This is a genomic window from Pseudomonas sp. I8001 (assembly GCF_013385345.1).
Classification (GTDB): domain Bacteria; phylum Pseudomonadota; class Gammaproteobacteria; order Pseudomonadales; family Pseudomonadaceae; genus Aquipseudomonas.
In genome coordinates this window covers 237,634-427,198 of sequence record NZ_JACAQC010000024.1, presented here as the reverse complement: position 1 = coordinate 427,198, position 189,565 = coordinate 237,634, and the positions used below count along the sequence as shown (strand labels likewise).

Below are 189,565 nucleotides of genomic sequence, written 5' to 3'. Positions count from 1 at the left end.
ATGCCGATTTAGCCGCGCCGGGCCATGGATGGCCCGTCGCGGCGGCCCGCGGAACCGGGCCGGAGTGCGGGCATGCCGAGCCTAGGCGAGGCACCGAGTGGTGGGGCAAAGACCTTTTGGTTACTTTTGGCTGGGCCGGCATTCCGGGCGTTTGCCAAAAGTGACCCGCTGTAAGAGCGGAACCATAAGCCGCCGTTACCGAAGAAACGGATATGTACTCGGTCCCCCTCCCTCAGGCCACTTTTCCAGCCGCCTGGCGCTCCCGCTCAGCCACCAACTGCCGAGTCAGCGGAATCAGCCTCTTCCCGTAATCAATAGCATCATTCAGCGGATCAAACCCACGAATCAAAAAGGTCGTGATACCCAGGTCGTAATAGTCGAGCAGAGCCTCGGCCACCTGATCCGCAGTACCCACCAAAGAAGTAGAGTTACCCTGGGCCCCCAGCAACCCCGCAATCCCGGTCCACAACCGCTTATCCAACCGCGACCCCTGGGCCGCCGCCGCCAACAGCCGCCGCGACCCCTCATTCGGCGGTTCACGCCTCACAAACCCATTCTCCTCAGCCAGCGCCGTCGCCTGCTCCAGGATGCGATCCGCACGCTCCCAAGCCAGCGCTTCAGTCTCTGCCAGAATCGGCCGCAGCGACAAACTGAAGCGAACCGTACGCCCATGCCTGGCCGCCTCAGCCCGCACCTGGGTGACCACTTCCTTCACCTGCTCGTAGGTCTCACCCCACAGCGCATACACATCCGCATGCTTGCCCGCCACCGCAATGGCCGCCGCTGAAGACCCGCCAAAATACAACGGTATATGCGGCTGCTGCGGCGACTTCACCGTCGAAAACGCACCCTCGTACCGGTAGTAAGTGCCGTGATGGTCGAAGGGCTTTTCACTGGTCCATTCCTGCCGCATCACGCTCAAGTATTCGTCGGTGCGCGCATAACGCTCATCCTTGTCGATATGACTGCCATCGGCCCGCAGTTCACGGTCGTCGCCGCCGGTGATGATGTGCACCGCGGTGCGCCCGCCGTTGAACACATCCAGCGTGGCGAACTGCCGCGCAGCGAGGGTGGGTTGGACGAAGCCGGGCCGGTGGGCAATCAGGAACTGCAGCTTTTTCGTCACGCTGGCCGCATGGGCAGCGATCAACGTACTGTCCGGGCTGTTGGAATGGAAGGCCACCAGCGCGCGGTCGAAGCCGGCCTCTTCGTGGGCGCGGGCCACGGTCTCCACGTAGTCGGGCTGCAAGGTCGGGCCGCTGCGAGGGTGGATCTCGGAGGCGTGGTGGCCGCCGATATAGCCGATAAATTCGATGCTCATGGTCAGTCCTTGTTGAGGGCAGGAATAAAGCTGCTATCGAAAATAGGGGCCGCACCCGGGCCTGTAAAATGCCGATTGGTTCTATCCTAATTATAAAAATACAGAATCATATTTTTATATCGTTATCAGTAATACGCATTTTAATCGTATTAGGTTATTCCCAAATAGAATTTCACTGAGGTTTTTTATGCGAATAGCATGAAACCGCAGCGGCGCTCCTGGCCGTGTTCTTGATGAGGAAGGAAGCCCGATGACTGAAAAGTCCCTTAACGCCAGTTCGTTTTCCGTCGACAAGGCCGAGGGTCAAGCCGGTGTTGCATCCCGCTTGATTCCGCGCTGGCTGCGCAACTGGCGCACCCCCGATGTGTTGCTGCGGCTGGTCAGCCCGATTGTGTTGCTGTTGCTGTGGGAACTGGCCTCCGAGCTGGGCTTGATTCCGGCACGGATCATCGCCGCGCCGTCTCAGATTGGCGGCACCCTGTGGGCAATGATCGTCTCCGGAGAGCTGGGCAAGCACCTGCTGGTGTCCCTGCAACGGGCGCTGCTGGGCTTGAGCATCGGCGTGAGTATCGGGGTGGTGGCCGCGTTGATCACCGGCCTGTCGAAGCGCGGCGAGGTAATCCTCGACTCACCGATGCAGATGCTGCGCACCATTCCTTCCCTGGCACTGGTGCCGTTGTTCATCCTCTGGTTCGGCATCGGCGAGTTCACCAAGATCGCACTTATCGTTACCGGCACCACCTTTCCGGTGTACCTCAACCTGTTCGCCGGCATCCGCAACATCGACCCCAAACTGATCGAGGCCGCCAACACCCTCGGCCTCAACCGTCGCGAGCTGATCTGGCACGTGATCCTGCCGGGCTCGTTGCCTTCGTTTTTTGTCGGCCTGCGCTATTCCCTGGGCATCTCCTGGCTGGCCCTGGTGTTTGTCGAGCAAATCAACACCACCGCCGGTATCGGCTACCTGGCCAGTGATGCGCGGGACTTCATGCGCACCGACGTGATCGTGATCTGCCTGTTGATCTATAGCGTGCTGGGCCTGCTGATCGACGGCTTGATCCGCACCCTGGAACGTTTTGCCCTGGCCTGGCGCCCATCGTTTGTGAGGAACTGACATGTCGATTCTCGAAGCTTCAACAGCACCGGTGCAGTTGCGCAATGTGGTGCGCCAGTTCGGCCAGCAGCGGGTCATCGACGGCCTGGACCTGGATATCGCCCCGGGGGAGTTCGTTGCGTTGCTGGGCGCCAGCGGGTCCGGCAAGACCACTTTGCTGCGCAGCCTCGCGGGCCTGGACAGCATCGACAGCGGCCAGTTGCGCGTGCCCAAGGCCCGGGCGGCGGTGTTCCAGGAGCCACGCCTGATGCCGTGGAAGCGCGCCTGGAAAAACGTGATTCTCGGCCTGCGGGTTCCCAACGCCAAGGCCCGTGCGGTGCAGGCGTTGACGGAAGTCGGGCTGGCCCATCGGCTGGAGGCGTACCCGGCGACCCTCTCCGGCGGCGAGGCCCAGCGCGTGGCATTGGCCCGCGGCCTGGTGCGCGAGCCCAAGCTGCTGTTGCTCGACGAACCGTTCGCCGCGCTGGATGCGCTGACCCGCATCAAGATGCATCGCCTGATCATCGAACTCTGGCGCAAACACACGCCGGCCGTGTTGCTGGTGACCCACGACGTCGACGAAGCGATCCTGCTGGCCGACCGCGTGATCGTGCTGGCGGAGGGCAAGATTGCCGAGCAACTGCGCATCGACCTGCCCCGTGCACGGGATACCGGCCAGGACGGTTTCCAGGCGATTCGCGCGCGCTTGCTGAGCCTGTTGGGGGTTGAAGTGGACGCCCCGGCCGCCCAGCCTGCGAACGCCAGCGTCAGGCGGTTTGCCCATGGTTGAATTCAGAACCCTTTGCCTGTTGGCGGCTGCACTGCTGATGGGCGGTTGCGACAAAGCCGCTGAAGCGCCGAAGTCTGCATCGGATCTGTCGGGTGTGACCCTGATCCTCGGTGACCAGGCCAAGGGCTTGCGTACGGTGGTGGAGGCCGCCCACGCCCTGGATGGCATCGACTACAAGGTCCAGTGGGCCAACTTCCAGGGCGCCGCGCCGCTGTTCGAAGCCTTGCGCGCCGGCGCCGTGGACCTCGGCCCGGCCGGGGATACGCCGGTGCTGGCGGCTGCCACCGGAGGCACGCCGCTGCGTATCGTTGCGGTGCGCCGCAGTCAGGCGCGCAGCATTGCGATCCTGGTGCCGCCCGATTCACCGATCCACAGCGTGGCCGATCTGAAAGGACGCAATGTGGTGGTGTCGTCGGCCCGTGGGAGCATTTCCCAGTACCTGCTGATCCGCGCCCTGGCGAATGCCGGCGTGGATGAAAAGGACGTCAACGTCGGCTTCGTGCTGCCCACCGATGCATTACCTGCGTTCAACGCCGGCAAGATCGAAGCCTGGGCGACCTTCGGGGTGTACCAGGCGTTCGCCGAACAGCAGGGCGCGCGGGTGCTGATCAGCGGGGAGGGCATCAATACCGGCCTGACGTTTATTACCGCGTCCGATGAAGTGCTCAGCGACCCGCTCAAGCGCCAGGCGTTGCGTGACGTTTTGCAGCGGTTCGCCAAGGCTTTTGAATGGGCGCAGCAGAACCCCGAGGAATACGCACGGGTGTTTGCCACGGTCAACGATATTCCGCTCAAGGTTTCACAGTTGCTGCGCACATGGGGTGATGAGTCGCTGCTGCCGGTAGAGGAGCGGGATGTGCAGGCGTTGCAGCAGGTGGATGATTTGTTTGTGGAAAAGAAGATTTTCCCGCACCGGGTAGAGGTACGGAAACTGACGGATACCGAGGTGTTTTCGCCGCAATCGCTGGCTGGCGCGCCCTGAAGTCGTTGTGTTTTGCCCGGACCTGAGGTCTCATGGGTCCGGGAAAAACTTGCGGGTAGGGAACAGCACTTGATACGGGAAGAACTGGCGCAATATGGCGGTATCACCGTCATGATTCCGGCCGCAGTGGTGATCGCCGTCTGGCTCTGGTATTCCCGGCCCCAGGCGGTCAAGTGGTGGCTGATGACCATCGCCTGCACCTATTCCATCGTGGCGTTCAGCAAGTTGCTGTTCAAGGGCTGGGGCGTGGCGCTCCAGCAGCTGGATATTGCGGTGCTCAGCGGTCACGCCATGAATACGTCGTTGATGGTGCCCGTGGCGATGAGCCTGGTGGCGCGCCGGGTCAACCCCGAGTGGCGCTGGCCCGCAGCTATCGCCGGGATGTTGATCGCCGGCTGGTTCAGTGCCTATTGCGTGGCACCCTATATTCACCCACTCAACGAAGCACTGGCGGGTGGCTTTTTGGGCGGCATGGCGGCACTGGCGTTTCTATGGCGCCTTGAGGTGGTTGAAGTGCGGGTTTCCCCATCGTTGATCGGTGGGGGAATGGTGATCCTGTTGTTAAGTGCGATGGCACCCAAGTACAACGCCGAGAAGCTGCTCAACCATGTGGCAGTGGCCGTATCAGGTGCCGACCAGGCCCATCAGGAGCCTTCCTGGCGGACCTCTTCCATGCAGTTGAACGCCGAGTAAGTGGCCAGGTCCAGGGCCAGGTTACTTTCCACCAGCAGCTCCAGCAGCACCGTCTGGCAATTGAAGCGCCGGGCATCGCCACGGCGCTGCGAACGCTTCATCTGCTTGAACAGCGTGTCGGTTATGTCCTGCGGTGAGTTGCCGCGCAGCTGATCCAGCCAGTGGGACATGATCCGGGTGTTGCACGCATATTGCTCCGCCGGCAGTTGTTCGTGCGGTGCCAGGCCCTCGAAACCTTCAAACGTGTTCGTCAGCCTTTTCAAGGCGTAGGCCCGTTTCAGATCCTCATAAATGCTCATGGCCGCTCCTCGGTGCAGGAAATATTCGCCAATAGTTCGGCCGTCTTCATTTGCATCAGGTGGCTGTCGCCGCGGCTCTCCACGCACAGGCAGATGGACAGGGGATTGCTCACCTGCAACTTGAAGCGCCAGTCGGCAAACACCATTGAAAGCCCGGTACAGGATTCGTCACTGTCCAGGGAATGGCCGGCGTATAACACCTGCATGCGTTCTACAACGGTGGTTGAACTATTAACCTTGACGTGAATGTTTCCCGAAGAAGGAAACAGGCCGATACGCTCTACCAATAGCTTTGAACTTTTCATGGCCGTCCCTCGCTGTTAATTCACGTATTACTTTATTCTCAAGAGGTGAAAAAGTAAGCGGATGTTATTTTTAGTCTGTTATTAAGTTGAATGTTATTTCTTGTCTGTTCAGCGCCGCTATCAGTCACTTCTTTGCACTCGGCTGATTTCTGCCAATGGCAAGTTGATGCGTTGTTCCCGTTGCAGGAAGTTCATCAGCAACACCACACGTTCCTCACCGTCCATGGCCAGGAAGACCGCTTCAAGTTCGGCAAACGGCCCTTCATTGATGCGCACGCTTTCGCCGGGCTGCAACAGGGCGCTCACCACGGCCTGGTGGTCGCGCTCCTGGAGTTCGTCCACCAGCGTGTCGCTGATGGGCAACGGGTGCGCGCCGAATGCCACCACCCGCGACACACCGCGGGTCGAGCGCAGTGAGCTCCAGCTGTCCTGCTGGCTCATTTGAATAAACAGATAGCCTGGAAACAACGATTCACGGGTGGTCCTGCGCTGGCCCTTCAACAGCCGTTCGCGTTTATAGGTAGACCGGAAGCAGGTATAGCCCTGGCGCTGGAGGTGCTCCTCGGCGCGCTCGTCCTGCCGGGATTTGCACTGGACCAGGTACCAGGCTTTGTTGGCATTTGCGCTCATGGGAGTTCCTCTTCCTATATAAGGCGATACGTGACAAGGCTGTAATTTAAAGCCGATGGGGGTGACGAAGTAATGAATGTTATAAATTGTCGGGTTGAAGTCGGTGGTTGTTATTTTTCGTCCGGAGATAATTTTGGGGGAAGTAAGGGTTACGTGTTAATAAATACTGCCGTGAAGTAATGAAGTTGAAGAGGTTGCTTCATGGGGTAATGGATGGCCCGGGGATAGTGCCTTGTTTAAAAGAGTGTTGATTGTCTGTATTGGCAATATTTGCCGTAGTCCCACCGCGGAAAGTCTTTTGCGTGGCGCACTCCCGCGCTCCGATATCAAGATCAGTTCTGCAGGTATTGCCGCGTTGGTCGGCAAGCCGATTGAAACCACCGCCCGTGCGGTACTCGAAGCCCACGGTCATCCGGCCGACAAGCACCAGGCCACCCAGTTGGCGCCACAGGCGATCAGTGAAGCCGACCTGATCCTGGTCATGGAACGACAGCACATCAATGCCGTACTCAGCATGGCGCCCGAGGCACGAGGCAAGGTCTTGCTGCTGGGCAAATGGCAAAACGAGCGAGAGATCAGCGACCCGTACCGTCAAGGCAAGGCCGCGTTTGTGCACGCTTATGCGTTGATCGAAGAAGCTGTAAACGCATGGGCGCAGCGTCTTGCACGCTGATCGCCACTACTTTTTGAATCGAAATAAAGGCTAAGAATCCGACTTATGCAGCAAACGCCAGCAGTCACCGTACAGGAAGACGATAACGGGGAGATTGATCTCCTCGGTCTGTTTGGAACACTGATCGACCATAAATGGCTGATCGCTGCGGTGACCGGTGCCTTTATGGTCACTGGCGCCGCCTATGCGGTGCTGGCAACCCCGGTCTACCAGGCGAATGCCCTGCTGCAGGTCGAAGCGAAAAAGAACGACTTGCTGGGCTTCTCGGACATCGGCGGGATGCTGGGCAAGGAGTCGCCGTCGGCCACCGAGATCGAGCTGATCCAGTCCCGCTACGTGATTGGCAAAACCGTCGACAACCTGAAACTCGATATCGTCGTACAGCCGATGTACTTCCCGGTGGTGGGTGAGTTCCTGGCGCGCCGCTTCCAGAAGGCCAACCCCGGTGCAATCGCCGAGCCGCTGCTGGGCCTGGACGGCTTCGCCTGGGGCGGCGAGTCGCTGAAGATCTTCAAGCTGGACCTGCCCGACGGGCAATTGGGCAAGAAGCTGACCCTGACCGTGGGTGAAAACGCGCACTACACCCTGGTGGATGAAGATGACCAGGTGCTGGCGGCCGGCGAGGCCGGGCAGCCGTTCGAGCAAAATGGCGTGGCATTCCAGATTGAAGAACTGCGCGCCAAGCCCGGCACGCGTTTCCGGGTGATCCGCAATGCGCGACTGACCAGCATCCTCGACTATCAGGAAAACCTGGATGTGGTCGAGCGAGGGAAGGAGTCGGGCATGATCGGCCTGGCGCTGGAAAGCACCGAGCCGGACCAGGCGATCAAAATCCTCAATCAGATCGCGGCGATCTACGTGCGGCAGAACGTGGAGCGCACCTCGGCTGAGGCGGCGCAAAGCCTGGCGTTTCTCAAGGAGCAACTGCCGGAGGTCAAGAAGGACCTGGAAAAAGCCGGGAAGGCCTTGAATGAATACCAGACCCGCAGCAAGTCGGTGGACATCACCTTGGAAACCAAGGCGATTCTCGACCAGATCGTGGGCCTCGATACCAGCATCTCCGAGCTGAAGCTGCAACAGGCCGAGATGGACCGCAAGTTCACCCGCCAGCATCCCGCGTATCGCGCATTGCTGACTCAGATCGGCGAGCTGACCAGCAAGCAGCAGAGCCTGGCGAGCCGGGTCGAGAGCCTGCCTTCCACCCAACAGGAACTGCTGAGCCTCACCCGGGATGTCGAGGTCGGCACGGCCATTTACACCCAGTTGCTCAACAAGTCCCAGGAACTCGATGTGATGCGCGCGGGCACCGTGGGCAACGTGCGCCTGATCGACACCGCAGACGTCAATTTCTTCAAGCCGATCAAGCCGAAAAAGATCCTCATCGTGCTGATCGCGACGCTGCTGGGCGGCTTCCTGGCGGTGACGCTGGTGCTGCTGCGCAAGGCGCTGAACCGTGGCCTGGAAAGCCCCGAGGCCATCGAGCAACTGGGCTTGCCGGTGTACGCGTCGATTCCGTACAGCACGCTGCAAAAGGTCGAAGAAGACAAAATCACCCGCGGGCGTGGGCGTGCCGATGCCGGTTCTTCATTGCTGGCCATCAGTCACCCCACGGACCTGGCAGTGGAGGCCTTGCGCAGTTTGCGCACCAGTTTGCACTTCGCGATGCTCGAGGCGCCGAATAACCGGATCATGATTTCCGGCCCCAGCCCCGAGGTGGGTAAAACCTTTGTCTCGGTGAACCTGGCGGCGGTCATCGCGCAAACCGGGCAGCGCGTGTTGTTGATTGACGTGGATATGCGACGGGGCTACCTGCACAAAGTGCTGGGTGTGCCGGCCAAGGATGGGCTTTCCGACATCCTCTCCAATCAATGCACCCTTGAATCCGCCATCCACAAAACCGGCATTGAAAACCTCGACATCATCAGCCGCGGGCAAATACCGCCGAATCCTTCCGAACTGCTGATGCACCGCAACCTGACCGAACTGTTGGCGCAGGTCAGCGAACGGTATGACCTGGTGATTCTGGATACGCCACCGCTCTTGGCCGTGACCGACGCAGCCATCGTGGGACGGCAATCGGGGACCAACCTGATCGTCACCCGCTATGGCTTGAACCCGGCAAAAGAGATCGAGCACACCATGCGCCGATTTGCCCAGAACGGCATCGTGCTCAGGGGCGCGATCTTCAACGGCGTTGAAAAGAAAGCGTCGGCCAAATATGGCTACGGCAACTATGGGTATTACCAGTACGAGTACCAGGCTGATCGGAGCTGATTCACCACTGTAATTGCAGGATAGAGGTCACGTTTTCAGGAAATGAACGAAAAATCCTGGGGCGGTAGCGTGCCAAATTCAAATCAGCATAAAGAATACCCAGCCATGTTTTACCTGTTATCCCTTATCGCGCTGTCAGCGGGTTTGCTCGCGGCGAAAAATCCAAAATACTCAATCGTAGTGTTCGGGATAATGCTGGCTGTTATTCCCACGGGTAACTCCTACAGCGAAATAATCTCGCTCAAGGGTATCTACTTCTTTGACTTTTATATCGTGGGCGGGCTGGGCGCACTGCTGATCCGGCAGGTGGCTACACAGAAGAAACAATTGACGGTGCCGGGCGGCCTGCTTTTTGGGTGCGGGCTGTATGTGGTGTTACTCGCCTGCGGCCTGCTGGAGTCCTCGAACAAGTACCTGTTGAAGGATGTTCGGCCGTTTATAATGATCCTGTCATTTATCGTGCTCTCGAACATCGCGACCCTTGCCGCAAAAACGCTGAAGTTGCAGACAGTGCTCCTGCTATTGATCGCGATGACCGCCTTCAATGTGCTGGACATTGCCTGGTTACGCTTGGGCTTGTACAAGTTTCAAGACGTCTACTATGAAGAAAACGCCTACCGCTACCTGGACGGCGGTACGTACGCCGCCGTGGCCTATCTGATTTATTACTTCATAGACCCACGGCTGTTCGAACACAGGAAAAAGCTCGCAAGCATTTGCCTAGCCACGTCATTCATCTGTTTGTTCATTGCCAACTCTCGCTTCATCTTTGTCTCGGTGTTTGCGGCGATCATCATCCACCAATACACCCGGCCGGCCCGCATGATAGGCGTTGCCCTGGCCGGGGCGGTGGTGCTGATGGCGTTCATTGGCATCAGCAATATGATCGGGGCTGATCGAATCAATGATGGTTTGTCGTCCGAAGGCATGGCCGCCCAATTGGCCACGCGCTTCAGCCCGGCGCTGGAGTTGATCCGCGGCATGAACCCGCTGCATTACTTTGTGGGACTGGGCGCGGGCACGCCGTTCGAGATTCCCTGGTTCGAGTACCGTGGCCTCGATGACAAGAACTCGAATATCGACAGTGCCTACCTAACCTACTTCGTTAAGTACGGGCTGATCGGCGTGTACTTGCTGTACGTGTTCATTACCTCGATTACCCAGCACATGAACAGCCGGGTGGCGGTTTCGATCGCCATCTTTCTGGGGGTGATGTTCGTTGTCTCGGCCACGCCTTATCAGCCGTACGCCATCGGTATCGCGTATGGCGCGATTGTGCTGCGGGTCTGTTCCGAACACACCGCCAGGCAACGCAAAAAGACCCTCAAGCCTGGCCAGCCGCTGATAACCACACCCTTGCAGGTGAATGCCGGATGAACAGCACACTGTTGAAAAAGTTCGTGTCCAGTACGGCATGGAGTTTCGTTTCTGCCGTGGCCACCAAAGTGTCGGTGGTCATCACCGGCATCCTGGTTGCCCGGGTATTGGGTGCGCAATCGTTTGGCGAGTATGGCTTGATCCAGAGCGCGATTGTGATGCTTGCCAACGTCGCCGCCCAAGCCACCACCACGGCGACGGCCAAGCATATCGGGCAGTTCAAGGAGACCTGTCCCGAGAAGACCGGCAGGGGCATCGCGCTGACGCTGCTGTTCTCGGTTGTGTTCAGCGGGATGATCATCGGGACAGCGCTGTTTTTCCCGCACTTTTTCTCCAGCGTTATCCTGGGGGCAGACAGCCTCAGCGCTGCATCGCTGATCGTATTGAGCACCATCACGTTGATTATCCTGTCGGGATGGACCCAGGGCTGCCTGACCGGTTGGGGCCAATACCGGACAATCGCGACCATCAACGGAATCATTGCGATTGTCGCGATTCCGGCGACGTACTTCCTGACCCTGCAGTTCCGACTCAACGGTGCGCTGCTGGGCTTGGCCGGTTCTCAATTGCTGATCGTGTTCTTCAGCGCACTGGCCTGCTGGAAGACATTGAAGGCCCGAAATACCACGCTGAGTTTCAAAGGTGCAATGACTGAAAAGCACGCAGTGCTGTCGGTTGGCCTGCCGGTATTGCTGACGGGGTTGATGGTCGCCCCGATGAACTGGTTCGCCAACAAGTTGCTGGCGGAAACAACTAACGGCCTTGCCGCATTGGGCATGTACGCCGCCGCGATGCAATGGAACGCGATCTTTTCCCATGTTTCCGTGGTGTTGGGCTCTGTGCTGGTGCCGATGCTGGCCGCCGCGCTGGGCGGTAAAAGCCGCAAGTTGGACGCCTTGAACTTTCTGTCGGGCTGGCTGGTGGTGTTGGTGATCATACAGCCGGTGATCATGTTCCCCGAGTTGCTGGCCAAACTGTATGGCAGCAGTTTCCTGGGGCGGGATTTTGAAGTGACATTAGTCCTGGTAATCCTGGGTTCGCTGCTCAGTGCATTCAAGTCCGGTATTTCAAGAAAAATGATCGTGATGAACCTGGCCTGGTTCAGTGTGATGAGTAACATTCTATGGGGAGTGTTATTCATTGCCGGAGCACTGTGGCTTCGGGAAGAAGGTGCAATCGGGATTGCCAAGGCATTTATCGGTTCGCAGTTTATTCACTTCCTGCTGGGACTGCCGTATTTCGTCTACAAGAAGATATTACCTCTGGAGTTGCTCGTATCTCCCAGGATCCTGATCTTGTGGACATTGCCTTTCATCAGTTTCATATCAAGCGCCTATGTCGAAAGTGTGCTGTATCGATTGATGATCATGGCGCTGATATTTATCTACATTCTCGCAACAACGTTTGCCTTGAATGCCGTGTTTAATGACCCCGTGGAAAATGGAAGCCCAGCATGAATGTCAGCAAAGTATATATCCGGGGGGCATACGGTCCTGGTAATTTGGGTGATGACGTATTAATGCTATGCGTGATCAATATTCTGAAAAAACGCTTTAAGGAATCGGATATAGCGGTGGGTGTCGATCATCCGCAGATCGCCAGGAACTTCAACCCGCGTATCAAGTGGCTGCACATCAAGGAGCCGGTCAAGGCTGACCTGGTGGTGTTGGGCGGTGGGGGCCAGTTCTTCTCGTTCATCCCACCGGCCAAAGAGGCGGCTGCCAACAAAGGCATCGTGGCGAAGCTGTGCAAGAGCATCAAGGCGCAGACCGACCTGAAGTCCACGCTTCTGCGTTTGTATGTCGGGTTGCGCGGTGGTGTCGACAGGATCTATTTCCACCGGCGCCTGGCAGCGTTCTGTATTGGCCTGGGCCCCTTCGATGGCGGCGGCAAGCTGCTGACCCGCGCCGTCAGCGTGATCAATCGCTGTGACTACATTTCCGTGCGGGACGGTACCAGCCAGCAGCATTGCAAGGCCTTCGGAAAGTCCGACGTCGAGGTGTACACCGACCCCAGCCTGCTTTCCGACCTGTGGATCTCCAGCAAAGACCTGGAGGTCGGCAGCCTCAAGAAGGGCAAGTACCTGTCCTTCATCCTGCGCGACTGGCCCCATGACGCGAACGGGCAACAGTTCATCAAGGCGATGGTCCAGGCCGCGGATGAGCTCGCCAAGCGTGGCGAGCAGGTACGCCTGGTCTCGCTGTACAAGGAACGTGACCAGCACCTGATCGACAAGTACCACACGTTCGAATGGTTGTGCTGGGACGCGGCGGGCGATACGCCCGAAACCTTCATGGCGAAACTGATCGTCGAGTCCGACGTGATCATCAGCGCCCGTGCACACGGTGTACTGCTGCCGGCTTCCCTGGGCTTTCCCACCATCGCGGTTGAAATCGAAAACAAGCTGAAAAAAGTCCATGAAATGCTGCCGCAGGGCACCCGGCTGGTCAGCACCCCAGACCCTGAGGTGATCAAGGCCACCATCGGCGAATTCCGGCAATCCAAGGCGCAAATGGCCGAGCACCTCAAGCAGGAGATCGCCCAGCGTTCTTCCCTTGCGCAAAAAGCGGTCGACGACTTTTTGAAATGGGTCGATGAAAAATAAAGTGGAGGGGCAACCGACGTGAAAAAGACAGCCTCGACGCTACTCATTGTGGCGTTCGCCCTGCAGGTGGCTGCCAGCGGCGCATCTGAGTTGAACGACCGTTGCGAGCCAGGCATCAAGAACATCTACCCGTCACTGCCGGACGTTTCGCAGATGGCCGACGGGCCCCAGGCGCAAAGCAGCATAAAGGGCAGGGCCAATCTGACGAACAAGGCCTACAGCCAAAAGATCAAGGACATTGCCGTGCATTTTCCGGCCGGCTCCTATGACCCGGGTTCGATGGTGCGCCTTGGGTTGCCCTACGGCGGCATTGAATTCAAATCCCCACTGCCGCAACCGGGCAGGGAATGCCTGGTACTGACCTATGAGTTGAAGTTCGACAGGAATTTCGACTTTGTAAAAGGCGGCAAGCTCCCGGGCCTCTACGGTGGCACCGGCAATACGGGCGGCAAGATACCGAACGGCCATGACGGCTTTTCCACGCGCTACATCTGGAAAGAAAAGGGCGCCGGCGCCATTTACGCGTATTTGCCCACCAGTAAAACCTGGGGCACGGCAGTCGGGTTGGGTTCCTGGATCTTTACGGTGGGGCAATGGCACAAGTTGGAGCAACTGGTGAAGTTGAATACGCCGGGGCGGGCCGACGGTGTGATTTCCATTTGGTACGACAACCAGCTGGTGCACTCGGAAACCGGGCTGACGTTTAGAGACACGCCGGAGATCACCATCGACGGCTTGCTGTTTTCGACGTTCTTCGGTGGCAATAACCCGTCTTTCGCCACGCCGGTGAGTACCAATATCCGCTTCAGGAATTTTGTGATGAGTTCACAGCGCGTAACGGATACTTCAGGGCAGGGCGAGTAGATGAAGAACCTGAAACTGAACATCAAGAAGGCCGCTGTTGCGCTGTTCAATACGCTGCTCAGCCTGGCGTTGTTTTTCAATCTGCGACGCGCGTTGCTCCGGGCAACCGGATGCCGGGTGGGCGCCCGGACCACGATCCACCGCAACGTGGTGTTTTTCTCCTTCGGCAACTTCTCGGTCGGGAAAAACTGCACGGTCAATTACGACTGCTACCTGGATAACCGGGCGGGCATCCGCATCGGCGACAACGTCAATATTTCCCATAACACCCGGATTTATACGCTGGGCCACGATATCGATGACCCCATGAGTTGCCTGGTGGGGAAGCCGGTGTTGATTGAAGACAATGCCTGGATCTTTCCCAATGTGATGGTGATGCCAGGCGTCACCATCGGAACAGGCGCGGTTGTTTATCCGGGCAGTGTGGTCACGCGCAACGTTGCAGCGTATTCGATCGTGGGTGGCAACCCGGCCAAACATATCCGCTTCAGAAACAACACCATTCGATACAACGCCGACTTTCCGATCTGGTTTGCAGTGTAAGCAATCTCACTGGCCCCACCTTTATTTATGCAGGACTCTGACGTGAAATCATTAATGATTGCATGGATTGGCTATCAACGACGCGCCGATACCATGAAGCAATACTGGGCGTATGACATTCTGCATCTGCCCAACCAGTTCAAGAAGAAATCCGCGCGGCCGCTGGATTACTTGATCAAGTCGTTTAAAACCCTGAAGACCCTGTTGGCCGGTTCGCCTGACGTGCTGTGGGTGCAGTTGCCGCCGAGCCCGGTATTGCATATAGCACTGGCCTACAAGTTTATATTCAACCGGCGGCTGAAGATTATCGCCGATGCCCACAACAGCCTGTTGCGCAAACAATGGATAGGCTTTCCGGGCACGGTAGCGCTGTTGAATAGAATCGATGCCGTCGTCGTTCATAATTTTAAAGTCAAAGAAGAGTTGGCCGGCCTGGGCGTCAAGGACACCAATATCTTTATCCTGGAAGACTTGCCGTGTGACTTTCACGCGGCGCCCGCCAGTGAGCGCGAGACACCCTATGTACTGTTTCCGTGCTCGTTTGATATCGATGAACCGATCGAGATCGTGATCAACGCCGCCCGGGAAATGCCCGGTGTCGACTTCCTGATCACCGGCAAGCATCAGGGCAAGCTCTCCGAGGAACTCGTGGCGTCACTCCCCGAGAACATCAAGCTGACCGGCTTCCTCAGCAAGGCGACCTTTGAACAGCTGCTGTGCCACGCGAATGTGGTGCTCGGCCTGACCACCCGCGACAACGTTCAGCTGAGCGTGGCCAACGAAGCGGTCAGCGCCGGCAGGCCGATGGCGCTTTCGAATACCACGGTACTGCGCTCGTTGTTTTCCGAGGCGGCGGTGTTTGTCGACACCCTGGACCCGCTGTCCATCAAGGCCGGCGTCGCGCAGCTCATCGCCAATCAAGAAACCTATAAAGAGAAATCGGCCTTGCTCAAAGCCAAGCGAATAACCCGCTGGAAAGGCCAGGCCCAACTGTTAAGAACTGCCGCCACTATTTAATGATGTCTATTACACCTGACAGGAAGGGAACCGTCATGAGTCAATCAAGTGATGTTTTATTGATTTGTTCTGGAGGTGGGCACTGGGTACAAATGAGCAAGTTGCTGCCTGCCTTCGACGGTCAAAAAGTTACCATCGCCACCGTGGATATCAGCATTGGCTCGCAGTATCCAACCCATGCCTTCGCGCAAGTCCCGGACTTTAATCGCAGTGAACCGTTGAAGATCATCAAGGGCTTTTGCCAGATCTTTGCGATCGTTTACCGCAGCAAGGCCAGGTACGTGATCTCCACCGGGGCGGCACCGGGGTTGCTGGGGCTGGTCGCGGGAAAACTGATGGGCAAAAAGACCCTGTGGATCGACAGCATTGCCAATCCCAAGAAGCTCTCGTTGTCCGGCAGGATCGCTGTGTATTTTGTCGATGAGTTGCTGACCCAGTGGCCCACGCTGTCGCAAAACAGCCGGGCCCAATATAAAGGGAGGATTGTATAAATGATATTTTGCAGCGTTGGCACTCAAGCACCCTTTGAAAGAATGCTCGGCTACTTGCATGAGTGGAGTCATGCAAACCCGCAGGTCCCGATTGTTGCCCAGGTGGGCAATAACGAAAATGACCTGGGGCGCATTACGGCTTACAAGACCATCGCCGAGCCGCTGTTTTCCAAGAACTTCAATGCGTCAAAGGTGATTGTTTCCCATGCGGGCATGGGCAATATCATTCGCTCCCTTGAACTGGGCAAACCGATTGTTATTGTCCCGCGCGACAGTCGGCGCGGTGAACACATCAATAATCACCAGTACGACACCGCCGAAAACTTTTCAGACCTTCCCTCTGTGTTTATCGCCCATGATAAAGATGCGTTCTTTTCGGCGATTGATTCGGCGCTTAACTACAGCAGTGCCGAAAGTTCACTGGACTTTACCGAAAGGGACCGCTTGATCAGTTATGTGAAGTCATTCACTTCTTAAGTTTCGGCTGTTTGTCAATCCGCTCTTATTGCCTTTAATCATCGAGTAATCGTTATGATCCCAGTTATATTGTCTGGCGGTTCAGGCACGCGCCTGTGGCCGCTTTCAAGAGCGCTTAAACCAAAGCAGTTTATTGCGCTGCACGGTGACTTGAGTTTGTTTCAAGCCACCTTGGATCGCATCAAGAACCTGTCGATAGAGGGCGAGACCGTCAGCCCGCCGATCATTGTGTGCAACGAAGAACACCGTTTCATCGTGGCCGAGCAAAGTCGATCACTGGACGTGATCCCGCAGAAAATCCTCCTTGAGCCGACCGCCCGCAACACCGCCCCGGCGATTGCGGCGGCAACCCTGTCGGCGCTGGCGGATGGGGACGATCCGATCCTGCTGGTGCTGGCGGCGGACCATGTGATCGGCGATACCCAAGCCTTTAATGCGGCCTTGACGCTGGCCAAGGTGGAAGTCAACAAAGGCAAGATCGTCACCTTCGGGGTTGTGCCCACCAAGCCGGAGACCGGCTACGGCTATATCCGTACTCAAGAGGCTGCGGTGGACGGCGCCGCGCATGTCGATGCCTTCGTGGAAAAGCCCGACCTGGCGACCGCGCAAGGCTACCTGGAACAAGGCAACTACTTCTGGAACAGCGGCATGTTCATGTTCCGCGCCTCGGTGATGAAGGCCGAGCTGGAGCGCCTGAGCCCGGAGATCATGGTGGCCGCAGAACTGTCCCTCTCCAACGCGGCCCATGACCAGGATTTCACCCGGCTCAGCCAGGTGGATTTTGTGAACGCGCCCAACGTGTCGATCGATTACGCGGTGATGGAAAAGACCGACATCGCGTCGGTGGTCATCCTCGATTCGCCGTGGAGCGACCTGGGTGCCTGGGACTCAGTGTGGGAAGCGGGCCTCAAGGATCAGAACCAGAACTGCACCCAGGGTGACGTGCTGCTGCAGGACGTCACCAACAGCTATGTGCATGCCAGCCACCGCCTGGTCACGGTTGCAGGGATCAATGATGTGGTGGTCGTCGAGACCGCCGACGCGATTTTGGTGACCACCAAGGACCACGCGCAAGACGTCAAGAAAATAGTCGCGCAGCTGACTGAAAAGCACCGGATCGAGAGCACCAGCCACCGCGAAGTCTATCGGCCGTGGGGCAAATATGACTCGGTGGACCAGGGCTATCGGTATCAGGTGAAGCGGATCACGGTGAAGCCGGGGCACAAGCTGTCGGTGCAACTGCACCACCACCGGGCCGAGCACTGGATCGTGGTGTCCGGCACCGCGAATGTGCAAATCGCCGACAAGCAAGTGCTGCTGACCGAGAACCAGTCCACCTACATCCCGATTGGCGTTGTGCACTCCCTCGAAAACCCGGGGCGAATCCCGCTGGAGCTGATTGAAGTCCAATCGGGTTCGTACCTGGGCGAGGACGACATCATCCGCTTTGAAGACCGCTATGGCCGCCTCGAGCTTGTTTAAAGGAAGATTGAAATGAATGTAACTGTATTTGGAATCGGCTATGTGGGTCTGGTGCAGGCAGCGGTGCTGGCCGACGCGGGGCATGAGGTGTGTTGTGTCGACGTGGACGCGACTAAAGTCGAGAACCTCAAGGCCGGCATTATTCCGATCTTTGAGCCCGGGCTGAGTGCGCTCGTCCAGAAGAACCATGATGCCGGACGCTTGCACTTCACCACCGACGCCGCGCAAGGCGTGCGGCATGGAGAGGTGCAGTTCATCGCCGTGGGCACGCCGCCTGATGACGATGGCAGCGCCGACATCAAGTACGTGCTCTCCGTTGCCGCGACTATTGCGCTCAACATGACCGAGCCGAAGATTATCGTTAACAAGTCCACGGTGCCGGTGGGGACGGCGGACAAGGTCCGGGCGAAGGTGTCCGAGGTGTTGACGTCGCGGGGGCTCGAGGTGGAGTTCCACGTGATCTCGAACCCCGAGTTCCTCAAGGAAGGTTCGGCGGTCGCCGACTGCACCCGGCCCGACCGGATCATCATCGGCAGCGACAGCAGTTACGCCGTGGACCGCATGCGGGAGCTGTATGAACCCTTCAACCGCAACCACGAAAAGATCATCACGATGGACATCAGGAGTGCCGAGCTGACCAAGTACGCGGCCAACTGCCTGCTGGCCACCAAGATTTCCTTCATGAATGAAATGGCCAATTTCGCCGAACGCTTGGGCGCCGACATTGAGGCGGTTCGTAAAGGCATTGGCTCCGATCCACGGATCGGCTACGACTTTATCTACCCAGGCTGCGGTTATGGCGGCTCGTGCTTCCCGAAAGATGTGCAGGCGCTGGAGCGCACCGCGTCGTCGATCGGCTATCAGGCAACGCTGTTGTCTGCCGTCGAGGAAGTCAACAAGCGCCAGAAGCAGCACCTGTTCGGGCATATTCACCACCACTTCGGCGGCCAGCTGGAGGGCAAGACCTTCGCCATCTGGGGCCTGGCCTTCAAGCCCAATACGGATGACATGCGCGAAGCCTCGAGCCGCGTGTTGATCGAACAACTGCGCAGCGTGGGTGCCCGGGTCCAGGCATTCGACCCCGAAGCGATGGCCGAGACCCAGCGCATTTACGGGATGAACGAAGACCTGTTGCTGATGGGCACCAAGGAAGCGGCGTTGCAAGGTGCCGATGCGCTGGTGATCGTGACCGAATGGCGGGAGTTCAAGGCCCCGGACCTGGACTTGATAAAAGAAAAACTGAGCACGCCGGTGATCTTTGACGGCCGCAATATATTTGACCCGCAGCGTATGAAAGCCAATGGTTTCGAGTATTACGGTATTGGTCGCGGGTTATCGGTACGCCCCGTTGTTTAATCCTGACGATTATTAACATTGGTGGTTTGAGCTATCCACAAGTGAGATGATTTCGAGGAGGTTAAGTGCGTGATCCAACAGGATCTTTGCGCAGTTTGCATAGCCTGTTTATCTCCGTTCCATCACTACGCCCTTATTGCATTATTTGATAAGGGGTAAATATCGAGAAGGAGTCTGATATGAGGAAAATACTGTTGGCCGGCGTGCTGGCCTTTAGCAGTACTGCGGCATTGGCGGCAGGTGAAGTCGCGAGCGAGGCCTTGAGCGATGCGGCCGGCGCGAGCGAGCCCCTGTCGTTGAGCACCCCGCTCGTGGGCGGCGTGACGCTCGGTGAAACCGTCGGGGTCGGTACCGCGGTAGTCGGCGCTGCGGCGGCGGCTTCCAACTCGGGCGGCAGTTCCAATGGCGGTACTTCCGGCACCGGCGGCACCACCGGTACAGGCGGTACCACTGGTACCAACTAATAACCCGCAATGTGTGTTGTTCAAGATCACCCGGAACTTCTGGGTGATCTTTTTTAGACTCGCCCTCGACTAGCGTAGTGCCATTATGATTCGTAGGTTACCTGTTCTTTTGCTGGCAAGTTTCAGCTTGCACGGCTGCATGTTTTCGCCTGGTCAACATATGGACACCAGTCAAATGTCCAGTGAGGGTTCTCCCGAAAGTACTCGGGTAGAGTTGATTCCCATCACCCCCAAATTGATTGCCATGGATGCCGCCACGCATGTTCGTGAATCGGTGCCGGCAGAACTGTTGTCTTATATACCCGGTGGCTATCGCGTCGGTGCCAATGACCTGTTGTTTATCACGGTTTGGGACCATCCCGAGTTGACGGCACCGTCCGGGCCGCAACAGCAGATCGACGCCAACGGGCGCCTGGTTCGCCCCGATGGCACGTTGTTTTATCCGTATATCGGCAACGTCCCGGTCGCCGGCAAGACCATCGAAGAGCTGCGGGCCTTTATCGCCGGGCGCTTGTCGCAATTTATTGAAAGCCCACAGGTTGACGTCAGCGTCCTGCGGTTTGCCAGCCAGACAGTGGTGGTGACCGGGGCGGTAATCAAGGCCGGGCAACAGCCGATCACCACCACACCATTGAGCGCCGTCGAGGCCATTGGCGCCGCCGGTGTCGACCCCACGAATGCCGACCTCTCGAGCCTGACCCTGACGCGCGACGGCCGTGAGTACACGCTTGACCTGGACAGCCTCAATCGCCAGGGCTCGCAACTGCAGGGCATCTACCTCAAGGGCGGCGACCGGTTGTACCTGCCCTATAACGACCAGAAACGTGTCTACCTGATGGGCGAAGTCAATCAGCCCCGGGCCCTGAGCTTCAAGGGCAAGTCGATCAACCTGACCGATGCCCTGGGTACCGTAGGCGGCTTGAACCAGACCACTTCCAATGGCAATGCGGTCTATGTAATTCGCGGCGTGGACAACCTGGAAGCCGAACCGGCCAAGGTGTTCCAGCTCGATGCCCAGTCACCGTCCGCGCTGGTGCTGGCTACCCGGTTCGACTTGCAACCCCAGGACATCGTGTACGTCGGGCCGGCCGGCGTGACGCGCTGGAACCGCCTGATCAGCCAGTTGCTGCCGACCGCCAGTGCCATTGGAATTGGTGCCCGATCGGCCAATGACCTCAGCGAAGTCAACAGCAGATAAGGCGTTATCCCGTGGTGAAAATGTTGCCTACCAGCGCCTGCCTGTCGATGGCGCTCTTGTTGTGCGGGTGTAACCCGTTGATGAGGGCGTCGTGGTACACCCTCGAAACTTCTGTGACGGGCCCGGCCCCGATCAACGTGACCCGCGCCCAGGTCGACGCGGTGCCATACCCGCAGATCCTGGTGACCACCGCCGTCAGCGAGGGCGTGATGGCCATGGCCCGGCGCCGGGGCGACCTGCAGTTCTGGGTCGCTTCCGGCAAGCAAGTGGTGATGATGCGTGACGGCCTGGTGGTACGCACTGTCGGGCTGGGTGTTTCCCTGGATGGCACGCGTTTCAGTGGCGAATCGCCGTTCAAGCGCGGGCTCCAGCATCTGCCCGACGGCTACACCGGCACACGCTGGATCGACCTCTACGACGGCAACCGAATCGGTATCGCGGTCAACAGCCGTTTCAGCAGCCACGGTATCGAGACCCTCCGCATTCTGGACAAGGATTACGCCTTGCTGCGCATCGACGAGCAGGTGGACGCTCCCACCTTGAATTTCCGCGCCACCAACCATTATTGGGTCGACCCGCAGGATGGTTTCATCTGGCGCAGCGAGCAGCATTTGACGCCCCGGTTGGCCCTGAAAATCGTGCAGTTGCGTCCCGACCGGGAGGCAGCCCGATGAAGTGTTCGAAGCTTTTATGGCTGGGCCTGTTGCTGATCGGCCCCGGCACTGGCCAGGCGGCCGTTACAGTCAATGGCGATGTGCGCAGCCCCGGCGCCTTCGAGGTCAAGCCGGGGGCGCGTTTGCTGGACGTTATTCGTGTGGCCCAACCCAATGCAGAAAGCTACTGGTTGGGCGCCGCGTGGCTGCACCAGTCGTTGGTGAGCACGCAGGAACGCTTGAAGGCAGGGGTTTTGTTCGATCTGAAACTGCTGCAACGAGGGGCCTTGCTGGATGACCGTGGCTCCCGGGCGGACTTGAGTGCGCGTCTGTATCGACAGGTCGAACAGTTGCCGGTCACCGGCCGCCAAGTGCAAGTGCTGGACCCGATCGCCGTCGAGGCGGGGTTCGCGCGCAACGCGTTGCTGGATGACGGGGACCGGCTGGTCTACCCCGTGAGGCCGTCCACCGTGCACGTGCTCGGCGCGGTCGCGCAGTCCTGTGATGTGCCGTACCGAGCCATGCGCGAGGTGCGGGATTATGTTGGCGACTGCACGGTCCTCGATGACGCCGAGCGCGATGACCTGTGGCTGATCCAGCCCGACGGCCAGGTACGGCGTGTGGGCGTGGCGGCGTGGAATCGCGAGGACGGCGTGGTGGCGGCCCCCGGCAGCAGGATCCTGGTGCCGATCCGCAGCGACGACCTTGAGACGCCGACCCCTGATCTCAACCAACAACTGGCCGAGTTTTTCGCCACTCAACCGTTGGCTGAGGTGAACCCTTGAATTTACGTTTTGCGGCTGTACTGCTATTGCCTTGCGGGTTGGCTCACGGTGACCCCCGTTACACCCAAAATGATTTCGGCGGCGTGGGCCTGCTACAGACCCCCACCGCACGCATGGCCCCGGCGGGAGAGTTGAGCGCCAACGCCAACCGCACCGATCCCTACTCGCGCTACAGTTTTTCCCTGCAACCGTTCGATTGGCTGGAGGGTTCGTTTCGTTATACCGCCATCAGCAACCGCCGGTACGGCGCCGAGGCGTTGAGCGGAAGCCAGAGCTTTAAAGACAAGGCCATCGACTTCAAGGCGCGGCTCTGGGAGGAAAGCCGCTGGGCACCGCAGGTGGCTTTCGGTGCCCGGGACATCGGCGGTACCGGGCTGTTTTCCAGCGAATACTTTGTCGCCAACAAGCGCCACGGCAACCTGGATTTCAGCCTCGGCATCGCCTGGGGCTACCTGGGAAACCGAGGCGACTTCGGCAACCCGCTGTCGGTGTTCGGCAGCAAGTTCAACGACCGGCCCAAGAGCACTGCGGTCGTCGCCAGGGCAGGGGACGTGAACTCCAACGCCTATTTCAGGGGCCGCCCTTCGTTGTTCGGCGGGATCGCCTATCAAACGCCCTGGGAACCCCTGAGCCTGAAGCTCGAATACGAGGGCAATGACTACAAGCACGAGCCGTTGGACAACCCGATCAAGCAGGACTCGCCGGTAAACATTGGCGTGGTCTATAAGCTGGCTGACAGCGTCGACCTGAGTGCGGCCTGGGAACGCGGGAATACCGCGATGTTCGGCATCACCCTGCACACCAACTTTGTCAGCCGCAAGGCACCGGTCAAGACCTATGACCCGCCCGCCGAACCGTTGCCGGCGCGCATGCCCACCACCCCGGCCGACCAGGTCAACTGGGCCAACGTCGCCGACAGGCTGCAGCAGAATGCCGGCTACAAGGTGGAGCGCATTGCCCGGCGCGGCTCGGAATTGATGGTGTATGGCGAGCAGCAACGCTACTTCTATTCAGCCAAGGCCGTGGGACGCGCCAGCCGGATTCTCGACAACAGCGCCAATCAGGATATCGACTGGTTCACCCTGGTGAACAAGCGCTATGACATGCCCATCGAAGAAACCAGCGTGCCCCGTAACACCTTCCGCGCCGTGGTGAACAACCAGCAGCCGTTGACGGACCTGCACCGTAATACCGAGGTCAACCCGGCGGTTGCCCATCGGGAAACCACGCTCTACAGCAGACAATCCGAGCCGTTCAACTATGGCCTCGGCCTGGGTTACAAACAGAACATCGGTGGCCCCGACGGCCTGCTTTATCAGTTCACTGCCGACGCCGACGCGGAGTACCGTTTTACCCGCAATACCTGGTGGAGCGGCTTGCTCAGCGCCAACCTGCTGAACAACTACGACAAGTTCACCTACGACGCACCCAGCGGGTTACCGCGAGTACGCACCGACCTGCGCCAATACATGACCACGTCCGATGTGACAATGCCGAACTTCCAGGTCAACCATGCGCAGCGCCTGGACCGCGACCTGTATGGCATGGTCTACGGCGGCTACCTGGAGTCCATGTACGCCGGGGTGGGCGGCGAGGTGTTGTTCCGGCCGGCGGGCAAGCACTGGTCAGTGGGCGCAGACCTGAACTTCGTGCGCCAGCGTGATTTCAACCAAGGCTTCGGCCTGCGGGATTACCAGACCATCACCGGCCATGTCACCAGCTATACCGAGCTGCCCTATGACACCCTGGCCGCCGTCAGTGTGGGGCGTTACCTGGCGCGGGACTGGGGCACCACCGTCGACATCTCGCGCCAGTTCAAGAACGGCGTGAAGTTTGGTGGCTGGGTGACGCTGACCACCGCCTCGAAGGAAGAATATGGCGAAGGCAGCTTCGACAAGGGCATCTATATTTCCGTCCCCTTCGACGAGTTGATGAGTACCTCGACGATGCGTCGGGCCAACGTCGTATGGGCGCCACTGACCCGTGACGGCGGCGCACGCCTGAACCGCGGCTATTCGCTGCAGACCATGACCGACGGGCGTGACAGCGAGTTGTTCTACAACAACTTCGAGAAGATCACGGAGTGACGGAGCGGCATCTGCCGACCAGGTTGTCGACTGCCCGGCGTTGAATGCGCCGGGCAGTCGCCAAGCCAGAACGCTACAGCGCCAGGTGCAATGCCGGCGCGCAACACTTGCCTGACTTTCCTCTTTGATGACTATGCGAATGGCCCGGGCCCGGGCGTCGCTACGGGCGCTATCGTTGCGCCTTGCGGGGAGTGGTGGCGGGGAGGGCGCAAAGCGCGCCTGGTGCCCCGCGCCGCCGATGCAGCGGCACGGGGAAGGGCGGGGTCAGTAGATGTCTTTGGACAGCAGGGTAAACGGCGTCTTGAACAGGATCTTGATGTCCAGCCATAGCGACCAGTTGTTGATATAGCGCAGGTCGATATCGACGCGTTGCTGCATCTTCTCCAGGGTCTCGGTTTCACCCCGGCAGCCATTGACCTGCGCCAGGCCGGTGATGCCGGGCTTGATGCGATGCCGCGCCATGTACGCGCGAATCTTGCCCGAGTAGTAGTCATTGTGGGCGACGGCATGCGGGCGTGGGCCGACCAGTGCCATATGCCCTTGCAGCACGTTGAACAGCTGGGGCAGCTCGTCGATGGAGGTGCGGCGGATAAAGCGCCCTACGGGGGTAATGCGTGAGTCGTTGCGGCTCGCCTGGCGCACTTCGTGGTCGTCATGCACGCGCATCGAGCGGAACTTCCAGACCTTGATCACCTCGCCGTTCCAGCCGTGACGATCCTGCTTGAAAATTACCGGGCCGGGAGAGGTGAGTTTGATCAGCAGGGCGAACAGCAGCAGCAACGGGCTGAGCAGGATGATCGCCAACAGGGCCAGGCTCTTGTCCAGCAGCGACTTGCTCAGTGCTGCGGTCGGCCGGCTGGTCAGCGGGCTTTCATTGAGGAAGATCGCGGGCAATCCATCCACCTCGGCCACGCTGTGGTTGAGCAGCAGCATGTTGTTGAGGTCGGGCACCCAGATCACGTCCACGCTGATCTCCAGCAGGTTGAGGTACAGCGCCTCGATGTGGGTCGCTTCCTGGAGAGAGTGAGTGATGTACAGGCGGCGGATACCGTGCTGGCGGATCAGCGCGGGAAGATCGGGCAAGTCACCGAGGATCTGAGGCTGGGTGCCGGCCTGGGGGGCGGTGGTGCGGGGACCTACGAGACCGACCAGAGGGGAGCGTTTTTGCCTGGCGAGAGTATTGGCCAAGTCGGTTGCAAGTTTTCCCGTACCAATAATCAGCGATTTCTGGCGCTCATGTAGTTGCCGGTGGTAGTACCTGGATAGACTGTGAATGGGAATGTAGCAAAGGGCTAGTATTGGATAGCTGACAGCAGCCCAGAGTAGCAGGATCTCGAAGGGAAACAGCGAACTGGCATTACAGGCTATGCCGACCGCGAACAATATGCCCAGGGTCAATAACCAGCCGGTGAATAATCGTCCCAGCCCAACAAAAAAGTCATCTTTTTTGCTATAGACGTCACATAACATGTAGGCCGGTATAGAGGCCAGTATTGTAATGGCTGCCAATATCCGGTAGTGGGATTCCAATTGCCCGGTCTTGAAAAGTACCAGTGAAAACAAAAGTACAACGACCACACTCAGGGCAATTGCCCACTGTCCCCAAAAGGTCAGGCCTTTGGGTGTAAGGTTACGATGCATTCTTCTGTTGTTAAGCATACTTCTGCTCCCTGTGGTATCCACTCACGTGCTGGCAGGTTAAAGCGAGGCGTGGTTTTAATGACTATCAAATGGCAGGCGCACGCGTAGGCGTGCGTATTGATAGTAATAAATGGCAGGGAGCAATGGCTGACGACTTATAACGCGGTCATGTTGTTATAAAATGGCAGATAGAAAGGCGTTCTAATAGGCAGGGTGAATTGTAATTTTTATGAAATAATTATTGTTCTGTGACGTTTGCGCGACTGCTCAGCGGGCTTTTTATTTTTTGTGTCAGGCAGTAGCCACGGTTACGCACCGCGCGGAACAGGCGTTCGCCATCATTCACGCGCTTGAACTTGTCCTGCAATCGGCTAAGGCACATTTCAAGCCCGCGATAGAGGTCGGGCTCACGTCCGATGTTGCGGATAAGTTCTTCCTTGCTGACCACACGTTCTTCATGGTTCAACATTTTCTTGATCAATGCCGACTCAATAGTGGTCAAGGAAATGCGTAGCCCACCTTTCACCAGCGCACGATCTTGCTGGGTAAGTAGCCAGACATCGGGGCCGCGTAATGCAGAGGATGAGTTAACTGTTTCCGTGGTGGTGTTATTCAGGGCCGGGTGTGTGACGTCTGATTTTAGAGCCGTGATGTTAGGTTTTTTTGACGCGTCGTAAAGTTGTCGGGTCAGTCGATTACTGGCTTCGTAAAGTCTTTTGGCGGCGACATAGTTACTGAGCCACAGATTGAAATTCTGCTCTTTGGTAACGGCGTAGGAACTGGTCGAAGCGTCCGATGTTTTTTCCACGGTTTCGATCAGCGGCCCGCTGTCGACGTCGTAATGTAAAAATGCCACATTTGGCGTGAAATCGTGCAGTGCGATTGACGGGTACGTCGATGTAAATGTGTGTTTCTTGAGAGAACTCATGGCATTCACCGATTCCAGGAAAGTACGGGGGTTCATAAACTATCAGCAGGGGAGAAGTAGGGGCCCTGAAAATAGTCAAAAGGCAAGCGTCTGGCGAGAAGTGCGCTGTCGGCGTGCTCGACGTTGTCGGCGATGAAGGAGACCCGGGTGGTGCTCATCAGCCCCAGCATCTGGTCGTAAAGCCGGTCGAACAGGCCCGAGCGGGTGTTCAGACTGAGCCTGAGGGCCGAGTCTGGAAAAGGCATTTTTATATAGTCATAAAGACTCAAGTCGATCAGCAGGTCGGTGTTTTTTGTATTTAATGTGTAATTGTTATAGGCAAGCTTCAGGTTGCTCTGGTCTTTCAGGCTATACAGTTGACGGATCATGCTCCGGCGTTCCAGCGGGCCCGGAAGGGTGTCCAGTGTATTTTCAACGCTGACAATGAGTTGTTGTCTGTTTTTTTCCAGCGTGTGTGAAGTATCGATAATTTCCTTGAGCAGGTCCTCATTCATCAACAGCGATTGCTCAATTCGGAAAAACTTGTGGAGGCCCGGGCTTTTGTCCGCGCGCAAACGTTTACTTGTGCGGGCAAATGAACTCGGCCTGGCATGTTGCAGGGCTTCGCTGTAGGCGTCTTTAAGTTGTTCGGAATAAAACGGGCAGGCGTCATCACGCGGGCTGTCGAGCGCAGGCTCGGCGTGGACGCGGATCTCACTGCCCCACAGCGTGCAACTTCGTTCAAGTATCGCTTGCCGCGAAAAGGTGAAGCAGGCTGACGCCTCACGTAATAAGGTTCCGCTATTCACGGTTCGACCGCTCCCTGACGGGGTGGATATGATTAACCGAAGCCAGCCCTCTGCTTAGTTTGTAGCCGTAACCGCGAATGCTCTGAATTATATTGCTTCCGTAATGTGATTTTATTTTGCCACGTAACCGGCTAATCGATTTTTCGAGGGCCCTTGAATCATAAAATCGGGGATTCAGCCCCATTACCACGGCGATTTCATCATGGCTGAGCAATCGATTATGAATGAGCGCTTCCAGTACTTTCATTTCGACAAAGGACACTTCGAGCTTTTTGCCACCCCCGTAGATGCACATGCGATCCTGATCGAGTAGCAAATCAGTATTACTTAGCCAGTATGTCTCGCTGAGGAACGCGGCAAACAGGGCAAGTTTTTTCTCGGGCGAGCTCTCGACGACCTTTATGCAGTAATCGGCGCCTGCGAGATAATATTTGGTTTTGCTTAGTGTAGTGGCGAAGGTGACAACCAGGAAAATGGTGCTGCCAGGATTTTCCGATCTGGTTTTTTTAATGATGTCCAGCGTTTGGGTGCTGGCAGAGGGGGTGTCGATCTCTATGATGATGGCACGGTAATGTCCATGGCTTGCATAGGGACCGATTAGTTGGCCGTAGGAGCGTGTATCGACTTTTAGATTTTTCGGTACAGTACGAACTATAAGCTCGCTGAAGTCCTCGGATTTCGATGGGGTCCGTGCAATAGCGAGGACGTTGGAAAAATGCATCACGTTGCTCCCTTTTCCGGCATGCGAGGCCGTCAATTCAATCGCTGCAGGCGTTTAGATGTTAATCGAATTGAATACGCCAAAACGTGACAAATTTTAACATTCGGCACTTTATTTGCGGGGGGTAAGGCGGATTTCAGGCGGGTGTTGAGAGCGGGTTTGTGGACCGGAGTACTCATATGCTAGTGCAAATTTTTTAGTGTGCGATAAGTATTTTAGGCGGGTTGATTTTTTTTGGCTGGAATGATTTAAGCCTTCTAGTCCCTTAGCTCTAAAAATGCTTATACGTGACTATTTATAATAATCCAGCAAGGCGATAGCGGGCGTCGTGTGCTGGGGGATGCTCGCGCGGTCGGCCAGGTAGCGCGCCGGCGGTTGGCCGATGGCCTTGCGGAACATGGTGATAAAGCCGCTGGCGTTTTCATAGCCGAGGTCCAGTGCCACCGTCTGCACACTTTCGCCTTTCGCCAGGCGCTGCAGTGACAGGATCACATGCAGTTGCCTGCGCCAGCGGCCGAAACTCAGGCCGATCTCCTCCAGCAACAAGCGCGTCATGCTGCGTTCGCTCATGCCGATGCGTACGGCCCATTCGCCCAGGGTGGCCTTGTCGCTGGGGTTGGCCAGCAAACTGTCGGCCAGGCGCCGCAGCCGAGTGTCCCGGGGCATGGGCAGGTGCAGGGCCTCCACCGGTGCCAGTGCCAGTTCGTCCAGCAGCGTGGCCACCAACCGGCCCTGGGCGCCCTCGGTGTCGTACAGCGGCGGGAAGCTGACGGCCTTGCTGATCAATTCGTGTAACAACGGCGATACCGCCAGGGTGCAGCATTGCCGGGGCAGGGCGCCGGCGGCGTCGGGGTCGACCAACAGACAGTAGATATCCGCTGCCCCCGACCCGCGCGCGGCATGGGAAAGGCCGCCCGGAATCCACAATGCGCACTGGGGGGGCACGATCCAGATACCTTCTTCGATGACGCAATGAATCACCCCGCGCAATGTGTACATCAACTGGCCCTTGCGGTGCTGGTGCGGTGCGTGCTCCCAACTCGCAGAGGTGCTTGAAGCGCTCACTGCAACCACCGCACGGGGAATTGCATCGGCGAGGGCCGGGCGCAAGGGGTCACGGGTTTCGAGGCGGTGGTTGTACATGGCGGCGCGGCGTCTTGGCTGGAATGCGAAACATTCTGGCCATTCTGTGCAATGGCGTCCAGTGATGGCATGGCTATCATGAGAAACATTCTCGTTAAAGGAGCTTCCCATGCAACTCGACAGTTCAACATTCCCCGTGGTGAAAATCGTGTTTGACGCCCCCAGCGACACCCCCCCGCAAGATACCTTTGGCGCATTCGAGGCCTTGTTGCTGCGCGAGGAACCCTTCGTCCTGCTGCACGAGAAAGCCGTGGATGAAAGCACTCACGAGCATTCACACGAAGAACGCAAACAGGCCTCGATCTGGATGAAGAAGCACAAGGTGGCCCTGCGTACTTTCGTCAAAGGCATGATCCAGGTGGAGCCCAGCGCAGCCAAGCGCCTGGCGCTCAAGCCGTTTGCCGTGATGTTCGGCAAGGCGTGGGGCTACCCGTTGCTGGTGGTGGAATCCACGGATCAGGCCTGGGCATTGGCGCGGGACGTGCTGGATACCCAGGTGTCGGATGTGGCGCACTATTGAGTGTGGGGCGCTGCCGTGCTGCCGCGTACTGTGAGTTCGAACGGCACTACAACCTGACGCTCCGACAGCGGCGTTTTCTCGATCAGTGCGATGAGCATCTCGACCGCCTTGCGGCCGAAGACTTCGGCAGGCTGGGCAATGGTGGTCAGCGGCGGGTCGCAGTAGGCGGCGAAGGGGATGTCATCAAAGCCCACCAGGGAAATATCCTGGGGCACGCGCAGGCCCTGTTGCTTGATGCGCTTCAAGGCGCCGATGGCCATTTCGTCGTTCTCGCAGAACAGCGCAGTGGGCCGCTTGGGCAGGGCGAGCATGTTGCCTGCGCCCTCGAAACCGGCGTGCAGGGTGAAGTCGCCGTGGCAGATAAGCGCCGGGTCGCGGGGGATGCCCGCCGCGAGCAAGGCATCTTCATAACCGGCCACGCGGTCACGGGTCAGTGGGCTGCTTTTCGGGCCTTTGATCAAGCCGATGCGGCGGTGGCCGAGGTCGATCAAGTGCTGGGTCATGGCCCGGGCGGCGCCACGGTTGTCGAGGCTGATGGTGGGGTGGCGACCGTCCTGGATCACCTCGCAGGCGTTCACCAGTGGCGGTGAGTCGCTGCAGTCGCTGAATGGGTCCGAGGCCCGCAACTGAATCACACCGTCGGCCTGATGGGCGTGGACCAGTTCGGCGAACTGTTTTTCGATTTCTGCCTGGCCCCGGGTGTCGCACAACAGCAATCGATAACCCGATGCCTGCGCCGCTTGCTGTGCACCGCTGATGACCCGGGCGAAAAACGTGTTGGCAATCGCCGGCACCAGGATCACCAGGTTGCCGGTGCGCCGCGAACGGAATTGCACCGCCATGCGGTTCGGCCGGTAGCCGGTCTGTTCCACGGCGGCGTTGACCTTGTCGCGGGTCTCGGGCAACACGCGTTCAGGGCTGGCCAGGGTCCTGGACACGGTGGCCACCGAGACCCCGGCCAGCCGGGCGACTTCACGAATATTGGACAAGACCACCTCGTTATCAGAACAGCAGCCTGCAAGTTTACCGCAGTCGGGGTTTGACACCGCGAGCAACCAGGCCTAAATTTCCGGCACGATGTAACCGGTTACATCATGATCGGTAATTGCCCATAAAGAGAAGACTTGCGATGACGGTTGCTGTGCAAAAAATAAGAATGGGCTTTGTTGGCGGCGGCGAAGGCGCCTTCATCGGCCAGGCTCACCGCCAGGCGGCGGGGCTGGATGGGTGTTATGAACTGGTGTGCGGTGCCTTCAGCCGTGAGCCCGAGAACAACCGGAGCACCGGCAATGCGCTGGGCCTGCCCGCGTCCCGCTGTTACAGCGAATGGCAGCAGATGCTCGCCGGCGAACAGGCACTCCCGGCCGAGCAGCGCATGCAGCTGCTGGTGATCGTCACCCCCAATCATCTGCATGCACCGATTGCGACCCAGGCGCTGCAGGCGGGCTTCCACGTGTTCAGCGAGAAGCCGGCCGCGCTCAATCTTGCTGAAGTGCAGGCGCTGGCAGACGTTGTCAAAAACAGTTCCGGGCTTTATGGGCTGGCACACACCTACCTGGGTTACCCGATGGTGTGGCAGGCCCGCGACATGGTGCGCAATGGCGTGATCGGCGCGTTGCGCAAAGTGATCGTCGAGTACCCACAAGGCTGGCTCAGCCAGGACGTGGCCGGGCAGGGCAATAAACAGGCGGACTGGCGCAGCCGGCCCGAACTCTCGGGACTGGGCGGCTGCATCGGCGACATCGGCACCCACGCCTTTTCCCTGGCCGAGTTCATCGCCGACCAACCGATCGAACAGCTTTGCGCGAGCCTGGGCATCCATGTACCCGGCCGGCAACTGGATGACGATGCCGCCATGCTGTTCAAGATGGCCTCCGGCGCCAGCGGCGTGCTGATCGCCAGCCAAGTGTGTGCCGGTGAAGAGAACCCGCTGAAGATCCGCCTTTATGGCGACAAGGGCGGCCTGGAATGGCGCCAGGAAGAACCCGCCAGTCTGATCCATCGTTCCCTCGACCAACCGCTGCGCATCCTGCGTTCCGGCGTCGGCCAGCCCTGGCTGTGCGACGCGGCATTGCAGCGCATGCGCCTGCCCGCCGGGCATCCCGAGGGTTACCTGGAAGCCATGGCCAACCTCTACCGCGACTTCGCCAAGGCCATTCGCCAGGGCACCGAGGCCGTTGGCGTACCCGGCATCGAAGTCGGCGTGCGCGGCATGGCCTTTATCGAAGCCGTGATCGCCAACCATCACGGCGACGCGAAGTGGACCACCCTGGCGAACCACCCATGAAGGAGATTACAGACATGCGCGGCCCAGGCATTTTTCTCGCCCAGTTCATCTCGGACGAAGCGCCTTTCGACACCCTGGCCAACATCGCCCAATGGGCGGCATCCCAGGGCTACAAGGCGATCCAGTTGCCCACACTCGGCACCCGCTACATTGACCTGGCCCGCGCTGCAGAAAGCCAGGCCTACTGCGATGAACTCAAGGCGACCTGCGCCCATGCGGGCGTCGAAATCAGCGAGCTATCGACCCACCTGCAGGGCCAACTTGTGGCCGTGCACCCGGCATTCGACACGCTGTTCGACGACTTCGCCCCGGCCCATCTGCGCGGCCAGCCCCAGGCACGGACCGAGTGGGCGATCGACCAATTGAAACTCGCCGCCCGCGCCAGCCAGCGCCTTGGCTTGACGGCCCACGCGACCTTCTCCGGCGCGCTGCTCTGGCCGTACATCTACCCCTGGCCACAACGCCCCAGCGGCCTGGTGGAGCAAGGCTTTGCCGAGTTGGCCAAGCGCTGGCTGCCGATTCTCGATTGCTTCGAGGCGGCCGGCGTCGACCTGTGCTACGAAATCCACCCCGGCGAAGACCTTCACGACGGCGCCTCTTTCGAGCGCTTCCTCGAAGCCGTCGACCACCATCCCCGGGCCAACATTCTCTACGACCCCAGCCACCTGCTGCTGCAGCAAATGGACTACCTGGGCTTCATCGACCGCTACCACGCGCGCATTCGCATGTTCCACGTCAAGGACGCCGAGTTTCGCCCCGACGCGCGCTCCGGCGTGTATGGCGGCTACCAAGGATGGGTCGACCGCCCTGGCCGTTTTCGCTCATTGGGCGATGGCCAGATCGACTTCAAATCGATCTTCAGCAAGCTCACCCAATACGACTTCAACGGTTGGGCCGTGCTGGAGTGGGAGTGCTGCCTGAAGGATGCGCAACAAGGCGCGGCAGAAGGGGCGGAGTTCATTCGCCAGCACATGATCCGCAAGACCAGCAAGGCATTCGATGACTTCGCCGGCGTGACATCCGACGAGCAATCCAACCGACGGCTGCTGGGCCTGCCCGACGCCTGAACAGCGCTTCTGACTCAAAATAACAATAAAACGGTGACCACAATGAAAGCGCGACTGAGCGTCATGATGTTCCTGCAATTCTTCATCTGGGGCGGCTGGTTCGTCACCCTCGGCACCTTCCTCGCCAGCAACCTGGGGGCCAGCGGCGGGCAGATCGGCATGGCGTTTTCCACCCAGTCGTGGGGGGCGATCATCGCCCCGTTTATCATCGGCCTGATCGCCGACCGCTACTTCAACGCCGAGCGCATCCTGGCGGTGCTGCACCTGATCGGCGCGGTGCTGCTGTACCAGCTGTACCGCGCGCCGGACTTCGTCGGCTTTTATCCCTACGTGCTGGCATACATGGTCATCTACATGCCGACCCTGGCACTGGTGAACTCGGTGGCCTTCCGGCAAATGAGCGACCCGGCCCAGGAGTTTTCGCGCATCCGTGTGTGGGGCACCCTGGGCTGGATTGTTGCGGGGCTGGTGATCAGCTTTGTGTTCGCCTGGGATTCGCAGCAGTCGATCACCACGGGCGCGTTGCGCAACACCTTCCTGATGTCTGCCATCGCGTCAGTGATGCTGGGTTTCTACAGCTTCACCTTGCCGCGTACCGCGCCCTTGAAAGCCGAGGCGGGCAAGGGTGATATCAAGCAACTGCTCGGGCTGGATGCGCTGGGGTTGCTCAAGGATCGCAGCTACCTGGTGTTCTTCATCGCCTCGATCCTGATCTGCATTCCCCTGGCGTTCTACTACCAGAACGCCAACCCGTTTCTCGCGGAAATCGGCGTGACCAACCCCACGGCAAAAATGGCCATTGGGCAAGTGTCCGAGGTGCTGTTCATGCTGCTATTGCCGCTGTTCATCCAGCGTTTTGGCATCAAGGTCGCCCTGTTGGTGGGCATGCTGGCGTGGGCGCTGCGCTATGCGCTGTTCGCCTACGGCAATAATGGCGAGCTGGCCTTCATGCTGTTTACCGGGATTGCGCTGCATGGCATCTGCTATGACTTCTTCTTTGTCTCGGGGCAGATCTACACCGACGCGAAAGCGCCGGAGCGCTTCAGGAGTTCGGCGCAGGGGCTGATTACCCTGGCTACGTACGGTGTGGGCATGTTGATTGGGTTCTGGGTGGCGGGGCAGGTGACCGACCACTATGTGGCGGCGGGTGGCAGCCATGACTGGCGCAGCATCTGGTTGTTTCCGGCGGGGTTTGCGCTGGTGATCTTTTTTTGTTTTTCGCTGGCGTTCAAGGGGCGGGAGCGGGTGGCGGGCTGACTGAGTACGATGTCAAGGCCAGCCAAAATCAAAGGTGGGAGCTGGCTTGCCTGCGATAGCATCGCCTCGGTGCAACTGATACATCGAGGTGTCTGCATCGCAGGCAAGCCAGCTCCCACACTGATTCTCTTTGCCTGTTTGAGCGTGTTGTTGGCTGGTGTGGAACTCAGGGTTTACCGGGGCTCTTGAACAGATCCAGCATCAGCAACAACGCACCCAGAGTGATCGCGATATCGGCGAGATTGAACACACCCGTATGCAGCGGGCCGACATTCACCACCAGATAATCGACGACATGGCCGTCGCGAAAGACCCGGTCAATCAGGTTCCCGGCGCCGCCCAGGGCAATCAGGAAAAGTGGTGCGGCCTTGCGCAGGGAATGGTTCCAGTTCGTCCAGGCCCAATAACCCGCCCAGCACACCACCGCGGCCACGCCGACGATAAAGATCAGTTGCTTGACCTGGGTTGGCAGGCTAGCGCCCAAGCTGAGGAACGCACCCGGGTTCAAGCTCAGCTCCAAGGCCATGTTGACCGGGCTTGAACCGAACCGGAACGTTGTGGCTTGAAGCGAAAACAGCGCCAGCAGTTTGATCAACTGGTCCACGGCGATAAACGCAATGCCCATCAGCACCGCAAAGCTTCGTCCTCTCAAGGCGTCCTGCTTCTTCAACGTTTCACTCCTTCATGTTTTTCGCCTGAGTCGGCGGCGGCCCGAAGATATAGCACGGCCTGCGCAGCGTCCATCTTTGCACCGGCAGCCTGCCTGGCCCCGGCGTTTCAGGTATCCTCCGCGCCCGCCAATCACTATTTTCCAAACCATGCCAGAACACAACATGCAGGCCCTGTTGGAGTCGATCCTCGACGAAGTCCGTCCACTGATCGGCCTCGGCAAGGTCGCCGACTACATCCCCGCACTCGCCGACGTGCCGGCCCAGCAACTGGGCATTGCCGTGTATGGCAATGACGGCTCGTCCTACTGCGCGGGTGATGCTCACACCTTGTTCTCCGTACAGAGCATCTCCAAGGTATTCAGCCTGGTGCAGGCCATCGACCATGGCGGCGAGAGCATCTGGGAACGCCTGGGCCACGAACCTTCGGGGCAGCCGTTCAACTCCATGGTGCAACTGGAGTTCGAGCGTGGGCGGCCACGCAACCCGTTTATCAACGCCGGTGCGCTGGTGATCTGCGACATCAACCAATCGCGCTTTGCCGTGCCGATTTTGTCCATGCGTGATTTTGTGCGGCGGCTGTCGGGCAATCCGCAGATTCTGGTTAACAGCGTGGTGGCCGAATCCGAAGCCCAGCACGGTGCGCGCAATGCGGCGATGGCGTACCTGATGAAGTCCTTCGGCAACTTCCACAATGACGTGGATGCAGTGCTGCACAGCTACTTCAACTATTGCGCATTGCAGATGAGCTGCCTGGACCTGGCCAAGGCATTTTGCTTCCTGGCGAATGAGGGGGTGTGCACCCACAGCGGCGAGCAGATTCTGACGGCGCGCCAGACCAAGCAAGTGAACTCGATCATGGCCACCAGCGGGCTGTATGACGAGGCGGGGAATTTTGCGTATCGCGTTGGCTTGCCGGGCAAGAGCGGGGTAGGCGGCGGGATTCTCGCGGTGGTGCCGGGGCAGTTTACGGTGTGCGTGTGGTCGCCGGAGTTGAATGCGGCAGGCAATTCGCTGGCGGGGATGAAGGCGTTGGAGTTGTTGAGCGAGCGGATCGGATGGTCGGTTTTTTGAAGAGACTTGATCGCTCCCACGCTCTGCGTGGGAGCGCAGCCCTGGACGCTCTGCGTCTGCCTTTGTGACGCGGAGCGTCACAGTCTGCACTCCCACGCGGAGCGTGGGAACGAGCTCAGCGCGGGCTGGTTTGCGCGCATCGATCCAGCGCTTTGTCGACCAGCATCTGCACACCTTCCAGCATCCGGCAAATGCCCAGCGCCACGTTGCGCTGGGTACCATCGACTTCGAAGGCCAGGTGAGCGGCGATGACATTGATCGACGCCAGGTCTTGCGAGGCATTGGCCAGCAAGGTTTCCGTGTCCAGGTCCGTACGCACGGTAAATAATCCATCGAACGGTAGCTCGGTGGGTTCAGGCGGTTGGGGTTGGGCGTCAGGTTTCAGATAGTGGTGAATGGCGCGGTAAGCGGCTTCTTGAAGCCGGTCGGTATGCGGTGGGGGATTTGGGCTGTCTTTAATCATGGTGAAGCTCCTTTGTGAATGGAGCTGCCACGATTCGCGGTCAAACGATTAGGGTGGCAGCTATACGCGGGTTGACCGACCGGCCCAAAGAACAAAACCGGCATACCCGAAGGTATCCCGCGTACAGCTGCCGCGACACAATACATCAGGCGTAAAAAAAACGCCCAAGATCGGTTTTGGCGCAGTTGTTCTATGGTTGCGGACGGTCAAATCCGGTCGCTGAATTGGCAGCGACTGCGGGAGGTTAGTCAGCCCGGGTCCGACCGACAACCTGAAACAGTTGTCGGAAAAATCCGAGCATGTCTCCCTCAGTCAGAGACGGTCCATGTCGCACAATCGTGTGGTCCAGGCCACCGCCAAGTCGGTGCTCCGGCTATTGATCGCTCCCACGCTCTGCGTGGGAGCGCAGCCCTGGACGCTCTGCGTCTGCCTTTGTGACGCGGAGCGTCACCGTAGGCATTCCCACGCGGAGCGTGGGAACGAGCTTAAAATCCGAGTGCGTCTCCCTGTCGAGGAGAGTGCTGCTACCATCGACGCAATCCCTCATCAGTCAGAGACAATCCATGTTGCCTAATCGCGTGGTCCAGGCCGCCGCCAAGTCGGTGCTGCAGCAGCTCGTTACGCGGATCACGCCACAGTCCACCGAAGCCTCCATCGCCGAAATGGCGACGCAGATGCTCGCGGATTCCGGCTATCCGCAGACCTGGTATTACGACTGCCCGGCCTTTGTATTGCTGGGTTCGCGCAGTGCGCTTTCGGTGTCGGGACGCGACTATCGGCCCAGTGATGAAGCCGTTGGTTTACACAATCTGATCACGGTGGATTTGAGCCCGAGAGCAGGCAATGTGTGGGGCGACTGTGCCCGCTCTTTCTATGTGGAGGAGGGCGTGTGCCGGGCGGTGCCGGTGGGGGCCGAGTTCAGCAGGGGTTATGAAGTCGAGCACCTGCTACACGCGATGATGCGCACATTCGCCCGGCCTGAAACCACGTTCAACGATCTCCACGCGTTCGCCAATGACCTGATCGCATCCGAGGGTTTCGAGAACCTCGATTTCGCCGGCAACGTCGGCCACAGCATCTGCGAGCAGCGTGACCAAAGGCTCTACATCGAGGCGGGCAATCATCGGCGCCTGGAGGAGGTGACGTGCTTTACCTTCGAGCCGCATGCTCGCGAGCGAGGCGGTCGCTGGGGCTACAAGCATGAAAATATCTATTTCTTCAGTGATGAGGGAAAGGTCTGCGAGCTTTGACGAAGGCGCCGGTCTCCTGAGGACACGCGGCGCCTTCGGTTTTTTCGCGAGCAAGCTCGCTCCTACAGGGAGAGGCGATCCAGCAGGCTGTACCACGCCACGCCCGCGCCGATGTAGAAGCGTTGCAAGCCATGCAGTGGCAACCGCTGCAAAGGCGTTACCGGGTAAGCGAAGTCGGAGCGGCTGTCACACAGGCGCCCGGCCAGTTGCTGGCCGAGGCTGGTGCACAAGGCAATCCCGCGCCCGTTGCAGCCCAGTGCCAGGGTCAGCCCCGGTGCAGGCTCGTGGACGTGGGGCATAAAGTCCCGGGTGATCGCGATCCGGCCCGCCCAGCGGTACTCGAAGTCCAGCTTGCCCAGCTGCGGAAACAGCAGTGCCAGCGAACGTTCCAGGTGCGCAAAATCCGCGGGCCCGGTGGGGTCGTTGAACAACCCGCGCCCGCCCATCAGCAGGCGGCCATGGGCATCCTTGCGAAAGTAAAGCAACAGGCGCTGTGCGGTTGAGACGGTTTCTTGCCCCGGCAAAATGCTCTCGGCCCCAGGCCCGCTCAAGGGCCGGGTGGCGACGATAAAACTGTTGGCCGCCAGCACACTCTGGGCCATGCCGGGCCACAAGTCGCCGCTGTAGCCGTTGGTGGCCAGTACCACCTGGCCGGCCGACACCTGCGCGCCGCTCGCGGTCTGCAACTTCCAGCCCGCGCCCGCCTGTTGCATCGCGGTCACTGCGCTCTGCCCATGAATGCGCACGCCCGCCGCCTGGGCTGCACGCACCAGGCCCCGAGCATAGGCCAAGGGTTGGATGGCGCCCGCGCGACCGTCCAGCCAGCCACCGGCAAACGCCTGGCTGCCCATGCGGGCGGACACCGCGCCGGCATCCAGGCGCTGCACCGGCACCCCGCGACGTGCCCACTGTTCGGCCCGGGCGTGCAGGCCCGCCACGCCTTTTTCGGAATAGGAAACCTGCATCCAGCCCTTGCGTGTGGGCGCACAGTCAATGCCATGGCGCTCGATAAGGTTGAACACCAGGTCGGCAGAGTTGGACACGGTGTTGATCAGTGGCTCGGCGCGCTCGGCACCGTACATCTGCACCAGTTGATCCGGGTCGTATTTGAGTGTCGGGTTGACCTGCCCGCCATTGCGCCCGGACGCGCCCCAGCCAGGCTCGTTGGCCTCCAGCACGCACACGCTGACGCCGCGCTCCGCCAGGTGCAGCGCCGTGGACAAGCCGGTATACCCGGCGCCGACGATGGCCACGTCCACCTTTAATGACTCAGCCAACGCGGGTGTTTGCGGTGCAGCGGGCGCCGTCGCGGCCCAGAGTGACTTCATGGCAGGCTCCGGGTGTTGGCCGTCGGGTGCAGCACGCGGCGCAGGAAGTCCTGGGTGCGCGGTTGTTGCGGGTTGCCCAGCACCTGCTCGGCCGGCCCGCTCTCCACGATGTAGCCGCCGTGCAGGAAGCACACGCGGTCGGCCACTTCCCGGGCAAAGCCCATTTCGTGGGTCACCACGATCATGGTCATGCCTTCGTCCGCGAGGGTGCGCATCACCTCCAGCACATCGCCCACCAGTTCCGGGTCGAGGGCCGAAGTGGGTTCGTCGAACAGCATGGCGTCGGGTTTCATCGCCAGTGCGCGGGCGATGGCCACCCGCTGTTGCTGGCCGCCGGAGAGTTGTTCCGGGTAGGCATCGGCCTTGGCCGACAGGCCGACTTTATCCAGCAGCGCCAAGGCTTCTTCCCGGGCCTGTTGCAGCGGTTCGCCCTTGACGTACACCGGGCCTTCCATCACGTTTTCCAGCACGGTGCGATGGGGGAACAGGTTGAAGCGCTGGAACACCATGCCCATGCGGCTGCGCAGGGCGTGTACGGTCTTGCTGCCACGTTGCACGGTTTCGCCGAACACGTTGATGGTGCCGCCATCGTAGGCTTCCAGGGCGTTGATGCAGCGCAGCAAGGTGGATTTGCCCGAGCCGGACGGGCCGATCAGGCACACCACTTCGCCCTTGGCCACGTCCAGGTCGACGCCGTGCAGCACGCGATGGGTGCCGTAGTGCTTTTGCAGTTGGCGAATCTCGATCATGCTTTTTTCCTCCGGCCCAGGTGCTGTTCCATGCGGCGCAGGCCATACACCAGCGGCAGGCTCATCAGCAGGTAGAGCAGGGCGACCAGGGTGTAGACGGTCATGTTCTGGAAGGTGGACGAGGCGATCAGTTGGCCCTGGCGCGTCATCTCGGCCACGGTGATGGTCGACACCAGCGATGAGTCCTTGAGCATCATCACCAGGGTGTTGCCGTAGGGCGGCAAGGCGATGCGAAACGCCTGGGGCAGGATCACCCGGCGCATCATCAGCACCGAGCGCATGCCCAGGGCTTCGGCGGCTTCACGCTGGCCCTGTTCGACGGCGATGATGCCGGTACGGAAGTTCTCCGCCTGGTACGCCGAGTAGGCGATGCCCATGCCGATCACACCCGCCTGGAATGCACTGAGGTGCACGCCCATGTCCGGCAACACGAAGTAGATGTAGAACAGCTGCACGATGATCGGCAGGCCGCGAATCACATTGATCACGGTGCTCGCCGCCCACGACAGCGCCTTGATCGGCGACAGTTTGAGCAGCGCCAGCACCAGGCCGATAGCGCTGCTGAGCAGGAACGACAGCACGGTGATCTGGATCGTCACCCAGGCGCCTTGCAGCAGGATCGGCAGGAAGTCCTGGGCGTTTTGCAGGAATTCAGCCGGGTTCATGGCTGCACCTGGGCATCAAGCCCCCACTTCTTCAGGATCGCGTCCAGGGTGCCGTCGGCCTTGATGCTGGCGATGGCCTGGTTCAGGCGTGCGAGGGTTTCGCTGTCGCCTTTGCGCACCACCAGGCACACCTCGCCGACGTTGACCGGCTTGTAGTCGGCGGCGAGCTTCACGCGCTTGAACAGCTTCTGGCGGATCTGGTACGCCACCACCGGCTGGTCACCCACGGCGGCCTTGATGCGGCCCAGGCTCAGGTCGCGGACCATTTCGCCGATGGAGTCGTAGGTGCGGATTTCCTTGAAGATCCCCAGCTTGTTGAGCATGTCGTAGAAGATCGTGCCGGCTTGTACACCCACTACCTGGTCCTTCAAGGAACTGAGGTCGGTATAGGTCGCGTTGTCGTCGGCACTCACGATCAGGCCTTCACCGTAGGCGTACACCGGCGCGCTGAAGTCCACCACCTGGGCACGCTCCGGGGTCTTGAGCATGCCGGCGGCGATCAAGTCGAGCTTGCCCGAGGTGAGGGACGGGATCAGCGCGGCAAAGTTGGTCTGCTCGATTTCGCTGGTGAAACCACCGGCCTTGCCCACTGCGTTGGCGACGTCGACCATCACGCCCTGGATGCTGTTGCTCTTGATGTCGAGGAAGGTGAACGGCGAACCGCTGGCCGTTGCACCGACTTTGTACGAGGCTGCACCGGCGGCGTGCACGGTGGCCACGCAAAAGGTGGCGCAAAGACCGAAGGCGAGGCGGCGAAACAAGGGCGAAAGACTGTTCATCGGGTTACTCCAGAAGGAAAACGGATCGTCAGTACCGCGAGCGGTTACCAAGCAAACCGCAAGCTCTGTGCCATTTCGATTAAACAAAATCGTTTTGCGCTATGGAAATTAAACAAAATGAACCATTCGTATCGGTATGCGATTTTTAGTGGTCGAATTTCGCGATTTCGTGTAGAAATATCGCCACGCTTGATCGACCTGACCGCGAGTTCGCCATGTCCGAAGAACGCAACAGCTTGCACAACCAATCCCTGGAAAAAGGCCTGTCGGTGCTCAAGGCATTCAGCGCCCAGCGCCGCAGCATGAGCCTTGCAGAGGTGGCCGAGGCCGCCGGCATGACCAAAAGCTCGGCCCAGCGCATGGTGTTTACCCTCGAGAGCCTGGGTTACCTTCGGAAACACTCGCGCACCCGTCATTACCAACTCACACCACGGGTGCTGGAGTTGGGCTTCAGTTATCTGGATGCGCATTCGCTGATTGAAGTGGCCAACCCGTTCCTCTCGGAATTGACCCGCCTGACGGGAGAAACCTCGTGCCTGACCGAGCCTGCGGGTTACGACATGACGTATATCGCGCGGTTTGTCAGCTCCGGCTTCGTGCCGGTACACATGCCGATTGGCTCGCGGGTGCCGATGTATTGCACGGCGTCGGGCCGGGCGTATCTGAGTGCGTTGCCGCAGGATGAGGCGCTGGCATTGATCGAGCACAGCCAGCGGGTGGCGCATACCAGCCAGACGTTGACTGAGGTCGACAGGATCATGGAGTCGTTGCAGCAGGTGCGCGAGCAGGGCTATGCGGTGAATGGCCAGGAACTGTTCCTGGGGGACATGACCATCGGCGCGCCGGTGCTGGGGGCGAATGGCCGGCCAGTGGCGGCGGTGCATGTGGTGGCGCCCACCAGTCGGTGGAGCCGGGCGGATGCGGAGAAGCAGTTGGCGCCGGCGTTGTTGCAGTGCTCAAGGGCGTTGAGCAATTCGGCGCGTAACCTGGAGTAACCCGCTCTCAAGAACACAGCAAATCCAAAATGTGGGAGCGGGCTTGCTCGCGAATGCGGTGTATCAGTCGCCAGATGCAGTGACTGGCACACCGCATTCGCGAGCAAGCCCGCTCCCACATTTTGATCTTCATTGTTCTTTGATATTTATGTGAGCCCCAACAAAAAATGCGCCCCTGAGGGCGCATTTTTTTGTTCGGTCAACTATCGCCTGTCAGGCAATCGCATCCCAGGCACGGTCACCGTTCTCGTCTTTGATCCGAGTCGGCAAGCCCATCACGTCCAGCGCCTTCAGGAACGGCTCAGCCGGCAGTTCCTCGACGTTGGCCATGTGCTTCACGTCCCACTCCCCACGGGCAACCAGCAGCGCTGCGGCTACAGGCGGTACGCCGGCGGTGTAGGAGATGCCCTGGCTGTCGGTCTCGGCGAAGGCTTCTTCGTGGCAGGCCACGTTGTAGATGAACAGCTCGCGTGGCTGGCCATCCTTGGTGCCCTTGACCAGGTCGCCGATGCAGGTCTTGCCGGTGTAGCCAGGCGCCAGCGACGACGGGTCGGGCAGCACGGCCTTGACCAGTTTCAGCGGCACGACTTCCAGGCCTTCGGCGGTGGTGACCGGTTTTTCGGAGAGCAGGCCGAGGTTTTTCAGCACGGTGAACACGTTGATGTAGTGTTCGCCGAAGCTCATCCAGAAACGCACATTGGGCACGTCGAGGTTTTTCGACAGCGAGTGCACTTCATCGTGGCCGGTCAGGTACAGGTTCTGCGAACCGACCACAGGCAGGTCGTCGGTGCGTTTGACTTCGAACATGGTGTTGCTGGTCCACTGGCTGTTCTGCCAGCTCCACACCTGTCCGGTGAATTCGCGGAAGTTGATTTCCGGGTCGAAATTGGTGGCGAAATATTTGCCATGGGAGCCGGCATTGACGTCGAGAATGTCGATCGAATCAATGCGGTCGAAATGCTTTTGTTGCGCCAGCGCTGCATAAGCGTTGACCACACCCGGGTCGAAGCCCACGCCAAGGATGGCCGTGATGTTCTTCTGTTTGCACTCTTCCAGGTGGTTCCATTCGTAGTTGCCGTACCACGGCGGGGTCTCGCAGACCTTGCCCGGCTCTTCGTGGATGGCGGTGTCGAGGTACGCCACGCCGGTGTCGATGCAGGCACGCAATACCGACATGTTGAGGAACGCGGAACCGACGTTGATGACGATCTGCGATTCAGTCTCGCGGATCAGTGCCTTGGTCGCTTCCACGTCCAAAGCGTTCAGCGCGAAGGCCTGGATGTCGGCGGGTACCTTGAGGCTACCCTTGGCCTTGACGCTGTCGATGATGGCCTGGCATTTGGAGATGTTGCGCGACGCGATAGCAATACGACCGAGTTCGTCGTTGTGCTGCGCGCACTTGTGGGCCACCACCTTGGCGACACCTCCTGCACCAATGATAAGAACGTTCTTTTTCAATTGCTTTATCTCTCCTTTATCTGTCCGCTTTACGAAAGGCTGGACAGGTAGTCGTCGTAACCAAATTCACGAACCACTTCGACTGTACCGTCGAGTTGTTTCACTACGATGGACGGCATTTTCAGGCCGTTGAACCAGTTTTTCTTGACCATGGTGTAGCCTGCCGTGTCGATGAACGACAGTCGATCGCCGATGGCCAGCGGCTGATCAAATTGGTACTCACCGAAGATGTCCCCGGCCAGGCACGACTTGCCGCACACCATGTACGTGTGTTCGCCATTGCTCGGCGCCAGCTTGGCGTTGAGGCGATAGATCAGCAGGTCCAGCAGGTGGGCTTCGATGGAGCTGTCTACCACGGCGAGGTTCTTGCCGTTGTAGAGGGTGTCGAGCACGGTCACTTCCAGGGAGGCGCTGTTGGTGATCGCCGCTTCGCCGGGTTCCAGGTACACCTGCACGTCGTACTTCTGCGAGAACGCCTTGAGGCGCTGGCAGAAGGCGTCGATGGCATAGCCTTCACCGGTGAAGTGGATGCCGCCGCCGAGGCTGACCCAGTTGACCTTGTGCAGCAGCGCGCCGAAGCGTTCTTCGATGGTGTTGAGCATCTGGTCGAACAGGTTGAAATCACCGTTCTCGCAGTTGTTGTGGAACATGAAGCCGGAGATTTGCTCGATCACACCTTCGATCTTCACCGGGTCCCACTCGCCCAGACGGCTGAACGGGCGCGCCGGGTCGGCCAGCAGGTAGTCGGAGCTGCTCACTTGCGGGTTGACGCGCAGGCCACGGGTCTTGCCTTCGCTGCGCTCGGCAAAGCGCAGCAGTTGGCTGATGGAGTTGAAGATGATCTTGTCGCAGTTGTCGAGCATCTCTTCGATTTCATCGTCGGCCCAGGCCACGCTGTAGGCGTGGGCTTCACCTTCGAACTTCTGGCGACCCAGCTTGAGCTCGTACAGCGACGACGAGGTGGTGCCGTCCATGTATTCCTGCATCAGGTCGAACACCGACCAGGTGGCGAAGCATTTGAGGGCCAGAAGAGCCTTGGCGCCGGACTGTTCGCGCACGTAGGCGATCTTCTGCATGTTGACCAGAAGCTTCTGTTTGTCGATGAGGTAGTACGGCGTTTTGATCATTTTCAGAGCCTGCGGCGGTGCCTGCCAAAAAAGGACACGCATTGTGCCCGCACTTGGGACAGATCGAAAGGTTAGTCAGCGGAATTTGCTGGCCCGGTTATAAGCTGGCCTGTGAATATGACAGCCCGTAGGTATGATGAGCCGCTTTGATAACGGACCACGGCTTGGGCGACGAGAGGTGAGAATGGACGCATGGACGCTGCATTGGCTGGAAGCTTCGGGGAGCCTGGCGCAGTTTCGCCCGGAGTTGATCCGAGAGTTTGAGGTTGCCTACGAGGCAATCGCGCAACTGCTGCCGCCGCCGCGGCTGGACATTCTGATCCAGCGGTTGCCGGGGGAGACCCTTCCGGAACTCGGCCTGATGGGCCGTGCTTATCGCAGCACGATGTTCAGCATGACCCTTGATCCCGATAACCCGAATTTCCTCACCAGCCTGCGAAGCGGTGCATTGCGTCGACACGTGGTGCATGAGGTGCACCATTGCCTGCGCATGGCGGGCCCCGGTTATGGCTGGACGCTGGGGGAGGCGATGGTCAGTGAAGGCCTGGCCGGGCAGTTTGTGCGGCAGGTGCTGGGCAGTGAGCCGGAGCAGTGGGAGAGGGCGCTTGCACCCCAGGAACTGCTGAGTTCCCCGGTAGACCGCCAGCTTCTCGAGGCCACGTATTACGACCACAGCGAATGGTTCTTTGGTACCGGCGCGCGGCCAAGATGGCTGGGGTACACGCTGGGCTACCAGATGGTGGAAACCTGGCTGGCAACGCAGGGCGACGTGGACGCCGCCACATGGGTCAATGTACCCGCCCAAGACATACTCGCCAACGCCGCCAAAGCGGGGTTGGTGGCCTGACTTTGAAATACAAGCCCACCAAACAACCCCTATCCCCTGTGGGAGCTGTCGAGCCTCAGCGAGGCTGCGAAGGCGGCGGCACAGCCGATAAAATAAGCTGCCTGACACACCGCTATCGCAGCCTCGCTAAAGCTCGACAGCTCCCACATGACAAAAACGCACCCACACTGACATCAAACCGTCATCTCCCCCCGAACGTATTCAGGCCGGTTGTCGTTGATCACCTGCATGAAGCCTCCTGATCAATTAATGATTTAGCGTGGGTTGCATGTTCGTCCTGTACCGGCTCAAACCCGCAGCGCAGATAAAAGCTTGCGCCCTCGTGGGTGTCGGTAGACAGGCGCACGACATGGAAGGATTGCGCAGCGCGTGCCAAGAGCTGGCCCACCAACGCTTTGCCCACCTGGCGTCCCCTTGATGCCTGTGCGACGTACACCCGGCGCAGCCTGCCAACCTCCGGACCGGCGTAAGGGTCATGGGACAAACCGCCAACGGCGATCAACTGCCCGTTGCTGAATACACCCAAAAGACATTCGCCTGGCTGGTCAAAACGGTTGGCGCCGCTGGACCACTCTGCAACGAGTCGCGTGAGAAACCTGAATCCTTCGGCGACGGCTTCTGCTTCCAATACCAGGATCTCTTCGGGCAACGCCGAGAGGGTGCGTATCGACAAACCGTCCTCTGATTCAGCCACTGCGATTCTCCAGATCCAGCCAAGCGGCCTTGGAGTCAACGCAGGAGTGCTCCTGCTTGCCAGGCAAGAGCGGCGTATCGAGTGTAGCGATTGCTATCGAGACCCAGTCTGGGTAAACACCATTGATATCGGACCAGAACATCGACGAGCCGCAGCGTGAGCAAAACTCACGAAACACACCCTCGGAAGATTCATAAGCCTTGAGCGTTTGCAGCGAAGACTCGATGTGCACCGACGATTTCGGAGCACTCGCGTATGTCGCGAAGGCGGAGCCATGACTCTTTTGGCATTTTTTGCAGTGGCAATGCGTCACAGCTTTCAGCGGTGTCGATACTCGGTAGCTGACCGCGCCGCACAGGCAGCTACCCTGGTGAAGTCCTTCCATGTTGATTCAATCCCAAGCTCAATGGAGTGACTATACCGCTCTCCCATGAGCCTTGAGCAAGTCCGGTTTTCGGTATCACGTATTGGTCTTCAACTTGGTCCACAACCGAGTGGCCAGCCGCGCAATCGCTGGCGGCAGGTCCTCCACGATAAACAGCTTGTCCATCACGCTTTTCGGCGGGTAGATCGCCAGGTCTTGCTTCACCTCAGGGGTCACCAGCTCATCCGCCGCGCTGTTGGGGTTGGCGTAGTGGATGCTGTTGCTAATGTTGGCAATCACCTTGGGCTCCAGCAGGTAATTCATATAGGCATAGCCGTTTTTCTCGTGCGGTGCACCCTTGGGCATCACCACCATGTCCAGCCACAATGTCGAGCCTTCGTCCGGGATCGAGTAGGCGATGCTGATACCGTTTTTCGCTTCCCTGGCGCTGGCGGCAGCCTGTACCACGTCGCCGTTAAAGCCGATCACTGCGCAGATATTGCCGTTCGCCAGGTCGCTGATGTACTTGGAGGCATGGAAGTACTGGATGTAGGGGCGGATTTTCAACAGCGCCTGCTCGGCCTTTTTGTAGTCGGCCGGTTCGTGGCTGTGGTGCGGCAGGCCCAGGTAGTTGAGGGTGATCGGCAGGATCTGCGTGGGGTTGTCGATAATCGCCACGCCGCAGGCGCTGAGTTTCTTGATGTTGTTTTCATCAAAGAACAGGCTCCAGGAATGGGTGACGTCGGTGGTGCCGAAGATCGCCTTGATCTTCTCGACGTTGTAGCCAATCCCCGCCGTGCCCCACATATACGGGAAGCCGTACTGGTTGCCCGGGTCGTTGGTCTCCAGCTTTTTCATCAGCAACGGGTCGAGGTTTTTCCAGTTGGGCAGTTGGCTTCGGTCGAGCTTCTGGATCGCCCCGGCCTTGATCAGCCGCGAGAGGAAGTGGTTGGACGGGCTCACCACGTCATAACCGGTATTGCCGGTCATCAGCTTGGATTCCAGCACTTCATTGCTGTCGTGAATGTCGTAGGTCGCCTTGATCCCGGTCGCTTTGGTAAAACTGGTCAAGGTGTCATCGGCGATGTAGCCGTTCCAGTTGGAAATGCTCACTTCTTCGGCGGCGTACACAGCCGCCGGGAGCGCGCTGAGGATGACCGCCAGGGACAGACTGTTGATGTGCATGTGAATCACCTTTATCGAGGTTTCTTGTTCTAGATTTCTGTCCGTGCTCGAACCGTTTCCACGCCCATACGCAGCATGGCACCGATGTCGAACAACGGCCGGGGTGGCAGCCAGCCGGGCTGTGCCCTGTGCATCACAGAGTGCAGGAGCGAGGAAGTCTGGCCCGACGCCCACTCGGCCAGCAGTCGACCCCACAGCGTGCCGCGGGCCACGCCTGAACCGTTGCAGCCCGCGACGGCATACAGGTTGCTTTCGACCCGCGCGAAATACGGTTGACCGCTGCGGGAGGCGCTCAAGTGGCCGGTCCAGGTGTAGTGGATGTCTTGTTCGGTCAGCCACGGGAAGCGTCGCTGCATGCCCTTTACATGGTGTTGGCGCCGGTGCAACAGGTCGCCGTTGGACAAGTCCCGGGTGCGGTACTCCGCTGTGTTGCGGATCATCACCCGATGGTCCGGTGTCAGGCGCACCGTGGCACCCAGTGGCCGCGTGGACAGCACGCCCCACGGTTCCACTGCGCCGATCCGGCGGTATTCCTCATCGCTGAGAGGGCGGGTGAGGCTGGCGCTGAGTTCCATCGGGAACGTCGCACTGGCCTCAAGGCCCACCCGTGGAATAAAGGCGTTGAGGCACACCAGCACCTGGCCGGCTTCAATGCAGGCGTCCAGGCCGTTGGCGCGAATGCCGCCATTGGCCATGCGCTCAAGGCCGGTGATGTCGGTGTTCTCATAAAGCGTCACGTTGTCCGGCAGCGCTTCGAGCAAACCCTTCACATACTTCGCCGGTTGCAGCAAGGCGTTGCCGTGGCCGCACCAGATGGCGGCCTGGTAATGCTCGGTGCCGAGTGTCTGCGCGAGTGCGGCACCTTGCAGGAACTGCGCTGAAGCACCCGCGGCACGCAAGGTCGCCAACTTGGCATCCACATGCGCAAGCTTGTCGCGATCGTGCACGGCGAAGTAGTAGCCGCTGTCCCGAAAGTCGCAGTCGATGGCATGGCGGGCGATGCGCTCGCGCACTTCATCGCTGGCTGCGCGGGAGATCGCGGTGTCCACCTCAAAGTCAGCGAAGCCTGCGTTGCCCATCAGTTCACTTGCAGCGGGATGCTCATGGGCGACCACAAAACCGGAATTACGCGCTGAGGCACCTTGGGCGGCGCGCTGGCGGTCGACGATCACGATGCGCGCCTCGGGGTGCATCTCGGCCAGGTTGTGCGCCGCACACAAACCGGTGATGCCGGCGCCGATCACCAGCCAGTCGGCTTTTTGTAGGCCGGTGAGTCGGTCCCGGGCGGGGAGGCTTTCAGTCTGGGCAATCCAGCCACATGTGTTTTCCATGAAGATCCTCGGCTGTATGCGTTGCTGGCATAAATAAGTTCGGGCTGCAGCTGGAATCTATAGGGCCTGCGGTGATACAACCAACGTTATAAAATCATCCAGCCATTCGGAAAACGCATGGATAACATCCGTCACGTGCCTTCGCTGCAGGGCCTTCAGGCGTTGGTTGAAGTCAGCGACTGCGCGAGCTTCACCGTGGCTGCGCAGAAGCTGTGCCTGACCCAAAGCGCGGTGAGCCGCAAAATCCAGCAACTGGAAAGCCATTTCGGCGTGCCGATGTTCACCAGGACCAGCCGCAGCCTGCGCCTGACCGCCGAAGGTGAGCAGGTGCTGGCCAGTGCCCGGAGCATCCTGGCGCAACTGAAGGGGCTGGAGGATCGGCTCTCGCCTCGTAAACGTCCGTTTCGCATCCGCCTGCATGTGTCGCTGGCGGTGCGCTGGCTGCTGCCCAAGCTCAGCGATTTCTATCGCAACCATCCCGATATTTCCCTGGCAATCGAGACCGTCGCCACCGAGGTGGTCGAGCCGGCGAGTGACAGCGATGCCTACATCCTTTACCTGCCCAAGCCCGACAACGATCCTGCGCGCCTGACCTTGTTCCACGAATCATTGGTGCCGGTCTGCGCGCCGGGTTTGGGGCCACTGGCTTCCGTGGAACAGCTCGAACACTTTGCGCTGCTGCATCGTTCAGCCGACAAGCAGGACTGGACGGCCTGGCTGGCGGCCAATGGCGCGCGGTCGCTGGACGACTACCGGCATATCCCGTTCAACCTCGACGAACTGGCGCTGGATGCCGCTGCGCGTGGGCTTGGGGTGGCGATGACGGATCTGACGCTGGCGGCCGAGTCGATCGAACGGGGTGTGTTGGTGGTGCCGTTTGGTCAGCCGCTGGTGACCGGCGGGGTGTATGCATTGTGCTTGCAGCCATCGGCGGCCTCACACCCAGGCTGTGAACTGATCATGCAGTGGTTTGGGCTGCAGGCGCGGCATGCTAACGTCACGTCTTGACTCTCTATCGCCAGCCCATCCATGAAAATGCCCGATATCGACGCCATCCAGGCGTTCGTCCTGGTCGCCGAACTCAAGAGCTTTACCCGCGCTGCCGATGCCATCGGCGGCACCCAGGCGGCTATCAGCCTGAAGATAAAACGCCTCGAAGAAAGCCTTGGCCGCAAGCTGCTGGAACGCACGCCGCGACGGGTCACGCTGTCGGCCCATGGCCAGATGTTTTTGGCCAGTGCCCGCCGCTTGCTGGACAACTACCAGGATGCGATGAATTGTTTTGGCCCGCAGAAACGCACCTTGCGCGTGGGCGTCAGCCACCACATTGTCGGCGCCGATCTCAGCCTGTGGCTGCGACGTTTGGCGACCACCGACCCGGACGTGATCGTGGCGTTCAGCCTCGGCACCTCGCGGGATATGTTGATGAACTACGAGCAGGGCAAGCTGGATGTGGCGATGATCCTGCGGCACGACAACCGTCGCCAGGACGGCGAAGTGGTGGGCATCGAACGCTTTGGCTGGATGGCTTCCCACGACTTCGAATTGCGCCAGGGCGGGGCGTTGCCCCTGGCGATCCAGCCGGAACCCTGCGGCATGCGCAGCATGGTGATGGCGGCGCTGGCCGAGCAGAACCGTGCCTGGGAAGAGGCGTTTGTGGGCAGCGGGATCCTGGCGATCGGCGCTGCTGTGGTGGCGGGGATTGGCATCGGTGCGATGGTGGGGCGGATGGCGCCCGGTGGCTGCGTCGACGTGGAGCAGCGTTTCGACCTGCCGCCGCTGCCCAGTCGTGAAGTGGTGCTGTATACGGCGCAGCGGGACTCTCAGGCGCAAGCGTTGATCCGCACGTTGAGCGCCGATATTCCCGCCGATTGAACTAGAAAATCAGACGCCCGGCCCAGGCCATCAGCAGCGCCAGGCTGCCGATGCCGAGGAGTGTGAGCCCAAGGGCTACGAAGTGAACGAGGAGGGTGGTCAGTGGCTGCTGCTGTTCCATGTGAGGGCTTCCTTGGGGCTTGGGAAGCAAAAGTATGCTGAGCGGCCGGGCACCGAAACAGACGCTGCCAGCTATTTCAGTGATAAGCAAAACGAAGGCCCACCCACTCCCGCGCGCGTGGAGCGTTAGCGCCGCGCGATCACTCAAGCCTGGGCGGTGCATTTCATCATGAGTGGAACTTGTGATCATCTCAAATAAAATGAGTTTGTCTCACTATCACTTGATCCCGACAATGGCTCCCATACAAACACATTGGAGCTTTACGTCATGGCTGTTGCCCATTCCCTTGGATTCCCGCGCATTGGTCGCGATCGTGAACTGAAAAAAGCGCAGGAAGCGTTTTGGAAGGGTGAGCTCGACGAAGCCGGGTTGCGCGCCGTAGGTCGTGAACTGCGCAAGACGCACTGGGACCTGCAAAAGAGAGCCGGCATCGAACTGTTGCCCGCCGGTGACTTCGCCTGGTACGACCAGGTACTGACTCACTCGCTGATGTTCGGTGTGATCCCCGAGCGTTTCCGCCCGGCCGACGGCAAAGCCACCCTGCACACCCTGTTCGGCATGGCCCGTGGCGTCAGTGACAACTGCTGCGGCGGTGCCCACGCCCAGGAAATGACCAAGTGGTTCGACACCAACTATCACTACCTGGTCCCTGAATTCAGCGCCGACCAGCAATTCCAGCTGGGTTGGGAGCAACTGTTCGAAGAGGTCAAGGAAGCCCGCGACCTCGGCCACACCGTCAAGCCGGTGGTCATCGGCCCGCTGACCTACCTGTGGCTGGGCAAGGCAAAGGGTGGTGATTTCGACAAACTCGACCTGCTGGACCGCCTTCTGCCGCTGTACGGTCAGATCTTCCAGCGCCTGGCGGACCTGGGCGTGGAGTGGGTGCAGATCGACGAGCCGATCCTGGTGCTGGACCTGCCACAGGATTGGAAAAACGCCTTCGAGCGTGCCTATAACCTGATCCAGCGCGACCCGCTGAAGAAGCTGGTGGCCACCTATTTTGGCGGCCTGGAAGAGAACCTCGGCCTGGCAGCCAACCTGCCGGTGGACGGCCTGCACATCGACCTGGTGCGTGCACCGGATCAGTACCCGACCATCCTCGATCGTCTGCCGGCTTATAAGGTGCTGTCCCTGGGCGTGGTCAACGGCCGTAACGTATGGCGCTGCGACCTGGAAAAAGCCCTGGCCACCTTGCAGCATGCTCATGAGCGCCTGGGGGATCGCCTGTGGGTGGCGCCATCCTGCTCGTTGCTGCACAGCCCGGTAGACCTGTGCCGTGAAGACAAGCTGGATGCCGAGTTGAAAAGCTGGCTGGCGTTTGCCGTACAGAAGTGCGAAGAAGTGGCGGTGCTGGCCCAGGCCGTGAACCAGCCTGAAGCGCCGAACGTGATCGCTGCCCTGGCCGAAAGCCGTGCCGTGCAGGCGGCCCGTGCCGCTTCGCCGCGTATCCACAAGCCGGCGGTGCAAGCCCGTGTGGCGGCGATCACCGCCAAGGACAGCCAGCGTGACTCGCTGTTTGCCCAACGTATCGAGAAACAGCGTGCCGGCCTGAACCTGCCGCTGTTTCCGACCACCACCATCGGTTCGTTCCCGCAAACCGCTTCGATCCGCCTGGCTCGCCAGTCCTACAAGGCCGGCAAGTTGAGCGAAGCCGAATACGTCGAAGCCATGCACAGCGAGATCCGCCACGCTGTCGAAGTGCAGGAAAACCTTGGCCTGGACGTGCTGGTGCATGGTGAAGCCGAGCGTAACGACATGGTCGAATACTTCGCCGAACAGTTGGACGGTTATGTATTTACCCGCTTCGGCTGGGTGCAGAGCTACGGTTCCCGTTGTGTGAAACCGGCGGTGATTTTCGGTGACCTGAGTCGTCCGAAAGCCATGACCGTGGAGTGGATCCGCTACGCTCAGGGCCTCACCAACAAGGTGATGAAGGGCATGCTGACCGGCCCGGTGACCATGCTGATGTGGTCGTTCCCCCGTGAAGACGTGAGCCGCGAAGAACAGGCGCGGCAACTCGCCCTGGCGATTCGTGACGAAGTGGTGGACCTGGAAGCCGCCGGGATCAAGATCGTGCAGATCGACGAAGCCGCGTTCCGCGAAGGCTTGCCGTTGCGCCAGGCGCAGTGGAAGGAATACCTGGACTGGGCCACCGAAGTCTTCCGCCTGTGCGCCTCCGGTGTGCGCGACGAAACCCAGATCCACACCCACATGTGCTACAGCGAATTCAACGATGTGATCGAGTCTATCGCGGCGATGGATGCCGACGTGATCACCATCGAAACCTCGCGCTCGGACATGGAGCTGCTGGACGCGTTCGAAGCCTTCGCCTACCCGAACGACATTGGCCCAGGTGTGTATGACATCCACTCGCCACGGGTGCCGGATGCCTCGGAAATGGCCAACCTGCTGCGCAAGGCAGCCAAACGCATCCCGGCCGAACGCCTGTGGGTCAACCCGGATTGCGGCTTGAAAACCCGTGGCTGGCCGGAGACCGAAGCGGCGCTGATTCACATGGTGACAGCGGCGCGTCAACTGCGGGCTGAACTGGCCTGATCCAGACACCCGGAATCAAACGCCGGGTGAAGATCAAAAATGTGGGAGCGGGCTTGCTCGCGAATACGGAGTATCAGCCGCGGGAGATGTCGACTGACCCACCGCATTCGCGAGCAAGCCCGCTCCCACATTGGGTCACCGGCGTTATCAAAATCATGAAATTGCCAGCATTACCCCGCGCAGACTAGAATGCGATCAATTCTTAATTACGCTTGGGCCCCACCGCCCGGCGCGCCCCGGTGATCGGCATGTCGTCTCCCCTCAATCTGCATATCCAGGACCTGTACTGCGAACACCATGGATGGTTGCACCGTTGGCTGGACCGCAAGCTGGGCAACGCCAGCGATGCCGCCGACCTGGCCCATGACACGTTCATGCGCCTGCTGACCCGGCAAACCACCGGCAACCTGGGCGCCGAGCCACGGGCATTGCTGACCCATATCGCCAAGGGCCTGATGATCGACAGCTGGCGCCGCCAGGAAGTGGAACGCGCCTACCTGGAAACCATCGCCCACCTGCCCGAACAGCATGTACCTTCGCCGGAAACCCGCTGGCTGATCCTCGAAGCGCTGTACCGCATTGAGGCGATGCTGCGGGATCTGCCGGAAAAAACCCGCCAGGCCTTCCTGATGTCGCAGATCGACGGCCTGAGCTATCAGCAGATTGCCGATGCCCTGGGTGTGTCGCTGATTTCGGTCAAACGCTACATGCGCGATGCCTTCCTGGCCTGCCTGAGCGTGGCATGAGCCAGTCGATTGATCCGCTGATCCTCGGTGAAGCCGCCGACTGGATGGTGCAGTTGCAATCCGGCAGCGCCACCGATGAAGACCGCCGCGCCATCGCCCAGTGGCAGGGCCGCAGCGCCCAGCATGCCCAGGCCTGGCAACGGGCGCAGGCGATTCTGGGGGACTTCAACAGCGTGCCGGCGGCGATTGCCGGCGATACCTTGAAGCGCATCGGGCGCAAAAAATCCCTCGGCCGACGCCAGGCGCTCGGGTTGTTGCTGGCGGCCGGTCCGGCGGCCTGGCTGGCGTATCGGCAGGTGCCGTGGCAGCAGTGGACCGCCGACCAGCACACGGCCATCGGCGAACAAAGGAACCTCACCTTGCCCGACGGCACACGCTTGCTGATCAACACCGGCAGCTCGCTGAATATCGCGTTCTCCGAGCAGGTGCGGCGTATCGAGCTGCTCAAGGGCGAAGTGCTGATCACCACCGCCAAGGATTCGGCCCATCGCCCGTTCATCGTCCAGACCCGCCACGGTACCGCCAGGGCCTTGGGCACCCGATTCAGCGTGCGGGTGGGTGAGCAGGCAAGCCGAGTGGCCGTGACCGAAGGCGCGGTGGAGTTGCTGGCGGCGCATGCCGGCCAGGGGGTGATCGTCAAGGCGGGCGAGCAGGGCGCCTTCAGTGTTGACCGGGTAGCCGCCGTCGAGCCGCTGGATGTCAGCACCCTGACCTGGGAGAACGGCATGCTGCTGGCCCAGCATATGCGCCTGGCGGACCTGCTGGATGAGCTGGGGCGTTATCGCGCCGGCGTATTGCGCTGCAATGCCTCGGTTGCCGACCTCACGGTGTCGGGTGCGTTTCCCCTGCGCGATACCGATGCCAGCCTGCACCTGTTGCAGGAAACCTTGCCGGTCAAGGTCAGCAGCCTGACGGGGTATTGGGTGACGGTCGAGCCGCGCTGATCTTTTTCAACTTTCGCTGATACCTTTTTCGTTGTCGCCCGGTGTAGGGGAGAACCCTCAACATTGCTCCGCGCCGACAGGAATGCCCATGACCGCCAGACCGCTCCCGTACTGCCCCCGTCCGTTGAAGGCACTGAGCCTGGCGGTCGCCCTTGCCGCCGTCGCACCGCTGCAGAACGCCCAGGCAGAAGATGCTGCGCCAAGCAGTGCGGCGCGTAGCTATAACATCGCGGCGGGGCCGCTGGGGAATGTGCTGGCGCAGTTTGCGGCGTTGTCCGGGGTGCCGTTGTCGTTCGATTCCACGTTGCTCAACGATCAACAAAGCCCGGGGCTGCAAGGCAGCTACAGCGCACAATCGGGTTTTGCCCAGTTGCTGCAAGGCAGCGGCTACACCCTGCAAGGCACCGGCACCAACGGTTATACCGTGGTGCCCCAGGCCAGCGGCGGTGCGTTGGAGTTGGGCGCCACCACCATCAGCGGTGAAGCGAGCGGGGCGCAGGCAGACACGTATGCCGGTGGCCAGGTGGCACGTTCTGCACGCCTGGGCGTGTTGGGCAATCGGTCCATCAACGACGTGCCATTCAGCGTGGTCAGCTACACCTCGAAAACCATCGCCGACCAACAAGCGCGAACCGTCGGCGACGTTTTGCTCAACGACGCGTCGGTGCGCCAGTCGTCCGGGTTTGGCAACTTCTCCCAGGTGTTCACCATTCGCGGGCTGCCGCTGAGCACCGATGACATCGCATTCAACGGCCTGTACGGCGTGCTGCCCCGGCAGATCATCACTACCGAAGCCCTGGAACGGGTGGAGCTGTTCAAGGGCCCGAATGCCTTCGTCAACGGCGTGTCGCCCTCGGGCAGCGGGATCGGTGGCAGCGTCAACCTGGTGCCCAAGCGCGCTGAAGACACGCCCACCCGCAGCGTCACCCTCGATTACGCCAGCGACAGCCAGGCCGGCGGCCACATCGACCTCGGCCAACGCTTTGGCGAAGACAACCGCTTTGGCGCCCGGGTCAACCTGGCGCGGCACGGCGGCGAAACCGCTGTGGATGACGAAAACAAAAGCTCGCAGTTGATCGCCGTTGCCCTGGATTATCGCGGCGAGCGCTTGCGGGTCTCCACCGACTTTGGCTACCAGAAAGAACGCATCAATAACGGCCGCTCGGTGGTCTACCTGACCGGCACCAAAGTGCCCAGCCCGCCGTCGGCCAAGAACAACTACGCCCAGGACTGGAGCTGGTCGCAGCTGGAAGACACCTACGGCATGGTCAACGCCGAATATGACTTGAACGATAACTGGACGGTCTACGCGGCAGGTGGCGCCAAGCACACTCGGGAGAACGGCCAGTATTCGTCGCTGTATGTCGCCAACGATGGCAGCGCCAAGGTGGGCTTCCTCTATTCACCCCATGACGAAGACAACAAAAGCGCCATGGCCGGCTTGAACGGGCACTTTGCGACGGGGCCGGTGACCCATCAGATGAACTTCGGGCTGTCGGGGATCTGGGGCGAGCAGCGCTCGTCCTACGAGGCGATCCTGCAAGCCAACCGCCAGCCCGGCAACCTGTACGACCCGACGCAAACGCCGCGACCTACCAACACCTATTTCGGCAGTGATATTCACGACCCGCGGGTTGTCGGCAAGAACCGCATCAAGAGTGCGGCGGTGTCCGACACCCTGGGCTTTTTGGATGATCGGGTGCTGTTGACCCTGGGCGTACGGCGCCAGACCATCGAGGTGGACAGTTGGAACACGGCCACGGGGGCACGGGGTACACCGTACTCCGAGTCCATCACCACACCGGTCTATGGGCTGGTAATCAAGCCATGGGAGCACGTGTCGTTCTACGCCAACCGTATCGAAGGCCTGGCCCAGGGCCCGACGGCGCCACTCACGAACGTGACCAACCCCGGCGAAGTCTTCCCGCCCAAGCGCAGCAAGCAGACGGAAGCCGGGGTGAAGCTGGACTGGGAAAACTATGGCGCCACGCTGGGTGTGTACCGCATCGAACAGCCGAACAACGCGACCACCCGGTTCCCGGGCCAGAAGTTCGATACCTTCACTGTCGACGGTGAACAGATCAACAAAGGCGTGGAACTCAACGTGTTCGGCGAGCCCATCGACGGCCTGCGCCTGCTGGCCGGTGCCACCTGGATGGACACCGAACAGAAGAGCACTTCCAACGGCGCCACCGACGGCAACCGCGCCGCGGGTGTGCCGCGCTTCCAGTACAACATCGGTGCGGATTGGGATGTGCCGGGCATCCAGGGTGCGGCGGTCAGCGCACGGATGCTGCGCACCGGTGGCGAATACGTCAACGCCGCCAACAGCCTGAGTATCCCGGCCTGGACCCGCGTCGACCTGGGAGCGCGTTATGGCTTCAAAGCGGATGACAAATACATCACCCTGCGCGCCAACGTCGAAAACGTAGCGAACAAGGCGTACTGGTCGTCGGCGTCGACGGCCAATAACTACCTGACCCAGGGTGAGCCGCGGACAGTGAAATTGTCGGCGACGGTGGATTTCTGAGCCTGGAAAACCCTATCAGGTGAATGGACAACCCGTGGTGAGGGAGCTTGCTCCCGCTGGGCTGCGAAGCAGCCCTAAAAAAAGGACACGGTGTTCTTTCAGGTGGCTCTCGATTGCCTTATTGGGGCCGCTTCGCGACCCAGCGGGAGCAAGCTCCCTCGCCACAACAAGGCTGAATGTCCCTCGGTCAACCCGCATTCACTTCAATCCGGTCAAAGCCCTTGAGGCGATACAGCATCACCGAGATCGCCCAACTGGCCACGAAGATCCCGATGATCATGTAGCCCAGCATCCCGAAACTGTCGTTCAGCGAGCCGATAAAACTCCAGAACGATCCCTTCAGGTCCAACTGGTCACCCATCAACCCCAACGCCTCGATACTGCCGATCACCACCGCAACCACCACCGATGCCAGGGTGATGGTCATGTTGTAGTAGATCTTGCGGATCGGCTTCATGTACGCCCAGCCGTATGCCCCCAGCATCAGATGACCGTCGAGGGTGTCCACCAGGGACATGCCGGCGCTGAACAGCAGCGGGAACACCATGATCGCCCACGGCGACAGCCCTTGAGAGGCCTGGGTCGCAGAAATCCCCAACAGGCCGATCTCGGTGGCCGTATCAAAGCCCAGGCCGAACAGGAAACCCAACGGGTACATATGCCAGCTGCGGCTGATCAGGCGAAACACCGGGCGGAAAATCCGCGCCATGAAACCCCGGTCCGCCAGCAGCAGGTCGAAGTCGTCCTCCACATACGCACCGCCCTGGCGCACATGGCGCCAGGCCTTGTAGATCGCGTGCAGGATCACCAGGTTCATCAAGGCGATGACCAACAGGAACGAGGCCGAGACCGACGTGCCGATCACCCCGCCGATGGCCTTGAACCCTTCAAACCGCGCCTGCATCACCGAGGCCGCAAACGCGACGCCAATGGATGCCAGGACCACCACCGAAGAATGTCCCAGGGAGAAAAAGAAGCCCACCGCCACCGGACGTTTCTTTTCCTGCATCAGCTTGCGGGTCACGTTGTCGATGGCGGCGATATGGTCGGCATCCACCGCATGCCGCAGCCCGAAACCGTAGGCCAGGAGCGCGGTGCCGAGCAGCACCGGATGCTCATGGAACGCCACCAGCGCCCAGATCCAGGCGACCATGTTAATGCCGATCAACAACCCGTAGATGCCAAACAGCTTGGCGCGAACCTGGGTGCTGGAGTCACTGAAAATCTGGGCAAGGCGTAGGATCATCAACACTACCTGTGTGCGTTGGAAACATTCAGACACGTTCCGAAACTTTATAGATTTTGTTTAGAGTGATGATGAAATTTGTGGAGTGAGTGAGGAGAGGATTGTGACGACGATCGAAAATGCAGCAATGGCGGTTATTGAGTTCTGGAAACAGGCGGGGCCCAAGCTGTGGTTTGCCAAGGATGAAGGGTTTGACCGGCGTTTTCGCGAGGCTTTCTACACCACGCATTTGCAGGCGGCCCGGCGCGAACTGGAGAGCTGGATGCTAACGCCGGAGGGCGCGCTGGCGTTGCTGTTGCTGCTGGACCAGTTCCCGCGCAATACCTTCCGTGGCACGGCGCATATGTTCGCCACCGACCCGCTGGCGCGTTTGTACGCGCGGCAGATGGTCGAGGCGGGGATGGACAAGTCGATCGAAACCCCGTTGCGGGCGTTTTGTTATTTGCCCTTCGAGCATTCTGAAGATCCCGGGGATCAACAGCTGTCGGTGGCCCTGAACAAGGACCTTGATGCCAATACCTACCGCTGGGCCAAGGAGCACGCCCGCATCATCGAGCGGTTCGGACGCTTTCCTCATCGTAATGAGGTGTTGGCCAGGGTCACGACAGAGGAGGAGCGGGCGTTCCTGGAGGACGGTGGCTTTTCGGGCTAGGCCTCGGGTTCAGCCGCTAAGTCTCTGACGCCCGCCTGGCGAAAACGCCGCACACCCTTGAGATCAATCGCCCAACGCAACGCTTCAGTCGCCGACGGACGTTCGCCTTGGGTAATCGCCGCGTCATCGGTGGTCAGTTTATTCAGGTAGCCCTTGGCGCCGCCGCGTTCGCTCCAGTAATGGGTGTGGCTGAGCCAGGACCTGGCGAGCCAGCCTTTCCATTTGCCCACGCTGACCGGCAGGTCCAGTACGCCGGGGCCCATCACCGGGCTGACCGGGCCGCCGACGATGTCGCCAAACAGGCCCAGGGGCGCGGGGAAGTAGAGGTTGGTCCAACGGGTCACGGCGAAGGCCGCGGCATGGTGCAAATACAGGGGTGAAAATGGGCGACCGCCCACGGTGACGGGCAGCCGGCCGCTGTAGCCGTAGCCCTTATCGTCGAGCGTCGGCGGGCAGGCGGGGGCTTCGCGGCGTTCGATGCGGCGCTGGAAGTCGCTCACGCTGCGGCCCAGCAACAGGCTGGCGTGGGCCATCGGGCTGCCGAGGGTGACGAGGTCGGTGATACGCCACGGGTTGCCGAGGTTGCGTTGTTCGATAAAGGCTTCGGCTTGCTGTTCGCGGAACCTGAGGAGGCTTTGCAGGCGGCCGTCGAGGGCGTTTCCAGCCTTTGGCAGCGTGTCCTGGACCACCGGTTGCAGTCGCTCGTGGTTGGCGTAGCGGGCGGCGAGTTCCGGGCCGCCGGGGCGTAACTGATCGTGATGCTCGTGCCACAGGTAGCCGACGATGTCGTAGGCAATCACGCTGCCCAAACTGTGGCCGACGACGATGATGCGGTCGTAATCACCCTTGTCATGCAGGGCGCGCAGCAGGTCGACGCCATCGGCGCGGATCTGTTCGCGCACCACCACGTTCTGCGGGTTGGGGCTCAGGTAGCGGGCGGCATCGCCAAGGTACGACAGTGCCGAGTACTTCAGGGCCAGGCCGATCACCGCCAACAGCACCGGGATCAGGGCGAAGGGGTTGTCGCTGTGGGGGAATCGGCCATACAGCGTCGCCAGGGTTCCGCTGACCAGCAGCACGAGCAGGGCCAGCAAGGCCCAGCGCGTGGCGCGCCAGATCGGCACGATGGCCGTCGGGATATCCCGGCGCGGGCGCTTGAAAATGTCCCATAGCCAACTGAGCAGGTGCCCGACCTTGGTGCCCTGCATCTTGTGGGCCCAGTAGTACTCGTAGAAATCGGTGGTGTTGCGACCCGCCGACTTCAACACGCGCAAATCGAAGTTGCGCGAAAACCGGTCGGGTTTGCTCCAGTAGAAAGGCGTCGCCTCGGGGGTGTCCGCCGGGATCGCCGCTTCGACGAAGCCACGCAGGGTATCCATCGGGCGCTGCTCGCCGATTCCGTGGATGACGACAACCGCTTGTTTCATCTAGTGATCGTTCCTTGATCCGCTTTTCGGGGCGTTACGGGTGGGGTTCAAGGGGCCATAGTATTGCCATTATCGATGGTATTCCAGCCAGGAATGCCCCCATAAAAACCGCGCATTTCATTTGCGCGGCGCGATCTCGTAGTGTGGTGCTCCCACCAAGGAGATGTCGCCGTGAACCATCGCCCGCTGAGCCTGTACGTTGACGCCCATTTCACCAGTCCCTACGCGATGTCGGCGTTTGTGACCCTGCGGGAAAAGGGCCTTGAATTTGAACTGCTCACGTTGAACCTCGACACGGCCGAGAACCAGACTGACGCGTACACGCACTTGTCGCTGACCGGGCGCGTACCGACCCTGGTGCAGGGTGAATTTGCGCTGTCCGAGTCGTCGGCGATTACCGAGTACCTGGAGGATGTGTTCCCGCAGGTGCCGGTGTACCCGGCCGAACCCCGCCAGCGGGCGAGGGCGCGGCAGGTGCAGGCGTGGTTGCGCAGTGACTTGATGCCGATTCGGCAGGAACGCTCGACCCTGGTGGTGTTTTACGGGCTCAAGGGCGAACCGCTGTCGCCGGTTGCTGAAGCAGCGGCCCACACGCTGATCAACGCGGCGCAGGCGCTGTTGGCCGACGGCCGCGACTACCTGTTCGGCGCGTGGTCGATTGCCGACGTGGACTTGGCCGTGATGCTCAACCGGCTGATCCTCAACGGTGACAGCGTGCCCGCCAACCTGGTGGCGTATGCCCAGCACCAATGGCAACGGCCTTCGGTCCAGGAATGGGTCAAGCAGGCACGACCGTCGCTGTAGTCACCTCCTTAATTACTAAGTGAATCCTGATCCATGAATATACTGTCGAGTGACTCCCGCCTGCCGTTGTACCAGCGTTTTCGGGATCATCTGATTGAGCAGATTGCCAATAATCACTGGCGTGCCGGTGCGGCTATTCCCCCTGAAGCGGTGTTGTCCACCCAGTACCAGCTGTCTACCGGCACCGTGCGTAAAGCGATCGAGGCATTGGTGGGCGAGGGCATTCTGGAGCGCCAGCAGGGCCGTGGTACGTTTGTGCGCCGCCCGAAGTTTCAATCGTCGTTGTTCCGGTGTTTCCGCTTCCAGGGCCCGGGCGGTGAATGCCAGCTGCCGCAGAGCCGGATCCTGTCGGTCAAGCCGGTGAAGGCGCCGTTGTCGGTGAGCGAGGTGCTGGGGCTGGCAGCGGATGCGCCGGTAATCTGCATCGTGCGGGTACACGTGCTGGACACCGGGCCAGTGCTGGCCGAGGAAATCTGGCTGCCGCGCGAGCGGTTCCAGGCGCTGCTGGACGTGGATCTGACCCGGCAGGGATTGCTGTTGTACCCCACTTACGAAGAAGTCTGCGGGCAAGTAGTCGCTTCTGCCGAGGAAGCCCTGACTGCCGAGTCCATCGATGACGTGTGGGCCCGCTGGTTGCAGGTGCCGGTGGGCAGCCCGGTGATGGTGATCGAGCGGCTGGCCCGGGATTACGCCGGCCAACCCCTGGAGTTGCGACGCGGCCGTGGCCACGCCGAACATTTCCGTTATCGCGTGGATATACGCTGAGCTTGAGGCGCGGTGCTATTCGGCTTTGAGCAGCACCAGCCAGCTTTGCACCACCCGGCGGTCAAGGTCTTCCCAGTCGGCCATGCCCAGCACCCGGGTGGTGTTCAAGCCGCGCAGGTAGCCACGCAGTTGCTGGGCAATCGCGTAAACCGCTTCCGGTTCGGCGGCGTTGTCCAGCAGCACTTCCTCATAGTCGACCAGGTAATCGGCAACCCGCTCGCGAAACTCCGGAAGCACAGCTTCACGGATGCGATCGAAGGTTTTCTGGTGGGGCTTCATAGGCGTTCCTTATCATTTTGTGTGAGGCGGCCTGCACGACACTATTGCTCTAGATAATAGTCACCATCAAGTATTGCGAGTTCTGTTTTTCTGAAAAAGGAGGACAATTGCCATCATTGAACATGATGTGCAAGGACCCTGCGATGAGGACTTTTACCGGTTTGGCCCTGGTGGCGCTGCTGATGAGCACAATGGTTGGCTCTGCGTCGGCCGGGGGGCTTCAAGCCAGCCACCTGGCGCCAATCGTCGCCAGCCCGGTCGGGTTGCAGCATTCGCAATCGGTCGGCGTGCTCTACAGCGACAACACCCTTGACAACCTTGAGTACCTGGCGCGCTACCACGCCATGGCGGTCAATGGTGCCAAGGGCCAGCTGGACGAGCAGATTCGCCAGGCCTTCGTCGACAGTTCCGACCCGGACCTGGCGATTGACTGGCTGATGGCGTCGTTGCGGCACACCTTTGCCTCGGTCACCCGTTACGACAACCTTGATGCGCTGTTGCAGGCGCACCCGGATGTGGTGGTGATGCTCGATACCTACAATCAATTGCTGACCCAGCGTAATGATCGGGTGGAAGCGCGGTTTGTTGCCAAGTTCTATGACCTTGACCTGCAATACATCGCCAAAGCCGAGGGTTCGATGCAAATGCACTTGCCTAATGTGTGGGTACATGACAAAACGGCGCCCCAGATCGCTGCACAGATTGGGCAGCAGCGCGACGTTCAGTTGAACGCATTAAAGCAGTTCGATGCCTCGCTCAAGGCGTTGGTCGCTGCCGGTTAGCCCACTTCGTTTATTTTTCAGGAATTTTTATGCGCGTGTTGTTAGTGCCAGCGATGGCTTCTGCTTCTTTATTGATGACGGGCTGTGCATCCGCCCCCAATGCCCCAACCCTTACCCTGCAAACCGCCAAGGACCCTGAAGCCTACGTGCAGTGCGTGGTGCCCAAGTTCGAGAAAAACGGCATGACCTCCACGGTCACGCAGAATTCGCGGCATGCCCGGATCGTGGTGAGCAGCAAGATCGCGGCGGACAACATCCTCGAAGTCTACAAGTCCCAGGACGGCGGCAAGGTGTTCCTGTACGAGCGCAAGCCGTTGGCATCGACGTTCAAGCCGTCGCGGTTCGAGCATGCGGCGCAGGATTGCCTGTAATCGACGAGCGAGGATCTGATGTGGGAGCTGTCGAGCTTTAGCGAGGCTGCGATGGCATCGCTGCGGTCTGACAGTGACACCGAGGTGATCCCATCGCAGCCTCGCTAAAGCTCGACAGCTCCCACAGTTGATCTTCATTGTCTGAGTAAATGATTCAGCTCGGCTTTGGCTCGCTGCTGAACGTCTCGACCGCTTTCACCAACCCCTTGGCCGCCAACGCCACCAACTCACCGCCTTTTTGCGGGGTGGCCAGCGCCGGGTCTGAACCCATGCGCCCATCCGGGAATCGCGCGCGGAAGTCGCGGGCTTCGCGGATCGGGCCGGTGTTGGCGATTTGCGGCGAGTAGTCAGCCGACTTGATCGCGTCCGGGTAGGCCCATTGGGTCACGGCAATCTCCGACGGCGTGGCATGGCTGCCATGGCCCACCGGGAACTGCTGGTGCGCCAGCTCGTTCACGCCTTCCAGGTCCCACCAGTTGCACAGTTTCAGCGCATAACCCGACGGGCGCCCGCTGAAGCTGGCTTCGGCATACAGCTCGGAGAACGCCGCTTCGATCGAGGCAATATTGCCGCCGTGGCCATTGAGAAACAGGATCTTCTCGAAACCATGGCCTGCCAACGAGCGTACCCAATCACCAATCGCCGCGATAAAGGTCGAAGGGCGCAGGGAAATGGTGCCCGGGAAGCCCAGGTGATGCTGGGCCATGCCGATGTTGAAGGTCGGGCCGATCAGGATGTCGGCGTTCTTCTGCGCTTCATGGGCAATGATTTCCGGGCACATCCAGTCGGTGCCCAACAGGCCGGTGGGGCCGTGTTGTTCGTTGGAGCCGATGGGAATCACGATGCTGCGGCTGCGTTCCAGAAACTGGCCAATCTCGATCCAGGTGGATTGATGTAAAAGCATCTCAGGTTCTCTCTCTCATCAAGCCCAGGAACACGGTGGAGTTCCTGGTGGCGTGAGCCGCATGGTGCACGGCAACAGCGAGAGCATCAACCGCCTTTGACAGTACCGGCACTCGCCATCTGGCGCGGCTTGCAGTTGAGGTAAGCCGAGGACTTCAGCCAGCGCTGGTCGGGGTACCAGGAAAACATGAACTGGCCGTCCTTGAGTTTGTCCACCACTTGGCGCGCTACCTGCGGGCGTACGGCGGGGCAGCCCTGGCTGCGGCCGATACGGCCTTCGCGCTTGCTCCACAACGGGCTTACATAGTCGGCGGCATGGATCACGATGGCGCGGTCCCGTGCACGGTCATTGAAACCCGGCTCCAGGCCGTCCATGCGCAGCGAGTAGCCGTGGGCGCCTTCGTAGCTCTCCTGGGTGCGGAACAAGCCAATGCTGGACTGGTAACTGCCTTCACGGTTGGAGAACTGGGTGGCGAAGTTTTCCCCGGATTTTTGTCCGTGGGCCACCAAATCCCGCAGCACTAATGTCTTCTTGCGCAGGTCGAAGATCCATAGGCGACGAGCGGTCGAAGGTTGGGAATAGTCGATCACCGCCAGCCGGTCGGACTGTTCGATGCCATTGCCCACCGCGCATTGCATGGCGCTCAAGGCTCTTTTCAGTACATCGGGGTTGAGTTCTGGAGCGGCGTGGGCGAGGCTGCTATACAGAGTAAGAGGTTTACCCGTGTCTGCGAGCGCAACGGTGCTCAGCGAGGCAAAGGTCGAGATGATCAGGCCGAGTCGGCAGCAAAAGGTCAGCATGTATAAAGCATCTCCGCCGTGGATGGGAGCTAAGCGATTGTTCAAAAAACACGCATGTTACTTGAGCATTTGCCTGCTCGTTGCACCGCTGGTCGCGACAGCCGAAGACCTGTTGGTGGTGTCGCCGGCCCCGGTGCAATTGGCGCTCTCGCAATTGTCGACCGTTTGCCCAGGCCCGGCCGGGCAGGTCGATGCGCCTTCCCTGGCGCGTTTGCAGGCGTTTTATCAGCAGCAGGGCGACGTGGTGCTGTGGTCCGAGGGGGATCGCCGCGCCGCATTGCTAGCCCAACTGCAGTTGCTGGCCGACGATGGCCTGGACCCGACTCACTATAGACTGCCCCCGGCGGATGCCACGGGGAACGTGCTGTGCATCGATATCGGTACCAGCCAGCAGTACCTGCAAGCCCTGCAGGACCTGCATTTCGGCCGCTTGCAGCAGTCGCGCTTCGAGCCCGTCTGGCATTCGCAACCGGCCCCGGACCCCGACACTCAATTGCTGGCCATGGCCGAGGCCGGCATGCAGAACGTCGCCCAAGCCTTCGACCAGGCCCGCCCGAGCGCGCCGCTATACCTTGGCCTGCGCAGTGCCTACGCCGCCTTGCGCCAGCAACCGTTGCAGCATTGGGAAGCCGTGGCCAGCGGCCCGCTGTTGCGCCCCGGCATGGACGATTCGCGAGTGCCGCAACTGGCGCGGCGCATGGTCAATGGCGGCTACCTGAGCGCCACCTCCGCGGGGACGCAATACCGTGGCGAGTTGGTCAACGCGGTCAAGACCTTCCAGCAAAGTCATTCCCTGCAAGCCGACGGCGTGATCGGCCCCGGCACGGTCACCGAGCTGAACATCAGCCCGGCGATTCGCCGCGAACAATTGCGCATCAACCTTGAACGGTTTCGCTGGCTGTCCCGGGACCTGGAACCCGAGGGCGTTCTGGTGAACGTGGCCGCGGCGCAACTGAGCTTCTACCAGGGCGGCGTGCCCGTGTGGCAAACCCGCCTGCAAGTCGGCCGCGCCGACCGCCAGACGCCGCTGCTGAAGTCGCGCATCACCCGGCTGACCCTGAACCCCACCTGGACCATCCCGCCCACCATCATGCGCGAGGACAAGCTGCCGGCGATCCGCCTGAACCCCGAATACCTGCGCCAGCAGAACCTGCAAGTGCTCGACAGCCAGGGCAACCCGCTGGCACCGGAACAGGTCGACTGGTCGCACCCCGGCAACATCCTGCTGCGCCAGGGCGCCGGCCCGCGCAACCCGCTGGGCCGGATCGTGCTGCGCTTTCCCAACCCGTATTCGGTGTACCTGCACGACACGCCGAGCCAGCCGCTGTTCTCCAAGGGCCCGCGGGCTTTCAGTTCGGGGTGTGTGAGGGTTGAGCAGCCACTGCTGCTGCGGGACTTGCTGGTGAGCCCGGCGGAGAAGATCCGCACCGAAGAACTGCTGGCGACGGAAACCACCCACGAGTTCCGGCTCGCGACGCCGGTACCGGTGCTGCTGGGGTATTGGACGGTGCAGGTCGATGGCAAGGGCGCGTTGCTCTACGCGCCGGACATTTACGGGCGCGACCCGGTGTTGATGAAGGCGATGGAGAGTGCGCTCTAGGCGCTTAGCTGTGCGTTGATCATCGTCAGCGCCTCATGGGAAGACAAGCGCGCCGTATCGACGGTCAATGGCGACTCGGCCCATGGCTCATATTCATGGGCCAGGACGGACTGCCAGGTGGGCGGCGTGAGCCCCGGAATATCGCTGGTGCGTGATTCCACGCGGCGTTGGTGTTCGTGTGGGTCGGAGCACACCACCTGGATATTCACCAGCGGCATACCGGCGCTTAGCGCAGTGTCGCGCCACGCCTGACGACTTTCAGCCACCGGGTTAACGCAATCGACGACAACCGTGCGGCCCAGCAACAGGTTGCTCAACGCCAGCGCATTGGCCACCTGGTAACCGCTGCTGCCCACACCTTGCTCCAGAAACCCTGCATCGCGGATGGCCTGCTCGATGGTGTCGATGCGCAGATACACGGCGCCGGATTGGCCGGCAAGGGCCTTGGCAATCGTGGTCTTCCCGGTGCCGGGCAGGCCGCTGAACACAATAAGCATGGTCGATCCTTCGAAGGGGTGAGTCGGCTCAGTCTACCGGGCGACTCACTTCAAATAACAGGCGCTGATCCAGTCCGAAGGCTTGGGCGCGAGTTGTTCGGCCACCGGCAGATACCGGGCGTCCAACTGCGCCGCCAGCCAGTACAGCGTGTTGCTGCTTTTCGGGTTCCATTCGCCGCTGTAGCCAGGCTCACCTACGCGGGCCCGGTCCCGGTCGAACTGCACGTGGGTATGCACGAACTCTTCGTGGCTGCGCTGGCCTTTGGCATACGGCGCCAGCCAGTCCAGTGCTTCGCTCAGCGAGCCACCGTGGGGCGCGGTGACGTCCAGCCAGTTGCCGCCAATGCCGTAGGGCTTGGCCGCCAGCGCGGCCTGCACCAGCGGCTCCAGGTCGTAGACCACATAGTGCAGGGCGTCACGGTCCTGGAAGTCGCTCACCGAGCCGTCGGGCAGTACGTTGTCGTTGATCTGTTGCCGGAACAGCTGGAAGGCCTGTTCGAGCATCTCGCGGTCGCCCAGTGCGGCGGCGGCCACCGTGACCAGTTTTACGCGGTGGCTCTGCCAGTTATTGGTGTTGGTGGCTTTCTTTTCGCCGTGGAACTGCTTGATGCGCTCGATATAGCCATTGCCCAGGTTGGTCAGCAGCGCGCGGGTGGCGTCGCGGGTCTGGGGGCGAAGGTCGCTGGCGGTGAGGGCGTAGGCGCTGATCAGCATGTCGAGGTTGGTTTCGTCGATCGGGTTGAAGTCCGGCTGGTAGGTGCTGGCCCACGCGCTCAGGTAGTCATCCACTTGCTTGAGGTAGCGCGTGTCGCGGCTCAGGCGCCAGGCCAGGGCCGCCTGGCGCATGACTGGCCAATCCTTCTCGGCGGCGATGCTTTGCTCGCGGATGCCGTGGTTCGGCAGGGTACCTTCGGTGTGCAGATGGGGCAGGGCGTCGGGCTGGTCGCCGAGGTGGCGCTGGGCGGCAGCCAGCAGCGATTTGGAGGTCGGATTCGAGGTGGCGGGCTGGCAGGCACTCAGCACCTGCGGCGCGGCAAAGGCGGCTTGGGCGAACGAGGCGAGCAGCGCGGCCAGGGCCACGTTTTTCAGAGGGCGTTGTAGCATGCTGTTCCTCAGGGATGGATTGACCCGGGCGGGGCAAAGTCACGCTACCATGCCCGTGATGGGAATTTGATGAAATACCCGCCAGCCCTCTATCCTTGCAGGCCTTGCCCGGTCGAGAACAGGACGCCCCATGACTTTGCAGTTCGTGAAGATGCACGCCCACGGTGATGATTTCATCGTGATCGACCGGCGCGGCCAGGATGACCCGATCACCGCTGAAATCGCCCGCCGCCTGGGTGACCGTCATCGCGGCATCGGCTTCAATCAATTGGCCGTGGTGCTCGACTGCACTGACGCGGCTGCCCGCATCACATTCTGGAACCCCAACGGCACCCCGCTCGACACCTGCGGCAGCGCCACCCGCGGGGTTGCAGACATGCTGATGCGCGAAGCCGGCACTGCCACCCTCGTGCTGCGAACCAACCGGGGGCTGCTGACCTGCGTGCGCGAATCGGGACAGCGGGTGTCGGTGGACATGGGGCTGCCTTCATTGGGCTGGGAAGAAATTCCGCTGGCGCAGGCGATGGACACCGAACGCTTGCCGCTGGAGGGCAACCCGGCGGCGTGCAGCATGGGCAACCCGCATTGCACCTTCTTTGTCGATGATCTGGCGACGGTCGATATTGCGGCGGTTGGCCCGTCACTGGAAACCCACCCGTTGTTCCCCAACAAGACCAATGTGCATTTCGTGCAGGTACTCGACCGGGGTCATATCCGCCTGCGCATCTGGGAACGGGGCGGCGGTGTCCCGCAAGGCTCGGGTTCGTGCTGTTGTGGCGCGGTGGTCAACGGGATTCGTCGTGGGCTGCTGGATGACACCGTCGACGTGCAATGCGATGGCGGTACCGTGACGGTGCATTGGGATGGGCGCGGCGGCGTGGTGTTGACGGGGGCTGTCCAAACCGTTGTTCACGGCACTGTGGCTGCCGCGCTCATGGGTGGCGCAATGGAAAGTGCACACTGAAGGTGGTGCCCCGGTCCGGGCTTGAACTCACCGAAACACCTCCATCATGGGCCTTGGCAATTTCCCGCACGATAAACAGCCCCAGGCCAACGCTACGCACCTCACTGTCCTGCTCCGTGCCTCGGGTCATGGGCTCAAACAAGCCAGCCATCAACGCTTCGGGAATCGCCGGGCCGTGGTTGTGCACCGAGAGCCGGCTCTCTTGTGCGTCCTGGTGCGAGGTGACGGTAATCGGCTGTTGCAGGTCGCCGTACGCCACGCTGTTGGCCACGAGGTTGCCGATGATTTGTTGTATGCGGTCGGCATCCAGGAACGTGCGGGCGCTGCCCGTGGCGTGATGTTCGAGGGTCGCCGTGGGGAACGCCACTTGCAACTCGTCGAGACTGTCACGGGTGACGGCGTGCAGGTCGAGTGCTACGGGATTGATGCTGATGCCCTGGCCGACTCTGGCCTGGGTGAAGTCCAGCAAGTCGGCGATCATCCGCTGCGCCCGTTCGGTGGACAGGCCGATATGCCCCAGGAGTTGGCGCTCCTTGGGGCTGCGCTCGCCACGGGCGAGGAACTCCGAGGCCATCTTGATCGCGGTAAGCGGGTTCTTCAGGTCATGGCTGACAATCGCGACCATCTGCTCGGCAAACAGCGCCCGGCGCCGGGCAATTTCATAGGCGCTGCTCAGTTCGGCCTGGGCCTGCTGCAGCGCGACTTCAGTGGCGGTCTTTTCCTGCAACAAGGCTTCAGCCAGTTTGCGGGCATTGAGCAGTTCACGCTCGTACTTGTCGCGGTCGGTGGTGCCGAAGAGGGCCAGTTCGTTGTAGGCAATACCGGCATGTTCGTGCCTGACGCCGTTGAGCAATACCGTGACGGTGCGCCGGTCACGGTGCAGCAGGTCGAGTTTCACTTCGGCGATGGAGCCTTGCATTTTCATCAGTGGCGCCAGGTGCGTCTGATGGAAGATCCGCCCGCCCATCGTCAGCAAGTCCTGGAACCGTCGTTCCTTCAACTCATCGATGCTGAAGCCGGTCCAGTCGCTGAAGCACTGGTTGGCCTGCACGATGGTGCCGTCTTCCCGGGTAACCACCAAGGCGCAGGGCGCGCCGTCGAACAAACGTTGAGGATCCGGCAACGACAGGTTATCGACTGGCATCGGCACCTACCCATGGCAACAGGAAACTGTCCATGGCCGCTGAGCAGGCCCCAGGTGCACTCATGTGCGGGCAATGCCCCACGTTATCGACCAGGCAATACGTGCTGGCGGGCAACGCCGCGTGCAGGTATTCACCCACGCAGACCGGTGCGATCAAGTCGTCGGTGGATTGCAGAATCAGGGTGGGGGTCATCAGGCCGGCGATGTCCTGGCGGTTGTCCGACAGGAACGTCACCCGTGCGAAGCGCTTGGCGATGTCGGGCTCGGTGCGGCAGAAGCTGTTGGTCAGTTCTTCGCCGAGGGCCGGTTGCCCAGGCGCGCCCATGATCACCGGGGCCATGGTGCTGGACCAGCCGAGGTAATTGCTGTCGAGGGTATCGAGCAACGAATGGATATCGTCGAGGGTGAACCCGCCCGTGTAGTCACCGGAATCGATATAGCAGGGCGAAGGACCGATCATCACATGGGCGGCGATTTTTCCGGGGGCCTGGCGATCGGCCAGGGCGCCGATCATGGCGCTGACGGAGTGCCCCACCAGCACCACCGGGCCCACGGCGTATTCATCAATGACCTCACCCAGATCATGGGCGTAGCCGGTCAGTGAGCTGTATTTTTCGCTGTCGTACGCGCTCAGGTCAGACTGGCCAGCTCCCACCAGGTCATACAGCACCACACGGAAGCGCCCGGTGAAGTGAGAAAACAGATAATTCCACATGGTCTGATCACACCCGAAGCCATGGGAGAAAACCAGGGTCGTGGGACCGCTGCCATACACCCTGACGTTGTTGCGCTGCTGAAGGTCCATGGCGTTCTCGTGTAGGGCGTGTGTGGGGGTGGCGTAAGTCTAGATAGTCGGTGGCGTCGGGTCACCTGTTTATAGCGTCGATAGGGTAAAGTCGGCCGATTCAGGATGAAACTTCAGGTAACAAACATGATGGTGTTCCTACGGCAATGTGTCTTGGGCTTGCTACTGATCGTTTCCGGCTCGCAGGTGTGGGCCGAAACCGTTCCCCCGGCGCCGGTCACGGTTGCGCTGGACCAGCGCGTGATCGACCTGACCCACACCCTCGACGCCGCCACTCAATTGCGTATGACCACGCAACTCGCCGGTCTGGAACAACGCAAGGGCGCACAGGTGGCGGTGATGCTGCTGCCGAGCACCCAGGGCGTTGGCATCGAGGACTTCGCCAACCAACTGTTCCGTGCCTGGAAACTGGGGCGCAAGGACGTCAACGACGGCATCCTGCTGCTGGTGGCGAAAGACGATCGCAAGGTTCGGATCGAAGTCGGTTACGGCCTGGAAGGCGTGGTCACCGACCTGCTGGCCCACCGCATCATCGAGGAACACATCACCCCGGCGTTTCGCCAGGGCGATTACGCAGGCGGCGTGCAGCAAGCGGTGGACGACCTGACACTGTTGGTGGACGGGGGCAATTTGCCCGAGGTGGCCAAGGCCGGTTTCCCGCCTGAAGCGTATGCGGTACTCCTGGCATTCATGTTTGGCGGGGTGGTCGGGGTATTGATGGGCGCCGAAAAACTCCCTTGGCGCCGGGCCCTGATGGCGGTGGTCGGTGTCACCGTTGTGCTGGTCGCGGTGGCGGGCGGCAAGGACTGGCCGGTCTATTTGCTGTTGCTGCCCCTGTGCATGTTGATCGGTGGCGCTACTTTCGGCGCGTTGTGGCAGGCGAGGGCGGCGTTTTACACCGTGCTGGTGCTGTTGGGCTACATCGCCGGCGTGCTGCTGACCGATAACTTCGTGCGGGAGATATCCCTTATTCACTGGCTGGCTTATCCATTCGCAGGGTTGCTGGTCCTGGGCCTGTATCTGGGCCTGTTCCTGGTGATGAAGAGCATGTGGCAAGAGAGCCAGGTGGGCTTTATCGCGCGGCTGGTGGCGGTGCTGGTGGTGTACGGGATCGTGGGGGCATTGATTGACAAGGGCGCCACGGGATGGCTGCTGGCGTTTCCCTTCGCTTCGTTCGCGGCGCTGTTCATCTTTGCCCACGGTATCAGCGGCGGGTCGGGGTCGGGTGGGGGCTCCAGCTCCTCCGGTTCGAGTTCCAGTTCCAGCAGCAGCTCTTCGGGGGGTGGTGGTTCCAGTGGCGGGGGTGGGGCGTCGGGGAGTTGGTAAGCCTCCCCCGGAAGCTAGGCGGGCTTGTAGGCAATCCAGCCCTTGAAGCTGAAGCCCGCGTAGAACAGTTCCACACCTTCGAAGCCAGCCTCCCGTAGCAGCGCTTCATCTTCGTTGGGTGACAGCACCGGCAAGTGGCTGCTGATGGCGGTAATCGCCCGCTGCGCATCTTCAGCCGGTACGCCGGAATCCACCGCATAGGCCGCATAACGCTTCAGCCAGCGCGCTTTTTCCTCTGGCGAGGATTGGGGGAAGCTGTGATGCGCCGCAATCAAAGGCGCGCCCGGCGACAAGCGCCGCCACAGCTCTTTCAGGGTTTGCAGACGCTCTTCGGCCGGGATGAAATGCAAGGTCAGCAAGGACGTGGCGGCATCGAACGGCCCCTCGGGCGCGGTATCGATATAGCCTTCATGCAACTGCACCCGGGCCATCAGCGGACCCAAGGTGGCCTCGGCCAGCTTCAGCATCTCGGCAGACGGGTCCACCCCCACAAACTGCCACTCGGGCTGACTGTCGGCAAACTTCTTCAACTCCAGCCCACCGCCTGCGCCGAGTACCAATACCTTGCCGGTGGCCGAGACGCTTTCGCGCAATAGCAGCGTGGTCATGCGCTGCAGGGACTCGAAACCCGGCACCAGCCTCACCGGGCCTTCGGCGTAGCGGGCGACAGCGTCGGGATCTGAAAACCAGGTCATTGCTGGCTCCTGTTGGCGGGGGAAGCGACAACCCTACTGGGGCAAATTCAGGCTGGCAATTGAAGAGATGTGCAGTTGTGTTAAAACGTTGCCTTTGCTGATTTTGAGAGTACCCCTCGAATGCTTCCCGACATGCTTATCCGCGATGCACGGCCTGAAGACGCGTTATGCGTTGGTGTGCTGGGCATGCAGGTTTTTCTCGATACTTACGCCACCGAAGGCATTCGCGACTCAATCGCCGCCGAGGCGCTGCAAGCGTTTTCGCCCCAGACGATTTCCGCGCTGATCGCCCAGCCGGGCACGGCCATCATCGTCGCTGAAGCCAACGGGCATCTGGTGGGGTTTGCCCAGGTGGCGATGGACACCGGCCATGCGCTGATCTCAACCCCGAAGGCGGCGGAGTTGCAGCGGCTCTACATCCAGGAACGGTTTACCGGGCTCGGACTCGGCTACCGTTTGCTGCAAGCGGCTGAACAGCGCGCAGGGCAGGGTGGCGCTTCTTTGTTGTGGGCGACGGTGTGGGTCGGCAACGAGCGGGCGCTGGGTTTTTATCCGCGTCGTGGTTATGAGCTATTGGGGGCGCCTACGTATACGTTCCAGAATGAAACCCATGAAAATCGGTTGTTTGGCAAAAGGCTTGGCGTCTAGCCGTCAGAGCGTTTTGCTGAGGAAAACCCGGCTGCTGCCTTGCGGGTCGCATGGTATTTCACCAAAACGTACCCACCCATTCTTCTCGTAAAATTCCGGGGCCTGGAAACTGATGGTGTACAGCACCGCCGAGCGGCACCCTCGGTGACGGGCTTCGTCTTCGAACGCCTTCAGCAGCGATGTACCCAGGCCTGAACCACGCAGCGCATCGGGCAAATGGAACAGGTCGAGGAACGCCATCCCGAGGCTGGTTTTGCCGGTGATGCCGCCGAGGGTTTCACCGGTGTCGGGATCCTTGATCAGCACCGTCAACGGACGTCGGTCATTGGAGCCGGTGATGTGTTCGTTGAAGGCGGCGAGTCCCTTGCCGAGAAGCTGCTCGGCTTCGGCGTCTGGTTGGTCACCTATCTCAATCAAATGCTGTTTCATCAGGTTCTGCTCCCTGTCAAAGCCGTTCCCGCACCATCCGCATCAGCCGTTCACCCACCTGATCCACGCCTTTGTTTTGCGCAACCACCTGGGCACCTTCCATCAACAACGTTAGCTCTTCAGCCAGCTCCCCGGGCTTGCTCGCCTTGAGCTGCGTGCACAGCAGCTTCACCCGCTCAAACTGGCGTTTTTTATGCGCCTGGATCAGCGCTCGCGCAGGGTGATCGGCCTCCGGAATTTCCGCGAGAGTGTTGGTAAACGGGCAACCGCGATAGCCCGTCCGTTCCAGGTCGTCGACGATAAAACCCGCCAAGCCCAGCAGCTGTTCCCTGGGGGAGTCGGGGTGTTGCTGCGCCAGGCCATCCAGCACATCGCTGTAGCTTTCCGTCAGGCGCTCCAGCCACTCCAGCACCAGCGCATCCTTATTCTCGAAATGCCGGTACACGGTCATCTTGGTCGAGGCGGCCAGTGCCGCAATGGCATCCACGCTGACACGGGTGATGCCCTGTTCGACAAACAGCGTTTGCGCCGCATCGACGATCCGCTCGCGGGGCGGCAGTTGAGGTGTCCGTTGCGCACGCATGCACATTCTCCACTTGACAGCGATACCATTGAGTATCGCATGATACTTATCGGTATCGTCCGATACCGAAGAGTATTCATCATACCCGTTTGGAGGGTTTCATGTACCTGTCTGAATATGCCGATCAGGATGCTACCGGCCTGGCACGCCTGATCCACACCCACGCTGTCAGTGTCGACGAGGTGCGCGCGGTGGCCCTGCAAGCCATCTTAGCCGTCAACCCGCAGATCAACGCCTTGGTGGAAGCCTGGGACGATGAACCGGTTGCGGCCCAAGGCCCGTTCCATGGCGTGCCGCTGCTGCTCAAAGACCTGGGCGTCAGCGCCGCAGGCCGCCGCAATGAACTCGGCAGCGCGCTCGCGCAGGGCTGCACCGCCGATGCCGACTCGGAACTGATGACCCGCCTGCGCCGCGCCGGCCTCATGCCGTTGGGCCGCACCACCACCCCCGAATTCGCCGCCAGCACCACCACCGAAAGCCGCTTTTCAGGCCCCACCCGCAACCCGTGGGACGTGCAGCGCAGCGCCGGTGGTTCCAGCGGCGGCTCGGCAGCGGCGGTGGCGGCGGGGTTGGTACCGGTGGCGCATGCGACCGATGGCGGCGGCTCAATCCGCGTACCCGCGTCCATGTGCGGCCTGTTCGGGCTCAAGCCCAGCCGTGGTCGCGTGCCCATGGGGCCGGACGTCGACGAAGTCTGGAGTGGTTTGGCAGTGCACGGGGTATTGACCCGTTCGGTACGCGACAGCGCTGGCATGCTCGACGCGATCCATGGCGGCGCGCCTGGAGATCCGTTTCACATAGCACCGCCAGAAAACAGCTTTTCGGCGCTTGCCCAACGGGCGCCCGGTTCGTTGCGCATTGCCCTCCAGAGTCTGCCTTTAAGCGGGCAAAAGCTGCATCCGGCGGTGGAACAGGCGCTGTTCAATACCGCCAAACAACTGGAAGCACTGGGTCATCAGGTTGAAGAAATCCAGCCGGACATTGGCGTCAGTTGGGAAGCGTTTGTCGAACTCAATGCGCGTTTCTGGTCGTCGAACACGGCAGCCTGGATAGATGCAGTTGCCGGCGCGACGGGTCGTTCGATCAGCGCTGAATACCTGGAACCGGCGACTTTGGCGTTGTATCGCCTGGGCAAGTCACTGCAAGCGATAGACCTGTTGGGGGCCCTGTGGGAACGCAACATCGTCGCGCGCCACATGGGTGACCTGTTCCAGCGATATGACGTGCTGCTGTCGCCCACACTGCCCGGGCTGGCGCCGATGATCGGCGACTACAACCAGGGCCAGGCGCAACTGGACGGGCGAGGGTGGATGAATCGAGTGTTTGCGCATTCGCCGTTTACCGCGCTGGCCAACGTCATTGGCGCGCCGGCGATGTCGGTGCCGCTGGGTCATGATTCCCGGAGCGGGCTGCCGATCGGCATGCAGTTCATGGGCGCGTTTGGTCAGGAGGGCATGTTGCTTGGCCTGGCGACGCAACTGGAACGGGCAACGCCTTGGGCTGCACGTCGCCCGCACGTGTGGGCCGGGGGAAACCTGTAACCCAAGGCAAATGCTTTCCCTGTGGCGAGGGAGCTTGCTCCCGTTGGGCTGTGCAGCAGCCCCAAAACCAGTCACCAGGTCTCTGAAAAACCGCATCCACTGAATCAGGGGCGCTTCGCACCCCAGCGGAAGCAAGCTCCCTCGCCACAGGGGGGAGTGCGATGGCTAGATATCCATCACCATCTCATGCCACGCCATCCCGCCATGGTCCGACGCCGACGGCTGCACATAGCGATAGCCCATGCGCTTATACAGCTCCACATGGCGGTCCTTGCACATCAGGTGAATGGTCTTTTTGCCCATCGCCTGCATGCGCTGCACGAACTCCGTCATCAAGCGCGTGGAGTAGCCCTTGCCTTGCTGGGCGGGATCCACCACCACCGACATGATCACCACATTCGGCGCATCGGCTGAATGCCCGACCAACTCCTTGAAGGCCTCATCCGACATCACCACTTCATCGGCGCAACCGCAGTTGATGAAACCGACCACAACACCATCCGCCTCCAGGATCAGAAAGCCTTGCGGGTACAGCGCAATGCGCGTGGCGATCTTTTCCAGGGTCGCGGCTTCGTCGCCTTCGTAGGCGGTGATTTCGATTTCGTAGCAACGGTTGGCGTCGGCGGGGTTGGCGTTACGGAAGGTGAGGGCGGGCATTGGGTTACCGGAGAAGTTGAACGACGGCCCCCATGATAAAGAAAGAACACCCCGACAGCACCGCCGAACACAAAACCCACTCACACCACCGACCCCCTGTGGGAGCCGTCGAGCTTTAGCGAGGCCGCGATGGCGGCCTTCCTGGCACCATCAATATTCGCCAAGCCGGATAACTGGAAAACCCGCAAATGCGGGTTTTCTCGTAACTGAGCCAGGCTCTATTAAACCCCACCCACCAACTTCCCCCCCTCCAACCGACGCTTATACGCACTGTCCCGACTCGCCAACCAGAAATACAACGGCGACGTCACCACCAACCCCACCAACCAGGACAAATCCGCTCCGTTGATGTGTGCCGAAATCGGCCCGACATACAGCGGCGTATTCATAAACGGAATCTGCACCACAATCCCCACCGCATACGCCACCAGCGCCTGGGGGTTGTACCGCCCGTAAATCCCGCCATCCACGCGAAAGATCGAACCGATGTCGTACTTGCCCTTATGGATCGCATAGAAGTCGATCAGGTTGATCGCCGTCCACGGCACCAGTACCACCAGCAGCACCAACACCATGTCCACGAAGTGCCCGATAAAATCCTTCGACGCAAACACCGCCGCAATCGAGCACGCCGCCAGCACCAGCACCGAGATCACGGCACGCGCCTTGGCGGTCGGGATCCAGCGGTAGGCAAAGGTCTGTACCAGGGTGATCAATGACAGCACGGCGCCGTACAGGTTAAGTGCGTTATGGCTGATCACGCTGAGCAGGAACAGCAACAGCATCAGCGGGCCAATGGAGCCGGTCGCCAGTTTGACTGCGTCCATGGTGTCCATGCCCACCGGCGTAGCCAGTACCGCAACCGCACCAAAGATGAACGACAGGCTGGAACCGAGCACGGTGCCCAGATAGGTGGTCCAGAAGGTCGACGCCACCGGCACATCCGCCGGCAGGTAGCGGGAGTAGTCAGACACATACGGCGCAAACGCGATTTGCCACAGCGCGGCCAGCGACACGGTGGCCAGCCAGCCGGAGATGTTGAAGTTACCGCGCGTCAGGAAGTCGGCCGTCTGCACATGGGTGAAGATGTAGCCAAAACCCAGCACGATGCCCGCGCCCAGCACCCAGGTACCGATGCGGTTGAGGACGTGGATGAAGCGGTAGCCGATGATGCCGATGATCCCCGAGCCGATGGCGCCGATGACGATGCCTACCGGTACCGGGATCACGTCGACGACGCCGTGCAGGGATTTGCCCGCCAATACGATGTTGGAGGCGAAGAAGCCGATGTACATCACGCCGGCGATCACCACCACCAGCAGTGCGCCAAGGGAGCCGAACTGGGCGCGGCTCTGGATCATTTGCGGGATGCCCATCTGCGGGCCCTGGGCCGAGTGCAGCGCCATCAGCACGCCGCCGACGAGGTGGCCGACGAGGATGGCGATGATGCCCCACACCAGGTTCAGGCCGAACAGTTGCACGGCCAGCGCGCCGGTGACGATGGGCAACGGCGCGATGTTGCCGCCGAACCACAGGGTGAACAGGTCTCTTACCTTTCCGTGGCGATCTTCCGGGGGCACGTATCCAATCGTGTGTTTTTCGATAAGCGGGGCGGAGGATGTTGCAGTGGTAACCATGACGAGCTCCAAGGCAAGGTGAGTACGTTGACGTACTTCGCTGGGCGGCGCGTGTGCGTCGCTTTTGTTGTTGGAGTGATCATGTGCAATGGTCACAGGGAGGTAAATTAGTAAGTTTGTTGCTATAGACCTTAAAAATAATATCTCGCGGGGTTTTTTGCTCCGGTATGTTGCATGCACTTGAATCAGTGTGAAAAAGCCGATTTTCACGCACTTGTTTGGGGCGAAATCCCACGTTTATGGAGGTCCCGATGGCTGCCTATAACCTGCGCCAGCTCAGATATTTTGTAACCACGGCCGAGTGCGGCAGCGTGGCAGAGGCCTCGCGCAAGCTCTATATCGCGCAACCGTCGGTGTCGACGGCCATCAAACAGCTGGAAGACAGCTTCGGTGTGCAGCTGTTTATCCGCCATCACGCCCAAGGGGTGTCGCTGACGCCAAGCGGTGCGCGGTTCTATCGCAAGGCCCTTGAGCTGCTGCGGGTGGCCCACGAATTTGAGCAGAACGCCCTGGCAGACAATGACGTGGTGGCGGGGCAGATCGATATCGGTTGCTTCGAAACCGTGGCACCGCTGTATTTGCCGCGCTTGATTGCCGGTTTCCGGGAGCGTTGGCCGGGGGTGGAAATCCGTCTGCGCGATGGCGAACAGCAGGAACTGGTACAGGCGCTGACGGCCGGCAGTATCGATGTGGCGATGCTGTTTGAGCATGACCTGGGCAGCGCCATCGAGACCACGCCGCTGATGCCGCCGCAGCAACCCTATGCGTTGCTGCCGGCGGATCACCGGTTTGCGCAGCAGGCCAAGGTGTCGTTGGCGGACTTGGTGCTGGAACCGATGATTTTGCTGGATGTGCTGCCGAGCCGGACGTACTTCGTGAGCATCTTTGAAGAGCGTGGGCTGACGCCGAATATTGTCTTCAGTTCGCCGTCGATCGAGATGGTGCGGGGGATGGTGGGGCGCGGGTTCGGTTTTTCGATCCTGGTGACCAAGCCGTTTTCGCCGTATTCCTATGACGGGCAGAAGCTGGTGTGCGTGCCGTTGGCGGAGACGGTGACGGGGTCGGGATTGTCGGCGGTGTGGTTGCGGCGGGCGCCGTTGACCAAGCCGGTGCAGTTGTTTGTGGAGTATTGCCGGGAAGAGCTGGCGCGGTTGTTAGGTTAGACACAGAACTAAAAATGTGGGAGCGGGCTTGCTCGCGAAAGCGGTGGATCAGTCAATACATCGGGTGACTGTCACACCGCATTCGCGAGCAAGCCCGCTCCCACATTTGGCCCGCGTTTCAGGCGCGAATCGAGTCGAGCATGCGCAACAACATGGCATCGCAAGCCTTCAGTTGCGCAACACTCACAAACTCATCCGGCTTATGCCCCTGGTCCATGCTCCCAGGCCCGCACACCACCGTCGGAATGCCCGCCGCATCAAACAACCCACCCTCGGTCCCGAACGCCACGGTGCCAAATTCCCGCGAGCCGCAAAACGCCGCAATCAGCTCCGCCGCCTGGCTGCGCTGGTCGGTGGCCAGCCCCGGGTACGCCGACAACTCACTGAAGCGAATCGCACTCTGCCGGCTCATCGCCTGCATCCGCGGCAGCACCTGCTGCATCGCATAGGCTTGCAGCTCCTCGGCCACTTCACCCGGGTCCATCGAGGGCAGGGCGCGCACTTCAAAGTCAAAACGGCAATCGGCAGGTACGATATTCAACGCCTTGCCCCCGGAGATCACCCCGGTTTGCACGGTGCTGAACGGCGGGTCAAAGCGCTCGTCCTGATGCACCTTGAGCCGCTGGCCGATTCGCCCCAGCTCACCAATCAACTCGGCCGCATACTCGATCGCATTCACGCCCTGGGGCGCATACGCCGAATGGCAGGCCTCGCCATGCACTTCACAGCGCATGGCGAGCTTGCCTTTATGGCCCAGCACCGGCTTCAACTCGGTGGGCTCGCCGATAATGCACAGCAGCGGTTTCACCGGCCATTGTTCCAGCACCTTGAGCAACGAACGCACCCCAAGGCAGCCGACTTCCTCGTCGTAGGACAGGGCGATGTGCACCGGCATGCGCAAGTCTGCGCTTGCCAAGGCCGGCACCAGCGCCAGTACACAGGCGATGTAGCCCTTCATGTCCGCCGTGCCCCGGCCAAACAGCTTGCCGTCGCGTTCGGTCAACTCAAACGGCGGCAACGTCCACGGCTGGCCATCCACCGGCACCACATCGGTGTGCCCCGACAGCACAATCCCGGGCACATTCGCCGGGCCGAGGGTGGCGAACAGATTGGCCTTGCTGCGCTCATCGTTGTAGATCAACTCGCAAGGCACGCCGAACCCTGCCAGGTAATCGCGCACGAACTCGATCAGCTTCAGGTTGGATTCGCGGCTGGTGGTATCAAACCCCACCAGCGCCTGCAGCAGTTCCCGGCTGGTGCTCATCGGTCGTCTCCGGCCACGCCGTAGCCAGGGGAGCGGTCCGGGGCGAGGGCGCGGTCGATGTAGTCCTGCATCTGTGGACGGTAGGCGTCCCAGAGCTTTTGCAGCTCGGCGATCGGCTGCTCGTCGGCCCAATCCACCCGCAGGTTGATGATCGGCCAGGTCAGCTCGCCCACCACCACCAGCGCGGCGGAATGCACCGGCCCGGCTTCGCCCCCGGCGGCAATGGCCGCATGCATCGCGGCCAGCAGGCGGTCTGCCAGTTGGCCTTCGCCTTGCTCGAAGGCCTTGACCATCGCCTCGATCACCGCGCGGTCGGCGAGCATATTGCCGGCGGCCACGCACTGTTCGCCCGACACCGCATTGTGGGTGCCAAGGGTTTCGTTGCCGCTGAAATGCACCGTGCGCCCGAGGTGATCAATCGCCGTCAGTTGCCGGTATTGGCTATAGCCGTTGCGGGTCAGGGCCTTGTCTACGGCATCGGCAGGGGCAAGGCCTTGCTCCAATAGATCGAGTACGTCCGGGCCGAGGGCGGGCAGGGTGATGTTCTGGGTCGAGACCGCACCCACGCCGGGCCGCAGCCATGGGCAGCGGGCGCCCACGGCGATGCTCGATGAGCTGATGGCAATGCCCATCTGGCCGGTTTCCGCGCAGCGGGCGACGATTGAAAAGGTCATGTCGTGCCTCCTTGGGTTACTCGGGAATGACTGCAATCACGTCGATTTCCATCAGCCACTGTGGCTGGCCCAGGGCCGAAACCACCAACCCGGTGGAGATCGGGAACACGCCCTTGAGCCACTTGCCGACTTCCTGGTACACCGGCTCGCGGTAGCGCGGGTCGATCAGGTAGGTGGTGGTCTTGACGATGTGGCTCAGGTCGCTGCCGGCCTCTTCCAGCAGTTGCTTGACGTTTTTCATTGCCTGTTCGGCTTGCGCGCGCGGGTCGCCAAGGCCGATCAGGTTGCCGTCGAAATCGGTGCCCACCTGGCCCCGTACATACACCGTGTTGCCGGCGCGTACGGCCTGGCACAGGTCATTGTCCAGGCTCTGGTTAGGGTAGGTTTCCTTGGTGTTGAACATGCGGATGCGAGTGTGAGTAGGCATCAAAAAAACTCCAGAAAAAAGTGATCAGGCGCTGACAGGTGAGGTGTGAACAACCGATGTGGGTTCGCGGTACTCAAGGTATTGGCGCTGGATGGCGATATGGTCAGCCACGTACTTGGCGTCATGCCACACCCCCCAGATAAACGACGAGCCCCGGCGCGACTGCCATGGCAAACCGAGGAAGTAGATGCCCGACTCGCTGGCCACGCCGCGCTGGTGCTGCGGCTTGCCGGCGGCGTCAAATGCATCGACCTTCAGCCAGCTGTAATCCACGGCAAAGCCGGTGGCCCAGATGATTGAAGTGATACCGGCCTTGGCCAGGTCCAGTTCCAGGATCGGGTGCTTGATGCACTCGGCATCGGGAAACGCACGACGCGCTTCGGGCTCTGGCGGCAGGTCGAGGCCGTTGCGCTCGATATAGGCATCCGCCGCATCCAGCAGGGCCAGGTAGTTCTCATCGCCGCGGGCCAGGTTTTCCACCAGGTTGGGCTGGAAGCTCGCAACGCTGCCGTTGAAGGATTGGGTCAGGCCGACCAGGGTCATGCCTTGCTGGGCCAGTTCGCGGAAGTCGATGGTCTTGCCGCCGTGGGCGCCGCTCACCGCAATGGTCACGTGCTCGCGGCCGGGTTTCATCGCGGCCTGGTCCCACTCACCCAACACGCCCAGCCACCAGCAGAAATCGCGGTTGCGATAGGCCCGCGGTGGGCGGTCGTGAGCACCCACCGACAGGTACACCTGGCGCCCGGAGCGTTGCAGTTCGTCGGCGATCTGCACCCCGGAGGAACCCGCCCCCACCACCAGCACCGCGCCGGCCGGCAGTTGCGCGGGGTTGCGGTAGTCGGCGGAGTGGATCTGGTGCAGCGCGCTGTCTTGAGGGGCAATCGCCGGAATCACCGGCTTCTGGAACGGCCCGGTGGCCGCCACCACGCGGTTGGCTTCGATCACGCCTTCGCTGGTGTGGATGGTGAAGCCTGAGCGACCGACATTGCGCACCACCGAGGTCACGTCGACGCCGGTGCGAATCGGTGCATTGAACTTGCGTGCATAGGCTTCGAAGTAGTCCGCCACACGCTCTTTCGGCGCGAAGTCATCGGGGGCGACGTTATCGAAGGCCAGGCCCGGAAAACGGTCATGCCAGGCCGGGCCGTTGGCGACCAGCGAGTCCCAGCGGCCGGTGCGCCAGCGCTCGGCGATACGGCTGCGCTCCAGCACCAGGTGCGGCACGCCTTGCTTGCTCAGGTGCTCGCTCATGGCAACGCCAGCCTGACCGGCTCCCACCACCAGCGTGTCTGTTTTTGTTATTGCTTGAGTCATGTGTCTGTCCTTGCGTAATGCAGTTGGATTCAGCTTGGGCATGGCTTCAAGGCTAGGGGGAGGGCGGTTTTTAATAAAATATTATTAAGCTGGGAAGTGAGCATAAATATCGGATGCAGGCTCACCCTATCGGGTGATTTCGAGGATGGAGCGGGTGTGCAACCATCCTTGCAGTTCTTTCAGCGAGTGTTTGAAGTGGAAAACGACCGGCTTTCTTCTGCGCAATGGTTCGAACAGATGGCCCGGGTGACCGACAGCATCGGGCAGCCGGGGTTCGCCGCGACCTTGTTCGAGGCTCTCGGTTATCTCCAGCCGATCCAGGCCACCACGCTGTATTTCTACCCGCGCGGCGGCATGCCCAGCGCGTTGTTCGAGCTGGACGGGCCATGGTTGCCACAAGGCAATGTGCGCCAGTACCTGTCGGGGTTTTATCTGCTCGACCCGTTTTACGGGGCCTGTGTGGAGGGCGTCAGCTCCGGGTGTTACGAGCTGGCCGAGGTCGCCCCCGATCACTTCGAGCTCAGCGAATACTTCCAGTCGTTTTACCGCCACTCGCATCTGGAGGATGAGCTGAACTACATCCTGCAGTCGAGCAACGGCTCGAGCCTGGCGGTGTCGCTGGCCTTTACGCAAAAGCTCGACGCCACCATCACCGGCCAATTCAAACGCATCGCGCCGTGGGTGCTGGCGGTGCTGGGCAAGCATTTCGTTGGCCTGGATGCCCAGGGGGCGCGATTCGAAAACCTGCTGGAGCAGCGCATTCACTCGGCGCTGAACAACTTCGGCTCGTCGATATTGACCGAGCGGGAATGCCGGATCGCCCAACTGATCCTGCGCGGGCATTCCACCCGTTCGCTGGCCGAACGCCTCGACGTCTCGGAAGACACCATCAAGTCCCACCGCAAGCACATCTACACCAAGCTCGATATCGGCGCGCAATCGGAACTGTTTGCCCTGTTTATCGATTCGCTGGCCGAAGCCCAGGGAGTGCTGAGCAAAGACCCCCTTGAAAGCTACATGAGCAAGCACCGCTGAGCGGCGTTGCTCGCCCTTGCGTCACTACTAATAAGAGAGAAATACCATGAACGTACCCGCCCAACTGAACCGCCTGACCGAGGACTACCAGAAGTCGGATGCGGCCCACCACATCCATGCATTTGTCGATCAAAAAGCGCTGAATGCCGAAGGCCCGCGGGTGATGGTGCGCGGTGAGGGCCTTTACCTGTGGGACAGCGAAGGCAAGCGTTACCTGGACGGCATGTCGGGCCTGTGGTGCACCCAGCTGGGTTACGGTCGCAGGGACTTGACCGCTGCCGCTGCCGCGCAGATGGACCAGTTGGCGTACTACAACATGTTCTTCCACACCACCCACCCGGCGGTGATCGAGCTGTCGGAGTTGCTCTTCAGCCTGTTGCCGGGCCACTACAGCCACGTGATCTACACCAACTCCGGCTCCGAGGCCAACGAAGTACTGATCCGTACCGTGCGCCGTTACTGGCAAGTGGTCGGCCAGCCGCAGAAAAAAATCATGATCGGGCGCTGGAATGGTTATCACGGCTCCACGCTGGCGGCGTCTGCCCTGGGCGGCATGAAGTTCATGCACGAGATGGGCGGCCTGATTCCCGACGTGGCACACATTGACGAACCCTACTGGTACGCCCATGGCGGCGAGCTGACGCCTGCCGAGTTCGGCCGCCGCTGCGCCTTGCAGCTGGAAGAGAAAATCCTCGAGCTGGGCGCTGAAAACGTCGCCGGGTTTATCGCCGAGCCGTTCCAGGGCGCGGGCGGCATGATCTTCCCGCCGGAAAGCTACTGGCCCGAGATCCAGCGCATTTGCCGGCAATACGATGTGCTGCTGTGTGCCGATGAGGTGATTGGTGGCTTTGGCCGTACCGGCGAATGGTTCGCCCATCAACACTTCGGTTTCGAGCCCGACACCCTGTCCATCGCCAAGGGCTTGACCTCCGGTTACCTGCCGATGGGTGGCCTGGTGCTGAGCAAGCGCGTGGCCGATGCGCTGGTGGAGCGCGGCGGCGTGTTTGCCCACGGGCTGACCTATTCCGGGCACCCGGTGGCGGCGGCGGTGGCGCTGGCCAACCTCAAGGCGCTGCGGGACGAAGGCATCGTGCGCCAAGTGAAGGACGACACCGGGCCGTACCTGCAAAAAATCCTCCATGAAGTGTTCGGCAATCACCCGATGATCGGCGAGATCCAGGGCACGGGCCTGCTCGCGGCCTTGCAGTTCGCCGAAGACAAGAGCACCCGCAAGCGCTTCGAGAACGAAAATGACCTGGCCTGGCAGTGCCGCACGTTTGGTTTCGAAGAGGGCGTAATCATTCGCTCGACGCTGGGCCGCATGATCATGGCGCCGGCACTGGTGGCCACGCGCACTGAGCTGGACGAGCTGGTTGAAAAGACCCGCATCGCCGTGGATCGCACCGCACGGATCGCGGGAAAACGCTGAAGTGACCAGCGCGCCACCCCAGGCGAGGGGTGGTGCGCAACCTCCATCAGGCAACGCTGAACGGCATCGATGCCATCGAATGCCGCGACGCCATGCATCCCCATTTCCAGGAGTCACCCATGAATACAATAACAAACGTGACCGATACACCCGCTCATCAATCCTCACCCAAAGCCGCCTCGTCCCGCCGCTTCCGTCAGCCGCTGGGTCTTATCGGGCTGGTGTTGTTCGGCCTGGCGTACATGGTACCGCTGGCGGTGTTTACCACCTACGGGCTGGTGACCCAAATGACCAAGGGCCACTTGCCGACCGCCTACATGCTGACTCTCGCCGCCATGCTGCTGACGGCCTACAGCTATGGGCGCATGGTCCAGGCGCATCCCTATTCGGGCTCGGTCTACTCCTACACCCGCAAGGCGTTTGGCGCCTACTTCGGCTTCATCGCCGGGTGGACCCTGTTGCTGGACTACATCTTCCTGCCGTTGCTCAGCTATTTGCTGATCGGCATCTACATGTCCGAGTATTTTCCCGGGGTGCCGACCGCCGTGTGGGTGCTCGGCTCGATTGCCCTGGTGACCACGCTGAACCTGGTGGGCATCGAGTCCATCACCCGGGTCAACTGGATACTCATCGTCGCTCAGTTGGTGTTCATCGTGGTGTTCGTGGCGTTGTCGGTGCACACCCTGAGCGAGCAGTCCGCACCCGTGTCGCTGCTGGCGCCATTCCACCATGAAGGCTTCAGCGCGCCGCTGATCATGGCGGGCGCCGCGGTGCTGTGCCTGTCGTTTCTTGGCTTCGATGCGGTGTCGACCATGGCCGAGGAAACCCCCAACCCACGCCGCACCATCCCGTTGGCGATCATGGTGGTGTCGCTGTTCGGCGGCCTGCTGTTCCTGCTGGTTTCGTATTTCGCGCAAATGGTGTTCCCGCAATGGAACAGCTTCGTCGACCCGGATGCCGCCTCGGTGGATGTGATGCGCCGGGTGGGCGGCGAACTGCTGGTGACCGCCTTTACCGCAACCTATGTCGCCGGTTGCTTCGCCTCGGCGATGGTCTCCCAGGCCAGCGTGTCGCGGGTGCTGTTCGCCATGGGCCGTGACGGCGCGCTGCCCCGCGTGCTCGGCAAGCTGGTGACGAAAAAGCGCGTGCCCGCCACGGCCATCGTGCTGGTCAGCCTGTTCTCGCTGATTGCCTTGTTCATCACGTTGGATACCGTCGCCAACATGATCAGCTTCGGTGCGCTGTTTGCGTTCTCGGCGGTAAACCTGGCGGTGATCAAGCACTACCTGGTCGACCAGAAGTTGCGCGGTACCAGGAACTACTTGCTGTACGCCGTTGTGCCGGCGCTTGGGTTCCTCAGCACGATCTGGCTATGGAGCAGCCTTTCCAGCCTGTCGTTCACCATCGGCCTGTGCTGGATGGGGCTTGGGCTCCTGTGCCTGCTGGGCATCACGCGGGGGCTGCGCGTGAAGATGCCGGAACTGCAGATCGCCGAGTGAACCCCTCGTCTATCCATCGCCATTCATTGGGAGTACAACGTGTTCGACCTTAACTACTGGCAACAGCGTGTTGCCCGCCAGACGTTCATCAACACCGCCCTGATCGGTGGCCGCTCAGTGAATGCGGCATCCGGGGCGACCTTCGATGCCATTAACCCTGCGACCCAGCAGTTGCTGTCGCGGGTTGCAGCCTGCGGTGACGCAGAAGTCGACCTGGCCGTGCGCAGCGCACGCCAGGCCTTCGAGACCGGCCCCTGGCGACGGATGCCGCCGGTGGAGCGCAAGAAAATTTTGATCAGGCTCTCCGAATTACTGATGACCCACCGCGAGGAACTGGCGCTGCTCGATTCGCTGAACATGGGCAAGCCGGTGATGGACGCCTACAACGTTGACGTGCCCGGCGCCGCCAATGTGTTTGCCTGGTACGGCGAAGCCCTCGACAAACTCTACGATCAAGTCGCGCCCACCGCTCACAACGCGTTGGCAACCATCACGCGTGAAGCACTGGGGGTGATCGCGGCGGTGGTACCGTGGAACTTCCCGCTCGACATGGCCGCCTGGAAACTCGCGCCGGCGTTGGCGGCCGGTAACAGCGTGGTCTTGAAACCTGCCGAGCAGTCGCCGTTTTCTGCCCTGCGCCTGGCCCAGCTTGCCCTGGAAGCCGGTGTCCCGGAAGGTGTGTTGAATGTAGTGCCCGGCCTCGGCGACAGTGCCGGCAAGGCCCTGGGGCTGCACCCCGACGTGGATTGCCTGGTGTTCACCGGCTCCACTCAGGTGGGCAAATACTTCATGCAGTACTCCGCCCAGTCCAACCTGAAACAGGTGTGGCTGGAGTGTGGCGGCAAGAGCCCGAACCTGGTGTTCGAGGACTGCCAGGACCTGGACCTTGCGGCGCAGAAGGCCGCCTTCGGCATCTTTTTCAACCAGGGCGAAGTGTGTTCGGCCAACTCCCGTCTCTACGTGCAACGCTCCATCCATGACGAATTCGTCGAGCGCCTGATCGCCAAGTCGCGCGCCTGGATGCCGGGTGATCCGCTGGACCCCGGCAGTGCGGCCGGTGCCATCGTCGACAGTCAGCAAACCGCACGCATCATGCACGCCATCAGCCAGGCCCAGGGGGAGGGCGCCAGGCTGTTGTGCGGTGGCGAACAGTTGACCATCAATGGCTCCTCCAACTTCATCCAGCCAACCATTTTTGCCGACGTGACCCGCGACATGGCCCTGTCCCGTGATGAAGTGTTCGGCCCGGTGCTTGCGGTGAGCGCTTTCGACACGGAAGAGCAGGCGATACAGCAGGCCAACGACAGCCTCTACGGCCTGGCGGCCTCGGTATGGAGTGATGACCTCAACCGTGCGCACCGTGTGGCCCGGGCGCTGAATGCCGGGACGGTGTCGGTCAACACCATCGACGCCCTGGATGTGGCGGTGCCGTTCGGTGGTGGCAAGCAATCCGGGTTCGGGCGTGATTTGTCGCTGCACGCTTTTGACAAGTACACGCAGCTGAAAACCACCTGGTTTCAGCTGCGTTGACTCAAGCGGTTATCCGGTCGTGTATTTATGCGTGCGCGACCGGCACAACTACAGGCAAAATCAGTGCGAACTCAGAGGGCTTTGAACACCATGGTCACTATTCGCGTAATGAGCACTGCCGACTACGACGCCGTGCTCGAACTGATGCAGAAAACGCCTGGCATCTCCCTGCGCGATGCCGACTCCCGCGAGGCCACTGAGCGTTACCTGGAGCGCAATCCAGGCATGAGTTTCGTCGCCGAGGTCGATGGGGGGCTGGTTGGGTGCGTGATGTGCGGGCACGATGGCCGGCGCGGGTATTTGCAGCACTTGCTGGTGCTGCCCGCGTATCGGCGCCAGGGTATTGCGAACGCGTTGGTTGAGCGCTGCCTCACCAGCCTGGCGCAATTGGGCATCCGCAAATGCCACCTGGATGTGTTCAAGACCAATGACAGTGCTGCCCGCTATTGGCAGGGCCAGGGCTGGCAGTTGAGGACCGATATTGATCGCTATTCGTTTACCCGGCCGGGTGACGAGAACGCCTGACGTCCATGGAGGGACAGATGCTCGAGATACGACGCGCCACGCTGGAAGATGCACAGGCAGCCTTCGACATTCGCCTGTTGGCCATACGCAGCCAATGCATCGGCGCCTATACGTCCGAGCAGATGATGTTGTGGACGCAAGGCGCAGCCAAGGACGGTTACGACACGCTGATGGACAAGCATTTTTACCTGGGCTGCGTGAACGCTGAACCTGTGGTCACCGGCATGCTGGATCTGGCGAACAACGAAATCGGTGCGCTGTTTGTGCTGCCCGGGTTTACCGGACGCGGGATTGGCAAGCAGATACTGGCGTATCTGGAAGCGTTGGCGCAGGAATTGGGAATCGAGGAAGTGATCCTGGACGCGACGTTGAACGCGGCGGATTTTTATCGACGGTGTGGGTATGTGGGGACCGAGCAGGCCATCTATCATTCGCCGTCGGGGTTGCAGCTGGCCTGTATTCCTATGCGCAAACACCTCTACAATGTTCGCTGACCCACCCAAAACCTTGTGGCGAGGGGGCTTGCTGTGGCGAGGGAGCTTGCTCCCGCTGGGTCGCGAAGCGACCCCAATAAAGCCAGCGCAATCTGACTGAAAGAACTCGCTGACCTTCTTGGGGCTGCTGCGCAGCCCAGCGGGAGCAAGCTCCCTCGCCACAGGTCATGTGTCGTCCTGGGTATTGAACTCCGTACGCAAACACCTGATCACCTCGCTCACCGAAGCTCCTTGAACCACCGGCGGCGTAGGGCTCTCACCAAACTCCCGCCAGATAAAAAGCGTCAGCTCCGCACCGTCGGTAGCCTTCTGCTGCGTCCCGAAATCCTGCAACACCCGATAGCGCTCATCCTGCCAGAACAGCGCTTCAACCCATCCATACACCGGTATGAAATGAAAGTGCAGCGGGAAGCCCGGCATATGCCCGAACCGGCTGATGTAAAGCCACTTGGGCTTCAACTGAGCCTCCATGACCCGCTGGGTTTTGGCCAGCAACCCACCCAGCTCCGCGAGCGCCGCATCGGGCATCTCGGCCAGTGAGTCAACCGGCGCCTTGGCACCCAGCATCAGGTAGCCCGGCAGTGCGGATGACAGGTGATGATTGAGCAGCCAGTGCTCGGTCTCATGCACAACAAAGGATGGATCGATCTTCATCGACGGGCTTCCATGCGAAGAGGCTTGGCAGAATACCAAGAGTCATCGCCCTGTATCCCGCAAATGCAGCGGATCTGTCTCTATCGCGGCATTCACCTTATAGATACGGTTCATCCATACCTATTCAATGCCGAGAAAACCATGGACCTGACCGCAATCCCCTTTGGCACCACCGACTGGTCGACCCTCGAGCCGGTGATGCATCCCGGCGAAACCGGCAGTGCGTATTGGCGCACCTGCCAGTTCGGTTCAACCCGCGTGCGCATGGTCGAATACAGCGCCGGTTACCTGGCTGATCACTGGTGTTGGCGCGGGCATATCCTGCTGTGCCTGGAAGGTGAGTTGCACACCGAGCTGGAGGATGGCCGGCAGTTCACGCTGACTGCCGGGATGAGTTATCAGGTGGGCAATGACATGGAGGGGCATCGGTCATCGACTACCGTCGGGGCGAAGTTGTTCGTGGTGGATTGAGGCGTCAAGCCAGTCGCACAATCAACTTGCCGAAGTTGCGCCCCTCCAGCAGCCCGATAAACGCCTCAGGCGCTTGCTCCAGGCCCTCGACAATGTCTTCGCGCCACTTCAGCTTGCCCTGATCAATCCACTGCGCGGCTTCCTGCAAGAAGTCGTCCTGCTGCTCGTCAACAAACTCGGTCTGGATAAAGCCGCGCACTGTGAGGCTCTTGGCGAGGATGTCGTGCATAGTCGCCGGCAGTCGGTCGACCTGTTGCCCAGGCACCGAGCGGTCGTTGTAATGGGCGATCAGCCCACATACGGGTATCCGCGCAAAGTCATTGAGCAGCGGCCTCACGGCATCCCAAACCGCCCCCGAGACATTTTCGAAGTAAACGTCAATTCCATTGGGGCAGGCTTCGGCCAACTGCTGGGCAAAATCCGCCGCGCGATGGTCGATGACGGCATCAAACCCGAGTTCATTTTTCACGAATGCGCATTTCTCCGGCCCACCCGCGATACCCACCGCGCGTGCGCCCTTGATACGGGCGATCTGGCCGACCACCGAGCCCACTGCGCCACTCGCCGCCGCCACTACCACGGTGTCACCGGGCTTGGGTTGGCCGATAGTGAGCAACCCCGAGTACGCGGTGAACCCCGGCATTCCAAGAACTCCCAGCGCTGTGCTGGGGTGGGCGATGCCCGGATCCAGAAGCCGCAGATCGAGGCCGTCCGAGAGCGCAAATCGCTGCCAGCCGGCATAGGCAAGCACGATGTCGCCCTCTTGCCACAACGGGTTTCGTGAATGTTTGATCCGCGCGACCGTGCCGCCCACCATCACCTCGCCGATGCCCACTGGCTCGGCATAGGATTTGGCCGCACTCATGCGCCAGCGCATGTAGGGGTCGAGGGACAGATAGAGGTTTTCCAGCAACACTTCGCCTTCGGCAGGCTCGGGAATCGCGCTGTACTCCACGCGAAAATCGCTGGGTTGCGGGCGCCCGTCGGGGCGGGCGGCCAGTACGATGCGTTGGTTCTGGAGCTGGGTCATGAGGCTCTTCCTGGTTGATAACGTTCCAGCAGGGTAGTCATGCTCAAGCTATCGAGGTAGGGTGATAGCTGTTGATTCAGAGTTAACCCAAACATGATATCTGACGCGTTTGAACCCTATCTGCTACGAACCTTTATCTCGGTATGCCAGCACGGCAGCCTGAGTGGCGCAGCCCAGCAGGCGGGCAGGGCGCAATCGGCCCTAAGCGCACAAATCCGCCGGCTTGAGGAGTTGCTAGGCCAGCGGCTGTTGCGCAGAACAGGTCGGGGCGTGGTGCCCACTACCGAAGGCGAACTGCTGCTCACCTACGCGACGCGCATTCTGGCCTTGGGCGAGACGGTAGCAGCGCGCCTGAAAGAGCGCACGGTGATGGGCAATGTGCGCGTCGGGCTCTCGGAAGACGTGGCGGTATCGGCGTTGCCGGCAGCGCTCGGCCGGCTACGGCGCGCCTGCCCGCATGTACACCTGGAGGTCGTTGTTGATCACGGCGACGCACTCGCCGAACGTTGGAATGACGGCGAGCTGGACGTGGCCATTGGCGTCAGCTCATCGTTCAACGCCGACCCTGTGCACGCCTGGAACGTCGAGCTGTACTGGGTGTGCGCGATTGATGAAGAAATCGATGCGGCGCTGCCGCTGGATGTCATCGTGTATGCCGAACCCTGTGCCTGGCGGCGCTTGATGTTTGATGCCTTGCTGAACGCCGGGCGGGATTTTCGGGTCACGGTGACCAGCCCGAACATTGGCGTAATCACCGCAGCGGTGGAGGGCGGATTGGGTGTGGCCTTGCTGCCGGCGGAGAATATTCGGCCGGAGACCATGCGCATCATTTCCTTAGCTGAAAGCGATGGGCCTATTTTGAGTGTCAACTACGGCCTGTACGCCGTTCCACGGCAAAGCGACAGCATCCGCGCGGCAGTGGAACTGCTCACCGAGAGTTTTCACGCGATGACTCAACCCTTGCGATAAACCCCCGCCAACTCCCGCGCCAGCCCAATGAAATTCTGCAACGGCGTCGACGGATTGAACGCGCGCCGCACCAGTGTGATCGGTGCCAGCAACCTTGGCCGTGCATCGCTGATCCGGCAGTACACCACGCTTTCGCGATGCACGTCGCGCATCGACGCCGGCACCACCGAGATGCCTTCACCGGCGGCCACCAGGCTGACGTTGGTCAGCATGCGCTCCACTTCAAAGGCAATCTTCGGCTCGAAGCCGGCGTTCTGGCAGGCCTTGATCAGGTTGGCGTACATCCCCGGCGCGCCGGGGCGGCGGACCAGGATGAAGCGTTCGTCCTTGAGGTCGGCCATGGTGATTTTTGGCTCGGCGCCCTTGAGCAGCGCATGCCCGACGGGCAGGGTCAGCAGCATTTCTTCGTTGAGCAATCGGTGGAACGTGAGGCTCTGGTGGTCGCCCACCGGTGCGCGGAGGATGCCGATGTCGATGCGTTTTTCGATGGTGTCTTCGGTGACTTCCCGGGCGCTACCTTCGTTGATCGAGAGCTCCACGCCCGGGTATTGCTCGCGGTAGGCGCGGATGATTCGCGGGATCAGCGGGTGGGCGGCGGCGGAACTGGTGAAGGCAATGACCAACGTGCCTTCGATACCCTGGGCAGCGCGAGCCGCCTTGAGGGAACCTTGCTCGACGCGGGCGAGGATCACTCGGGCTTCATCGAGAAACACCAGCCCGCCGGCAGTCAGGTCGACGCCCTTGGGGTGTCGCTTGAACAGGTCGAATCCCAGCTCTTGTTCGAGGGCACGTATCTGTTGGCTGAGGGGCGGCTGCTGCATGTTCAGGCGAGCGGCAGCGCGGGTGAAATGTCGCTCTTCGGCCACCATGATGAAATAACGTAAATGGCGAAGTTCCATGGTGGTATATCCCGTGACAAGACTTTATTATTTGTGGCCTGAATGCGCCTTGGCGACCAATATGCCGAAAGTGGCCTGATCCGACAATAACAATAAATAAAAAGACCATGGAGCATTGATGTCGACCCAATTTTCGAATAACGCCACCTTGCCTATTTTGATTGCCATTGCTCTTGGCATGGTGTTGGGGCTTTTTTATCCGGGCGTGGCAATCGAGATGAAGCTGCTCAGTGACGCCTTTATAAAAGTGGTCGGGTTACTGATGCCATTTCTGTTGTTTGTGCTGGTGTCGACCGGTGTCGCAGGTATCAAGCGCGAGCCCCACCATCGGCATGTAGTGGGGCGGATCGTGGTGTATTTCCAGCTGATGTCCCTTGCTGCATTGGTGTTGGGAATGTCGACGGGGTGGTTGTTCAGCCTGGATCACACGGCAGTGGCCAACCTGGATTTTGATCATCTGACACCGCCTGCCGCGCCCGAAACGCTGTTGCACGAGCTGTCGATGACCTCGATTTCGTCCAGCCTTTACAAGGTTTTCACCCAAAGCCTGGTGCTCCAGGTGATGCTGGTGGCGGTGCTGTGCGGCCTGCTGCTGGGGCGTGGCGGCCAGGTCGCAAACCGCTGCCTCGGTTGGCTGGAAGCCGCGGTCGCCGGGTTGTTCTGGTTGCTGCGGTTTATCCTGAAGTTCGCACCGCTGGCGGCGTTTGGGGCGATGGCATTTGTGGTGGGAAAGTACGGTTTAAGTTCGGTGCTGCCGCTCTTGAAGTTCATTGTTGTTATTTACCTGGTTTGCGCGGTGTTCGTCATTCTAGTGTTCGCCACGATTACCCGCCTGCTCGGCGTTAAATTGAGCCGGCTAATTGCTTACTTGAAAGAAGAGTTGTTGCTGGTGACGTTCACCGGCTCTTCAGTGGCCGCACTTCCAGGTTGCGTCAGCAAACTTGAGGCGCTGGGCTGTGATCGCCAATTAGTGCGCCTGGTGTTGACCACCGGGTATACGTTCAACTTGGCCGGTACCAATATTTACCTGACCACCGCCATCATGTTTCTGGCGCATCTGGCCGGGGTGGAGATTGCCGTGCCCGAGTTGCTGGCGGTGCTGGTGATCTGCCTGTTTACCTCGCTGGGGTCTACCAGTGTGGCGGGCTCGGCGTTGTTTACCCTGATTGCTACCTTGAACATCCTGCAACTGGTACCGCTGGAAGGGGTGGGTTTGTTGTTGGGAGTGGAGCGGCTGATGAAGTGTCGGTCGTTGACCAATGTGCTGGGCAATTGCGTGGCGTGCCTGGCGATATGCGGGTGGCAGAAGTCGATTGACCATGAGGTGTTGAAGCGGGAACTGAGTCACTGAGCCGAACATGCTTTCCAGACCCAAACGCGGTCAAATGTGGGAGCGGGCTTGCTCGCGAATGCGGTGGGTCAGCCAATAAATCTGCTAACTGATACACCGCCTTCGCGAGCAAGCCCGCTCCCACATTCAGATCGCATTTCAGCCCTTGGCGTTGAGCAACTTGTCGAAGGCCTTGTCCAGGTTGCCTTCAGCACCTTTCAGCTTCTCACGACGCTCCTTCAACCAACTCTGGTCCGCGTCGAGATTCTTGCGCGCTTCCACCAGCATCCGCTTGACCTCTTCCGGCTGCGGCCCACCCGTACCCTTGCGAGTCTTGACCATCGTGGTCGGCGACAGTGCAGCCCGGAAACCGGCCTCATCCAGCGGCAACGTATTCGGCGTCCATTTGTATTTGTCCGCGGCCTGGGTGTACAGCTTCTGCGCGTCCGCATACGCGAAGGTCTTCGGCGTGGTGCCATTGCTGCGCGCCTCGGTGACGATCAACGAGGCGAAGCTGTGGCCAATGCGGAACGGCACCTTGAACTGACGCTCCAGGGTGTCGGCCAACTCCATGGACGTGGTCCATTCCGACTCCAGCTCATCCAGCGCTCGCTGCGGGTTGATCTGCAGCGCATCCAGCACGGCATCCATGCTTTTGAACATGTCATCGGTGGACTGGAACAGCCCCAATGAATCGAACGCAAACTTGTAGTCGGTCATGCCGGTGGTGACGTTATGCGCGCGCAAGGTCACGGTTTGCGCCAGGCCCACCACGTCGGAGGCCGATTCCCGGGTGCGCATCAACAACCCCGGGTTGCGTTTTTGCGGCATCGCACTGCTGGTGTAGGTGGACTCTTCGTCCAGCAGCAACCAGGGGCGGATCTGATGGTACTGGGTATGGATATCGCCAATCATCGCGCCGATGCGGATCGCCGAAGACGCCGCGAGGTTGGCCGCCTCGATCGGGATGTCGTAGGTCGACACCTGGCTCGAATCCAGGGAGTTTTCCCGCACGCCGTCGAACCCCAGCAACTCGGCCAGGCGTTCGCGGTTCAGCGGGTAAGCGGAGTTCGCCAGTACCGCGGTGCCCATCGGGCTCAGGTTGAGGCGAGTGTAGAGTTCACGGATGCGTTGGCCGTCGCGATCAAATGCGGCTTCGAACGCCAGCAGGTAGTGCGCATAGCTGATGGGCATGGCCTGCACGCCGTTGGTGTAGGCGGGCACCAGGGTGTCGATGTTCTTGTCGGCGATGTTCAGGATACGTTGGCGGGTGGCGTTCAGTGCCTCGCTGTAGGCCAGCACCTGGGAGCGCAGTTTGGCCAGGCGGTAGGTGGCGAGCATGTCCTGGCGGCTGCGGCCGGAGTGGATCAGCGACGCTTCCGGACCGATCTTGTCGGTCATGATTTTTTCCAGTTGCAACACGTCTTCCGGGCGCTTGCCATCGGGCTGGTCGGCCTGGTCGATGGCAAAGCGCACGCCGCCGGCGATCTTGTGGCCCATGTCCGGCTTGACGATGCCTTCTTCGGTGAGCATCACGATCGAGGCTTTGTTGATGCGGTTCAACCAGGCGAACTGGGTTTGGGTCGGGTCGCCCTTGGCCTTGTGGGCGCTTTGCGAGGAGCCCGGCGTGGCGCCGACTTTGGCCGCCTGGGCGGCGCATTCTTCGGTGGTTTTGCAGGGCAACGCGCCGGTGTCGGCGGCGTAGGCGCCGTAACTGCTGAACAGGGCAAAGGCGACGGCCAGGTGGATCAGGCTTTTTCTGCTATTCATGTGCAACGCTCCGGGAAAAATCACAGCAAGGGCAGGGTGTAGCTGACGATAAAGCGGTTCTGGTCGATATCGCTGCCGCTGCCATTGCTGCGATACGTGCCATTGCGCCATTTCACTTCAAGGTTCTTCAGGGCACCGCTCTGGAACACGTAGCCGATATCGGTGTTGCGCTCCCACTCGGTACCTTCCAGGGTTCGGGTACGCACGAAGTTGTCACCCTTGAGGTAGCGGGTCATGAAGGTCAGGCCGGGGATGCCGAGGGCGGCGAAGTCATAGTCGTAGCGGGCCTGCCAGGACTTTTCCTCGGGGTTGGCGAAGTCCGGCGAGATCATCACGTAGTTGACGAGGTAGGAGTCGGTACCGTCCAGGTGGGGGAAGCCGGTGGTGCCTTTCATGCGCTGGTAGGCGGCGCCGAACGAGTGGCCGTGGAGGCTGTAGGTGAACTTGGCACCGAAGGCCTGGTTATCGATGTTGCTGTTGCCTTCCTTGCTGGAGTCGGCGTAACGCAGGTCGGTCTTGAACGACTGCGCGTCACCCAGTGGCAGGGTATGGACCAGGTTGAAGATGTGTTGCTTGTAGTTGTTCTCGAGGTTGGCGTAGTGGTAGCCGGTGACCAGGGTTTTGGTCCAGCTGTAGCTGGCACTGGCGAAGTCGAATTTATCGCTGGGCACGGCGCCCTTGATGCCTTTGCCGTCGACTTCGATGTCTGCATGGCCGCTGTCGTTACGCAGGGTGTTGCTGGTCAGGCGCCCGGCATCGAAGGTCAGGCCGGCGATGTCCTGGCTGGTCAATTGAGTGCCGCGAAAGGTCTGGGGCAGCAGCCGGCCATCGTTGGGCAGTACGGTCGGCAGCTTGGGGATCAGCGTGCCGAATTTGAGCACGCTTTTGGAGATCCGCGCCTTGGCGGTGGCGCCCATTCGACTGTAGCTGTCCGGTGCGCCATCCTCGCCCACGGGAAGCAGGCCGGTGTTTTGGCGGTCGGGGCTTGAGTCCAGTTTCAAACCCTGCAGGCCGATGGCATCGAGGCCAAAGCCCACCAGGCCTTCGGTGTAACCCGACTGGTAATTGAGGATCAGCCCTTGGGCCCACTCATCGCGTTTGGACTGGCTCGCGTTGGGCTGGCGGTAATCGCTGTTGAAGTAGAAGTTGCGAAATTCGAGGTCGGCCTTGCTGTCTTTGAAAAAGTCAGCTTCGGCAAAGGTTGGGAAGGCGAGGGTCAAACCGAGGGTGGCCGAAGTCAAGCCCAGGGTAATGGGGGATTTGTTCATTGTTATTCCCGTTGTCTGCTGCTTATTTTTAGAATTATCTGGCCGGACGGCGACAGGGAGACGCGTCCGGCTTGCGCAGGCTAACGAGATGTCTTGCAGATTGAAAATATATAGAAAGTGTTGATGCGAGACGAAAAAAGTATGAAGCGGACGCCCGATTTTTCAGACACTGAAGGGCCAATGTGGGAGCGGGCTTGCTCGCGAAAGCGGTGGATCAGTCAATACATCCGGTGACTGTCACACCGCGTTCGCGAGCAAGCCCGCTCCCACACAAGCCCGCTCCCACATTTTGATCTGCGCTTTAGTGCATCTTGCTGTGATCCATGGTTTCCGTCGCATTCAACGCACGGACTTGGGCCTTCACTTCGATCGACTGCTTTTCACCCTTGGCATTTTCCACGGTGACGGTCAGCGGCACCTGGTCGCCTTCCTTGATCTGGGCGGTGAGGTCGATCAGCATCACGTGATAGCCATCCGGGTCGAGCTTGACGGCCTTGCCGGCGGGCAACGGCACCGAGTCCACCGGGCCCATGCGCATCACGTCGTCCTTCATGGTCATCTCATGGATCTGCACGGTCTTGGCGACCGGCGACGCCACGCTGAGCAGTTTGCTGTCGCTGTCGGCGGTGACGGTCATGAACGCGCCGCTGGACGGCTGGCCCGGTACCGAGGCGCGTACCCAGGCGTCGGTGACCACTGCCTGTGCGCTGGCGTGGGCGGCGAGGCCCAGCAGGGAGAGACCGAGGGCGAAGCGCTTGAGGTGTTGAACGGCAGTCATTAGCAGACCTCCATGACGGTGAGCAGGTCTTCTGCGCACTCTTTGGCGTTAAGCGAGGCAGACAAGCCCAGGCGCAGGGTGCCCCGGGTGTCGAACACAAAGCTGGTGGCGGTGTGGGAGAGGGTGTAGCTGTCGCCGGCGGGGATCTTTTCATAAAAGATCCCGAATTCCTTGGCGGCCACAGCGATTTCTTCCGGGGTGCCGTACAGCGCCTGGAAGCTGGGGTCGAAGGCCTTGACGTAGGCGTCGAGTATCTTGGGCGTGTCGCGTTCCGGATCCAGGGTGATAAACACCACCTGCATGATCTTGCCGTCGCGGCCCATCAGTTTTTTCGCCTGGGCCATGCGCGCCAGTGTGGTCGGGCACACGGCCGGGCACTGGGTGAAGCCGAAGAACACCACTGGCATCAAGCCGCGGAAGGAACTCAAGGTGACGGTCTCGCCGTCAGTGTTCTTGAGCTTGAAGGTACGGCCCATGATCTTGTCGCTCAGATCCTTGCCGTACTTGAAGTGCAGTTTCGGGCTGTTGTCACAGCCGGCCAGCAGGCCCAGGCCCAGCAATCCCATGCCGGAGAGGACTTTGCGGCGGGTGAATAACGTACTCATCAACTGTGCATCCTGTGAAGCGCCTGGGTACCACGAAGCGTTAAATCAGGCGAGGAGAGCGTGGCATTCTAACAACCTGGGCCTCTGGGCGTAATCTGCGACGTTCTGTCACAGGCCCTGCCGAGCAAGACCAAATGTGGGCGCTGTCGAGCTTGAGCGAGGCTGCGAAGGGATCGGCTCGGTATTCCTGCAAGACCGTGGCGCCTGCATCGCAGCCTCGCTAAAGCTCGACAGCTCCTACAGGGGGAATGGTAAAGTCGCCGCCATGAAACTCTCCCGCCCGGACCGTTCACTCATTGCCTGGACCCTGTATTTTTGCGTCCTGTTCAATGTGTTCGTCTGCGGTTTGGGCCATGGGCAGATGATGGGGCTTGAGCTCAATGGCCTGGGCGGTCAGTTCTGCTCAAGCCTGGGTACCAAGGCGCCGGCCTCGGATGCCGGCCTGGGCAATCCGACGGCCAGCAGCTGGTCGAACTTCTTCGCCTGCCCGGTGTGCTCCGCCGTGACCCTGGGCATCGTCTTCCTGTTTTGCCTGGCCTGGCTGTTGGGCCTGGGGCAAAAGCCGCGCCCGGCCCATGAGCGGCGCAACAAGGCCCCTCCGCGGTATTCCTGGCCTTCGGCCAACCCTCGCGCTTCCCCTGCATTCTGACGTGTGCCCCGGGCTTCCTGATACCAGGAGGCGTTCTATCGTCACGAGTGTGAGTGCGTTCCATGAGCTCTATCCTGCCTTCCGGCGCTGCCCGTCTGGTCAGCAAGGCGTCGCGCCGTCCGTCCCGCAGCGACGTGTTGCTACCGTCTGTCGAATACCCGAGTAACGCCCGCTGTTTCGTCCACCTGGATGCACGGTTGCTGCCGTATTGGCACACCTTGTTCGACATCTGCCCCGGTTTGCTCAAGCTTGACCCGCCGGAGGGCTTGAACCTGTTTCGCAGTTTCATGACCTGGGCTTACCGCAACCGTCCCTCCCTGGACTGGACCTACCATGTAAACGTGTGCCGTTGGCTGCTCGGTTCGGTGTATCGCACGCAGATCGATGAAGAGCCCATCGAAGCATTCATGACGGCGGCTGCGGCCCGTTGGGTCAGCGATGACACCAGCCAGGTCCGGGGCGTGGTTGTGGCCTGGCAAGGCGCGCCGCTTCAGGTGGTGGACTGGAAGCCGGGCAGTGGCGTGGCGCTGCAAAGGCTGCCGCCGCTGCCCTGGGATTTCGCCTGGTGCACGTTGGACAGCCAGGGGCAGTTCAGCGGGTGGTTGCCGGTGCCTTGAGGTTCTGCTCAATCCATTGGGCAACGCTGGTCACGGCGATCTGTTGTTGCCCATTGAAGGTAATGGCAGGGTCCCAGGCCACGCCGTTGCCTTGGGCGAAGGCCACCCGGTATTTCATCAGGTTGTCCTCGGGTGCAGCGGCCAGTTCCGCTTCCAGGTAGCGCACCGACCAGCGTTCGCGTTTGAGGGTGAGCCCCAGTTGCGCATCCACGGTATCGGCCAGCTCGCCGTAGGTCAGGGTGTCTCCGGCGGTGTACACCACCTGATTGGTGATCGGCGGCGTGCTGAACAGGATGCGTGCCGTCAGCAGGCCGATGTCCTCAGGCGTGGTGACGGTGACAGCGGTGTCCCAATCTCCCAATGCATGCACGGTATTCTGCGCCAGGTCGACGACGCCGAAGGACGGTTCAAACAGGAAGCTGGTGAACATCCCGGTGGAGACAATCACCCATTGCGTGCCTTGCTGGGAGCGCAGCAAGTCGCGCACGTCAAGCTGTTCATCCCAGAGGTCCTGGGCCGAACCGCGGCCGATCACGTCGTAGTCCACACCGAACTGCCACGGTACATAACGTTTCACGCCGCCTGCGATGACCGCGCGGGTCAGCTTGCGCTGAGTGGCGGGGCCTGCGGCAAAGCCGATGCAACTGATCACGGTGTGATAGTCGGCGAACACCGTTGCCAGCTCGGCCTCGGAGCCATTGGCCAGGTCACCCGCCAGCAGCTCAATGCCCAAGGCGCGCAGTTCGATGATTTCCTGCTGTTTGGCCGGGTCGGGGGAGTTCAGTGTGGCGGGGCGCAGCAACACCGTCACAGACACATTTTGCGGTGCAGCCAGGCGGGACAGTTGGCGCAGTACCGCCAGGCCCAGTTCGCCGGCGCCCAGTACAAGGATCGAAGCAGTCATAGGGGTCTCAGTTCAGGTGAAAGTCATGCCATGCTTGCAGAATTGCCGACCGCGCATAAGAAGGCACACCAGTGATACCGGGAGTAGAAGGTGGATAACGACGAGATCATCAGGCGCTCACAAGCCGCCTGTGAAGCCCTTAGCGCCGATGAAGACGGGCTCAAACGGCAGGTGCTGACCCATGCGGGAAACCGCTGGTCGTTGGGCATCGTGCACCTGTTGGGCGTGAACGGCCGGCTGCGCCACGCCGAGATCGGCCGACGCATGGAGGGCGTCACCCAGCGCATGCTCACGCGGACCTTGCGCCAGCTGGAGCGCGATGGCCTGGTGCTGCGCCATGACTTCCAGGAGGTGCCGCCCAAGGTCGAATACCAGCTATCGGAGTTGGGCAAACAGCTGCTGGTGCACATGATTCCGTTGTGGACGTGGGTGGTGGAAAATGCCGACGGATTCAGGCGATCCCGGGAGCAGTTCGACGCTGATCAGGCGCTGTGATCAAGACGTGGGCCGGCAGTCTGCACGTTTGCTCGCAGGCCCATCCTCGGGAAACAGGTGCGCATGCAGGTAGTCGATAAACACCCGCAGCTTGGGCGTTGGATGGCGGCCCGAAGGCCACATGATCCGGAAGTTCTCTGCTTCCGAACACGCCTCCAGCACCGGCACCAATTGTCCGCTGTCGAGCCATTCACGAATGGCGAAATCCGCCAGGTAGGCGATGCCGATACCTTGCACGGCAAAGCAGATGCGCGCTTCCAGGTTGTTGCAGACCATCGCGGCGGGCAGTGGGAAATCAGCTTCCACCCCGTCCTGGCGCAGGGGCCAGCGCTGCATTTTGCCGGTGTTGGGGTAGCGGAACTTGATGCATGCATGCTGAGCCAGGTCTTCCGGCCGTTGCGGCGTGCCGCGCTCGGCGAGGTAAGCCGGTGATGCTACCAGCAGCATCCGGTAGCCGCCGATCAGGCGCGATGTGAGGCGCGAGTCGGGCGCTTCACCGCTGCGCAGCACGGCGTCGTAACCTTCTTCCACCACGTCCACGCGGCGGTCGGTAAAGCTCAGGTCCAGCTGCACCTCGGGGTAGGCTTTCTTGAATTGCGCGAGCACCTGCAAGAACGGATGGCCCACCAGCGGCAGGCTGACCTTGAGCCGGCCACGAGGCGCCGACACGGTTTGCGAAAGCTCGGCTTCGGCTTCGTCGATCTCCATCAGGATGCGCCGGCTGCGCTCCAGAAACAGCTCGCCCTCGGCAGTCAGCGTGACGCTGCGGGTGCTGCGGTTGAACAGGCGCACACCCAGGCGTTCCTCCAGGCGTACCACGCTCTTGCCGACTGCCGAGGCCGTTACGCCCAGCACGCGCCCGGCGGCGACAAAGCTGCGGGTTTCGGCGACCTGCACAAAAACATTCAGGGTGTTGAGGCTGTCCATCGAGGCTCCGGTTTGGCTGAGGCGAGGCCTGGCTACCTTATCCCGATTGCGGAACAAAAGCTCCGTAGACAGTGGAGCCGGCGCCCCCTTAATCCCGTGAGGACAGGCCCATATCCTTGTGGCATTGCCCATTCACGAGGAATACCAAGATGACCGACACCATGAAACGCTGGGAAACACCTGCATTGGGACTGCACACACTGCGCCTTGCCGACGTGCCACGCCCCATCGCGAAGGCCGGGGAGGTATTGGTGCGCGTCGAGGCCGTCTCGCTCAATTACCGCGACGGTGAAGTGGTCGAAAACAGCATGGGTGCCGACCTCACATTCCCATTCACGCCGGCCTCCGACATGGCGGGCACGGTGGTCGCCGTGGGCGAGGGCGTTACGCGTTTCAAGGTGGGCGACAAGCTGCTGTCGACGTTTTTTGCCGGATGGGTCGATGGCGCTCCGCTGTCCTGGAGTGAAGCGCCGCCTCAGGGTGGCCCGCTCCCCGGCATGCTCGCCGAGTACGTGGCAACACCTGCCGAATGGTGCGTGCATGCGCCCCTCAGCCTCACCGCAGGGCAGGCCAGCACCTTGCCAGTGGCCGCCTTGACGGCGTGGATGGCGCTGTTCGAACTGGGCCACCTGCACGCCGGCCATACCGTGGTGGTGCAGGGCACCGGTGGCGTCTCGTTGTTTGCGGTGCAACTGGCTGCGGCCAATGGTGCCCGCGTTATCATCACCAGTAGCAGCGATGAAAAGATCGCGCGTGCCATAGAGCTGGGTGCCACCCATGGCATCAACCGCAGCCGGGTACCGGAATGGCACACGGCGGTGCAAGCGCTGACCGATGGGCGTGGCGCCGAACATATCCTGGAAATGGCCGGCGGTGACAACCTCACGCGTTCCCTGCACGCGGTAGCCAACGGTGGGCGCATCTCGGTGATCGGCCTGCTGGAGAGTGACCAATTGAATGCTCCGGTCATGGCCTTGCTGGGCAAGCGGGCCTCCATCATCGGCATCTCCGTGGGGCCGCGCCGCGCATTGGAAGATCTGATTGCCATGATCGACCGCCACGGCATCGAGCCGGTAATCGATCACACCTACGGCTTCGAGCAAGTGCCCGAAGCCTTCGCTCATCTCGGGCGCGGTGCCTTTGGCAAGATCGTGATCGAGGTCGGCCGGTGATCTACATCATTCTGGGTCTTTTCGGCCTGTACACCCTGGAGTTTGGTGTGGTCGGTATTTTACCGATGATCGTCGAACGTTTCGGCATCAGCGTGTCTCAGGCCGGGTTATTGATGGGCTTGTTTGCGCTGATCGTGGCGGTGCTGGGGCCTTTCCTGGTGCTGATGGCGTCGCGCCTGGCGCGCAAGAAAATCCTGGTGGGCGCGCTCTTTGGTTTTTCCGTGTGCAGCGTGCTGTCGGCGTTTGCGCCGAACTTCGAAACCTTGATGGCGTTGCGGGTAATTCCGGCGATGCTGCACCCGGTGTTTTTTGCCGCTGCGTTTTCCACCGCGGTGTCCTTGTACCCCAAGGACCGCGCGGCGCATGCCACGGCCCTGGCCGTGGTGGGCACCACCTTGGGCCTGGTGCTTGGGGTGCCGCTGACCACATGGGTGGGCGCGAGTATTTCCTATGAGGCATCGTTCTTCTTCTGCGCTTTGGCAACGGGGTTGGCAGGTGTCGGACTGCTGTTGAAACTGCCCCATCATGAACGCCCGATGCCGCTGAGTTTCGGCAAGCAACTGGCGGTGCTGCGCAGCCTGTCGGTGTGGCTGGCGATCATCGCGACGGTGCTGGTATTCACCACGATGTTTTCGGTCTACAGCTATGCCGCCGAGTACCTCAGGACCCAGACCGGCATGGATGGCCAGGCCATCAGCATCATGCTGGTGATCTTCGGCGTGGGCGGTGTCACGGGCAACCTGTTGGTGGGCCGGTTATTGGGCAAAAGCATGGTGGCGACGGTGGTGCTGTACCCCATTGTGCTGGCGGCGGCGTACGTGGTCTTGTACGCGTTCGGCAGCCCGTCGTGGTGGTCGATGAGCTTGATTGTGCTGCTGTGGGGCGCTGCGCATACCTGCGGGCTGGTGGTCACGCAAGTCTGGCTGACCTCGTCGGCGCCCGAGGCGCATGAGTTCGCAACCAGCCTGTATGTGTCCTCGGCGAATGCCGGCGTGGTGATCGGGGCGTCCGTGGGCGGGCTGTTTATCAATGCATTCGGCACCACCGGAGTGATCGGCTGCGGCTTGATATTTGCCGCACTGTCATTGCTTGTGATTGGGTGGAAGGCCTTGGCGTTCGGAGGCGCCAAGGCATTGCCCGCAGACCTGTGCGCTGCGCATTAGGCCTGCGGGGCCATGGTCAACGCAGGGTGTAGCCGCCGTCGACCACCCAGTCCTGGCCAAACACACTGCGTGCGCCCTGGCTCAACTGGAACAGGATCACATCGGCAATAGCGCCCGGCTCCAGGAATTGCCCATTGAGCAGGCGCTGATTGACTGTGGTGGCAACGCCGCCCAACGCTTCGTCACTGAGCCCCAAGGTGCTCCAGATCGGCGTGGCGGTGGGGCCGGGCGATACCATGTTCAGACGAATGCCATGGGGCGCCAGCTCCACCGCCAGGGTGCGCATTTGCGCCCGCAAGGCGGCCTTCGAAGCAATATACGCGGCGAGCCCAGGGAAGGTCGCCAGCTCCAGGAATGTACCGATAAATACCACCGACGCCTGGGCGGCCATTTGCTCGCGTAGGCTGCCGAGGGTGTTGAGAGCCGCGGCTCCATTGACGGCCCATTGCCGGTCAAAGGCGGCCAGGTCCAGGCCATCGGCCAGTTGTGCGATCCCGGCATTGGGCACGAGGTAATCCACCGGTCCGATGGACGCCGTCAACTGCGCCAGGCGTGCCTGGTCGGCAGCCTGGGTGACATCCCCCGCCAGCCAGTAGAGCTGCTCGCCAAAACGCTCCGCCAATGCGCCCAATTCGCCAATCTGTCGCGACATGGCGACCACTTGCGCACCTTGTTCAAGCAGCTTGCAGGTGACAGCCAGGCCGATACCTGAACTGGCACCGGTCACTACGGCAAGGCGGTGGTTGAAGTCATTGTTCATGGTGTTCTCTTTATAGATTGCCAAAGGGGCGCGCAGCACTGATCAGGATTCATGCCATATGAAAAGTTCCTATAAATCAGTTGGATATATTTTTTGTAGTCGATATGACACGAGTGTTATGTAGTCCTTATGACGTGCTGTAGTCGTTATGACCAAGGCCCGTTTTCGAGCTGATCGAAGGCTTGGCTTTTTTGCGATAGTTGTTGGCGTTATCGCGATGACGGCGCTGGCACTTTCCTTGGTTAATGGCGGTTGTTTTCTCTACGTCAGGCTCATTACGTCATGTCGCTTATTCCGCGCAAAAAAGTCATTCGCCAGGTGATCGCCACCCGTCAACGCTTGCAAGCCATCAGCGTGCTGGGCGCTACCGGTTCGGTGGGCGTCAACGTATTGGACGTTATCGCGCGTCACCCCGAGCGCTATAAAGTCTTCGCCCTCAGCGGGTTCACCCAACTGGAGCTGTTGAAAAAACAATGCTTGTTGCACCGTCCGGACTACGCCGTGGTGCCCACGCCGCAAGCCGTGGCGACGCTGCAGAAGCAACTGTTGGAGGAGGGCTCTCAGACTCAGGTAGTGGGCGGCGAAAGCGGTCTGAAATTCGTCGCCGGTCACCGGGATGTGGACACGGTGGTGGCCGCTATCGTCGGTGCGGCGGGCTTGAATGCAACGATGGCCGCCGTCGAGGCCGGCAAGAAAATCCTCCTGGCCAACAAAGAGGCACTGGTGATGTCCGGTGCGTTGTTCATGCAGGCGGTGCGCAGCAGTGGGGCGGTGCTGTTACCGCTGGACAGCGAGCACAACGCAATCTTTCAGTGCCTGCCGTCCCATGCTCAACACGGCCTGGCCCACGCGGGCGTGCGGCGCATTCTGTTGACTGGCTCCGGCGGGCCGTTTCGCCAAACGCCGATGGCGCAACTGCACAACGTAACGCCGGACCAAGCCTGCGCTCACCCGAAATGGTCCATGGGCCGCAAGATTTCGGTGGACTCGGCAACCCTGATGAACAAGGGACTCGAACTGATCGAGGCCTGTTGGCTATTCGGCGCCAGGCCGTCCCAGGTCGAGGTAGTGATCCATCCGCAAAGCGTCGTCCATTCGCTGGTGGATTACGTCGACGGCTCAATGCTCGCGCAGTTGGGGAACCCGGACATGCGCACGCCCATCAGCCATGCCCTGGCCTGGCCGCAACGGATCGATTCAGGGGTTGAACCACTGGATTTGTTCAAGGTGGCCCGGCTGGATTTCGAAGTACCGGACGAGAAGCGCTTTCCTTGCCTGGCCCTGGCGCGCGAGGTGGCGGATGTGGGCGGCACGGCACCGGCGTCGCTCAATGCGGCCAATGAAGTCGCGGTGCAGGCCTTTCTGGACGGACGCATCGGCTTCATGCAGATCGCCGAGTGCATCCGGCATGTGCTGGACAAGGAGCCGGTGGTGGCGGTGACGGACCTGTATGGCGTCATGGAGGCCGACGCCAGTGCCCGCCGGTGGGCACTCGGATGGCTGAATCAGCACTATCAGCGATGATCAGCCGTAGCTGACCCGGTCGCGAATCTTCAGCACAGCCTTATGGTCGGCCAGCACTTCCGGGAGTGAACTGCGCAGGTACTCCACCCAGGTTTTGATTTTTGCATCCAGGTAGTGCCGGGAAGGGTAGATGGCGTACAGGCTCAGTTCTTCCAGGCGGTACTCGGGCAGGACTCGCACCAGAGTGCCGCTGCGCAGCCCCTTGATTGCCGCATGCACCGGCAGGATGCCCACGCCCATGTCGTTGCTGATGGCGGTCTTCATGGCGTCGACCGAGTCCACCAGGAACGGCGAGCTGCTGATGGTGACGCTCTCCTGGCCACGGGGGCCGTCGAACGTCCAGTCTTCCAGCGGGATCACCGGGCTGACCAGCCGCAAGCAGGCGTGGCTGAGCAGGTCTTGCGGCGTTTGCGCGGCACCATGGTTTTTTATGTAGGACGGTGAGGCGCAGACGATGCTGTAGGTCGTGCCCAGTTTCTGTGAAACGTGGCTAGAATCGGGCAGGTCAATGGCCAACACAATCGACACGTCGAACCCTTCGTTGACCAGGTTCGGCGTGCGGTTGCTCATGCTCAGGTTGAACGTCACGTCGGGGTAGTTCTTGCGGTAGCGTGCGATGGCGTCCACCACGTAGTGCTGGCCGATGCCTGTCATCGAGTGCACTTTCAACTGGCCGGTAGGGCGTGTGTGGGCGTCGCCGGCTTCCAGCTCCGCTTCCTCGACGGAGCGCAGGATTTGCTCGCAACGCAACAGGTAGCGTTTGCCGGATTCGGTCAGTGCGGTACGGCGTGTGGTGCGGTTGAACAGGCGGGTTCGCAGGTGGGTTTCAAGGTTGGAAATGGAGCGCGAAATATGGGTGGTGTTGCTATTCAACTGCACTGCCGCGCCAGTAAAACTGCCGACTTCGGCAACGCAGCGGAAGATGCGCATGTTCTGCAGGATGTCCATCGATGCTCTCCAGGTGGAACGTTTTTTAGTGTGGCATGAACTCATCCACGGCTGTAAACGCTATTTATTGTGGATTTTTACGTAACAGTCATTCACGTTTCTGATGACTTACCGGGGCGCATGGAAGCCCCTAGAGTCGCCGCCCCATTTCCCGTCAGCCGGAAGGTCGCGTGCCTCGACTCACTGTTCGTCGTTTCAATATCGCCGGTAGAGCGGGCCGCTGGCTGGTGTCGCTGCCCTGGCGCCGGGGCTTCATGGAGTGGGCCCGCAGCGATGGGGTGATGTGGATCTACCTGGGCAAGGTATTGATCGCCTCGTACCTGACCCTGTGGCTGGCGATGCGCCTGGAACTGCCACAACCGAGCACCGCGATCACCACTGTGTTTATCGTGATGCAGCCCCACAGCGGGCACGTCCTCGCCAAGAGTATCTATCGCTTCATCGGCACGTTGGTGGGCTCATCGTTCATGGTGCTGTTGATGGCCCTGTTTGCCCAGAGCACCGAGCTGTTTCTCGCGGGCCTGGCATTGTGGGTGGGGTTGTGTTCCGGTGGTGCCGCGCGCAATCGCAACTTCCGCGCCTATGGATTTGTGCTCGCCGGCTACACGGCGGTGATGGTCGGGCTTCCCGTGGTGGGCCATCCGCAGCAGGTATTCATGGCGGCCGTCTGGCGAGTGCTGGAGATCACCTTGGGGATCGTCTGCGCGACGCTGATCAGCGCCACCGTATTGCCTAAAACCTCCAGCGTGGCGATGCGCAACACGTTGTACCAACGCTTTGGCCGCTTTGCCGGATTTGTGCGGCAGCGCCTGCGTGATACCGGTGACCAGGCGGCCTTCGAGAGCGCCAACCTGGGGTTTATCGCCGAGGCCGTTGGCCTGGAAGTAATGCGCAGCGTCAGCGTGTTCGAAGACCCTTACATGCGCCAGCGCAATGGGCGAATCAACCGCCTCAACAGCGAGTTCATGGCGATCACCACGCGTTTCAACGCGCTGCATCAACTGCTTGAACGGGTTCGCCTGCGCGGTGGCGTGGAGGTGGTCCAGGCCGTCGATCCGGGGTTGATCGCGTTGGCCGAGCTGCTCAAACCCTTCGCCGGGCACCCATTGACGGACCGTGACGCGGCTGTGCTGTCCACCGAACTGAAAGTCTACAAAGCCGGCTTGCCAGACCGGGTCCGGCGCCTGCGTGCGGCGTTGCAACATACCGCTCCCGTAGCCGATGACCTGCTGGACTTTCACACCGCGTATGAACTGCTCTACCGCTTTGTCGACGAGCTGCACAGCTACGCCCAGACGCATGCGTCCCTCGCCGATCACAACCATGTGCGAGAGCAATGGAACGAACCGTTTCAACCTCGGACCAACTGGCTGGCGACCCTTGCGGCCGGGTTGCGCGCCGCGGTGGTGTTACTGGTGCTCAGTACGTTGTGGATTGCCACCAGTTGGCCCAGCGGCGCGGCCATGACCCTGGTGTCGGCGCTGACCGTAGGCCTGTCGGCGTTCTCTGCCAACCCCAGGCGCATGTCGTTTCAAATCGCCTGCGGTACGCTACTGGCAGCGGTGATTGGCATTTTCGAAGTGTTTTTCGTGTACCCGATGATCGACGGTTTTCCGTTGCTGTGCGTGGTCATGGCGCCGGTGATCGTACTGGGTTCGTTCTGGCTGGCGAGGCCGCAATTGGCCGGCTATGGCCTGGGCATGCTGGTGTTTTTCGGCACCAGCTCAGTGCCTGCCAACCTGACGCTGTACAACCCCTACGGGCTGATCAATGACTATCTCGCCATGGTGTTTGGCATGTTGGTGTGCGCCGCGGCGGGGGCGATTATCCTGCCACCCAACAGCCCTTGGCTGTGGCGCCGGCTGGAACAGGATCTGCGCCGCCAGGTGGTGGTTGCCATCAGCGCGCCGTTGCCGGCGCTGGGCTCCGGTTTCGAAAGCGGCACCCGCGACCTGCTCAACCAGGCCTACAACTTTGCGGCGGGCAGGGCATCGGTGCAGCATCGCCTGCTGCGCTGGACGTTCGTGGTACTGGACGTGGGGCACGCGATCATCGAGTTGCGCCGCGAGCAGGCCCGGTTGCCGGCGCAGGCCTGTTACGCCGAGAGCATGCCCTGGCGCCTCGCCATCCGGGCAATGGGTCGCGCACTGGTGCGGTTGTTCGTCAAGCCTGGGCCCGGTTATTTGCAGCGCGCGCTGGAGGCTGTCGAGCACGCCATTGAGTGCGTGCAACAGACCGATGAGCCATTCGCCGGGAACTTTGAGACTTCAGCCCTGAGACGGGTGGAAAGCTACCTGCACTTCATCCGCACCTCGCTGCTCGACCCGCAATCGCCGCTGGTCCACTACAACCAGCCGGGAGAAAAAGTGGCGCAATCGAGCGACTAGTTGGCGGGCCGGAAGGAGTCTGGGTGAGCATCAATCTCCATACTCGAGGGGCATGATCTTTCAGGAGTGGCCCATGTACGCCGGTCTTTGCAATCACGCCTGGGTCGCCTCGATCATCGATGGCATTCGTGAACAACGTAGCGCGATCCGCGACCACCTGGAGGCCCAGTACCTGCTGGAAGTCGAAACCGCCCGACTCGCTGCGCGCCGTCGCACCCTGGAGGATATCCGCCGGTTGTGGCACGCCCTGGCGCGGCGTGGCGAATATAACCTCGGGGATCAACTCGACGATTTCGTCGACCGCGACCAGGCCTTGCACGGTGCGGTGGCCGTGGCTTCCCACAACGTGGTCTTGCAGTCGATGTACCGCGCATTCAGCTCTTCGTTCCACAGCCAGTATCTGGCGATTTTTGCCGACAACGAGTTGTATGAGCCGGGGCTTGAAGCCCATGCGCAAGTCGTCCAGGCGATTATCTTTGGCGATGAAGACGCGGCAGTCGAGGCGGTACGCGCGATGTTCGATCCCATGCTGGAAAAGCTCCGCTGGCTGTCGGAGCGAGACGGCACTGCAGCGTGAGTCGTTGTACTCGCAGTTGACTTAAGACCCTCGTGGAAAGCCCGTTCCAGACGCCTGCGCGTCGTCCTCATTGTTACAAAAACTGGAAAAGTGAATGCCCGTTTTGGCGGCTGTTTTCACAACCGCCAGGCCTATATCGTGCGCGCCTCCCGTCGAATGAAAACACTGCAACACACAATAAAAAACGGCTGCCATCACTGGGTCGACGGGACAGTCGTGTTCACTGTTCGGAGCCTTCATGAACCACAAGACTTACCTGGCCCTGGCCGTTTCTTTCGGCGTTGTACAGCAGGCGGCTGCATCGGGTTTTATCGACGACAGTAAAGCGACCCTGGACCTGCGCAACTTCTATCTCAACCAGGACACGCGCAATGCCAAGGGGGCCTCGGACCGGGAATGGGGCCAGGCCTTCATGTTCAATTATCAGTCCGGTTTCACCGAGGGGGTGGTGGGCCTGGGGTTGGATCTGCAAGAGCTGTACGGCGTACGGCTGGATGCGTCAGGGCGTGCCGGCAAGGTGGGGGAGGACAACACACCCGGTAGCGTCTTCCCGCTGTCTGATGGCAAGGCTGCCAATGATTTCAGCAAGACCGGGGTCACCGGCAAAGTGCGCATCTCCCAGACCCAACTGAAAGTGGGCACGCTGATGCCCCGGGTGCCGGTACTGATGTATGAAGACGGCCGGTTGTTGCCCCAGACTTTTCGTGGCTACCAGGTGGACTCCAAGGACCTGAAAGACTTCAACCTCGTCGCCGGCAAAATCGAGCAGGTGCTTGACCGTAACTCCAGCAACGGCCAGGGCTTGTCCATCGCTGGCGCAAACGATCCGGTCAAGGGCACGTCCAGCAATCAGTTTTACTACGGTGGTGTGGATTACGCCGTAAGCAAGCAGATGCAGTTGCAGTATTACTACGCGAATCTTGAAAACTTTTACCAGCAACACTTCTTCGGCCTGGTGCACAACTGGCAGTTGCCGGTGGGCCAGTTCAAGAGTGACCTGCGCTACTTCCACAGTACCTCGGACGGTAAGAACTCCAGTGCGGCGGGGCGTGCCGAGGGCTACGTCAGCTCGGGTTACTACGGGCCGGGCGTCAACAATGGCAAGGTCGACAATAACCTGTGGAGTGCCTTGTTTACTTATTCGCTGCAAGGCCATTCGGTGAGCCTGGGGTATCAGAAAACCACGGGCGAAAGTGACTTCCCCCATATCAACCAGGGGCAGGGCCGCTCGGTGTATTTGATCACCAACTCCCAGTCGTTGAAGTTCGTCAACGCCGGGGAACAGGCCACGGTGGCCAGCTATGCCTATGATTTTGCGAACCTGGGCGTGGCGGGGCTGAAGACCAGCGTCACCTACATACATGGCAGCCACATCCGCACGGCAGGTCGTGACAATACCGAGTGGGAGCGGGACGTGCGGGTTGACTATGTGATTCCTGCCGGCACCTTCAAGGGGATTGGGTTCATGTGGCGTGGTGCGGTGCTGCGGGGTAATGACAGCGCTGACAAAGACGAAGCCCGGTTGATGGTCAGCTACAGCATTCCCTTGCTGTAGGCCGGCTCAACGCTGGGCGAAATACCTGGCCGGGCTGCAACCGAACACCGAGCGGAACACGGCGATAAAGCTGCTGGAGCTTTCGTAGCCAATCGCGGCGGCGGTGCTGCTGACGCTTTCCCCCGCCGCGAGGTTTTCCAGGGCCACCATCATCCGCAAGCGTTGGCGCCAGGCGCCGAAGCCCATGCGGGTCTGGGCAGCAAACAGCCGCTCCAGGGTGCGTGCACTGGCGCCTACCTCGAAGGCGATTTCCTTGAGCGGCCGAGTGTCGTTGGGGTTTTGCTTGATCAGGTTGGCGGCGCGCACCGCGCGTTTATCCGAGGGTTCAGGCAGGTAAAAGGCGTCTTGCTCAAGCAATGCCAGGTGGTCCAGCAGCACGGTGCCCAGGCGGCTTTCGCGGCTGTGCTCGGGGTACTCGCCTGGCAGTTGCGCGCAGGCCAGGATCAGCTCGCGCACCAGCGTCCCGACATTTAACACTGCGCAGCGGGCCCACGGTGGAATGCTGGCCGCGCCCTGACGCACATATACGGTACGCATCGACACCTGACGCGAATGCTTGAAGGTGTGGCTGACACCTGGCGGAATCCAGAGCGCCCGCTGCGGTGGCAGAACCCAGATGCCTTCGGCCGTCAGTACCGTCATCGAACCTTTGATGGCGTACATGATTTGCGCGTGTTCCGGGTGAACGTGAGGTTCACGCAAGCCGGGCAAATACTCCCGGACCAAACCTTGCACGGGGGCCGCGCCAAACTTAATCGATGGGTGTTCAAGCATGGCGCGATCCCGATATTTTCTAGATAAGGAGTGAGTTTGTGCCAAATCAAAAGGGCTGTAAAGCCGCAGTTTGGACTACCGAAAAACCGTCGGATTGGCTAGGGCGCTTGGGTTTGCGGTTGGGTACTGTCGATGCTTTTGGCGTGCGCCCTTCAAGGAAACCTCACCGATGTCCATCGGAAAAAACTTCGCCGGCGTCATCGCCTTCATGAAAGTCGCGGCCAGCGAAAGCTTCAGCGAGGCAGCACGCGACCTGGGCATTTCAGTGCCTTCGGTGAGTCGCAGCATTACCCGCCTGGAAACCCAACTGGCGATCAAGCTGCTGGAACGCACGACCCACAGCGTAGCGGTCACGCAGGAAGGGCGCCGGTTTTTTCAAGAGTGCCTGCCCAGTGTCGAGCATCTGTTGCGCACGACCGAAGCGCTGAAACACGCTACCCAGTCGCCGTCCGGCGTAGTGCGCGTAAGCTCTACCGTGGGTTTTGGGCGCAAGTGCATTGCGCCGCTGTTGCCTGGGTTCTGTAAGTCCCACCCGGACATCACCCTCGAATTTGATCTGAATGATCGCCATGTGGATTTCGCCGAAGGTCGCGTGGATGTCGCGATTCGCAACGGGCGGCTGGAGAACGCCGATGTGATCGCCAGGCAACTGGCGCCGATGAGTTTCGTCACCTGCGCCGCGCCTGAGTACCTGCACTCAGCCGGCTACCCGCAGACCCTGGAAGACCTTGCGGCGCACAAGACTATCGCCTTTCGCCTGGCGCAGTCGGGCAAGCCGCATGTGTGGGAGTTTGAAGTCGACGGGCAGTTCATACGGCTGCCGTTGCCTTACAGCCAGTTGTTCAATGACCCGGAGCTAGTGGCGCTCGCGGCCGTAGCCGGCGGTGGTGTGGCACAGCTGGCCGGCTATCAGGCGCAGCACTGGATCGCGCAACAGCGTTTGATCGTTTTGCTGCCGGGTTATGCGGCGCAGGCGCGGGGCAGGGGGCATTACATCTGCTATCGGCAGCGCGACAAGATACCGCTGCGAGTCAAGCTGTTCGTCGACTACATGGTGCAAGCCTTCCAGGCATGACCATTGGGTAAAAGGCTTTTGCCTGGGTGCCTAATTGTCGCGGGTGGCGATGGCTGGGCACTATCCGGGTGATATTTATCACCGGGAAATCAATATGTTAAGCAAAGCTATCAAACCCTGGCTGGAATGGTTGTGGCTGCTGCCGTTCGCCGCGGCGCTGTATTATCCGTGGGCGCTGGCGTGGAGTAACCAGGCGCATGTGGCAGGCGCCGGCACCCCGGTCGTCCTGGCGCTGATCCTGAGTGCCTATGCGGTGCCGCTGTTGGCGTTTGCCTGTGTGTATGTCACCGGTGTTCAACCGGTCATGAGCGCACGCCTGGTCCTGGCGCGACGCTTGTCGTGCCTGGCGGTGGCTGCGCCTCCTGCGTACACGCTTATGGGCGTCTTGCTGTACCTGATGAAAATCGAGGGCCACGACATCGCGGTATGGAGCGGGCTGTGGCTGGCGCTGGCGGGCTTTTTTGCGATGGTGTCGTCAACGGGCCCGAGCACCAGCCTGGTGACCTTGGACAAGACCTATATCAAGCTGCGTGTCGCCCACGGCATCGCCTCGGTGGCGATCCTGTTGGTGTTTCTCGCGCCGCACCTGTTCAACCACCTCCTGGGTGTACTGGGTACCGATGTGCATAAGTCGGTGATGGACGTGCTGCGACGGGTGTATCGCAATGGCTGGCTGGAGCCGGTGATCATTGTCACGTTTTTCTTTCAGATTCTCAGCGGGCTGGTGTTGATTCGCCCGAAGACCGTCACGCGTGCCGACCTGCTGGACGCGTTACAGACCGCCTCCGGCACCTATCTCTCGCTGTTTATCGCGTCCCATATCAACTCGGTGTTTACCCTGGCGCGTTACTTCGGCACCGACACCGATTACGCCTGGGCCGTGGCCGAGCCCGTAGGGTTATTGGCGGATCCATGGAGCATTCGGCTGCTGCCGCATTACTCGCTGGCGGTGTTCCTGCTGATTGGGCATCTGGGTTGTGGTTTGCGAGGTGTATTGCGTAATCACAATGTCAGCGAGTCACGCAGTTCGCTGTTGACCTGGCTGGTGATCGGCATGGGCGCCATAGTCACGATCATCATTACCAGCGGCATGCTGGGGGTCAGGGTTTAGGCTGTTTACGGCACCGTAAAAAGTATTGGCTTGTGTAATTCAAAGCGCTCAACGTATTATCCAAGATCTCTCTTGGTTATATGATTGGTGGGCATTGCGCCACTACACCGGAATCTGTCCTTCCTGCAATGGGCTTGAGTACGGCGTGAGGCTTAGGCTGCGATGGACTGCGCAGCGCTCGTGAATCCTGAACCGTTGGTGTATCCGGGACACTGCGGCGCTGGAATTGCGGTTGCTGCGCAGCCCATCGCAGCCTCTTTCTTACAGGCGGCGGGGCTGGATGCTGTAGGCGCAGCGCCGGTCCCCGGAAATCAAATGCTCGCGCCGCTCCACCACATTCTCATCGCCCAGGGCTGCCTGGAAGATCTGCAGTTCCGAGCGGCAGAACCCCTGGCATTTACGGGCGGCGACGCAGATCGGGCAGTGGTTCTCCACCAGCAGCCAGCCATCGTCCAGCGGCTCCATCTGCGCCATGTACCCGGCGCGTTCGCGAATCTGTACCAGGATCTCGACTTTCTCCCGCAAGGTCGACGCGGCGGAGCAGGCCTGGGTGTATTCGTGCCTGGCCGTCGCTTCCATGCTGGCGATGACTTTTTCCACGCCTTCGCTGCCAAAAATTCCTTCAATGGACTCGATCAGGTGCAACGTCAGTACGCTGTGGGAATCGGGGAATTTGCTTTGGGCGGTTTCGGTCAATGTCCACTTCAACGAGGGCCGGCCGGCACCCGAGATGGGGGCCGATACACCGACGATCAACTGCGCGACCTGCAACTTCTGGATTTGCTGGCGGGCGGCTTCGGAGGTGATTTCCAGCAGTGCAGCCAGGTCCGTGGTTTTCAGCGGGCCACGGGTCTTGAGCAGGAACAGAATGCGGTCCCCGGTGGATGCCTGGCTGTCGTCGGTGGGTGTGGCGTTCATAGATCGGGAATAACCATGGAAGTGACCGGCTCATTTGACCACAGCACGCATGTTGAGGCACCCCTTGATGCGCCTGAAGGTACGGTTCCAGTTGATTTGTATCGAAAGCATTCTGCTGGCCCATTACGCATTTTTCCCTCGCTACTATCGGCCGCCTGCCCAACCCACGAGGGAAAAGGAATGAGTGAGACCCCCGATAGCCTGAACACACCACCCGAGGGATACAGCGACTGGCTGTCCGATCTCAAGAGTCGAATCCACTGCGCCCAGCAACGCGCCACCCTGGCGGTAAACCGCGAGCTGGTGTTGCTGTATTGGCAAATCGGCCAGGATATTCTGACCCGGCAAGCGCGGCAGGGCTGGGGGACCAAGGTGATTGAGCGGCTGGCGCAGGATTTGCGTTCAGCGTTTCCGGAGATGAAGGGTTTTTCGCCGCGTAACCTGAAGTACATGCGTGCATTTGCGGAGGCGTGGCCGGACTCCGAATTTGTGCAACAGGCTGCTGCACAATTGCCCTGGGGCCATAACCTGGTGTTGCTGGACAGGCTGCCCGGGCCCGAAACCCGTCGCTGGTACGTTGCCCAGGCCATCGAGCACAACTGGTCGCGCAACATCCTGGTGATGCAAATCGAAGGTCGCCTGCTGGAACGCAGCGGCAACGCGGTCAGCAACTTTGACGGACTGCTGCCCGAGGCGCAATCCGACCTGGCTCGCGAATCACTTAAAGATCCTTACCGTTTCGACTTCCTGGGCCTGTCCCTTGACGCGCAGGAGCGTGAAATCGAAAACGCCCTGGTCAAACATGTCACCGATTTTCTGCTGGAGCTGGGCGCCGGTTTTGCCTTCGTGGGACGGCAAGTATTGCTGGACGTAGGGGGCGAGGAGTTTTTCGTCGACCTGCTGTTTTATCACCTCAAGCTGAGGTGCTACGTGGTCATCGAACTCAAGGCCGGCAAATTCAAACCCGACCATCTGGGGCAGCTGGGCTTTTACCTCGCGGCGGTAGATGCCCAGCTCAAGCACCCACAGGACAGCCCCACCATCGGCCTGCTGCTGTGCAAGAGCAAGAACGAAGTAGTGGCCGAATACGCCCTGCGTGACAGTTCGCGCCCCATTGGTGTTGCCGAGTATCAACTGGTGGAATCACTGCCTGCAGAGCTGCAAACCAGCCTGCCCAGCATCGAACAGATTGAACGTGAACTGGCAAGTGATCGCCCCTCCATGGCCAGTGCTTCGTAGTACTGTGCCGACAGGCTGGACATTGGCAATCGCGTCGGCACAATGAGCGCCTTGAAAGGAACTCACCCAAGGAAAGCCATGGCCCGCCGTATTCATTCTGCCTACCCAATGTGGTTGCTCGCTGGCGCGCTGATAGGCGCAGCGATGCCTGCCAGTGGCGCGTCCTTCGATTGTAAAAAGGCCTCCACCACGGTGGAAAAGGCCATTTGCGCCAGCCCTGAATTAAGCGAACTCGACACTACGCTGAGCGTTTACTACAGCCAGGCAATGGCCAAACTGGCACCCGACCAGCGCGACGAATTGCGCCGTGGCCAGCGCACGTGGTTGCAGACTCGCAACGCGTGTGCCGGTACCCCGGAACAATTGCCCGGCTGCCTGCAATCCCAACTGAGCCAGAGAGTGGTCGAGGTGGGAACCATCACCCACAAAGACACCGCAGCCCTTGACGCAATCATTGCCAGTATTCCGTACCATCCGGCCCAGGCAGCTGAAGGGCTTCGGCGCTACCCGATGAACGATCTGGCCGCCGCCTGGTTGGTCTACCTGCAGCGTTTTGAACCTGATAGTGGCGTTACGGAGAATGAGGCCGAGGAGAATCGCAAGCAGGTTCTCATAGCACTCAAGGAAGACAGTTTTCCCTGGTCGATCTGGCAGGACCTGCAGAATGATCCTGCTGTCAGCCGTGACCGGGTGATGTTGACCTTGCTGCGCATGATGATCGAGCGCCAACAGTATGAGATGTACGCCGACCAACGCCCGTATGTGCACTGCTTTGTCTTCAGCCGGCAGGGCGAGGTCGCGTATGAGTCGTTCGGATCGTTGTACGGCTCCACCCGCGACAGTTTTGCGCCGATCTGTGCCCCTCAGGGTGATCTGTTTGCACAGCCGGCCTGGAAGCGGCTGGACGATTCGTTTACCGAGCCTTTGTCCACTGCATCGCAGAACGAAGGCACCATCCGCTTTGCCAGCTACGCCGACTGGAACACGCTTTCCCTCAAGGCCACCGCGTCGCCTCGGCTGTTTCTCCAGCCAGGCACCGCAGCGCAGTCCCAGGACCCGGAATCAGCCCTGCGCAACTGGGGCGCGGATAAACAGTGGCCTGCCAGGCAACGCCAGCAAGCGCTGGCCGCCATTGAGCCCGCACGGCAAGCGACGAGTGACTGGCTGCAACGCGAGCGCGGCTTCTCTGCTGCTGATGCCAGGCAAGCAGCCCGGGAAATCGTTCGGCAGTGGATGAACCTGCGCCTGGACTTTATCGGCGGCCCCAGCGAGAACTAATCGGTCAACTGCCCGATTCTGGCACGGCCTTTTTGCCGGTCTTGGTACCGGGATGCTGGGTCGAGGTGCCTTTATGGCGCGTGCTCTTCACGGTTTTAGACGGCGCAGGTGCTTTCGTTTCAGCGTCCTTGTTGCCACTGCTGTCAGCCCCGGACGGGCTGCTGGGATAGGTGCCGGGCGGCAGTGCTGAGCCAGGAGCGCTGTTGCCGCTCAGGGCGGGCGCCTCGGGGGCAGTGTTGTCGCCGAAGGCCGCGTAGGCGGGTGCATACAGTACGAGCGCCAGGCTGGCGACAAGTACGATCCTTTGGGAAATGCTGGTCTTCATGACTCAATCCCTCGTGGCGATGGGGACCGAAGCCCGGAGCACATCCAGGCTTCGGCGACGCCTCAATCAAGACTTCTTGGAGCCTGGGGCGTGGCTATGAGCCCCGCCTTTCTTGCCGGCTTCAGACGCCTTTGCGCGGTCATTGGCGAAGTTGCCGCCTGAACCCTGGCCGCCGCTTTTACGGTTTGGGTCTTTCTGGTCTTTGTGACCAGCACCTGGGGTAGTTTTTCCACTATTAGCCATTTTGAAAACCCTCAATGATGAGCGAATCAATGGTGTTGCCTAATTGGGAATCCTCCAGCCAATTCAAAGTTTGAAATAGTTTCCAGGCATGCGACGAATGGACATCAAGCCGCCATTGGCTTCGCGCCGGGTGCTTTCTTGTGCGCGGCTTTCATCGCTTCCATCTCCGCGCCCAGCTCTTCCAGCAAGGCCTTGCCCAGCAGCTTCCTGGCCTGCGGGAACATCTCGCTTTCTTCTTCCTCGATGTGGTGTTCCAACAGTTCCTTGACGACTTTCACCCGGCCGGAAAACTCGGTGGTGGAGGGCGAAGTCTGCTTCAGGTCCGGAAGGACGAGGGAGTCGACAGTGCGATGTTCTTCCTTGGCCTCGTGGTACATGATTTCCTGATCCTTGCCGCCGGCCTTGCGAAAAGCCGGGTAGAGGATTTCTTCCTCAAGGCGGGTGTGGAGGCTGATTTCCATTTCCAGCTTGGCCAGGAGCTCAGTGCGCTTCTTTACGCCGCGCTCGGTTGATTCACTGAGTTGATTCAGGATGGCTTTGACGCGTTCGTGGTCGGCCTTGAGAAGATCAATGGCATTCATGGGTGACACCTCACGGGTAGCGAAAGGGCGGGTCGAATTGCCCGCCTGTGCAGACCTCTACAGCATGAGTTGTACCAAGTTGAACAAAATATTTATCTGCTTATAAAACAATAGGTTATGTGTGATAAAAAGCGGCTCTGGTCGTGCAGGTTGCACGGTCGAGTGGTGGCTTGCATGCATTAAACAATGCCTAGCCGCCGCTGACTTTCCAGTGCTTGATGTCGTCGGCAAACACGATCTGCTCGACCTCATGGGCAATCCCGTAGGCCAGTGACTCGTGGGCGGCGATGACTTTTTCCTCGGCCGAGAGGCACTTGAAAATATCCAGGTGGGTTTCGGCGCTGGCGGTTTCCAGTTCGTAGATTTTCACGTAGCGCGCCAGGTCGTTGTCCAGGCTCGACAGGTATTCCCGCAGGCGCTGGTGGTCTACCGAGTTCTGGTTGAAGTACCAGTTCATCGGATGGATCAGGAAGCGCGAGTGTGGCGTGGTGATCCGGCGGTTTGCCGCCAGGAACATGATGATGCCCATGGACTCGATATTGCCCGCATTGATCGCACACAACGGCACCGGCAGGGACTTGAGGAAGGTGTAGAGGGTAAAACCGAAATTGGTGCTGCCGCCGGTGGTCGACAGGTTCAACAGCAACGAACTGGCGCCTTGATCGATCGCGTCCAGGCAGCAATCACGAAAGCGCTCGGTAGTGCCCTGATCGATCTGGCAGTGAAAGTGGATGATGTGCTCGGTCATCCCGGGCCTCCAAGGGGTAAAAGGTAGTGTCCGTTTGAGTCTAGAAGGTTACGGCCCGTGTGCCGCAACCGTTGGGCGAGAGCCATCCGTTGCAATTTTAATGAACCCTCGGGCGCGTTGCTTGACCTAACGCATACGACCTCAGGAGGATGAATCATGCAAATCGAATATGTCTGGATTGGCTTGGCGGTGATTCTGGTGCTGCTGGAACTGTGGGCGATCAACAGCGTTCTGCGCAGTGGCAGTGGCTGGGAGACCAAGGGTTTATGGCTGGTGGTACTGATCTTCATGCCGCTGTTGGGGCTGATCCTCTGGGCGCTGTTTGGACCCAAGGGTGTGAACCGGGCGACACATGCCACTGAGCATGGCAAAGGCTAAGACAGAATCGAAAAAAAACAGGCGCCCGAGGGCGCCTGTTTGCATTGGCGGGCGTCAGGCCGCCAGTGTCTTGGCAATGGCCTCATTGAACGCCGGCAAATCGTCGGGCGTGCGCGAGGTTATCAGGGTCCAGCCATTGGCCGGGCATTCCTTCACCTGCGTATCCACCCAGTTTGCTGCGCCGGCATTGACCAGATCAATGCGCACGCTTTTGTAGGAGGTGAGGGTCTTGCCGCCGATCACGCCGGCATCAATCAGGGCCCAAGGGCCATGGCAGATGGCGGCGACAGTTTTCCCGGCCTTGACGAAATCATTGATCAGCCGCAAGGCATCCGCGTCCTGACGCAAGGTGTCGGCATTGACGGTGCCCCCGGGGATGACCAGTGCATCGAAGTCACTGCCGTGCAGGTCCGAGAGCTTGGCGTCGGACTCTACCGTCCTGTCTTTCTCGGTGTCCTGGAGAAAGGTCTGGGTGCTGCCACCTTTGCTGGAACCGTGGGTCACCGTGGCGCCGAAACCACGCAGGGCTTCCAGCGGCTTGAGCAACTCGTCGCGCTCGATACCGGTGTTGGAGGTGATGATCAGAATCTTCTTGCCGTGCAGTTGCGAACTCATGGTCGAGTGTCTCCTGAGTGGGTCAATGATTAATTGGCGTGCTGGGACTGCAACTCCTTGGCCATCTTCAGATGGGTTTCGAGAGTCGGCAGGGTCTTCTCGGCAAAAGCCTTCAGTTCGGCGTTATCCGAGGAGGCGGCTTCTTTTTTGAACAGGGCCACGGTGTCTTCGTGGGCCTTTACCTGGTTGTCGGCGTAAGCCTTGTCAAAGGACTCTTCACGGATTTCCAGGATCATTTTCTTGGCCTTGTCGGTGAGGCTGGCATCGTCGGGCACCTTGATGTCGAGCTTCGTCGCCAGGGCCGTCAGCTCCTGGTTGGCCTTGGTGTGGTCGGTGATCATGTGCTGGGCAAACGCCTTGATATCAGCGGCACCGCTCTTTTCCAGCGCCAGTTTGCCGGCTTCTACTTCGGTGATGCCGCCCTGGGCTGCGGCGTCAACGAAGTCATTGGAAGTGGCGGCCATGGCCACACCCATCGAGCCCGCGGCCAGCGCGAAGGTCAGTCCCATTTGTTTCATCAGCAAGTGCTTCATGATGCTTCTCCTGAAGAGTGGCGCGATGCCGTTACCTGACTGTTGAGGGGGGCCCAGCGCAAAAGGTTTAAATTAATTTGCTCTATTTTTCGGTGCATGCACCCGAGGCAATTTCCTTGAACTATCGAAAAACCTTGGGCTCTGCTGCATAACGGCTCCGCGCTGGAGCCTGGCCTTTGAACCGCAGGAGAATCCCCATGGGCACTGAAAAAACCGCCGACAAAACCCCTGATGCGATCAGCTCTGAACAGGCGCAGAAAGGTCGCCAGGCTGCCGACCAGGACAGCTCTTTACAGCGTCCCAATCCCAAGACAGAAACCATCGATAAGGTGATCACGCCGACGTCCATCAAGGACACACAACGGCAAACCGAGCAGATCAACGAGCAAGCCGCCAAGGCCGAGCGCAAGCTGGGTCGGTGAAGAACGGAGGCATTCATGGGGCGATCCATCAGCGCCGGGGAACTGGGTATTGAGCTCAAGCCCGGTGATGACAACGCACTGTTCAAGTGGTTTGTCGCCAGCTTCCTGATGGGCAAGCGCATTCAGGCGCAGATCGCGGCGCAGGCCTATCAGGTGATTGTGGTGAAGCATGGCCGGGACACCCCGCGCAAACTGCAACACTGCACCTCTCGCGAACTGGTGGCCATGCTCGGTGAGGCGCATTACGTGCGTTACGACGAAAGCACCGCGCAACGCCTGCTCGACCTCAGCAGCAAGTTGAATGCGGAGTACGCGGGCAGGATCAGCCATATCCACGATGCCAGTGCCGACCGTGGGGAGTTTGAAAAACGCTTGAATGCGTTCGAGGGCGTCGGGCCGAAGACGGTGGAGATTTTCATGAGGGATGCGGCGTCGGTGTTGTTCTGATGCCGATTTTTCTCGGTTGTGCAGGTTGGAGCTTGCCTCGTGAGCAATGGCCAAGATTTCCCCGGCAGGGCACTCATCTGCAACGTTATGCCGCGTGCTTGAATGCGGTTGAAATCAACAGCTCCTTCTACCGCCCCCATCGCCCGCAGACCTACGCACGATGGGCGCAGTCAGTGCCGTCGGGCTTTGGTTTTTCGGTCAAGGTGCCACGGCACATCACCCATGAATTACGTCTGCGTGACTGCGATACGGCATTGGATGAGTTCCTTGCACAGTGCCTGCAATTGGGCGACCGCCTGGGCTGCCTGCTGGTGCAATTGCCGCCTTCTTTAAGCTACGACCCGATCATTGCCGGCGGCTTTTTCACAGCCTTGCGTCAACGCTTCCCTGGTCCTGTGGTGCTTGAACCGCGGCACGCCAGTTGGGCGCAGGCCGACGGGCTATTGCGGGATTACCAGATAGGACGGGTCGCCGCCGACCCGCCGGTGATCGCTGATGGGGATGCACCGAAAGGCTGGCAAGGTGTGCGTTATTGGCGCCTGCATGGTTCGCCGCGTATCTATCACAGCGCTTACGAAACCGAGCGTTTGTGCGCGCTGGCCGAGGTATTGAGAGCCTCCCTGGAGGAGGGCATTCCGACCTGGTGTATTTTCGATAATACGGCCAGCGGTCATGCGCTGGTCGATGCGCTTGCCCTTCAAGCGATGCTTGCCCCTCAGGCATCCACTTGCATCACCTCCAGCCCCAGGCATTCATAAGCCTCGACGCTGCCCGGCGGCACGTGCCACTCGGTAATCAGGGTATGAATGCGGCTGCACGGTGCCACTACGAATGGCTCCACGGCGCCCAGCTTGTCGGCCAGGGTGACGGCCACCACGTGGGAGGCGCTGTCGAGCATAGCCCGTTTCACCGCCACTTCCTCGAAGTGCAACGAGCTGATACCGACCTGTGGATGCAGTGCGCACACACCCGTGAACAGCAGGTCGGCCTTGATGCCCTGGATCAGCCGCAATGCTTCATGCCCGCTGGCGGCCATGGTCACCGGGTTGAGTTGGCCACCGGCAAGGATCACCGTCACATTGGGATGTTCGGACAACGCGATGGCAATCATCGGTGAGTGCGTGACGGCGGTCAGCTTGATGGAATGCGGTAGTGACTGGGCGATTTGCAGCGTGGTGGTACCGGAGTCGAACAGCACGATCTGGCCGTCCTCCACGCGATCGGCGGCGAGTTGCGCCAGGTGGCGTTTGGTCGCGGTGGTTTCGCCAAACCGGGTGAAGAAATCCTTGCCGGTGTCCTTGGGCCGTGGCAGCGCACCTCCATGCACGCGTTGCAGCAGACCGGCGGAGGCGAGTTCGCCAAGGTCGCGGCGAATGGTGTCCTGGGAAACGGCGAAATGTTCGACCAGTTCCGAGGCGGTGACCTTGCCGTCGCGCTCCAGCAGCAACAGGATTTTTTGTTTGCGCAGGGAGGGCAGGTCGATGGCAGCATGGGTGTTATGCATGTTTTTGCTCGTTGATGCGTGTTTATGCGAGATTAATCAGCATTAGGCGCAAACGCAATGGGTTGGGGTGTCGGTGATGCCCTGCCGAGTGAGCTGAGCACCATGGAAAAACCACACCCGGTCCGGTACCAAACCCCATGGTTTCGATTCGCGAGGTGATGCAGGAGATTTTGCTGCCGCCAAGCTTTCCAACAGGGCATTACTGAGCAAAAAAATCGTAAAAAAATAAAAAGAGTTGTCCACGAAAACCGTGGGTATCTCTGTGGATAACTTCGCTTGAGCCCGGCGGGTATGGCGATTTAACCTGCGGTTAATATTTGATCAGTCACTGTTTATGGCCAGCATGGGCAGGCTTTGCGCCTTGACAGGCACCGGCGAAACCGGTGCCGAAATGCAGATTTACGAGTCGTTTGGGCGCCCGGTGGAGGGCCCGGCAACCTGAGTGGCGCGCTTCGATTGCATCAGGCTGTCCAACGCCTGGCGATAACTGCTGCCGGCCAGTCGCATGCTGTCGTTATGAGTGGCACCGGGTACCAGCAACAGGTGTTTCGGCTGTTGTGCGGCGTCAAACAGTTGCTGGCTGAAGCGCGGTGGCACGAAGGCATCGGCGAGCCCGTGAACCACCAGCAGCGGCATGTGGATATCAGCGATCTTGTCAATGGAATCGAACTTCTGCGACAGCAGCCAGCGCACCGGCAATGACGTATTGGCTACCGCCGTGGCCACATCTGCCAGGGAGGTGAAGGTGGACTCGATGACCAGTCCGCGCACTGGCGGCGGCACCTGATTGTTCGCTGCCTGCTTGCCCAGTTCCACCGCGAGGTCGATGGCCACCGCGCCACCCAGGGAGTGCCCGTAGATGAGGCGCTTGGCAGGATCGGGTTGCAGCACCTGGAAGCGTTCCCAGGCAATGCGCGCGTCTTCGTACACGCTGGTTTCCGACGGCAGGTCGCCTCGACTCTGGCCGAAGCCGCGGTAGTCGATGGCCAGTACGGAAAAGCCCAGGGCCCGCAGCTGTTCGATGCGAAACAGTTGGCCAGTGAGGTTCCAGCGCACGCCGTGCAGGTAGAGAATTGCTGGCGCGTCCTTCTGTGCCGCTGGCCACCACCAGCCATGAATATTCTGCCCTGCCTTGAAACTCGCGGGTTTCAGGTCGAATTCCTGCACATCACGCGGCAACCCGCTGTACCAGCTGGCAGTGCCCGGCTCCACGCGAAACAGCAACTCGCGTTCCTTGTGTTGCAGCACGGCGCAACCCACGGGCAGGCCGATGATCAGGGCGGCCATGCACAGCAGGGGAAACCAGCGCAGGCCGAGACGGGACAGAAAACGTGAAGACATGAAGGTTCCAGGACACAGGCGAAGCACGGGTTTTAACAGATGCCCTGGCCGCGCAGGAAATATTCAGACGGTCGTCACCGGACATTGCTTGCAAAGTATTACATCGCCTCGTCCAGCAGAGAAAAGAAGTGCCCGGCCAAGGGGGAAGAATTGCTGGTGTTCCAGTTGAGGTAGAGCCCGATGCTGGAGGGCGCGGCGGTGAGGGGCACAAACGCCACCTTGTCACGGGGCATCGAACGGGCAATGGACTGCGGCACCAGCGCCACACCAAACCCGCACGCCACCAGGCCAATCAGGGTGGGTAATTGATCGGCTTCCTGGACCACCCTTGGAGAGAAGCCCGCGGCCTCGCATAAAGCGATCAACTGGTGGTGATAGCCACTGCCCAATGCCTGGGGCGTGAACACAAAATCGGCGCCGGCAAAGTCCTTCAGCTCGATAGCGGCGTCATCCGCATTCGGATGGTCTGCGGGCAGCGCCAGCAGGATCGGTTCATCCAGCAGCAGCCGGGATTCGATGTTATCTGCCTGGCCTGGCAGGTAGCGCAAAAAAGCGATATCGGTATCACCACTCAACAAGGCCTTGGCCTGGTTGGCAGAGGGCATTTCCTTGATCACCAACTGAACCCTGGGGAACGCCAGGCGAAACTGCCTGAGGGTATCCAGCAACCACGGATAGCCGGTGATCGACACCGAGGTGATGGTGAGCGTGCCGGCGGTTCCCTGGGACACCTGCCGGGCTTGCTCAATGCCTTGCTGCAATTGCCCGAGGACGGTGTAGGCCGTCTGAAGAAACGCCGCCCCGGCTGGCAGCAGCTTCACGCCACGACGGTCACGCTGCAGCAGGGCAAACCCCAACTTTGCCTCCAGGCGATTGATCGCCTGGCTCAACGCTGGCTGCGCCATATGCAGGCGCTCCGCGGCCTGGTGAAAGTGCAGCGCTTCGGCAACGGCAACGAACTGGCGCAACAGGCGGGTTTCGATCATCTGGGCTGTTCCTTCAGGTAGATGGCGGTGTGGGGCTTGATACGGCGCAGGTATCAATATCGCTGTTTTTCAGTATTAAACAGGACGGCCACGGGTTGTTAGGGTGGAGTGCCTATCAGGAGAACGCGACGATGGACTTTACAGGTAAAACCGCAATCGTGACCGGTGCCGCCCGTGGCTTGGGGTTCAGCTATGCGCGCGAGTTGGCGCGACTCGGCGCGCAGGTGGTAATCAGTGATGTCGGTGCCGACACCCTCGGCGATGGGGCTGATCCCCAGGTGGTACAGGCGGCCGCGCTGGCGCTGCAGGGTGAAGGCCTGCGGGTGGTTGGCCACGCGGGTGACCTGTCCGGCGAAGCGGGGTGTCGAGCGCTGATCGAGTGCGCCATCACGCATTTCGGGCAGCTCGATATCCTGATCCACAATGCTGGCTGGGTCGGCTATCAGCCCATCGAGGCCGCAGACGAGGCTTTCATCCGGCGGGCCATGGACGTCAATGTCTATGCACCGATCTGGCTGTGCAAACACGCGTGGCAGCACCTCACGCGATCTGCCGCACCCCGCATTGTGCTGACCACCTCCGACCGTGCGATGTATACGCGCTACGTCCAGCCGGGCCTGGCGGCCTACAGCGCGGGGAAGATGGCGCAACTGGGGATCATGAATGCCTTGAGCGGGGAAGGGGCGGAGGCCGGGATCCTGGTCAATGCCATCTCACCCGTGGCCAAGACCCGCATGTGGGGCGTGACCGGCGAGCCGAACAACCTCAAGCCGGAATGGGTCACGCCTGGGGTGATCTTCCTGGCTTCGGCAGCGTGCCAGGACAGCGGCTATATCCTGCGTGCCAGCAACGGTCAGTTCACCGCCACGCGGTTCGCTGAAAATCCGGGGGTCGAGTATCCGGTTGACCTGGCGCGGGTCAACGCCTCGGACGCTGCGCAAGTCGCCGCGTCATGGCAAGCCATCAAGGACTGTTGACGGTCACGCCAGGTAAAGCGTCAGGCCCTGAGCTTCGTAGGGTTGCAGCAGGGCACGCGGCGTACTGGCCAATGCGACGATCGCGCTGACGTGTGTCAGCTCCACCACTTGGTAGGGCGACGCGGTGTTAAGCTTTTCCGAGGTGGCCAGCACGATGGTTTCTGCGGCCGCGTGACACAACGCGCGCTTGACCACTGCCTCTTCATAATCGCCGGTAGACAGGCCGGCATTCGGGTGCACGCTGCACACCCCCATGAAATACAGGTCGGCATTGACCCGGCCGATGGCCTCCAGCGTGGCCGCCCCCACCCCCACCAGTGAGTGGCGAAACAGCCGCCCGCCGAGCATGATCACTTCAATCTGCGGATGATCCACCAGGGCCATCGCAATCGACGGGCTGTGGGTGACCACGGTGGCATTCAGTTCCGCCGGCAAGTGATGGGCCAGTTGCAGGCACGTGGTACCGCCATCGATAAACACCACCTGGCCGGGCTGCACAAGTTGCGCAGCCGTCCGGCCAATGGCGATTTTTTCCTCCGGTACCAAGTGTTCCCGAACCGAAAAATCAGCCATCGCGGGGGGTGCCGGCAAGGCGCCGCCGTGCACCCGCAGCAGCAAACCTTCCTTGGCCATTTCCCGCAGGTCACGCCGAATCGTGTCCTCGGAAACCTCCAGTGCCTGGCTCAACTCCTTGGCAATCAGCCGGCCGTCGCGGCGCAGCGTATCCAGCAGGTGTTGTTTACGTTGTTGGGTCAGCATCGGAAGCTTCCTGCACGTTTTTTCTTGACTGTGCACGATTTTGCACGACATGCTGAATAACACAAGACAAAAAGGTCCTGCCATGGAAAACAGTCCCGTCCGCATCCACGCCGAAGAACTGCTCTCGGATAATTGGTATGTGCTGAAAAAGTACACCTTTGACCTGCGCCGCCGCGACGGCAGTTGGCAGTCCCAGACCCGCGAGATCTATGACCGGGGCAATGGCGCGACGATCCTGCTGTACAACCGCGAGCGGCGCACGGTGTTGCTGATTCGCCAGTTCCGCATGCCTACCTACGTTAACGGCTACCACGGTTACCTGATCGAGTCTGCCGCCGGCCTGCTGGACAACGCCAGCCCCGAGGAACGCATTCGCCTGGAGGCGGAAGAAGAGACGGGCTACCGTGTGGGCCATGTAGAAAAGATCTATTCGGCCTTCATGAGCCCGGGCTCGGTGACCGAGCGCATTCACTTTTTCATCGGCGAATATCAGCCTGGCGACCGAGTCAGTGATGGCGGTGGGCTGGAGGATGAAGGTGAGGATATCGAAGTGCTGGAGTTGGGATTCGAGGAGGCCCTGGGTATGGTGGACAGTGCCGAGATCGTCGACGGCAAGACCATCATGTTGTTGCAGTACCTTGAATTGCGGATGTTGAAAGAGGGCTGGTGATGTCGCGTCGGTTATCGCTTGCGCTGGCGGTGTTGCTGGCGGGATGCAGTGGTGTGAGTGCTGCGCAAACGCCCGTCGGTGATGGTGGTGTTCCCGCGTTCTATACCTGGGCGGACAAGGTGCCCGCGTCACCCGGGCGGATGCTGCGCAGCGAGCCGTTGACCGAACAGCAAAGCCTGGCCGAGGCGGGGCAGAATATTCGCATCCTGTACACGTCCACCGACGGTCTCGATACCCATAAACGGATTGTCGTTTCCGGTGCGCTGTTCCTGCCCAAGGGCACACCGCCGCCGGGTGGCTGGCCGCTGATGGCGTGGGCCCACGGCACGGTGGGGAGTGCCGATATCTGCGCGCCGTCGTTCGCCGGTCGCAGCCCTCGGGATACGCGCTATCTCAATTATTGGCTGGCTCAGGGCTACGCGATTGTCGCTACCGATTACCAGGGGCTTGGGACGCCTGGCCTGCATCCGTATGGGCTGACCAGTCCGCTGGCCTATGGGGTGCTCGACAGCATTCGCGCGGTAGGGGCGGGTGGTTTCGAACTCTCCAAACGTGTGGTGGTGTTTGGGCAGTCACAGGGTGGCCGTGCTGCGTTTGCCACGGCGGTCTATGCGAAAGACTATGCGCCCGAGTTGGATATCGTGGGGGTGGTGGCGACCGGTACGCCTTACGCGGCCACCCATAAAACGGGAGGCAGTGCCGAGTTGGAAAAGGCCCGCAGTTCGGTGGTGCCGACCTTTGCCTATAACTTGCTGCGGCTGAGTACTGTCACGTTGTTTGATCCTGGGTTTGTGGCTGCGGATTACTTGAGCGAGCGTGCAGTGCCTGCGTTTGAGAGCAGCCGGCGGGATTGTTTGCATGCCATTGAGCAGCGGGTGATGGCTGATGGGCTCAGCTTCAATGACAGTTTCAAGCGGTCGCCGAAAGAGGCGCTCGACAAGGTTTATCGTGAGTCGGCGTATCCGACGTTGAAGACGGATATTCCGGTTTTTGTCGGTACGGGGGGGCGGGATCAGGATGTGTTTGTGCCTGGGCAAAAGGCGCTGGTCAGGGATGCGTGCAAGGTCGGGGACCGGATTGAATGGCATTTTTATCCTGAGCTGGATCACTCCGCTACGGTCAATGGTTCGCTCGTGGACTCGACGCCGTTTGTGCGTAAGGCGTTTGCGGGGGAGGTGATTGGTGGGAATTGTGGGGGGTAGCTTTTTGGGGAGGTATATCCGTTATTCAGGTAACGGCGGCTTATGGTTTCGCTCTTACAGCGAGTCACTTTGGAAAAGCCGGAATGCCGGCCCAGCCCGAAGTAAGTAAAGGGAGCTGCCTCCGCCGCTTTATGTGGGAGCGGGCTTGCTCGCGAAAAACCTGAGAGCGCCACGTTGAATCAGGATACCCACGTCATCGTTAACGACCTTCGCGAGCAAGCTCGCTCCCACATTTGGACCGTGTCCGCCTTTGATTTTGCGGTTGCTTCACCCCACTCAAGCCGGCTGGTAGGCCGCTGTGAGAGCGCAACCCAATAGCGGCCATAACCGCAGCAACGGATATGCCCCCAACCCCATCACCCCAATTTCACATTCATGATAATCCGCGCGGTAAACACCAATTTCCCCTCCGCATCCAGCATCTCCACCGGCACCACTTTGTCACCCGCCGTTTGCCAGTCGATACCTTCGCCATTGGCCGTCGCCGTCACGCTGCTCTTGGCCTTGGCCAGATACTCCACCGTCATCCCCTTGGGAATCCACCGCGCACCCGCCGGCACGGAAACGTCCGTCATGGTTCCCGCCGCCAACTCCGCAGCGTTGCACATGGCAATGGCGTGCACCGTGCCCAGGTGGTTGGTGATGGCCTTGCTGAACGGCACTTCCACCGAGGCAAACCCCGGACGCAACTGGGTCATCAACGGATTGATGGTGCTGAAGTAGGGCGCCATCTGGCACGCCAGTTTGCTGAACGCTTCGGGGCCAACGCTGTTGAACATGCTCAGGGCCTGACTCATGGTGCTGCCTCGCTGATTAAATGAATTTTACGGAATCTTGTTCCGTTACAGAATAATATTCTGTAACGGAACAGTATTCTGCCCATGGGAAATCTGTCAAGCTGCCTGGGCTTGTTCTTCTTCACTGACTGAGTTCCTGTTCAGCATGCAAACCCCGGATCTGCTTCAGCGTTGCTTCCCTGGCCGAAGGGCCGAATTGAAGCGCGATATCTTCAAGGCAGCCCTGGACCTGTTCAACGAGCAGGGCCTTGAAGCCACCACCATCGAGATGATCCGCGCGCGCTGCGATACCAGCGTCGGCGCCATTTATCATCACTTCGGCAACAAGGAAGGCCTAGTCGCCGCGCTGTTTTTTACCGCGCTGGAGGATCAGGCCGAATTGCGTGGGCGCTACCTTGAATCGGCCAAAACGGCGAAGGAGGGGGTGTACGCACTGGTCCACAGCTATGTCGATTGGGTGGACAGCGAACCGCAGTGGGCGCGCTTTCAGTACCACGCGCATTTCGCGGTGACCAAGGGCCCGTTCGCCGCTGAACTGGAAAGCCGCAACCAGGCGCGCAACGCGTTGCTGAAGGAATGGATGGTGCTGCCTGGACGGGTTGATCAGCTCAGCCAGGTGCCCGCCGAACTCTTGCCATCACTGATCATCGGCCAGGCCGACAGCTACTGCCGTGCCTGGCTGGCCGGGCGCTCGGCCAGCAGCCCTCGGGTGTACCGGGAAACCCTGGCCGAGGCAGCGTGGCGCTCGGTAGGCGGCGCTTAGGGCGTCGCGTGCATCACGCACAGGGTGCGGGCGTTATCGCCACCCGATAGCGCTCGTCAAAATCATCCGCCAACTGTGCCAGCGTCACCTCTCCCAAACGCTGCAGCAGCAACGCCTGGGCATCGTCAAACGCCTGGTTCAGCGCCGCATTGACGGCCTGTTCCACCAGGCATTGCGGATGATCGGTGGACAGGCCGACGGCAAAGATCGACGACGTGCCAAGGGCATTGTGGATGTCCAGCAGGGTGATTTCACTCAGCGGCTTGCCCAGCATCCAGCCGCCCTGATGGCCTTTTTCCGAACGCACATAACCTTTCTCCTTGAGCAGGCCCAGGGTGCGGCGTACCACCACCGCGTTGGTACCAAGCATCTGCGCGATGGTCTCCGAGGTGGCGCGTTCCTCGTGGCGGCCCATGTGGATCAGCACATGGAGCATGCGCGAAAGCCGGGTGTCGTTTCTCATCTGCAAGCCTCTGGATTTCCTGCCCGAAAGTATCGTTCGTAACGATTGGAGTTGCGAGACGCTTGACGAGGTATTTTTATGTAACTTATGGTGTGTCGTGAGTGCCCGGCAACCGATGCAAGGGCCACCAGAGAGGTCATCTTCATGGTTTACGACGTGATTATCGTGGGCGGCAGCTACGCCGGAATGTCTGCCGGGCTGCAACTGGCGCGGGCTCGGCGCAAGGTGCTGGTGATTGACGCCGGGCAGCGGCGCAACCGGTTTGCGGCCACGTCCCACGGTTTCCTCAGCCAGGATGGCCTGCCGCCGGAGCTGATCGCTGCCGAAGGGCGAGGGCAGTTGATGGAATATCCGACGGTGACCTGGGTGCAGGACACCGCCGTTGAAGCGATTCGAAACCAGGATGGCTTCGTGGTGCAAACCCGTTGCAACGGTGAGTTCAACGCTAAACGCTTGATCCTCGCTACCGGCGTGGTGGATGAGTTACCCGAGGTCGAGGGGTTGAAGGAGCGCTGGGGCAAGCATGTGTTCCATTGCCCGTATTGCCACGGCTATGAACTGGATCAAGGCCGCATCGGCGTGCTGGCGACGTCGCCACTGGCCATGCATCACGCGATGCTGCTGCCGGACTGGGGCACCACCACGCTCTTTACCAACGGCGCATTTGTGCCGGATGCCGAGCAGCAGGCGCAACTGGATCGGCGCGGGGTCAGCGTCGAAAGCTCGGCGGTGCGGCGGATTGTCGGTGAGCGGGCGGATGTGGAATTGGCAGACGGGCGGATGATCGCGCTGGACGGTATTTTCACCCTGTCCCGTACGCGCATGGCCAGCCCATTGGCCGAGCAGTTGGGCTGTGAGTTTGTCGAAGGGCCGACCGGGCCCTACCTGCTGACCAACGAGACGCGCCAGACCACCGTGCCCGGTGTGTTTGCCTGCGGCGATGCCAACCTGGCCGGCGGCTCGGTGGCGCTGGCGGTCGGCGAGGGTGTGCGCGCCGGGGTGGGCGCGCACTTTTCGATGATCTTCAACTGAGGTCAGCGCACCAGGCACGGCCGCTTGTTATCGAACGTCCAGCCCGGAATCATGAACTGCATCGCCACGCTGTCATTGCGCGCACCCAGGCCCATGCCTTTGTACAGTTCATGGGCGTGGGCCACGGCGTCCATGTCGATGTCCACGCCCAGGCCCGGTTTGGCCGGCACCTTGATGTGGCCGTCGACAATCTTCAGCGGAGCCTTGGTCAACCGCTGGCCGTCCTGCCAGATCCAGTGGGTGTCGATGGCCGTGATTTCCCCCGGCGCGGCGGCGGCCACCTGGGTGAACATCGCCAGTGAAATGTCGAAGTGATTATTGGAGTGCGAGCCCCAGGTCAGGCCCCATTCGTGGCACATCTGCGCCACGCGCACCGAGCCCTGCATGGTCCAGAAGTGCGGATCGGCCAGGGGAATATCCACGGACTGCAACTGGATCGCATGCCCCATTTCCCGCCAGTCGGTGGCGATCATGTTGGTGGCGGTGGGCAGCCCGGTGGCACGGCGGAATTCGGCCATGACTTCGCGCCCGGAGTAACCGTTTTCCGCGCCGCAAGGGTCTTCGGCATAGGCCAGCACATGATGCTGGTCGCGGCACAGGGCGATGGCTTCTTTGAGTGACCAGGCGCCGTTGGGGTCCAGGGTGATGCGCGCATCGGGGAAGCGTTCGGCCAGTGCAGTCACCGCCTCGATTTCGTCGCCGCCGCGCAGTACGCCGCCTTTGAGCTTGAAGTCATTGAAGCCGTATTGCGCCTTGGCCGCCTCTGCCAGACGCACGATGGCTTCGGGCGCCATGGCCTGTTCATGACGCAGGCGGAACCATTCTTCGGCATCGTCTTCACTGCGATAGGCCAGGTCGGTCTGCTGGCGATCACCGATGTAGAACAGGTAGCCGAGCATCTTCACCGCGTCGCGCTGCTGGCCTTCGCCGAGAAGGGCCGCCACCGGGACTTCGAGGAATTGGCCGAGCAAATCCAGGAGTGCCGCTTCCATCGCCGTGACGGCATGGATGGTGATGCGCAGGTCAAACGTCTGCAAACCCCGGCCCGCCGAATCCCGCGCGGCGAAGGTCTGGCGCATGGCATTGAGAATGCTCTGGTACTGGCCGATGGGCTTGCCGATCACCAGGCTGCGGGCGTCTTCCAGGGTCTCGCGGATGCGTTCGCCGCCGGGTACCTCACCGACGCCGGTACGGCCGGCGCTGTCGGTAAGGATCACGATATTGCGCGTGAAAAACGGCCCGTGGGCGCCGCTGAGGTTGAGCAGCATGCTGTCGTGGCCGGCCACCGGGATGACTTGCAGGCCGGTAACGACCGGGGCGCTGTTGGCGTGGTGCTGGTGTTCTGTGTTCATCGTGTAGTCCTTATTTGCTCAAGACGGGGGCGGGTTGCAGCACGCTGCTGGTGGTCGGGCCGGGCAGTGTCCTGGCGAAAAACACCAGGATGGCCGCAAGGATCGAAGTGCCCGCCAGGCCATACAAACCGCCCTGGATCGAGCCGGTGGTCTGTTCCAGGAAACCAAAGGTGGTGGGCGCGACAAACCCGCCGAGGTTGCCGATGGAGTTGATCAATGCGATCACCGCTGCGGCGATGCGTGCATCCAGGTAACCCTGGGGAATCGGCCAGAACAGCGAGGACGCCGACTTGAAGCCGATCGCCGCGAAGCAGATGGCGATAAAGGCAAAGATCGGCCCGCCGGTCGTGGAGAGGAACATGCCGACGGCGGCGATCAACAGTGCCGCAGCGACCCATGCTTGCTGGAACTTGAATTTGCCTGCCAGTGCCGCGAAGGAGTACATCGCGATGATCGAGATCAACCACGGGATGGAGTTGTAGAAGCCCACCTGGATGTCGCTCAGGTCGCCCATCTTTTTGATGATGCTCGGCAACCAGAAAGTGGCGGCATAGATCGTCAGTTGGATGCAGAAATACAGGGCGCAGAACAGCATGATCTGACGGTCCTTGAGCAGCTTGCCCAGGGTCGGCTTGACCGTGGTGGCGGCGTCACGCTCGCGCTGTTCGCGGTCGATCTCGCCCACCAGCGCATCCTTTTCTTCAAGGCTGAGCCACTTGGCGTCATGGGGCTTGGAGTCCAGCCAGAACCACACGAAAAAGCACAGCAGCACCGAGGCCATGCCTTCGATGATGTACATCCACTGCCAGCCATGCAGGCCCAGCCCGGTGATTTGCAGCAGCACGCCGGACAAGGGGCCGGAGATCAGCGAGGCGAGGGCCGAGCCGCTGAGGAAGATTGCAATCGCCTTGCCGCGTTCGACGCCGGGCAACCAGCGAGTGAAGTAGTAGATCACCCCGGGAAAGAAGCCCGCTTCGGCCACGCCCAGCAGAAAGCGCAGGATGTAGAAGTGGGTTTCGTTCTGAATGAAGGCCATCAATGTGGCGGTGATGCCCCAGGTGAACATGATGCGGGTCAGCCAGATGCGCGCGCCGACTTTTTGCAGGAGCATGTTGGACGGCACTTCGAACAGCGCGTAGCCGATGAAAAACAACCCGGCACCGAAGCCGTAGGCGGCCGCACCAATGCCCAGGTCGTGCTCCATATGGGTACGCACAAAGCCGATGTTGACGCGGTCGATGTAGTTGACGATGAACATGATCACGAACAGTGGGAGCACATGGCTCTTCACCTTCTTGATCGCGCGGGCCAGGACCGGGTCGGTGGCAGGCGCAGCTGTCGCAGGGCTGGAAGGGGTCACGAGGTCAAACTCCCACTGATTATTGTTGTGCGGGGACGTATTTGGGTTGCCAGAGATGTCAGACAACTTGATAGACATCATACAACTGCATTTTCAAAGATGGCAACCCTCTGTAGGAGCGAGCTTGCTCGCGAAAATCGTCAACGATTGCGCGGTTTTGTGCAATGTTTGCGCTGCGACGGGGTTTTTCGCGGGCAGGTTCGCTCCTACAGGTATTTGTTTGTTGTCATACAAGTTGGCTCGTCTAAGAATGCTAGTATTGCCAGGCGCCCCAGAACGGAATTCCTGATGCAAAACCCCAGCTCGGCACCTCATCGCAAGCGCTCCCCGGGCCTTGCCCACGACATCGTCACCGCATTGACCCAGCAGATTCTCCTGGGACAGATGGCGCCGGGTGAGAAGCTGCCATCCGAGTCCGCTATCGTGGGCGAGTACGGCGTCAGTCGCACGGTGGTGCGCGAAGCGCTTTCCAAATTGCAGGCCGCCGGGCTGGTGGAAACCCGCCACGGTGTCGGCACCTTTGTGCTGGAGCGTGACGAGCGCCACGGCCTGCACCTGACCCACGACACCGCAGCGAGCGTGCGCGGCATTCTTGAACTGCGCATGGGCCTGGAAACCCAGGCAGCCGCCCTGGCGGCCTTGCGCCGTACCGATGAACAACTGCAGCAGATGCGCCAGGCACTGGATGATTACCAGGATTCACTGGCCAATAACGACAGTGCCGTTGAGCCTGACGTGCGCTTCCATCGCCTGATCGCCCAGGCCACCGGCAACACCTATTTCACCGACGTGATTTATCACCTGGGCCACTCGGTAATCCCACGCACCCGGATCAATGCCGAGGAACGCGGCGACGCGGACCTGATGGCGCTGGGGCGCCTGGCGAACCTTGAGCACGAGGCGATCCTGAAAGCCATCCGCCGCCAGGACCCGGACGCGGCCCGGGCCGCCATGCTGTTGCACTTGAGCAACAGCCTGGAGCGGATGACAGGAGAGTAGGCGGGGCTATTTGCTGTCCAGGAAGTCCAGCAGCGCGGCATTGAACAGCGTCGGGTCCTGCAGGAATGCGAAGTGGCTGGTGTTCGGCAGAATCAGCAGGCCCGCTCCCGGAATGGTCGCCGCGATGTATTCGGTGTGTTCTCGCTTGATCGCCTCATCGTGGTCGCCGTCGACAATCAGGATCGGAGTCTTGATGGACGCCAGTTGCGCGTCGGTCCAGTTGGGTTGGCTGGCCCACATATGGCTGATCTGCTCGACGAAGGCGTCGTACTCTTTTGGCGTCGGCGAGTGCCTGGCGTACTCCTTGCCGGCGCGCTCGATGAAGGCGGCGAAGGTCGGATTTTTCTCTACGCCATCCTTGACCCCGGAGGTCTGGGTGTTGGCGGCAAAGGCAAACACCTTGCCGATACGGTCGGGATGGCGCAGGGCAAGATCGATACCGATGATTGCGCCGTCGCTCCAGCCGACGATATCGGCGCGGGGGATTTTCAGGCTGTCGAGTACGGCGACCACATCATCGGCCATCAAGTCGTAACCGAAGGGGTTCTCGTCCCGGGAACTGCGCCCGTGGCCACGGCTGTCGAGGCTGATGACCGTGTGTTTGGCGGCCAGCGCCTTGACCTGGTTGCCCCAGTAATCGGAATTGGACAGGCCACCGTGCAGCAGGATGACCGGCGAACCATGCCCGGTCTTGGTGTAGTAGACCTTGATGCCATTGACGGCGGCATAGCCGGTCTTGGCCCCCGCAATCGGCGCCGGGGTGGGCGGAAGGGTTTCCCAGCGTTCCGCGGCCTGAACCCCGGAGAGGGACAGCAACAGGCAGGCAGCTGCCAATAAGCGACGTGACATGACGATTCCTTTTTTGTGAGCAGGTTGAGGTCATCCGGCCAGATGTGCGCTCGACTCTAGCACCGTGCCTACCTTGGGAAACACGCATTTTTTCCTATCAAAAACGCCCTTTGGAAAGAGAAAAATACAGTTATATCAATGGAATAAATTTGTCTTTTGCAGCGGGTGGGCTAAGGGTTTCAACTGATGGTTTTTTCGGTCATTCCCGGCAGGGGCATTTTCTTCAATACCGCGATCCATCTTCTCCTTAAGGTTCAGCTCATACCCGCACAACAAAAAGGAATTGCAATGAGCTTGATCATTTCCATGGCCGCTTTCGCTTTGGCCACTTCCATCACGCCGGGACCGGTGAATGTGGTGGCCATCAGTTCGGGGGCGCGCTTTGGGTTTGCCGCCAGCCAGAAGCATGTAGCCGGGGCCGCGCTGGGGTTCACCTTGCTGCTGGTGCTGATTGGCCTGGGGCTGCATGAGGTGCTGGTGCGCTGGCCGCTGCTGACGCAGTTGATTCAATGGGGCGGGGTGGCCTTCCTGTTGTACATGGCCTGGAAACTGGCCGTGGACGATGGGCGCCTGGACGCTGAAGGCACGGCCGCGGCGCCGTCGATGCTCTATGGGGCGATCATGCAATGGCTCAACCCCAAGGCCTGGCTGGCGTGTGTGGCAGGCATGGGGCTGTTTGTCGCCGATGGCGATGCGCAGCAAGTCTGGCTGTTTGCGACGATCTACCTGGTGATCTGCTACCTGTCGGTGGCGTGCTGGGCGTACGCCGGGACGTTCCTGCGCCGCTACCTGAGCAATCCCCAGGGCATGCGCCTGTTCAATCGCTCGATGGCCGCCTTGTTGGTGGCCAGCGTGGGGTATCTGCTGCTGGCCTGAGTCAGCCGCGATATTGCCCGGGCGTCGCCGCCAGGTGCTGTTTGAACGTGCGCTGGAAATGCGCCTGATCAGAAAAGCCGGCCGCCAGTGCGACGTCGGCGATCAACTGGCCGCTGCGCAACTGGGTGCGGGCAAACTGAATACGGCGATTGACCAGGAATGCGTGGGGCGTCATGCCGTAATACTGCTTGAACGCACGAATCAGGTACGACGGCGACAGTTCAGCCGCCTGGCAAATGTCTTCGAGCTTCAGGGCCTCGGTGCAATGTTCGCGGATATAGTCGGCGGCCCGCTCCAGCTTGTGATTGACCTCGCGCACCGGGGTCTCCGACGGGTTGAGGCGTTGTTGCACCTCGGTGAAAAAACTCACCACCGCACTCTGCTTGTGCAGGTGTTCGGCGTGGTTGTCCACCAGCACCTCATACAGCTCGTTCAGCCCGCGGTACAGCGCGACATCCGTGGTGTGGGTGGCGGTGAACGGACGAAAGTCCTGGTCCTTGCTGAAACCCAACTGGTGCTGCAGGTCGGTCAGCCAGGCCGTATCGATATACAGCATGTGATAGGACCAGGGCAGATCATCAATGGGGTTGCAGGCGTGGACATCCCCGGGATTCATCAAGACCACGGTGCCGGTGCTGATCTTGAAGGTCGATGCCCCATGGATGTACAGGCTCTGCCCGGCCGTGATCGCGCCGATGGAAAAGTGCTCGTGGGCGTGGCGGGTGTAGCAGACCTTCCGCCCGTCGGCGATGGTGCGAGCCTCAATGAACGGCAGGCGTTCGTCGCGCCAGAAGGAAGGGGCAGTCGGTTCGAGGGGCGATCGCATCACTACAAGTCTCACCGGGAAACAATGCAGTGAATGATTACACAGAAACCGGCCTGCAACGTTTCATTTCATGGTTTCGGGTTCCATTCTGCGCAGGAAGCCGATCCGCGGATCTACGCCGTTGATGGCGTCTGCCAGGGAAAGGGGTTGCTTCGCCGCCGCTCGCGCCTCATCGGCGCCTACCAGCAAGTGCTGGTCAATCACGATGCTGGCAATGGCCAGGCTGCGTGGCGAGGTGAAGGTGTTGGGTACCACAGGGCTCGGCCCATAGACGGCAGGCAGCTCGGCAAAACGTTGGGCAATGACCGTCGCGTGTTGCTGCCCGTTGGGAATGGTGCCGCGCGCGTACGCTGACCAATCGATCGGCAGCGGGCTGCCTTGGGTATTGCCGGTGCGCAGGGCCTGTTCGAATATTTGCAGGGTCAGGCCCGGTAATGGGGCAACCTTCAGTTGCTTTGGGAGAAATTCGTAGAAGCGCTTGTCGCCGGCGTACCTGCACAACACCAGCACCCCGAATCTCCCGATGCCCGATGTCTGCCCGCCAGCACTGGTGCGTGACGTTTGCAGGCGATGGAATTCCAGGCTGCCATATTCCATGCCTTTACGGCTAAGCAGGGGCAGTTGTGACATCCAATACACGATCGACTGTAGCAGCGCGGCGCGCACCGCCGTGTAGCGCTTCTCGAACTCGGCCGCGAAAGTGGAATGGATTGACCCCAACTCATCGAACCGTGACGCCATGCTGGCGAAATCAACGTCCTTGAGGGTCGAGCGCCATTGCGTTGTGCCTTTGGTCAGCTTGCCTGCCATGTGCAACTGAACCAGGGAAACGGCGGTATTGGCGGCGATATCCGGCTCCGAGCGGTTACCAGGCCTAGCCTGCCATTGTATGACCATTCGCTCCAGATCGGTGCTACCGGCAAACACCCGCTGAAGATCCTGCAAGGCTATCTCATACAGGCTGGTATGCCCGTTCTTCTTCAACTCGGAACTGATCTGCAACTGGTTGAGCTGCTCGTTCAACGCGGCAATGGCGCGATTCTTCTGCGTGGTACTGTGCCCATCAACGTTTTTGGCCAGTACTCCGTTGGCCACGGCCCAGTCGACGATCGGCAGACTGCCTCGGCGAACCCGGCGGGAGGGCATGATGAAGTAGATCACCGCCATGAAGTCGGTGAAGCGCATGGCCCGTGATGCACCCGGTGTTTCAGCTTCGATCAGGTCCACGTATTGCTTGAAATGTACCCAGGTATGGGAACTCATGTACGACACCTCATCAGGGATGTCCCGCACCAGGAATTCCGGGGCGATGCCCGCCAGCAACAGGTGCGCGGCCATGGGTACGGCGCTGGTGCGCAGGACCTTGAACTGGACCATGGCTTCTACGGCGTTACGGACTTCATGGAAGGTCAGGCCCCAGTTGTAGGAATCGGTCAGGTCATAGCCGGCGACAGTGGCCCGCTGCTTACCAGCATTCGCGTCCAGGCTGAGAATCAGTGCGGCAAACAACAGTGCGTTTCTGCTGGCACGGGTGTTTGCAGCGCTGGCGTGTTCACCGTACCAGCCCACGGTTTCCGATAGCCGCGCGGCCAGTGCCTGGGCCGGGGGCGATGCCAATAGTTGGTGCAGCAGCAGATCAGCCTCGGCGCGCACCTGGTCACGGTTTTTTTCGCCGACGATTGTTTCGCTCAGGTAGTCGAACAGTTTTACGTCCTGGTTGGGCAGGAAGGCGGCGACGGTCTGCAGCACCTGTTTGCGTTGCGCCGCCAGCAGTGGCATCACCTGCAATGCCCGCCAGTAGTTGCCGTGGCGTGGCTGTTTGGTTGTCGGGATGCGCAGGATGCGTGCCGTGGCATGGGCTTCGTCACGGGTAGCCGGTAGCGCCATCTGGTAGAGGTTGAGTAACTGGCGCAAGCTGACCTGGCCATTGGTGCTGATGCGCCCGCCGGATTGGCGGGCCAGTTCCAACAGGGGTTCGGCCATCGAGGTCAGGCTTGAAAGCGGTGTGTCCGCACGGGTGAGTACCTTGGGCGCATCGTCCAGCGCGTAACCACTGAGTTCGCCGTCCGCGTTCAGTACATACACCCGGGCAAGGTTGAATTGGCGGGTGGCGCTCACGCGTTGAAAGGCCGATTCCTGGCGCAAACCTGCGAGCAGTTGCGCCCCTTTGTCCACCAGAGTGGCAAAGGGCGAGTCAGCCGCCAGGTTGAACGTCATGTCCAGGGTGCTAGTGAGCTGCGTATCGAGGGTGATCGACTTGAGTGCTGCTTGCATGGTGTAACGGTCATTGAGGACTGCGATATGGCGCATGTGTTTGCTGACGGCCACCAACGAGTGGGCGGCCGAGCTGACATAGGGAAACGTCGCTGCGCTGGTGGCGCGCAGTTGTTCCACCAGGACCTGAACGTCCCCTGCACTGGCAGGACGGGGTAGCCGATACACCGTCATCAGCGCGGCCAGGCTGAGGCTGGCGTCCGGCAATATGTCGGTATGGGCGAGATTGGCCAGGCGCTCCAGCTCATCCCATTGCTGATTCAGCGCTGAGTTGTTGGAGCGATCCAGAGGTGAGGTATTGGCCTCGCGGCCGTCGGTCACGGCGATCACTACTTTTTGGTCGACGGAATAGCGGTAAGTGGGGGCAGCGCCTTGACTGGCAGGGTTGAGGCTCGCGAACTCTTCTCCCTGCGTCACGGCGTAAAGCAGCTGTGCCGCGTACTTTAAGGTGCTCGACAACATTGAGTCCGAGTCCAGCGTGCATCGTTGCAGGTAGAGCTGCAGCCAATCGAAAGGCGGGCTGCCGTTTGTACTTTGTTCCAGGAGCGTCTGCAGCGCATCGGCCAGTTGTTGGTAATCCCGCTGCTCCTCGGTCAAGCGCTTGCGCAGGGTGGATTTGAGCCGCCCGCTTTCATCGACACCGGGCAGCGTGTCGAGGGTATGGATCTCTTCGAGAATCACCTGAGCCTGCAAATGATTGGTCGGTACCGGGTAGCCATAGAAGGGCAATGCCAGGTTCAGAGGCAGTGTCCTCGAATGAGGTTCGACGAGGTTTTCCATGAATGGCAAGCCGGCGTTGACCGTATCGATAATCTGCACCACCTCCAGGATCGGATTCGCGACGCGCCACCAATCAGAGTCTTTGTCCAGGGTGAAGGTGTACGGTGTTTTGACCGTGCCTTCCAGGATCGTGGCCTGCAGATCGCCGCCCCGAAACACCAGGCTCGCCAGTTCCAGGTCATGGCGTGAGGCCCACTCACGGAAGGCCGGGCGGCCGATGGCGTCACAGAAGAGCCGCACCCAGCGACCGAGCATGGTATTTTCCGGCACGCTGATCAAGATGGGTTCGGTTGCCGGGGTGGTGCCTTGGGCAACCAGTCTGATCAAACCGGCGATCAGTTCGGCGATCAGCACTTGATCGTCCTTGAGGCGCAATGCCTGGTGCTTGATCAGGTCCAGGGCGGAGGGAGAAATATTCTTCAACAGGTGGGACAGAAAGGGTAAGTCATCCATGGCGTTCAGGCTCTGTGCAAGGTCGCCCACGTGCTATGGGCGACCGGAGCCTGCATCGTCGGATGGGCCGGGCCAGAACAAAAGACGTACCTTCCTGACGGGGTGTAGCCCGAGTCGACTGCCGTTGCGGGCGCTACGGCAGTCTGGCGTTTGGGCTCAAAAATCCCAGCGGGTCGCCAATTGCAGGCTGCGCGGCTCGCCGTAGAAGCCAGTGCCGAAGTTGCCCAGGCCGGTGTAGTACTTTTTGTCGAACAGGTTCTTCACGTTCAACGTGGTGCTCAGGTGCTCGTTGAAGCGGTAGCGCGCCATCACGTCCACCAGGAAGTAGCTGTCCTGGGTAATGCGTGAGTTGTGGCCGAAATTCACCGAGTCGTTGGGATCGGGCTGGAACACATTGCCGAAGAACTCGCTCTGCCAATTCACGCCGCCACCCACGGTCAGGTTCTCCAGGGCGCCGGGCAGCCGATAGGTGTTGAACAACCGCACCACTTGCTGGGGCGTGGTGGTTTGCAGCACAGAGCCATAGACGTAATCGCCGTTGGCGTCACGGCTGTGCTGGTAGGTGTAGCCCGCCGAGACGTTCCAGCCGTCCAGCACTTCACCGGCCAGTTCGACTTCAAAGCCCTTGGTGGTGGCGCCGGCAATCGGGCGATATACCGAGTCGGTCTCAAACCCGGAAACGTACTGCGCAACGTTGTCCTGTTCGATGCGGAATGCGGCGAAGCTGGCGTTCAGGCGGCCGTCGAAGAAAGCGGCCTTGAGCCCGGCTTCGTAGGTGTCGCCTTCAATCGGATCGAGCAACTTGCGGTCGGCGTCCTTGCTGTTTTGCGGTTTGTAGATCTTGGTGTAGCTGGTGTACACCGACCAGATGTCATTCAGGTCGTAGACGATACCGGCATAGGGCGTGACGACGCCGGTCTGGCGGTAGGTGAAACGGTTGTCGGCCTTGGTCGGGTCGTAGAAGTCGGTGTTGTCGGTGCCGCTGAAGTTGCTGACGCGGGTACCCAGGATCACCGACAGGTCATCGGTGGGTCTCAAGCGCGTGGCCAGGTACGCGCCGGTCTGGCGTTGCACGATGTCGTTCTGGCCGCTGCGGGGAATGTCAGGCTTCGGGTATTCGCCGCGCCAGTCGTAAATGCTGCCGCCCACGGGCGGGTAGATCGAGCCGTACACCGGCACGTCCTGCTTCGAGCGGGTGGCCATGAAGCCCATGATCAATTCATGCTCGCGCCCGAACAGGCTGAAGGGGCCATTGAGGTTGATGTCCAGGGTGTTTTGCACCTGGTCACCCTTGTATTTGCCCATGAACATGTACATCCCGTTGCCCGTGACCGGGTCCGGGTTGCCGCCGCTGGCGGAGGCGAGCAGGGTGTCGTGCTGGCTGCGCTTGCGGTCAAGGCTGACTTTCAGCGACCAGTCGTTCGCGAGCTTTTGTTGCACCGAGGCAAACAGGGTCTGGTTCTGGAAGTCGCGGCGGCTCCAGTCGGCGGCCGGGTTGAAGGACCGCGAGAAGTCGGTGCGTGAACCGTTGCTGAAGTACATCGGGAAACCGGTCCAGCTGGCGCCACGGGAGCGGGTGTCCTGCTGGTCGATGCCGAAGGTCAGCAGGGTGTCCGGCGTCAGGTCCGCTTCGAGGATGCCGTAGGCGATATCCTTGGTGTTCTGGTAGTGGTCCAGGTACGACTGACGATCCTGATACACGCCGACGAAGCGCCCGCGCACGTTGCCGGAGTCGGTCAAAGGCCCGGAAATATCGCCTTCGGTGCGGTAGTTGTCCCACGAGCCGAAGGTCTGGGTGACCGAGGCCTTGAAATCCCGGGTGGGCTTTTTGCGAATCAGGTTGACCGTGGCCGAAGGATCGCCGGAGCCGGACATCAGGCCCGCTGAACCCTTGATGATTTCCAGGCGGTCATACACCGCCATGTCGGTGCTGGTGGTGCCATAGTCATACACGCCGTCGTAGGTGGAGTTGACCCCGTCGTACTGGAAATTGGTGATCGGCAGGCCGCGGCTGGAAAACTCCCAGCGTTCGCTGTCGTAATTCTGCACGCTCACACCGGGCGCACGGCGCAGGGTGTCGGCGATGCTGGTGGAGCCTTGGTCGTCCATTTGTTGGCGGGTGATCACTGTTACCGACTGCGGCGTCTCGCGCATCGACAGCGCCAGGCCGGTGGCCGAAGCCATGGCGCCGGTGGTGTAGGAGTGCGTATCTTCGGTGGTGGCGCCCAGGCCTTCGCCGGAGATGGTGGTGGCGCCCAGTTCCAGGGCGCCGGTGTTGGCCGGGACCAACTCCAGCACGTAGCCGTTGTTGCCCTGGGGCACGGCCTGCAAGCCGCTGCCTTGCAACAGCCGTTGCAAACCGCTGGCCGGGGTGTAGCTGCCGTTGAGGCCCGGGCTGGTTTTGCCGCTGGCCAGGCTGTTGTGGCCGGCGAAAAAGATCCCGGACTGCTCGGCGAAGCTGTTCAGCACGTTGACCAACGAACCCGCGGCGATGGTGTAGTGGCGGGCCGTTTCCTGAGTCGACGGTGACTCGGCGGCTTGCGCGTCGAGCGCGCCCAGGCACAACAACGTAGCAGTAACGGCCAGCGCCAGCGGGCGCAAAGTGAAGCGAACGGGTTGCGACATGAACATTCCCTTTGGATCAAATCGATCGGCGAATTGAAAGCATCTGCAGGGTTTACCGAACGAGTTTTGGAAAAGGGAACTGACGGCTGAAAGTTTTTATGCGCCTGGGTGTTTGGGCCTGACCGTGACCCACCAGGGCATGAGCGTGTCGACCTGAATCGGCAGCGCGGCCTGTAGCAGGCGCAGTGCGTGGTCGCTGTCTTTGAGGGGGAACGAACCCATCACCGGCAATTGCGCCACGGCTGGATCACAACCCAGGTGGCCGGGGCGAAAACGATTGAGTTCGGCGACCAGTTGGCCAAGCGGCAGGTTGTCGGCCAGCAGTACGCCACGGCTCCAGGCCTCACGGGTGGCGGATGCGGGTGAACGGAGATTGAACCCATCGCGGGTGAAGGCCACTTGTTGCCCGGCCTCGATGATTCGTTGTTGCTGGCTGGCGGCGGTGCGCACTTCGACCCGACCTTCAAACACATTGAGCACGGTGCTGTCGCCGTCCTGCAACACGCTGAAGCGGGTGCCCAGGGCGCGCAGGCGGCCCTGTTGAGTCTCCACCAGGAACGGGCGGTTCGGGTCCTTGGCGGTCTCGATCAGCACCTCGCCGAAGCGCAGGTGCAGCAAGCGCTGGACCCGGTCAAAACGTACATCCAGGGCGCTCAAGGCGTTCAGCCACAGGCGGCTGCCATCGTCCAGCAGCGCTTCGCGGGTTTCACCGCCGGCGGTTGCGTAATCCGCACTCCAGCCTCCCACCAACCGGGGCAGGGCGGTGTTGCGCCAGGTGCCCCAGGCCAGCGTTGAACCGGCACACAGCGCCAGCAGGGTCTTGAGCGTCTGGCGCCGAGAGCTGCGCAACGCACGGCTGGCGCTGTGGGATTGCTCGGCCAACGGCGCAAAGCGTTGGCTGACCCGTTCTACATAGCCCCAGGCGGCCTGGTGTTCCGGACTTTGCCCGAGCCATGCCTGCCAGTGTTGGGCAGCCTCTGGCTGATCCTGCAGGCGTACGTACCATTGGGCCGCTTGCTCAAGGCTGGCATGGCTGAGCTTTCCGGGGCTGTTCACTCCACGAGCATCCCGTCCAGTTCGGCTTCCAGCACCGCACAATGCAGCAGCGCCTGGGCCAGGTATTTTTTCACCATCCGTTCGCCTACCCCGAGCTGTTCGCCGATCTGCTTGTAGGGCGTACCGTGCAACTGCGCCAGCAGGAACGCTTCGCGCACCTTGTGGGGCAGCCGCGCGAGCATGGCGTCCACTTCGTACAGGGTTTCGACAATGATTGCCCGCTGCTCCGGCGACGGTTGCAGGGCTTGCGGCCGGTCCGCGAGGCTTTGCAGCCACGCTTGTTCCAGTTGGCGCCGACGCCAGTGATCAATGCACAACCCCCGGGCGATGGTGGCCAGGTAGGAGCGCTCCCGCGTCTCATCGGCGCCGGCCGGCGGGCGCTTGAGTACCCGGATGAAGGTGTCATGGGCCAGGTCCGCCGCATCCCAGCGATTGCTCAGGCGCCGGCGCAGCAGCCCCAGCAGCCAGGAATGGTGATTGCCGTAGAGGTCGCTGAACGAGGTGGACGGGGTCGACACAGTATCCATGTGGCGCAGAAGCCTTGGCGTAAATAAGAATTGGTCGCGATTAAACCAAAGGGCCGGGCACTGCGCAAATGATATTGGTTTGCTTTTGCGGCGTTGTCAGCGCCCACGCTTTTCGGCAATCCATGCGGTGGCCAGGTCGATAAAGGCCCGCAGTTTCGGTTGGCTCTGGGTTCGGGCGGGGAAATACAGGTACAGCCCGCTGCTTGGCGGTACGAAAGATTGCAGCACGGGCTCCAGTGCGCCTGAAGCCAGGTCCTCCATGACCTCGAAATCACTCACGTACGCCAGGCCCTGGCCGGCCCGCGCGGCGGCGATCATCAGGTTGCGGTCATTGACGATCAACCCGCCTTGAACGCCGACCGTAAATTCCCGGCCCGCCCGCTCGAATTCCCAGCGGTGTGCCATGCCCGAGGTCAGGAAGCGATAACCGATGGTTTGATGGGTCGTGAGCGCTTCCGGCGTTGTCGGCTTGCCGGCCTTGGCAAAGTAGGCGGGAGAGCCCACCACCGACCAGTTCAGGTCCGGGGTCAGGCGCACGGCAACCATGTCTTTGTCGATGGATTCCCCCAGGCGAATACCGGCGTCGAAGCCCTCGGTCACCAGGTCCACCGTGGCATCGTCGAGGGAAATATCCAGCACCACATCGGGGAAGGCCTCGCGAAAACGCGGGATCAACGGCTCGATCAGCAACTTGCCCGACAACCTTGGCACCGTCAGCCGCAGGGTGCCCATGGGCCGGTCGCGGTAGCCACTGAGGGCCGCCAGCGCTTCGTCAATCTCCCCGGCGGCGGGGCGCAGGCGGCTGTAAAGCGTCATGCCGGCCTCGGTCAGCGCCACCCGGCGCGTGGTGCGCTGGAACAGCACCACACCCGTGCGCTTCTCCAGGGTCTTCACCGCATGGCTGACCGCCGTCGGTGTTACGCCGAGGCGTGCAGCGGCTTGGGTGAAGCTCTTCAGTTCGGCCACGGCGAGAAATTCGGTCAAGCCATTGAAGGGATCAAGGTTCATCAGTCAGCCATTATGAAATTCTGTTTCAGAGTGCTTGTAGCATGAGACGGTTTTTCAGGCTAATGCCTCAGCGTACTTTGGCTTCACATTCACTCCATCAGGTACGGATCATGACAACGGCACATTCCTTCAAGCGTGTTTGGCTGGTAACCGGGGCTTCCCGGGGCATCGGCGCGAAAATCGTCGCGGCAGCACTGGCCCACGGTGATGCGGTGGTGGCCACGGCCCGCAACGCCCATACCGTCACCCAACGCTTCGGCGAGCAACCCGGGCTGCTGGCGGTGCAGCTGGACGTGACCGACGAATCCCAGGCTGCCGACGTTGCCCGTGCCGCCATTGAGCACTTCGGGCGCATTGATGTGTTGGTCAACAATGCCGGTTTTGGCCTGCTGGGCGCGGTGGAGGAGGCGTCTGCCGATGAGGTTCGCCGCTTGTATGAAACCAACGTGTTCGGGCTGCTCAATGTCACTCGCGGTGTATTGCCGTTCATGCGCCAGGCGCGCAGCGGGCATGTGATCAATATTTCGTCGGTGGGCGGCTTCCGTTCGGGTGCGGGATTCGGCACGTACTGCTCGACCAAGTTTGCCGTTGAAGGGTTGAGCGAGGCGCTGCACGCAGAGCTGGCACCCTTGGGCGTCAAGGTGACGGTGGTGGAGCCGGGTTATTTCCGCACCGACTTCCTGGATGGCAACTCCCTGGTGGAGTCGCCCCTGATCATCGACGACTACGCCGCCACGTCCGGCGAGGTGCGCAAGCTGGCCAAGGTCTACAACCAGCAGCAACCGGGTAACCCGGAGCTGCTGGCAGTGGCCATGATCAAGCTGGTGGACGCGCCGCATCCGCCGATGCGCCTGGCCCTGGGCACCGACACGTTGCAGGCGATTGAGGACAAGCTGGCCTACGTCAAGGAAGAGACCGCCGCCTGGCGTGAACTGTCGGCCTCAACCGATTTCTGACACCCAATGGCGTAGCAGCTGTCGAGCCGCCGCTTCGCTGGGGCTCGACAGCTGCTACGGTGGTTCTACTGCTAGGGGCCGGGCACCAAAAACGCCGCCTCCAGCAGCTGCCGGGTGTAGGCATGCTGGGGGTTGGCGAAGATCGCGGGTGCATCTCCCTGTTCAACCGCCTGCCCGTGTTTTACCACCATCAGTTGGTGACTCAAGGCCTTGACCACCGCCAGGTCGTGGCTGATGAACAGGTAGGTCAGGTTGTACTTGGCCTGCAGGTTGCGCAGCAGTTCCACCACCTGGCGCTGCACGGTACGGTCGAGGGCCGAGGTCGGCTCATCCAGCAAAATCAGCCGGGGCTTGAGCACCAGTGCGCGGGCAATAGCGATGCGCTGGCGTTGGCCGCCGGAAAATTCGTGGGGGTAGCGATTGCGGGTTTCCGGGTCCAGGCCCACTTCCTTCAGCGCGGCGATAATCGCCGCTTCCTGCTCGGCGGCAGTGCCCATCTTGTGGATACGCAGGCCTTCGCCGACGATCTCGCTCACGCACATGCGCGGGCTCAGGCTGCCGAACGGGTCCTGGAACACCACCTGCATTTCCCGGCGCAGTGGGCGCACCTGTTGCTGGCTGAGCTTGTCCATCTGATGGCCTTCGAAGCGAATGCCACCCTTGCTCGCAATCAGCCGCAAAATTGCCAGGCCCAGGGTGGATTTGCCCGAGCCGCTTTCACCGACGATGCCCAGCGTCTGGCCCTGGGGCAGGCTGAAGTTGATGCCATCCACCGCCTTGACGTAATCGACGGTATTGCGCAGGAAGCCTTTCTTGATCGGGAACCAGACCTTCAGGTCATCGACTTCCAGCAACGGTGGGCCGACTTCATTGGTGGCGGGGCCGCCGCTGGGTTCCGCTGCCAGCAGCTCCTGGGTGTATGAATGTCGGGGAGACTGGAACAGGGTTTCGCACTCGGCCTGTTCGACGATGCAGCCTTTTTGCATCACACATACCCGGTGGGCAATGCGCCTGACCAGGTTCAAGTCGTGGCTGATCAACAGCAAGGCCATGCCCAGGCGCGCCTGCAATTCCTTGAGCAGCTCCAGGATCTTCAGCTGCACGGTGACGTCGAGTGCCGTGGTCGGTTCGTCGGCGATCAGCAGTTCCGGCTCATTGGCCAGGGCCATGGCGATCATCACCCGCTGGCGCTGGCCGCCGGACAGCTCGTGGGGCAGGGCCTTGAGGCGTTTATGGGGCTCGGGGATGCCCACCAGTTCCAGCAACTCCAGGGTGCGTTTGGTGGCCACCTTGCCGGTAAGCCCCTTGTGCAGGCCGAGCACTTCGTTGATCTGCTTCTCGATGGAGTGCAGCGGGTTCAGCGAAGTCATCGGCTCCTGGAAAATCATCGCAATCCGGTTGCCGCGGATATGCCGGATGGTCTTTTCCTTCAGGGTCAGCAAATCGTGGTTGGCGTACTGGATCGTCCCCGACGGGTGACGCGCCAGCGGGTAGGGCAGCAGGCGCAAAATCGAGTGCGCCGTGACCGACTTGCCCGAGCCGCTTTCGCCCACCAGTGCCAGGGTTTCGCCGCGCTTGATATCGAAGCTGACGTTGTTCACCACCCGCTGGTGGCTGTTGCCTACGACGAACTCGACGGAGAGGTCGCGGACTTCGATCAGATTGTCCTGATTCATCTCATTTCCTCGGGTCGAAGGCATCGCGAGCGGACTCGCCGATAAACACCAGCAGACTCAACATGATCGCCAGCACGGCAAACGCACTCATGCCCAGCCACGGCGCCTGCAGGTTGGATTTGCCCTGGGCCACCAGTTCACCCAGGGACGGCGAGCCGGCCGGCAGGCCAAAACCCAGGAAGTCCAGCGCGGTGAGGGTGCCGATCGCGCCGGTCAGGATGAACGGCATGAAGGTCATGGTGGAGACCATGGCGTTGGGCAGGATATGGCGGAACATGATTGCGCCGTTCTGCATCCCCAGCGCCCGCGCCGCCCGCACATATTCCAGGTTACGCCCGCGCAGGAACTCGGCGCGCACCACGTCCACCAGGCTCATCCAGGAAAACAGCAGCATGATCCCCAGCAGCCACCAGAAGTTGGGTTGCACGAAGCTGGCGAGGATGATCAACAGGTACAGCACCGGCAAGCCGGACCAGATCTCCAGGAAACGCTGGCCGGCCAGGTCGACCCAGCCACCGTAGAAGCCCTGCAACGCGCCGGCGATCACGCCGATGATCGAGCTGAGCACGGTGAGCGTCAGGGCAAACAGCACGGAAATCCTGAAGCCGTAGATCACCCGCGCCAGCACATCGCGGCCCTGGTCATCGGTGCCCAGCAGGTTGTCCCGTGACGGCGGGGCGGGGGCCGGAACTTTCAGGTCGTAGTTGATGCTCTGGTAGCTGTACGGAATCGGCGCCCACAACGTCCACGCGTCCTTGGCCTTGAGCAGCTCCTGGATATACGGGCTCTTGTAGTTGGCTTCCAGCGGGAATTCGCCGCCGAAGGTGGTCTCGGGGTAGCGCTTGAGCGCCGGGAAATACCAGTCGCCGTCGTAGTGCACCGCCAGCGGCTTGTCGTTGGCGATCAGCTCGGCGCCCAGGCTCAGGCCGAACAGGATCAAAAACAGCCACAGCGACCACCAGCCACGCTTGTTGGCCTTGAAACGCTCGAACCGGCGACGATTGAGGGGGGATAGATTCATCTCAATGCTCCCGGCTGGCGAAGTCGATGCGCGGATCGACCAGGGTGTAGGTGAGGTCGCCGATCAGCTTCACCACCAATCCCAGCAGGGTGAAGATAAACAGGGTGCCGAACACCACCGGGTAGTCACGGTTGATCGCCGCTTCAAAGCTCATCAGGCCCAGGCCGTCGAGGGAGAAGATCACTTCCACCAGCAACGAGCCGGTGAAGAAAATGCCGATGAAGGCCGACGGGAAGCCGGCAATCACCAGCAGCATCGCGTTGCGAAACACATGGCCGTACAGCACGCGGTGGTTGGTCAGGCCCTTGGCCTTGGCGGTGACCACGTACTGCTTGTTGATCTCGTCGAGGAAGCTGTTTTTGGTGAGCAGGGTCATGGTGGCGAAGTTGCCGATCACCAGGGCGGTCACCGGCAGGGCAAGGTGCCAGAAGTAATCGAGGACCTTGCCGCCCCAGCTCAACTCGTCAAAGTTGTTGGACGTGAGCCCGCGTAACGGAAACCAGTCGAAGTAACTGCCGCCGGCGAACACCACGATCAGCAGGATCGCAAACAGGAACGCCGGGATCGCGTAGCCGACGATGATCGCCGAGCTGGTCCACACGTCGAAGTGGCTGCCGTGCCGCGTAGCCTTGGCGATCCCCAGGGGGATCGACACCAGGTACATGATCAGGGTGCTCCATAATCCGAGGGAGATGGACACCGGCATCTTTTCCTTGATCAGGTCGATGACCTTCGCATCGCGAAAGAAGCTGTCGCCAAAATCCAGCCGGGCGTAGTTCTTGACCATGATCCACAAGCGTTCCGGCGCCGACTTGTCGAAGCCGTACATCTTCTCGATTTCCTTCACCAGCGCCGGGTCCAGGCCCTGGGCGCCGCGGTAGCTGGAACCGGCCACCGAGACTTCGGCGCCGCCCCCGGCAATCCGGCTGGTGGCGCCTTCAAAGCCTTCGAGCTTGGCGATCATCTGCTCCACCGGGCCACCCGGGGCGGCCTGGATGATCACAAAGTTGATCAGCAAAATGCCGAACAGGGTCGGGATGATCAGCAGCAGTCGACGAAAAATATAGGCCAGCATCTCAGTCGCCCCCGCTCGCCGGATCGGCGCTCTGGTTGGTGTCCACGGTTATCGCAGGTTTCACGTCGGGTTTGCTCCACCAGGTGGCGGTGCCGACGTCATACCGTGGCGAGACCTTCGGATGGCCGAGGTGGTCCCAATACGCCACGCGGAAGGTCTTGATGTGCCAGTTGGGGATCACGTAGTAGCCGAACTGCAGCACGCGGTCGAGGGCCTTGGCGTGGGCCACCAGGCTTTTGCGCGAGTCGGAGTCGATGAGTTCTTCCACCAACTGGTCGATGGCCGGGTCTTTCAGGCCGATGTAGTTGCGGCTGCCGGGCTTGTCGGCGCTGGATGACTTCCAGTACTCGCGCTGCTCGTTGCCCGGCGATGAGGACTGCGGGAAGCTGCCCACCACCATGTCGAAATCCCGCGAACGGATGCGGTTGATGTACTGCGAGATGTCGACCCGGCGAATCACCAGGTCGATCCCCAGGTCTGCCAGGTTGCGCTTGAACGGCAACAGGATGCGTTCGAACTCGGTCTGTGCCAGCAGGAACTCGATGGTCACCGGCTTGCCGGTGGTGTCGACCATCTTGTCGTCGACGATCTTCCAGCCGGCCTCTTGCAGCAGTTGATAGGCCTCGCGCTGCTGGGTGCGGATCATGCCGCTGGCGTCGGTCTTCGATGGCTCGAAGGCTTCGGTAAACACCTGGGGCGGGATCTTGTCCCGCAGCGGTTCAAGAATCGCCAGCTCATCCGGGCCGGGCAGGCCGGTGGCGGCCATCTCGGAGTTTTCGAAATAACTGCGGCTGCGGGTGTAGGCGCCGTTGAACAGTTGCTTGTTGCTCCATTCAAAGTCCAGCAACAGGCTGATGGCCTTGCGCACCCGCACGTCCTGGAACATCGGTTTGCGGGTGTTGAACACGAAGCCCTGCATGCCGGTGGGGTTGCCGTTGGGGATTTCTTCCTTGATCAGGCGGCCCTGGGTGACGGCGGGGGTGTTGTAGGCATTGGCCCAGTTTTTCGCGCTGATTTCCAGCCAGTAATCGAACTGCCCGGCCTTGAGGGCTTCGAGGGCCACGGTGTTGTCGCGGTAGTAATCGGTGACCCGGTAATCGAAGTTGTAGAAACCCTTGTTGATCGGCAGGTCCTTGGCCCAGTAGTCCTTGACCCGCTCGTAGCGGACCGAGCGCCCGGCCTTGACCTCGGCCACCTTGTACGGGCCGCTGCCCAGCGGAATCTCCAGGTTGCCCTTGGAGAAGTCGCGGCCCTCCCAGTAATGCTTGGGCAACACTGTCAGTTGCCCAAGGATCAGCGGCAGTTCGCGGTTGTTGGTGCGCTTGAACTTGAACAGCACCCGCAGCGGGTCTTCGGCGATCACTTCGTCGACATCCGCGTAGTAGGTCTTGAAGATCGGCGAGCCGTCCTTCATCAGCGTCTGGAAGCTGAACACCACGTCTTCGGCACGGATCGGGTGGCCGTCGTGGAAGCGCGCTTCGGGGCGGATGTAGAAGCGCACCCAGCTGTTGTCCGGGGCCTTTTCGATCTTGCCGGCTACCAGGCCGTATTCGGTGATGGGTTCGTCCAGGCTTTGCTGGGCGAGGGTGTCGTAGATCAGGCCGATATCATCTGCCGGCACGCCCTTGCTGATGAATGGGTTGAGGCTGTCGAAGCTGCCCATGCTGGATACGCGGAAGGTACCACCCTTGGGGGCATCCGGATTTACGTAGTCGACGTGTTTGAAATCGGCGGGGTACTTGGGCGGTTCGTTGTAGAGGGTCAGGGCATGTTGCGGGGCCGCATTGGCCGCGGCGCAAAACAGCAGGCTGCCAAGGATCGCAGTACGCAGAGGTATCATTGGGCTTTCTCCGAAGCTTTCAGCCACCATGCGCTCAGGCCCAGGCTGTAGGGCGGCGTGGTGACGAAGGCGAACCGGTTGCGGTACGCCAGGCGATGATAGTTGAGGTACCAGTTGGGAATACTGTAGTGCTGCCACAGCAGGACGCGGTCCAGCGCCCGGCCTGCGGCCAACTGTTCTTCACGGGTTTGCGCCGCCAGCAGTTGGTCCAGCAGGTGGTCGACCACCGGGTTGGCGATGCCTGCGTAATTCTTGCTGCCCTTGATCCCCGCCTGGCTGGAGTGGAAATACTGCCACTGCTCAAGGCCGGGGCTGAGGGTCTGGTTGAGGGTCATCAGAATCATGTCGAAGTCGAACTGATCGAGGCGTTGTTTGTACTGTGCGCGGTCTACCGTGCGCAAGCGGGCATCGACGCCGATGCTTGTCAGATTCTCGATATAGGGCTGCAGGATGCGCTCCAGGTTCGGGTTCACCAGCAGAATCTCCAGCCTCAGCGGCTGCCCGTCACTGTTGAGCAAGCGTTGCCCGGACAGCTTCCAGCCGGCGTCCGCCAACAATGCGAGGGCGCGGCGCATCGTGTCGCGAGGAATGCCGCGACCGTCGGTCTGGGGCAGGCTGAAGGGCTGGGTAAACAGGTTGGCCGGCAGTTGGTCGCGATAGGGCGACAGCATCAGCCACTCATGGCCGGTCGGCACGCCGGTAGCGGAGAATTCGCTGTTGGGGTAATAGCTGAGGCTGCGTTTATAGGCGCCGCTGAACAGGGTGCGGTTGGTCCACTCGAAATCGAACATCAGCCCCAACGCTTCGCGGACCTTGGCCTGGCTGAAGGCCGGGCGCCGGCTGTTCATGAACAGGCCCTGGCTCTGGGTCGGTATCTGGTGGGCGATCTGCGCCTTGATCACATCGCCGCGGTTGACCGCCGGGAAGTTGTAGCCATTGGCCCAGTTTTTCGCCTGGTGCTCGATATAGATATCGAACTCGCCGGCCTTGAACGCTTCGAAGGCCACGTCGCTGTCGCGGTAGAACTCCACCTCGACCTTGTCGTAGTTATACAAACCACGGTTGACCGCCAGGTCCTTGCCCCAGTAATCCTTGACCCGCTCGAACACCAGTTGTCGCCCGGGGCTGACCTTGCTGATGCGGTAAGGCCCGCTGCCCAGCGGCGGTTCGAACGTGGTGGCCTTGAAGTCGCGGTTTTTCCAGTAATGCTGGGGCAATACCGGTAGCTCGCCCAGGCGCAGGATCAGCAACGGGTTGCCGGCGCGCTTGAACACAAAACGAATGCGATGCCGGTTAAGAATGTCGACCCGGGCCACTTCCTGCAGGTTGGTGCGGTACTGCGGGTGGCCTTCGGTCAGCAGCGTGCGATAGGAAAACGCCACGTCGTAGGCGGTGATCGGCTTGCCATCGTGGAAGCGTGCTTCAGGACGCAGGTTGAACACTACCCAACTACGGTCCTCGCTGTATTCCACCGATTGGGCAATCAGGCCGTAACTGGAAGTCGGTTCATCGCCGGACGGGGCATATTGGCCGGTGCCGACCATCAACGGCTCATTGAGCTCGTTGACGCCATATTGCAGGAAATTGGCGGTGGAAACCGGGCTGGAACCCTTGAAGGTATAAGGGTTGAGGGTGTCGAACGTGCCAAACGCCATGACCCGCAAGGTGCCGCCCTTGGGCGCTGCGGGGTTTACCCAGTCGAAGTGGGTGAATTTGGCCGGGTACTTGAGCGTGCCGAACTGCGCATAACCGTGGCTCTCGGTGATGGTCGCGTTCGCGGAAAAGCTCAAGGCCAGACTTATTAGTAGAAGGAGGGGACGCTTCAAGTCAGGGATCCGATCCAGGCGGCTTGGGCTTTATGAACCGTACAGTAACAGCTTGTTCCGATTGGAAAAAGGCTGGCGCCGCAGGAGGGAGACTACAGGCTTGGATGGGGGTTGGCAGGGTGAAGAACAAAGGGGGAGCTGTTGCCAGTTCCCCCTCGTGTTTGCTGCTTAGCGCGGCCCGGAAACCACCAGCATCTGCCCAGGTTTCAGCGCCTGGCCAGTGCGTGGGTTCCAGCGCTTGAGATGTTGCATCTCGACGTTGAAGCGCTTGGCGACGATGTACAGCGAATCGCCTTTCTTGACCTTGTACTGCACCGGCTTCTTGCTGTCGGCCTTGGCAACCAGCTTGCGGGTGTCCTGCATCACCAGGGTCTGGCCGACCTTGAGCGCCTGCCCGTTGAGCTTGTTCCAGCGCTGCAGGTCATGTACATCGACCTTGTTGGCCTTGGCGATCAGCGTCAGGTTGTCGCCGCTGCGCACCTTGTAGTTGCGGGTGCGACCGGCAATGGCCTTGTGCTCAACGTCGTCGAACACCGGCTTTTTCGGGCGCATGCTCAGCAATTCTTCCGGCTTCATCGCCGAAAGGCTGCTGGCCAGCAGCTGCGCCTTGGACGTCGGCACCAGCAAATGCTGCGGGCCGTCCAGGGTGGTGCGCTGTTTCAAGGCAGGGTTGAGCTGGAACAGTTCGTCTTCGTCGATCTCGGCCAGCGCGGCGACCCGTGACAGGTCCATGCTGGTCTTGATTTCTACCACTTCGAAGTACGGCGTGTTGGCGATCGGGTTGAGGTTGACGCCATACGCCTCGGGGGCCAGCACCACCTGGGACAGCGCCAGGAACTTGGGCACGTAGTCCTTGGTTTCCTGGGGCAGTGGCAGGTTCCAGTAGTCCGTCGGCAAACCGAGCTTCTCGTTACGCTCGATGGCTCGGCTGACCGTGCCCTCACCGGCGTTGTAAGCCGCCAGGGCGAGCAACCAGTCGCCGTTGAACATGTCATGCAGGCGAGTCAGGTAGTCCAGGGCTGCGGTGGTGGAGGCGGTGATGTCGCGGCGGCCGTCGTAGGCGCGGGTCTGGCGCAGGTTGAAATAGCGCCCGGTGGCGGGAACGAACTGCCACAGGCCGACCGCATCGCTGCGGGAATAGGCCATTGGGTTGTAGGCACTTTCAATCACTGGCAGCAGCGCCAGCTCCAGGGGCATGTTGCGTTCTTCAAGGCGTTCGACGATGTAATGAATATAGAGGCTGCCGCGTTCGCCGGCGTTCTCGAGGAAGGATGGGTTGCTGGCAAACCACAATCGTTGCTGTTCAATGCGCGGGTTGACGCCTAACCCGTCCTGCAATTGAAAGCCCCGGCGCATGCGTTCCCAGACATCCTGGGGCACTTCCGGGCTTGGCTTCTCTGATAGCCAAAGGGGTTTTTGCTTGATCTTGGCGGTAAGGTTTGGCTTGGGTTGCACGGTGGATTGTGCGGCAAAATGGGTCGATTGGCAGCCCGCCAGAGTAGCGGACACAGCCACCGCCACGGCTTGAGCCAGGCGGGTCAATGCGTCTGAATGGTTGGTTTTACGAATAGATGACGACATTGGCTGGAAGTAAGTTCCGGGCAAAAATGTCGGGCGATTCTAGAAAGCGCGTGGGTTGCGGTCAACCATTCAGAAATTACGTACTAAATTCCACGCGCTTAGAACGTATCTTTCCACGACCTCAAGCTAGCAAACACCTCACTCCCGGCCCGGTTATCGCGGCCATTCCGTTCGTCCGCTTTTTCTTTAACGGATGTTTCAGAGGTCCGCAGAAAAGGGTTGGTGCGTTTTTCCAGGGCCAAAGTCGAAGGCAATGTTATCTGGCCGTTCGCCCGCAGTTGCCGCACGTTCTCCACCCGTTCGGCGATATCCGCGTTATGCGGTTCCACGGCCTGGGCGAATTTCAGGTTACTTTGTGTGTATTCGTGGGTGCAGTACACCAGCGTGTTGGCCGGCAAGGCCGCCAGGCGCTCCAGTGAGGTGTGCATTTGCTGCGGGGTGCCTTCGAACAGGCGGCCACAACCGGCGGCGAAGAGGGTGTCGCCACAGAACAGCACGCCCTCGTGATAAAAGGCGATGTGCCCCAGGGTATGGCCGGGTACGGCAAACACCTCGAAGTCCCAACCCAGCACGTTGATGCGGTCGTTATCCTGGAGTGCCACGTCCCGCGCCGGGATCTTTTCATTTGCCGGGCCGTAGACCGTGGCGCCTGAAACACTTTTAAGTTGCTCGACGCCGCCGACATGATCATGGTGATGGTGCGTCACCAGGATGTCGCTGAGGGTCCACTCGGGATGCTGCTGGAGCCAGGCCAGCACGGGCGCGGCATCACCGGGATCGACCACCGCGCAGCGCTTGTTCGGCTGATCCTGTAACAACCAGATGTAGTTATCGGTGAAGGCGGGCAGGGCACTGATCTGTATCATTCTTTGATTCGCCAAGCTGAACACATTGGTGCATCTTAGAGCTTCTTGGCGCGTTGGAGAATGCAATGACTGATAAAGCGTTCGCCCAGGCCGATCCCGAGTGGCTGGCACTGATCGGTGCCGCCCGTGAATGGCTGTCCGGGCCTGTCGGGCAATTTTTACTGGATGAAGAACGGCGCATGCTCGAAGACGAGCTGGGTCGGTTCTTTGGTGGTTACCTGGTGCATTACGGGCCGTCGGCACAAACCCCGCCGTCGGCACCCCAGGTGCAACGCAATGTGCGCCTGGGGGCGCCGCTGCCGGGGGTTGAAATCGTCTGCGAGGAGCAGGCCTGGCCGTTGAGCGAGCATGCGGCCGATGTGGTGGTGATGCAGCATGGCCTGGATTTCTGCCTGTCGCCCCACGGTTTGCTGCGCGAAGCGGCCAGCAGCGTGCGCCCTGGTGGCCATTTGCTGATCATTGGCATCAACCCCTGGAGCAGTTGGGGCTTGCGCCATGTGTTCGCCCATGACGGGCTGCGCCAGGCGCGCTGCATCTCGCCGTCGCGAGTCGGCGACTGGTTGAACCTGCTGGGCTTTGCGCTGGAGAAACGCCGCTTCGGGTGCTATCGTCCGCCGCTTGCGTCTGCCAAGTGGCAAGGCCGGCTGGCCGGCTGGGAACGCAGGGCCGGTGCCTGGCAATTGTCCGGCGGGGGTTTCTACCTGTTGGTGGCGCGCAAGATCGTCGTTGGCCTGCGCCCGGTGCGCCAGGTGCGTCGCGAGCCGATGGGCAAGCTGGTGCCGATGCCGATGGCCAAGGTCAATCGCAAGCAGAGCGAACAGTAAACATACCTTTTTGATTTCAGGTCGAGCCTCTCGACCTCGGGCACTTGTCGGTCGATTATCGGCAACCCGCTTTGATGGATCCCGCTTTAATGGACAGTGAAATGACCGATACCGTAGAACTCTTCACCGATGGCGCCTGCAAGGGCAACCCCGGCCCCGGCGGATGGGGCGCCTTGCTGGTGTGCAAGGGCGTGGAGAAGGAACTGTGGGGCGGCGAAGCCAACACCACCAACAACCGCATGGAACTGATGGGCGCGATCCGTGGCCTGGAAGAGCTCAAGCGCCGTTGCGACGTATTGCTGGTGACCGACTCCCAGTACGTGATGAAGGGCATCAACGAGTGGATGGTCAACTGGAAGAAGCGCGGCTGGAAGACTGCGGCCAAGGAGCCGGTGAAAAACGCCGACCTGTGGCAATTGCTCGATGAGCAATGCAATCGCCACAACATCACCTGGAAATGGGTGCGCGGGCACATCGGCCATCCCGGCAACGAGCGGGCCGACCAACTGGCCAACCGCGGTGTGGATGAAGTGCGCGGCTACAAACAGAGCTGATGCCGTCTGACGTGTTAAGATCCCGCCCCTTGAAATGTACCAAACCGTTGAGAGCTGAACCCTGATGGCCATCCGATCTGTTGTACTCGATACCGAAACCACCGGCATGCCGGTGACCGACGGCCACCGGATCATTGAAATCGGCTGTGTCGAACTGATGGGCCGCCGCCTCACCGGCCGGCACTTCCACGTCTACCTGCAACCGGATCGGGAAAGTGACGAAGGCGCCATCGGCGTCCACGGCATCACCAACGAATTCCTGGTGGGCAAGCCACGGTTTGCCGAAGTGGCGGATGAGTTCTTTGAGTTCATCAACGGCGCGCAACTGATCATCCATAACGCGGCGTTCGACGTTGGCTTCATCAACAACGAATTCGCGCTGATGGGGCAGACCGACCGGGCTGATATCACCCGGCACTGCTCGATCCTCGACACCTTGATGATGGCGCGTGAGCGTCACCCGGGCCAGCGCAACAGCCTCGATGCGTTGTGCAAACGCTATGGCGTCGACAACTCCGGCCGTGAACTCCACGGCGCGTTGCTCGACTCCGAGATTCTCGCCGACGTCTACTTGACCATGACCGGTGGCCAGACCAGCCTGTCCCTGGCCGGTAATGCCTCGGACGGCAATGGTTCGGCGGAAGGCTCGGGCAATCGTCCTTCGGAAATCCGCCGCCTGCCAGCGGATCGCCAGCCCACCACGATTATTCGCGCCAGCGAGCAGGACATGGCCGAACACGCGGCGCGCCTTGAGGCGATCGCCAAGTCTGCCGGCGCACCCGCGCTGTGGACCCAATTGACCCAGCAATAACCTTTACCCCAGCGCCAGCCCCTGGCTGGCCCTGATCAGGTCATATGCCTTACGCGCAATCGGGTTCGCCGTGTTCGGACGGATCCACAGGTAGTACGTGACCTCCGGCATCCTCGGCAATCCATCGTTTTCCCCCAATACCCGCATATCCGGCCCTAGCATCTCCATGCTCCGTGGGGTCACGCCCAGCCCTGCGCGGGTCGCGGCCTTGATGCCGATCAGGTTCGATGCCAGGTACGCCTGGCGCCACGGGATATTCGCCCGTTCCAGCGCCTCAAGGGCGTAGCGCCGATAAATGCTCGGCTCATCCACCAGAATCAATGGCAGCGGCTCGCTTGGCGAGTGAATGTATTGCGCCGAACAAATCCACCACACCGGCGAGGTGCGCAGTGCAAAGCCCTCCAGGTTGGCATCGGCGCGGGTGGAAATCACCATGTCGACCTTGCCCCGGTGCAGGTCATCCATCAGGAACGGGCTGCGCCCGACGTCGATCTCCAGGCGCAGGCGCGGTGCCGAGCGGGCGATGTGGCTGAGGATCGGCGGCAGGATGGTGTCGGCGATGTCGTGGGGCGAGCCGATGCGCAGTACGCCGCTGAGGCTGCTTTCCCGCAAGGAATTGAGTGCATCGTCATTCAGCGAGAGCATCTGCCGCGCATGCCGCAACAGTTGCATCCCGGGTTCTGTCAGTTGTTTTTGCCGGCCACGTTTTTCAAACAGGCTGACGCCCACTTGTTGTTCCAGACGCTGCATATGCTGGGTGACGGAAGATTGTGTGCGTGCCAGGTGAGTGCCGGCTTCGGCAAAGCTGTGGTGGTCGACCACGGCGATAAAGGTGCGGAGCAGTTCAAGATCGAGGGTCGACATGGCCATTCCAGGGCGTTTTTATATCAAGGGTGCGAAGATAAACATTACAGATGTTTATGTTTTGTCGCGCTGGGTTTTTACGAGGGCTAATGAATTCGAGTATATGGCCAAAAGTCAGCGCGTCCATATACGGGAAGTTATAACGATATTAGATATTTGAATTTCCGTTAGCCCGGCACTCTCCCTAGCATGCCCCCACATCAGGTCGGGGTACGCCGATCGCTAATGAGGGGAGTTCCATGGGGTTTGTGCGCGCGGCGGTAAAACGAAGGTTGCCTGTGGTCCTGGGCGCGTTGATCGCCCTGGGCGGCAGCGCAGTGGCTCAGGCCGATGCGACCCTGGACAAGATCCAGCAGCGCCATGTGCTGGTGGTCGGCGTGCTGCTGTCTGGCGGGCCGTTTGGCGGCATCGACCCCACCACCCAGAAGCCCAGGGGCTTGAACGTCGACCTGGCCAACGAGCTGGGCCGTCAGTTGGGCGCCGAGGTGCAGCTGGTGCCGGTATTGCCGGCCAACCGTGTGCAGTTCCTGCAACAGGGCAAGGTCGACCTGCTGATCGCCAATATGGAATGGACCGCCGAGCGTGGCGAGATCCTCGGGTTCGTGCCGACGCCGTTCTACAAGATCGGCGGCACTGCTGCCGTACTCAAGGACAGCAAGATCACCCGCTGGGAAGATCTCAAGGACCAGCCGGTGTGCACCTCCCAGGGCAGCAGCTACGTCAAGCCGTTGACCGAACTGGGCGCGCAGATCAAGGCCTTCAAGAGCTCTTCGGAATCCCTGCTGGCCCTGCGCGGCAACAACTGCGTCGCCGCGGTGCATGACTCCACCCTGGTCAACCCGCTGATCAACGACAGCGCCGAATGGAAGGATTACCGCACCCTCAGTCCCGAGCTGAACCCGGCGCCATCGGTAATCTGGACCCGCCGTGGCGAGAGCGACACCCAGGCCAAACTCGACCCCATCGTCAAGGACCTGCACCGCAGCGGCTGGCTGATCGAAGCCCAGACCCGCAACCACATCACCCCGGCGTCCCCGGCGCTGGTGGAGTTGCAAAAACAGTTCAAGGGCGCCTGACACATGACATTGAGAACCCTGACTGCCTTGGGCCTGGCACTGTGCGCCAGCCTGGCCCACGCCGACGCCACCCTCGACAAGATCCAGCAACGCCACGCCATCAGCGTCGGCGTGATCCTCAGCGGTCCGCCGTTTGGCACCATCGACCCCAAGACCGGCGAACACCTGGGCTACAACGTCGAACTGGCCAAGGGCCTGGGCCAGGCGCTGGGTGTGGAGACCAGGACCGTTTCGGTACTGGCGCCCAACCGCGTGCAGTTCCTGCAACAGGGCAAGGTCGACGTGCTGATCGCCAACATGCAGTACACCGACGAACGCGCCGAGATTCTCGACTACGTGCCCACGCCCTATGAAGAAGTCGGCGGCGCGGCGTTGATCCGCAAAGGCGCCGGCATCACCCAGTGGGCCGACCTCAAGGGCAAGCCGGTGTGCGTGTCCCAGGGCAGCAACTTCATCAAGCCGTTGCAGGAAACCTACGGCGCGCAGATCAAGGCGTTCCGCAGCCAGTCCGAATCCCTGCTGTCGTTGCGCGGCAATGGCTGTGTGGCGGCGGTGCACGTCAGCCCGACCATGCACGCGCTGCTCGGCGATGCCGAATGGTCCGGCTACGAGATCCCGTTGCCGGGGGATTTGATCCCGTCCAAATCCGTGATCTGGATCCGTAAAGGCGAACACGACACCCAGGCCAGGCTCGACGCCATCGTGCGCGACTGGCATCGCAGCGGCTGGTTGATCGCCCTCGGCGAACGTACCGGCATGGCTCCGTCCCAAGCCCTGCGTGATCTGCACGAGCAGTACAGCCATGAGTGAAGCGCTATTCGCCACCCTGCAACAACTGCTCGGCGCCGCCCATGTGCAGCGCAGTGAAGATGCCGCCCAGTACCTGACCGACAAACAGGGCCGCTACACCGGCGAGGTGATCGCCGTGGTGCACCCGGCCAACACCGAGGAAGTGGCCGCCGTGGTGCGTGCGTGTGTCGCCCTGGAAGCGCCCATCGTGGTCCAGGGCGGCAACACCGGCCTGATGGCGGGTGCCACACCGGATGCCAGCGGCCGCGCGGTATTGTTGCTGCTCGACCGCCTGAACCGGGTGCGCGTGATCGATACCGACAACGACACCCTGACCGTCGAAGCCGGCTGCATCCTGCAAAACATCCAGGACGTGGCCCGTGAAGCCGGTCGCCTGTTTCCATTGAGTCTGGGCGCCGAAGGCAGTTGCACCATCGGCGGCAACCTTGGCACCAATGCAGGCGGCACCGCCGTGCTGCGTTATGGCAACACCCGCGAGTTGACCCTGGGCCTGGAAGTGGTGACCGCCGAAGGCGAAATCTGGAATGGCCTGCGAGGGTTGCGCAAGGACAACACCGGCTACGACCTGCGGGATTTGTACGTGGGTAGCGAAGGTACCCTCGGGATTATCACCGCTGCGACCCTGAAGCTGTTCCCGCTGCCCAAGGCCCAGGCGACAGCGCTGCTGGCGTTTGACGAGTTGGCCCAGGCGGTGGCGTTCCTGTCCCATGCCCGCGCCGGTTTTGGTGCAAACCTCACTGCATTCGAATTGCTCAGCGCCGATTGCCTGGCGTTGTTGCGTGAGCAATTTCCCGAGGGCCCGCAACCGTTTCTCAACGCCAGCCAACCCTGGTTTGCCTTGCTGGAGCTGTCGGATAACCACGGTGAAAGCCACGCCCGCGAAGCCTTCGAAACGGTCCTCGGTGAAGCCTTCGAACAGTCACTGCTGGCCGACGCACTGATCGCCGAAAGCCTGGCGCAAAGCGAAGCGCTATGGCTGCTGCGGGAGAACATGAGCGAAGCGCAGAAGCGTGCCGGACGCAATATGAAGCACGATATCTCGGTGCCCATTTCGCAAATCGTCGCCTTCGTCGCCCATACCGATGCGCTGTTGCAGACGCATTTCCCCGGTGTTCGCAACTTCACGTTCGGGCACCTGGGGGACGGCAACCTGCATTACAACGTGGCTCATCCGCTGGATTCAACGGTTGACGAGCACATGCGCAACTACGCCGAATTGAGCTTGCTGGTACACGACAGCGCCCACGCCCACGGCGGCTCCATCAGCGCCGAACACGGGATTGGCCAGCGCAAGGTCGGCCTGCTGGGCCGCTACAAAAGCCCGGTGGAACTGGACCTGATGCGCCGCATCAAGCGGGCCCTCGACCCGAAAAACCTGCTCAATCCCGGCAAAGTCCTGGAGGTACAGCCATGACCGTTCGCCTGTCCAAGCGGGTGCAGCGAGTGTCGCTGTCGGCCAATGCGGCGGCCAAATCCCGCGCCACGGAACTGCGTGACGCCGGCCGCGACATTCTGGACCTCACCACCGGCGAGCCGGATTTCGATACCCCGGAGCACATCAAGCAAGCCGCCTGCGCAGCCATTGCTGCGGGCGCCACCAAGTACACGCCAACACCCGGGGTAAAAGCCTTGCGCGTGGCCGTGCAGCGAAAACTGGCCGAAGAAAACCATCTGGACTATTCGCTGCCGAATATCGTGATCGCCAACGGCGCGAAACAGATCATCTTCAACGCCTTCGCCGCAACCCTCGACGACGGCGATCAAGTGCTGGTGCCGACGCCTTACTGGCCGTCGTTCCCCGACAGCGTGCGCTTCAACGGTGGCGAGCCGGTTTTTATCGAGTGCGGGCTGGAGCAGGGCTGCAAACTGCTGCCCGCCCAGCTGGAGCAACACATCAATCAACGCACGCGCTGGCTGATCCTTAACGGCCCGGGCAACCCGAGCGGTGCGGTGTATGGCGAGGCTGAACTGCATGCGCTGGCCGAGGTGCTGCGTCGCCATCCCCAGGTGCTGGTGCTGCTGGATGAACTCTACGAACACATCCGCTTCGACGGTCGCCCGGCCCAGAGCCTGCTGAACGTTGCGCCGGATTTGCAGGAACGTTGCCTGCTGGTGGGCGGCGTGTCCAAGACCTACGCCATGACGGGCTGGCGCATCGGTTTCGGCGCCGGGCCGCAGGCCTTGACCCATGCAATGGCGGTTGTTCAGTCGCAATCCACCTCCGGTGCTTCCTCCGTGGGCCAGGCTGCTGCATTGGCGGCATTCACCGGCGGACTGGGCTTTTTGGCCGAGCAGGTAGCGGCCTATCAGCTGCGCCGGGACCTGTTGATGATGGCCCTCGGCACCGTCGTGGGCCTGGAAGTACTCGAACCCCAGGGCGGCTTTTTCGTGTTCGTGCGTTGCGCCGGTTTGCTTGGCCGCTATCGCCCGGACGGTCAGTGCCTGAACGATGACGGCGATGTCGTCGCGTACTTGCTGGAGGAGGGCGTCGCCGGAGTAGCGGGCAGTGCCTACGGCCTGTCGCCGTGGTTTCGCCTGTCCATCGCCACGGCGACCGACAGCGTGGCCGAGGCCGGCCGCCGTATCGCTGTCGCCTGCGGCAAGCTGCGGGGCGTCGAATGAGTCATTGGCTGGAGCTTTTTGTGCACTGGGCCGCCGGTATCGGCCTCAACTACAGCTTCCTGCTGGATGCCTATCAGCGCGGCACCCTGGAGCAGGGCGCGCTGACCACCGTGCTGTTGTGCCTGTTCACCATCGTCGGCAGCCTGCTGGCCGGGATCAGCCTCGCGGCGCTGCTGACTTCCGGCAACCCGTGGCTGGCCAAACCGGCGCGGGTGTTTATCGAAGTCACCCGCAACACGCCGACCCTGGTGCAGCTGTACTGCGCATTCCTGGTGTTGAACATGCTGCTGACCCAGGCCGTCGGCGCGGCCAACCCGCTGACGCCGTTTGCCTGGGTGGTGATCGTGATTTCGCTGCACAAGGGCGCGTTCCACGCCGAAGCCCTGCGCGCCGGCATCGAAGCGGTGCCCGCCGTGACCCTGGAAGCCGCCAGCTCCCTGGCGTTCAGCAGTCGGCAATTGCTGTGGAATGTGCAGTTGCCGTTGGCCCTGCGCTTCGCGCTGCCGTCGCTGATCAACAACCTGATCGACCTGGTGAAAATGACCGCCGTGGCCTCGGCCATCGCCGTGGGCGACATCACTTACGCCTCGATCATGATCTGGACCCAGAGCGATAACGTGCTGGAGCTGATGATTCTGATCCTGAGCTTTTTCGGCTTGCTGAGTTTTACCGTCAATTGTGTGGGGCGCTGGCTGGAAGCGCGCCTGAGGATGCCCGGCTATGGCCATTGATTCATTCCCGGTGCTGTCGGCGTTGCTGCAATGGTCGCCGGCGCTGGTGACTGGTTTCGGCCAGAACATCCTGATCAGCCTGGTGGCGATTGGTCTTGGTTCGCTGCTGGGCCTGATGGTGGGCGCGTTGGCCCTGTCACCCCTGCGCCTGCTTCGGTTGCCCGCGCGGATCTGGGTGCAGGTTTTCCGCAATGCACCGTGGCTGGTGCTGATCTATTTCACCACCTACGTGTTCCCGTTCGAGATCCATATCGGCAGCAGCTACGTGTCGTTCCCGGACTGGGTCAAGGTGACGATTGGCCTGGCATTGCCGGCCAGCGCCAACGTGGCGGAGATCTTTCGCGGCGCCATCGGCTCAATCCCCAGCACCCAGTGGGAGGCGGCGCGCTCACTGGCATTTACCCGCGGCCAGATATTCAGCTCGATCATTCTGCCCCAGTGCTTCAAGCGCATGTTGCCGCCGTGGATGAACCTCTACGCGGTGGTCACCATGGGCACCGCCCTGGCGTCGCTGGTGGGCGTGCACGACGTGATCGACACCGCACAGATCGCCAGCAACACCGTGAACATGACCGGCTTTACCGTGGTGATCTATCTGAGTTTGCTGGTGCTGTTCTTTGCCTACTGCTACCCGATTTCCCGTTTGACCCAACGCCTGGAGCGCCGTTATGCCTTCTATTGAACCCCTGGTCAGCCTGCGGGATTTGCAGCTGTCGTTCGGTGACAACCGGGTGCTCAAGGGCATCGACCTCGACGTGCATCGCGGCCAGGCGGTGTCGATCATCGGCCCGTCGGGCTCGGGCAAGTCGACCATCCTGCGCTGTATCACCGGCCTGTTGCAGCCCCGGCGCGGCACCATTCGCGTGGGCGAAACCCGGGTCGATACGCTGACCCAGGAAGCGCAGCGTATCGAGTTGCGCAAGCGTGTGGGTTTTGTGTTCCAGCAATACAACCTGTTCCCGCATTTGTCCGTGCTGGAAAACCTGGTGATCGCCCCGCGCAAGGTGCTCGGTCGCAACCGTGCCGATGCCGAGAAAGATGCCCGGGCGCTGTTGGCCAAGGTGCGCATGGAGCACAAGGCCGATGCCTATCCGGGCCAATTGTCCGGCGGCCAGCAGCAGCGGGTGGCGATTGCCCGGGCGTTGGCGATGCGCCCCGAGCTGATCCTGTTCGATGAAGTGACCTCGGCCCTGGACCCGGAAACCGTCGGTGAAGTACTGACGGTGATTCGCGAGCTGACCGAAGAAGGCATGACCTGCGTGCTGGTGACCCACGAAATGCGCTTTGCCGAAGAGATCAGCGACATCGTCTATTTCACCGAAAACGGCGTGATCGTCGAGCACGGCAGCGCCGAGCAGATCTTCCAGCGCCCCACCAGTGAAAGGACCCAGGAATTCCTGCGCCATGCCTTGGGCGATCCCGGCCGTCGGCCACCGATCGCCAATGATCCGTACCTGTTGACCAACCTGAGCCGCTACACCCTGTCCGTCTAACAAGAGGAACCTCGTCATGAGTACCGCAAACCGTGCCGCCGTTATCGAAGACTTCCTGCAGCAGATCCGTGTCATCAACCAGCGTGGCGTAGACCGCGCGGCCCTGGTGGAAATCGTCGGGCTGCTGGAAACCCTGGCCGAGCGCCGGGACCTGTTCAACTTCAGCGAATTCCCCGCGCCGGTGCCGGGCCAGGGCAGTACCGCGTTCCGCTATCGCCTGAACGACGACGGCGACACGCCCACCCTGTACCTGAACTCGTTGCTGCCGGGCAAAAGCACCCTCCCGCACAACCACGAAACCTGGGCGATCATCAGTGCCGTTGAAGGCCAGGAAATCAACTATGTGTATGGCCGCAACGATGAAGGGCGTGAGGAAGGCTTCACCACCCTGACCCTTGAGAAAGAAGTCGTCGTGCAGCCGGGCACCTCTATCTCGTTCCTCGGTGAAGACCTGCACGGGATTCGCGTTGAGGGTGAGCAGGCGACCTTGCATTTCCACCTGTACGGCTTGCCGCTGGAATCCCTCAATGGCCGTTACGGCGTTGAAGCAGACGGCCGGATCCTCAACTACAACGCCTCGCAGATGGCGCCTTCAATCCGGGCCTATTCCTGAGCACAACACACATCAAATGTGGGAGCGGGCTTGCTCGCGAATGGGGTGTGTCAGCCAATGAATGCGTTTCTGGCCCACCGCATTCGCGAGCAAGCCCGCTCCCACAATTGGATCAGCGTTCATCCAGGGTTTTTTATGATTGATCTGTATTACTGGCCTACGGGCAACGGCCTGAAAGTCGGCATCCTGCTGGAAGAGCTGGAGGCGGAGTACCGCCTGATTCCGGTCAACATCCGCGAAGGCGCGCAGAAGCAGGAAAGCTTCCAGCGCATCAGTGCGAATGGGCGGATTCCGGCGATTGTCGACCACCGCCTTGAAGCACCCCTGAGCCTGTTCGAGTCCGGGGCGATCCTGAACTACCTGGCGGACAAGGCCGGGCGCTTCCTGCCGCCCGCCGGCACCGCCGAGCGCCAGAAGGTCCAGGAATGGCTGTTCTGGCAGGTAGGGCATATCACCCCGTACCTGAGCCAGTTGCAGCTGTTCAAGGAGAAGGCCCCGGAACCGATTCCCTTTGCCCTGGACCTGCTGAACGCCGAAGCCACGCGCCTGTATCGGGTGCTGGAGCAGCGCCTGGCCGAGGTGCCGTATGTGGCGGGCGAATACTCGGTGGCCGACATGGCGATCTTCCCGTGGATCCAGCCCCTGCGCCAAGGCCAGGACCTGGCGGACTACCCGAACATCCAGGCCTGGCGTCTGCGCATCAACGCGCGCCCGGCAGTCCAGCGGGCCTATGCCAAGGGCCGTGAAGTGGCCGCCGGCGAGCGTTCGCTGGCCTTGCAGTAACCCATCTATTTTTTGCGGGACTTCCATGAGCCAGACCATCACACCCGGGCAATTGCAACAATGGCTGTTTGACGGCCAGGAAATCGCCCTGTTCGACGTACGCGAGCACGGCCAATACGGCGAGGCCCACCTGTTTCACGGGGTGAACCTGCCCTATAGCCGCCTGGAACTGGAGGTGCAGCGCCTGGCACCGAATCCCCGGGTGCGCCTGGTGATCTACGACCAGGACGGCGGCGATGTGGCTGCGCGCACGGCACTGCGTTTGCAAGCGCTGGGCTACCGCCATGTGCATGTACTGGAAGGTGGTGCGAACGCTTGGCAGGCGGCGGGTTTGCAGTTGTTCGCCGGGGTGCATGTGCCGTCGAAAGCCTTTGGCGAATTGGTGGAAGAGGCCAGCCATACACCCCACGTCACCGCGCAGCAACTGGCGGACTGGCAGGCCACGGGCGAGCCGCTGGTGGTGCTGGACGGTCGGCCGTTCGATGAATACCGCAAGATGACCATTCCCGGTTCCATCTGCTGCCCCAATGGTGAGCTGGGCTACCGCGTGCACGACCTGGTGCCGGATGAAACCACGCCGATCGTGGTCAACTGCGCCGGGCGTACCCGCAGCATTATCGGTGCCCAGACGTTGATCAATCTGGGTGTGAAGAACCCGGTTTATGCATTGGAAAACGGTACCCAGGGTTGGTACCTGGCGGATTTCAAGCTGGAGCATGGCAGTACCCGGCGTTATGCCGATCAGGTCTCGACGGATCTGGCCCGACAGCGCGCGGCTGCCCGGCAATTGGCGGAGCGGGCAGGGGTGGTCAGTGTCAAGGCGGAGCAGGTTCGCCAATGGGCAACGGACCCGGCCCGTAGCCTTTTCCTGTGCGATGTGCGTACCGCTGAAGAATTTGCCGCCGGCAGTTTGCCGGGGGCGCAACACACGCCGGGCGGGCAGTTGATCCAGTCCACTGACCTGTACATCGGCGTGCGTCAGGCGCGGGTGGTGCTGTTGGACAGTGATGGTGTGCGTGCGCCGATTGTCGCCAGTTGGCTGCGGCAGTTGGGGCATGAGGCGTATGTACTCGAGGGTGGCGTCCACAGTGGACTGGCGCTGGAGGCCAAGGAGGCCGTGCCCTTTGACGCGCTGCCGCTGATCTCGGTGCAGGCGCTGGCCGATGCGCTGAAGGACGACACCGTGGACCTGGTGGACCTGCGCCCGAGCATGATCCATCGCAAGGGCCGGATTGTCGGTTCGCGCTGGTCGATTCGTTCGCGGTTGACCGCGGGTGGGCGTCCACTGGTGCTGCTGGCTGATGATCCGGCACTGGCCGCTTTTGCTGCGTTGGGCTTGGGCGGCGATGTGCGTTTGCTCGACGGCGGCTATGCCGCGTGGGTTGCGGCCGGTTTGCCGGTGATCGAGGATGCGCAAACGCCTCCGGACAACCAGTGCATCGACTTCCTGTTCTTCACCCACGACCGCCACAGCGGCAACAAGGACGCTGCCCGCCAATATCTCGCCTGGGAAATTGGCCTGTTGGCACAGATGAGCGAAGCGGAAATCGCCAGTCTCAAGCCGTTGTTGCCCGCGTCACGGGTGCGTACCCGGCTGATTCACGCGGCGCGTACCGAAGGCGGCAATGGTGGTCGGGCGGTGAACGTACCGATCACCCGCCTGAGCACCGTGCTGTTCGACAACCTGGCCCAGATGCGTGACGCGCGCTCCCGACGCGACTGTGAGCGGGTCCTGAGTTACGGCGCACGCGGCAATCCCACTGCTTTTGCCCTTGAAGACCTGGTCACCGAACTTGAGGGTGGCTATCGCACACGGCTGTATGGCACCGGGCTCGCCGCCGCGGCGCAGACGTTCCTGGCCTACCTGCGGCCCGGCGACCATGTGTTGATCACCGACGCCGTCTATTCGCCGGTGCGCAAACTGGCCCGGGAGTTCCTCCAGCCATTCGGCATCGAAGTCAGCTATTTCGCCCCGGACGGCAGCGGCCTGGAAGCGCAACTGCAGGCCAACACCAAAATGGTCTACGCCGAAGTGCCGGGTTCGCTGCTGTATGAGCTGTGTGACCTGCCCGCGCTAGCCGCACTGTGCAAGCCGCGGGGCATTCTGTTGGCGGTGGACAACACCTGGGGCTCGGCGTACCTGTACCGCCCGCTGGCGCTGGGTGCCGACATCTCGATCATGGCCTTGACCAAGTACCTTGGCGGCCACAGTGACGTGATGATGGGCAGCGTCTGCACCACCGAAGCGGCATGGCCGGCCCTGGCGAAAATGAGCGATACCTTTGGCAATGCAGTGAGTGCCGACGATGCCTACCTGATCCTGCGTGGCGCACGCACCCTGGCTTCCCGGCTGGACGTGCACGAGCGCCAGGCGTTGAAGATTGCCCAGTGGTTGCAGGCGCAGCCGCAGGTCAGGCGGGTGTTTCATCCGGCACTGGCTGAGCATCCTGGCCACGCGCTGTGGAAGCGTGACTTCAGCGGGAGCAACGGTTTGCTGTCCTTCGAACTCGACCGCGCGGATGCCGGCTACGTCGAACGGTTTATCGACGGCCTGCAGCTGTTTGGCCTGGGCGCATCCTGGGGCGGCTTTGAAAGCCTGGTGACCCTGGCCGATACACAGGATCGCCAGAACGCCGCCGACCGTGGATTGAACCCGGTGGTGCGCCTGCATGTGGGGCTGGAGGATGTGGAGGCGTTGATCGAGGACCTGCAGCGCGGGTTCGTGGCGGCGGGGCGTTGAGCCTCGCACCATGACAATTTGCGTCCGCCCATAGGTGCCAATCGAACTTTGTGTTTAACTTCGGCACCTGAAATTCGTTTCACTACCACCACTAGAAGGATTCCGTTCATGGCTCAAGTTACCCTCCGAGGCAACCCTGTCCAGATCGAAGGCGATTTGCCGAAAGTCGGCGCCAAGGCGCCAGACTTCACCCTGACTGCCGGCGACCTGTCTGACGCGACCCTGGCGACTTTCGCCGGCAAGCGCAAAGTGCTGAACATTTTCCCAAGCGTTGATACCCCGACCTGCGCCACTTCGGTTCGCAAGTTCAACGCCCAGGTCAACGACGTGAACAACACCGTAGTGTTGTGCATCTCCACCGACCTGCCATTTGCCCAGGCGCGTTTCTGCGGTGCCGAAGGCCTGGAAAACGTGAAGAACCTGTCGGACTTCCGTGAGGCAGCCTTTGCTGTCGACTACGGTGTAGCGCTTGCTGATGGCCCGCTCCGCGGCCTGACCGCCCGTGCCGTCGTGGTACTGGACGAGAACGACAACGTGCTGCACAGCGAACTGGTCAGCGAAATTGGCCAAGAGCCGAACTACGAGGCAGCCCTGGCTGTTTTGAAGTAACTGTTACTACGCATTACTGTCGTTTTGCAGTAACACGCGTGATGCAGTATTACGGCCTGGCCTAGTCCAGGCCGTTTTTATTTGTGCTTCAGATGCTTAGCCAGATAGCGAATGGACTAAGCACAGAAGTTAAAAGTTGTAATCCAAGGTAAATAGCCGGTAAAGGCGCTTTTCTTAACGCGCCCCAGTGCTTATCTTTCAGCCTCCCGAAGAAGAAGCTCTCGCACCCAATGGTTGATCACTCCATGCAATCCACCCCTCGTCACTCCCGCCGCTGGCTGTTCGGCCTTCTCGTGCTGCTGGTCATTGCCGGCCTGTGCTGGAAGTTCTGGCCTGGCACCAGCCACAAGGACAGCGCCGAGAAGAAGCCCGCCGGGCATGCCGGCAAGTCGGGGATGATGCGCCCGGGCTTTGGGGGTTCCACTGGCCCGGTGCCGGTGCGTGTGGCGCCGGCGGTGCTGGGCGAATTCCCGGTGTACTACAAGGCGCTGGGTACGGTGACGGCACTCAACACCATCAATGTGCGCAGCCGGGTTGGCGGAGAGCTGGTCAAGATCGCCTTTGAAGAGGGGCAGATGGTCAAGGCCGGTGACCTGCTGGCGGAAATCGACCCGCGCAGTTACCAGAATGCCTTGCTCCAGGCCCAGGGCACGTTGCTGCAGAACCAGGCCCAGCTGAAAAACGCCCAGGTCGACGTGCAGCGTTATCGCGACCTGTATGCCCAGGACAGTATCGCCAAGCAGACCCTGGACACCGCCGAAGCACTGGTGTTGCAGTACCAGGGCACGGTCAAGACCAACCAGGGCGCGGTGGATGACGCCAAGCTCAACCTCGAATTCACCAAGATCCGCGCCCCGATCACCGGTCGTGTCGGCCTGCGCCAGGTAGACGTGGGCAACCTCGTCGCCGCCAACGACACCACCTTCCTGGCGGTGATCACCCAGACCCAACCCATCAGCGTGGTCTTCACGTTGCCGGAAAACACCCTGGAAACCGTGCTGGCGCGTTATCACGCCGGCAACAAGCTGCCGGTGGAAGCCTGGGACCGTGGCGATGTCGCAGTGAAAGCCACGGGCGTGCTGCAGAGCCTCGATAACCAGATCGACGTCACCACCGGCACCCTGAAATTCAAGGCGCGGTTCGATAACAAGGACCAGGCGCTGTTCCCCAACCAGTTCGTGAACGTGCACCTGCTGGCCGACACCCTGCACAACGTGGTGCTGGCGCCGTCGGCGGCGATTCAGTTCGGCAATACCGGCACCTTCGTCTACGTGCTCGATGGCGACAAGAAGGTCAAGGTGCGTCCGCTGGTGATCGGTGATTCCGACGGCGACAACACCGTGGTCAAGCAAGGCCTGGCCGCCGGCGACCGCGTGGTGCTGGAAGGCACCGACCGCCTGAAGGACGGCAGTGACATTGAAGTGGTCAACGACAGCACTGAAGTGCCGACCACGCCGACCGAACACCTCCAGGGTCAACCGGCAGCCAAGACGCAACAAGGCCCGGCTGATGCCGCCAAGGCGCAAAAGGGCGGCGCATGAACCTCTCGCGGCTGTTCATCCTTCGCCCGGTAGCCACTACCCTGAGCATGCTGGCCATTGTCCTGGCTGGCGTGATCGCTTATCGCCTGCTGCCGGTCTCGGCCTTGCCCCAGGTGGATTACCCGACCATCCGGGTGATGACCCTGTACCCCGGCGCCAGTCCGGACGTAATGACCAGCGCGGTCACGGCGCCCCTTGAGCGTCAGTTCGGGCAGATGCCCGGCCTGACCCAAATGGCGTCCACCAGCTCCGGCGGCGCCTCGGTGCTGACCCTGCGTTTCAACCTCGACATCAACATGGATGTCGCCGAGCAACAGGTGCAGGCCGCGATCAACGCCGCCACCAACCTGCTGCCCAAGGACCTGCCGGCGCCGCCGGTGTACAACAAGGTCAACCCGGCGGATACCCCGGTGCTGACCCTGGCCATCACCTCCAAGACCATGTTGCTGCCCAAGCTCAATGACCTGGTCGACACGCGCATGGCGCAGAAGATCGCGCAGATCAGCGGCGTCGGCATGGTCAGCATCGCCGGCGGCCAGCGCCAGGCGGTGCGGATCAAGGTCAACCCCGAGGCCCTGGCGGCCAACGGCCTGAACCTGTCGGACGTGCGCACCCTGATCGCCGCCTCCAACGTCAACCAGCCCAAGGGTAACTTTGACGGCCCCACGCGGGTGTCGATGCTCGACGCCAACGACCAGTTGGTCTCGCCCAAGGAATACGCCGAACTGATCCTCGCCTACAACAACGGCGCGCCGTTGCGGCTCAAGGATGTGGCGCAGATCGTCGACGGCGCCGAGAACGAACGCCTCGCGGCCTGGGCCAACGAAAACCAGGCGGTCCTGCTGAACATCCAGCGCCAGCCCGGGGCCAACGTCATCGAGGTGGTGGACCGGATCAAGGCGCTGTTGCCAAGCATCACCGACAACCTGCCGGCGGGCCTGGACGTGACGGTGCTTACCGACCGTACCCAGACCATCCGGGCCTCGGTCAAGGATGTACAACACGAATTGCTGATCGCCATTGCCCTGGTGGTGATGGTGACGTTCCTGTTCCTGCGCCGCTTCAGCGCGACCATTATTCCGTCCATCGCCGTGCCGCTGTCCCTGGTGGGCACCTTCGGCGTGATGTACCTCGCCGGTTTCTCCATCAACAACCTGACGCTGATGGCGCTGACCATCGCCACCGGTTTTGTGGTGGACGACGCCATCGTGATGCTGGAGAACATTTCCCGCTACATCGAGGAAGGCGATACACCGCTCAATGCGGCGCTCAAGGGCGCCAAGCAGATCGGCTTCACCCTGATTTCCCTGACCCTGTCGCTGATCGCGGTATTGATCCCGCTGCTGTTCATGGCGGACGTGGTGGGGCGCTTGTTCCGTGAATTCGCGATCACCCTGGCGGTGGCGATCCTGATTTCCCTGGTGGTGTCCCTGACCCTGACGCCGATGATGTGCGCGCGGTTGCTCAAGCGTGAGCCGAAAGAGGACGAGCAGGGCCGTTTCTACAAGGCCAGCGGCGCCTGGATCGACTGGCTGATCGAGGCCTACGGGCGCAAGTTGCAGTGGGTGCTCAGGCATCAGCCGCTGACCCTGCTGGTGGCCATCGCCACCCTGGGCCTGACCGTGGTGTTGTACATGGTAGTGCCCAAGGGCTTCTTCCCGGTGCAGGACACCGGCGTGATCCAGGGCATTTCCGAAGCGCCACAGTCGATTTCCTTTGCGGCGATGAGCCAGCGCCAGCAGGAACTGGCGAAGATCATCCTCGAAGACCCGGCGGTGGAGAGCCTGTCGTCCTATATCGGGGTAGACGGTGATAACGCCACCCTCAACAGTGGTCGCCTGCTGATCAACCTCAAGCCCCACGGCGAACGGGACCTGAGCGCAGCACAGATCATCACGCGCCTGCAGCCGCAACTGGACAAGCTGGTGGGGATTCGCCTGTTCATGCAGCCGGTGCAGGACCTGACCATCGAAGACCGCGTCAGCCGTACCCAGTACCAGTTCAGCATGTCCTCGCCGGACGCCGAGCTGCTGGCCTTGTGGAGTGAAAAGCTGGTACACGCCCTCAGCCAGTTGCCGGAACTCTCCGACGTCGCCAGCGACCTGCAGGACAAGGGCCTGCAGGTGTACCTGGTGATCGACCGTGACGCCGCATCGCGCCTTGGTGTGTCGGTGTCGACCATCACCGACGCGCTGTACGACGCGTTCGGCCAGCGGCAGATATCCACCATCTACACCCAGGCCAGCCAGTACCGCGTGGTATTGCAGGCCCAGTCCGGTGAAACCCTCGGCCCGGACGCCCTGAACCAGATCCATGTGAAAACCACCGACGGCGGCCAGGTGCGGCTGTCGAGCCTGGCCCATGTGGAACAGCGCCAGGCCCAGTTGGCAATCGCGCATATCGGTCAGTTCCCGGCGGTGATGATGTCGTTCAACCTGGCCCCCGGCGTGGCGCTGGGCAAGGGCGTCGACCTGATCAACCAGACCCAGAAAGACATCGGCATGCCGGTGGGCGTGCAGACCCAGTTTCAGGGCGCGGCCCAGGCATTCGAGGCTTCGCTGTCGAGTACCTTGCTGCTGATCCTGGCGGCGGTGGTGACCATGTACATCGTGCTCGGGGTGCTCTACGAGAGCTACATCCACCCGATCACCATCCTCTCGACCCTGCCGTCGGCAGCGGTGGGCGCCTTGCTGGCCTTGCTGCTCAGTGGCAACGACCTGGGGATGATCGCGATCATCGGCATCATCCTGCTGATCGGCATCGTGAAGAAGAACGCGATCATGATGATCGACTTTGCCCTCGACGCTGAGCGCAACCAGGGCCTGGACCCGCAAACCGCGATCTACCAGGCGGCGCTGTTGCGCTTCCGGCCGATCCTGATGACCACCCTGGCGGCGCTGTTCGGTGCCGTGCCGTTGATGCTCGCCACCGGCTCCGGCGCCGAGTTGCGCCAGCCGCTGGGCCTGGTGATGGTGGGCGGGTTGCTGGTGAGCCAGGTGTTGACCCTGTTTACCACCCCGGTGATCTACCTGTATTTCGACCGCCTCGGCCGTCGCTGGCGCAAAGAGCCGGTGCGCCTGGAGCCGGTTGAGTCATGAACCTGTCCGGACCATTCATTCGCCGGCCGGTAGCCACCATGCTGCTGAGCCTGGCGATCATGCTGCTGGGCGGCGTCAGCTTCAACCTGTTGCCGGTGTCGCCATTGCCGCAGATCGATTTCCCGGTGATCGTGGTGTCGGCCAGCTTGCCGGGGGCCAGCCCCGAGGTGATGGCGTCGACGGTGGCCACGCCGCTGGAGCGCTCCTTCGGCGCGATTGCCGGCATTACCACCATGAGCAGTTCGTCGAGCCAGGGTTCGACCCGGGTGATCCTGGCGTTCGACTCCAATCGCGACATCAACGGCGCGGCGCGGGAAGTGCAAGCGGCGATCAACGCCTCGCGTAACCTGCTGCCCAGTGGCATGCGCAGCATGCCCACCTACAAGAAGATCAACCCGTCCCAGGCGCCCATCATGGTGCTGTCCCTGACCTCGGACGTGTTGCCCAAGGGCCAGCTGTACGACCTGGCCTCGACCATTCTGTCCCAGAGCCTGTCCCAGGTGCCGGGCGTGGGTGAAGTGCAGATCGGCGGCAGCTCGTTGCCCGCCGTGCGTATCGAACTGGAACCCAAGGCCCTCGACCAGTACGGCGTGGCCCTGGACGATGTGCGGAATACCATCGCCAATGCCAACGTGCGCCGGCCCAAGGGTTCGCTGGAGGACAGCCAGCGCAACTGGCAGATCCAGGCCAACGACCAGCTGGAAAAGGCCAAGGACTATGAACCGCTGCTGATCCGCTACCAGAATGGCGCGGCCTTGCGCCTGGGGGATGTGGCGAAGATCAGCGACGGCGTCGAGGACCGCTACAACAGCGGCTTCTTCAACAATGACTCGGCGGTGCTGCTGGTGATCAACCGCCAGTCCGGCGCCAACATCATCGAGACGGTGAAGCAGATCAAGGCACAACTGCCGGCCTTGCAGGCGGTGTTGCCGTCCAGCGTCAAGCTGAACCTGGCCATGGACCGTTCGCCGGTGATCACCGCCACCTTGCACGAAGCCGAGATGACCCTGCTGATTGCCGTGGCCCTGGTGATCCTGGTGGTGTACCTGTTCCTCGGCAACTTCCGCGCCTCGCTGATTCCCACCCTGGCGGTGCCGGTGTCGCTGGTGGGCACGTTTGCAGTGATGTACCTGTTCGGCTTTTCCCTGAACAACCTGTCGCTGATGGCGCTGATCCTCGCCACCGGCCTGGTGGTGGACGATGCCATCGTGGTGCTGGAGAACATTTCCCGGCACATCGACGAGGGTGTGCCGCCGATGAGGGCGGCGTACCTGGGGGCCCAGGAAGTCGGCTTCACCTTGCTGTCAATGAACGTCTCGCTGGTGGCGGTGTTCCTCTCGATCCTGTTCATGGGCGGTATCGTTACCAGCCTGTTCCGCGAGTTTTCCATCACCCTCGCAGCGGCGATCATCGTCTCGCTGGTGGTGTCGCTGACCCTGACCCCGATGCTCTGCGCCCGCTGGCTCAAGCCCCATGTCAAAGGCCAGGAGACAGGCTTGCAGCGCTGGAGCCAGAAGATCAACGACCGCATGGTGGCAGGCTACGCCCGCAGCCTGGACTGGGTGCTGCGCCACAAGCGCCTGACGCTGCTCAGCCTGTTGGTGACCATCGGAGTCAACGTCGCGCTGTATGTGGTGGTGCCGAAAACCTTCATGCCCCAGCAGGACACCGGGCAACTGATCGGCTTTGTGCGTGGCGACGACGGGCTGTCATTCAGTGTGATGCAGCCGAAGATGGAAATTTTCCGTAAGGCCGTCCTGCAGGACCCCGCGGTGTTGAGCGTGGCAGGCTTTATTGGCGGCAACAGCGGCACCAACAACGCGGTGATGCTGGTGCGGCTCAAGCCCATCAGCGAACGCAAGATTTCTGCCCAGGCGGTGATCGAGCGCATGCGCAAGAATGTGCCACTGGTGCCCGGCGGGCGCCTGATGCTGATGGCTGACCAGGACCTGCAATTCGGCGGCGGCCGCGACCAGACCACCTCGCAGTATTCCTACATCCTGCAAAGCGGCGACCTGGCGGCCTTGCGCCTGTGGTACCCGAAAGTGGTTGCCGCGTTGCGTGAGCTGCCGGAGCTGACCGCCATCGATGCCCGTGAAGGACGTGGGGCGGCCCAGGTGACGTTGATTGTCGACCGCGACCAGGCCAAGCGCCTGGGCATTGACATGGACATGGTCACTGCCGTGCTCAACAACGCCTACAGTCAGCGGCAGATTTCCACCATCTACGACAGCCTCAACCAGTACCAGGTGGTGATGGAGGTCAATCCGAAGTACGCCCAGGACCCGATCACCCTCAATCAGATGCAGGTGATCACGTCCACCGGTGCGCGCGTGCCGCTGTCGGCCATCGCTCACTATGAGAACAGCCTGGCGGACGACCGGGTCAGCCATGAAGGCCAGTTCGCCTCGGAAAACATTGCGTTTGATATGTCGCCCGGCGTCACGGTGGAGCAGGGCACGGCCGCCATTGAGCGGGCGATTGCCAAGGTCGGCCTGCCGGAAGAGGTGATCGCGAAGATGGCCGGTACGGCCGACGCCTTCGCCGCCACCCAGAAAGGCCAGCCGTTCATGATCCTCGGTGCACTGGTAGCGGTGTACCTGGTATTGGGGATTCTGTATGAGAGCTATATCCACCCGCTGACCATTCTGTCGACCTTGCCGTCGGCGGGGGTGGGCGCCTTGCTTTCGATTTACCTGCTGGGGGGCGAGTTCAGCCTGATCTCGCTGCTGGGGCTGTTCCTGCTGATCGGGGTGGTGAAGAAAAACGCGATCCTGATGATCGACCTTGCGCTGCAACTGGAACGCAAGGACGGCATGAGCCCGCTGGAATCGATCCGCGCCGCCTGCCTGGTGCGGCTGCGCCCGATCCTGATGACCACGCTGGCGGCGATTCTTGGCGCCGTGCCGCTGCTGCTCAGCACGGCCGAAGGCGCGGAAATGCGCCAGCCCCTGGGCCTGACGATTATCGGCGGGCTGGTGTTCAGCCAGATCCTGACCCTCTACACCACGCCTGTGGTTTACCTTTATCTCGACCGCCTGCGCCACCGTTTCAACGGTTGGCGCGGAGTGCGTACCGATGCTGCCCTGGACACTGCGCTATGACCGATTCAACGTTTCCCACCGTGCAACGTCTGGCGATGACTCGCGGCTCAAAGCTGCTGAGCCTGGCCCTGTGCGGCGTGATGCTCAGCGCCTGCGCCGTCGGCCCGGACTACAAACGCCCCGAATTGACCGAGCCTGCCCAGTACAAAGAGGCCCAGGGCTGGCGCCAGGCCGCGCCCAGCGACTCGCTGGCCCGGGGCGCCTGGTGGGAGCTGTACGGCGACAAACAACTGAATGAGCTGGTAGAAAAACTCAACAGCTCCAACCAGACCGTGGCCCAGGCCGAGGCGCGTTATCGCCAGGCCGCCTCGCAGGTGCGCAGTGCCCGTGGGGCGTTCTTCCCCACGGTTGACCTGAGTGCCTCGAAAAGCCGGGCCAGCCAGGGTACCGGCAGCAGTAACGCCAGCCTCAGCAGCTCCAGCAGCGGTATTCGCGACACCCTCAACACCCAGTTGGGCGTGAGCTGGGAAGCTGATATCTGGGGCAAACTGCGCCGGGGCCTGGAAGCCAATGAAGCCAGCGCCGAAGCCAGCGCGGCGGATCTTGCGGCGATGCGCCTGAGCCAGCAATCGGAACTGGTGCAGGATTACCTGCAACTGCGGGTCATGGACGAACAGACCCGTTTGCTGCAAGCCACGGTGGACACCTACCAGCGCTCCCTGCAGATGACCCAGAACCAATACCGCGCCGGTGTCTCGGGCAAGGACGCCATCGCCCAGGCCCAGACCCAGCTGAAAAGCACCCAGGCCAGCATGATCGACCTGATCTGGCAGCGGGCGCAGCTGGAAAACGCAATTGCCGTGCTGATCGGTGTGCCGCCGGCCAACTTCAACTTGGCGGTGAGCAAGGACATTCCGGCGCTGCCGCAGATTCCGGTGAGCTTGCCGTCGCAACTGCTGGAGCGCCGCCCGGATATCGCTCAGGCGGAGCGCTCGGTGATCGCGGCCAACGCCAACATCGGCGTGGCCAAGACCGCCTACTACCCGGACCTGACCCTGAGCCTGGCCGGCGGCTACTCCAGCAGCACCTACGCCGACTGGATCAGCCTGCCGAACCGCTTCTGGTCGGTGGGGCCGAAACTTGCCATGACCCTGTTCGACGGGGGCCAGCGTTCTGCCGAAGTTGACCGCGCCGAGGCGTCCTACGATGAAACCGTGGCCAAGTACCGCCAGACCGTACTCGATGGGTTCCGTGAGGTGGAAAACTACATGGTCCAGCTCAAGGTCCTGGAAGACGAGGCGGTCGTGAGTAACGAGGCCCTCGAAGCGGCCCGGGAATCCCTGCGCCTGACCCAGAACCAGTACAAGGCCGGGTTGATCGCCTATCTCGATGTGGTCACCGTGCAAGCCACCGCCCTGAGCAACGAGCGTACGGTGCTGACCCTGCTGCAAACCCGGCTGGTTGCCAGTGTGCAACTGATCGCTGCACTGGGCGGTGGCTGGGATGGCCAAATGCAGCTGAGCGACAAGAAGTAAACACCGCTCTGGCTGGTGTACGGGCTTGTGTGGGAGCGGGCTTGCTCGCGAAAACGGTGGGGCAGTCAACTGTGTATGAACTGACCCGCCGCTTTCGCGAGCAAGCCCGCTCCCACAAGGGTTCTGCGGTGTTTTTGAGCCAGCGGATTGGCGTCAAATTTTGAATGATGGCTATACGACAATATTTCAGGTGTACAAGATTTATTCTCGCTACAATCCCTGACTTTTCAGCCCGGCACGGATGCCGTTCGGCCCATAGGTCACGAGAAGTCCCATGCTCACCGGTAGTTATTCCCCCGCCCTGGTCCTGATTTCCCTGTTCGTCGCGATCCTCGCATCCTATACGGCGTTGGACCTGACCGGCCGCATCGCCACTGCCAGGGGCCGCGCGGTGTACCTGTGGATGGGCGGCGGCGCGCTGGCGATGGGCGTGGGGATCTGGTCGATGCACTTTATCGGCATGCTCGCCTTCCGCCTGCCCATCAGCCTCGGCTATGACGTCGGCATCACGGCGCTGTCGTTGTTGATCGCGATCCTGTCCAGCGGTTTTGCCTTGTGGCTGGTGAGCCAGCCGCGTTTGCCGGCGTGGCAACTGGCATTTGGCGCATTGATCATGGGCGCCGGCATCAGCGCCATGCACTACACTGGCATGGCCGCCATGCGCATGACCCCCGGCATCGACTACGACCCCACGCTGTTCACCGCCTCGTTGCTGATTGCCGTGGGTGCGTCGGCGGCGGCGTTGTGGATTGCCTTCAACCTGCGGCGCAACACGCCGTATGTGCGGTTGGCCCGAGGCGGGGCGGCGATGGTGATGGGCGTGGCGATTGTCGGCATGCACTACACCGGCATGGCCGCCGCGCGTTTCGCCGATGGCAGCTTCTGCGGCGCGGCCCTGGACGGCTTGAGTGGCAAGGGCCTGGATAACCTGGTGCTGGTTACCACCCTGGCAGTGTTGATCATCGCGCTGCTGACCTCCCTGGCCGATGCCCGCCTGGAAGCCCGCACCGCGGTGTTGGCCGACTCCCTGACCCAGGCCAACCAGGAACTCACCCACCTGGCCCTGCACGACATGCTCACCGGCTTGCCCAATCGCACCCTGCTCGCCGACCGGATCCAGCAGGCGATACAGCGGGTGAACGAAGAGGGCGGCTGCTTCGCGCTGATGTTTATCGACCTGGACGGCTTCAAGCCGGTGAATGACGCTTTTGGTCACCACATGGGCGACCAGCTGTTGCAGCAAGTCGGCCTGCGCCTGCGCGAAGACTTGCGCAGCCAGGACACCCTGGCCCGCATCGGCGGTGACGAGTTTGTATTGCTGGTGCAATTGGGCCAGCCCGACGATGCGTTGCGCTTGGCCGAGCGCCAGGTGGGCATGATCAACCAGGCCTTCCACGTCGCCGAGCATGAGCTGAAAATCTCCGCCAGCATCGGCATCGCACTGTTCCCCGGCAACGGCGCCACGCCCCAGGAACTGCTGATGAACGCCGACGCGGCGATGTATCACGCCAAGGGCATGGGCAAGAACGGCTACAGCTTTTTCGACGTGTCGATGAACACCAATGCGCGCAAGCAACTGCAACTGCTGCAGGACTTGCGCAATGCCGTGGAGCACGAGCAGTTCCGGCTTTATTACCAGCCCAAGTTCGACGCCATCAGCGGCCGCCCGGTCGGTGCCGAGGCGCTGCTGCGTTGGGAACACCCGCAACAAGGCCTGTTGTTGCCGGACAAGTTTATCGAGCTGGCGGAAAAGACCGGGCTGATCATCCCCATCGGCGAATGGGTACTCAACGAAGCCTGCCGCCAGATGCAGGTGTGGTATGCCCAGGGCTATCACGACTGGCGCATTGCCGTGAACCTGTCGGCGTTGCAGTTCTGCCACGCCGGGCTGGTCAAGAGTGTCGCCGCTGCCCTGGAACGCCACCGCTTGCCAGCCAACAGCCTGACCCTGGAAATCACCGAAACCACCGCCATGAGCGATGCCGACGCGAGCATGACGGTGTTGCAGAAGCTTTCGGACATGGGCGTCGACCTGTCCATCGACGACTTCGGTACCGGCTATTCGAGCCTGATGTACCTCAAGCGCCTGCCGGCCAATGAGTTGAAGATCGACCGGGGATTTGTGCGTGACCTGGAGCACGACAGCGACGATGCCGCCATCGTCTCGGCCATCGTCGCCCTCGGTCAGGCCCTGGGCCTGCGCATTGTGGCCGAGGGTGTAGAGACCGACTCACAGCAGAGCTTCCTCACCCGGCTGGGCTGCGATTCGCTTCAGGGGTATCTGCTGGGGCATCCGTTGCCGGCCGAGGGTTTCATGGCCGACATCCAGCGCGCCGAGCAGGTGGTGAGTGTGCATTCGGTGATGTGAGCCCATGCAAAACCTGCAGGGCGCAGGTAGTATTGGATCCATCAGCTCACGTTGAACCAGGAGACCTTACACATGGACAAAGTCGTCGTCATCACCGGTGGCAGTCGTGGGATCGGCGCCGCCACGGCGCTGCTGGCCGCCGCCCAGGGCTATCGCATCTGTATCAATTACCAGGCCGATGAAGACGCCGCCCACCGCGTACTTGAGCAAGTGCGTGCCCTCGGCGCCCAGGCGATTGCCGTGCGGGCTGATGTCAGCATTGAAGACGAAGTGATTGGCCTGTTCCACCGGGTCGATACCGAACTGGGCCGGGTGACGGCACTGGTCAACAACGCAGGTACCGTCGGGCACAAGTCGCGGGTCGATGAGATGTCCGAGTTCCGCATTCTGAAGACCCTCAGGACCAATGTGTTGGGGCCGATCCTGTGTGCCAAGCATGCGCTGCTGCGCATGTCGCCCAAGCATGGCGGGCAGGGCGGCAGCATCGTCAACGTTTCATCGGCCGCCGCGCGGTTGGGCTCGCCGGGGGAGTATGTGGATTACGCCGCGTCCAAGGGTGCGCTGGATACCTTCACTCTCGGGCTCTCCAAGGAAGTGGCGGGCGAGGGGATCCGGGTCAATGGCGTGCGTCCCGGGCTTATTTTCACCGACTTCCACGCCCTGAGCGGCGACCCGGATCGGGTCAGCAAGCTTGAACCGGGCATCCCCATGGCCCGTGGCGGGCGTGCAGAGGAAGTCGCGGAAGGGATTATCTGGCTGCTCTCGGACAAGGCGTCCTATGCGACGGGAACCTTTCTTGACCTGGCGGGCGGTCGGTAGTTTTGTACCGCCTGTGGCGAGGGGCACGCCGCTCGCCACAGCCCAGGTATCAGGCGCCGCGCAGCGCTTCATAGCCCCTGAGGGAAAACGCCTTGAGCAGGCTGGCCTCCGAGTCTGGATGAATGGCGTAGCCGTGATTCGAAAAACCGTCCAGGACACCGTTGCGGCTATGGCTGGCGCTTAATTTGAGATCGTCCACGTTGTCGATAAATCGCAGTACCTTATCCAGGTTGTAGGTGGCGTCGGCGCGAGAGTCCGGGTCTTGGTTGGCCGCGCTCCAGTCACCCACCTGGCGCTTCAGGTCATCGCTCACTTCGTAGTGGTCGCGGTTATCCAGGAAGTTCTTCAGCACAGGGCTTTGTTCGGTAATCTGGTCACTCGATCGATGATCTCCCGCGGGGCGCCCGGTAGCGCCTGTCATTTCGCGCACCTGTTGCTGCTCTGCGGCACGCATATAGTGGGGAGGAACGGGAAGGGGTCGCAGGCCGGCAGCTGAAAAAATAGTCATAAGGCATCTCTGATGTGAACCAAGTGAATGCGCTCTTTCTATCGTAAGAAATAGCGCACTCCTGTGTGGTTCTTAGCCCGGCTACGGTT

Annotated in this window: 183 protein-coding genes and 1 pseudogene; 101 read left to right on the top strand and 83 right to left on the bottom strand. The window is 61.0% G+C overall.

Features of this window, described 5'->3' with window-relative positions:
• Positions 1-232: 232 nt before the first annotated feature.
• On the bottom strand, positions 233-1,321 hold the full coding sequence (locus HX839_RS18745; RefSeq protein WP_177067521.1) for an LLM class flavin-dependent oxidoreductase: 1,089 nt from the start codon (positions 1,319-1,321) through the stop codon (positions 233-235).
• A 250-nt stretch (positions 1,322-1,571) separates the two neighbouring features.
• On the opposite strand from HX839_RS18745, the gene HX839_RS18740 reads away from it, so the two are divergent.
• The 4 genes from HX839_RS18740 (at position 1,572) to HX839_RS18725 (ending at position 4,879) form a co-directional block, all read left to right on the top strand.
• Positions 1,572-2,435, top strand: a complete 864-nt coding sequence (locus HX839_RS18740) for an ABC transporter permease (protein WP_003211316.1) — start codon at positions 1,572-1,574, stop codon at positions 2,433-2,435.
• Position 2,436: 1 nt separating this feature from the next.
• A complete protein-coding gene (locus HX839_RS18735; RefSeq protein ID WP_177067520.1) occupies positions 2,437-3,204 on the top strand; it encodes an ABC transporter ATP-binding protein in 768 nt (255 codons plus the stop codon).
• The gene (locus tag HX839_RS18730; RefSeq protein ID WP_008435483.1) at positions 3,197-4,186 is read left to right on the top strand and encodes an ABC transporter substrate-binding protein; all 990 of its coding nucleotides are present in this window, start codon (positions 3,197-3,199) and stop codon (positions 4,184-4,186) included. The genes HX839_RS18735 and HX839_RS18730 overlap by 8 nt, the downstream gene beginning before the upstream one ends.
• A 69-nt stretch (positions 4,187-4,255) precedes the next feature.
• Complete coding sequence (locus HX839_RS18725) at positions 4,256-4,879, top strand: hypothetical protein (RefSeq protein WP_008435482.1); 624 nt, start codon at positions 4,256-4,258, stop codon at positions 4,877-4,879.
• Here the strand turns inward: HX839_RS18725 and HX839_RS18720 are convergent.
• The 3 genes from HX839_RS18720 to rfaH all read right to left on the bottom strand — a co-directional run bounded on the left by HX839_RS18720 (position 4,831) and on the right by rfaH (position 6,113).
• The gene (locus HX839_RS18720) at positions 4,831-5,178 is read right to left on the bottom strand and encodes a hypothetical protein (RefSeq protein WP_177067519.1); all 348 of its coding nucleotides are present in this window, start codon (positions 5,176-5,178) and stop codon (positions 4,831-4,833) included. The genes HX839_RS18725 and HX839_RS18720 overlap by 49 nt on opposite strands.
• Complete coding sequence (locus tag HX839_RS18715; protein ID WP_023658750.1) at positions 5,175-5,483, bottom strand: hypothetical protein; 309 nt, start codon at positions 5,481-5,483, stop codon at positions 5,175-5,177. Before HX839_RS18715 ends, HX839_RS18720 begins: the two co-directional genes overlap by 4 nt.
• Positions 5,484-5,603: 120 nt before the next feature.
• A complete protein-coding gene (gene rfaH, locus HX839_RS18710) occupies positions 5,604-6,113 on the bottom strand; it encodes a transcription/translation regulatory transformer protein RfaH (protein ID WP_003211330.1) in 510 nt (169 codons plus the stop codon).
• Between the two features lie 232 nt (positions 6,114-6,345).
• Here rfaH and HX839_RS18705 point away from each other — a divergent pair, with 232 nt between their 5' ends.
• The 17 genes from HX839_RS18705 (at position 6,346) to HX839_RS18625 (ending at position 24,459) form a co-directional block, all read left to right on the top strand.
• Positions 6,346-6,786, top strand: coding sequence for a low molecular weight protein-tyrosine-phosphatase (locus tag HX839_RS18705; RefSeq protein ID WP_177067518.1), 441 nt, complete (start codon positions 6,346-6,348; stop codon positions 6,784-6,786).
• Between the two features lie 45 nt (positions 6,787-6,831).
• Complete coding sequence (locus HX839_RS18700; RefSeq protein WP_177067517.1) at positions 6,832-9,060, top strand: polysaccharide biosynthesis tyrosine autokinase; 2,229 nt, start codon at positions 6,832-6,834, stop codon at positions 9,058-9,060.
• A gap of 105 nt (positions 9,061-9,165) precedes the next feature.
• Positions 9,166-10,437: a DUF6369 family protein gene (locus HX839_RS18695; protein WP_177067530.1), complete on the top strand. Its 1,272-nt coding sequence runs from the start codon at positions 9,166-9,168 to the stop codon at positions 10,435-10,437.
• Positions 10,434-11,894, top strand: a complete 1,461-nt coding sequence (locus tag HX839_RS18690) for an oligosaccharide flippase family protein (protein WP_087694220.1) — start codon at positions 10,434-10,436, stop codon at positions 11,892-11,894. The genes HX839_RS18695 and HX839_RS18690 overlap by 4 nt, the downstream gene beginning before the upstream one ends.
• A complete protein-coding gene (locus HX839_RS18685) occupies positions 11,891-13,042 on the top strand; it encodes a polysaccharide pyruvyl transferase family protein (protein WP_177067516.1) in 1,152 nt (383 codons plus the stop codon). The genes HX839_RS18690 and HX839_RS18685 overlap by 4 nt, the downstream gene beginning before the upstream one ends.
• Positions 13,043-13,060: 18 nt before the next feature.
• Positions 13,061-13,906, top strand: coding sequence for a polysaccharide lyase (locus HX839_RS18680; RefSeq protein WP_371315638.1), 846 nt, complete (start codon positions 13,061-13,063; stop codon positions 13,904-13,906).
• Positions 13,907-14,449, top strand: coding sequence for a DapH/DapD/GlmU-related protein (locus HX839_RS18675; RefSeq protein WP_102368815.1), 543 nt, complete (start codon positions 13,907-13,909; stop codon positions 14,447-14,449).
• A 54-nt stretch (positions 14,450-14,503) separates the two neighbouring features.
• Entirely contained in the window at positions 14,504-15,466 is a 963-nt protein-coding gene (locus HX839_RS18670; protein ID WP_087694223.1) for a hypothetical protein, read from the top strand.
• A gap of 92 nt (positions 15,467-15,558) precedes the next feature.
• The gene (locus tag HX839_RS18665; RefSeq protein ID WP_003211350.1) at positions 15,559-15,957 is read left to right on the top strand and encodes a polysaccharide biosynthesis protein; all 399 of its coding nucleotides are present in this window, start codon (positions 15,559-15,561) and stop codon (positions 15,955-15,957) included.
• Entirely contained in the window at positions 15,958-16,434 is a 477-nt protein-coding gene (locus HX839_RS18660) for a glycosyltransferase (protein ID WP_003211352.1), read from the top strand.
• A gap of 54 nt (positions 16,435-16,488) precedes the next feature.
• On the top strand, positions 16,489-17,916 hold the full coding sequence (locus tag HX839_RS18655; RefSeq protein ID WP_087694224.1) for a mannose-1-phosphate guanylyltransferase/mannose-6-phosphate isomerase: 1,428 nt from the start codon (positions 16,489-16,491) through the stop codon (positions 17,914-17,916).
• A gap of 12 nt (positions 17,917-17,928) precedes the next feature.
• Positions 17,929-19,272 carry a UDP-glucose/GDP-mannose dehydrogenase family protein gene (locus tag HX839_RS18650; RefSeq protein ID WP_003211357.1) on the top strand — a complete coding sequence of 448 codons (1,344 nt, stop codon included), beginning with the start codon at positions 17,929-17,931 and terminating at the stop codon, positions 19,270-19,272.
• Positions 19,273-19,451: 179 nt separating this feature from the next.
• Positions 19,452-19,736: a hypothetical protein gene (locus HX839_RS18645; protein ID WP_003211359.1), complete on the top strand. Its 285-nt coding sequence runs from the start codon at positions 19,452-19,454 to the stop codon at positions 19,734-19,736.
• Positions 19,737-19,821: 85 nt separating this feature from the next.
• On the top strand, positions 19,822-20,934 hold the full coding sequence (locus HX839_RS18640) for a polysaccharide export protein (protein ID WP_177049718.1): 1,113 nt from the start codon (positions 19,822-19,824) through the stop codon (positions 20,932-20,934).
• Positions 20,935-20,948: 14 nt separating this feature from the next.
• Positions 20,949-21,608, top strand: coding sequence for a YjbF family lipoprotein (locus tag HX839_RS18635; protein WP_032899416.1), 660 nt, complete (start codon positions 20,949-20,951; stop codon positions 21,606-21,608).
• A complete protein-coding gene (locus tag HX839_RS18630) occupies positions 21,605-22,372 on the top strand; it encodes a capsule biosynthesis GfcC family protein (RefSeq protein WP_177028139.1) in 768 nt (255 codons plus the stop codon). Before HX839_RS18635 ends, HX839_RS18630 begins: the two co-directional genes overlap by 4 nt.
• Entirely contained in the window at positions 22,369-24,459 is a 2,091-nt protein-coding gene (locus HX839_RS18625; RefSeq protein WP_177067515.1) for a YjbH domain-containing protein, read from the top strand. Before HX839_RS18630 ends, HX839_RS18625 begins: the two co-directional genes overlap by 4 nt.
• 264 nt (positions 24,460-24,723) lie before the next feature.
• Here the strand turns inward: HX839_RS18625 and HX839_RS18620 are convergent, their stop codons facing one another.
• The 5 genes from HX839_RS18620 to HX839_RS18600 all read right to left on the bottom strand — a co-directional run bounded on the left by HX839_RS18620 (position 24,724) and on the right by HX839_RS18600 (position 29,680).
• The gene (locus HX839_RS18620; RefSeq protein WP_256344726.1) at positions 24,724-26,118 is read right to left on the bottom strand and encodes an undecaprenyl-phosphate glucose phosphotransferase; all 1,395 of its coding nucleotides are present in this window, start codon (positions 26,116-26,118) and stop codon (positions 24,724-24,726) included.
• A 220-nt stretch (positions 26,119-26,338) separates the two neighbouring features.
• Positions 26,339-27,028 carry a winged helix-turn-helix domain-containing protein gene (locus HX839_RS18615; RefSeq protein ID WP_177067514.1) on the bottom strand — a complete coding sequence of 230 codons (690 nt, stop codon included), beginning with the start codon at positions 27,026-27,028 and terminating at the stop codon, positions 26,339-26,341.
• Positions 27,029-27,060: 32 nt separating this feature from the next.
• Positions 27,061-27,816 carry a hypothetical protein gene (locus tag HX839_RS31460; protein ID WP_177019929.1) on the bottom strand — a complete coding sequence of 252 codons (756 nt, stop codon included), beginning with the start codon at positions 27,814-27,816 and terminating at the stop codon, positions 27,061-27,063.
• Positions 27,809-28,537: a winged helix-turn-helix domain-containing protein gene (locus HX839_RS18605; RefSeq protein WP_003211381.1), complete on the bottom strand. Its 729-nt coding sequence runs from the start codon at positions 28,535-28,537 to the stop codon at positions 27,809-27,811. The genes HX839_RS31460 and HX839_RS18605 overlap by 8 nt, the downstream gene beginning before the upstream one ends.
• Before the next feature lie 291 nt (positions 28,538-28,828).
• Entirely contained in the window at positions 28,829-29,680 is an 852-nt protein-coding gene (locus tag HX839_RS18600; RefSeq protein WP_003211383.1) for a helix-turn-helix domain-containing protein, read from the bottom strand.
• Between the two features lie 109 nt (positions 29,681-29,789).
• Between HX839_RS18600 and HX839_RS18595 the strand changes: the two genes are divergently transcribed.
• Entirely contained in the window at positions 29,790-30,200 is a 411-nt protein-coding gene (locus HX839_RS18595) for a hypothetical protein (RefSeq protein WP_177067513.1), read from the top strand.
• Here the strand turns inward: HX839_RS18595 and HX839_RS18590 are convergent.
• Positions 30,194-31,189, bottom strand: a complete 996-nt coding sequence (locus HX839_RS18590) for a LacI family DNA-binding transcriptional regulator (RefSeq protein WP_177019930.1) — start codon at positions 31,187-31,189, stop codon at positions 30,194-30,196. The two genes, HX839_RS18595 and HX839_RS18590, sit on opposite strands and share 7 nt — an antisense overlap.
• Positions 31,190-31,356: 167 nt before the next feature.
• Between HX839_RS18590 and HX839_RS18585 the strand changes: the two genes are divergently transcribed.
• The 3 genes from HX839_RS18585 to HX839_RS18575 are packed head-to-tail and all read left to right on the top strand — an operon-like array spanning position 31,357 to position 34,811.
• On the top strand, positions 31,357-32,487 hold the full coding sequence (locus HX839_RS18585) for a Gfo/Idh/MocA family protein (protein WP_177067527.1): 1,131 nt from the start codon (positions 31,357-31,359) through the stop codon (positions 32,485-32,487).
• 14 nt (positions 32,488-32,501) lie between these two features.
• Positions 32,502-33,554 (top strand): sugar phosphate isomerase/epimerase, encoded by a 1,053-nt coding sequence (locus tag HX839_RS18580; RefSeq protein WP_008435420.1) that lies wholly within the window; start codon positions 32,502-32,504, stop codon positions 33,552-33,554.
• A 42-nt stretch (positions 33,555-33,596) separates the two neighbouring features.
• Positions 33,597-34,811 (top strand): nucleoside permease, encoded by a 1,215-nt coding sequence (locus tag HX839_RS18575; protein WP_134326356.1) that lies wholly within the window; start codon positions 33,597-33,599, stop codon positions 34,809-34,811.
• Positions 34,812-34,977: 166 nt separating this feature from the next.
• On the opposite strand, the gene HX839_RS18570 is transcribed toward HX839_RS18575, so the two are convergent.
• Positions 34,978-35,436, bottom strand: a complete 459-nt coding sequence (locus tag HX839_RS18570; protein ID WP_177045053.1) for a signal peptidase II — start codon at positions 35,434-35,436, stop codon at positions 34,978-34,980.
• 208 nt (positions 35,437-35,644) lie between these two features.
• Between HX839_RS18570 and glsB the strand changes: the two genes are divergently transcribed.
• Positions 35,645-36,553 (top strand): glutaminase B, encoded by a 909-nt coding sequence (gene glsB / locus HX839_RS18565; RefSeq protein ID WP_003211397.1) that lies wholly within the window; start codon positions 35,645-35,647, stop codon positions 36,551-36,553.
• A 115-nt stretch (positions 36,554-36,668) separates the two neighbouring features.
• Here the strand turns inward: glsB and HX839_RS18560 are convergent, their stop codons facing one another.
• Positions 36,669-37,016, bottom strand: a complete 348-nt coding sequence (locus HX839_RS18560) for a DUF6124 family protein (RefSeq protein WP_003211399.1) — start codon at positions 37,014-37,016, stop codon at positions 36,669-36,671.
• Positions 37,017-37,579: 563 nt separating this feature from the next.
• Here HX839_RS18560 and HX839_RS18555 point away from each other — a divergent pair.
• On the top strand, positions 37,580-38,266 hold the full coding sequence (locus tag HX839_RS18555) for a M24 family metallopeptidase (protein WP_087694233.1): 687 nt from the start codon (positions 37,580-37,582) through the stop codon (positions 38,264-38,266).
• 62 nt (positions 38,267-38,328) lie between these two features.
• Here the strand turns inward: HX839_RS18555 and HX839_RS18550 are convergent, their stop codons facing one another.
• The 4 genes from HX839_RS18550 to HX839_RS18535 are packed head-to-tail and all read right to left on the bottom strand — an operon-like array spanning position 38,329 to position 41,787.
• On the bottom strand, positions 38,329-39,594 hold the full coding sequence (locus tag HX839_RS18550; protein ID WP_134326358.1) for an FAD-binding oxidoreductase: 1,266 nt from the start codon (positions 39,592-39,594) through the stop codon (positions 38,329-38,331).
• Positions 39,591-40,343 carry an amino acid ABC transporter ATP-binding protein gene (locus HX839_RS18545; protein WP_087694235.1) on the bottom strand — a complete coding sequence of 251 codons (753 nt, stop codon included), beginning with the start codon at positions 40,341-40,343 and terminating at the stop codon, positions 39,591-39,593. The genes HX839_RS18550 and HX839_RS18545 overlap by 4 nt, the downstream gene beginning before the upstream one ends.
• Positions 40,340-41,008 (bottom strand): ectoine/hydroxyectoine ABC transporter permease subunit EhuD, encoded by a 669-nt coding sequence (gene ehuD, locus HX839_RS18540; protein ID WP_008435412.1) that lies wholly within the window; start codon positions 41,006-41,008, stop codon positions 40,340-40,342. Before ehuD ends, HX839_RS18545 begins: the two co-directional genes overlap by 4 nt.
• Positions 41,005-41,787, bottom strand: coding sequence for an ABC transporter substrate-binding protein (locus tag HX839_RS18535; protein ID WP_177067512.1), 783 nt, complete (start codon positions 41,785-41,787; stop codon positions 41,005-41,007). Before HX839_RS18535 ends, ehuD begins: the two co-directional genes overlap by 4 nt.
• Positions 41,788-42,002: 215 nt before the next feature.
• Here HX839_RS18535 and HX839_RS18530 point away from each other — a divergent pair, with 215 nt between their 5' ends.
• Positions 42,003-42,782, top strand: coding sequence for an IclR family transcriptional regulator (locus tag HX839_RS18530; protein ID WP_008435411.1), 780 nt, complete (start codon positions 42,003-42,005; stop codon positions 42,780-42,782).
• A gap of 213 nt (positions 42,783-42,995) precedes the next feature.
• On the opposite strand, the gene HX839_RS18525 is transcribed toward HX839_RS18530, so the two are convergent.
• Both HX839_RS18525 and HX839_RS18520 read right to left on the bottom strand, forming a co-directional pair.
• The gene (locus HX839_RS18525) at positions 42,996-44,240 is read right to left on the bottom strand and encodes a saccharopine dehydrogenase family protein (RefSeq protein ID WP_003211412.1); all 1,245 of its coding nucleotides are present in this window, start codon (positions 44,238-44,240) and stop codon (positions 42,996-42,998) included.
• A gap of 29 nt (positions 44,241-44,269) precedes the next feature.
• On the bottom strand, positions 44,270-45,367 hold the full coding sequence (locus HX839_RS18520; protein ID WP_177067511.1) for a carboxynorspermidine decarboxylase: 1,098 nt from the start codon (positions 45,365-45,367) through the stop codon (positions 44,270-44,272).
• Positions 45,368-45,551: 184 nt separating this feature from the next.
• Here HX839_RS18520 and HX839_RS18515 point away from each other — a divergent pair, with 184 nt between their 5' ends.
• A complete protein-coding gene (locus tag HX839_RS18515) occupies positions 45,552-46,214 on the top strand; it encodes a DUF2268 domain-containing putative Zn-dependent protease (protein WP_177067510.1) in 663 nt (220 codons plus the stop codon).
• A gap of 220 nt (positions 46,215-46,434) precedes the next feature.
• On the opposite strand, the gene HX839_RS18510 is transcribed toward HX839_RS18515, so the two are convergent.
• The 4 genes from HX839_RS18510 to HX839_RS18495 form a co-directional block, all read right to left on the bottom strand.
• The gene (locus HX839_RS18510; protein ID WP_003210233.1) at positions 46,435-46,908 is read right to left on the bottom strand and encodes a GNAT family N-acetyltransferase; all 474 of its coding nucleotides are present in this window, start codon (positions 46,906-46,908) and stop codon (positions 46,435-46,437) included.
• On the bottom strand, positions 46,901-47,293 hold the full coding sequence (locus HX839_RS18505; RefSeq protein ID WP_003210231.1) for a GFA family protein: 393 nt from the start codon (positions 47,291-47,293) through the stop codon (positions 46,901-46,903). Before HX839_RS18505 ends, HX839_RS18510 begins: the two co-directional genes overlap by 8 nt.
• A 75-nt stretch (positions 47,294-47,368) precedes the next feature.
• The gene (locus tag HX839_RS18500) at positions 47,369-48,457 is read right to left on the bottom strand and encodes a polyamine ABC transporter substrate-binding protein (RefSeq protein ID WP_177067509.1); all 1,089 of its coding nucleotides are present in this window, start codon (positions 48,455-48,457) and stop codon (positions 47,369-47,371) included.
• A gap of 29 nt (positions 48,458-48,486) precedes the next feature.
• Positions 48,487-49,788 (bottom strand): FAD-binding oxidoreductase, encoded by a 1,302-nt coding sequence (locus HX839_RS18495; protein WP_003210227.1) that lies wholly within the window; start codon positions 49,786-49,788, stop codon positions 48,487-48,489.
• Between the two features lie 117 nt (positions 49,789-49,905).
• Here HX839_RS18495 and HX839_RS18490 point away from each other — a divergent pair, with 117 nt between their 5' ends.
• From HX839_RS18490 to HX839_RS18465, 6 genes are all read left to right on the top strand, one after another.
• Complete coding sequence (locus tag HX839_RS18490) at positions 49,906-50,796, top strand: LysR substrate-binding domain-containing protein (RefSeq protein ID WP_177067508.1); 891 nt, start codon at positions 49,906-49,908, stop codon at positions 50,794-50,796.
• 21 nt (positions 50,797-50,817) lie between these two features.
• On the top strand, positions 50,818-51,663 hold the full coding sequence (locus tag HX839_RS18485) for a LysR family transcriptional regulator (protein ID WP_256344163.1): 846 nt from the start codon (positions 50,818-50,820) through the stop codon (positions 51,661-51,663).
• Between the two features lie 388 nt (positions 51,664-52,051).
• Complete coding sequence (gene metE, locus HX839_RS18480; RefSeq protein ID WP_177067507.1) at positions 52,052-54,340, top strand: 5-methyltetrahydropteroyltriglutamate--homocysteine S-methyltransferase; 2,289 nt, start codon at positions 52,052-52,054, stop codon at positions 54,338-54,340.
• 248 nt (positions 54,341-54,588) lie between these two features.
• Positions 54,589-55,086, top strand: coding sequence for a sigma-70 family RNA polymerase sigma factor (locus HX839_RS18475; protein WP_032899414.1), 498 nt, complete (start codon positions 54,589-54,591; stop codon positions 55,084-55,086).
• A complete protein-coding gene (locus tag HX839_RS18470) occupies positions 55,083-56,030 on the top strand; it encodes a FecR domain-containing protein (RefSeq protein ID WP_177067506.1) in 948 nt (315 codons plus the stop codon). The genes HX839_RS18475 and HX839_RS18470 overlap by 4 nt, the downstream gene beginning before the upstream one ends.
• A gap of 88 nt (positions 56,031-56,118) precedes the next feature.
• The gene (locus HX839_RS18465) at positions 56,119-58,560 is read left to right on the top strand and encodes a TonB-dependent receptor (RefSeq protein ID WP_177067505.1); all 2,442 of its coding nucleotides are present in this window, start codon (positions 56,119-56,121) and stop codon (positions 58,558-58,560) included.
• 187 nt (positions 58,561-58,747) lie between these two features.
• On the opposite strand, the gene HX839_RS18460 is transcribed toward HX839_RS18465, so the two are convergent.
• Positions 58,748-59,806: a HoxN/HupN/NixA family nickel/cobalt transporter gene (locus HX839_RS18460; protein WP_177067504.1), complete on the bottom strand. Its 1,059-nt coding sequence runs from the start codon at positions 59,804-59,806 to the stop codon at positions 58,748-58,750.
• A gap of 127 nt (positions 59,807-59,933) precedes the next feature.
• Here HX839_RS18460 and HX839_RS18455 point away from each other — a divergent pair, with 127 nt between their 5' ends.
• Complete coding sequence (locus HX839_RS18455; RefSeq protein ID WP_177067526.1) at positions 59,934-60,458, top strand: DUF924 family protein; 525 nt, start codon at positions 59,934-59,936, stop codon at positions 60,456-60,458.
• Here HX839_RS18455 and HX839_RS18450 read toward each other — a convergent pair.
• A complete protein-coding gene (locus HX839_RS18450; protein ID WP_177067503.1) occupies positions 60,455-61,885 on the bottom strand; it encodes a hypothetical protein in 1,431 nt (476 codons plus the stop codon). The genes HX839_RS18455 and HX839_RS18450 overlap by 4 nt on opposite strands.
• A gap of 171 nt (positions 61,886-62,056) precedes the next feature.
• On the opposite strand from HX839_RS18450, the gene yfcF reads away from it, so the two are divergent.
• Complete coding sequence (yfcF, locus tag HX839_RS18445; protein ID WP_102605989.1) at positions 62,057-62,689, top strand: glutathione transferase; 633 nt, start codon at positions 62,057-62,059, stop codon at positions 62,687-62,689.
• A 33-nt stretch (positions 62,690-62,722) separates the two neighbouring features.
• Complete coding sequence (locus HX839_RS18440; RefSeq protein WP_003210205.1) at positions 62,723-63,454, top strand: GntR family transcriptional regulator; 732 nt, start codon at positions 62,723-62,725, stop codon at positions 63,452-63,454.
• A gap of 15 nt (positions 63,455-63,469) precedes the next feature.
• Here the strand turns inward: HX839_RS18440 and HX839_RS18435 are convergent, their stop codons facing one another.
• Complete coding sequence (locus HX839_RS18435) at positions 63,470-63,733, bottom strand: hypothetical protein (protein ID WP_102368835.1); 264 nt, start codon at positions 63,731-63,733, stop codon at positions 63,470-63,472.
• 143 nt (positions 63,734-63,876) lie between these two features.
• Here HX839_RS18435 and HX839_RS18430 point away from each other — a divergent pair, with 143 nt between their 5' ends.
• Both HX839_RS18430 and HX839_RS18425 read left to right on the top strand, forming a co-directional pair.
• Entirely contained in the window at positions 63,877-64,515 is a 639-nt protein-coding gene (locus HX839_RS18430) for a hypothetical protein (protein WP_023658765.1), read from the top strand.
• Positions 64,516-64,544: 29 nt separating this feature from the next.
• Positions 64,545-64,886 (top strand): hypothetical protein, encoded by a 342-nt coding sequence (locus HX839_RS18425; protein WP_003210199.1) that lies wholly within the window; start codon positions 64,545-64,547, stop codon positions 64,884-64,886.
• A 154-nt stretch (positions 64,887-65,040) separates the two neighbouring features.
• Here the strand turns inward: HX839_RS18425 and HX839_RS18420 are convergent, their stop codons facing one another.
• Both HX839_RS18420 and HX839_RS18415 read right to left on the bottom strand, forming a co-directional pair.
• Positions 65,041-65,790, bottom strand: coding sequence for a creatininase family protein (locus HX839_RS18420; protein WP_008435386.1), 750 nt, complete (start codon positions 65,788-65,790; stop codon positions 65,041-65,043).
• A gap of 86 nt (positions 65,791-65,876) precedes the next feature.
• On the bottom strand, positions 65,877-66,590 hold the full coding sequence (locus HX839_RS18415) for a murein L,D-transpeptidase catalytic domain family protein (protein ID WP_023658766.1): 714 nt from the start codon (positions 66,588-66,590) through the stop codon (positions 65,877-65,879).
• Positions 66,591-66,627: 37 nt separating this feature from the next.
• Here HX839_RS18415 and HX839_RS18410 point away from each other — a divergent pair, with 37 nt between their 5' ends.
• Entirely contained in the window at positions 66,628-68,190 is a 1,563-nt protein-coding gene (locus HX839_RS18410; protein ID WP_003210192.1) for a murein L,D-transpeptidase, read from the top strand.
• Here the strand turns inward: HX839_RS18410 and HX839_RS18405 are convergent.
• Positions 68,187-68,687: an AAA family ATPase gene (locus HX839_RS18405; protein ID WP_177067502.1), complete on the bottom strand. Its 501-nt coding sequence runs from the start codon at positions 68,685-68,687 to the stop codon at positions 68,187-68,189. The two genes, HX839_RS18410 and HX839_RS18405, sit on opposite strands and share 4 nt — an antisense overlap.
• Before the next feature lie 45 nt (positions 68,688-68,732).
• On the bottom strand, positions 68,733-69,791 hold the full coding sequence (locus HX839_RS18400) for an alginate lyase family protein (protein ID WP_177067501.1): 1,059 nt from the start codon (positions 69,789-69,791) through the stop codon (positions 68,733-68,735).
• A 130-nt stretch (positions 69,792-69,921) separates the two neighbouring features.
• On the opposite strand from HX839_RS18400, the gene dapF reads away from it, so the two are divergent.
• Complete coding sequence (dapF, locus tag HX839_RS18395; protein ID WP_177067500.1) at positions 69,922-70,755, top strand: diaminopimelate epimerase; 834 nt, start codon at positions 69,922-69,924, stop codon at positions 70,753-70,755.
• Here dapF and HX839_RS18390 read toward each other — a convergent pair.
• Both HX839_RS18390 and HX839_RS18385 read right to left on the bottom strand, forming a co-directional pair.
• A complete protein-coding gene (locus HX839_RS18390) occupies positions 70,724-71,899 on the bottom strand; it encodes a PAS domain-containing sensor histidine kinase (RefSeq protein ID WP_177067499.1) in 1,176 nt (391 codons plus the stop codon). The two genes, dapF and HX839_RS18390, sit on opposite strands and share 32 nt — an antisense overlap.
• Positions 71,886-72,704, bottom strand: coding sequence for an alpha/beta fold hydrolase (locus HX839_RS18385; RefSeq protein WP_177067498.1), 819 nt, complete (start codon positions 72,702-72,704; stop codon positions 71,886-71,888). The genes HX839_RS18390 and HX839_RS18385 overlap by 14 nt, the downstream gene beginning before the upstream one ends.
• Positions 72,705-72,830: 126 nt before the next feature.
• Between HX839_RS18385 and HX839_RS18380 the strand changes: the two genes are divergently transcribed.
• Positions 72,831-74,030, top strand: coding sequence for a YgcG family protein (locus tag HX839_RS18380; RefSeq protein ID WP_177067497.1), 1,200 nt, complete (start codon positions 72,831-72,833; stop codon positions 74,028-74,030).
• A gap of 14 nt (positions 74,031-74,044) precedes the next feature.
• Here the strand turns inward: HX839_RS18380 and HX839_RS18375 are convergent, their stop codons facing one another.
• Complete coding sequence (locus HX839_RS18375) at positions 74,045-74,725, bottom strand: class I SAM-dependent methyltransferase (protein WP_177067496.1); 681 nt, start codon at positions 74,723-74,725, stop codon at positions 74,045-74,047.
• A gap of 132 nt (positions 74,726-74,857) precedes the next feature.
• Here HX839_RS18375 and HX839_RS18370 point away from each other — a divergent pair, with 132 nt between their 5' ends.
• A complete protein-coding gene (locus tag HX839_RS18370) occupies positions 74,858-75,373 on the top strand; it encodes a GNAT family N-acetyltransferase (protein WP_256344240.1) in 516 nt (171 codons plus the stop codon).
• 3 nt (positions 75,374-75,376) lie between these two features.
• On the opposite strand, the gene HX839_RS18365 is transcribed toward HX839_RS18370, so the two are convergent.
• Together HX839_RS18365 and HX839_RS18360 are read right to left on the bottom strand one after the other, a co-directional pair.
• Entirely contained in the window at positions 75,377-75,802 is a 426-nt protein-coding gene (locus HX839_RS18365; RefSeq protein WP_008435362.1) for an N-acetyltransferase, read from the bottom strand.
• Between the two features lie 16 nt (positions 75,803-75,818).
• Entirely contained in the window at positions 75,819-76,385 is a 567-nt protein-coding gene (locus HX839_RS18360) for a TetR/AcrR family transcriptional regulator (protein WP_177067495.1), read from the bottom strand.
• A gap of 101 nt (positions 76,386-76,486) precedes the next feature.
• Here HX839_RS18360 and HX839_RS18355 point away from each other — a divergent pair, with 101 nt between their 5' ends.
• The gene (locus HX839_RS18355; RefSeq protein WP_177067494.1) at positions 76,487-77,926 is read left to right on the top strand and encodes an amidase; all 1,440 of its coding nucleotides are present in this window, start codon (positions 76,487-76,489) and stop codon (positions 77,924-77,926) included.
• Between the two features lie 165 nt (positions 77,927-78,091).
• Here the strand turns inward: HX839_RS18355 and HX839_RS18350 are convergent, their stop codons facing one another.
• Positions 78,092-78,583, bottom strand: coding sequence for a GNAT family N-acetyltransferase (locus tag HX839_RS18350; protein ID WP_177039883.1), 492 nt, complete (start codon positions 78,581-78,583; stop codon positions 78,092-78,094).
• Between the two features lie 221 nt (positions 78,584-78,804).
• Positions 78,805-80,220 (bottom strand): cytosine permease, encoded by a 1,416-nt coding sequence (locus HX839_RS18345; RefSeq protein ID WP_008435358.1) that lies wholly within the window; start codon positions 80,218-80,220, stop codon positions 78,805-78,807.
• A gap of 251 nt (positions 80,221-80,471) precedes the next feature.
• On the opposite strand from HX839_RS18345, the gene HX839_RS18340 reads away from it, so the two are divergent.
• Positions 80,472-81,383: a LysR substrate-binding domain-containing protein gene (locus HX839_RS18340; protein ID WP_003210159.1), complete on the top strand. Its 912-nt coding sequence runs from the start codon at positions 80,472-80,474 to the stop codon at positions 81,381-81,383.
• A gap of 118 nt (positions 81,384-81,501) precedes the next feature.
• On the opposite strand, the gene argE is transcribed toward HX839_RS18340, so the two are convergent.
• Genes argE through HX839_RS18320 form a run of 4 tightly spaced genes read right to left on the bottom strand, consistent with a single transcriptional unit; the run spans position 81,502 to position 85,104 of the window.
• A complete protein-coding gene (gene argE / locus HX839_RS18335; protein WP_177067493.1) occupies positions 81,502-82,647 on the bottom strand; it encodes an acetylornithine deacetylase in 1,146 nt (381 codons plus the stop codon).
• Positions 82,644-83,321, bottom strand: a complete 678-nt coding sequence (locus HX839_RS18330; RefSeq protein ID WP_177067492.1) for a DUF1028 domain-containing protein — start codon at positions 83,319-83,321, stop codon at positions 82,644-82,646. Before HX839_RS18330 ends, argE begins: the two co-directional genes overlap by 4 nt.
• 16 nt (positions 83,322-83,337) lie before the next feature.
• Positions 83,338-83,748, bottom strand: coding sequence for a RidA family protein (locus HX839_RS18325; protein WP_003207327.1), 411 nt, complete (start codon positions 83,746-83,748; stop codon positions 83,338-83,340).
• Between the two features lie 24 nt (positions 83,749-83,772).
• On the bottom strand, positions 83,773-85,104 hold the full coding sequence (locus tag HX839_RS18320; protein WP_371315637.1) for a flavin-containing monooxygenase: 1,332 nt from the start codon (positions 85,102-85,104) through the stop codon (positions 83,773-83,775).
• A gap of 153 nt (positions 85,105-85,257) precedes the next feature.
• Here HX839_RS18320 and HX839_RS18315 point away from each other — a divergent pair, with 153 nt between their 5' ends.
• The 6 genes from HX839_RS18315 to HX839_RS18290 all read left to right on the top strand — a co-directional run bounded on the left by HX839_RS18315 (position 85,258) and on the right by HX839_RS18290 (position 91,574).
• A complete protein-coding gene (locus HX839_RS18315) occupies positions 85,258-86,097 on the top strand; it encodes a helix-turn-helix transcriptional regulator (protein WP_102606148.1) in 840 nt (279 codons plus the stop codon).
• 46 nt (positions 86,098-86,143) lie between these two features.
• Positions 86,144-87,526, top strand: coding sequence for an aspartate aminotransferase family protein (locus HX839_RS18310; protein WP_177067490.1), 1,383 nt, complete (start codon positions 86,144-86,146; stop codon positions 87,524-87,526).
• Positions 87,527-87,645: 119 nt separating this feature from the next.
• Positions 87,646-89,025 carry an APC family permease gene (locus tag HX839_RS18305; RefSeq protein WP_023658770.1) on the top strand — a complete coding sequence of 460 codons (1,380 nt, stop codon included), beginning with the start codon at positions 87,646-87,648 and terminating at the stop codon, positions 89,023-89,025.
• A 39-nt stretch (positions 89,026-89,064) separates the two neighbouring features.
• The gene (locus tag HX839_RS18300; RefSeq protein ID WP_177067489.1) at positions 89,065-90,555 is read left to right on the top strand and encodes an aldehyde dehydrogenase; all 1,491 of its coding nucleotides are present in this window, start codon (positions 89,065-89,067) and stop codon (positions 90,553-90,555) included.
• A gap of 27 nt (positions 90,556-90,582) precedes the next feature.
• Complete coding sequence (locus tag HX839_RS18295; RefSeq protein ID WP_256344370.1) at positions 90,583-91,080, top strand: GNAT family N-acetyltransferase; 498 nt, start codon at positions 90,583-90,585, stop codon at positions 91,078-91,080.
• Between the two features lie 17 nt (positions 91,081-91,097).
• Positions 91,098-91,574, top strand: coding sequence for a GNAT family N-acetyltransferase (locus HX839_RS18290; RefSeq protein ID WP_177067488.1), 477 nt, complete (start codon positions 91,098-91,100; stop codon positions 91,572-91,574).
• Positions 91,575-91,739: 165 nt separating this feature from the next.
• Here HX839_RS18290 and HX839_RS18285 read toward each other — a convergent pair whose 3' ends face one another.
• Positions 91,740-92,228 (bottom strand): HIT family protein, encoded by a 489-nt coding sequence (locus tag HX839_RS18285; RefSeq protein ID WP_102368849.1) that lies wholly within the window; start codon positions 92,226-92,228, stop codon positions 91,740-91,742.
• A 141-nt stretch (positions 92,229-92,369) separates the two neighbouring features.
• Here HX839_RS18285 and HX839_RS18280 point away from each other — a divergent pair, with 141 nt between their 5' ends.
• Positions 92,370-92,699 (top strand): DHCW motif cupin fold protein, encoded by a 330-nt coding sequence (locus tag HX839_RS18280; RefSeq protein WP_003207343.1) that lies wholly within the window; start codon positions 92,370-92,372, stop codon positions 92,697-92,699.
• Positions 92,700-92,703: 4 nt separating this feature from the next.
• Here HX839_RS18280 and HX839_RS18275 read toward each other — a convergent pair whose 3' ends face one another.
• The gene (locus HX839_RS18275) at positions 92,704-93,729 is read right to left on the bottom strand and encodes an NADP-dependent oxidoreductase (protein WP_003207345.1); all 1,026 of its coding nucleotides are present in this window, start codon (positions 93,727-93,729) and stop codon (positions 92,704-92,706) included.
• A 93-nt stretch (positions 93,730-93,822) separates the two neighbouring features.
• Here HX839_RS18275 and HX839_RS31640 point away from each other — a divergent pair.
• Positions 93,823-93,963 (top strand): annotated as a pseudogene (locus HX839_RS31640) (LysR family transcriptional regulator); the annotation flags it as partial.
• 39 nt (positions 93,964-94,002) lie between these two features.
• A complete protein-coding gene (locus HX839_RS18270) occupies positions 94,003-94,698 on the top strand; it encodes a substrate-binding domain-containing protein (protein WP_371315639.1) in 696 nt (231 codons plus the stop codon).
• Here the strand turns inward: HX839_RS18270 and HX839_RS18265 are convergent.
• Entirely contained in the window at positions 94,683-95,597 is a 915-nt protein-coding gene (locus HX839_RS18265) for a LysR family transcriptional regulator (protein WP_003207349.1), read from the bottom strand. The two genes, HX839_RS18270 and HX839_RS18265, sit on opposite strands and share 16 nt — an antisense overlap.
• A gap of 118 nt (positions 95,598-95,715) precedes the next feature.
• On the opposite strand from HX839_RS18265, the gene HX839_RS18260 reads away from it, so the two are divergent.
• Positions 95,716-96,948 carry a cation:dicarboxylate symporter family transporter gene (locus HX839_RS18260; RefSeq protein WP_177067487.1) on the top strand — a complete coding sequence of 411 codons (1,233 nt, stop codon included), beginning with the start codon at positions 95,716-95,718 and terminating at the stop codon, positions 96,946-96,948.
• Between the two features lie 138 nt (positions 96,949-97,086).
• Here the strand turns inward: HX839_RS18260 and HX839_RS18255 are convergent, their stop codons facing one another.
• The 4 genes from HX839_RS18255 to HX839_RS18240 all read right to left on the bottom strand — a co-directional run bounded on the left by HX839_RS18255 (position 97,087) and on the right by HX839_RS18240 (position 101,348).
• On the bottom strand, positions 97,087-98,697 hold the full coding sequence (locus HX839_RS18255; protein WP_003207353.1) for an argininosuccinate lyase: 1,611 nt from the start codon (positions 98,695-98,697) through the stop codon (positions 97,087-97,089).
• 20 nt (positions 98,698-98,717) lie between these two features.
• Positions 98,718-99,965, bottom strand: a complete 1,248-nt coding sequence (locus HX839_RS18250; protein WP_008435327.1) for an OprD family porin — start codon at positions 99,963-99,965, stop codon at positions 98,718-98,720.
• A gap of 301 nt (positions 99,966-100,266) precedes the next feature.
• Entirely contained in the window at positions 100,267-100,743 is a 477-nt protein-coding gene (locus HX839_RS18245; protein ID WP_177067486.1) for a copper chaperone PCu(A)C, read from the bottom strand.
• Positions 100,743-101,348, bottom strand: a complete 606-nt coding sequence (locus tag HX839_RS18240) for an SCO family protein (protein WP_177067485.1) — start codon at positions 101,346-101,348, stop codon at positions 100,743-100,745. Before HX839_RS18240 ends, HX839_RS18245 begins: the two co-directional genes overlap by 1 nt.
• Positions 101,349-101,613: 265 nt before the next feature.
• Between HX839_RS18240 and HX839_RS18235 the strand changes: the two genes are divergently transcribed.
• Both HX839_RS18235 and HX839_RS18230 read left to right on the top strand, forming a co-directional pair.
• Entirely contained in the window at positions 101,614-101,997 is a 384-nt protein-coding gene (locus HX839_RS18235) for a DUF2946 domain-containing protein (RefSeq protein WP_003207359.1), read from the top strand.
• A gap of 62 nt (positions 101,998-102,059) precedes the next feature.
• Entirely contained in the window at positions 102,060-102,614 is a 555-nt protein-coding gene (locus HX839_RS18230; RefSeq protein WP_087692422.1) for a putative natural product biosynthesis protein, read from the top strand.
• Here the strand turns inward: HX839_RS18230 and HX839_RS18225 are convergent.
• Positions 102,589-103,518 (bottom strand): aromatic alcohol reductase, encoded by a 930-nt coding sequence (locus tag HX839_RS18225; protein ID WP_003207363.1) that lies wholly within the window; start codon positions 103,516-103,518, stop codon positions 102,589-102,591. The genes HX839_RS18230 and HX839_RS18225 overlap by 26 nt on opposite strands.
• Before the next feature lie 90 nt (positions 103,519-103,608).
• Here HX839_RS18225 and HX839_RS18220 point away from each other — a divergent pair, with 90 nt between their 5' ends.
• Positions 103,609-104,013 carry a helix-turn-helix domain-containing protein gene (locus tag HX839_RS18220; RefSeq protein ID WP_003207365.1) on the top strand — a complete coding sequence of 135 codons (405 nt, stop codon included), beginning with the start codon at positions 103,609-103,611 and terminating at the stop codon, positions 104,011-104,013.
• Here the strand turns inward: HX839_RS18220 and HX839_RS18215 are convergent, their stop codons facing one another.
• Positions 104,014-104,940 (bottom strand): LysR family transcriptional regulator, encoded by a 927-nt coding sequence (locus HX839_RS18215; RefSeq protein WP_003207367.1) that lies wholly within the window; start codon positions 104,938-104,940, stop codon positions 104,014-104,016.
• 149 nt (positions 104,941-105,089) lie between these two features.
• On the opposite strand from HX839_RS18215, the gene HX839_RS18210 reads away from it, so the two are divergent.
• Positions 105,090-106,112: an NAD(P)-dependent alcohol dehydrogenase gene (locus HX839_RS18210; protein ID WP_003207368.1), complete on the top strand. Its 1,023-nt coding sequence runs from the start codon at positions 105,090-105,092 to the stop codon at positions 106,110-106,112.
• A complete protein-coding gene (locus HX839_RS18205) occupies positions 106,109-107,275 on the top strand; it encodes an MFS transporter (protein ID WP_003207370.1) in 1,167 nt (388 codons plus the stop codon). Before HX839_RS18210 ends, HX839_RS18205 begins: the two co-directional genes overlap by 4 nt.
• Positions 107,276-107,291: 16 nt before the next feature.
• On the opposite strand, the gene HX839_RS18200 is transcribed toward HX839_RS18205, so the two are convergent.
• Positions 107,292-108,035, bottom strand: coding sequence for an SDR family NAD(P)-dependent oxidoreductase (locus HX839_RS18200; RefSeq protein ID WP_003207372.1), 744 nt, complete (start codon positions 108,033-108,035; stop codon positions 107,292-107,294).
• A gap of 282 nt (positions 108,036-108,317) precedes the next feature.
• Here HX839_RS18200 and ispC point away from each other — a divergent pair, with 282 nt between their 5' ends.
• On the top strand, positions 108,318-109,559 hold the full coding sequence (gene ispC / locus HX839_RS18195) for a 1-deoxy-D-xylulose-5-phosphate reductoisomerase (protein ID WP_087692420.1): 1,242 nt from the start codon (positions 108,318-108,320) through the stop codon (positions 109,557-109,559).
• Here the strand turns inward: ispC and HX839_RS18190 are convergent, their stop codons facing one another.
• On the bottom strand, positions 109,560-110,507 hold the full coding sequence (locus HX839_RS18190) for a LysR family transcriptional regulator (RefSeq protein WP_003207376.1): 948 nt from the start codon (positions 110,505-110,507) through the stop codon (positions 109,560-109,562).
• A 254-nt stretch (positions 110,508-110,761) separates the two neighbouring features.
• Here HX839_RS18190 and HX839_RS18185 point away from each other — a divergent pair, with 254 nt between their 5' ends.
• From HX839_RS18185 to HX839_RS18175, 3 genes are all read left to right on the top strand, one after another.
• Positions 110,762-112,894, top strand: coding sequence for an FUSC family protein (locus HX839_RS18185; protein ID WP_087692419.1), 2,133 nt, complete (start codon positions 110,762-110,764; stop codon positions 112,892-112,894).
• 73 nt (positions 112,895-112,967) lie between these two features.
• Positions 112,968-113,471, top strand: a complete 504-nt coding sequence (locus tag HX839_RS18180; RefSeq protein WP_003207381.1) for a FadR/GntR family transcriptional regulator — start codon at positions 112,968-112,970, stop codon at positions 113,469-113,471.
• A gap of 238 nt (positions 113,472-113,709) precedes the next feature.
• Positions 113,710-115,026 carry an OprD family outer membrane porin gene (locus tag HX839_RS18175; RefSeq protein WP_003207383.1) on the top strand — a complete coding sequence of 439 codons (1,317 nt, stop codon included), beginning with the start codon at positions 113,710-113,712 and terminating at the stop codon, positions 115,024-115,026.
• A 6-nt stretch (positions 115,027-115,032) separates the two neighbouring features.
• Here HX839_RS18175 and HX839_RS18170 read toward each other — a convergent pair whose 3' ends face one another.
• Positions 115,033-115,761, bottom strand: coding sequence for a helix-turn-helix transcriptional regulator (locus tag HX839_RS18170; RefSeq protein ID WP_158213527.1), 729 nt, complete (start codon positions 115,759-115,761; stop codon positions 115,033-115,035).
• A gap of 208 nt (positions 115,762-115,969) precedes the next feature.
• On the opposite strand from HX839_RS18170, the gene HX839_RS18165 reads away from it, so the two are divergent.
• The gene (locus HX839_RS18165) at positions 115,970-116,875 is read left to right on the top strand and encodes a LysR family transcriptional regulator (protein WP_177028170.1); all 906 of its coding nucleotides are present in this window, start codon (positions 115,970-115,972) and stop codon (positions 116,873-116,875) included.
• A 94-nt stretch (positions 116,876-116,969) separates the two neighbouring features.
• Positions 116,970-117,986, top strand: a complete 1,017-nt coding sequence (locus HX839_RS18160; RefSeq protein WP_087692417.1) for a hypothetical protein — start codon at positions 116,970-116,972, stop codon at positions 117,984-117,986.
• Between the two features lie 261 nt (positions 117,987-118,247).
• Here the strand turns inward: HX839_RS18160 and HX839_RS18155 are convergent, their stop codons facing one another.
• Positions 118,248-118,904 carry a metalloregulator ArsR/SmtB family transcription factor gene (locus HX839_RS18155; RefSeq protein WP_003207391.1) on the bottom strand — a complete coding sequence of 219 codons (657 nt, stop codon included), beginning with the start codon at positions 118,902-118,904 and terminating at the stop codon, positions 118,248-118,250.
• A gap of 180 nt (positions 118,905-119,084) precedes the next feature.
• Here HX839_RS18155 and HX839_RS18150 point away from each other — a divergent pair, with 180 nt between their 5' ends.
• Together HX839_RS18150 and HX839_RS18145 are read left to right on the top strand one after the other, a co-directional pair.
• The gene (locus HX839_RS18150) at positions 119,085-120,143 is read left to right on the top strand and encodes a YhcG family protein (protein WP_177067484.1); all 1,059 of its coding nucleotides are present in this window, start codon (positions 119,085-119,087) and stop codon (positions 120,141-120,143) included.
• 78 nt (positions 120,144-120,221) lie between these two features.
• Entirely contained in the window at positions 120,222-121,421 is a 1,200-nt protein-coding gene (locus HX839_RS18145) for a lysozyme inhibitor LprI family protein (RefSeq protein ID WP_177067483.1), read from the top strand.
• A 4-nt stretch (positions 121,422-121,425) separates the two neighbouring features.
• Here HX839_RS18145 and HX839_RS18140 read toward each other — a convergent pair whose 3' ends face one another.
• From HX839_RS18140 to HX839_RS18125, 4 genes are all read right to left on the bottom strand, one after another.
• Positions 121,426-121,746 (bottom strand): hypothetical protein, encoded by a 321-nt coding sequence (locus HX839_RS18140; RefSeq protein WP_177067482.1) that lies wholly within the window; start codon positions 121,744-121,746, stop codon positions 121,426-121,428.
• Positions 121,747-121,812: 66 nt separating this feature from the next.
• Positions 121,813-121,989, bottom strand: coding sequence for a KGG domain-containing protein (locus HX839_RS31890; protein ID WP_177067481.1), 177 nt, complete (start codon positions 121,987-121,989; stop codon positions 121,813-121,815).
• A gap of 104 nt (positions 121,990-122,093) precedes the next feature.
• Positions 122,094-122,570 carry a hemerythrin domain-containing protein gene (locus HX839_RS18130; RefSeq protein ID WP_008435010.1) on the bottom strand — a complete coding sequence of 159 codons (477 nt, stop codon included), beginning with the start codon at positions 122,568-122,570 and terminating at the stop codon, positions 122,094-122,096.
• 190 nt (positions 122,571-122,760) lie between these two features.
• On the bottom strand, positions 122,761-123,318 hold the full coding sequence (locus tag HX839_RS18125) for an ATP-dependent Clp protease proteolytic subunit (RefSeq protein ID WP_008435011.1): 558 nt from the start codon (positions 123,316-123,318) through the stop codon (positions 122,761-122,763).
• Between the two features lie 156 nt (positions 123,319-123,474).
• On the opposite strand from HX839_RS18125, the gene HX839_RS18120 reads away from it, so the two are divergent.
• A complete protein-coding gene (locus tag HX839_RS18120; RefSeq protein WP_003207401.1) occupies positions 123,475-123,696 on the top strand; it encodes a PLD nuclease N-terminal domain-containing protein in 222 nt (73 codons plus the stop codon).
• A 54-nt stretch (positions 123,697-123,750) separates the two neighbouring features.
• Here the strand turns inward: HX839_RS18120 and HX839_RS18115 are convergent, their stop codons facing one another.
• Positions 123,751-124,311, bottom strand: coding sequence for a type 1 glutamine amidotransferase domain-containing protein (locus HX839_RS18115; protein WP_177067480.1), 561 nt, complete (start codon positions 124,309-124,311; stop codon positions 123,751-123,753).
• Between the two features lie 29 nt (positions 124,312-124,340).
• On the bottom strand, positions 124,341-124,844 hold the full coding sequence (locus tag HX839_RS18110; protein WP_003207404.1) for a DUF4142 domain-containing protein: 504 nt from the start codon (positions 124,842-124,844) through the stop codon (positions 124,341-124,343).
• Positions 124,845-125,041: 197 nt separating this feature from the next.
• Between HX839_RS18110 and HX839_RS18105 the strand changes: the two genes are divergently transcribed.
• From HX839_RS18105 to HX839_RS18095, 3 genes are read left to right on the top strand one after another with little or no spacing between them, the layout of a single operon-like run.
• A complete protein-coding gene (locus tag HX839_RS18105; RefSeq protein ID WP_102368862.1) occupies positions 125,042-125,266 on the top strand; it encodes a hypothetical protein in 225 nt (74 codons plus the stop codon).
• A 15-nt stretch (positions 125,267-125,281) separates the two neighbouring features.
• Complete coding sequence (locus HX839_RS18100) at positions 125,282-125,713, top strand: hypothetical protein (RefSeq protein ID WP_003207407.1); 432 nt, start codon at positions 125,282-125,284, stop codon at positions 125,711-125,713.
• A complete protein-coding gene (locus HX839_RS18095) occupies positions 125,713-126,471 on the top strand; it encodes a DUF72 domain-containing protein (protein ID WP_177054333.1) in 759 nt (252 codons plus the stop codon). Before HX839_RS18100 ends, HX839_RS18095 begins: the two co-directional genes overlap by 1 nt.
• Here HX839_RS18095 and HX839_RS18090 read toward each other — a convergent pair.
• The 3 genes from HX839_RS18090 to HX839_RS18080 all read right to left on the bottom strand — a co-directional run bounded on the left by HX839_RS18090 (position 126,429) and on the right by HX839_RS18080 (position 129,544).
• Positions 126,429-127,217: a DeoR/GlpR family DNA-binding transcription regulator gene (locus HX839_RS18090; protein ID WP_177067479.1), complete on the bottom strand. Its 789-nt coding sequence runs from the start codon at positions 127,215-127,217 to the stop codon at positions 126,429-126,431. The two genes, HX839_RS18095 and HX839_RS18090, sit on opposite strands and share 43 nt — an antisense overlap.
• A 399-nt stretch (positions 127,218-127,616) precedes the next feature.
• Positions 127,617-128,558, bottom strand: coding sequence for an alpha/beta hydrolase (locus tag HX839_RS18085; protein WP_003207412.1), 942 nt, complete (start codon positions 128,556-128,558; stop codon positions 127,617-127,619).
• A 98-nt stretch (positions 128,559-128,656) separates the two neighbouring features.
• A complete protein-coding gene (locus HX839_RS18080) occupies positions 128,657-129,544 on the bottom strand; it encodes a LysR family transcriptional regulator (protein ID WP_177067478.1) in 888 nt (295 codons plus the stop codon).
• 131 nt (positions 129,545-129,675) lie between these two features.
• Here HX839_RS18080 and HX839_RS18075 point away from each other — a divergent pair, with 131 nt between their 5' ends.
• Complete coding sequence (locus tag HX839_RS18075) at positions 129,676-130,521, top strand: SDR family NAD(P)-dependent oxidoreductase (protein WP_177067477.1); 846 nt, start codon at positions 129,676-129,678, stop codon at positions 130,519-130,521.
• 3 nt (positions 130,522-130,524) lie between these two features.
• On the opposite strand, the gene HX839_RS18070 is transcribed toward HX839_RS18075, so the two are convergent.
• A complete protein-coding gene (locus HX839_RS18070) occupies positions 130,525-131,280 on the bottom strand; it encodes a DeoR/GlpR family DNA-binding transcription regulator (protein ID WP_177067476.1) in 756 nt (251 codons plus the stop codon).
• 82 nt (positions 131,281-131,362) lie between these two features.
• On the opposite strand from HX839_RS18070, the gene nudK reads away from it, so the two are divergent.
• Positions 131,363-131,950: a GDP-mannose pyrophosphatase NudK gene (gene nudK, locus HX839_RS18065; protein WP_003207421.1), complete on the top strand. Its 588-nt coding sequence runs from the start codon at positions 131,363-131,365 to the stop codon at positions 131,948-131,950.
• Positions 131,950-133,152: a lipase family protein gene (locus HX839_RS18060; RefSeq protein WP_177067475.1), complete on the top strand. Its 1,203-nt coding sequence runs from the start codon at positions 131,950-131,952 to the stop codon at positions 133,150-133,152. The genes nudK and HX839_RS18060 overlap by 1 nt, the downstream gene beginning before the upstream one ends.
• Positions 133,153-133,508: 356 nt before the next feature.
• Here the strand turns inward: HX839_RS18060 and HX839_RS18055 are convergent, their stop codons facing one another.
• Positions 133,509-133,949 carry a hotdog fold domain-containing protein gene (locus tag HX839_RS18055; RefSeq protein WP_008435232.1) on the bottom strand — a complete coding sequence of 147 codons (441 nt, stop codon included), beginning with the start codon at positions 133,947-133,949 and terminating at the stop codon, positions 133,509-133,511.
• Positions 133,950-134,094: 145 nt separating this feature from the next.
• Here HX839_RS18055 and HX839_RS18050 point away from each other — a divergent pair, with 145 nt between their 5' ends.
• The gene (locus HX839_RS18050) at positions 134,095-134,712 is read left to right on the top strand and encodes a TetR/AcrR family transcriptional regulator (protein WP_177067474.1); all 618 of its coding nucleotides are present in this window, start codon (positions 134,095-134,097) and stop codon (positions 134,710-134,712) included.
• Positions 134,713-134,725: 13 nt separating this feature from the next.
• Here the strand turns inward: HX839_RS18050 and HX839_RS18045 are convergent, their stop codons facing one another.
• The gene (locus HX839_RS18045) at positions 134,726-135,175 is read right to left on the bottom strand and encodes an Rrf2 family transcriptional regulator (protein ID WP_008435227.1); all 450 of its coding nucleotides are present in this window, start codon (positions 135,173-135,175) and stop codon (positions 134,726-134,728) included.
• Between the two features lie 144 nt (positions 135,176-135,319).
• Between HX839_RS18045 and HX839_RS18040 the strand changes: the two genes are divergently transcribed.
• Positions 135,320-136,207, top strand: coding sequence for an NAD(P)/FAD-dependent oxidoreductase (locus HX839_RS18040; RefSeq protein ID WP_177067473.1), 888 nt, complete (start codon positions 135,320-135,322; stop codon positions 136,205-136,207).
• A gap of 2 nt (positions 136,208-136,209) precedes the next feature.
• Here HX839_RS18040 and gudD read toward each other — a convergent pair whose 3' ends face one another.
• Both gudD and HX839_RS18030 read right to left on the bottom strand, forming a co-directional pair.
• Positions 136,210-137,559 (bottom strand): glucarate dehydratase, encoded by a 1,350-nt coding sequence (gudD, locus tag HX839_RS18035; RefSeq protein WP_177067472.1) that lies wholly within the window; start codon positions 137,557-137,559, stop codon positions 136,210-136,212.
• A 10-nt stretch (positions 137,560-137,569) separates the two neighbouring features.
• Positions 137,570-138,919, bottom strand: coding sequence for an MFS transporter (locus HX839_RS18030; RefSeq protein WP_177067471.1), 1,350 nt, complete (start codon positions 138,917-138,919; stop codon positions 137,570-137,572).
• Between the two features lie 288 nt (positions 138,920-139,207).
• On the opposite strand from HX839_RS18030, the gene HX839_RS18025 reads away from it, so the two are divergent.
• Entirely contained in the window at positions 139,208-139,918 is a 711-nt protein-coding gene (locus HX839_RS18025; protein WP_003207438.1) for a FadR/GntR family transcriptional regulator, read from the top strand.
• A 6-nt stretch (positions 139,919-139,924) separates the two neighbouring features.
• Here the strand turns inward: HX839_RS18025 and HX839_RS18020 are convergent, their stop codons facing one another.
• Positions 139,925-140,767 (bottom strand): alpha/beta fold hydrolase, encoded by an 843-nt coding sequence (locus tag HX839_RS18020; RefSeq protein WP_003207440.1) that lies wholly within the window; start codon positions 140,765-140,767, stop codon positions 139,925-139,927.
• Between the two features lie 288 nt (positions 140,768-141,055).
• On the opposite strand from HX839_RS18020, the gene HX839_RS18015 reads away from it, so the two are divergent.
• On the top strand, positions 141,056-141,643 hold the full coding sequence (locus tag HX839_RS18015) for a LysE family translocator (protein ID WP_003207442.1): 588 nt from the start codon (positions 141,056-141,058) through the stop codon (positions 141,641-141,643).
• A gap of 1 nt (position 141,644) precedes the next feature.
• Here the strand turns inward: HX839_RS18015 and HX839_RS18010 are convergent, their stop codons facing one another.
• The 6 genes from HX839_RS18010 to HX839_RS17985 all read right to left on the bottom strand — a co-directional run bounded on the left by HX839_RS18010 (position 141,645) and on the right by HX839_RS17985 (position 151,192).
• A complete protein-coding gene (locus tag HX839_RS18010; protein ID WP_003207444.1) occupies positions 141,645-142,469 on the bottom strand; it encodes an AraC family transcriptional regulator in 825 nt (274 codons plus the stop codon).
• Positions 142,470-142,532: 63 nt separating this feature from the next.
• Complete coding sequence (locus HX839_RS18005; RefSeq protein ID WP_177067470.1) at positions 142,533-145,976, bottom strand: hypothetical protein; 3,444 nt, start codon at positions 145,974-145,976, stop codon at positions 142,533-142,535.
• Positions 145,977-146,132: 156 nt separating this feature from the next.
• The gene (locus HX839_RS18000) at positions 146,133-148,601 is read right to left on the bottom strand and encodes a TonB-dependent siderophore receptor (protein WP_371315636.1); all 2,469 of its coding nucleotides are present in this window, start codon (positions 148,599-148,601) and stop codon (positions 146,133-146,135) included.
• Positions 148,602-148,697: 96 nt separating this feature from the next.
• Positions 148,698-149,657, bottom strand: a complete 960-nt coding sequence (locus HX839_RS17995; protein WP_177067468.1) for a FecR domain-containing protein — start codon at positions 149,655-149,657, stop codon at positions 148,698-148,700.
• Positions 149,654-150,184, bottom strand: coding sequence for a sigma-70 family RNA polymerase sigma factor (locus HX839_RS17990; protein ID WP_134326409.1), 531 nt, complete (start codon positions 150,182-150,184; stop codon positions 149,654-149,656). Before HX839_RS17990 ends, HX839_RS17995 begins: the two co-directional genes overlap by 4 nt.
• Positions 150,185-150,280: 96 nt before the next feature.
• Positions 150,281-151,192 (bottom strand): LysR family transcriptional regulator, encoded by a 912-nt coding sequence (locus HX839_RS17985; RefSeq protein WP_134326410.1) that lies wholly within the window; start codon positions 151,190-151,192, stop codon positions 150,281-150,283.
• 110 nt (positions 151,193-151,302) lie between these two features.
• Here HX839_RS17985 and HX839_RS17980 point away from each other — a divergent pair, with 110 nt between their 5' ends.
• Entirely contained in the window at positions 151,303-152,148 is an 846-nt protein-coding gene (locus tag HX839_RS17980; RefSeq protein WP_177067467.1) for an oxidoreductase, read from the top strand.
• A 71-nt stretch (positions 152,149-152,219) separates the two neighbouring features.
• On the opposite strand, the gene HX839_RS17975 is transcribed toward HX839_RS17980, so the two are convergent.
• The 7 genes from HX839_RS17975 to gloB form a co-directional block, all read right to left on the bottom strand.
• Positions 152,220-153,824, bottom strand: a complete 1,605-nt coding sequence (locus tag HX839_RS17975) for an ABC transporter ATP-binding protein (RefSeq protein ID WP_134326412.1) — start codon at positions 153,822-153,824, stop codon at positions 152,220-152,222.
• A 1-nt stretch (position 153,825) separates the two neighbouring features.
• Positions 153,826-154,845, bottom strand: a complete 1,020-nt coding sequence (locus tag HX839_RS17970) for an ABC transporter permease (protein WP_008435209.1) — start codon at positions 154,843-154,845, stop codon at positions 153,826-153,828.
• Between the two features lies 1 nt (position 154,846).
• A complete protein-coding gene (locus tag HX839_RS17965) occupies positions 154,847-155,920 on the bottom strand; it encodes a microcin C ABC transporter permease YejB (protein ID WP_008435207.1) in 1,074 nt (357 codons plus the stop codon).
• 1 nt (position 155,921) lies between these two features.
• A complete protein-coding gene (locus tag HX839_RS17960; RefSeq protein ID WP_102605660.1) occupies positions 155,922-157,760 on the bottom strand; it encodes an extracellular solute-binding protein in 1,839 nt (612 codons plus the stop codon).
• Entirely contained in the window at positions 157,757-159,586 is a 1,830-nt protein-coding gene (locus HX839_RS17955) for an extracellular solute-binding protein (RefSeq protein ID WP_177067466.1), read from the bottom strand. The genes HX839_RS17960 and HX839_RS17955 overlap by 4 nt, the downstream gene beginning before the upstream one ends.
• A gap of 168 nt (positions 159,587-159,754) precedes the next feature.
• Positions 159,755-161,167, bottom strand: a complete 1,413-nt coding sequence (locus tag HX839_RS17950; protein WP_008435202.1) for a lytic transglycosylase domain-containing protein — start codon at positions 161,165-161,167, stop codon at positions 159,755-159,757.
• Between the two features lie 98 nt (positions 161,168-161,265).
• Positions 161,266-162,033, bottom strand: coding sequence for a hydroxyacylglutathione hydrolase (gene gloB / locus HX839_RS17945; RefSeq protein ID WP_003207471.1), 768 nt, complete (start codon positions 162,031-162,033; stop codon positions 161,266-161,268).
• Positions 162,034-162,098: 65 nt separating this feature from the next.
• Here gloB and HX839_RS17940 point away from each other — a divergent pair, with 65 nt between their 5' ends.
• The 3 genes from HX839_RS17940 to dnaQ all read left to right on the top strand — a co-directional run bounded on the left by HX839_RS17940 (position 162,099) and on the right by dnaQ (position 164,222).
• Complete coding sequence (locus tag HX839_RS17940; protein WP_008435200.1) at positions 162,099-162,857, top strand: class I SAM-dependent methyltransferase; 759 nt, start codon at positions 162,099-162,101, stop codon at positions 162,855-162,857.
• Between the two features lie 101 nt (positions 162,858-162,958).
• The gene (gene rnhA / locus HX839_RS17935) at positions 162,959-163,411 is read left to right on the top strand and encodes a ribonuclease HI (RefSeq protein WP_003207474.1); all 453 of its coding nucleotides are present in this window, start codon (positions 162,959-162,961) and stop codon (positions 163,409-163,411) included.
• Between the two features lie 70 nt (positions 163,412-163,481).
• A complete protein-coding gene (dnaQ, locus tag HX839_RS17930; protein WP_162835175.1) occupies positions 163,482-164,222 on the top strand; it encodes a DNA polymerase III subunit epsilon in 741 nt (246 codons plus the stop codon).
• Between the two features lie 3 nt (positions 164,223-164,225).
• On the opposite strand, the gene HX839_RS17925 is transcribed toward dnaQ, so the two are convergent.
• Positions 164,226-165,086, bottom strand: coding sequence for a LysR substrate-binding domain-containing protein (locus HX839_RS17925; protein WP_003207477.1), 861 nt, complete (start codon positions 165,084-165,086; stop codon positions 164,226-164,228).
• 239 nt (positions 165,087-165,325) lie between these two features.
• On the opposite strand from HX839_RS17925, the gene HX839_RS17920 reads away from it, so the two are divergent.
• The 17 genes from HX839_RS17920 (at position 165,326) to HX839_RS17840 (ending at position 188,968) form a co-directional block, all read left to right on the top strand.
• Positions 165,326-166,162, top strand: coding sequence for a transporter substrate-binding domain-containing protein (locus HX839_RS17920; RefSeq protein ID WP_008435195.1), 837 nt, complete (start codon positions 165,326-165,328; stop codon positions 166,160-166,162).
• Between the two features lie 3 nt (positions 166,163-166,165).
• A complete protein-coding gene (locus HX839_RS17915) occupies positions 166,166-166,972 on the top strand; it encodes a transporter substrate-binding domain-containing protein (protein WP_102368875.1) in 807 nt (268 codons plus the stop codon).
• Positions 166,965-168,386 carry an FAD-binding oxidoreductase gene (locus tag HX839_RS17910; protein ID WP_177067465.1) on the top strand — a complete coding sequence of 474 codons (1,422 nt, stop codon included), beginning with the start codon at positions 166,965-166,967 and terminating at the stop codon, positions 168,384-168,386. Before HX839_RS17915 ends, HX839_RS17910 begins: the two co-directional genes overlap by 8 nt.
• Complete coding sequence (locus HX839_RS17905; RefSeq protein WP_177067464.1) at positions 168,383-169,594, top strand: aminotransferase class I/II-fold pyridoxal phosphate-dependent enzyme; 1,212 nt, start codon at positions 168,383-168,385, stop codon at positions 169,592-169,594. Before HX839_RS17910 ends, HX839_RS17905 begins: the two co-directional genes overlap by 4 nt.
• Positions 169,591-170,325 carry an amino acid ABC transporter permease gene (locus HX839_RS17900; RefSeq protein ID WP_003207485.1) on the top strand — a complete coding sequence of 245 codons (735 nt, stop codon included), beginning with the start codon at positions 169,591-169,593 and terminating at the stop codon, positions 170,323-170,325. The genes HX839_RS17905 and HX839_RS17900 overlap by 4 nt, the downstream gene beginning before the upstream one ends.
• Positions 170,315-171,007 (top strand): amino acid ABC transporter permease, encoded by a 693-nt coding sequence (locus HX839_RS17895; protein ID WP_003207487.1) that lies wholly within the window; start codon positions 170,315-170,317, stop codon positions 171,005-171,007. The genes HX839_RS17900 and HX839_RS17895 overlap by 11 nt, the downstream gene beginning before the upstream one ends.
• A complete protein-coding gene (locus tag HX839_RS17890; RefSeq protein ID WP_177067463.1) occupies positions 170,994-171,818 on the top strand; it encodes an amino acid ABC transporter ATP-binding protein in 825 nt (274 codons plus the stop codon). Before HX839_RS17895 ends, HX839_RS17890 begins: the two co-directional genes overlap by 14 nt.
• Before the next feature lie 16 nt (positions 171,819-171,834).
• Positions 171,835-172,431, top strand: a complete 597-nt coding sequence (locus HX839_RS17885; protein ID WP_008435185.1) for a cysteine dioxygenase — start codon at positions 171,835-171,837, stop codon at positions 172,429-172,431.
• A 135-nt stretch (positions 172,432-172,566) separates the two neighbouring features.
• Entirely contained in the window at positions 172,567-173,214 is a 648-nt protein-coding gene (locus HX839_RS17880; protein WP_177067462.1) for a glutathione S-transferase family protein, read from the top strand.
• A gap of 25 nt (positions 173,215-173,239) precedes the next feature.
• Complete coding sequence (gene metC / locus HX839_RS17875; protein ID WP_177067461.1) at positions 173,240-175,954, top strand: cystathionine beta-lyase; 2,715 nt, start codon at positions 173,240-173,242, stop codon at positions 175,952-175,954.
• A 108-nt stretch (positions 175,955-176,062) separates the two neighbouring features.
• Positions 176,063-176,563 carry a thiol peroxidase gene (gene tpx / locus HX839_RS17870; RefSeq protein WP_177067460.1) on the top strand — a complete coding sequence of 167 codons (501 nt, stop codon included), beginning with the start codon at positions 176,063-176,065 and terminating at the stop codon, positions 176,561-176,563.
• A gap of 230 nt (positions 176,564-176,793) precedes the next feature.
• Entirely contained in the window at positions 176,794-178,104 is a 1,311-nt protein-coding gene (locus HX839_RS17865; protein ID WP_003207498.1) for an MdtA/MuxA family multidrug efflux RND transporter periplasmic adaptor subunit, read from the top strand.
• Positions 178,101-181,202: an MdtB/MuxB family multidrug efflux RND transporter permease subunit gene (locus HX839_RS17860; protein WP_087692387.1), complete on the top strand. Its 3,102-nt coding sequence runs from the start codon at positions 178,101-178,103 to the stop codon at positions 181,200-181,202. Before HX839_RS17865 ends, HX839_RS17860 begins: the two co-directional genes overlap by 4 nt.
• Entirely contained in the window at positions 181,199-184,306 is a 3,108-nt protein-coding gene (locus HX839_RS17855; protein ID WP_102605669.1) for an efflux RND transporter permease subunit, read from the top strand. The genes HX839_RS17860 and HX839_RS17855 overlap by 4 nt, the downstream gene beginning before the upstream one ends.
• A complete protein-coding gene (locus tag HX839_RS17850; RefSeq protein ID WP_003207503.1) occupies positions 184,303-185,781 on the top strand; it encodes an efflux transporter outer membrane subunit in 1,479 nt (492 codons plus the stop codon). The genes HX839_RS17855 and HX839_RS17850 overlap by 4 nt, the downstream gene beginning before the upstream one ends.
• A 274-nt stretch (positions 185,782-186,055) precedes the next feature.
• On the top strand, positions 186,056-188,149 hold the full coding sequence (locus tag HX839_RS17845) for a bifunctional diguanylate cyclase/phosphodiesterase (protein ID WP_003207505.1): 2,094 nt from the start codon (positions 186,056-186,058) through the stop codon (positions 188,147-188,149).
• Positions 188,150-188,221: 72 nt separating this feature from the next.
• Entirely contained in the window at positions 188,222-188,968 is a 747-nt protein-coding gene (locus HX839_RS17840) for an SDR family oxidoreductase (RefSeq protein ID WP_003207506.1), read from the top strand.
• A gap of 49 nt (positions 188,969-189,017) precedes the next feature.
• Here HX839_RS17840 and HX839_RS17835 read toward each other — a convergent pair whose 3' ends face one another.
• The gene (locus HX839_RS17835) at positions 189,018-189,389 is read right to left on the bottom strand and encodes a hypothetical protein (protein WP_008435173.1); all 372 of its coding nucleotides are present in this window, start codon (positions 189,387-189,389) and stop codon (positions 189,018-189,020) included.
• Positions 189,390-189,565 lie beyond the last annotated feature (176 nt).

Excerpts from the sequence above, each read along its gene's own strand:
- HX839_RS18745 (WP_177067521.1), bottom strand. The coding sequence starts at position 1,321 with ATGAGCATCGAATTTATCGGCTATATCGGCGGCCACCACGCCTCCGAG.
- HX839_RS18740 (WP_003211316.1), top strand. The coding sequence starts at position 1,572 with ATGACTGAAAAGTCCCTTAACGCCAGTTCGTTTTCCGTCGACAAGGCC.
- HX839_RS18735 (WP_177067520.1), top strand. The coding sequence starts at position 2,437 with ATGTCGATTCTCGAAGCTTCAACAGCACCGGTGCAGTTGCGCAATGTG.
- HX839_RS18730 (WP_008435483.1), top strand. The coding sequence starts at position 3,197 with ATGGTTGAATTCAGAACCCTTTGCCTGTTGGCGGCTGCACTGCTGATG.
- HX839_RS18720 (WP_177067519.1), bottom strand. The coding sequence starts at position 5,178 with ATGAGCATTTATGAGGATCTGAAACGGGCCTACGCCTTGAAAAGGCTG.
- HX839_RS18715 (WP_023658750.1), bottom strand. The coding sequence starts at position 5,483 with ATGAAAAGTTCAAAGCTATTGGTAGAGCGTATCGGCCTGTTTCCTTCT.
- rfaH (WP_003211330.1), bottom strand. The coding sequence starts at position 6,113 with ATGAGCGCAAATGCCAACAAAGCCTGGTACCTGGTCCAGTGCAAATCC.
- HX839_RS18700 (WP_177067517.1), top strand. The coding sequence starts at position 6,832 with ATGCAGCAAACGCCAGCAGTCACCGTACAGGAAGACGATAACGGGGAG.
- HX839_RS18695 (WP_177067530.1), top strand. The coding sequence starts at position 9,166 with ATGTTTTACCTGTTATCCCTTATCGCGCTGTCAGCGGGTTTGCTCGCG.
- HX839_RS18690 (WP_087694220.1), top strand. The coding sequence starts at position 10,434 with ATGAACAGCACACTGTTGAAAAAGTTCGTGTCCAGTACGGCATGGAGT.
- HX839_RS18685 (WP_177067516.1), top strand. The coding sequence starts at position 11,891 with ATGAATGTCAGCAAAGTATATATCCGGGGGGCATACGGTCCTGGTAAT.
- HX839_RS18675 (WP_102368815.1), top strand. The coding sequence starts at position 13,907 with ATGAAGAACCTGAAACTGAACATCAAGAAGGCCGCTGTTGCGCTGTTC.
- HX839_RS18670 (WP_087694223.1), top strand. The coding sequence starts at position 14,504 with ATGATTGCATGGATTGGCTATCAACGACGCGCCGATACCATGAAGCAA.
- HX839_RS18665 (WP_003211350.1), top strand. The coding sequence starts at position 15,559 with ATGAGCAAGTTGCTGCCTGCCTTCGACGGTCAAAAAGTTACCATCGCC.
- HX839_RS18660 (WP_003211352.1), top strand. The coding sequence starts at position 15,958 with ATGATATTTTGCAGCGTTGGCACTCAAGCACCCTTTGAAAGAATGCTC.
- HX839_RS18655 (WP_087694224.1), top strand. The coding sequence starts at position 16,489 with ATGATCCCAGTTATATTGTCTGGCGGTTCAGGCACGCGCCTGTGGCCG.
- HX839_RS18650 (WP_003211357.1), top strand. The coding sequence starts at position 17,929 with ATGAATGTAACTGTATTTGGAATCGGCTATGTGGGTCTGGTGCAGGCA.
- HX839_RS18645 (WP_003211359.1), top strand. The coding sequence starts at position 19,452 with ATGAGGAAAATACTGTTGGCCGGCGTGCTGGCCTTTAGCAGTACTGCG.
- HX839_RS18640 (WP_177049718.1), top strand. The coding sequence starts at position 19,822 with ATGATTCGTAGGTTACCTGTTCTTTTGCTGGCAAGTTTCAGCTTGCAC.
- HX839_RS18630 (WP_177028139.1), top strand. The coding sequence starts at position 21,605 with ATGAAGTGTTCGAAGCTTTTATGGCTGGGCCTGTTGCTGATCGGCCCC.
- HX839_RS18620 (WP_256344726.1), bottom strand. The coding sequence starts at position 26,118 with ATGCTTAACAACAGAAGAATGCATCGTAACCTTACACCCAAAGGCCTG.
- HX839_RS18615 (WP_177067514.1), bottom strand. The coding sequence starts at position 27,028 with ATGAGTTCTCTCAAGAAACACACATTTACATCGACGTACCCGTCAATC.
- HX839_RS18605 (WP_003211381.1), bottom strand. The coding sequence starts at position 28,537 with ATGCATTTTTCCAACGTCCTCGCTATTGCACGGACCCCATCGAAATCC.
- HX839_RS18600 (WP_003211383.1), bottom strand. The coding sequence starts at position 29,680 with ATGTACAACCACCGCCTCGAAACCCGTGACCCCTTGCGCCCGGCCCTC.
- HX839_RS18595 (WP_177067513.1), top strand. The coding sequence starts at position 29,790 with ATGCAACTCGACAGTTCAACATTCCCCGTGGTGAAAATCGTGTTTGAC.
- HX839_RS18585 (WP_177067527.1), top strand. The coding sequence starts at position 31,357 with ATGGGCTTTGTTGGCGGCGGCGAAGGCGCCTTCATCGGCCAGGCTCAC.
- HX839_RS18580 (WP_008435420.1), top strand. The coding sequence starts at position 32,502 with ATGCGCGGCCCAGGCATTTTTCTCGCCCAGTTCATCTCGGACGAAGCG.
- HX839_RS18575 (WP_134326356.1), top strand. The coding sequence starts at position 33,597 with ATGAAAGCGCGACTGAGCGTCATGATGTTCCTGCAATTCTTCATCTGG.
- HX839_RS18570 (WP_177045053.1), bottom strand. The coding sequence starts at position 35,436 with ATGGGCATTGCGTTTATCGCCGTGGACCAGTTGATCAAACTGCTGGCG.
- glsB (WP_003211397.1), top strand. The coding sequence starts at position 35,645 with ATGCAGGCCCTGTTGGAGTCGATCCTCGACGAAGTCCGTCCACTGATC.
- HX839_RS18560 (WP_003211399.1), bottom strand. The coding sequence starts at position 37,016 with ATGATTAAAGACAGCCCAAATCCCCCACCGCATACCGACCGGCTTCAA.
- HX839_RS18555 (WP_087694233.1), top strand. The coding sequence starts at position 37,580 with ATGTTGCCTAATCGCGTGGTCCAGGCCGCCGCCAAGTCGGTGCTGCAG.
- HX839_RS18550 (WP_134326358.1), bottom strand. The coding sequence starts at position 39,594 with ATGAAGTCACTCTGGGCCGCGACGGCGCCCGCTGCACCGCAAACACCC.
- HX839_RS18545 (WP_087694235.1), bottom strand. The coding sequence starts at position 40,343 with ATGATCGAGATTCGCCAACTGCAAAAGCACTACGGCACCCATCGCGTG.
- ehuD (WP_008435412.1), bottom strand. The coding sequence starts at position 41,008 with ATGAACCCGGCTGAATTCCTGCAAAACGCCCAGGACTTCCTGCCGATC.
- HX839_RS18535 (WP_177067512.1), bottom strand. The coding sequence starts at position 41,787 with ATGAACAGTCTTTCGCCCTTGTTTCGCCGCCTCGCCTTCGGTCTTTGC.
- HX839_RS18530 (WP_008435411.1), top strand. The coding sequence starts at position 42,003 with ATGTCCGAAGAACGCAACAGCTTGCACAACCAATCCCTGGAAAAAGGC.
- HX839_RS18520 (WP_177067511.1), bottom strand. The coding sequence starts at position 45,367 with ATGATCAAAACGCCGTACTACCTCATCGACAAACAGAAGCTTCTGGTC.
- HX839_RS18515 (WP_177067510.1), top strand. The coding sequence starts at position 45,552 with ATGGACGCATGGACGCTGCATTGGCTGGAAGCTTCGGGGAGCCTGGCG.
- HX839_RS18505 (WP_003210231.1), bottom strand. The coding sequence starts at position 47,293 with ATGGAAGGACTTCACCAGGGTAGCTGCCTGTGCGGCGCGGTCAGCTAC.
- HX839_RS18500 (WP_177067509.1), bottom strand. The coding sequence starts at position 48,457 with ATGCACATCAACAGTCTGTCCCTGGCGGTCATCCTCAGCGCGCTCCCG.
- HX839_RS18495 (WP_003210227.1), bottom strand. The coding sequence starts at position 49,788 with ATGGAAAACACATGTGGCTGGATTGCCCAGACTGAAAGCCTCCCCGCC.
- HX839_RS18490 (WP_177067508.1), top strand. The coding sequence starts at position 49,906 with ATGGATAACATCCGTCACGTGCCTTCGCTGCAGGGCCTTCAGGCGTTG.
- HX839_RS18485 (WP_256344163.1), top strand. The coding sequence starts at position 50,818 with ATGAAAATGCCCGATATCGACGCCATCCAGGCGTTCGTCCTGGTCGCC.
- metE (WP_177067507.1), top strand. The coding sequence starts at position 52,052 with ATGGCTGTTGCCCATTCCCTTGGATTCCCGCGCATTGGTCGCGATCGT.
- HX839_RS18475 (WP_032899414.1), top strand. The coding sequence starts at position 54,589 with ATGTCGTCTCCCCTCAATCTGCATATCCAGGACCTGTACTGCGAACAC.
- HX839_RS18470 (WP_177067506.1), top strand. The coding sequence starts at position 55,083 with ATGAGCCAGTCGATTGATCCGCTGATCCTCGGTGAAGCCGCCGACTGG.
- HX839_RS18465 (WP_177067505.1), top strand. The coding sequence starts at position 56,119 with ATGACCGCCAGACCGCTCCCGTACTGCCCCCGTCCGTTGAAGGCACTG.
- HX839_RS18460 (WP_177067504.1), bottom strand. The coding sequence starts at position 59,806 with ATGATCCTACGCCTTGCCCAGATTTTCAGTGACTCCAGCACCCAGGTT.
- HX839_RS18455 (WP_177067526.1), top strand. The coding sequence starts at position 59,934 with ATGGCGGTTATTGAGTTCTGGAAACAGGCGGGGCCCAAGCTGTGGTTT.
- HX839_RS18450 (WP_177067503.1), bottom strand. The coding sequence starts at position 61,885 with ATGAAACAAGCGGTTGTCGTCATCCACGGAATCGGCGAGCAGCGCCCG.
- HX839_RS18440 (WP_003210205.1), top strand. The coding sequence starts at position 62,723 with ATGAATATACTGTCGAGTGACTCCCGCCTGCCGTTGTACCAGCGTTTT.
- HX839_RS18435 (WP_102368835.1), bottom strand. The coding sequence starts at position 63,733 with ATGAAGCCCCACCAGAAAACCTTCGATCGCATCCGTGAAGCTGTGCTT.
- HX839_RS18430 (WP_023658765.1), top strand. The coding sequence starts at position 63,877 with ATGAGGACTTTTACCGGTTTGGCCCTGGTGGCGCTGCTGATGAGCACA.
- HX839_RS18425 (WP_003210199.1), top strand. The coding sequence starts at position 64,545 with ATGCGCGTGTTGTTAGTGCCAGCGATGGCTTCTGCTTCTTTATTGATG.
- HX839_RS18420 (WP_008435386.1), bottom strand. The coding sequence starts at position 65,790 with ATGCTTTTACATCAATCCACCTGGATCGAGATTGGCCAGTTTCTGGAA.
- HX839_RS18415 (WP_023658766.1), bottom strand. The coding sequence starts at position 66,590 with ATGCTGACCTTTTGCTGCCGACTCGGCCTGATCATCTCGACCTTTGCC.
- HX839_RS18405 (WP_177067502.1), bottom strand. The coding sequence starts at position 68,687 with ATGCTTATTGTGTTCAGCGGCCTGCCCGGCACCGGGAAGACCACGATT.
- HX839_RS18400 (WP_177067501.1), bottom strand. The coding sequence starts at position 69,791 with ATGCTACAACGCCCTCTGAAAAACGTGGCCCTGGCCGCGCTGCTCGCC.
- dapF (WP_177067500.1), top strand. The coding sequence starts at position 69,922 with ATGACTTTGCAGTTCGTGAAGATGCACGCCCACGGTGATGATTTCATC.
- HX839_RS18390 (WP_177067499.1), bottom strand. The coding sequence starts at position 71,899 with ATGCCAGTCGATAACCTGTCGTTGCCGGATCCTCAACGTTTGTTCGAC.
- HX839_RS18385 (WP_177067498.1), bottom strand. The coding sequence starts at position 72,704 with ATGGACCTTCAGCAGCGCAACAACGTCAGGGTGTATGGCAGCGGTCCC.
- HX839_RS18380 (WP_177067497.1), top strand. The coding sequence starts at position 72,831 with ATGATGGTGTTCCTACGGCAATGTGTCTTGGGCTTGCTACTGATCGTT.
- HX839_RS18375 (WP_177067496.1), bottom strand. The coding sequence starts at position 74,725 with ATGACCTGGTTTTCAGATCCCGACGCTGTCGCCCGCTACGCCGAAGGC.
- HX839_RS18370 (WP_256344240.1), top strand. The coding sequence starts at position 74,858 with ATGCTTATCCGCGATGCACGGCCTGAAGACGCGTTATGCGTTGGTGTG.
- HX839_RS18365 (WP_008435362.1), bottom strand. The coding sequence starts at position 75,802 with ATGAAACAGCATTTGATTGAGATAGGTGACCAACCAGACGCCGAAGCC.
- HX839_RS18360 (WP_177067495.1), bottom strand. The coding sequence starts at position 76,385 with ATGCGTGCGCAACGGACACCTCAACTGCCGCCCCGCGAGCGGATCGTC.
- HX839_RS18355 (WP_177067494.1), top strand. The coding sequence starts at position 76,487 with ATGTACCTGTCTGAATATGCCGATCAGGATGCTACCGGCCTGGCACGC.
- HX839_RS18350 (WP_177039883.1), bottom strand. The coding sequence starts at position 78,583 with ATGCCCGCCCTCACCTTCCGTAACGCCAACCCCGCCGACGCCAACCGT.
- HX839_RS18345 (WP_008435358.1), bottom strand. The coding sequence starts at position 80,220 with ATGGTTACCACTGCAACATCCTCCGCCCCGCTTATCGAAAAACACACG.
- HX839_RS18340 (WP_003210159.1), top strand. The coding sequence starts at position 80,472 with ATGGCTGCCTATAACCTGCGCCAGCTCAGATATTTTGTAACCACGGCC.
- argE (WP_177067493.1), bottom strand. The coding sequence starts at position 82,647 with ATGAGCACCAGCCGGGAACTGCTGCAGGCGCTGGTGGGGTTTGATACC.
- HX839_RS18330 (WP_177067492.1), bottom strand. The coding sequence starts at position 83,321 with ATGACCTTTTCAATCGTCGCCCGCTGCGCGGAAACCGGCCAGATGGGC.
- HX839_RS18325 (WP_003207327.1), bottom strand. The coding sequence starts at position 83,748 with ATGCCTACTCACACTCGCATCCGCATGTTCAACACCAAGGAAACCTAC.
- HX839_RS18320 (WP_371315637.1), bottom strand. The coding sequence starts at position 85,104 with ATGCCCAAGCTGAATCCAACTGCATTACGCAAGGACAGACACATGACT.
- HX839_RS18310 (WP_177067490.1), top strand. The coding sequence starts at position 86,144 with ATGAACGTACCCGCCCAACTGAACCGCCTGACCGAGGACTACCAGAAG.
- HX839_RS18305 (WP_023658770.1), top strand. The coding sequence starts at position 87,646 with ATGAATACAATAACAAACGTGACCGATACACCCGCTCATCAATCCTCA.
- HX839_RS18295 (WP_256344370.1), top strand. The coding sequence starts at position 90,583 with ATGCGTGCGCGACCGGCACAACTACAGGCAAAATCAGTGCGAACTCAG.
- HX839_RS18290 (WP_177067488.1), top strand. The coding sequence starts at position 91,098 with ATGCTCGAGATACGACGCGCCACGCTGGAAGATGCACAGGCAGCCTTC.
- HX839_RS18285 (WP_102368849.1), bottom strand. The coding sequence starts at position 92,228 with ATGAAGATCGATCCATCCTTTGTTGTGCATGAGACCGAGCACTGGCTG.
- HX839_RS18280 (WP_003207343.1), top strand. The coding sequence starts at position 92,370 with ATGGACCTGACCGCAATCCCCTTTGGCACCACCGACTGGTCGACCCTC.
- HX839_RS18275 (WP_003207345.1), bottom strand. The coding sequence starts at position 93,729 with ATGACCCAGCTCCAGAACCAACGCATCGTACTGGCCGCCCGCCCCGAC.
- HX839_RS18265 (WP_003207349.1), bottom strand. The coding sequence starts at position 95,597 with ATGGAACTTCGCCATTTACGTTATTTCATCATGGTGGCCGAAGAGCGA.
- HX839_RS18260 (WP_177067487.1), top strand. The coding sequence starts at position 95,716 with ATGTCGACCCAATTTTCGAATAACGCCACCTTGCCTATTTTGATTGCC.
- HX839_RS18255 (WP_003207353.1), bottom strand. The coding sequence starts at position 98,697 with ATGAATAGCAGAAAAAGCCTGATCCACCTGGCCGTCGCCTTTGCCCTG.
- HX839_RS18250 (WP_008435327.1), bottom strand. The coding sequence starts at position 99,965 with ATGAACAAATCCCCCATTACCCTGGGCTTGACTTCGGCCACCCTCGGT.
- HX839_RS18245 (WP_177067486.1), bottom strand. The coding sequence starts at position 100,743 with ATGACTGCCGTTCAACACCTCAAGCGCTTCGCCCTCGGTCTCTCCCTG.
- HX839_RS18240 (WP_177067485.1), bottom strand. The coding sequence starts at position 101,348 with ATGAGTACGTTATTCACCCGCCGCAAAGTCCTCTCCGGCATGGGATTG.
- HX839_RS18235 (WP_003207359.1), top strand. The coding sequence starts at position 101,614 with ATGAAACTCTCCCGCCCGGACCGTTCACTCATTGCCTGGACCCTGTAT.
- HX839_RS18230 (WP_087692422.1), top strand. The coding sequence starts at position 102,060 with ATGAGCTCTATCCTGCCTTCCGGCGCTGCCCGTCTGGTCAGCAAGGCG.
- HX839_RS18225 (WP_003207363.1), bottom strand. The coding sequence starts at position 103,518 with ATGACTGCTTCGATCCTTGTACTGGGCGCCGGCGAACTGGGCCTGGCG.
- HX839_RS18215 (WP_003207367.1), bottom strand. The coding sequence starts at position 104,940 with ATGGACAGCCTCAACACCCTGAATGTTTTTGTGCAGGTCGCCGAAACC.
- HX839_RS18210 (WP_003207368.1), top strand. The coding sequence starts at position 105,090 with ATGACCGACACCATGAAACGCTGGGAAACACCTGCATTGGGACTGCAC.
- HX839_RS18200 (WP_003207372.1), bottom strand. The coding sequence starts at position 108,035 with ATGAACAATGACTTCAACCACCGCCTTGCCGTAGTGACCGGTGCCAGT.
- ispC (WP_087692420.1), top strand. The coding sequence starts at position 108,318 with ATGTCGCTTATTCCGCGCAAAAAAGTCATTCGCCAGGTGATCGCCACC.
- HX839_RS18190 (WP_003207376.1), bottom strand. The coding sequence starts at position 110,507 with ATGGACATCCTGCAGAACATGCGCATCTTCCGCTGCGTTGCCGAAGTC.
- HX839_RS18185 (WP_087692419.1), top strand. The coding sequence starts at position 110,762 with ATGGAGTGGGCCCGCAGCGATGGGGTGATGTGGATCTACCTGGGCAAG.
- HX839_RS18180 (WP_003207381.1), top strand. The coding sequence starts at position 112,968 with ATGTACGCCGGTCTTTGCAATCACGCCTGGGTCGCCTCGATCATCGAT.
- HX839_RS18175 (WP_003207383.1), top strand. The coding sequence starts at position 113,710 with ATGAACCACAAGACTTACCTGGCCCTGGCCGTTTCTTTCGGCGTTGTA.
- HX839_RS18165 (WP_177028170.1), top strand. The coding sequence starts at position 115,970 with ATGTCCATCGGAAAAAACTTCGCCGGCGTCATCGCCTTCATGAAAGTC.
- HX839_RS18160 (WP_087692417.1), top strand. The coding sequence starts at position 116,970 with ATGTTAAGCAAAGCTATCAAACCCTGGCTGGAATGGTTGTGGCTGCTG.
- HX839_RS18155 (WP_003207391.1), bottom strand. The coding sequence starts at position 118,904 with ATGAACGCCACACCCACCGACGACAGCCAGGCATCCACCGGGGACCGC.
- HX839_RS18150 (WP_177067484.1), top strand. The coding sequence starts at position 119,085 with ATGAGTGAGACCCCCGATAGCCTGAACACACCACCCGAGGGATACAGC.
- HX839_RS18145 (WP_177067483.1), top strand. The coding sequence starts at position 120,222 with ATGGCCCGCCGTATTCATTCTGCCTACCCAATGTGGTTGCTCGCTGGC.
- HX839_RS18140 (WP_177067482.1), bottom strand. The coding sequence starts at position 121,746 with ATGAAGACCAGCATTTCCCAAAGGATCGTACTTGTCGCCAGCCTGGCG.
- HX839_RS31890 (WP_177067481.1), bottom strand. The coding sequence starts at position 121,989 with ATGGCTAATAGTGGAAAAACTACCCCAGGTGCTGGTCACAAAGACCAG.
- HX839_RS18130 (WP_008435010.1), bottom strand. The coding sequence starts at position 122,570 with ATGAATGCCATTGATCTTCTCAAGGCCGACCACGAACGCGTCAAAGCC.
- HX839_RS18125 (WP_008435011.1), bottom strand. The coding sequence starts at position 123,318 with ATGACCGAGCACATCATCCACTTTCACTGCCAGATCGATCAGGGCACT.
- HX839_RS18120 (WP_003207401.1), top strand. The coding sequence starts at position 123,475 with ATGCAAATCGAATATGTCTGGATTGGCTTGGCGGTGATTCTGGTGCTG.
- HX839_RS18115 (WP_177067480.1), bottom strand. The coding sequence starts at position 124,311 with ATGAGTTCGCAACTGCACGGCAAGAAGATTCTGATCATCACCTCCAAC.
- HX839_RS18110 (WP_003207404.1), bottom strand. The coding sequence starts at position 124,844 with ATGAAGCACTTGCTGATGAAACAAATGGGACTGACCTTCGCGCTGGCC.
- HX839_RS18105 (WP_102368862.1), top strand. The coding sequence starts at position 125,042 with ATGGGCACTGAAAAAACCGCCGACAAAACCCCTGATGCGATCAGCTCT.
- HX839_RS18100 (WP_003207407.1), top strand. The coding sequence starts at position 125,282 with ATGGGGCGATCCATCAGCGCCGGGGAACTGGGTATTGAGCTCAAGCCC.
- HX839_RS18095 (WP_177054333.1), top strand. The coding sequence starts at position 125,713 with ATGCCGATTTTTCTCGGTTGTGCAGGTTGGAGCTTGCCTCGTGAGCAA.
- HX839_RS18090 (WP_177067479.1), bottom strand. The coding sequence starts at position 127,217 with ATGCATAACACCCATGCTGCCATCGACCTGCCCTCCCTGCGCAAACAA.
- HX839_RS18085 (WP_003207412.1), bottom strand. The coding sequence starts at position 128,558 with ATGTCTTCACGTTTTCTGTCCCGTCTCGGCCTGCGCTGGTTTCCCCTG.
- HX839_RS18080 (WP_177067478.1), bottom strand. The coding sequence starts at position 129,544 with ATGATCGAAACCCGCCTGTTGCGCCAGTTCGTTGCCGTTGCCGAAGCG.
- HX839_RS18075 (WP_177067477.1), top strand. The coding sequence starts at position 129,676 with ATGGACTTTACAGGTAAAACCGCAATCGTGACCGGTGCCGCCCGTGGC.
- HX839_RS18070 (WP_177067476.1), bottom strand. The coding sequence starts at position 131,280 with ATGCTGACCCAACAACGTAAACAACACCTGCTGGATACGCTGCGCCGC.
- nudK (WP_003207421.1), top strand. The coding sequence starts at position 131,363 with ATGGAAAACAGTCCCGTCCGCATCCACGCCGAAGAACTGCTCTCGGAT.
- HX839_RS18060 (WP_177067475.1), top strand. The coding sequence starts at position 131,950 with ATGTCGCGTCGGTTATCGCTTGCGCTGGCGGTGTTGCTGGCGGGATGC.
- HX839_RS18055 (WP_008435232.1), bottom strand. The coding sequence starts at position 133,949 with ATGAGTCAGGCCCTGAGCATGTTCAACAGCGTTGGCCCCGAAGCGTTC.
- HX839_RS18050 (WP_177067474.1), top strand. The coding sequence starts at position 134,095 with ATGCAAACCCCGGATCTGCTTCAGCGTTGCTTCCCTGGCCGAAGGGCC.
- HX839_RS18045 (WP_008435227.1), bottom strand. The coding sequence starts at position 135,175 with ATGAGAAACGACACCCGGCTTTCGCGCATGCTCCATGTGCTGATCCAC.
- HX839_RS18040 (WP_177067473.1), top strand. The coding sequence starts at position 135,320 with ATGGTTTACGACGTGATTATCGTGGGCGGCAGCTACGCCGGAATGTCT.
- gudD (WP_177067472.1), bottom strand. The coding sequence starts at position 137,559 with ATGAACACAGAACACCAGCACCACGCCAACAGCGCCCCGGTCGTTACC.
- HX839_RS18025 (WP_003207438.1), top strand. The coding sequence starts at position 139,208 with ATGCAAAACCCCAGCTCGGCACCTCATCGCAAGCGCTCCCCGGGCCTT.
- HX839_RS18020 (WP_003207440.1), bottom strand. The coding sequence starts at position 140,767 with ATGTCACGTCGCTTATTGGCAGCTGCCTGCCTGTTGCTGTCCCTCTCC.
- HX839_RS18015 (WP_003207442.1), top strand. The coding sequence starts at position 141,056 with ATGAGCTTGATCATTTCCATGGCCGCTTTCGCTTTGGCCACTTCCATC.
- HX839_RS18010 (WP_003207444.1), bottom strand. The coding sequence starts at position 142,469 with ATGCGATCGCCCCTCGAACCGACTGCCCCTTCCTTCTGGCGCGACGAA.
- HX839_RS18005 (WP_177067470.1), bottom strand. The coding sequence starts at position 145,976 with ATGGATGACTTACCCTTTCTGTCCCACCTGTTGAAGAATATTTCTCCC.
- HX839_RS18000 (WP_371315636.1), bottom strand. The coding sequence starts at position 148,601 with ATGTCGCAACCCGTTCGCTTCACTTTGCGCCCGCTGGCGCTGGCCGTT.
- HX839_RS17990 (WP_134326409.1), bottom strand. The coding sequence starts at position 150,184 with ATGGATACTGTGTCGACCCCGTCCACCTCGTTCAGCGACCTCTACGGC.
- HX839_RS17985 (WP_134326410.1), bottom strand. The coding sequence starts at position 151,192 with ATGAACCTTGATCCCTTCAATGGCTTGACCGAATTTCTCGCCGTGGCC.
- HX839_RS17980 (WP_177067467.1), top strand. The coding sequence starts at position 151,303 with ATGACAACGGCACATTCCTTCAAGCGTGTTTGGCTGGTAACCGGGGCT.
- HX839_RS17975 (WP_134326412.1), bottom strand. The coding sequence starts at position 153,824 with ATGAATCAGGACAATCTGATCGAAGTCCGCGACCTCTCCGTCGAGTTC.
- HX839_RS17970 (WP_008435209.1), bottom strand. The coding sequence starts at position 154,845 with ATGAATCTATCCCCCCTCAATCGTCGCCGGTTCGAGCGTTTCAAGGCC.
- HX839_RS17965 (WP_008435207.1), bottom strand. The coding sequence starts at position 155,920 with ATGCTGGCCTATATTTTTCGTCGACTGCTGCTGATCATCCCGACCCTG.
- HX839_RS17960 (WP_102605660.1), bottom strand. The coding sequence starts at position 157,760 with ATGATACCTCTGCGTACTGCGATCCTTGGCAGCCTGCTGTTTTGCGCC.
- HX839_RS17950 (WP_008435202.1), bottom strand. The coding sequence starts at position 161,167 with ATGTCGTCATCTATTCGTAAAACCAACCATTCAGACGCATTGACCCGC.
- gloB (WP_003207471.1), bottom strand. The coding sequence starts at position 162,033 with ATGATACAGATCAGTGCCCTGCCCGCCTTCACCGATAACTACATCTGG.
- HX839_RS17940 (WP_008435200.1), top strand. The coding sequence starts at position 162,099 with ATGACTGATAAAGCGTTCGCCCAGGCCGATCCCGAGTGGCTGGCACTG.
- rnhA (WP_003207474.1), top strand. The coding sequence starts at position 162,959 with ATGACCGATACCGTAGAACTCTTCACCGATGGCGCCTGCAAGGGCAAC.
- HX839_RS17925 (WP_003207477.1), bottom strand. The coding sequence starts at position 165,086 with ATGTCGACCCTCGATCTTGAACTGCTCCGCACCTTTATCGCCGTGGTC.
- HX839_RS17920 (WP_008435195.1), top strand. The coding sequence starts at position 165,326 with ATGGGGTTTGTGCGCGCGGCGGTAAAACGAAGGTTGCCTGTGGTCCTG.
- HX839_RS17915 (WP_102368875.1), top strand. The coding sequence starts at position 166,166 with ATGACATTGAGAACCCTGACTGCCTTGGGCCTGGCACTGTGCGCCAGC.
- HX839_RS17910 (WP_177067465.1), top strand. The coding sequence starts at position 166,965 with ATGAGTGAAGCGCTATTCGCCACCCTGCAACAACTGCTCGGCGCCGCC.
- HX839_RS17905 (WP_177067464.1), top strand. The coding sequence starts at position 168,383 with ATGACCGTTCGCCTGTCCAAGCGGGTGCAGCGAGTGTCGCTGTCGGCC.
- HX839_RS17900 (WP_003207485.1), top strand. The coding sequence starts at position 169,591 with ATGAGTCATTGGCTGGAGCTTTTTGTGCACTGGGCCGCCGGTATCGGC.
- HX839_RS17895 (WP_003207487.1), top strand. The coding sequence starts at position 170,315 with ATGGCCATTGATTCATTCCCGGTGCTGTCGGCGTTGCTGCAATGGTCG.
- HX839_RS17890 (WP_177067463.1), top strand. The coding sequence starts at position 170,994 with ATGCCTTCTATTGAACCCCTGGTCAGCCTGCGGGATTTGCAGCTGTCG.
- HX839_RS17885 (WP_008435185.1), top strand. The coding sequence starts at position 171,835 with ATGAGTACCGCAAACCGTGCCGCCGTTATCGAAGACTTCCTGCAGCAG.
- HX839_RS17880 (WP_177067462.1), top strand. The coding sequence starts at position 172,567 with ATGATTGATCTGTATTACTGGCCTACGGGCAACGGCCTGAAAGTCGGC.
- metC (WP_177067461.1), top strand. The coding sequence starts at position 173,240 with ATGAGCCAGACCATCACACCCGGGCAATTGCAACAATGGCTGTTTGAC.
- tpx (WP_177067460.1), top strand. The coding sequence starts at position 176,063 with ATGGCTCAAGTTACCCTCCGAGGCAACCCTGTCCAGATCGAAGGCGAT.
- HX839_RS17865 (WP_003207498.1), top strand. The coding sequence starts at position 176,794 with ATGGTTGATCACTCCATGCAATCCACCCCTCGTCACTCCCGCCGCTGG.
- HX839_RS17860 (WP_087692387.1), top strand. The coding sequence starts at position 178,101 with ATGAACCTCTCGCGGCTGTTCATCCTTCGCCCGGTAGCCACTACCCTG.
- HX839_RS17855 (WP_102605669.1), top strand. The coding sequence starts at position 181,199 with ATGAACCTGTCCGGACCATTCATTCGCCGGCCGGTAGCCACCATGCTG.
- HX839_RS17850 (WP_003207503.1), top strand. The coding sequence starts at position 184,303 with ATGACCGATTCAACGTTTCCCACCGTGCAACGTCTGGCGATGACTCGC.
- HX839_RS17845 (WP_003207505.1), top strand. The coding sequence starts at position 186,056 with ATGCTCACCGGTAGTTATTCCCCCGCCCTGGTCCTGATTTCCCTGTTC.
- HX839_RS17840 (WP_003207506.1), top strand. The coding sequence starts at position 188,222 with ATGGACAAAGTCGTCGTCATCACCGGTGGCAGTCGTGGGATCGGCGCC.
- HX839_RS17835 (WP_008435173.1), bottom strand. The coding sequence starts at position 189,389 with ATGACAGGCGCTACCGGGCGCCCCGCGGGAGATCATCGATCGAGTGAC.